The sequence below is a fragment of the Lysobacter soyae genome (assembly GCF_019551435.1).
Lineage (GTDB): Bacteria > Pseudomonadota > Gammaproteobacteria > Xanthomonadales > Xanthomonadaceae > Solilutibacter > Solilutibacter soyae.
Genome location: NZ_CP080544.1, coordinates 455,258 through 684,666, shown reverse-complemented (window position 1 = coordinate 684,666; position 229,409 = coordinate 455,258). Strand labels below are relative to the sequence as shown.

General features: G+C 59.4%; 207 protein-coding genes, 1 tRNA gene, 3 pseudogenes and 2 riboswitches (2 of these 213 running past the window's edge). Of the genes and pseudogenes, 70 read left to right on the top strand and 141 right to left on the bottom strand.

What is annotated here, in order from left to right:
- Positions 1 to 888, top strand: partial view of a BaiN/RdsA family NAD(P)/FAD-dependent oxidoreductase gene (locus tag H8L67_RS03155; protein WP_220380333.1) — the 3' portion only. 318 nt of this gene lie to the left of the window's left edge; 888 of the gene's 1,206 nt are visible here — the last part of the coding sequence; the start codon falls outside the window, past its left edge; its stop codon occupies positions 886 to 888.
- A gap of 10 nt (positions 889 to 898) precedes the next feature.
- Here H8L67_RS03155 and H8L67_RS03150 read toward each other — a convergent pair.
- The 3 genes and pseudogenes from H8L67_RS03150 to prmC form a co-directional block, all read right to left on the bottom strand.
- A pseudogene (locus H8L67_RS03150) lies at positions 899 to 1,120 on the bottom strand (alkylphosphonate utilization protein); the annotation flags it as partial.
- Positions 1,121 to 1,149: 29 nt separating this feature from the next.
- On the bottom strand, positions 1,150 to 2,097 hold the full coding sequence (pip, locus tag H8L67_RS03145; RefSeq protein WP_220380331.1) for a prolyl aminopeptidase: 948 nt from the start codon (positions 2,095 to 2,097) through the stop codon (positions 1,150 to 1,152).
- Between the two features lie 41 nt (positions 2,098 to 2,138).
- Positions 2,139 to 2,981 carry a peptide chain release factor N(5)-glutamine methyltransferase gene (gene prmC / locus H8L67_RS03140; protein ID WP_220380330.1) on the bottom strand — a complete coding sequence of 281 codons (843 nt, stop codon included), beginning with the start codon at positions 2,979 to 2,981 and terminating at the stop codon, positions 2,139 to 2,141.
- Positions 2,982 to 3,149: 168 nt separating this feature from the next.
- On the opposite strand from prmC, the gene ahpC reads away from it, so the two are divergent.
- The 5 genes from ahpC (at position 3,150) to H8L67_RS03115 (ending at position 7,226) form a co-directional block, all read left to right on the top strand.
- Positions 3,150 to 3,713 (top strand): alkyl hydroperoxide reductase subunit C, encoded by a 564-nt coding sequence (gene ahpC, locus H8L67_RS03135; protein ID WP_220380329.1) that lies wholly within the window; start codon positions 3,150 to 3,152, stop codon positions 3,711 to 3,713.
- A gap of 164 nt (positions 3,714 to 3,877) precedes the next feature.
- Positions 3,878 to 5,443, top strand: a complete 1,566-nt coding sequence (gene ahpF / locus H8L67_RS03130) for an alkyl hydroperoxide reductase subunit F (protein WP_220380328.1) — start codon at positions 3,878 to 3,880, stop codon at positions 5,441 to 5,443.
- Positions 5,444 to 5,447: 4 nt separating this feature from the next.
- On the top strand, positions 5,448 to 5,612 hold the full coding sequence (locus H8L67_RS03125; RefSeq protein ID WP_220380327.1) for a VOC family protein: 165 nt from the start codon (positions 5,448 to 5,450) through the stop codon (positions 5,610 to 5,612).
- Complete coding sequence (locus H8L67_RS03120; protein WP_220380326.1) at positions 5,609 to 6,511, top strand: LysR substrate-binding domain-containing protein; 903 nt, start codon at positions 5,609 to 5,611, stop codon at positions 6,509 to 6,511. Before H8L67_RS03125 ends, H8L67_RS03120 begins: the two co-directional genes overlap by 4 nt.
- A gap of 7 nt (positions 6,512 to 6,518) precedes the next feature.
- Positions 6,519 to 7,226 (top strand): hypothetical protein, encoded by a 708-nt coding sequence (locus H8L67_RS03115; protein WP_220380325.1) that lies wholly within the window; start codon positions 6,519 to 6,521, stop codon positions 7,224 to 7,226.
- Here the strand turns inward: H8L67_RS03115 and H8L67_RS03110 are convergent.
- Positions 7,213 to 8,109: a DMT family transporter gene (locus H8L67_RS03110; RefSeq protein WP_220380324.1), complete on the bottom strand. Its 897-nt coding sequence runs from the start codon at positions 8,107 to 8,109 to the stop codon at positions 7,213 to 7,215. The genes H8L67_RS03115 and H8L67_RS03110 overlap by 14 nt on opposite strands.
- A 4-nt stretch (positions 8,110 to 8,113) precedes the next feature.
- Positions 8,114 to 8,764 carry a peptide-methionine (S)-S-oxide reductase MsrA gene (gene msrA / locus H8L67_RS03105; protein ID WP_220380323.1) on the bottom strand — a complete coding sequence of 217 codons (651 nt, stop codon included), beginning with the start codon at positions 8,762 to 8,764 and terminating at the stop codon, positions 8,114 to 8,116.
- A gap of 48 nt (positions 8,765 to 8,812) precedes the next feature.
- Here msrA and H8L67_RS03100 point away from each other — a divergent pair, with 48 nt between their 5' ends.
- From H8L67_RS03100 to rlmM, 4 genes are read left to right on the top strand one after another with little or no spacing between them, the layout of a single operon-like run.
- A complete protein-coding gene (locus tag H8L67_RS03100) occupies positions 8,813 to 10,552 on the top strand; it encodes a glutamine--tRNA ligase/YqeY domain fusion protein (protein ID WP_220380322.1) in 1,740 nt (579 codons plus the stop codon).
- Position 10,553: 1 nt separating this feature from the next.
- A complete protein-coding gene (locus H8L67_RS03095) occupies positions 10,554 to 10,928 on the top strand; it encodes a hypothetical protein (protein WP_220380321.1) in 375 nt (124 codons plus the stop codon).
- Positions 10,928 to 11,503 carry a nucleoside deaminase gene (locus H8L67_RS03090; RefSeq protein ID WP_220380715.1) on the top strand — a complete coding sequence of 192 codons (576 nt, stop codon included), beginning with the start codon at positions 10,928 to 10,930 and terminating at the stop codon, positions 11,501 to 11,503. The genes H8L67_RS03095 and H8L67_RS03090 overlap by 1 nt, the downstream gene beginning before the upstream one ends.
- The gene (gene rlmM, locus H8L67_RS03085; protein WP_220380320.1) at positions 11,503 to 12,546 is read left to right on the top strand and encodes a 23S rRNA (cytidine(2498)-2'-O)-methyltransferase RlmM; all 1,044 of its coding nucleotides are present in this window, start codon (positions 11,503 to 11,505) and stop codon (positions 12,544 to 12,546) included. Before H8L67_RS03090 ends, rlmM begins: the two co-directional genes overlap by 1 nt.
- Position 12,547: 1 nt before the next feature.
- On the opposite strand, the gene H8L67_RS03080 is transcribed toward rlmM, so the two are convergent.
- Both H8L67_RS03080 and ubiH read right to left on the bottom strand, forming a co-directional pair.
- Complete coding sequence (locus H8L67_RS03080; RefSeq protein ID WP_255556022.1) at positions 12,548 to 13,717, bottom strand: FAD-dependent oxidoreductase; 1,170 nt, start codon at positions 13,715 to 13,717, stop codon at positions 12,548 to 12,550.
- Positions 13,714 to 14,922, bottom strand: coding sequence for a 2-octaprenyl-6-methoxyphenyl hydroxylase (gene ubiH / locus H8L67_RS03075; RefSeq protein WP_220380318.1), 1,209 nt, complete (start codon positions 14,920 to 14,922; stop codon positions 13,714 to 13,716). The genes H8L67_RS03080 and ubiH overlap by 4 nt, the downstream gene beginning before the upstream one ends.
- Before the next feature lie 67 nt (positions 14,923 to 14,989).
- Here ubiH and H8L67_RS03070 point away from each other — a divergent pair, with 67 nt between their 5' ends.
- Together H8L67_RS03070 and H8L67_RS03065 are read left to right on the top strand one after the other, a co-directional pair.
- Complete coding sequence (locus H8L67_RS03070) at positions 14,990 to 15,595, top strand: hypothetical protein (RefSeq protein WP_220380317.1); 606 nt, start codon at positions 14,990 to 14,992, stop codon at positions 15,593 to 15,595.
- A gap of 18 nt (positions 15,596 to 15,613) precedes the next feature.
- Complete coding sequence (locus H8L67_RS03065) at positions 15,614 to 16,168, top strand: cob(I)yrinic acid a,c-diamide adenosyltransferase (protein ID WP_220380316.1); 555 nt, start codon at positions 15,614 to 15,616, stop codon at positions 16,166 to 16,168.
- Here the strand turns inward: H8L67_RS03065 and msrB are convergent.
- Positions 16,165 to 16,566: a peptide-methionine (R)-S-oxide reductase MsrB gene (gene msrB / locus H8L67_RS03060; protein ID WP_220380315.1), complete on the bottom strand. Its 402-nt coding sequence runs from the start codon at positions 16,564 to 16,566 to the stop codon at positions 16,165 to 16,167. The genes H8L67_RS03065 and msrB overlap by 4 nt on opposite strands.
- A 116-nt stretch (positions 16,567 to 16,682) precedes the next feature.
- On the opposite strand from msrB, the gene lptD reads away from it, so the two are divergent.
- The 6 genes and pseudogenes from lptD to H8L67_RS03030 all read left to right on the top strand — a co-directional run.
- Positions 16,683 to 19,097, top strand: coding sequence for an LPS-assembly protein LptD (gene lptD / locus H8L67_RS03055; protein ID WP_343222347.1), 2,415 nt, complete (start codon positions 16,683 to 16,685; stop codon positions 19,095 to 19,097).
- Positions 19,094 to 20,422: a peptidylprolyl isomerase gene (locus H8L67_RS03050; protein WP_220380313.1), complete on the top strand. Its 1,329-nt coding sequence runs from the start codon at positions 19,094 to 19,096 to the stop codon at positions 20,420 to 20,422. The genes lptD and H8L67_RS03050 overlap by 4 nt, the downstream gene beginning before the upstream one ends.
- 8 nt (positions 20,423 to 20,430) lie before the next feature.
- On the top strand, positions 20,431 to 21,411 hold the full coding sequence (gene pdxA / locus H8L67_RS03045) for a 4-hydroxythreonine-4-phosphate dehydrogenase PdxA (protein ID WP_220380312.1): 981 nt from the start codon (positions 20,431 to 20,433) through the stop codon (positions 21,409 to 21,411).
- Positions 21,408 to 22,220, top strand: a complete 813-nt coding sequence (rsmA, locus tag H8L67_RS03040) for a 16S rRNA (adenine(1518)-N(6)/adenine(1519)-N(6))-dimethyltransferase RsmA (RefSeq protein ID WP_220380311.1) — start codon at positions 21,408 to 21,410, stop codon at positions 22,218 to 22,220. The genes pdxA and rsmA overlap by 4 nt, the downstream gene beginning before the upstream one ends.
- A 35-nt stretch (positions 22,221 to 22,255) precedes the next feature.
- Positions 22,256 to 22,639 (top strand): Co2+/Mg2+ efflux protein ApaG, encoded by a 384-nt coding sequence (gene apaG, locus H8L67_RS03035; RefSeq protein ID WP_220380310.1) that lies wholly within the window; start codon positions 22,256 to 22,258, stop codon positions 22,637 to 22,639.
- A gap of 18 nt (positions 22,640 to 22,657) precedes the next feature.
- Positions 22,658 to 23,479 (top strand): annotated as a pseudogene (locus H8L67_RS03030) (symmetrical bis(5'-nucleosyl)-tetraphosphatase); the annotation flags it as partial.
- A 5-nt stretch (positions 23,480 to 23,484) separates the two neighbouring features.
- Here the strand turns inward: H8L67_RS03030 and H8L67_RS03025 are convergent.
- The 16 genes from H8L67_RS03025 to nudE all read right to left on the bottom strand — a co-directional run bounded on the left by H8L67_RS03025 (position 23,485) and on the right by nudE (position 38,208).
- Positions 23,485 to 23,976: a dihydrofolate reductase gene (locus H8L67_RS03025; protein ID WP_220380714.1), complete on the bottom strand. Its 492-nt coding sequence runs from the start codon at positions 23,974 to 23,976 to the stop codon at positions 23,485 to 23,487.
- A 5-nt stretch (positions 23,977 to 23,981) separates the two neighbouring features.
- Entirely contained in the window at positions 23,982 to 24,776 is a 795-nt protein-coding gene (locus H8L67_RS03020; protein WP_220380308.1) for a thymidylate synthase, read from the bottom strand.
- Positions 24,773 to 25,663 carry a prolipoprotein diacylglyceryl transferase gene (gene lgt / locus H8L67_RS03015; RefSeq protein WP_220380307.1) on the bottom strand — a complete coding sequence of 297 codons (891 nt, stop codon included), beginning with the start codon at positions 25,661 to 25,663 and terminating at the stop codon, positions 24,773 to 24,775. The genes H8L67_RS03020 and lgt overlap by 4 nt, the downstream gene beginning before the upstream one ends.
- Positions 25,664 to 25,709: 46 nt before the next feature.
- Positions 25,710 to 26,213 (bottom strand): TPM domain-containing protein, encoded by a 504-nt coding sequence (locus H8L67_RS03010; RefSeq protein WP_434063414.1) that lies wholly within the window; start codon positions 26,211 to 26,213, stop codon positions 25,710 to 25,712.
- Positions 26,213 to 27,112, bottom strand: a complete 900-nt coding sequence (locus tag H8L67_RS03005; RefSeq protein WP_220380306.1) for a TPM domain-containing protein — start codon at positions 27,110 to 27,112, stop codon at positions 26,213 to 26,215. The genes H8L67_RS03010 and H8L67_RS03005 overlap by 1 nt, the downstream gene beginning before the upstream one ends.
- A gap of 37 nt (positions 27,113 to 27,149) precedes the next feature.
- Positions 27,150 to 27,752 (bottom strand): LemA family protein, encoded by a 603-nt coding sequence (locus H8L67_RS03000; protein ID WP_220380305.1) that lies wholly within the window; start codon positions 27,750 to 27,752, stop codon positions 27,150 to 27,152.
- 77 nt (positions 27,753 to 27,829) lie between these two features.
- A complete protein-coding gene (locus tag H8L67_RS02995; protein ID WP_220380304.1) occupies positions 27,830 to 28,210 on the bottom strand; it encodes a diacylglycerol kinase in 381 nt (126 codons plus the stop codon).
- 54 nt (positions 28,211 to 28,264) lie between these two features.
- Positions 28,265 to 29,557: a sensor histidine kinase gene (locus H8L67_RS02990; protein ID WP_220380303.1), complete on the bottom strand. Its 1,293-nt coding sequence runs from the start codon at positions 29,555 to 29,557 to the stop codon at positions 28,265 to 28,267.
- A gap of 30 nt (positions 29,558 to 29,587) precedes the next feature.
- Positions 29,588 to 30,301 carry a response regulator transcription factor gene (locus H8L67_RS02985; RefSeq protein ID WP_220380302.1) on the bottom strand — a complete coding sequence of 238 codons (714 nt, stop codon included), beginning with the start codon at positions 30,299 to 30,301 and terminating at the stop codon, positions 29,588 to 29,590.
- A gap of 73 nt (positions 30,302 to 30,374) precedes the next feature.
- Positions 30,375 to 31,541 (bottom strand): hybrid sensor histidine kinase/response regulator, encoded by a 1,167-nt coding sequence (locus H8L67_RS02980; protein ID WP_255556021.1) that lies wholly within the window; start codon positions 31,539 to 31,541, stop codon positions 30,375 to 30,377.
- Positions 31,538 to 32,125 carry a chemotaxis protein CheB gene (locus tag H8L67_RS02975; RefSeq protein WP_220380301.1) on the bottom strand — a complete coding sequence of 196 codons (588 nt, stop codon included), beginning with the start codon at positions 32,123 to 32,125 and terminating at the stop codon, positions 31,538 to 31,540. The genes H8L67_RS02980 and H8L67_RS02975 overlap by 4 nt, the downstream gene beginning before the upstream one ends.
- Positions 32,122 to 32,973, bottom strand: a complete 852-nt coding sequence (locus tag H8L67_RS02970) for a CheR family methyltransferase (RefSeq protein WP_434063413.1) — start codon at positions 32,971 to 32,973, stop codon at positions 32,122 to 32,124. The genes H8L67_RS02975 and H8L67_RS02970 overlap by 4 nt, the downstream gene beginning before the upstream one ends.
- Positions 32,946 to 36,023, bottom strand: a complete 3,078-nt coding sequence (locus H8L67_RS02965; RefSeq protein WP_220380299.1) for a response regulator — start codon at positions 36,021 to 36,023, stop codon at positions 32,946 to 32,948. Before H8L67_RS02965 ends, H8L67_RS02970 begins: the two co-directional genes overlap by 28 nt.
- Positions 36,024 to 36,051: 28 nt before the next feature.
- Positions 36,052 to 36,870 carry a nucleoside triphosphate pyrophosphohydrolase gene (gene mazG / locus H8L67_RS02960; RefSeq protein ID WP_220380298.1) on the bottom strand — a complete coding sequence of 273 codons (819 nt, stop codon included), beginning with the start codon at positions 36,868 to 36,870 and terminating at the stop codon, positions 36,052 to 36,054.
- Positions 36,861 to 37,709, bottom strand: coding sequence for a 3'(2'),5'-bisphosphate nucleotidase CysQ (cysQ, locus tag H8L67_RS02955; RefSeq protein WP_220380297.1), 849 nt, complete (start codon positions 37,707 to 37,709; stop codon positions 36,861 to 36,863). The genes mazG and cysQ overlap by 10 nt, the downstream gene beginning before the upstream one ends.
- The gene (nudE, locus tag H8L67_RS02950; RefSeq protein WP_220380296.1) at positions 37,639 to 38,208 is read right to left on the bottom strand and encodes an ADP compounds hydrolase NudE; all 570 of its coding nucleotides are present in this window, start codon (positions 38,206 to 38,208) and stop codon (positions 37,639 to 37,641) included. Before nudE ends, cysQ begins: the two co-directional genes overlap by 71 nt.
- A gap of 48 nt (positions 38,209 to 38,256) precedes the next feature.
- Here nudE and H8L67_RS02945 point away from each other — a divergent pair, with 48 nt between their 5' ends.
- Positions 38,257 to 39,624 carry an adenosylmethionine--8-amino-7-oxononanoate transaminase gene (locus H8L67_RS02945; protein ID WP_220380295.1) on the top strand — a complete coding sequence of 456 codons (1,368 nt, stop codon included), beginning with the start codon at positions 38,257 to 38,259 and terminating at the stop codon, positions 39,622 to 39,624.
- Positions 39,621 to 40,355, top strand: coding sequence for a 16S rRNA (uracil(1498)-N(3))-methyltransferase (locus H8L67_RS02940; RefSeq protein ID WP_220380294.1), 735 nt, complete (start codon positions 39,621 to 39,623; stop codon positions 40,353 to 40,355). The genes H8L67_RS02945 and H8L67_RS02940 overlap by 4 nt, the downstream gene beginning before the upstream one ends.
- 3 nt (positions 40,356 to 40,358) lie before the next feature.
- On the opposite strand, the gene H8L67_RS02935 is transcribed toward H8L67_RS02940, so the two are convergent.
- Genes H8L67_RS02935 through pilG form a run of 7 tightly spaced genes read right to left on the bottom strand, consistent with a single transcriptional unit; the run spans position 40,359 to position 52,328 of the window.
- Positions 40,359 to 40,829 (bottom strand): chemotaxis protein CheW, encoded by a 471-nt coding sequence (locus H8L67_RS02935; RefSeq protein WP_220380293.1) that lies wholly within the window; start codon positions 40,827 to 40,829, stop codon positions 40,359 to 40,361.
- Positions 40,826 to 42,613, bottom strand: coding sequence for a chemotaxis protein CheB (locus H8L67_RS02930; RefSeq protein ID WP_220380292.1), 1,788 nt, complete (start codon positions 42,611 to 42,613; stop codon positions 40,826 to 40,828). Before H8L67_RS02930 ends, H8L67_RS02935 begins: the two co-directional genes overlap by 4 nt.
- Positions 42,600 to 48,893 carry a hybrid sensor histidine kinase/response regulator gene (locus tag H8L67_RS02925; protein ID WP_220380291.1) on the bottom strand — a complete coding sequence of 2,098 codons (6,294 nt, stop codon included), beginning with the start codon at positions 48,891 to 48,893 and terminating at the stop codon, positions 42,600 to 42,602. Before H8L67_RS02925 ends, H8L67_RS02930 begins: the two co-directional genes overlap by 14 nt.
- A 55-nt stretch (positions 48,894 to 48,948) precedes the next feature.
- On the bottom strand, positions 48,949 to 50,958 hold the full coding sequence (locus tag H8L67_RS02920; protein WP_220380290.1) for a methyl-accepting chemotaxis protein: 2,010 nt from the start codon (positions 50,956 to 50,958) through the stop codon (positions 48,949 to 48,951).
- A gap of 52 nt (positions 50,959 to 51,010) precedes the next feature.
- Entirely contained in the window at positions 51,011 to 51,550 is a 540-nt protein-coding gene (locus tag H8L67_RS02915) for a chemotaxis protein CheW (RefSeq protein WP_434063412.1), read from the bottom strand.
- 1 nt (position 51,551) lies between these two features.
- Positions 51,552 to 51,917 (bottom strand): response regulator, encoded by a 366-nt coding sequence (locus H8L67_RS02910; RefSeq protein ID WP_220380289.1) that lies wholly within the window; start codon positions 51,915 to 51,917, stop codon positions 51,552 to 51,554.
- Between the two features lie 12 nt (positions 51,918 to 51,929).
- Complete coding sequence (gene pilG / locus H8L67_RS02905; protein WP_220380288.1) at positions 51,930 to 52,328, bottom strand: twitching motility response regulator PilG; 399 nt, start codon at positions 52,326 to 52,328, stop codon at positions 51,930 to 51,932.
- A gap of 193 nt (positions 52,329 to 52,521) precedes the next feature.
- Here pilG and gshB point away from each other — a divergent pair, with 193 nt between their 5' ends.
- Positions 52,522 to 53,475 (top strand): glutathione synthase, encoded by a 954-nt coding sequence (gene gshB, locus H8L67_RS02900; RefSeq protein ID WP_220380287.1) that lies wholly within the window; start codon positions 52,522 to 52,524, stop codon positions 53,473 to 53,475.
- Positions 53,472 to 54,356: an energy transducer TonB gene (locus H8L67_RS02895; protein WP_220380286.1), complete on the top strand. Its 885-nt coding sequence runs from the start codon at positions 53,472 to 53,474 to the stop codon at positions 54,354 to 54,356. Before gshB ends, H8L67_RS02895 begins: the two co-directional genes overlap by 4 nt.
- Here the strand turns inward: H8L67_RS02895 and tsaB are convergent, their stop codons facing one another.
- From tsaB to H8L67_RS02835, 12 genes are all read right to left on the bottom strand, one after another.
- On the bottom strand, positions 54,357 to 55,070 hold the full coding sequence (gene tsaB / locus H8L67_RS02890) for a tRNA (adenosine(37)-N6)-threonylcarbamoyltransferase complex dimerization subunit type 1 TsaB (protein WP_255556018.1): 714 nt from the start codon (positions 55,068 to 55,070) through the stop codon (positions 54,357 to 54,359).
- Positions 55,067 to 57,019, bottom strand: coding sequence for a DNA repair helicase YoaA (gene yoaA / locus H8L67_RS02885; RefSeq protein ID WP_220380285.1), 1,953 nt, complete (start codon positions 57,017 to 57,019; stop codon positions 55,067 to 55,069). The genes tsaB and yoaA overlap by 4 nt, the downstream gene beginning before the upstream one ends.
- Complete coding sequence (mrcB, locus tag H8L67_RS02880; RefSeq protein WP_220380709.1) at positions 57,016 to 59,394, bottom strand: penicillin-binding protein 1B; 2,379 nt, start codon at positions 59,392 to 59,394, stop codon at positions 57,016 to 57,018. Before mrcB ends, yoaA begins: the two co-directional genes overlap by 4 nt.
- 150 nt (positions 59,395 to 59,544) lie before the next feature.
- On the bottom strand, positions 59,545 to 60,489 hold the full coding sequence (locus H8L67_RS02875) for a glycosyltransferase family 2 protein (protein WP_220380284.1): 945 nt from the start codon (positions 60,487 to 60,489) through the stop codon (positions 59,545 to 59,547).
- Positions 60,489 to 61,496 (bottom strand): glycosyltransferase family 2 protein, encoded by a 1,008-nt coding sequence (locus tag H8L67_RS02870; RefSeq protein ID WP_255556017.1) that lies wholly within the window; start codon positions 61,494 to 61,496, stop codon positions 60,489 to 60,491. The genes H8L67_RS02875 and H8L67_RS02870 overlap by 1 nt, the downstream gene beginning before the upstream one ends.
- Before the next feature lies 1 nt (position 61,497).
- Entirely contained in the window at positions 61,498 to 63,621 is a 2,124-nt protein-coding gene (locus H8L67_RS02865; protein ID WP_220380283.1) for a RelA/SpoT family protein, read from the bottom strand.
- A gap of 4 nt (positions 63,622 to 63,625) precedes the next feature.
- Positions 63,626 to 67,540 (bottom strand): ATP-dependent RNA helicase HrpA, encoded by a 3,915-nt coding sequence (hrpA, locus tag H8L67_RS02860; protein ID WP_434063411.1) that lies wholly within the window; start codon positions 67,538 to 67,540, stop codon positions 63,626 to 63,628.
- 24 nt (positions 67,541 to 67,564) lie between these two features.
- The gene (locus H8L67_RS02855; protein WP_255556016.1) at positions 67,565 to 68,488 is read right to left on the bottom strand and encodes an aspartate carbamoyltransferase catalytic subunit; all 924 of its coding nucleotides are present in this window, start codon (positions 68,486 to 68,488) and stop codon (positions 67,565 to 67,567) included.
- Between the two features lie 13 nt (positions 68,489 to 68,501).
- A complete protein-coding gene (gene ruvX / locus H8L67_RS02850) occupies positions 68,502 to 68,951 on the bottom strand; it encodes a Holliday junction resolvase RuvX (protein WP_220380281.1) in 450 nt (149 codons plus the stop codon).
- On the bottom strand, positions 68,948 to 69,511 hold the full coding sequence (locus H8L67_RS02845; RefSeq protein ID WP_220380280.1) for a YqgE/AlgH family protein: 564 nt from the start codon (positions 69,509 to 69,511) through the stop codon (positions 68,948 to 68,950). The genes ruvX and H8L67_RS02845 overlap by 4 nt, the downstream gene beginning before the upstream one ends.
- A 35-nt stretch (positions 69,512 to 69,546) precedes the next feature.
- Entirely contained in the window at positions 69,547 to 70,680 is a 1,134-nt protein-coding gene (locus H8L67_RS02840; protein ID WP_220380279.1) for a PilT/PilU family type 4a pilus ATPase, read from the bottom strand.
- Between the two features lie 26 nt (positions 70,681 to 70,706).
- Positions 70,707 to 71,744 (bottom strand): type IV pilus twitching motility protein PilT, encoded by a 1,038-nt coding sequence (locus H8L67_RS02835; RefSeq protein ID WP_220380278.1) that lies wholly within the window; start codon positions 71,742 to 71,744, stop codon positions 70,707 to 70,709.
- Positions 71,745 to 71,849: 105 nt separating this feature from the next.
- On the opposite strand from H8L67_RS02835, the gene H8L67_RS02830 reads away from it, so the two are divergent.
- From H8L67_RS02830 to H8L67_RS02820, 3 genes are read left to right on the top strand one after another with little or no spacing between them, the layout of a single operon-like run.
- Positions 71,850 to 72,527: a YggS family pyridoxal phosphate-dependent enzyme gene (locus H8L67_RS02830; RefSeq protein ID WP_220380277.1), complete on the top strand. Its 678-nt coding sequence runs from the start codon at positions 71,850 to 71,852 to the stop codon at positions 72,525 to 72,527.
- A complete protein-coding gene (gene proC / locus H8L67_RS02825) occupies positions 72,524 to 73,378 on the top strand; it encodes a pyrroline-5-carboxylate reductase (RefSeq protein ID WP_434063410.1) in 855 nt (284 codons plus the stop codon). Before H8L67_RS02830 ends, proC begins: the two co-directional genes overlap by 4 nt.
- A gap of 7 nt (positions 73,379 to 73,385) precedes the next feature.
- On the top strand, positions 73,386 to 73,868 hold the full coding sequence (locus H8L67_RS02820) for a DUF4426 domain-containing protein (RefSeq protein ID WP_220380275.1): 483 nt from the start codon (positions 73,386 to 73,388) through the stop codon (positions 73,866 to 73,868).
- Here the strand turns inward: H8L67_RS02820 and H8L67_RS02815 are convergent.
- Positions 73,857 to 74,657: an ABC transporter substrate-binding protein gene (locus H8L67_RS02815; RefSeq protein WP_220380706.1), complete on the bottom strand. Its 801-nt coding sequence runs from the start codon at positions 74,655 to 74,657 to the stop codon at positions 73,857 to 73,859. The genes H8L67_RS02820 and H8L67_RS02815 overlap by 12 nt on opposite strands.
- Positions 74,657 to 75,253: a pyridoxamine 5'-phosphate oxidase gene (gene pdxH, locus H8L67_RS02810; protein ID WP_220380274.1), complete on the bottom strand. Its 597-nt coding sequence runs from the start codon at positions 75,251 to 75,253 to the stop codon at positions 74,657 to 74,659. The genes H8L67_RS02815 and pdxH overlap by 1 nt, the downstream gene beginning before the upstream one ends.
- 62 nt (positions 75,254 to 75,315) lie before the next feature.
- Between pdxH and H8L67_RS02805 the strand changes: the two genes are divergently transcribed.
- The 4 genes from H8L67_RS02805 to hemE are packed head-to-tail and all read left to right on the top strand — an operon-like array spanning position 75,316 to position 78,312.
- Positions 75,316 to 75,837, top strand: coding sequence for a shikimate kinase (locus tag H8L67_RS02805; RefSeq protein WP_220380273.1), 522 nt, complete (start codon positions 75,316 to 75,318; stop codon positions 75,835 to 75,837).
- Positions 75,834 to 76,919, top strand: coding sequence for a 3-dehydroquinate synthase (aroB, locus tag H8L67_RS02800; protein ID WP_220380272.1), 1,086 nt, complete (start codon positions 75,834 to 75,836; stop codon positions 76,917 to 76,919). Before H8L67_RS02805 ends, aroB begins: the two co-directional genes overlap by 4 nt.
- 35 nt (positions 76,920 to 76,954) lie before the next feature.
- The gene (locus H8L67_RS02795; protein WP_220380271.1) at positions 76,955 to 77,209 is read left to right on the top strand and encodes a WGR domain-containing protein; all 255 of its coding nucleotides are present in this window, start codon (positions 76,955 to 76,957) and stop codon (positions 77,207 to 77,209) included.
- 14 nt (positions 77,210 to 77,223) lie between these two features.
- Complete coding sequence (gene hemE / locus H8L67_RS02790; protein WP_220380270.1) at positions 77,224 to 78,312, top strand: uroporphyrinogen decarboxylase; 1,089 nt, start codon at positions 77,224 to 77,226, stop codon at positions 78,310 to 78,312.
- On the opposite strand, the gene H8L67_RS02785 is transcribed toward hemE, so the two are convergent.
- Positions 78,282 to 81,839 carry a hybrid sensor histidine kinase/response regulator gene (locus H8L67_RS02785; RefSeq protein ID WP_220380269.1) on the bottom strand — a complete coding sequence of 1,186 codons (3,558 nt, stop codon included), beginning with the start codon at positions 81,837 to 81,839 and terminating at the stop codon, positions 78,282 to 78,284. The genes hemE and H8L67_RS02785 overlap by 31 nt on opposite strands.
- A gap of 108 nt (positions 81,840 to 81,947) precedes the next feature.
- On the opposite strand from H8L67_RS02785, the gene H8L67_RS02780 reads away from it, so the two are divergent.
- On the top strand, positions 81,948 to 82,472 hold the full coding sequence (locus H8L67_RS02780; protein ID WP_220380268.1) for a cytochrome b: 525 nt from the start codon (positions 81,948 to 81,950) through the stop codon (positions 82,470 to 82,472).
- A 1-nt stretch (position 82,473) separates the two neighbouring features.
- On the opposite strand, the gene H8L67_RS02775 is transcribed toward H8L67_RS02780, so the two are convergent.
- Complete coding sequence (locus H8L67_RS02775) at positions 82,474 to 82,707, bottom strand: glutaredoxin family protein (RefSeq protein WP_220380267.1); 234 nt, start codon at positions 82,705 to 82,707, stop codon at positions 82,474 to 82,476.
- 63 nt (positions 82,708 to 82,770) lie between these two features.
- Between H8L67_RS02775 and H8L67_RS02770 the strand changes: the two genes are divergently transcribed.
- On the top strand, positions 82,771 to 84,153 hold the full coding sequence (locus tag H8L67_RS02770; RefSeq protein WP_220380266.1) for an L-serine ammonia-lyase: 1,383 nt from the start codon (positions 82,771 to 82,773) through the stop codon (positions 84,151 to 84,153).
- Between the two features lie 40 nt (positions 84,154 to 84,193).
- Here H8L67_RS02770 and H8L67_RS02765 read toward each other — a convergent pair whose 3' ends face one another.
- Together H8L67_RS02765 and metB are read right to left on the bottom strand one after the other, a co-directional pair.
- The gene (locus H8L67_RS02765) at positions 84,194 to 85,279 is read right to left on the bottom strand and encodes a homoserine dehydrogenase family protein (protein ID WP_434063422.1); all 1,086 of its coding nucleotides are present in this window, start codon (positions 85,277 to 85,279) and stop codon (positions 84,194 to 84,196) included.
- Between the two features lie 2 nt (positions 85,280 to 85,281).
- On the bottom strand, positions 85,282 to 86,505 hold the full coding sequence (metB, locus tag H8L67_RS02760; protein ID WP_220380264.1) for a cystathionine gamma-synthase: 1,224 nt from the start codon (positions 86,503 to 86,505) through the stop codon (positions 85,282 to 85,284).
- 78 nt (positions 86,506 to 86,583) lie between these two features.
- Positions 86,584 to 86,695, bottom strand: a riboswitch (SAM riboswitch).
- Between the two features lie 164 nt (positions 86,696 to 86,859).
- On the opposite strand from metB, the gene H8L67_RS02755 reads away from it, so the two are divergent.
- On the top strand, positions 86,860 to 87,705 hold the full coding sequence (locus H8L67_RS02755; RefSeq protein ID WP_220380263.1) for a M23 family metallopeptidase: 846 nt from the start codon (positions 86,860 to 86,862) through the stop codon (positions 87,703 to 87,705).
- Positions 87,706 to 87,784: 79 nt separating this feature from the next.
- Positions 87,785 to 89,383, top strand: a complete 1,599-nt coding sequence (locus H8L67_RS02750; RefSeq protein WP_220380262.1) for a peptide chain release factor 3 — start codon at positions 87,785 to 87,787, stop codon at positions 89,381 to 89,383.
- Here H8L67_RS02750 and H8L67_RS02745 read toward each other — a convergent pair whose 3' ends face one another.
- The gene (locus tag H8L67_RS02745; protein WP_220380261.1) at positions 89,384 to 90,028 is read right to left on the bottom strand and encodes an aspartyl/asparaginyl beta-hydroxylase domain-containing protein; all 645 of its coding nucleotides are present in this window, start codon (positions 90,026 to 90,028) and stop codon (positions 89,384 to 89,386) included.
- Between the two features lies 1 nt (position 90,029).
- Positions 90,030 to 90,653, bottom strand: coding sequence for a sulfotransferase family 2 domain-containing protein (locus H8L67_RS02740; RefSeq protein WP_220380260.1), 624 nt, complete (start codon positions 90,651 to 90,653; stop codon positions 90,030 to 90,032).
- Between the two features lie 59 nt (positions 90,654 to 90,712).
- Here H8L67_RS02740 and trhA point away from each other — a divergent pair, with 59 nt between their 5' ends.
- On the top strand, positions 90,713 to 91,372 hold the full coding sequence (gene trhA / locus H8L67_RS02735) for a PAQR family membrane homeostasis protein TrhA (RefSeq protein ID WP_220380259.1): 660 nt from the start codon (positions 90,713 to 90,715) through the stop codon (positions 91,370 to 91,372).
- Here the strand turns inward: trhA and mtgA are convergent, their stop codons facing one another.
- Positions 91,373 to 92,122, bottom strand: a complete 750-nt coding sequence (mtgA, locus tag H8L67_RS02730) for a monofunctional biosynthetic peptidoglycan transglycosylase (protein WP_220380258.1) — start codon at positions 92,120 to 92,122, stop codon at positions 91,373 to 91,375. It abuts the gene before it with no gap.
- A gap of 35 nt (positions 92,123 to 92,157) precedes the next feature.
- On the opposite strand from mtgA, the gene hslO reads away from it, so the two are divergent.
- Both hslO and H8L67_RS02720 read left to right on the top strand, forming a co-directional pair.
- Positions 92,158 to 93,045 carry an Hsp33 family molecular chaperone HslO gene (gene hslO / locus H8L67_RS02725; RefSeq protein WP_220380257.1) on the top strand — a complete coding sequence of 296 codons (888 nt, stop codon included), beginning with the start codon at positions 92,158 to 92,160 and terminating at the stop codon, positions 93,043 to 93,045.
- Positions 93,046 to 93,133: 88 nt separating this feature from the next.
- Positions 93,134 to 93,982, top strand: coding sequence for an XOO1806 family protein (locus H8L67_RS02720; RefSeq protein ID WP_220380256.1), 849 nt, complete (start codon positions 93,134 to 93,136; stop codon positions 93,980 to 93,982).
- Between the two features lie 45 nt (positions 93,983 to 94,027).
- Here H8L67_RS02720 and H8L67_RS02715 read toward each other — a convergent pair whose 3' ends face one another.
- The 5 genes from H8L67_RS02715 to H8L67_RS02695 form a co-directional block, all read right to left on the bottom strand.
- Complete coding sequence (locus H8L67_RS02715; protein WP_220380255.1) at positions 94,028 to 95,611, bottom strand: tetratricopeptide repeat-containing sulfotransferase family protein; 1,584 nt, start codon at positions 95,609 to 95,611, stop codon at positions 94,028 to 94,030.
- Between the two features lie 73 nt (positions 95,612 to 95,684).
- Entirely contained in the window at positions 95,685 to 98,660 is a 2,976-nt protein-coding gene (locus tag H8L67_RS02710; protein ID WP_220380254.1) for a TonB-dependent receptor, read from the bottom strand.
- 249 nt (positions 98,661 to 98,909) lie between these two features.
- Positions 98,910 to 101,909: a TonB-dependent receptor gene (locus tag H8L67_RS02705; RefSeq protein ID WP_220380253.1), complete on the bottom strand. Its 3,000-nt coding sequence runs from the start codon at positions 101,907 to 101,909 to the stop codon at positions 98,910 to 98,912.
- A 197-nt stretch (positions 101,910 to 102,106) separates the two neighbouring features.
- Positions 102,107 to 103,879 (bottom strand): phosphoenolpyruvate carboxykinase (GTP), encoded by a 1,773-nt coding sequence (locus H8L67_RS02700; protein WP_220380252.1) that lies wholly within the window; start codon positions 103,877 to 103,879, stop codon positions 102,107 to 102,109.
- A 9-nt stretch (positions 103,880 to 103,888) separates the two neighbouring features.
- Complete coding sequence (locus H8L67_RS02695; protein ID WP_255556015.1) at positions 103,889 to 104,506, bottom strand: TetR/AcrR family transcriptional regulator; 618 nt, start codon at positions 104,504 to 104,506, stop codon at positions 103,889 to 103,891.
- 175 nt (positions 104,507 to 104,681) lie between these two features.
- Between H8L67_RS02695 and H8L67_RS02690 the strand changes: the two genes are divergently transcribed.
- A complete protein-coding gene (locus tag H8L67_RS02690; RefSeq protein ID WP_220380705.1) occupies positions 104,682 to 107,162 on the top strand; it encodes an acyl-CoA dehydrogenase in 2,481 nt (826 codons plus the stop codon).
- 65 nt (positions 107,163 to 107,227) lie between these two features.
- Here H8L67_RS02690 and H8L67_RS02685 read toward each other — a convergent pair whose 3' ends face one another.
- The 3 genes from H8L67_RS02685 to H8L67_RS02675 are packed head-to-tail and all read right to left on the bottom strand — an operon-like array spanning position 107,228 to position 111,101.
- Positions 107,228 to 108,550 (bottom strand): NTP/NDP exchange transporter, encoded by a 1,323-nt coding sequence (locus H8L67_RS02685; RefSeq protein WP_220380250.1) that lies wholly within the window; start codon positions 108,548 to 108,550, stop codon positions 107,228 to 107,230.
- Positions 108,551 to 108,558: 8 nt separating this feature from the next.
- Positions 108,559 to 110,481, bottom strand: a complete 1,923-nt coding sequence (locus tag H8L67_RS02680) for a M48 family metallopeptidase (RefSeq protein ID WP_220380249.1) — start codon at positions 110,479 to 110,481, stop codon at positions 108,559 to 108,561.
- 23 nt (positions 110,482 to 110,504) lie between these two features.
- A complete protein-coding gene (locus H8L67_RS02675; RefSeq protein WP_220380248.1) occupies positions 110,505 to 111,101 on the bottom strand; it encodes a LemA family protein in 597 nt (198 codons plus the stop codon).
- A gap of 74 nt (positions 111,102 to 111,175) precedes the next feature.
- On the opposite strand from H8L67_RS02675, the gene H8L67_RS02670 reads away from it, so the two are divergent.
- Entirely contained in the window at positions 111,176 to 112,549 is a 1,374-nt protein-coding gene (locus H8L67_RS02670; protein WP_255556014.1) for a serine hydrolase domain-containing protein, read from the top strand.
- A gap of 97 nt (positions 112,550 to 112,646) precedes the next feature.
- Here the strand turns inward: H8L67_RS02670 and H8L67_RS02665 are convergent, their stop codons facing one another.
- From H8L67_RS02665 to H8L67_RS02640, 6 genes are all read right to left on the bottom strand, one after another.
- Positions 112,647 to 113,153 carry a hypothetical protein gene (locus H8L67_RS02665; protein WP_220380247.1) on the bottom strand — a complete coding sequence of 169 codons (507 nt, stop codon included), beginning with the start codon at positions 113,151 to 113,153 and terminating at the stop codon, positions 112,647 to 112,649.
- 532 nt (positions 113,154 to 113,685) lie between these two features.
- On the bottom strand, positions 113,686 to 114,084 hold the full coding sequence (gene gcvH, locus H8L67_RS02660; protein ID WP_220380246.1) for a glycine cleavage system protein GcvH: 399 nt from the start codon (positions 114,082 to 114,084) through the stop codon (positions 113,686 to 113,688).
- Between the two features lie 62 nt (positions 114,085 to 114,146).
- Entirely contained in the window at positions 114,147 to 115,250 is a 1,104-nt protein-coding gene (gcvT, locus tag H8L67_RS02655) for a glycine cleavage system aminomethyltransferase GcvT (protein ID WP_220380245.1), read from the bottom strand.
- 48 nt (positions 115,251 to 115,298) lie between these two features.
- Positions 115,299 to 115,727 carry an NfeD family protein gene (locus tag H8L67_RS02650; RefSeq protein ID WP_220380244.1) on the bottom strand — a complete coding sequence of 143 codons (429 nt, stop codon included), beginning with the start codon at positions 115,725 to 115,727 and terminating at the stop codon, positions 115,299 to 115,301.
- Positions 115,727 to 116,650 carry an SPFH domain-containing protein gene (locus H8L67_RS02645; RefSeq protein WP_434063409.1) on the bottom strand — a complete coding sequence of 308 codons (924 nt, stop codon included), beginning with the start codon at positions 116,648 to 116,650 and terminating at the stop codon, positions 115,727 to 115,729. Before H8L67_RS02645 ends, H8L67_RS02650 begins: the two co-directional genes overlap by 1 nt.
- Positions 116,651 to 116,716: 66 nt before the next feature.
- On the bottom strand, positions 116,717 to 117,679 hold the full coding sequence (locus H8L67_RS02640) for an aldo/keto reductase (protein ID WP_220380243.1): 963 nt from the start codon (positions 117,677 to 117,679) through the stop codon (positions 116,717 to 116,719).
- A 102-nt stretch (positions 117,680 to 117,781) separates the two neighbouring features.
- On the opposite strand from H8L67_RS02640, the gene H8L67_RS02635 reads away from it, so the two are divergent.
- The 3 genes from H8L67_RS02635 to dusB are packed head-to-tail and all read left to right on the top strand — an operon-like array spanning position 117,782 to position 121,221.
- Positions 117,782 to 118,867, top strand: coding sequence for a GGDEF domain-containing protein (locus tag H8L67_RS02635; protein WP_220380242.1), 1,086 nt, complete (start codon positions 117,782 to 117,784; stop codon positions 118,865 to 118,867).
- Between the two features lie 36 nt (positions 118,868 to 118,903).
- Entirely contained in the window at positions 118,904 to 120,190 is a 1,287-nt protein-coding gene (locus tag H8L67_RS02630) for a nucleoside permease (protein ID WP_220380241.1), read from the top strand.
- A 32-nt stretch (positions 120,191 to 120,222) separates the two neighbouring features.
- On the top strand, positions 120,223 to 121,221 hold the full coding sequence (gene dusB / locus H8L67_RS02625; protein ID WP_220380240.1) for a tRNA dihydrouridine synthase DusB: 999 nt from the start codon (positions 120,223 to 120,225) through the stop codon (positions 121,219 to 121,221).
- Between the two features lies 1 nt (position 121,222).
- Here dusB and H8L67_RS02620 read toward each other — a convergent pair whose 3' ends face one another.
- Together H8L67_RS02620 and olsF are read right to left on the bottom strand one after the other, a co-directional pair.
- The gene (locus H8L67_RS02620; protein ID WP_220380239.1) at positions 121,223 to 122,050 is read right to left on the bottom strand and encodes a UDP-2,3-diacylglucosamine diphosphatase; all 828 of its coding nucleotides are present in this window, start codon (positions 122,048 to 122,050) and stop codon (positions 121,223 to 121,225) included.
- Positions 122,047 to 123,768, bottom strand: coding sequence for a bifunctional ornithine lipid synthase OlsF (olsF, locus tag H8L67_RS02615; RefSeq protein WP_220380238.1), 1,722 nt, complete (start codon positions 123,766 to 123,768; stop codon positions 122,047 to 122,049). Before olsF ends, H8L67_RS02620 begins: the two co-directional genes overlap by 4 nt.
- A gap of 196 nt (positions 123,769 to 123,964) precedes the next feature.
- Between olsF and metK the strand changes: the two genes are divergently transcribed.
- From metK to H8L67_RS02590, 5 genes are all read left to right on the top strand, one after another.
- Positions 123,965 to 125,200 (top strand): methionine adenosyltransferase, encoded by a 1,236-nt coding sequence (gene metK / locus H8L67_RS02610; protein WP_220380237.1) that lies wholly within the window; start codon positions 123,965 to 123,967, stop codon positions 125,198 to 125,200.
- A 166-nt stretch (positions 125,201 to 125,366) separates the two neighbouring features.
- Positions 125,367 to 125,452: riboswitch (S-adenosyl-L-homocysteine riboswitch) on the top strand.
- A gap of 31 nt (positions 125,453 to 125,483) precedes the next feature.
- Positions 125,484 to 126,926, top strand: coding sequence for an adenosylhomocysteinase (ahcY, locus tag H8L67_RS02605; protein WP_220380236.1), 1,443 nt, complete (start codon positions 125,484 to 125,486; stop codon positions 126,924 to 126,926).
- Between the two features lie 134 nt (positions 126,927 to 127,060).
- A complete protein-coding gene (gene metF / locus H8L67_RS02600; protein WP_220380235.1) occupies positions 127,061 to 127,885 on the top strand; it encodes a methylenetetrahydrofolate reductase [NAD(P)H] in 825 nt (274 codons plus the stop codon).
- 87 nt (positions 127,886 to 127,972) lie between these two features.
- On the top strand, positions 127,973 to 128,545 hold the full coding sequence (locus tag H8L67_RS02595; protein WP_220380234.1) for a hypothetical protein: 573 nt from the start codon (positions 127,973 to 127,975) through the stop codon (positions 128,543 to 128,545).
- Positions 128,546 to 128,604: 59 nt separating this feature from the next.
- The gene (locus H8L67_RS02590; RefSeq protein ID WP_220380233.1) at positions 128,605 to 129,516 is read left to right on the top strand and encodes a branched-chain amino acid transaminase; all 912 of its coding nucleotides are present in this window, start codon (positions 128,605 to 128,607) and stop codon (positions 129,514 to 129,516) included.
- A gap of 31 nt (positions 129,517 to 129,547) precedes the next feature.
- Here the strand turns inward: H8L67_RS02590 and H8L67_RS02585 are convergent, their stop codons facing one another.
- From H8L67_RS02585 to H8L67_RS02560, 6 genes are all read right to left on the bottom strand, one after another.
- Positions 129,548 to 130,924 (bottom strand): sensor histidine kinase, encoded by a 1,377-nt coding sequence (locus H8L67_RS02585; protein WP_220380232.1) that lies wholly within the window; start codon positions 130,922 to 130,924, stop codon positions 129,548 to 129,550.
- Positions 130,884 to 131,564, bottom strand: coding sequence for a response regulator transcription factor (locus tag H8L67_RS02580; RefSeq protein ID WP_220380231.1), 681 nt, complete (start codon positions 131,562 to 131,564; stop codon positions 130,884 to 130,886). Before H8L67_RS02580 ends, H8L67_RS02585 begins: the two co-directional genes overlap by 41 nt.
- Positions 131,565 to 131,639: 75 nt before the next feature.
- Positions 131,640 to 132,650 carry a 30S ribosomal protein S6--L-glutamate ligase gene (gene rimK, locus H8L67_RS02575; protein WP_220380230.1) on the bottom strand — a complete coding sequence of 337 codons (1,011 nt, stop codon included), beginning with the start codon at positions 132,648 to 132,650 and terminating at the stop codon, positions 131,640 to 131,642.
- On the bottom strand, positions 132,647 to 133,102 hold the full coding sequence (locus H8L67_RS02570; RefSeq protein WP_220380229.1) for an ATP-dependent zinc protease family protein: 456 nt from the start codon (positions 133,100 to 133,102) through the stop codon (positions 132,647 to 132,649). Before H8L67_RS02570 ends, rimK begins: the two co-directional genes overlap by 4 nt.
- Positions 133,103 to 133,148: 46 nt before the next feature.
- Positions 133,149 to 133,222, bottom strand: a tRNA-Gly gene (locus tag H8L67_RS02565).
- 46 nt (positions 133,223 to 133,268) lie between these two features.
- Positions 133,269 to 135,161: an autotransporter domain-containing protein gene (locus H8L67_RS02560; RefSeq protein ID WP_220380228.1), complete on the bottom strand. Its 1,893-nt coding sequence runs from the start codon at positions 135,159 to 135,161 to the stop codon at positions 133,269 to 133,271.
- A gap of 93 nt (positions 135,162 to 135,254) precedes the next feature.
- Here H8L67_RS02560 and thiS point away from each other — a divergent pair, with 93 nt between their 5' ends.
- From thiS to H8L67_RS02540, 4 genes are read left to right on the top strand one after another with little or no spacing between them, the layout of a single operon-like run.
- Positions 135,255 to 135,455 (top strand): sulfur carrier protein ThiS, encoded by a 201-nt coding sequence (gene thiS / locus H8L67_RS02555; protein ID WP_220380227.1) that lies wholly within the window; start codon positions 135,255 to 135,257, stop codon positions 135,453 to 135,455.
- Positions 135,456 to 135,500: 45 nt separating this feature from the next.
- On the top strand, positions 135,501 to 136,301 hold the full coding sequence (locus H8L67_RS02550) for a thiazole synthase (protein WP_220380226.1): 801 nt from the start codon (positions 135,501 to 135,503) through the stop codon (positions 136,299 to 136,301).
- Entirely contained in the window at positions 136,298 to 137,035 is a 738-nt protein-coding gene (gene trmB / locus H8L67_RS02545) for a tRNA (guanosine(46)-N7)-methyltransferase TrmB (protein WP_220380225.1), read from the top strand. Before H8L67_RS02550 ends, trmB begins: the two co-directional genes overlap by 4 nt.
- Before the next feature lie 3 nt (positions 137,036 to 137,038).
- Entirely contained in the window at positions 137,039 to 138,874 is a 1,836-nt protein-coding gene (locus H8L67_RS02540) for an SLC13 family permease (protein WP_220380224.1), read from the top strand.
- A gap of 5 nt (positions 138,875 to 138,879) precedes the next feature.
- Here the strand turns inward: H8L67_RS02540 and H8L67_RS02535 are convergent, their stop codons facing one another.
- On the bottom strand, positions 138,880 to 139,230 hold the full coding sequence (locus H8L67_RS02535) for a Rieske (2Fe-2S) protein (RefSeq protein WP_220380223.1): 351 nt from the start codon (positions 139,228 to 139,230) through the stop codon (positions 138,880 to 138,882).
- Between the two features lie 89 nt (positions 139,231 to 139,319).
- Here H8L67_RS02535 and mscL point away from each other — a divergent pair, with 89 nt between their 5' ends.
- Positions 139,320 to 139,721 (top strand): large-conductance mechanosensitive channel protein MscL, encoded by a 402-nt coding sequence (mscL, locus tag H8L67_RS02530; protein ID WP_220380222.1) that lies wholly within the window; start codon positions 139,320 to 139,322, stop codon positions 139,719 to 139,721.
- 85 nt (positions 139,722 to 139,806) lie between these two features.
- Positions 139,807 to 141,219 (top strand): M28 family peptidase, encoded by a 1,413-nt coding sequence (locus tag H8L67_RS02525; RefSeq protein ID WP_220380221.1) that lies wholly within the window; start codon positions 139,807 to 139,809, stop codon positions 141,217 to 141,219.
- A gap of 7 nt (positions 141,220 to 141,226) precedes the next feature.
- Here the strand turns inward: H8L67_RS02525 and H8L67_RS02520 are convergent, their stop codons facing one another.
- From H8L67_RS02520 to H8L67_RS02510, 3 genes are read right to left on the bottom strand one after another with little or no spacing between them, the layout of a single operon-like run.
- Entirely contained in the window at positions 141,227 to 142,033 is an 807-nt protein-coding gene (locus H8L67_RS02520; protein ID WP_220380220.1) for a TrmH family RNA methyltransferase, read from the bottom strand.
- Entirely contained in the window at positions 142,030 to 145,164 is a 3,135-nt protein-coding gene (locus H8L67_RS02515) for an efflux RND transporter permease subunit (RefSeq protein WP_220380219.1), read from the bottom strand. Before H8L67_RS02515 ends, H8L67_RS02520 begins: the two co-directional genes overlap by 4 nt.
- Positions 145,165 to 145,167: 3 nt before the next feature.
- The gene (locus H8L67_RS02510; RefSeq protein ID WP_220380218.1) at positions 145,168 to 146,253 is read right to left on the bottom strand and encodes an efflux RND transporter periplasmic adaptor subunit; all 1,086 of its coding nucleotides are present in this window, start codon (positions 146,251 to 146,253) and stop codon (positions 145,168 to 145,170) included.
- Between the two features lie 117 nt (positions 146,254 to 146,370).
- Here H8L67_RS02510 and cysK point away from each other — a divergent pair, with 117 nt between their 5' ends.
- Positions 146,371 to 147,324, top strand: a complete 954-nt coding sequence (cysK, locus tag H8L67_RS02505) for a cysteine synthase A (protein WP_220380217.1) — start codon at positions 146,371 to 146,373, stop codon at positions 147,322 to 147,324.
- Between the two features lie 73 nt (positions 147,325 to 147,397).
- Here cysK and H8L67_RS02500 read toward each other — a convergent pair whose 3' ends face one another.
- The 10 genes from H8L67_RS02500 to gap form a co-directional block, all read right to left on the bottom strand.
- Entirely contained in the window at positions 147,398 to 148,402 is a 1,005-nt protein-coding gene (locus tag H8L67_RS02500; protein WP_220380216.1) for a class I fructose-bisphosphate aldolase, read from the bottom strand.
- Positions 148,403 to 148,446: 44 nt separating this feature from the next.
- Complete coding sequence (locus tag H8L67_RS02495) at positions 148,447 to 149,328, bottom strand: lysophospholipid acyltransferase family protein (RefSeq protein ID WP_220380215.1); 882 nt, start codon at positions 149,326 to 149,328, stop codon at positions 148,447 to 148,449.
- 42 nt (positions 149,329 to 149,370) lie between these two features.
- Positions 149,371 to 150,009: an energy transducer TonB gene (locus H8L67_RS02490; RefSeq protein WP_220380214.1), complete on the bottom strand. Its 639-nt coding sequence runs from the start codon at positions 150,007 to 150,009 to the stop codon at positions 149,371 to 149,373.
- Positions 150,010 to 150,029: 20 nt separating this feature from the next.
- Positions 150,030 to 150,617 carry an energy transducer TonB gene (locus tag H8L67_RS02485; RefSeq protein WP_220380213.1) on the bottom strand — a complete coding sequence of 196 codons (588 nt, stop codon included), beginning with the start codon at positions 150,615 to 150,617 and terminating at the stop codon, positions 150,030 to 150,032.
- 44 nt (positions 150,618 to 150,661) lie between these two features.
- Positions 150,662 to 151,270, bottom strand: a complete 609-nt coding sequence (locus H8L67_RS02480) for a hypothetical protein (protein WP_220380212.1) — start codon at positions 151,268 to 151,270, stop codon at positions 150,662 to 150,664.
- Positions 151,271 to 151,374: 104 nt separating this feature from the next.
- A complete protein-coding gene (pyk, locus tag H8L67_RS02475) occupies positions 151,375 to 152,847 on the bottom strand; it encodes a pyruvate kinase (protein WP_220380211.1) in 1,473 nt (490 codons plus the stop codon).
- Positions 152,847 to 154,022 carry a phosphoglycerate kinase gene (locus H8L67_RS02470; protein WP_220380210.1) on the bottom strand — a complete coding sequence of 392 codons (1,176 nt, stop codon included), beginning with the start codon at positions 154,020 to 154,022 and terminating at the stop codon, positions 152,847 to 152,849. The genes pyk and H8L67_RS02470 overlap by 1 nt, the downstream gene beginning before the upstream one ends.
- Before the next feature lie 58 nt (positions 154,023 to 154,080).
- The gene (locus tag H8L67_RS02465) at positions 154,081 to 154,542 is read right to left on the bottom strand and encodes a group III truncated hemoglobin (protein WP_255556013.1); all 462 of its coding nucleotides are present in this window, start codon (positions 154,540 to 154,542) and stop codon (positions 154,081 to 154,083) included.
- A 68-nt stretch (positions 154,543 to 154,610) separates the two neighbouring features.
- Entirely contained in the window at positions 154,611 to 155,021 is a 411-nt protein-coding gene (locus tag H8L67_RS02460; RefSeq protein WP_255556012.1) for a hypothetical protein, read from the bottom strand.
- A gap of 191 nt (positions 155,022 to 155,212) precedes the next feature.
- Positions 155,213 to 156,217 (bottom strand): type I glyceraldehyde-3-phosphate dehydrogenase, encoded by a 1,005-nt coding sequence (gene gap, locus H8L67_RS02455; RefSeq protein ID WP_220380209.1) that lies wholly within the window; start codon positions 156,215 to 156,217, stop codon positions 155,213 to 155,215.
- A 109-nt stretch (positions 156,218 to 156,326) separates the two neighbouring features.
- Here gap and H8L67_RS02450 point away from each other — a divergent pair, with 109 nt between their 5' ends.
- Complete coding sequence (locus tag H8L67_RS02450; RefSeq protein ID WP_220380208.1) at positions 156,327 to 157,208, top strand: S1/P1 nuclease; 882 nt, start codon at positions 156,327 to 156,329, stop codon at positions 157,206 to 157,208.
- A gap of 73 nt (positions 157,209 to 157,281) precedes the next feature.
- Here H8L67_RS02450 and H8L67_RS02445 read toward each other — a convergent pair whose 3' ends face one another.
- Together H8L67_RS02445 and H8L67_RS02440 are read right to left on the bottom strand one after the other, a co-directional pair.
- A complete protein-coding gene (locus H8L67_RS02445) occupies positions 157,282 to 157,509 on the bottom strand; it encodes a hypothetical protein (RefSeq protein WP_220380207.1) in 228 nt (75 codons plus the stop codon).
- Between the two features lie 40 nt (positions 157,510 to 157,549).
- Positions 157,550 to 157,777: a hypothetical protein gene (locus H8L67_RS02440; RefSeq protein WP_220380206.1), complete on the bottom strand. Its 228-nt coding sequence runs from the start codon at positions 157,775 to 157,777 to the stop codon at positions 157,550 to 157,552.
- A gap of 173 nt (positions 157,778 to 157,950) precedes the next feature.
- Between H8L67_RS02440 and H8L67_RS02435 the strand changes: the two genes are divergently transcribed.
- On the top strand, positions 157,951 to 158,379 hold the full coding sequence (locus H8L67_RS02435; RefSeq protein WP_220380205.1) for a YeeE/YedE family protein: 429 nt from the start codon (positions 157,951 to 157,953) through the stop codon (positions 158,377 to 158,379).
- Positions 158,376 to 158,804, top strand: a complete 429-nt coding sequence (locus tag H8L67_RS02430; protein ID WP_220380204.1) for a DUF6691 family protein — start codon at positions 158,376 to 158,378, stop codon at positions 158,802 to 158,804. The genes H8L67_RS02435 and H8L67_RS02430 overlap by 4 nt, the downstream gene beginning before the upstream one ends.
- Here the strand turns inward: H8L67_RS02430 and tkt are convergent.
- From tkt to H8L67_RS02365, 13 genes are all read right to left on the bottom strand, one after another.
- On the bottom strand, positions 158,791 to 160,779 hold the full coding sequence (gene tkt / locus H8L67_RS02425; RefSeq protein WP_220380203.1) for a transketolase: 1,989 nt from the start codon (positions 160,777 to 160,779) through the stop codon (positions 158,791 to 158,793). The genes H8L67_RS02430 and tkt overlap by 14 nt on opposite strands.
- 96 nt (positions 160,780 to 160,875) lie before the next feature.
- A complete protein-coding gene (locus tag H8L67_RS02420; protein WP_220380202.1) occupies positions 160,876 to 162,216 on the bottom strand; it encodes a dicarboxylate/amino acid:cation symporter in 1,341 nt (446 codons plus the stop codon).
- A 51-nt stretch (positions 162,217 to 162,267) separates the two neighbouring features.
- Positions 162,268 to 163,935 (bottom strand): BatD family protein, encoded by a 1,668-nt coding sequence (locus tag H8L67_RS02415; protein ID WP_220380201.1) that lies wholly within the window; start codon positions 163,933 to 163,935, stop codon positions 162,268 to 162,270.
- Positions 163,932 to 165,617, bottom strand: coding sequence for a vWA domain-containing protein (locus H8L67_RS02410; protein ID WP_220380200.1), 1,686 nt, complete (start codon positions 165,615 to 165,617; stop codon positions 163,932 to 163,934). The genes H8L67_RS02415 and H8L67_RS02410 overlap by 4 nt, the downstream gene beginning before the upstream one ends.
- Entirely contained in the window at positions 165,614 to 166,615 is a 1,002-nt protein-coding gene (locus H8L67_RS02405) for a vWA domain-containing protein (RefSeq protein ID WP_220380199.1), read from the bottom strand. The genes H8L67_RS02410 and H8L67_RS02405 overlap by 4 nt, the downstream gene beginning before the upstream one ends.
- The gene (locus H8L67_RS02400) at positions 166,612 to 167,070 is read right to left on the bottom strand and encodes a DUF4381 domain-containing protein (RefSeq protein WP_220380198.1); all 459 of its coding nucleotides are present in this window, start codon (positions 167,068 to 167,070) and stop codon (positions 166,612 to 166,614) included. The genes H8L67_RS02405 and H8L67_RS02400 overlap by 4 nt, the downstream gene beginning before the upstream one ends.
- Positions 167,067 to 167,984, bottom strand: coding sequence for a DUF58 domain-containing protein (locus H8L67_RS02395; RefSeq protein WP_220380197.1), 918 nt, complete (start codon positions 167,982 to 167,984; stop codon positions 167,067 to 167,069). The genes H8L67_RS02400 and H8L67_RS02395 overlap by 4 nt, the downstream gene beginning before the upstream one ends.
- Before the next feature lie 19 nt (positions 167,985 to 168,003).
- Entirely contained in the window at positions 168,004 to 168,990 is a 987-nt protein-coding gene (locus H8L67_RS02390; protein WP_220380196.1) for an AAA family ATPase, read from the bottom strand.
- 144 nt (positions 168,991 to 169,134) lie between these two features.
- Positions 169,135 to 171,000 carry a type IV pilus secretin PilQ gene (locus H8L67_RS02385; RefSeq protein ID WP_220380195.1) on the bottom strand — a complete coding sequence of 622 codons (1,866 nt, stop codon included), beginning with the start codon at positions 170,998 to 171,000 and terminating at the stop codon, positions 169,135 to 169,137.
- A gap of 17 nt (positions 171,001 to 171,017) precedes the next feature.
- On the bottom strand, positions 171,018 to 171,554 hold the full coding sequence (locus H8L67_RS02380) for a pilus assembly protein PilP (RefSeq protein WP_220380194.1): 537 nt from the start codon (positions 171,552 to 171,554) through the stop codon (positions 171,018 to 171,020).
- Positions 171,554 to 172,195, bottom strand: coding sequence for a type IV pilus inner membrane component PilO (locus H8L67_RS02375; RefSeq protein ID WP_220380193.1), 642 nt, complete (start codon positions 172,193 to 172,195; stop codon positions 171,554 to 171,556). The genes H8L67_RS02380 and H8L67_RS02375 overlap by 1 nt, the downstream gene beginning before the upstream one ends.
- A 3-nt stretch (positions 172,196 to 172,198) precedes the next feature.
- Positions 172,199 to 172,990: a PilN domain-containing protein gene (locus H8L67_RS02370; protein WP_220380192.1), complete on the bottom strand. Its 792-nt coding sequence runs from the start codon at positions 172,988 to 172,990 to the stop codon at positions 172,199 to 172,201.
- A complete protein-coding gene (locus H8L67_RS02365; protein ID WP_220380191.1) occupies positions 172,990 to 174,048 on the bottom strand; it encodes a pilus assembly protein PilM in 1,059 nt (352 codons plus the stop codon). Before H8L67_RS02365 ends, H8L67_RS02370 begins: the two co-directional genes overlap by 1 nt.
- A gap of 190 nt (positions 174,049 to 174,238) precedes the next feature.
- On the opposite strand from H8L67_RS02365, the gene H8L67_RS02360 reads away from it, so the two are divergent.
- Complete coding sequence (locus H8L67_RS02360; RefSeq protein WP_220380190.1) at positions 174,239 to 176,704, top strand: penicillin-binding protein 1A; 2,466 nt, start codon at positions 174,239 to 174,241, stop codon at positions 176,702 to 176,704.
- A gap of 68 nt (positions 176,705 to 176,772) precedes the next feature.
- Positions 176,773 to 177,390, top strand: coding sequence for a hypothetical protein (locus H8L67_RS02355; RefSeq protein ID WP_220380189.1), 618 nt, complete (start codon positions 176,773 to 176,775; stop codon positions 177,388 to 177,390).
- On the opposite strand, the gene H8L67_RS02350 is transcribed toward H8L67_RS02355, so the two are convergent.
- From H8L67_RS02350 to H8L67_RS02325, 6 genes are all read right to left on the bottom strand, one after another.
- Positions 177,359 to 178,717 (bottom strand): HAMP domain-containing sensor histidine kinase, encoded by a 1,359-nt coding sequence (locus H8L67_RS02350; RefSeq protein ID WP_220380188.1) that lies wholly within the window; start codon positions 178,715 to 178,717, stop codon positions 177,359 to 177,361. The two genes, H8L67_RS02355 and H8L67_RS02350, sit on opposite strands and share 32 nt — an antisense overlap.
- Positions 178,714 to 179,394: a winged helix-turn-helix domain-containing protein gene (locus tag H8L67_RS02345; protein ID WP_220380187.1), complete on the bottom strand. Its 681-nt coding sequence runs from the start codon at positions 179,392 to 179,394 to the stop codon at positions 178,714 to 178,716. The genes H8L67_RS02350 and H8L67_RS02345 overlap by 4 nt, the downstream gene beginning before the upstream one ends.
- Positions 179,395 to 179,485: 91 nt before the next feature.
- Positions 179,486 to 179,683, bottom strand: a complete 198-nt coding sequence (locus H8L67_RS02340; protein ID WP_220380186.1) for a hypothetical protein — start codon at positions 179,681 to 179,683, stop codon at positions 179,486 to 179,488.
- A 50-nt stretch (positions 179,684 to 179,733) separates the two neighbouring features.
- Entirely contained in the window at positions 179,734 to 179,961 is a 228-nt protein-coding gene (locus H8L67_RS02335; protein WP_220380185.1) for a hypothetical protein, read from the bottom strand.
- Between the two features lie 156 nt (positions 179,962 to 180,117).
- Entirely contained in the window at positions 180,118 to 181,383 is a 1,266-nt protein-coding gene (locus H8L67_RS02330) for a citrate synthase (protein ID WP_220380700.1), read from the bottom strand.
- A gap of 218 nt (positions 181,384 to 181,601) precedes the next feature.
- Positions 181,602 to 181,844, bottom strand: coding sequence for a type B 50S ribosomal protein L31 (locus tag H8L67_RS02325; protein ID WP_220380184.1), 243 nt, complete (start codon positions 181,842 to 181,844; stop codon positions 181,602 to 181,604).
- A 155-nt stretch (positions 181,845 to 181,999) separates the two neighbouring features.
- Between H8L67_RS02325 and H8L67_RS02320 the strand changes: the two genes are divergently transcribed.
- Positions 182,000 to 183,049 carry a DUF475 domain-containing protein gene (locus H8L67_RS02320; RefSeq protein ID WP_220380183.1) on the top strand — a complete coding sequence of 350 codons (1,050 nt, stop codon included), beginning with the start codon at positions 182,000 to 182,002 and terminating at the stop codon, positions 183,047 to 183,049.
- Here H8L67_RS02320 and recG read toward each other — a convergent pair.
- From recG to H8L67_RS02290, 6 genes are all read right to left on the bottom strand, one after another.
- Positions 183,034 to 185,145 (bottom strand): ATP-dependent DNA helicase RecG, encoded by a 2,112-nt coding sequence (recG, locus tag H8L67_RS02315; protein WP_220380182.1) that lies wholly within the window; start codon positions 185,143 to 185,145, stop codon positions 183,034 to 183,036. The two genes, H8L67_RS02320 and recG, sit on opposite strands and share 16 nt — an antisense overlap.
- A gap of 3 nt (positions 185,146 to 185,148) precedes the next feature.
- On the bottom strand, positions 185,149 to 185,532 hold the full coding sequence (locus tag H8L67_RS02310) for a Rid family detoxifying hydrolase (RefSeq protein WP_220380181.1): 384 nt from the start codon (positions 185,530 to 185,532) through the stop codon (positions 185,149 to 185,151).
- A 26-nt stretch (positions 185,533 to 185,558) separates the two neighbouring features.
- Positions 185,559 to 187,751: a RelA/SpoT family protein gene (locus H8L67_RS02305; RefSeq protein ID WP_220380180.1), complete on the bottom strand. Its 2,193-nt coding sequence runs from the start codon at positions 187,749 to 187,751 to the stop codon at positions 185,559 to 185,561.
- A gap of 97 nt (positions 187,752 to 187,848) precedes the next feature.
- Entirely contained in the window at positions 187,849 to 188,148 is a 300-nt protein-coding gene (rpoZ, locus tag H8L67_RS02300; protein ID WP_166295041.1) for a DNA-directed RNA polymerase subunit omega, read from the bottom strand.
- Between the two features lie 109 nt (positions 188,149 to 188,257).
- The gene (gmk, locus tag H8L67_RS02295; RefSeq protein WP_220380179.1) at positions 188,258 to 188,881 is read right to left on the bottom strand and encodes a guanylate kinase; all 624 of its coding nucleotides are present in this window, start codon (positions 188,879 to 188,881) and stop codon (positions 188,258 to 188,260) included.
- 9 nt (positions 188,882 to 188,890) lie between these two features.
- Positions 188,891 to 189,739, bottom strand: a complete 849-nt coding sequence (locus H8L67_RS02290; protein WP_220380178.1) for a YicC/YloC family endoribonuclease — start codon at positions 189,737 to 189,739, stop codon at positions 188,891 to 188,893.
- Positions 189,740 to 189,825: 86 nt separating this feature from the next.
- On the opposite strand from H8L67_RS02290, the gene rph reads away from it, so the two are divergent.
- The 7 genes from rph to H8L67_RS02255 all read left to right on the top strand — a co-directional run bounded on the left by rph (position 189,826) and on the right by H8L67_RS02255 (position 196,941).
- Entirely contained in the window at positions 189,826 to 190,554 is a 729-nt protein-coding gene (rph, locus tag H8L67_RS02285) for a ribonuclease PH (RefSeq protein ID WP_220380177.1), read from the top strand.
- The gene (rdgB, locus tag H8L67_RS02280; RefSeq protein WP_220380176.1) at positions 190,551 to 191,162 is read left to right on the top strand and encodes an RdgB/HAM1 family non-canonical purine NTP pyrophosphatase; all 612 of its coding nucleotides are present in this window, start codon (positions 190,551 to 190,553) and stop codon (positions 191,160 to 191,162) included. The genes rph and rdgB overlap by 4 nt, the downstream gene beginning before the upstream one ends.
- A 12-nt stretch (positions 191,163 to 191,174) precedes the next feature.
- The gene (gene hemW, locus H8L67_RS02275; protein ID WP_220380175.1) at positions 191,175 to 192,323 is read left to right on the top strand and encodes a radical SAM family heme chaperone HemW; all 1,149 of its coding nucleotides are present in this window, start codon (positions 191,175 to 191,177) and stop codon (positions 192,321 to 192,323) included.
- 42 nt (positions 192,324 to 192,365) lie between these two features.
- Positions 192,366 to 194,756, top strand: coding sequence for a DUF1631 family protein (locus H8L67_RS02270; protein WP_220380174.1), 2,391 nt, complete (start codon positions 192,366 to 192,368; stop codon positions 194,754 to 194,756).
- On the top strand, positions 194,756 to 195,118 hold the full coding sequence (locus H8L67_RS02265; protein ID WP_255556055.1) for a PilZ domain-containing protein: 363 nt from the start codon (positions 194,756 to 194,758) through the stop codon (positions 195,116 to 195,118). The genes H8L67_RS02270 and H8L67_RS02265 overlap by 1 nt, the downstream gene beginning before the upstream one ends.
- Before the next feature lie 72 nt (positions 195,119 to 195,190).
- Entirely contained in the window at positions 195,191 to 196,510 is a 1,320-nt protein-coding gene (gene pepQ, locus H8L67_RS02260) for a Xaa-Pro dipeptidase (protein WP_220380172.1), read from the top strand.
- Between the two features lie 5 nt (positions 196,511 to 196,515).
- Entirely contained in the window at positions 196,516 to 196,941 is a 426-nt protein-coding gene (locus tag H8L67_RS02255) for a hypothetical protein (protein ID WP_220380171.1), read from the top strand.
- Between the two features lie 34 nt (positions 196,942 to 196,975).
- Here the strand turns inward: H8L67_RS02255 and yedA are convergent, their stop codons facing one another.
- From yedA to H8L67_RS02190, 13 genes and pseudogenes are all read right to left on the bottom strand, one after another.
- Positions 196,976 to 197,872: a drug/metabolite exporter YedA gene (gene yedA / locus H8L67_RS02250; protein WP_220380170.1), complete on the bottom strand. Its 897-nt coding sequence runs from the start codon at positions 197,870 to 197,872 to the stop codon at positions 196,976 to 196,978.
- A complete protein-coding gene (locus H8L67_RS02245) occupies positions 197,860 to 200,055 on the bottom strand; it encodes a carboxy terminal-processing peptidase (RefSeq protein ID WP_434063421.1) in 2,196 nt (731 codons plus the stop codon). The genes yedA and H8L67_RS02245 overlap by 13 nt, the downstream gene beginning before the upstream one ends.
- Before the next feature lie 153 nt (positions 200,056 to 200,208).
- The gene (gene lipA / locus H8L67_RS02240; RefSeq protein ID WP_220380169.1) at positions 200,209 to 201,204 is read right to left on the bottom strand and encodes a lipoyl synthase; all 996 of its coding nucleotides are present in this window, start codon (positions 201,202 to 201,204) and stop codon (positions 200,209 to 200,211) included.
- 7 nt (positions 201,205 to 201,211) lie between these two features.
- Complete coding sequence (gene lipB, locus H8L67_RS02235) at positions 201,212 to 201,922, bottom strand: lipoyl(octanoyl) transferase LipB (protein ID WP_220380168.1); 711 nt, start codon at positions 201,920 to 201,922, stop codon at positions 201,212 to 201,214.
- A complete protein-coding gene (locus H8L67_RS02230; protein ID WP_220380167.1) occupies positions 201,910 to 202,188 on the bottom strand; it encodes a DUF493 family protein in 279 nt (92 codons plus the stop codon). Before H8L67_RS02230 ends, lipB begins: the two co-directional genes overlap by 13 nt.
- Complete coding sequence (locus H8L67_RS02225; protein ID WP_220380166.1) at positions 202,188 to 203,399, bottom strand: D-alanyl-D-alanine carboxypeptidase family protein; 1,212 nt, start codon at positions 203,397 to 203,399, stop codon at positions 202,188 to 202,190. Before H8L67_RS02225 ends, H8L67_RS02230 begins: the two co-directional genes overlap by 1 nt.
- A gap of 25 nt (positions 203,400 to 203,424) precedes the next feature.
- Positions 203,425 to 204,681, bottom strand: coding sequence for a septal ring lytic transglycosylase RlpA family protein (locus H8L67_RS02220; protein WP_255556009.1), 1,257 nt, complete (start codon positions 204,679 to 204,681; stop codon positions 203,425 to 203,427).
- Entirely contained in the window at positions 204,678 to 205,784 is a 1,107-nt protein-coding gene (mltB, locus tag H8L67_RS02215; protein ID WP_220380165.1) for a lytic murein transglycosylase B, read from the bottom strand. The genes H8L67_RS02220 and mltB overlap by 4 nt, the downstream gene beginning before the upstream one ends.
- 40 nt (positions 205,785 to 205,824) lie before the next feature.
- Positions 205,825 to 206,937 carry a rod shape-determining protein RodA gene (gene rodA / locus H8L67_RS02210; protein ID WP_220380164.1) on the bottom strand — a complete coding sequence of 371 codons (1,113 nt, stop codon included), beginning with the start codon at positions 206,935 to 206,937 and terminating at the stop codon, positions 205,825 to 205,827.
- Positions 206,938 to 207,029: 92 nt separating this feature from the next.
- Positions 207,030 to 208,886: pseudogene (mrdA, locus tag H8L67_RS02205) on the bottom strand (penicillin-binding protein 2); the annotation flags it as partial.
- Positions 208,887 to 209,339, bottom strand: coding sequence for a rod shape-determining protein MreD (gene mreD / locus H8L67_RS02200; RefSeq protein WP_220380697.1), 453 nt, complete (start codon positions 209,337 to 209,339; stop codon positions 208,887 to 208,889).
- Between the two features lie 20 nt (positions 209,340 to 209,359).
- Entirely contained in the window at positions 209,360 to 210,328 is a 969-nt protein-coding gene (mreC, locus tag H8L67_RS02195) for a rod shape-determining protein MreC (RefSeq protein ID WP_220380162.1), read from the bottom strand.
- A 6-nt stretch (positions 210,329 to 210,334) separates the two neighbouring features.
- Positions 210,335 to 211,381 carry a rod shape-determining protein gene (locus H8L67_RS02190; protein ID WP_220380161.1) on the bottom strand — a complete coding sequence of 349 codons (1,047 nt, stop codon included), beginning with the start codon at positions 211,379 to 211,381 and terminating at the stop codon, positions 210,335 to 210,337.
- A gap of 163 nt (positions 211,382 to 211,544) precedes the next feature.
- On the opposite strand from H8L67_RS02190, the gene H8L67_RS02185 reads away from it, so the two are divergent.
- Positions 211,545 to 212,477 (top strand): carbohydrate kinase family protein, encoded by a 933-nt coding sequence (locus tag H8L67_RS02185; protein ID WP_220380160.1) that lies wholly within the window; start codon positions 211,545 to 211,547, stop codon positions 212,475 to 212,477.
- A 147-nt stretch (positions 212,478 to 212,624) separates the two neighbouring features.
- On the opposite strand, the gene H8L67_RS02180 is transcribed toward H8L67_RS02185, so the two are convergent.
- The 3 genes from H8L67_RS02180 to H8L67_RS02170 all read right to left on the bottom strand — a co-directional run bounded on the left by H8L67_RS02180 (position 212,625) and on the right by H8L67_RS02170 (position 215,851).
- On the bottom strand, positions 212,625 to 212,978 hold the full coding sequence (locus H8L67_RS02180) for a hypothetical protein (protein ID WP_220380159.1): 354 nt from the start codon (positions 212,976 to 212,978) through the stop codon (positions 212,625 to 212,627).
- A 219-nt stretch (positions 212,979 to 213,197) separates the two neighbouring features.
- The gene (locus tag H8L67_RS02175) at positions 213,198 to 213,884 is read right to left on the bottom strand and encodes a hypothetical protein (protein WP_220380158.1); all 687 of its coding nucleotides are present in this window, start codon (positions 213,882 to 213,884) and stop codon (positions 213,198 to 213,200) included.
- Positions 213,885 to 213,895: 11 nt separating this feature from the next.
- A complete protein-coding gene (locus H8L67_RS02170; protein WP_220380157.1) occupies positions 213,896 to 215,851 on the bottom strand; it encodes a M1 family metallopeptidase in 1,956 nt (651 codons plus the stop codon).
- Positions 215,852 to 215,992: 141 nt separating this feature from the next.
- Between H8L67_RS02170 and H8L67_RS02165 the strand changes: the two genes are divergently transcribed.
- From H8L67_RS02165 to H8L67_RS02155, 3 genes are read left to right on the top strand one after another with little or no spacing between them, the layout of a single operon-like run.
- Entirely contained in the window at positions 215,993 to 218,194 is a 2,202-nt protein-coding gene (locus tag H8L67_RS02165; protein WP_220380156.1) for a DUF5916 domain-containing protein, read from the top strand.
- A gap of 30 nt (positions 218,195 to 218,224) precedes the next feature.
- On the top strand, positions 218,225 to 218,983 hold the full coding sequence (gene ubiE / locus H8L67_RS02160; protein WP_220380155.1) for a bifunctional demethylmenaquinone methyltransferase/2-methoxy-6-polyprenyl-1,4-benzoquinol methylase UbiE: 759 nt from the start codon (positions 218,225 to 218,227) through the stop codon (positions 218,981 to 218,983).
- A 2-nt stretch (positions 218,984 to 218,985) separates the two neighbouring features.
- The gene (locus H8L67_RS02155; protein ID WP_220380154.1) at positions 218,986 to 219,186 is read left to right on the top strand and encodes a hypothetical protein; all 201 of its coding nucleotides are present in this window, start codon (positions 218,986 to 218,988) and stop codon (positions 219,184 to 219,186) included.
- A gap of 85 nt (positions 219,187 to 219,271) precedes the next feature.
- On the opposite strand, the gene hslU is transcribed toward H8L67_RS02155, so the two are convergent.
- The 10 genes from hslU to H8L67_RS02105 form a co-directional block, all read right to left on the bottom strand.
- Positions 219,272 to 220,645 carry an ATP-dependent protease ATPase subunit HslU gene (gene hslU, locus H8L67_RS02150; RefSeq protein WP_305068564.1) on the bottom strand — a complete coding sequence of 458 codons (1,374 nt, stop codon included), beginning with the start codon at positions 220,643 to 220,645 and terminating at the stop codon, positions 219,272 to 219,274.
- Between the two features lie 33 nt (positions 220,646 to 220,678).
- Complete coding sequence (locus H8L67_RS02145; protein WP_220380696.1) at positions 220,679 to 221,671, bottom strand: LLM class flavin-dependent oxidoreductase; 993 nt, start codon at positions 221,669 to 221,671, stop codon at positions 220,679 to 220,681.
- Positions 221,672 to 221,682: 11 nt separating this feature from the next.
- Positions 221,683 to 222,264, bottom strand: coding sequence for an ATP-dependent protease subunit HslV (gene hslV / locus H8L67_RS02140; protein ID WP_220380153.1), 582 nt, complete (start codon positions 222,262 to 222,264; stop codon positions 221,683 to 221,685).
- 56 nt (positions 222,265 to 222,320) lie between these two features.
- A complete protein-coding gene (gene xerC / locus H8L67_RS02135) occupies positions 222,321 to 223,229 on the bottom strand; it encodes a tyrosine recombinase XerC (protein WP_220380152.1) in 909 nt (302 codons plus the stop codon).
- A gap of 10 nt (positions 223,230 to 223,239) precedes the next feature.
- Complete coding sequence (locus tag H8L67_RS02130) at positions 223,240 to 223,911, bottom strand: DUF484 family protein (RefSeq protein ID WP_220380151.1); 672 nt, start codon at positions 223,909 to 223,911, stop codon at positions 223,240 to 223,242.
- Positions 223,908 to 224,765 carry a diaminopimelate epimerase gene (gene dapF, locus H8L67_RS02125; RefSeq protein WP_220380150.1) on the bottom strand — a complete coding sequence of 286 codons (858 nt, stop codon included), beginning with the start codon at positions 224,763 to 224,765 and terminating at the stop codon, positions 223,908 to 223,910. Before dapF ends, H8L67_RS02130 begins: the two co-directional genes overlap by 4 nt.
- A 3-nt stretch (positions 224,766 to 224,768) precedes the next feature.
- Positions 224,769 to 225,002 carry an LPS translocon maturation chaperone LptM gene (gene lptM / locus H8L67_RS02120; RefSeq protein WP_220380149.1) on the bottom strand — a complete coding sequence of 78 codons (234 nt, stop codon included), beginning with the start codon at positions 225,000 to 225,002 and terminating at the stop codon, positions 224,769 to 224,771.
- Between the two features lie 16 nt (positions 225,003 to 225,018).
- A complete protein-coding gene (locus tag H8L67_RS02115; RefSeq protein WP_220380148.1) occupies positions 225,019 to 227,118 on the bottom strand; it encodes a S9 family peptidase in 2,100 nt (699 codons plus the stop codon).
- The gene (locus H8L67_RS02110) at positions 227,115 to 229,208 is read right to left on the bottom strand and encodes a prolyl oligopeptidase family serine peptidase (protein WP_220380147.1); all 2,094 of its coding nucleotides are present in this window, start codon (positions 229,206 to 229,208) and stop codon (positions 227,115 to 227,117) included. Before H8L67_RS02110 ends, H8L67_RS02115 begins: the two co-directional genes overlap by 4 nt.
- A gap of 74 nt (positions 229,209 to 229,282) precedes the next feature.
- On the bottom strand, positions 229,283 to 229,409 hold the 3' portion of the coding sequence (locus H8L67_RS02105) for a hypothetical protein (RefSeq protein WP_220380146.1). Its footprint extends 119 nt past the window's final position; 127 of the gene's 246 nt are visible here — the last part of the coding sequence; its start codon lies beyond the right edge, outside the window; the stop codon is at positions 229,283 to 229,285.

Below are 229,409 nucleotides of genomic sequence, written 5' to 3'. Positions count from 1 at the left end.
TTCTGCGACATATCGTCCAAGCAAATCGTGGCGATGTTGCTGGAAGAATGCGCGGCTGCCAACGTTGAGATACGCACCGGTTGCAGCATTGAATCAGTGACACACAACACCGTCGCGTTTGCCATCGCCACTTCGCAGGGACACTTTGCTTCAGAGCGATTGATCGTTGCCACCGGCGGCTTGTCCATTCCGCGAATGGGCGCGACCGGGATTGGTTACCGCATTGCCGAATCGTTCAATCACCGCTTGGTGCCGACGCGCGCCGGACTCGTGCCGCTGACACTCTCCGGTAAACCCCTTGAGCAACTGGCAGATTTGGCGGGCGTCTCCCTGCCGGTGGAATTGCATTGCGGGCGCCAATCCTTCACCAATGCGATGCTGATCACCCATCGCGGGCTGAGCGGCCCGTCGGTTCTGCAAATCAGTTCCTATTGGCGCGAAGGCCAAGCCTTGACTGCGAATTTGTTGCCTGACCACAACATCAACGATCTGCTCGCGCAATGGCGAGCGACGCGACCGGACGCGCACATGCAAACGCTGCTGTCGGAAGTGATTCCCAAACGCTTTGCGCAACGCCTGTGTGAGCTTTCCATTGGCAATGCCCCGATCAAACAATTCGGTGCAAAGCAACTGTCCGATACCGCATCGCTACTGGCCGCGTGGCCGATCGTTGCAAGTGGCACCGAAGGTTACCGCACCGCCGAAGTCACTTTGGGTGGCGTGGCCACAGATGGGCTGTCATCGGCAACGATGATGTCCAAACACCTGCCGGGACTGTATTTCATCGGTGAAGTGATTGACGTCACCGGCTGGCTGGGCGGCTACAACTTCCAATGGGCATGGGCATCGGGGCACGCAGCAGGCACGGCCGCTGCGTTACCCCTGTAAAACGCCGGGCTCAGGCCTTTTTGACGAACTCTGTTCGCAAGACCAAGCCTTTGACTTTGTCGACGTTGCATTCAATCAAGTCTTCGTCGTCGGTCAAGCGGATGTTCCTGCACACGGTGCCGCGCTTCAAGGTGACCGAGGTGCCTTTTACTTTGAGATCCTTGATGACCGTGACGGTATCGCCATCGGCCAAGACCGTACCGTTGCTGTCTTTGACAATGAGGATGTCGTCTTCGTCTTCTTGGGACATCGATGCTTTCCTTAATTGGCGGCAAATTTATCTGTGGCTTCCACCAAGGCGGCGGCGTTTTCATCTTCAAACGCGGAATGCCCCGAGAGCGGCGAGATGTGTAGCGTCGCCTTCGGCCAGACCTTGTGCAGATCCCAAGCGTTTTGAACGGGGCAGACCACGTCGTAGCGGCCATGAACGATCACGCCCGGAATGTGCGCGATTTTGTGCGCATCGCGCAACAGTTGGTCGTCGACTTCAAAGAAGCCCTTGTTCATGAAGTAGTGGTTTTCGATGCGTGCAAATGACAATGCGAAATGGGGATCGCCATGGGACGTGTTGTAATCCGGCGGAATGCGCAAGTAGCTGGTGCCGCCTTCCCAAATACTCCAGGCTTGCGCCGCAGAAAGGCGCGTGGCCTCGTCGTCGCTGGTCAGCCGCTTCGAATAGGCCGCCATCATGTCACCGCGCTCTTCTTCGGGAATCAGATCGCGATAGGGCTCCCAATGATCGGGGAAGAGACGCGATGCACCTTCTTGATAGAACCACTCGAGTTCCCAGCGGCGCAGCATGAAAATTCCGCGCAGGACCAATTCGGTGACGCGTTCCGGATGCTTTTGCGCGTAGGCCAAGGCCAATGTCGAGCCCCAGGAACCGCCGAAGACCTGCCATGCCTCAATACCGAGCATGACACGGATCTTTTCAATGTCGGCAACCAGATCCCAAGTCGTATTGTTTTCGAGACCGGCGTGCGGCGTGCTGCGACCTGCGCCGCGTTGGTCGAACAGGACGATGCGATATTTTTTCGGGTCGTGGAAGCGACGCATGGCGGCGCCGCAACCGGCACCAGGTCCGCCGTGCAGCATGACGACCGGCTTTCCGTCCGGATTGCCGCATTGTTCCCAATAGAGTGTGTGGCCACCTTCGACGCTGAGCATGCCGCTGTCAAAAGGTTCAATGTCCGGGTACAAACCGCGCATATCCAATCTCCAACAAAGATCAGACATTCTATCGCGCCGGCTCAAGCGCCCCGCTGAAATCCCAAGCTCACCCGGTCACGCGACTCGAGGTCTTGCAGTGTTTCGACGCGCTCAAATCCTGCGGTTTCAAGCAATGTGCGCACGGAGGTCGCTTGATCGAAACCATGTTCGATCAGCAAGGCGCTACCCGGATGCAAGCGCGAGGTCGCACCCGTCACGATCAGACGAATGTCATCCAGCCCGTCATCGCCGGAAGACAACGCGCTACGCGGCTCAAAACGCAAGTCGCCTTGCGCCAGGTGCGCGTCGCCCTCGGGGATGTACGGCGGGTTGGAAACAATGCAGTGGAACTTCCGTGCACCGAGCTGCGCATACCAAGCACTTTGGATAAATTCCGCGTTGTCGGCCCCGCAGTGTTGGCGATTGCGTTCGGCGACCGCGAGTGCCGCCTCACTCAGGTCGACACCGATCACATGCGCCATGGGGCGCTCAGTCGCCAACGCCAAGGCGATTGCACCGCTGCCGGTGCCCAGATCCAGAACCTCGAGCGCGGAATTTTCCGGCAGTACCACCAAGGCTGCTTCGACCAAGCGTTCGGTTTCCACGCGTGGTATCAAGGTGGCCGGACTGACTTCCAAATCCAAAGTCCAGAAACCACGGCGACCTTCGATATAGGCCACTGGCTCCCCGCGCTCGCGTCGCTCAATGGCAGAAGCGAACTTCTGTGCACCCGCGTCGGGCATGGGCGCATCCGCATGTAGGAACATCCAAGTGTCGCTCACGTCAAGCGCCCACCGGAGCAAATGGCGCGCCTCTGTTTCGGGAATGCGCATGGACGCTTCACGCAAAGTTTCGCGGAGAGTTCTAGCCTTTGAGTGCGACATCGTTCGCCAATGCACCGGTCATTTCGAGTGGATTGATAGATTTAATCTATTTATTGAATTAAAACAATTGATTTGATTCATCAATTGATTCTGCCTATGCTGGGTGTCACAGAGAAGTTGCATCGTCTGTTCACCCCCGATTTCCACCCCACCCCCCAGGAGACACTCATGTCCTTGATCAATACCGAAGTGAAGCCATTTACCGCGCAAGCCTACAAAAACGGCCAGTTCGTCACCGTGACCGATGCCGACCTCAAAGGCAAGTGGTCCGTGCTGATCTTCATGCCGGCGGCATTCACCTTCAACTGCCCGACTGAAATCGAAGATGCCGCAGACCATTACGGCGAATTCCAAAAGGCCGGTGCGGAAGTCTACATTGTCACCACCGACACCCATTTCTCGCACAAGGTGTGGCACGAAACCTCGCCGGCAGTCGGCAAAGCACAGTTCGCCCTCGTCGGCGACCCGACCCATCAACTGACCCGCGCGTTCGACGTGCATATTGATGAAGAAGGCCTGGCATTGCGCGGCACCTTCATCATCAACCCGGAAGGCGTGATCAAGACGCTCGAAATCCACGACAACGCGATTGCCCGCGACGTCACGGAAACCGTGCGCAAGTTGAAGGCTGCACAGTACGTGGCGAACCACACCGGCGAAGTGTGCCCGGCCAAGTGGAAAGAAGGCGAAAAGACCATCACCCCGTCGCTGGATTTGGTCGGCAAGATCTGATGTCAGATTGCACCCGCGGCACTTCCGCGGGTGCAATGCCCACCCCTCTCAACTGAGCGGGTTGGAAACAGGGCAGCGCGCTGCCTTGTTTCCAGCTTTCTTGAAACCACTCGCGTGCAGCCTTGCGCGCTCCATGAATTCGCCTGAATTTTAAGGAGATGACCATGTTGGATAACACCCTCAAACAACAACTGTCTGCCTACTTGGAGCGGGTCCAGTTTCCGATTTCACTGGTCGCTTCATTGGACGGGTCCGACGCCTCGCGCGAATTGCGCGCCTTGCTTGAAGACATCGCGACGCTGTCCGACAAGGTAAGTTTCAGCGAAGCGACGCATTCGCGGACGCCGTCGTTTGCCATCCGCCGCGATGGCAGTTCGGAAGAGGTACGTTTCTCCGCCATTCCGTTGGGACACGAGTTCACCTCGTTGGTGTTGGCGCTCCTCCAGGTCGGCGGTCATCCGCCGAAAATCGATGACGCGTTGGCAGCACAAGTCAAAGCCCTCGACGGCGACTATGTGTTTGAAACCTTCATGTCCCTGCATTGCCAAAGCTGCCCGGACACGGTGCAAGCCTTGAACACGATGAGCGTTTTGAATCCGCGCATTCGACACGAGGCCATCGACGGTGCCCTGTTCCAAGCGGAAGTGGAAGAACGCGAAATCCTGTCGGTGCCTACGGTCTATTTGAACGGCGAACCCTTTGATGCGGGACGCCTGAGCATTGAGCAAATCCTCGGCAAGCTCGATTCCGGTGCGGCGGAACGTGCCGCTGAAGCCTTGAATGACGTGGCGCCTTTTGATGTCTTGGTGGTGGGCGGTGGCCCGGCCGGTGCAGCCGCGGCGATTTACGCGGCACGCAAAGGCATTCGTACCGGCGTGGTGGCCGAGCGTTTCGGCGGCCAAGTGCTGGATACGATGTCCATCGAAAACTTTCCGTCCGTTGAATACACCGAAGGGCCGAAACTCGGCGCGTCGTTGGAAGCCCATGTGCGGAGCTACGGCGTTGAAATGATCAACGGTCAACGCGCGGCGGAGCTCATACCTGCCCCGGAAACCGGCGGATTGTTCGGTGTGCGCTTGGAAAGCGGTGCCACCTTGAAGGCCAAGAGCATCATCCTTGCGACCGGTGCACGCTGGCGCCAAACCGGGGTGCCAGGCGAAGAGGCTTTGCGCAACAAGGGCGTCACCTACTGCCCGCATTGCGACGGTCCGTTATTCAAAGGCAAGCGCGTGGCCGTGATCGGCGGCGGCAACTCAGGCATTGAAGCGGCCATTGATTTGGCTGGCGTCGTGGACCATGTCACCGTGCTCGAATTCGACAGCAAGTTGCGTGCCGACGACGTGCTGCAAAAAAAGCTGGCCAGCCTGCCGAACACCGCCGTGCATCTGAACGCCCAAACCACGGAGATGGTGGAGAAGAACGGCAAGCTCGGCGGACTCAAGTTCACCGATCGCGTGTCTGGCGAAAGTCGCAATGTCGATGTGGAAGGCTGCTTCGTGCAAATCGGACTACTGCCGAACACCGAATGGTTGACAGGTGCGATTACCTTGAGCCCGCGCGGCGAAATTGAAATGGACGCACGCGGCGCCACCTCGATACCCGGCGTATTCGCCGCGGGCGATGCGACCACCGAGCCGTTCAAACAGATTGTGGTGGCGATGGGATCAGGTTCGACTGCCGCGCTGTCCGCATTTGACTACCTCATCCGCACATCCACTCCGGCAGACTGATGGCATGACACGACCCTTCCAGCTGTTGCGGATCGACCACATTGTCCTTCGCGTCAAAGGGCTTGACGCGAGCGTGGCGTTTTACGGCGCGGAGGCCAATGGTCTTTCTCTGTACGTGAAAGACCTCGACGGCAACGCCTTCGAATTGAAGGGCGCATCAGACCCATGAACCTGCGCGATCTCAAGTACTTTGTCGCGTTGGCTGAACACCGCCATTTCGGCAAAGCCGCCGAGGCGAGCTTTGTCAGCCAGCCGACTTTGTCCATGCAGATCCGCAAACTGGAAGAAGAACTGGGCGTGGCGCTGGTCGAACGCACGTCGCGCAAAGTCATGTTGACGCCGATCGGCGTCGAAATTCTGGTCCATGCGCGGCGTGTGATCGATGAAACCGAGATCATGCGCAACCTCGCGCGCAGCAGTCAGGATCCTTCCACCGGCAGCATCCGTCTCGGCGCATTTCCCACCCTCGGGCCGTATTTCTTGCCGCTGGCAGTGCCGGCATTGCGTGCGGCTTTTCCCAAGCTGGAAATGTTTCTCATTGAAGAGAAGAGCGATGTCTTGGTCGAACAGTTGAAGGCCGGCAAAATCGATGCGGCGTTACTCGCCCTGCCCTTGCACGACGACCGGATCACGGTCGCGCCCTTGTTCGACGAGCGTTTTTTGTTGGCCGCCCCGGCAGACGATCCGTTGGCCACGGCGAAACGGGTCAAGACAAGTGACTTGGTTGACCACAGTCTGCTTTTGCTTGAAGACGGCCACTGCTTGCGTGACCAAGCACTTGAGGTCTGCCGTATGTCGGGTGCGCGCGAACGCGCGGGTTTTCGCGCCACCAGCCTTGAAACACTGCGACAAATGGTCGCTGCCGGCATGGGAATGACTTTGCTTCCCGAACTGGCGGTCCGCGAGGGACAGCCGAGGCCTGAAGGCATGGTCGTACGTACGTTCGAAGGCGCGCAGCCTGTGCGAAGCATCGGGCTGGCATGGCGGGCGAGCGCGCCGGCCGCGGGATTCTTTCAGCAGCTGGCAACGGTGTTGCAAGACACCGCTGCAGATGTCTTGACCCGTTGAGCCGCGGATGAAGATTTCGCGCGGCGGATTTTGGTGGTTACTGACGGCACTCGTCGCCGCTTTTATCTCTTTCGCCTTGCTTGATCATCACCGCCGCCAACAGCGTGCGGTGCTTGCGGCGACAACCGCGTCCGAGCCGGGCACCGGCGGAAACTTCGAGGTCGATGTCGCGGCCATGGATTGTCCGACACCGTTCGCAGACCAATCGCCCGTCGCGCAACCATTGCAAGGCGATGGTGAGGGTCTTCCGAACGCATTCGCCCTTGCCCAAGGCGCGGCGACTCCGATCGCGCCATTCGCCGTCGAGGGCCGCGTCCTCGGCAGAAAGAATTACGACAGCGACCGCGAGTCACGATTTGCCCCGACGGATATCGCCTTCGGTTGGGGACGCATGCGGGATCCATCCGTGATTGATCGACTCCATATCACTCAATCATCGCGCTGGTATCACTACAGCTGGACCGGGGAACCGCCCTTGCCGGTCGCTGAAATCGTACGCAGCAGCGCCAACATGCACATGATCCCGGCAAACACGCGCATTGCCGACGCGCTGTCAGACGTCGCACGCAACGACATCGTTCGCGTCGACGGATTCTTGGTGACGGTCACGGATGGCAAAGGTTGGGGTTGGCATTCTTCGACGACGCGCGAAGACTCCGGTGCCGGCGCCTGCGAAGTGGTTTACGTCTGCCGCGTTCGGATCAAGTCGATTTAGGCTTCAGGCCGGCGACGAAAATACCGGCCAAGGTGATGGCCAATCCGCCCCATTGCCTTGGCGTGGTGTCGATGTGGAACAAAATGACATCCAGCAGGTAGGCCACCAACGGCTGAAACAGCAGCAGCAAACCGAGCACCGCAATCGGCAAAAGGCGCATGGCGCGCGATATCAACACCCACGCCAGACAATGGCCGAACACGGCGAGCGCCAGGATGTAGCCAAAGGAGGCGGCTGATGGAAAAGCGAAGGATTCGCCACCGGCAAGTGCAAAGCCGCCGAGCAACACGCTTGATAGCGCCGCCGCAATGAACAGGATCTGCATGTCGCTCACATGCAGGTGTTCGCGCTCTGAAATCTGCTGCGTCTTCTTGATGCCGACGTTGTAGAAGGCATAGGCAAGACCGGTGGCCAACCCGAGAAACACGCCCCAATGGTAGTTCTCGGGCAAACTGCTCCAGCCGCCGCCCAACAGCAGCCAAAGCCCGAAGAAGGCCAACAGCACGCCCGAGGCATAGCGCCAATCAAGCCGGTCTTTAAAAAACACCACACCGGCAATTGCGACAAAAAACACCTGTGTGTTCGCCAGCAACGTCGAGATTCCGGGCCCAACGATGTGGATGCTTCGATGCCACATCCAAAGGTCCGTGGCGAAGGCGATACCCGGGATGATGCTCCACAGCCATGCGCGGCGCGACATCTTTTTCCAGCCGCCTTGCATGAGCAAAGCGATGCCGAGAATGACCGCGGAAAATGCCATGCGCCAGAATGCCGAGACCGTCGGAGGCATGTCCGCCATTTTCACCATCAACGCATTGGTGCCGATGATGGCTGCGCCGATCAGCATCGGCACCATGGCCGCGCGTGAGACGTCTTTCAACATGTGATCAGTAACTGATCGGGCAAGAGACGCCCGTGCCCTTCAATCCGCAATAACCGTTCGGATTTTTGGACAGGTATTGCTGATGCATGTCTTCGGCGTAATAAAACTCGGGCGCCGGAAAAACGATCTCGGTACTGATGGGCGCCGACAAGCCTTTTTCTGCCAACGCGGCTTCAAATGCCTTGGCACTGGCCTTGGCAGCCTCGAACTGCGCTTCCGTGGTGGCGTGGATGGCCGAGCGGTATTGCGTGCCCAGATCGTTGCCTTGGCGCATGCCTTGCGTCGGGTCATGCGACTCCCAGAAGGCTTTCAACAACTCGGCATACGAAATCACCTTGGGGTCGAAGACGACGCGCACCACTTCGAGATGGCCGGTTTCACCCGTGCAGACTTCTTCATACGTCGGGTTCGGTGTGTAGCCGCCCGCATAGCCCACGGCGGTGGTGAGCACACCCGGCAGGGTCCAGAACAGGCGTTCAACGCCCCAAAAACAGCCCATCCCGAATTGCGCCACCTCGAGTCCCTCGCCGGCAGCGGTTTTCAACGGACGGCCGTGCACATGGTGACGATCGGTGAGCGGCATCTCCGAGGACCGACCCGGCAGTGCCTGTTCGGGCCCCACCATACGCTGCTTATACGCGCCAATGCCTGACATGGTTTTCCTCGCTAAAATGGACGAATGACTCAAGGCCCATTATCTGCAATGTCGAACCCGGAAGATACAAGCGCACCCGTTGGCACGGACTTTATTCGCAATATTGTTCGGGACGACTTGGCGTCGGGCAAACATGCGCATATCAAGACGCGCTTCCCGCCCGAACCCAACGGCTATCTGCATTTGGGCCATACGCGCGCGATCATGACCGACTTCGGCATTGCCGCCGAACACGGCGGCGAGTGCAATTTGCGCTTCGACGACACCAACCCGGCCAAAGAAGATCCTGAATATGTGCAGGCCATCCAGGACGATATCGCATGGTTGGGCTTCCAATGGCACGACTTGCGCCATGCGTCGGACTATTTCGGTGTGTTCCATTTGGCCGCGATCAAATTGATCCAAGACGGCAAGGCCTTTGTCTGTGATCTGAGTGCAGACGAAGTACGCGCCTATCGCGGCAGCTTGACCGAACCCGGCCGTCCCTCGCCTTTCAGAGACCGGTCGATCGAAGAGAATCTCGACTTGTTCGCGCGCATGCGCGCCGGCGAGTTCCCGGATGGTGCCCGTACCCTGCGCGCGAAGATCGACATGGCCTCGCCGAACATCAATATGCGCGACCCGGCCATTTTCCGGATCAAGCACGTCGAACATCAAAACACCGGGAATGAGTGGCCGATTTACCCGATGTACGACTACGCACATTCGCTGAGCGACGCGATTGAAGGCATCACCCACTCGCTGTGCACGCTCGAGTTCGAGGACCATCGCCCCTTGTACGACTGGTGCGTCGACAACGTCGCGCTGCACGACCATCCCGAACTGCTCGCACCCATCACCGAGAAGGGCTTCCCGAACGAAGCCGCCAAGCCGCGTCAGATCGAGTTTTCCCGCTTGAATCTCGATTACACCGTCATGAGCAAGCGCAAATTGATGGCGCTGGTTCAAGAAGGCCTGGTCGATGGATGGGACGATCCGCGCATGCCGACTTTGCAAGGCATCCGTCGCCGCGGTTACAGCCCGCAAGCGCTGCGCTTGTTCGTATCGCGTTTGGGCTTGTCGAAACAGAATTCGACCATTGATTACACAGTACTGGAAAACACCCTGCGCGAAGACATGGACGTGCGCGCCGAGCGCCGCATGGCCGTGATCGAGCCTTTGCGTTTCGTTCTCACCAATTTGCCCGACGACCACGCCGAATTGCTGAACTTCCACAATCATCCGAAAAACGCCGAGTGCGGTGACCGCAAGGTCGCGTTTTCAAACACGGTCTATATCGAACGGGAAGACTTTGCCGAAGTGCCGCCAAAGGGCTGGAAACGCCTGGTGCCGGACGGCGAAGTGCGACTTCGCGGCGCCGGCATTGCCAAGTGCACAGAAGTGGTTAAGGATGCCGACGGCAATATCGTCGAGCTTCGCGGCACGTTGGATTTGGAATCGCGACCGGGCATGCCGGGTGCGGAGCGAAAGGTCAAAGGCACCTTGCATTGGGTGGATGCCAAGACCGCCGTGCCGGCCGAGTTCCGTCACTACGATCGTTTATTCAACGTCGCCGATCCGGACGACGACAGCGACGGCAAAACCTACCGCGATCATTTGAATCCCGAATCCAAACACGTGCTGCACGGTTTCGTGGAAGCCGCGGCCGCGCAAGCCGCCGCCGAGACGTTCTATCAGTTCGAGCGCATCGGTTACTACGTCGCTGATCGCAAAGACCATCGTGCATCGGCTCCTGTTTTCAATCGCAGCGTGACTTTGCGCGACACCTGGATGCAAAAGGAGCGCTGACATGCCCCGCGTCTTCGCATTGCTGCTTAGCTTGCTCGTTTTGGTGTCATGTTCCGCGCCCGCGTCAAAACATCCTGACGCCGCGGTCGGACCCAACCCGTTCGAGAAGCCCGTGGTGCAGCGGCCGATCACGACGGACACGCCTGAAGCGCCGAAGCGCAGTTGTAAGACGGACGCCGATTGCGTGGTAAAGGATGTCGGCAATTGCTGTGGTCATTACCCCGCCTGCGTCGCCAAAGATGCGCGCGTGGACCCGGCCGCCGTACAGGCCAAGTGCTCGAAAGAAGGCCGCATGGCGGTGTGCGGATTCCCGGTGATTTCCGCCTGCAGCTGCGTTCAGGGCATGTGCCAGGCTGCGTCGGGAGCGACGTCATGATGGCGGTCCCCTTGCAGCTCCACATCACGCTGCCGCAATGGCTGCACGACTTTCCCTTCGATGCGACCTACGAATCCGATGAAGACAAGGTCGGCTTGGCCATTGCCTTGTCGCGCATGAACGTCGAAAAATCCTCGGGTGGCCCTTTTGGTGCCGCGATTTTTGCGCCAGACCACCGACTGATCTCGGTAGGGGTGAATCGGGTGCTGCCGCAATCGAACTCTGTCGCGCATGCGGAAATGATGGCGTTCATGCTGGCGCAATCGCGTTTGCAGAGTGCGCGCATAAACGTTGCGATGGACGGCAGCGCGTGGGGACCGATTACGTTGGCCACCTCGTCACAACCTTGCTGTCAGTGTTTCGGCGCAAGCATTTGGGCGGGTATCGATCGCATGTTGGTGGGCGCGCGCGCGGAGGATGTCATGGCATTGACAAGCTTTGACGAAGGCCCGCTACCTGCCGATTGGCCGGGTGAATTGGCCAAGCGCGGCATCCAATTGCAGAGTGACCTGTTGCGTGAGGCCGCCTGTGAAGTCTTGCGAGACTACAGTCGCCGCGAAGGCGGACATTACTGATGCAACACACCGGCGCATTCGCTTGGTGCCGCGCCGGATTCGAACCCGATTTGGCGGCCGAGTTCACCGGCCGTGCCGCCGCGGCGGGCATTGCCGGCTACGCGCGGACCGAACGCGAATCTGGATACGTGCAATTTTTTGTCGACCCGGCAGACGCAGTGTCTCTCGAGTCCGCCGTGCCATGGCGCGACACCGTGTTTTCCAGAAGCACGATGTCGATGCTCGCGGAATTGAAAATCGCAGACCCCACCGATCGCATCTCGCCGATGCTGGCAGCGCTGCAGGGACTCAGCTTCAACGCTGTCTGGGTGGAACATCCCGATTCGGACGCCGGCAAACCGCTATCCGGCCTCGCAAGAAGTCTGGGCAATGCGCTGCGCCCGGCATTGAAACGTGCCGGCATGCTGACGCCACAAGCCGAACGTCGCTTGCATGTGCTCTTGCTGTCGGGCACGCATATCGTTTTGGGCAGCACACGACCGACGGCCGCTTCGCCTTGGACCCAAGGCATTCCAAGGTTGCGAATGCTGGCGGAAGCCCCTTCGCGATCAGCGCTCAAACTCGAAGAGGCCTTGATGACGCTGTTGAGCGCCAACGAGAAAACCGCCTTGGTCAAGGAAGGCATGCGCGCGGCGGATTTGGGTGCGGCGCCCGGCGGCTGGACTTGGGTGCTGCTGCGCGAAGGCATGCATGTCACTGCGATCGATAACGGACCGCTGCGTGAGCACGTCATGGACACGGGCCGCGTGACGCATTTGCGTGAAGACGGTTTTTCCTGGCGTCCCCCTCAATCGCTCGATTGGATGGTGTGCGACATGGTCGAGCAGCCCGTGCGTGTGGCGTCGCGGATGGCAACCTGGATACGTGAAGGCTGGTGCCGCCAAACCATCTTCAACCTCAAACTGCCGATGAAAAAGCGTTGGCTGGAAACGCAGCGCTGCTTTGAGGTGATTGAACGCGAGGCCGAGCGGCCCTTGGCGATGCGCGCCAAACAGCTGTATCACGACCGCGAGGAGATCACTGTTTACTGCCGCGCGTTGTGAGTCACATGCCCGCGGCGTGACGCCACAAGGCTCGCTTGAGCGGACCCGCGCGTTGGGCCACTGCCAACGCGCTGGCACGGACCATACCGGCCAAGGGATCGTCGCGCCGGTAGACCTTGTTGATCGTGTCGAAGGCCATGGCCGACACCACGTTGTCACTTTTGCGACGTCGCGCCCAACGCATCAATCTTGTGGTGCTGTCGAAAGCTTGTTTGCGGGCTGCGGCATCGCGCACGCTCGCCAGCAAGGCCGTGACATCACGCAATCCCAGATTGACGCCTTGCCCGGCCAGCGGATGGACGACGTGCGCGGCATCGCCCATCACCAACACGCGGCCCTGCAATTGCGAGTCGACCAACTGACGCCGGAGCGGGAAACTTGCGCGTTCGGACACGAGGGTGAGCTCACCCAAACAACGGTCGGATGCGCGCGTTACCGCCGCATTGAATTCATCTTCGGCCATGGTGCACATCGCCTCGGCGCGCGCGCTCGGCAAGGTCCAAACGATGGAGATCCGACGACCTTCAAAAGGCAGCAACGCCAACGGACCTTCGGCGAGAAAACGCTGATATGCCGTGCCTTCGTGTGGTCGATCCGCTGAAAGATAAGCCACTACGCCACGTTGCGCGTAGTCTTCGGCAGCGACGTTGACGCCTGCCAAGTCGCGCAATGTCGATTGCGCGCCATCGGCGGCAATCGCGATACGGCAGTCAAGACCGCGACCGGATTCAAAGCGCACCCGGACACCTATGTCGTCTTGGCTGATCGATGCCACACGTTCGGGACAATGCACCTCGACGCCGGCCTTATCCAACGCCTGCCACAAGCGATCGACGAGCAGACCGTTTTCAATAATCCAACCCAACTGCGGCGTCGCCATGCTGTCGGCATCGAATTCCAGCGCAGTGGTGCCGATCGCATCCCAAACACGCATTCGGCGATAGGCACAGGCGCGCGCTTTGGCCACCGGTTCCCAAACGCCCAAGTCTTCTAACAGGGCTTTGTTGTCAGGGGCAAACGCAAATACGCGCAGGTCGGGCGTATCAGCCCGCCAGTGTCCGGGCTGCCGCGCTTCGACCAAAGCCACTTGTAAACCCGCTTTCGACAATGCCAGTGCACAGGTGGCGCCGACCACGCCTCCGCCGACGACGACGGCATCCAAGCGACTCAAAGGTTGGCTCCCGTAGCACGACAAATGTCCGGGACGCGGCCGCGATAACCCATCGCGCCGCCGACCACGCGCGATTGCAGCCATTGGGTTTTCAAGGCCGCCAGGGCGACACTACGGAACGGACGCAAGAGCGGCGATTCCATGGCGGTGACACGCGCCAGACCGTCAGACATCCTGATGGTTTCCTGCCTGTCTTCGGCGCGTGCGGCAGCGTATGCCGACAACATCGCCGGACTGCCGAGCCCATCGCGATGCGCGTTGACACATTCGACCAAGGTCAAGGCATCACGGAAGCCCAAATTGAAACCTTGCGCGCCGACAGGGTGAATCGTTTGCGCGGCATTGCCGACCAAGACCGCGCGCGGCGCATGCAACGCGGCGGCGACGACGCGCCTGACGGGATATCGGCTGCGCGTGCCGGCCGACAGGAAACGCCCCGCCCGCCAACCGAATACCGATTGGATGCGGGCAACGTAGTCGGCCTCATCCAGCGCGGCGACCGCATCCGCGTCGGTGCGCGACACGCCATGCACGACACCAAAGTGCCGATCGCCGCGCGGCAGCACCGCCGTGGGGCCGTCGGGACCCAGACGTTCCCATGCGGTGCCATCCGGTGCCTTGTGGCTGCGCATGCGGCACACAAACAAATCCTGACCGTAATCGAAGGTGTCCGCTCTGATGGCTAGCGCATCCCGCACCGCGCTGCTCGTTCCGTCGGCGCCGATCAACAACCGGCACGTCAATGTCTGGCGCTGACCGTCCGATTCGATGTCAATCTGACGCGATTCGGCCTCCAGACGGGTGCCAAGGAATTTGGCCGGCCGGTAACGCGTGACACCCGCAGTGACGAGGCTGGCCTCAAGTGCATCACCCAAATCCTTGGCCACGACGACGCGACCGAATGCGTTGCGGTCGTAGTCTTCCGCATCAAAGCGGACTTGACCGAAATCACCGACACGGCTGATATGGATGTGTTGGATCGCACCGGTCGGCGCGCGCAAGTGCTGCCACACCCCCAAACCCTGCAATCCGTTGACGGTCGCTTCGGCGCAACTCAAATTGCGCTCATCGAATACGGGAGGCATCGCGCCGGCGGGGCTCGCCTCGACCATTGCAACATTCAATCCGGCGGGCGCGAGCGCTATGGCGAGACTGGCGCCGACAAGGCCGCCGCCGATGATGACGATATCGTGTTCAGCATGCATGTCGGCATGATACCGCCGCCCAAGTGAGCGCTTGCGCTAGAATTTACGCGTCAAGAGGAGAAACGCAATGCAAGCCAACGAAATACGCCGTTCCACCGCCGTCGATGCGGGCATTTTTGCCGCGCTGGCCTTGGTCATGGCAGCCACCCGTCTTCACCATTTCGGTGCGGTGCCGGATGCGTCGTGGGCAGTGTTTTTCGTGGCCGGTTTCTATCTGCGTCGCTGGACGGCTTGGGCCTTTCCGGCCTTGATGGTCCTGGCGGTCGCCGTCGATTACTTCGTGATCACCGCTTCCGGGCTCGACTTCATGAAGCACTACTGCGTCTCGCTCGGTTACTGGGCCTTGATTCCGGCGCATTTCGCGATGTGGGCAGGCGGTGCATTGATGAACAACGTGGTGACGCAATCGGCCGGCAAGCGCTTGGGGGCGCTCGTGGTCAGCGTTGTCGTCTCCGTAGTGGTTTGCCATGCCTTCGCGCAAGGCGGCTTCTACTGGTTGAGCGATTCGGTGAAAAACCCGTCGGTCGCCGGTTGGTTCAAGAATTACACCGATTGGTTGCTGCCTTACATGGGTGTTGCCGCCAGCTACATCGGTGTCGCCGCGCTGCTGCACGTCGCTGCCGTGAAAATGCTCGGCTTGTCGGAATCCGCGACTGCCCGTACAACTAAGTAAGCCGGCAAATACCCCTGCATGGGCAACCGGCTCTCCAAGATCTACACCCGCACCGGCGATGACGGCAGCACGGGCTTGGGTGACGGCAGCCGCATCCAAAAGGATTCGGCGCGCGTCAATGCTTACGGCACGGTGGATGAAGCCAATTCCTGTATCGGGCTGGTGCTTGCAAGCGAGGTTCCGGAAGATATCGCTGCCCTATTGACCCGCGTCCAGCACCAACTGTTCGACCTCGGTGGCGAGCTGTGCATTCCGGGCCACGCGGCGATTTTCGACCGGGATATCGATACGCTCGAAACGCAACTCGATTATTACAACGACGACTTGCCGCCTTTGAAAGATTTCATCTTGCCCGGTGGCGGTGAGGCGGCTGCTCGCTGCCATATCGCCCGCACTGTTGTGCGTCGTGCCGAACGCGAGACGGTCACTCTTGCGCGTTTGGAAGACGTTCGGCCGGAAGCCATCCGCTACCTCAACCGGCTCTCCGATTTATTGTTTGTCCTGTGCCGCGTCCTGGCGCGCGCTAGCGGCCACGGCGAAGTGGTTTGGGACCACGATCGCCGCAAGGTTTAATCGCGCGCTTCGAAGTCCAACGACGCCGAATTGATGCAGTAGCGTTCGCCCGTCGTTTCGCGCGGCCCATCCGGAAACAGATGCCCCAAATGCGAATCGCATCGGGCGCAGCGCACTTCGATTCGGCGCATCCCGTGGCTTTCATCCACATGCTCGGTCACCGCGCCGGCGGACAGGGCGCGGTCATAACTCGGCCAGCCGCTGCCGGAATCGAACTTGTCGTCGGAGTCGAACAAGGGCGCGTGGCAAACCACGCAGGTGTAGGTGCCATCCGCGTGGTGATCCCAATACTTACCGGTGAAGGCGCGCTCGGTCGCCGAACATCGGGTCACGGCATATTGTTCCGGCGTGAGTCGCGCACGCAGGCTGTCGTCGTCTTCAGGAATACCCGTTGCCATCCCGCTCTCCTTTCATGAACGCGTCACCCGCAGATGAATGACACAACCATGATGATTGCCGATACACGCCGGATGCGTCAAAGTAGTTCGCTGAATAGATAAGGATGAACCCGCGCGTGCGACTTTCCATTCGACTGTTGCCCCTGACGCTCGCCATTTGGACGGCCCTACCGGCACATGCCGAGGACAAGATGCCGATCAGCTGGAAACGATGCCCCATCGTAGACCCGGTCCCGGCTTTCACCGATACGCAGCCGACCGGCGACGACACCAAGGTGAAGCGCAATACCTTGCCGACCACGGTCGAAGGTGACGAACAGACCGGCACGATCGACATTCCGGTGTTCTCCGGCGCGGTGAACTTGAACCGCGGCAACCAGTTTCTGGGTACGGACAAGCTGACGTTCAACAAGAACGACAACACCTATGTTGCCGAAGGCCATGTGCGGTACCAGGACGGCAATATGCGTGTGGTGGCCGAGAAGGCCCACGGCAACCAGGACACCGACGAACACACCATCGAAGACATGCGCTACCAGTTGGTCAGCCGCCGCGGCAATGGCACGGCGGACACGATCAACATCAAAGACGATTTGGGCCAGATGTACGGCGCCACCTATTCGACCTGTCCGCCCGAAGCACGCCATTGGCAGCTTGAAGCGCGTGAAATCGATATCAACAACGAGGAAGGCATGGGCATCGCCCGCGGCGCAAAGCTGCGTATCGGTCGAATCCCTGTGCTGTACATGCCCTTGTTTGTTTTTCCGGTGGACGGTCGACGCCGGACCGGTTTGTTATATCCGAGCATTTCGACCACAGGTCGCAACGGCTTGGATTACAAGCAACCGATTTATTTGAATCTCGCGCCCAATTACGACATGACTTTGTATCCGCGCATCATGTCGAAACGCGGCGCGTCTTTGGGTACGGAATTCCGTTACCTCAACGCGACGGGTGAAGGCACGATTGCGGGCACCTACATGCCCAACGACAAACTGCGTGACATGTCGCGCGGCTCGTTCGTCTTCAACGGTTATCAAAACCTTTCGCAACATTGGCAAGCGCGGGCGGGTCTGGTTTGGTTGTCCGATACGCGATACCTCGAAGATTTCAACAACTCGTCCGCCGGCATCGCCAACTACAACGTGTTGAGTTCGGTGGGCATTTACGGCAACGGCCGTTACTGGAACGCCGGCATCATGGCGGACCGGTATCAGCTGGCCGATTACACCTTGACCAATGCCAGCCTGCCCTACGACCGCCTTCCGCGGTTGTATTTGAACTGGGATCAACCGGTCGGCAGTCTGTTTCGCGCCGGGATTGAAGCTGAAGCGGTCCGCTTCTCGCATCAAAGCTATCGCCCGATTCTCGCCGGTGGCGCACTCGGTGCCAGCACGGATATCCCGGGCGGATCGCGCTTGGATTTGAAGCCGTTCGTCAGCATGGAAATTGAACGTGATGCGTGGTATCTGCGACCGACGGTGGCATGGCGCTACACCGCCTACCAATTGGATGGCCAGCTGGCCGATCGCATCGCTTTGGACAATGCCAACGCCTATGCCGCGACGACGGGCACCGCAGTGACACCGGCCTTGGTCGCGCAATATCGCCAAGCCAACCCAACGCGTACTACGCCGATTTTCTCTGTGGATACCGGCCTGTATTTTGATCGCGCATTCAAATTCCGCGACACGGAATACACGCAAACGCTCGAACCGAGATTGTTCTACCTGCGTGTCCCGTACAAGGATCAAAACGCGCTGCCGATTTTTGACACCAACGCGCTGAGCTTCAGTTGGGGCCAGTTGTTCCGTGACAATCGCTATTCGAGTGCCGACCGTCAGGCCGATGCCAATCAATTGACTGCCGCGATCTCCAGCCGCGTGCTGCGCCAATCCGACGGCCATGAAGTTCTGAATGTCAGCTTCGGCCAAATCCATTATCTGAGCGACGCCCGCGTCCACCTGCCGTGGGAAAAGACCATCGAGAAGGGGTCGTCAGCTTACGTTGCTGACGCCAACTGGTCGCCGAACGACAAGTGGCAGTTCGGCGCCTCCATGCAGTGGGATCCGAAAATCAAGCGCCGCGACCTCGCCAGTGTGCGCGGTCGCTATCTGTTCGGCGACGGCGGCATTGTGAATCTTGCCTACCGCTACCGCCGCGACCTGCTCGAACAGGCGGACTTCTCGTTTGTCTATCCGATTAACGATGCCTGGAGTCTGGTGGGGCGCCATTACTATTCATTGAAGGACAATAAGCCGATCGAAACCTTGGGCGGCGTCCAATTCGACAGCTGCTGCATCGCCATTCGTGTGGTGGCTCGCAGATATATCGCCACGCGTGAAGGCGATCTCAAGAACGGCATCATGCTCGAGTTCGAATTGAAGGGCTTGGGCTCGGCGGGGCAGGACACGAAGCGGACCCTGCGTCGTGCTATTCTCGGCTACCACCGAGACGACCTCTATCTCATTCCGCCCGAAACCGCTACGGGCCAGACAGTTTCGGATCCGGACCCGACCACTTTGCCATGAAGAAATTTGCATTCCTTTTGATCGCCGCCCAGCTGGCTTTTGTTTCGCCTGCCCCGGCTCAATCCATCGACAGCATCGCCGCAGTGGTCAACGAAGACGTGATCTTGCGCAGCGAAGTCAAGCTGGCAACGGACAACATCATTGCGCAGAACTCGGCACGTGCCGCCGAGCTCCCGCCGCGCGACATCCTTGAACGCCAAGTGCTTGAGCGCCTCATCATGATGCGTTTGCAACTCGCTCGCGCCAATTCCAGCGGCATGCGCGTCGAAGACGCGGAAGTCGATCAGGCAGTGGCCAGTATTGCCCAACAAAATAATCTGACGACGGCTCAGTTGGTTGCGCAAGCCACGCAAAACGGCATGAGCGAGCAGGCATTCCGCAAAACCATCGCCGACGAACTGCTTTTGCAACGCATGAAGATGGCCTACGCGCAAAGCACGATTCGCGTGAGTGAAAGCGAAGTCGACAATGCCCTGTCCTCGATGTCCAAGGGCGGCACCCAATACCACTTGGCCAACATCGTGGTGACGCTGCCGGAAGGCGCGACCGCCGAGCAAATCGAACTCGGTCAAAAGAAAATTGATGGCATCAAAGCGCAATTGGACAAGGGCGAGCTGGATTTCACGGCGGCCGCGATGCGTTTCTCGAACGGCCCGAACGCGCTTGACGGCGGTGATTTGGGTTGGCGCGCCATTGAAGAAGTCCCGCCGGCCTTTGCCCAACAACTCGTTTCCATGAAGCAAGGCGACATCCTGGGTCCAGTGCGCGGCACGACGGGCTTCCAATTGCTGAAGTTGGTTGAAGTACGCCAAAACGCCGCGGCATCGAACACGGTGACCCAGTACCGCGTCCAACAAATCCTGATCAAATCGGCTGACCCGGCCAACGACAATGCGGCGCGCGCAAAAGCGGAAACCCTGCATGCCCGTCTTGCCGGTGGCGCCGATTTCGCCAAGTTGGCCAAATCGGATTCCGACGATGCAGCCAGCAAGGATCGTGGCGGTGAACTTGATTGGCGCAGCCAGGACGGTTTGGGCGAAGTCGGCGCAACCGTCGCCGGCTTGGCTGACAACGGCCTGAGTGCCCCGATCCAAACCGCGCAAGGCTGGGTCATCGTCAAGCGTTTGGGCACACGTCAGGGCGTGGCCGCCAGCGATGACCAACGCGCCCAAGCGCGCGACATGATCGGTCGTCGCAAGCTGGAAGAAGCCTATGATCGCTTCCTGCGCGAAATGCGCGGCGAAGCCTATGTCGACATTCGTCGTGCGGATGGCAGTTCCGAATCCGCACCGGTCGCGACGCCGGCGCCCGCGCCGGCGAATTGAGGCCGCGGATGTCTTCACCCCGGCTCGCCGTTGTACTGGGTGAGCCCGGGGGTATCGGCGCGGAACTTTGCGCGTACTTGGCGCAAGATCCCGAACGCGCACGTCTCTGCACCATTTTCGGTAGCACCGAAGTCATTCAAGCCGCTGCCCGCGCCATTGGCGTCGCACTAGACATCGTCGAGGCGGATGCCGGCATCGAGCGCGCCGGTCAGTTGCGTGTCATTGATTTTCCTGTGGTGTCACAGCGCTTCGGCGTTGCCGATCCGCGCAATGCCGACGCCGTGATGGCCGCGCTGCATTCGGGCATCGACGGTTGCCTTGCAGGGGCATTCGATGGAATCGTCACCGGCCCCATCCAAAAATCGAGTCTGCACGCCGCAGGCTACAACTACACCGGTACCACGGAAGTGCTGGCCTCGCGATGCGACACCGACGTAGTGATGATGCTGGCGCGCGACGATCTGCGCGTCGCCCTCGTCACGACCCACCTGCCCTTGCGCAACGTGCCCGATGCCGTCACGCCGGCGCTGTTGGAACGCACCTTGCGCATCACCCATGCGGCGCTCGAAACACAGTTCGCACTCGCCGATCCGCAAATCGTCGTGCTCGGTTTGAATCCGCACGCGGGCGAGGACGGCGTCCTCGGCCATGAGGAGCACGAGGTCATTGCTCCGGTACTCGCGCTTCTGCGCGCGGAAGGCATGCGATTGGTTGGCCCGCTTCCGGCCGATACGGCATTTCTACCAAGCATTCGCGCGACGAGCGACGCAGTGGTCGCGATGTATCACGACCAGGGCTTACCGGTGCTGAAATCAGAAGGTTTGGATCGCGCCGTGAACATCACCTTGGGTCTGCCGTTTCCGCGCGTTGCCGTGGATCACGGCACCGCCCTGGACATTGCGGGCCAAGGTGTTGCGAGTCCGGACAGCTTTTTGCGCGCTATCGATGTCTGCGCGTCACTCGTACAACAACGGATCCCGACCGGATGAATTCCTCACCTGCCTTCCAGCCCGGCGCGAAAAAACATCTGGGCCAAAACTTTCTGCACGACGCCGCGGTGATCGACCGCATTGTGCATGCGATTGCGCCCAAGCCCGGCGATACGCTGGTCGAGATCGGTCCGGGCCAAGGTGCACTGACATTTCCGTTATTGCGCGCGCATGGCGCCTTGACCGCCATCGAATTCGACCGCGACATCATCGCACCGCTGTCCGCGCGGGCGGGCGAATACGGGCCACTGCGCTTGATAAATGCCAATGTGCTCGACGTCGATTTCACCGCTTTGGCGGCGGACGCCGGCGCTGAACGGATTCGCCTCGTCGGCAATCTGCCCTACAACCTGTCGTCGCCCATTCTTTTTCATGCCGTGGATCATCTTGCGGCGATTCAAGACATGCACTTCATGCTGCAGAAAGAAGTGGTCGAGCGCATGGCCGCCGAACCCGGCAGCAAAGTCTATGGTCGCTTAAGCGTGATGTTGCAGGCGGTCTGCAATGTGGTGCCGTTGTTTGTCGTGCCGCCTGGCGCGTTTCGTCCGGCGCCGAAAGTGGACTCGGCCATCGTCAGACTGGCCCCGCGTGATCCGTCGACGATCGGCATCGAGCACCCGAAAGTATTTTCCCAATTGGTGCGGGCAGCGTTCGGTCAACGACGCAAGACACTGCGCAACGCGCTGAACGGATTCGCCACTTCGGAGCAGATCGTGGCCGCGGCGCTGAAACCTGAAGTCCGCGCTGAACAGGTATCGGTGCCTGAATTCATCCATCTGGCCAATATCGTGGCCCGCGACGCCGATTGAGCATCTGATTCACAAAGGGTTGCCTAGAATGGGGCATGACCCAAGCAATTGATTATGCGTTTGACGTATCGGTGGCCACCGAATACTTGGATGAGGAATCCTCGGCGGCCGAGGCGCGTTTTGTCTTTGCGTACACGATCCGGATCGAGAATTCGGGCAGCGTGCCGGCGCGCCTCCTCAGGCGGCACTGGCGGATTACTGACGCCAACGGCGAAGTGGAGGAAGTGCACGGCGAAGGCGTGGTGGGCGAGACGCCCTGGCTGCGCCCGGGTGACGGCTTTGAGTATGTCTCAGGCGTGGTCTTGAACACGCACGTAGGCACGATGGAAGGCAGCTACGACTTGGTCGCCGACGACGGTACCGAGTTTGCCGCTACAATTCCACGGTTTACGCTGACAGTGCCGCGCACGCTGCACTGACCAAGGGAGTACCGACACATGGCCGTGTGGGCGATCGGCGACCTGCAAGGATGCTACGACACCACCCAACGATTGCTTGAACGCATCCGTTTCGATCCTGCGCGCGACCAACTCTGGTTTTGCGGCGATCTGGTCAATCGGGGCGGGCAATCGCTGGAAACTTTGCGTTTGGTGCACAGCTTGCGCAAGAACGCGAAGGTCGTGCTCGGCAATCATGATTTGTCGTTGATCGCCATCGGTGAACGTACCGTGGATGAAAAGCGCCGGGTCAATCCCGATCTGCAACGCGTGGTTTTTGCCGACGACGCCGACGAACTGCTGGCATGGCTGCGACAGCGCCCGTTGGCCCATTTCGACCACGAGCTCGGTTGGTTGATGGTGCATGCGGGCCTTGCGCCGAATTGGTCACTCGAAGATGCCTTGACCTATGCGCGTGAGGTCGAAGTCCGTTTGCGCGGCGGATCGTACCGGAAATTATTGCGTTCGATGTACGGCAACCGGCCGATGTTCAATGCGAAATTGCGTGGCTTCGATCGCTACCGCGCCATCATCAATGTCTTCACCCGGATGCGCTATTGCACGCCGCGCGGACGCATTGCGTTTGAAGAAAAAGGCGTGCCGGGCTCCCAGCCGATCGGCTTGTATCCGTGGTTTGCTGTACCGGGCCAGGCGGTGCGTGATGTACGCATCGTCTGCGGACATTGGAGCACGCTGGGGCTCTCGATCAGCGGCAATGTGCACGCGATCGATACCGGTGCCGTGTGGGGCGGGAAGCTCACCGCACTCCGCTTGGACGGCGATGCCTTTGAACTTCGACAAGTGCGCGGTCGGATGCTCGATCCGAGTCAGGCCGCGGAAATCGAAGAGTAGTCGGCGAATTCGAAATCAAAGGCGTGGCGCGCGTCGGCCAGATGCTGCGAGCGGCGATCAAGCTGCCAGTCCGCGGCATTGAACACCGGAAAAAACGCATCGGCGCCTTCGACGACGGTATCCACGTAGGTCATATGCAAGCGATCTGCGATTGGCAAGGTCAGCGCAAACACATCGCCACCGCCGATCACACAGAGCTCGGCATGCGCTTTCGCTAGTGCGAGCGCTTCGTCCAAGGAAGTGATCGCCTGCATGCCCTCGAAAGGAACCCGTCCGCTGCGTGTCAGCACCCAATTCGGTCGCCCGGGTAGCGCCCTGCCCAAACTCTCCGCCGTTTTGCGTCCCATGAGAATGGGTTTGCCCAAGGTGAGCGCTTTGAACCGCTTCAGATCGTCGGGCAGATGCCAAGGCAGGGTGTTGTCCTTGCCGATGGCAAGATGACGATCCACTGCGGCGATGAGACTGATCTGCGTCACACCGCCACCGGCGCTTTGATCGCGGGTTGCGGATCGTAACCGTCAATGCGGATGTCGTCGAACTTGAAATCGAACAGATCGCGAACCTCCGGATTGAGATGCAACACCGGCAACGGACCCGGGGTTCGTTGAAGTTGCACATCCGCTTGTTCGAAATGATTGCTGTACAAATGGGCATCGCCAAGGGTGTGCACGAAATCACCCACGCCGAGACCGGTGGCCTGCGCCAACATATGTGTCAGCAAGGCGTAGCTCGCGATGTTGAACGGAACGCCTAGGAAAATATCGGCGCTGCGTTGATAGAGCTGGCAGCTCAACTTCCCGTCGGCGACATAAAACTGAAACAGCGTGTGGCAGGGCATCAAGGCCATTTTGTCCAACTCGCCGACATTCCAAGCGCTGATGACCAAACGTCGCGAATCAGGGTTGCGTTTGATTTCTTCAACCAACCAAGCGATCTGATCGATCACGCGGCCGTCAGGTGCCGTCCAACTGCGCCATTGCTTGCCATAGACCGGACCCAGCTCACCGTCGGCATCTGCCCACTCATCCCAAATCGACACGCCGTTCTCTTTCAGATAGGCGATGTTGGTTTCGCCGCGCAAAAACCAGAGCAGCTCATGGATGATTGACCGCGTATGCAACTTTTTCGTCGTGCACAACGGGAAGCCTTCACTCAGATCAAAACGCATTTGATAGCCGAACACACTGCGTGTGCCGGTACCGGTGCGATCACCCTTCTCAGTGCCGTGGTCGCGTACATGACGCAACAGATCGAGATACTGCTTCATGCTGCGGAGTCCGGAAGGGCGCGATGCAAGGTGGGTGCGCGACGCGAATACAGGATCAATCCGAGGCCGCCCAGGATCAACGGGACACTCAAGACTTGGCCCATGGTGAGCCAGCCGAATGCGAGATAACCGTGGTCGCCGATTTGCGCGTCCGGCACGCGCACGAATTCGACCAAGAAGCGGAAAACGCCATACAAGGCCAGGAACACACCGGAAATGAAATATCTCGGACGCTCACGCTTGGACAAAAACCAAAGCACCAGGAACAACACCAAGCCTTCGAGGAAAGCTTGATACAACTGCGAAGGATGGCGTGCAAAGGCGTTCAATGCGCCGCTCGCCCACTGCTGCTTGAGCGCCACGGCGTCCATGTGTGCGTATTCGGGCGGCAGTGCGCCGGGAAAAATCACCCCATAGGCGGCATCGGTCGGTTTTCCCCAAAGCTCACCATTGATGAAATTGCCGATGCGCCCAAAACCGAGCCCGGGCGGCACCAAAGGCGCGATGAAATCCCCGACGTCGAAAAAGTGCAATTGGTGCTTGCGCGCCCAAATCCAGGTGGCGACCAACACGCCGGCGAGACCGCCATGGAAGCTCATACCGCCTTCCCACACGCGCAGAATCTGCAGCGGGTTGGCGATGTACGTTTGCAGATCGTAGAAGAGCACATAACCGATGCGCCCTCCCAGAATGACGCCGACCATGCCGTAGAACATCAGATCGCCGTAACCGACCTCATTGACGCCGGGCAAATAGCCTTTGCGGATGCGGTTGCGTCCCAACCACCAAGCCACAAAGAACGCCAACAAATACATGAGGCCATACCAGTGGACCTTGAGCGGACCGAGTGCGACGGCAATGGGATCCAACTGGTGCAAATAAGGCATGGGCTGAATGCTTTTCGAAGACAGCCCCTATTCTGCCAAACTTGGACTACCGCAGTATGCGTGGCGGATTCGGCAATTCGTCTTCGTCGACGTGTCCGGGAAGCTGCGGGAAGTGTTCGGCCACCAGATCACTGACCGCGCGGATACCACGCAGGACCGCCTCAAGCGGATCACCGGCCCGGAACTGCTCTTCCATCAGCTGACATACCCCGCGCCATTGCTCGGCACTGACCGATGCGTCAAAGCCGCGATCGGCGACGATCTCAATGCGGTGTTCGGCCAGTAGCAGATAGATCAAAACGCCGTTGTTCGCCGCCGTGTTCCAGACGTTGAGGTGGGCGAAGGCTGTCAGCGCCCGATCGCGCGCGCTGACGTTCCGCCACAAATCGCGAAGCGGGATATCACCTTCCACCGCGAAGACGATCTCGCCGCGGTGCTCGGATTCGCAGGACGCGATTTGCGCACCAATCTTTGCCAAAGCCTCGGCATTGAAGCTGCGCGCGGCCGGTGCGGCGCACAAATGGGTGAAGATACGGGCGATTTTCGACACTACCAGCTCCCCGAGGCGCCGCCGCCTCCGCTCATGCCGCCACCGCCGCTCCAGCCGCCTCCCCCGCCGCTGCTGCCGCCACCCCAACTGCCGCCTCCGCCGCCGAAACCACCCCCGCCCCAATCGCCACCGCCCCATCCACCGCGATTGGCAAAACGCGAGCCCGTCCCGGACACCAGGGCGATGAAGGCGCCGGCAATACCGCCGATGACGGCGGCAACCACCAAAGGCACGGAGACAAACGCCGCCAAGCCCGCCACCGCACCCACCGCCGGCACGCGGATGATTTTTGGCAACCAAGCGAGAAAGACGCGCGCAAAGAATGCGACGAAGACCGCCAGCATGATCGCGTTGAAGACTTCACCGCTACGATCGCGCGGCTGTTGAGAACGCGCCATGGGCGCCGGGAGGGCTTCACCATCGATGAGTTTGACGATAGCCGCCGTGGCGTCTTTCAGGCCGCCACCGAAGTCACCTTGGCGGAACTTAGGCACCATGTATTCTTGGATGATGCGCGCGCTGGTCGCGTCGGGAATCGCACCCTCGAGGCCATAGCCGACTTCGATGCGCATTTGCCGATCGTCTTTCGCCACCAGTACCAGCACGCCGTCGTTGACCTTTTCCCGTCCGACCCGCCATTGTTTGAAGGCGCGGTTGGCATAGCTGGAAATGTCTTCGGGCTGGACGGTCGGAATGATCAATATTTGCAGCTGGCTGCCTTTGCGCTGCTGCAAGTCCAAGGCTTGTTGCGCGAGCGCCGATGTATCTTCCGCCGACAAGGTGCCGGTGGTGTCAACGACCGGCGAATCCAACGGCGGCACCGCCGCCAAGTCCTGCGCCAGCCCCGAAAGACTGGCCAAGCCAAGGCAGAAAGCCAACCCCCAACGGCGAATACGCATCGTCAACACGTTTGACCGCGCACCCGGGCGCGCGTGCTCAGTTTGACGCCGGGGCGGGCTGCTGACCGCCGAAATCCACCGTCGGCGCATTTTGGATTTGCGCTTCGTTCTCGACCGTGAAATTCGCTTTCGGCTTGTAACCGAACATCATGGCGGTGAGATTGACCGGGAACTTGCGGATGTAGGTGTTGTAATCCTGCACGGTCTCTATGTAGTTCTTGCGTTCCACCGAGATGCGGTTTTCAGTCCCTTCCAACTGCGCCTGCAGTTGCAGGAAGTTTTGATCCGCCTTCAGTTGCGGATAGTTTTCCGACACCATCAACAGGCGTCCAATGGCGCTTTGCAACTGCACTTGGGCGTCTTGGAATTGCTTCACCGATGCCGGATCGTCGGCATTGACATTGATCGAACCGACTTTCGCACGAGCGGCGGTGACTTCGGTCAGGACGCGTTCTTCATGCGAGGCGTAGCCCTTCACGGTATTCACCAGATTCGGTACCAGATCGGCCCGCCGCTTGTATTGATTCAACACTTGCGACCAAGCGGCTTTTACGCCCTCGTCTTTTTGTTGAATGGTGTTATAGCCACAGCCCGACAGAAGCGAGGCGAGCAAAATGACGAGCAGAATGCGCAAAGACATGTCATGAATCCGAATTGAATCAATGGGACATCATCGAAAACGAAATGTAATGACAAGGTGAAGTGCGGCGATCGAGGTCACAAAAAGCGGGGGATCAAGATCATTCCCCACACTAGGAGTACGGCCATCATGCAGACGAACACGGCGGCCGAACCCATGTCTTTCGCACGCCCTGCCAGCTCGTGGAATTCGGGTCCGTAGCGTTCGATGACGGCTTCAACCGCCGAATTCATCAATTCCATCGCCATCACCGGGAGCAGGATGCCGCAGAGCAAAGCGCGCTCCACCGGCGAATGACCCAGCCATAGACCCAAGGGAAAGGCGAAGATAAAAAGCACAACTTCCAGACGGAAGGAGGATTCGTGCAGCCAAGCGGCTTTCAAACCTTTGATCGACCAAAGTGTCGCGAAATAGATGCCGCGTGGACCGCGCGGGAGGTGTCCGTGGGAGTCTGCCATATCTGCACGATTCTGCCATAGGCCACTATCGTGCGGATGACATGGGGATGTCGCTCAGGTGTCTTCCTGGCGACGCCTGAAATTGAGTGTCGCGACCGTTCCTTCCGACAACCGGCTTCTCAGCCGCAGCGTCCAACCAATGCGCTCGACCAGCCGTCTGACGACGTTCAATCCAAGACCTTTGGCGTTTTGGCGGGAGATGTCCTCGCGGAAGAACGGATCGAACACACGGGCAAGGGTATCCGCGCTCATGCCGATGCCGGTGTCGATGACGTCCAACGAGTTTTCGCGCAGTACCACAGTGATGCTGCCTTGCTCGGTAAAACTCAGCGCGTTTTCCAACAACTCGTTCAAGACGACCGCCAACATGCGCGGCGGGGCTTCGATTAGCGGGTTCGCGTGCGCATCGAGATGGATGTCGAGCGCCGGGTTGTCCGAATGCGATTGAATGCGTGCAATGGCCTCTTCCACTATCGGCAATGCATAAAACTCGTCCACTTCGATGTCGACATTGGGGTGGCGCGCCAGCACCAGCAATGACTCCACCAGGCCTTCGATTTCCTTGGTGACTTGATCGATTCGATTGAGCGCACGCGTGCCGCGCGGCGAAAGTCCTGTCTCCAGTGTCAGCATGTCGTGCGCCATGCGGACCACTGTCAGTGGTGTCCGCAGCTCATGGCTCGCATCGCGTGTAAAATTGCGCTCGCGCTCGACGAAGTTGTTCATCCGTCCCGCCATCTCGACGACCGCGGTACGCAATTGTTCCACTTCGCGGATTTTGCTGACACCGCGTCCTGCGTACTTCAGCTGTGCGACGTCGCCCCGTTCCGGATCCCAACTGTCGACTGCATGCGAAAACTCAGCAAGCGGCGTCATCAAGCGTCGCAATCGCCGGTTGGTAAAGGCGATCATGCTCCACACCGCGATAAGCGAGACCAAACCTGAGAGGAGCGTGATCCCGATGACGACGCGGTCGATCGTCGAGCGGGCAGTAACCACATAGATTTTGCCTTCCGCGCGGTCGCCCACGTAGACAACCTTGTCCGCTTCCAACCAGCCGGCGGTACTGAGCCGATGGAAGCCGTCGGACATCACGCGCAATTCGGCCGGCACCTGGTCCGGTTGCGCGCCGGCGGGGACGAAATAGGCCTCGTAATTCAAGGCTTTCGGGAGCGGCGCCTTCGGGTTCCGCTCGATCAATGCCCAGAGTTGGTTGACCTCGGTACGAATCCGGTCACGCAACAAGTATTCGCTGATGGCCTTGCTACCCAGAAAAGTACCGGCCACCAGCAACACCGCCACACCCAACGCTTGGAGGATGAAGTGGCGGCGAAGTTGATGCGACAACCTTTGCGGAGTTTTTGCCACGTCGGCACGTCAGCTCGGCGGCTGGTCGATATCCGCGACGCGATAGCCCGCACTTTGGACCGTATGAAGCAATTGCTTCTTGAACGGCTTGTCGATGATCTTCCGCAGGTTGTAAAGATGGCTGCGCAGGGTATCCGAATCCGGCAAGCTGTTGCCCCAGATTTCGCGCTCGATGTCGTGACGTCCGACCACGCGCGGCGACTCGCGCATCAAAATGGTGAGTAGCTTCAAGCCGATCGGCGACAGCAGCAATTCGGTGCCGCCGCGCGTGGCGCGCAGACTGCCCGGATCCAGAACAAGATCACCGACTTTCAACACTTCCGAACCCACTTGGCGACGTTCGCGACGGATCAAGACGCGCAAACGCGCCTCGAGTTCTTGAATCGCGAAGGGTTTGGTCAGGTAGTCATCGGCACCCGCGGAGAGACCGGTCAACTTCTCGTCCAAGGTGTCGCGCGCGGTCAACATGAGAATCGGGGTCGAACGGCGCGCCTCTTCACGCAACTTTTTACAGACTTCGATACCGTCCATTCGCGGCAACATCAGGTCGAGCACGATCACGTCATAGGTGTTTTCCGTGGCCAAGCGGTAGCCATCCAGACCGTCTTGGGCGTAATCCACTTCGAAGCCGCGGCTCTCGAGAAACTCACCGACCATTTCGGAAATGTTGCGATTGTCTTCGACTATGAGGACAAGTCCGCCCTCTTGTTGTGTTGTCGTCATTGCTTGCGCTCCCTTTCAGCTTTGTGAAAGATGCCGTTCTTCACGTCGAAATGGCGTGAAACGCAGCCGATATTTATGAATTTTTCAGCGTTAGAGCCGAGGCCTGCGCCCTTGTCTCGACCGACCCACGCGGAAACTCGACCCGCACCATAACTTGTCCTTGCACGTTCTGTGCCGACGCGAATCCCCCATGCGCACGGGCGAATTGGTCGACGATGTACAGCCCTAGACCGAGGCCTTGGGTGGCATGGAAACTGCCTTTGAAAGGCTCGAACAGGCGCGGCAGGAGATCTTCGGGAACCTGCCCGTCGTTTTGCACCTCGATGGACAAGGTGTCCCGCTCTGTGCCGTCCACACGTAAGTGAACGACTCCGCCGGTGGCGTTCTGCAATGCATTTCCAACCATGTTCGACAGGATCTGCTCGACGCGGTCGGCGTCGAAGACGCCGGTCAGATCTCCGGCAAAGGCGGTTTCCAGTTGCGCTTTGGGGTGGGTCTGAAGCAGTTCCGTCACTACACGATCGGCGGCGTCATGCAAATCCGCTTTGCGTTTTTCCAAGCGCAGTATCCCCGCGCGAATCCGGGTGAAATCGAGCAACTGTTGAATCATTCGCGCCATGCGATCGGCACTGTTTCCGATTCGATGCGCTAAGGTTTGCATATCCGCTGTGGTCGCACCGAGACCGAGCATTTGCGCATTGAGGCTGATCACTGTGAGCGGCGTACGCAGGTCATGAGTCATGACGGCAATCATGGTTTCATTGAGCTCGAGTGATTTTTTCAAGCGCTCGTTGTGCTCACGCAACATGGCACGTTGCTGATGGAGCTCGACGAAAACCCGGACCTTGCTCAAGATCACATGCGGCTCAATCGGTTTGTGCAAGAAGTCGACGGCACCCGACTCGTAACCCCGGAAGGCACGCCCCGGATCTTGCGGCGAGGCGGTCAGGAAAATGATCGGAACGTGGCTGGTTCTCGGAGAACCGCGGATGAGCTCCGCCAGATCGAAGCCGTTGATTTCCGGCATGTTGACGTCAAGCAAAGCCACAGCGACATCATTTTCGAGCAGAAGTTCAAGCGCTTCCGCACCTGACTGGGCAGTGAGCACTTGGACCTCCTCACCTTCCAGCAATGCCCGCATCGCCAACAAGTTCTGCGGCACATCATCCACGATCAGGATTTTCGCCGGCGCCAATTGCATTTCGAGGAGGCGACTGGCTTGCAAGGTCGGATTGGTCATGTATTCGTGTTCTCAAGGGCAAGGCATATTTGTTCCAAGGTCAGTACCGCGTCCGCTCCGGCGTGCGCGATGGCAGCGGCAGGCATTAATGGGGCAGTAGCGTCGGCAGGGTCTTGTATCCAAACGTTGCCGCCGACCGCACGAACTGCAGCAACACCTTCGGAACCGTCCGTACTGGCACCGGTCAGCAGGATGGCCAACAAGCGTGCGCCGAACACGCATGCGGCCGATTCAAACAACACGTCTATTGCAGGACGTGAAAAGAGTACCGGCGCGTCCACCGACAAGGCGACGCTCTCGCGCGTCTCGATCAGCAAATGATAGTCGGGCGGTGCGATGACGACATTGCCGCCCGTCACTGTTTGCTTGTCTTCCGCTTCCGACACGGGCAAAGCACAGCGCGCGCCCAGCAATTCCGACAGGCCATTCGGCCGGTCACGCGGCACGTGCAACACAATGAACACGGGAATGCCGAAATCTGCCGGCAAACGCGACGTCAAAGTCTGTAACGCGCTGACACCGCCGGCGGAGGCGCCGACCACGACCGCGTCAAAATCGGTTCGCGCGCACAACAGGGTGTTCATGCAACTTTCCGGAATACTTTCTGTTCTTTGACAAACGGCTCGAAATCGTTTTGATGGGCGCCGAACTGCAGTGCCTCCTTACTTCCCAAACCGAGAAACCCCAGAGGCACCAGACTTTCATGAAACAGGCCGACGGCGCGATCTTGCAGTTGCTTGTTGAAATAGATCAACACGTTGCGGCACGAGACGAAATGCACTTCGGAAAACACCGCGTCTGTGGCAAGGCTGTGATCCGCGAACACGATCTGGCGTTTCAGCGCGCGATCGAACACCGCGCCCTGGTAGGCGCTGGTGTAATAGTCGGACAACGAGTGCCGACCACCAGCCGCCAAATAATTTCGACTGAATTGGGAAATCCGATCAACGTCGAAGGTGCCGCTCTCTGCCTTGCGCAATGCCTCGGCGTTGATGTCCGTCGCATAAATGATGGTGCGCTCGAGCAGACCGGCTTCCTTCAACAAAATCGCCAATGACCAGACTTCCTCGCCGGAGCTGCAGCCGGCCACCCAGATTTTGAGGGAGGGATAGGTCGCGAGCACAGGGAAGACCTGGGTGTTGATCGCCTTGAAGTAGCTTGGGTCGCGAAACATTTCAGAGACTTGCACCGTGAGGTATTGCAACATCTCCGAAAACAGAACCGGATCGCGAAGCAGGTCGTGCTGGAAATCACTGATCTTGTCGACCTTGAAACGCACCATCGCTTGAGCTACGCGACGCCGTATCGACGACATCGCGTAGCTGCGAAAGTCATAGTGGTAGCGCAGGTAAATCGCTTCCAGCAAAACTCTCAGTTCTATGTCTAGCAGTCTTTCGTCTTCCATTATCTTCCTGCACACCACACTCGGCACAGAGAAACCAACTTATCTACATCAATCGGTTTGGCGATGTAATCGTTCGCCCCGGCTTCCAGACAACGGGTGCGATCGTCCTGCATCGCTTTTGCCGTCAGCGCGATGATCGGCAAATCCTTCCACTTCGGTTGACGACGGATATGCTGCATCGCTTCGATGCCATCCATTTCCGGCATCATGATGTCCATCAAGACCAGATCGACATTCAAGGTCGCAAGACGATCCAAGGCTTCGCGACCGTTTCTCGCCAGTTCCAGCTTGACGCCCAACGGCTCCAACACGCTGGAAAGCGCGAAGATATTGCGCACATCGTCTTCCGCCAAAAGAATCGTGCGCCCGTCCAGAATGGCATCGCGACGCCGCGCCTCTTGCAGCAGACGCTGCTGGTTCGACGGCAACGACGCTTCCACGCTGTGCAGGAACAAGGTGACCTCGTCGAGCAAGCGCTCCGGTGAACGCGCGCCTTTCAAGATGATGCTCTTGGAATAGCGGCGCAGCTTTTGTTCGTCGTCTTTGCTCAACGCGCGCCCGGTGTACACAATCACCGGCGGGTAGGCCCGGTCGTCGTCGGTTGCCATTTGCTCCAGCAAGTCATAGCCACTGCCATCGGACAACACCAGGTCGGTGACCACGCAATCGAAGCTGGTTTCCGACAAGGCGGCAGTCGCATCGGCTACCGAACCCACCGCCACGATGTCGAGGTTTTCCCGTGCCAACAGCAGTTGCAGATTGCCTCGCAGACCATCGTCGTCTTCGACGATCAGCAGCTTGCGCATCGCCTGTTGGCTACGTTGTTCGAGATGACGCATGGCATCGAGCAATGATTCGCGCGTTGCCGGCTTCATCAGGTAACCGACCGCACCGAGCTCCATCGCCCGTTGGTCACGCTCGAGCGACGACACCACGTGTACCGGAATGTGCCGCGTCGCAGGATCGCGCTTGAGACGCTCCAGCACCGTCAAGCCCGAACCGTCCGGAAGATTCAAGTCCAACAGGATGCCACTGGGCTCGTGCTCGGCGATGAGTGCCATTGCCTCATCTGTATTCGGTGCGACGATGCAATCAAACGACATTTCATGCGCCAGACCGACCAGCGCCTCCGCGAATCGGGCGTCGTCTTCGACCGCCAAAATAAGGCGTCGACCCTGGGCACGGCGATGGCGATCGTCTTCCACCAAAGCCGGTGCGGGACTCTCGGTCGGCGCTGCCGCGGTTGCCGCCTTTGCCACCGGCGGCGGCGCAACGGGCGAATCAACGGCGGCTTGTTCTGTGAAAGCCGTGCCGTCCACAGGAATGCGCAACAGGAATTCGCTGCCGCGGCCGAGTTCACTGGTGGCCGTCAGCGTTCCGCCCATTCGTCGTGCCAGGTCGCGCGAAATGGAAAGTCCAAGACCGGTGCCACCGAAGCGACGGCTGGTACTGCCATCCGCCTGCCTGAAGGCTTCGAAAACATTGTCGATATGTTCTTGTGCAATGCCGATGCCGGTATCCCGCACGCTGAAACAGAGCTCGTCGTTGCCGCAGGCATCGATGGTCAGATCCACCCTTCCGACTTCCGTGAATTTGATCGCGTTGGCCAGCAAGTTCTTCAAGATTTGTTGAAGTCTTTGGCTGTCCCCGATCAAATTCGCGGGCACTGATTTCACATGGAAATCGATCGCAATGTTCTTCTGCTGTGCCAGCGGCTCAAACGTTTCTTTCAAGCGGGTGACGAGCGCATTCGTATCGATCCGGTCCGCCACCAACTCCACGTGTCCCGCCTCGATGCGCGACAGATCCAGAATGTCGTTGATGAGGTTCAACAGATCGGTATTCGAGTCGTGAATCGCCTTGGCGTACTTGAGCTGCTCTTCGTTCAGATTGCCCGGCTTGTTGTCGGTCAACAGCTTGGCCAAAATCAACGAACTGTTGAGTGGTGTGCGCAGCTCGTGTGACATGTTGGCCAGGAACTCGGTTTTGTAGCGGCTGGCGCTGGCCAATTCACTCGCACTTTTCGCCAAGGCATTACGCGATTTGACCAACGCTTCCTTCTCGACTTCCAGTTCATGCGTCCGTTCTTCCAACTGCACATTGGACTGTTCAAGTTCGGCCTGTTGATTTTCCAGAGAGACTTGCGCCTGTTGCAGCCCGCGGCTTTGCTCTTCGAGCTCCTCGTTGGCGACCCGAAGTTCTTCCTGTTGCGCCTGCAATTCTTCGCTTTGCCGCTGCGTTTCTTCCAACAGGTCGACCAACTGTTGGCGGACGAACGTCGCACGCACAGCCATGCCGAGCACTTCGGAGATGTTGGCCAGCAAGGTTTCCGACGTCGCGTCGTCGGTTGGCGATTGCAAGCGTCCCAACTCGATCACGCCAACGACCTTGCCTTCCGCCGTCAGTGGCGCGGCCAGAATTTCCGCCGGCCGGCTTTCACCCAAGGCGGTCTCCACGGAAAGGTGGGCGTTGTCGAGGCCACTCACGCGCATGACCGAATTGGACTGGATGACGGCACCCAGCACGCCCTCGCCGGCGGGCAGGGTGTGGCGCACATGCCCCGGGACCGCGTGGCCGCCCACCAAATGCAGTTCATTGGCTTCCAGCCGATACAGTACGCCGACCGGCGCCGTCAATCGTTCGCAGAGCGCAGCCATGGCACTGTCCGCCAGCGCACCCGGCCCTTTATCGCCGCGTATCGAGTCGGCCAGCGCGTTCTGCGCTTGCTGAAGCCAAAGCATGGCATTTACACGGGCGCGCGTACTGACCGCATGTGCCACCACCCAAGCCATGGCCCAATAGGAAATCACGCCGATGGTCCGGTTCACATAGGCGTATTTGACATCCAAACCCTTCGGGGAAATGATCGAACCGATGACCACCAGAATCGTGGAAAACAGCGCCGTCAAATACGGCGCGGACTTCTTCGACTGAAACAAGGTCATCCCGACCGCGATGAAGTAAAAACACCACACCGCGTAACCGAGTGCAGTCACCCAATCGGCAAAGAAGGTGGCAAGACAAATGGCAGTGACCGTCACCCAGAGCAAACGGTCGTTTTTTTCAGTCGGCTTCATGCCGTTTCCGTCGGGTTAAAACGCCATCTTACCGAGTTGGCTGTTGATGGCCTTTGACGGTTTGCCACAGCGTTTCTTGCTCTTCCAAGGTCAGCGCCGGAAATGACTTGCCTTGTTCGGCGGCCAGCGCCTCCATGGCGCGGAAACGCCGTTCGAATTTGCTATTGGCAGAGCGCAAGGCACGGCCGGTATCCACCTTTGCGTGACGCGCCAGATTGGCGATCACGAAAAGGACATCGCCAAGCTCTTCCTGCAGGCGCGCCCGGATGTCGGCATTGTCGGGGTCTTGCGCGCAGGCATCGAACTCGACCTGCAGCTCTGCGATTTCCTCGTGCAACTTTGCAAATACCGGCGCGGGATCTGGCCAATCAAATCCGGTGCGCGCGGCGCGCGACAGCAGCTTGTCGGCCCGGATCCATTCCGGCAATCCCGCCGATATGCCGGCCAATGCGGAAGCATCGGTATCACCGCGGGCTTTACGTTCTTGGGCTTTCGTCGCGTTCCAATAGGCGAGCACCGCATCCGCATCCTCGGCACTTGCATCGCCGAACACATGGGGATGACGACGCAGCATTTTTTCATTGATGCCCCGCACAACGTCTTCGAATGCAAACGCACCCGCTTCCCGCGCGAGCTGCGAATGGAAGGCGACTTGAAACAACAAATCCCCCAATTCGTCTTTGAGATCGGACAGATCCCCGCGTTCGATCGCATCCGCGACTTCGTATGCCTCTTCGATCGTATAGGGCGCGATACTGGCGAAATCCTGTTCGAGATCCCACGGACAGCCGGTGTCGGGATCGCGCAGTCGCGCCATGATCTCGATGAGTTCGTTGATTACAGCCATGTCTGCCACGGCAAGGCAGGGTCGCCAATGGCGAAAAAAGCGTCGTTGAGCAGCGTGTCGCGTTGGTTGTAAGCCATCGGTGCACCGTCCGCGCCCATCACCCGCCCGCCAGCGGCTTCGAGAATCACTTGTCCTGCCGCCGTATCCCATTCGCTGGTCGGGCCGAATCGTGGATACACATCCATCCGACCTTCCGCGATCATGCAGAACTTCAAGGACGAACCGCAGCTCAGCGCCGTGGACGGCGGCATGCGATCGATGAAGGCTTGTGTGGCCGCATCGATGTGCGAGCGACTGGCCGCCACACGTAAAGGTGACGGTGCGGGTGCCTCGACGCGAATGCGCGACTCCACGCCGCCAACGCGCTTGTACGCGCCCTCGCCCAATGCGCCCCACCACAGATCTGCCGTGGCAGGTTGTTGGATGACGCCGAACACCGGACGTCCGTGGCGAACCAGTGCGATGTTGACGGTGAATTCGCCATTGCGCTTGACGAATTCCCGGGTGCCGTCCAGTGGATCCACCACCCAAAGCTCGGGCCAGCGGCGGCGCAACACGGCGTCGTGGCTTCCCGCCTGCTCTTCTGATAAGACCGGCATGTCCGGCGACAAGCGCGCAAGTGCTTCGACAATCAACGCGTTCGACGCGGTGTCAGCCAGGGTCAAAGGAGACGCGTCTGCCTTGTGCTCGACATCAAAGGCGGTGCCGTATACGGCCATGATGGCATCGCCGGCGCGACGTGCGACATCGATGACCTGCTCGCGAAGCTCAGGCGTCAAAGCTACCGCCTCCCGCCAGCCAAGCGCGCACGATGAACAGCGCCGCCAAGCTCCGGCCATCGGAGAAGTCTTCGCTCAACATATGACTTTCGAGTTCGGACCAACGCATGGGCACACATTCCAGCGGCTCAGGCTCGTCACCGGGCAAGGTCGCCTCGTACAGATCGGCGGCCACGACCACCTGGATTTCGTGTTGCATGAAACGGGGCGACAAACTCAATGCGCGAAGCACCTTCAGCTTGCGTGCGCCGAATCCGATCTCTTCCATCATTTCGCGGTTGGCCGCGTCCACGGCGGACTCACCGGGATTGGCGAGCCCAGCCACCAAACCCAATTCATAGCGGTGTACGCCGGCGGCATATTCGCGAACGAGCATGACCGTGTCGTCGTCAATCAACGGCACCACACACACCGCTTGCGCGCCGCGCGCCAAGACACGATGGAAAACGCGACGTTCACCGTTGCTGAATTCGAGATCCATTTCCTCAATGACGCGACCGCGACCTTCGTCACGTTCGCGGATTCCATGGATCAATGGCAAAGGGCGTTTCAAGGACATGGCAACTTTGGGCGATAATGACCAAATGGCACAACAGGCACTCGATTGATGATAGCCGAGCAAGGTGACTGGGTGGCGCGTGATCTCGCGCACGTATGGCATCCCTGCACGCAAATGCGCGAGCACCCCGATACCTTGCCGTTGATTCCCATCGCACGCGGCGAAGGCGCTTGGCTGGTCGGCACCGATGGCCGCCGCTATTTGGATGCCGTCTCCAGTTGGTGGACAAACATCCACGGCCACGCGCATCCTCACATCGCTGCGGCGATCGGCAAACAAGCGGCGCAACTCGAACACGTGATGCTGGCGGGTTTTACGCATGCGCCCGCCATCGAACTGGCTGAGCGTTTGGTGGCCATCGCGCCAAAAATGGCCGATCGCGCCCCGCTCAATCGGGTCTTCTATGCCGACAACGGCTCGTCGGCGGTGGAAGTCGCTTTGAAGCTGGCTTATCACTGGTTCGTCAACCGCGGGGCACCGGAACGGAATGTGTTTGTCGCGCTCGAGAACGGCTATCACGGTGAAACCCTGGGCGCGCTTGCGGTTGGCGATATTCCGCTCTATCGCAAGACCTACGCACCCTTGCTGGCCAAGGCCCATTTCACACCAGTGCCGGCGCGAACGCCCTTTGCGACGACCGATGAACAACTCACTGCGGCCGACGCGGCGGCGGACGCGCTGGACGACTATCTCGCGCAGCACGGTTCAGAGGTTTGCGCCGTGATCGTAGAGCCGCTCTTGCAATGCGCCGGCGGCATGCACACCTACCATCCGCGTTGGCTGCAACGTGCGCGCGCCGCCTGCGACCGCCACGGCGTGTTTTTGATCCTCGACGAGATAGCCACGGGATTCGGTCGCACCGGCACGTTGTTTGCCGCCGAACAGGCAGGCATACAACCCGATTTGATGTGCGTTTCCAAAGGATTGACGGGCGGATCGCTGCCGCTCGCCGCCGTATTGGCAACGGACGCCATTTTTGAAGCCTTCCTCGACGACAGTCGTGAGCGCGCATTTCTGCATTCGCACAGTTACACCGGCAATCCCGTGGTCTGTGCAGCCGCGCTGGCCTCGCTCGAATTGTTTGAACGCGACGAGGTGATCCATCGCAACTTGCAGCGCGCGGTCTCAATGCGGGAGCGCGCCGCCTCGCTGCGCGAACTGCCGCATGTGGCGGATATCCGTCAGTGCGGCATGGTGGTCGCGTTCGATTTGCGACCCGATGGCGATTGGCAAAGCAGTTTTGCCGCAGACCGGCGCGTGGGTTTGCGTGCGTATCGCAGTGCGCTTGCGCAAGGCGTGGTCTTGCGGCCATTGGGCGATGTCCTGTACTGGATGCCACCCTACTGCGTAGATGATGACGCGTTGGATTTGTTGACCGACGTTACAGCGAGAGCGATTCGTGAGGCCACCGCATGAGATTGAATCGCGCCTACATCGACCAAGCGCTCGTTCCCGGCAAGCCATTCGATCTTCCCGAGGCAGTCGCTGCCCATTGGCTGCGTGTGTTGCGGATGCGCGTTGGCGACAGCGCGATTGTCTTTAATGGCTCGGGCATCGAAGCCGATGTGGTGTTGCGTTCCTTGGACAAACGCCATGCGACCGTGGAAGTGGTAGCCATTCGGGATGGCATCGCCGAATCGCCGTTCCGGATCACATTGTTGCAAGGGGTTGCGCGTGGCGAAAAGATGGACATGATTTTGCAAAAGGCCACGGAACTCGGGGTCCACGCATTCGTGCCCGTTTTCAGCGACCGAAGTGAAGTCAAATTGGACGGTGAGCGCGCGGCAAAACGATTGCAACACTGGCGCGGTGTCGTCGTTGCCGCCTGCGAGCAAAGTTGGCGATCCTATCTGCCTGCGGTGAGCTCACCGGTTTCTTTGCGCGCGGCATGCGCTGCGCTTGACAGCCGTCAACGGCTGATTCTGGATCCGGAGGCGAACGACGCCACGCGCAATGCGTTGCCTGCCGACGCGACGGACTGCGTGATTGCCGTGGGTCCGGAAGGCGGTTGGTCGGCCCTGGATCTCGGGGTACTTCAGGCCGCTGACTTCAAAGGCGTTCGGCTCGGACCGCGCATTCTGCGCACCGAAACCGCCGGTATCGCCGCGATTGCCGCTTTGCAATCGCATTACGGCGATTTGGTCTAGAACTCAGGCGGCAAGCGCGGTAAGTTTCGCTTCGACTTTGTCCAAGTCGGGAATGATCGCCTCTTCATCGTTCAACGTTGCAATGGCGTGAATGCACGCTGCGATGTCTGTGGCGTCGGCCGGCGCTTGCAGATTGGACGCTTTGACGGTCACCAATCGCGGGAAGCCGTCCGCCAAGAGCGCCATGTAAGGCAACCGCGGATTTCCGCCCAAGGCTTTCACCACGATCACGCGGCGACGACCGCCTTGCAATTGCGTGGTCCGGGCCTGTACGCCTGCGAGATCGGCAAAATCGAGCAACGGCACCTGCCAACCGCGCCAACGAATCAATCCCAGCAGCCAACTCGGCGCGCCGTCGACAGCATCGGGATCCGAAAACGACAGCACTTCGGTGATCACGGAGTTCGGCAGCAGGAGTTGCCCCGCACCGGTTTGGACGATCACACCACGCAATTCGTCAGGGAGATTGCTCATGCTTGTTCCTCTGTGTTCCAACGCGCGGTCAGCTTCTGCGCAATGGAAAGTGCATCGAGTGCTTCCGCACTTCGTGAAATCATGATGGACGGCACCGCGAAGTCGAAGCAACCGATCTCGGCTTGCGCCGCCAACCAGGCACCACGCGCCTTGAAGCGCGTGCCGGTTTCCGTCCAGTCCACATCCGCGCCACTCAAATAGACGATTGCGCTGTCGGAACCGGGGAATTGATCCGTGAAATCCACAAATCCGCGTCGACCTTCATCTTCGCAGAATGCATAACCCGTCGGGGTCTTGCGAACGTTGACGCCAGGCGAAATGACATAGGCCGTTCCGCGCTGTATGTGCAGCTCCGGCGTTGCAAGCTCAACGTGCATATTCGACGCACGTTCCATCTGCCGTGCCAAGCGATCGTAGTTACCGGCATCCAGGTGTTGCATGATGAACATCGGACGCGGAAATGCGGCCGGCAGGGCGCCCAACACGGTTCGCAAAGGATCCGGACCACCGGCGCCACCTAGCAGAAAAACCGCACCGTCTCTGGTGACCTCGTGCTCAGCCGATTCCGAATGTTCGGAACCTTCAAGGCCGTCCGTTCCATCGTCCAACAATGACAATTCTGAGAATCGCGATCCGGGAATATTGAACGCCGGGGCAGCGATTTCCTTCGCTTCCGTGGGCGCTTCGGGCTCATCTTCGTGGTCGGTCAACGCCCATTCCCGCGGGGAGGTCGGCGCATCCAAAGCGGCCGTCACATCCGTAGCGCGAATGGCCGCGCTTTCGTAGGGCAAATCATTCGGTTGCGCCGGTGCCTCCAGGGCTTCCGCGGACTGCAGCGCCGCCGGCGAAATACCGGTTTGAAAACTGAATTCGCTTGGGGGAGCAATCTCTTCTTCGACTTCCTCAGGCACGACCGTCGCCACGACTTTTGCCGGTGCGATCGGTTCTTCTTCGGCAGTCGCCGCGCTGGCGATGAGCGCATCCAAATCCAGATGCGTCGCCGACGGCACATCTTGACTGGGTTTCCACACGTCATCGACGTCATAGGCTTGGAACATTTGCCAAGACGCATCCGCCGCGCCCGGGACTTGACCATCAGCCGCAGCGGTCGCCGCCGGCGGCTCGATATCCGGCACAGATTCAAAAGCAGCAAGGCTGTCGGGCGCAAACACGATCGGCTCTTCGATTTCCGGGGCCGCTCCTACGATGACAGGCGAGACATCATCGACCGGCGCTTCCGCAAGGTCTGCAGCTTCCGCATGATCAATCGCCATTCGCGAAGCTTCCGGCAATGCGTCGGCGTCCGCCTTGGTTTGTTCAGGCCATCGCTCCGGTTCGCCGTCCTCGGCGGCCGAACCATCACGTGATTCAGCGCCGGCCTTGCGTACAGCGTCGCGCGGTTTGGGTGCCACAAAACCTTGGTCATCACCGACACCTTGCGGCAGGACATCATCGCTGCCGATCAATTTGGCCGCCAGATGGCGCGACCAACGGGCGGAGTCCCAACCCTGCCGCGAAGTGACCACACTCGCCTCTTCAAACAGCAGGCGAATCGACGGATCGGCGAGGACGCTGTCGAATTTGTCCAACGCGTCTTCAGTGTTGCCGTCGAGCAAAACAACGACATTCTTCGGCGAGTGCTTCAACACACTCGCTGCGTCGGACGTCAGCGGATCCACTTCCACCAAGGCTTGCTTGGTGGCTTCCAGCGCAGTTCGCAATGCATCGCGCGCGTCACAAGGCGCGGCGAGCAAGACGGTGACGACGTTATCAGCGCTGCTCACGTGCCTGCTCCAACAACTCATTCACGTTCTTCAGAAGTTCGGGCTCCTGATAGGGCTTGCCGAGGTAACGATTCACACCGATGTCGAATGCACGCTCACGGTGTTTCTCACCGGTACGTGAGGTGATCATGATGATCGGCACGTCACGCAGGCGCGGATCGCGACGCATTTCGGTGGCCAATTCGTAACCATCCATGCGCGGCATTTCGATGTCGAGGAGCATCAAGTCGGGCACCTGTTCCGCCATGCGTTCGAGGGCATCGATGCCGTCTTTCGCCGTGAGGACTTCATAGCCTTGACGTTCAAGCACACGACCGGTGACTTTGCGCATGGTGACCGAATCGTCGACCACCATGACGACCGGCACCACGTGCGATTCCGGCGCCTGTGCAGGCACGGCGTCGACGTCGCGCGGCGCACTGGCGAACCGGCGTGCCAACGGCACGACGTCCAGAATGACCACGACGCTACCGTCGCCCATCACCGTTGCGCCGAAAATACCCGGAATCGAGCTGACCTGCGGACCGACCGGCTTCACCACGATTTCGCGGTTACCGACGATTTGATCCACGCCGACCGCCACACGCAGGTCACCCGCACCGACCAACAACATCGGAATCTGCAGCTGTTCGTCTGCGCGTGCACGTGCTTGATTCAGCAACAAACCGAGATCATGCACGGTGTATTCGGCACCGCCGTATTGCAACTTCGATTCACCCGGCACGTACGCGTCACGTCCCAAGCGGCTGACACCGTGAACCGATGCGATCGGCACGGCATAGCTGGTTTCGCCGATGCGAACGAAGACTGCCGGGGTGACGGCCAGCGTCTGCGGGAGACGCAGTGTGAAGCGCGTACCTTGCTTGTTCTCCGACGAAATTTCCATCGAGCCGCCGAGTTGGCGGACTTCGCTGTCGACCACGTCCATACCGACGCCGCGGCCCGCCAATTGGCTGACAGATTTTGCGGTGGAGAAGCCGGGGCTCAAAATAAGTGAGGCGAGTTCGGCCTGGGTCGGCTGCGCATCTTCCGCCAGCAAACCGCGTTCAATCCCGCGACTGCGAATGGCGTCGTAGTTCAGGCCGGCGCCATCGTCCTGGATCGTCATGACGATTTCGGACCCTTCGTGCTTCACCTCCACGTTGATCGTGCCCTCGGCATCCTTGCCTGCGCGACGACGCGCGGTGGGCGCTTCGATACCGTGTGCGACCGCGTTGCGGAGCAAATGCTCAAGCGGCGCGGTCATACGTTCGAGCACGTTGCGATCGATGTCGCTTTGCGCGCCTTGGACCGTCAACTTGGCTTCTTTGTCGGAGTCGCCCGCGGCTTGGCGGATCACGCGACGCAAACGCGGCAACACGGAATCGAAGGGAATCATGCGCGTGCGCATCAATCCTTCTTGCAAATCCGTACTCACGCGCGACTGTTGCAACAACAAGGTTTCGTACTGTCTGGTGAGATCTTCCAACGTGCCCTGCAGCGTGGACATATCGTTGGCTGATTCGTTCAGACCGCGCGTCAATTGTTGCAGCGTCGAGAAACGATCGAGCTCGAGCGGATCGAAGGTCGGATCGCGCGCGTCGTGCTCGCGTTGGTAGCGCGCAACGATTTGTGCTTCGGTTTCCAGATCCAATCGACGCAGCTGATCGCGCAAACGCAAGTTGGTTTGTTCCATTTCGCTCATGGACGAACGGAACGCACCCAACTGTTGTTCCAAGCGCGAACGGTAGATGGCGACTTCACCCGCGTAGTTCACCAGGCGATCGAGCAGGTCTGCACGAATACGTACCTGTTCTTGTGCGCCGCGTGCCGTGGTATTGCCTTGCGTCTCTTTGTCGAGTGCGGTTTCCGCAGGTGCCGACAGTTCAGCCAACTCAACCGGCGCGTGTTCGACGACCGAGAGCGCGGAATTATCGAAGGAAACACCGCGAGCCCGGGCATTGAATGCGGCGATCAATTCATTCGGTGCACTGGACGATTGGCGGGCCATCACGCGCTCGCTCATCGCGCGCAAGGTGTCCAAACCGCGTTCGAGCAGCGGAATGGCATCAGCGCCGAATTCGGTGCGATGTTCTGCGACGGCTTCCAACAACGATTCCATGGAGTGACCGAGGTCACCGATGGACATGATGCCGGCCATGCGTGCGCCACCCTTCAAGGTGTGCAGATCACGCTGCAATGCCTTGATGGTCTCGGCGTCGTCGCCCACTTCACGCAAACGGGATAGCAAACCGTCGGAATTATCGAGAATGTCATTGCATTCTTCGGTAAAGATGTCGAGCAACTCGGGATCGAGATGTGCGGCATCCAACGGCGTTGCCGGGCCAATCTCAGCGGCGAAAGTTGCGTAATCGTGTTTCGCCGCCGGGGCGTCTTCTTGGCGTTGTTCAGGCGCTGAAATGTCGGCCAGCGGCGCGCTTAGCTCACTTAGTTCAGGCGCATGTTCTGCCGCCGCGCGGCGTGCGATGTCGGCTTGCTCTGCGGCGAAGCGTTCCGCTTCCGCCTGTTCTGCCGCCATGCGTTCGGTTTCGGCTTGCTCTGCAGCAAGGCGCTCGGCTTCAGCCTGCTCTGCGGCAAGGCGTTCTGCTTCTGCTTGTTCTGCTGCAAGGCGTTCTGCTTCGGCCTGCTCTGCAGCAATGCGTTCTGCTTCAGCTTGTTCTGCAGCAAGGCGCGCTGCTTCGGCCTGCTCTGCTGCAAGGCGCTCTGCTTCGGCCTGCTCTGCTGCAAGGCGTTCTGCTTCAGCTTGCTCTGCAGCAAGGCGTTCTGCTTCCGCCTGTTCTGCGGCAACGCGTTCCGCTTCGGCTTGCTCTGCAGCAAGACGTTCGGCTTCCGCTTGTTCTGCAGCAAGGCGCGCTGCTTCAGCCTGCTCTGCTGCAAGGCGCGCTGCTTCAGCCTGCTCTGCTGCAAGGCGCTCTGCTTCGGCCTGCTCTGCTGCATGGCGTTCTGCTTCGGCCTGCTCTGCTGCATGGCGTTCTGCTTCAGCTTGCTCTGCAGCAAGGCGTTCTGCTTCCGCCTGTTCTGCGGCAACGCGTTCCGCTTCGGCTTGCTCTGCAGCAAGACGTTCGGCTTCCGCTTCGCTCTGCGCAGCGGCGAGTGCCGCCGCGGCAGCAGCGGCTGCGGCTGCCGCCGCTACTTCAGCTGCTCGTTTTTCCGCCTCGGCATTTTCGGCGGCAAGGCGCGCGGCCTCGGCCTCTTCCGCAGCCAAACGTTCCGCCTCCAAGCGTGCAGATTCGGCTGCCTCGGCAGCCTCACGCTCGGATGCGAGACGTGCAGCTTCTGCTGCCTCCGCTGCGAGACGTTCGGCTTCGCCTTCGGCATTGGCTTCTGCTTCGGCCTGCGCGATACGAGCGGCTTCCGCTTCCTCGGCAGCGATTCGTTCCGCTTCCAAGTGTTCGGCTTCCGCAGACGCCACGTCCAGATGCTCGGCGTCGGACAAGGACACCGTTTCGTCGAAGCCCGGGATATCCAGACTGTGACCCAAATCCTCGCCGTAGCCGAGGTCCTCAGGTGCCGGCGCCGGAAGTGCATCACGAAGACTGACAAAGCGATCTTCCAACAGGCCGACCAACGGCACGGATTGCGGCGTTGCTTGCAGCGCAACCACACTGTCCCTGACGTGCGCGGCCAAATCGCGGAGTGCCGAAACGCCTTCTTCGTCCGGGACCCGGTCCACCGCTTTCAAACGCTTCAAATAGGCTTCTGCTGGACTTGCCGCGTCGCTGACGCCCGGCACTTCCGCCATGGAGAAGGCGCCGTTCATGGTGTGAACAGCCCGAACCACCGCTTCGTCGGGGACCGCCGGTTGGCGCGCCAACCAGTTGTCCAAGTGCACCATATGGCCTTGGACTTCCGCCGACAGGATTTCCAACAGCACCGGATCGATTTGTACCGGCATATGCGTCGGCGCCTCAACTTCCGGCGCCGCTGCAACGGCACGCACGTAAGTCACTTCTTCACCGTTCGCCAATTGTTCGGCGGCGGTCTCGATGCCGTCGAAATCAACTTCCGGTACCGCTTCATTCCTGAGTGCGCCATAGAGCGACGGCAGTTCATCCACTGCGGCACCGACCAAGGCGACGACTTCAGGCGATGCCGGACGTGAACCATCCAGCACGCGATTCAACATGTTTTCAACTTTCCAGCTGAATTCGCCGAGCTTGGTCGCACCGACCAATCGCCCGCTGCCCTTCAGTGTATGGAATACACGACGAATCGGGCGGAGGCGTTCGGCATCACCGGGTGCTTGGCGCCACGGCGGCAGCAAGATCCCGAGATTTTCGATTTCGTCCTTGAATTCTTCGACGAAGATTTCGCGGATTTCGTCGTCGATATCATCTTTCGTCAGATCGAACTGGAGTTCCGGGCGAACCGCCAAATTGGCCTTTTGCGCGTCGGTCGCGTCGGTGCGCGCCCAAGGACGGATCTGTGCCGCATCGCTGGCCTCCAACTCTTCTTGAAGCGTCGCGGCAAGCTCGTGATCGTCTGCGGCCTTCTGCTCCGCAGTCGCCGTTTCGAGGAAAGCCTCGTAGGCATCCTCGATGTCGTTGCCCAAAGAGGGCATCGGCGCTTCGGTGGTTTGGGAAGGCAACGGCCAATAACGCAACGCCTCCAGGCTTTGCTGGGTAATCGCGAGAATGTCTTCACGATCGGCGCGTTTGTCCCGCAAGGCTTCGAGGTAGTACTCGACACTGGCAATGGCGTCGGCGAACGTATCCAGCTGTTGGCTGCCGGGCACGCGGCGCTTTTGAATGAGTTCGTTCTCGGTGAACAGTCGAATACCGGAAACGTAGTCCGCGCATTGCGGCAGTTCCAACATCCCGAGTGCACCCGAAACTTCATTCAACAGTCGCGGCACCTCCGCCAGTGCGGCGTGATCCCAGCCTGTTTCCACAAATGCAACGAATGCTTGGCGTGCATCACCGAAGTTCACCACGGCTTCGCGCGTGAGCGCAGAGAGCAGCTGTTCGGCATCCGACGTGCGGATGGATTCCTCACCGTTGCCGCGTCCGACTTCGCGTCCCAATTGGGCCACTTGATCTTCCAAGGACGCGTCCACGAACAACAAGGCACCCGCGACGTCAAGCAGAACCGATTCGTCAGCCGCCTTGTTGCCATCGACAACACCGGCCAACAGATCACGTTGCCGTTGGATGAGATCGCGTGCGCCGCCGAGCCCCAACATGCCGAGCGTGTCGGAGATGCGGCTCAATGCATCCACTTCGTTTCGCAAGTCGTCGGGATTGGTATTGCCGGTACGCAGATGCATATCCAGCGAGTCTTTGACTCTGAAGACGTCTTCTTTCAACGCGCCGGTCACAGTGTCCAACAAGGCGCGGTTGACGCCGGTGACGCTGCTTTGCGCATGCGCAAGCTCTTCGGCACTGACCGCCTGTTGATGAAGTCCGAAGGTGTCGCGAAGTCGATCCAGGCTTGGGTTGGGCGTATCAATGCGCGCGACTTGTTGCAAAAGCTTGCGCACGGGCAGATACGATGACGAGGCGTTTCCGGATGCCAAACCCGTTTCTTGACGGGAGGCCTGTACTTCCTCGACGACCGAATTGAAGGCTTCGCGAAGTTGTCGCGTTGCGGTGAGGGCGCCATCGCCGACCGCTTGTGCCGTTTCAGACGCGACCCAGAGCAGTCGACGCATGTCTTCATCGCGGGCAAAGCCGAACAGACCGTCGATGCGTTCTTTGAGCACCGTTGCGGAGACGTCGCCATTGGATTGCCATTCGTTCAACAAGCGACGCAAATCGCCCTCGTATTGATCGAGCAATTCGCGACCGCCGGTTGGCGCTTGGACCGGCACGTCCGCCACTTCCTTGGGCAACGGACGTTCGAAATCGGGGGAGAACAGCACCGACTCACCCAACGACGCTTCACCGCGGAAACCACGAAGTTCGTTGAGCAAAGGCAACAAGACAACGGGAATGTCCCGATGTCCGCTTTGCAGGCGTTCCAGATAGTCAGGCAATTGGATGGCAGCGCGGCCGAGGGCGGCGCAGGCCTCTTCCCGCACATCGGAGATTTCACCCTCTGAAAGCGCGTGCGTCAACGCCTGCATTTCTTCGATCAACGTGGCGGGCGCATACAACTCAAGCATGCGCAAGGTGCCTTCGATCTGCCGCAACTGTTGTGTGGCGTCGCGCAACGGACCGACATCGTCCGGTGCTTCGACAAACGCCTCAATATCGCCTTGGATTTGGTGCAGAGCGGTATCCAGCTCCGGTTTCACCCAACCCAATGTGGCGTGTTCTATCGCCTCGCGTAACGCGCTCATGCTTGGATCCTTGGACTCTTCGCTGCTTCGGTCACTGACTCAATCCGTCCGGTGCTCAGGCCGGGAGCTTGAAGTCGGCGACCGAACGACGAAGGTCGGTTGCCAGCTGGGCGAGATTTCCAATCGACTTCGCCGTTTGGCTTGCACCTTGCGAGGTTTGTGCCGTAATCGAGCGGATCGTGTCCATCGTGTGCGTGATGTTCGATGCGGCGTTCGATTGCTGCTCTGCGGAGTTCGAAATGTTTTGAATCAACCCTGCGAGATCGCTGGATACGCGTTCGATTTCACCCAGTGCCGTACCTGCGTCTTCGGCCAAGCGGGCACCGCGCACCACTTCTGTCGTGGTTTGTTCCATCGAACTCACCGCTTCGTTGGTGTCAGACTGAATCGCGTGGACGAGACCTTCGATTCGCTTGGTTGCGCGCGAAGAGCGTTCTGCGAGGCGCTGCACTTCGTCGGCCACCACCGCGAAGCCGCGGCCTGCGTCACCGGCCGAAGCCGCCTGGATGGATGCGTTCAGGGCCAAGATGTTGGTTTGTTCGGAAATGTCGTTAATCAGTTCCACGATCGAGCCGATTTCCTGCGAGGATTCACCGAGGCGCTTGATGCGCTTCGAGGTTTCCTGGATCTGGTCACGGATGTTGTCCATGCCTTGAATCGTTTGACGCACGACGCCGGCACCGTTGGTTGCAATTTCCACCGAACGTTGTGCCACCTCGGCAGACTGCGCGGAGTTGCGTGACACGTGACGGATGGAGGAAGCGATTTCACCGATACGGTCTGAAGCCGAGGTGATTTCCTGCGCCTGGTGTTCCGCCGCTTCGGCGAGGTGAAGTGCGGTGTTTTGCGTTTCTTGCGCGCCGGCGGCCACCTGCACCGAGGTCACGTTGATCGTACCCACGAGGCTGCGCAGCTGCTCGATTGCGAAGTTGATGGAGTCCGCGATGGCGCCCGTCATGTCTTCGGTCACCGTGGCCTTCACCGTCAAGTCACCTTCTGCGAGCGAACCCATTTCGTCCAGCAAGCGCATGATGGCTTGTTGGTTACGCGTGTTCAGTTCTTCCAAGCTAGCCTGACGCAGTTTTTGCGCACGCCATTGGGAGAACACCAACATGAGCAGCGAGAACAGGGTGGCCAAACCGGCGGCAATGCTGATCCACAAATTACCGAGGATGCTGGTGTCTTTCAGCGAACCGGTGGCGGTGAAAGCATTAAAGAGGCCGCGGCTGTCGGCGAGCAGCTTGTCGGCGTTGTCGGTGATAGACAAGGCAGCGGATTGCGCGCTGAACAATTGTTTCGAGTTACCGAGAATGGCGTCGACGTCCTTCTTCATTTCGGCCCATTGCTGGTTGGCCTTGTTGAGCGGCGCAACGGCAGGACCGGTCACGCGACCCACCTGCGCACCACCGCTGGTGAGATCGGTCATGACCTGGTTGAACACGTTGGCGTCGTTACGCAAACCGTTACCGGCCACCGGCGCACCGGCACCACCTGCGCGGATTTCCGCAATGCGGCGTGCCATGGACGAAGCCAACACGATCTGACGCATGGCGAATTGCTGCTGAGCCGACGTACCTGCACCACTCAGGCCGTTCACCACTTCGTTCAATTGCGCCTGCAAATCAGGCACGCGTGCGTTGAAATGGTCTGCATTACCCGACAAACCCGTCAATGCCGCCTGCGAGCCGAGGACGGCGTCACCGCTCTTTGCCAGTGGCGACCAAGTGGTTTTCACCTTGCCGATATCGCCGCTGACCAACGGGTCATTGCCATAGCTCGAGTCGACGCGATTGACCGCCGCTTCGATTTGTTTTTTGACGTTTTGCAAAGAGGCGAACGCCGCTTCCTTGCCGGCCACGGCTTCACGGCTCTGGTTCGCATACTGCTGCGAAAGCACCTGCAAATCCGCCGCGGCAGAGGACGCACCACCGTATCGGCTGGACTTGAACAAGGAATAGCCGGCATTCAGTGCGAATACCAAGAACGAAATCAACAGGGCCATCAACCAGAAGTTGGTCCCCTGCGACCGTGCCTTGTCCATCAACGATTCAGATGCGGTGCTCATGTGTTCCCCTTAACTGCAACTCTTTTGTGTGGTGGTGTGTTCCGGCGCGGATTTACAGTGCGGCGCGCCTGAATTCGGGTGTACGTGTCAGCGCGTCGAAATCGAACACGCCCCAGGTTTCGTCGTCTTTTTTGAATGCACGTTTGATCAGGTGCTTGTACCGTCCGTCGGTCAGCGCACCCGGATCGGTTTGATCCGCCTCGTCGAATGCGCGCTGACCAACCAGTTCATCGATAAGCACCCCGACATCGCCGCCTTCTTGACGGATCGTCAGCATGCGCTGGTTCTCATGCATCACGGTGCGCTCGCCTTCGAGGAACATTTTCAGATCCACCAAGGGCATCAAATTGCCGCGCACGTTGACCAAGCCGAGCAGCCAATTCTGACCACCCGGCACCGGCGTGGCCGGCGGTGCGGTCAAAATCTCGGCGACATCGTCGAAGCTGGAAGCCAAGAGACGATGCCCGATGCGATAAGCCAATCCGCGCCAGCCGCTGCGTCCGCCGGCTTCCTGCGGAATACCGGCCACATGCGCAAGGCTGCGCGCATCGAGGTCGCACAAATACCCGTAGGCCGACTGGATGGCGTCCATTTCAGCCTCCGAGTATGGCGGAAATGCGCGAAATGAAATCCGCTTCCTTGACCGGCTTGACCATGTAGTCGCGCGCACCTTGGCGCATGCCCCAAGCTTGGTCGACTTCCATGCCTTTGGTGCTGACGATCATCACCGGAATGTGTTTGGTGCTGTCGTCCTTGCTGATCGCACGCGTGGCTTGAAAGCCGTTCATGTTCGGCAGCACAACATCCATCACCACCAGATCCGGCATTTCGCGCTTGCAGGTTTCGATACCTTCTTCCGCGGATGCGGCAGACAGGACTTCATGCCCTTGTTTGGAGAGAAATTGGGACATCACCGTCAACTCTGTCGGTGAGTCCTCGACAATCAAAATTTTAGCCATGTTGCGCGCCCCCTAAGCGGTCACATGAGATCGGATGGCACCCAGCAGTTCTTCACGCGTGAACGGCTTGGTGAGATATTGCTCCGAGCCGACAATCCGGCCCCTCGCTTTGTCAAACAAACCGTCTTTGGAAGACAGCATGATGACCGGTGTCGATTTGAACACCTGGTTGTTCTTGATGAGCGCGCAGGTTTGATAACCGTCAAGCCGCGGCATCATCACGTCGACGAAAATGATGTGTGGATGCTGCTCGACGATCTTGGCCAGCGCCTCGAAACCGTCACTCGCCGTAACGACATCGCAACCTTCACGTTTCAACAGCGTTTCCGCCGTGCGCCGGATGGTTTTGGAGTCGTCGATCACCATCACCTTCAGCCCGCTCAAATTGCCGGAATTGTCGGTTGATTCCATTGAAGCCCCTATAACATTGCCTCTGCACGGTGCAGAGCGGTATATGGGGAATGTTTCACCTGCGGCTTCCCGTGTCAAGCTCAGGTTCATCAAGAAAAATGCTGAAAAGCCAACTGCATTGCAGTTTTGCGGCGCATTTTGATTCCGCGGGCGAGCACCTTAATCTATGTCATCGAATCGAGCGGAGTTTTCCATGTCCTACGCGGTCTGGGTCGTGATGGATCCCATCGGGCAGATCAAGCCTGCCAAGGATTCAAGCTTTGCCATGATGCTTGAAGCGCAGCGCCGCGGTCTTGACCTGCGTTATGTCGCCCCCGGCGGGCTGTCCATCCGCGACGGCTTGGCGCATGCGCGTGTGGCACCGATCCGCGTCGAGGATCGTGCTGACGATTGGTACGCCTTGGGCGACTTTGAAGATGTACCGTTCAGCGCCGGTCAAGTGGTGTTGATGCGCAAGGACCCCCCCGTGGACGCCAATTTCGTCCACGACACACATATTTTGTCCCTGGCCGAATCGCAGGGGTCGCTGCTGGTCAATGCCCCCGCTGCGCTTCGGGACTTCAATGAAAAGCTGGCCGCCCAACTCTTCCCGCAATGCTGTGCGCCGACGCTGGTGACCCGTGATCGCGCCGCGTTGAAAGCCTTTGTCAACACGCACGGACGCGCCGTGCTGAAACCGCTTGACGGCATGGGCGGCCGTTCGATCTTCCAAGCGAATGCCAACGACCCCAACCTCAACGTCATTCTGGAAACGCTGGCGGGCGAGCATGCGGATCTGGTGATGGCACAGCGTTATGTGCCGGAGATTGTCGACGGCGACAAACGCATCCTGCTCGTGGATGGTGAACCCGTGCCGTATTGCTTGGCACGTATTCCACAAGGTGACGAGTTCCGTGGCAACTTGGCCGCCGGCGGCCGCGGCGAAGGACGCCCCCTGACTGATCGGGATCGTTGGATCGCGACGCAAGTCGGACCCTTCCTCAAATCCCGGAACATCCTGTTTGCCGGGCTGGACGTGATCGGCGACTACCTGACCGAAGTCAACATCACGAGTCCTACCTGCATTCGCGAGCTCGACGCGCAATTCGGTTTGAATATCTCGGGTGAATTGTTCGATGCCATTGAAAGGCGCTTGAAAACGGCATGACCGGCTTGAACGCGACCGCGATTCCCCCACCGAAAATCGGTGCCTCGCAACGGCTCAGCGCGACCTCCTTGCTTTCGCTCGCCATCCACTTGGTCGTTTTGCTTGGCGTCGGCTTTGCCGCACGCGGCGCCGCACCAGTCGTGCCGACACTCGACGTCATCATGTCCACCACCAAAACCGCCCTGTCGCCCAAACAGGCCGCGTTTCTTGCGCAAGCCAACAATGAAGGCGGTGGTGAGCACGACAAGACGTCGAAGCCGTCGGCGCCGCAAAGTGGTGTGGCGCTCACAGAAACCGAAGGCTTGGCCGCGCGTACGCTGCGTGCGCAAACGCCGACGCCGCAGCCACCGCCCGAGACGCGCGTTGTGAGCGGCCGGAACGATGCATGGCAGGTACCGACGGCCAAAGACAGTCAGACGCGTGCCGTGCGTGCAACGGCCACCGGAGAACGCCGTGTCGACTTCGACATGGACGTCGCGCGTTTGGCGGCGGAGATCCATCAACAATCGGACAATTATGCGAAACGTCCGAAAGTGAAATTCATTTCCGCGGCGACACGCGAATTCGTCTTTGCCACTTATCTCAGGCAGTGGGCCGACCGCGTCGAAAAAGTCGGCAACCTCAACTACCCGGACGAAGCACGCCGTCGCCAGTTGAAAGGCAGTGTTGTGTTGAGCGTTGGCATCCGTAAGAACGGTCGTGTGGAATCAATCAACGTATTGCGTTCGAGCGGTCACAAAATCCTCGACGACGCCGCCGTTCGCATCGCGCGCTTGGCCGAACCCTATCCGCCGATTCCGCGTACCAGCGATGAGCTTGATTTGTTGATGGTGGTTCGAACCTGGGACTTCCTGCCCGAAGGCAGCGTCAGCAGCCACTGATCAGCCATCGAGGCCTTTGGCTGCGGCGCGTTCCGCGATGGTTTGCGCAACATTGTTGCGAAGGTACACGGGCTCGATCTTTGCGGCATCCAATCCGCCATCGCGGTCAAACACCGGTTGCGCCAGTTTTAGCAGTGTGCGGGCATCGGGCAATGCCTGCGGGTCGACGACGGTGACTGCCTCCGGCGCCAAAGCCGTAAAACGCCCGGCATATGCCGAAAAACCGGTGCCAAGGCCCATCCAGCCCCTGCCTTCCAGTTGAATCTCTTCGGGCGCACACACACGGGCATCACCAATGGCCACCGGCAGTCCATCGCGCCATTCGAACTCGGCCCAATAGATTTCCTGCATGCGCGCATCCATCGCCACGCAAATCCGCTGACCTTCTTCCGCCTCAGCGGTTGCGGCCACAATTTGCAATGTTCCAATGGCCGCGACAGGGAGGTCGTGGGCAAACGCAAGTCCTTGCGCCAAGGCCACACCCAATCGGACACCGGTAAACGCGCCGGGCCCGGCACCGACGGCAATGTGGGTCAGATCCCGGCGTTGAATGCCGGCTTCATCACACAGGGCCTCGACCCAAGGCAGCGCCAGTTCGGCATGTTGTCTTGCCGCAACTTGGTGGCGGAAGAACACCCTGCCTGCCGACGCAAGCGCGACCGAGCACGCTTCGGTGGACGTCTCCAACGCCAACACATGCATTCCTTGACTCATGCAGCGAGCTCCTCGGGATTCGCAAAAAACGTTTGGACATCCTCGACCCGGCGCGTCATCACCGCGGGTGGAATCGATTCGAGAAAAATCTTCCCGTAACTTTTTTCGGTGAGGCGCGGATCGCACAGCACCAATACACCGCGATCGGTTTCGGTGCGAATCAAACGACCGACGCCTTGTTTCATCGCGATCACGGCTTGGGGAATCTGTTCGTCCCGGAACGGCACGCCGCCCGCGCGCCGAATCGCATCCAGACGCGCTTCGAACACCGGATCATCCGGCGCGGCAAACGGGAGTTTGTCGATGACGACAACGCTCAATGCGTCGCCTGCGACATCGACGCCTTCGCGGAAACTGGCCGTTCCGAGCAGGACGCCATTGCCCGAACTGCGGAAACCCTCCAGCAGTTGTGCGCGTGGTGCTTGGCCTTGTACAAACAGCGGCCAAGGCTGATCGGCGAGCATTTCCGCGGCTTCGCGCAGGGCACGGTGCGACGCGAACAAAACGAAGGCACGTCCCTTCGAGGCCTGCAACACCGGAGTAAGGCGCTCGACCAATGCACGTGTGAAATGGCGATCCGATGGTTGTGGCATGCCGGGCGGCAAATAGCACAGGGCATTCTCGGCCCACGCAAAGGGGCTGGGCTCAAGCAAGGTGGCCGGCGCATCCAAACCCAGACGGGTGCTGGCATGGGTGAAATCACCGGCGATGGAAAGGGTCGCCGAGGTGAATATCCACGCCGCACCACTCGCCTCGCGTTGAGAACGCAATGCCGCCGACACATCAATCGGCGTTTTCGACAAACGAAAACCCCGCGGAGAAAGTTCATACCAGAGCACGCTGGGCGCTTCGGTCGTCTCGACCGACGGCGTGAGCGCAAACCAATCGTCCAGCTTTTGGCGGATCACCAGGACGCGTGCATGCAATGCATCGAGCACCGTCGAGGCGCCCTCCAACGACTTCAAGCCATCGGCCAAAGCGCCCAATTCATCGCTCAATTGCTGCGCGCTCGCATCAACTTCCGGAAATGCGTGCAAGCGCTCGCGCGTACCGCGTGCCGGAAGACCTTCGAGTTTTTGCCGTAGAAGCCGGGCGCCGTTCTCCACTTGCAGCGCGACGGGCGCGACCAAGGCGGTGGCGGTACTCACGTTTTTCGCTTCAACAACGCACTCGCGTGCGCATTCGACAATTTGCCGTGCACTCAAAGCTTCACCGAAAAACAATGCGGCCAGTTCCGGGAGCTGATGCGCCTCGTCAATCACGAATGCTTCCGCGCCGGGAAGGATTTCGCCAAAGCCTTCCTGTTTCAGTGCGAGATCGGCCAACAGCAAATGGTGATTGACGACCACGATGTCTGCGGCTTGCGCGCGTTGTCTTGCCTTGACCACGAAGCAGTCCGCCCAGAACGGACAATCGGTTCCCAAGCAATTGTCCGCGGTACTCGTGACCATCGGCAAGACGGGACTGTCGTCGGGAATCCCGGCGACTTCGGCGAGGTCGCCTGCTGCGGTCCGACCGCTCCAGGAAACGATGCGTTGGAAATAATCAACTTGCTCGCGGGTGCCGAATCGGCTTTCGCCTTTGGCCAATTCCATTCGGTGGAAGCACAAGTAATTGGCGCGCCCTTTGAGCAAGGCGGTTTTTGCGGGTTTGCCCAAGGCATCGCGCACGCGCGGCAAATCGCGATGAAAAAGTTGGTCCTGCAGCGCGCGCGTGCCCGTCGAGACAATCGCTTTTTTGCCGGAGAGCAGCAGCGGAACGAGATAGGCATAGGTCTTGCCGGTCCCCGTCCCGGCTTCGGCGAGCAGTGTGCCGCGCGATTGAATTGCCTCACAGACAGCCGCCGCCATGCGTTGCTGACCTTCGCGAGCACGGAAGCCCGGCAACGCGTTTGCCAGGGCCCCACCTTCGCGAAGTGATGATTCAACCGAATCTTGCAGCGTGGTCATTGGCCGACGGGTTCGGCCGGAACGTTCTGCGGCATCGGTTGCACTTGTCGCGCGGGATCGCCGCGCGTTGGCCAACCGGTTTGACCAACGTCTTGCCCATCCGCAGGCATCATCGGCTCGGTGCCATCGGGCGGCAGTGCGTTGGGATCTTCAAACGGCGTGGGCTCGGGTGCAGGCGCACACGATTGGAACGGCGGCGCATAGCCCTTCACGAACGGGATGCGTTGTGCCCCGGGACAACCCGCCTCGGTGGCATTCGATCCCGACACCCACTGCCAATCCAAGCCTCTTTGATTCAATTGCAATGGTGCCGTCGGCAACTTCTTGAAAATCGAGGACCAAACGCGCATCGCGCCGGTCGCACCGTAGAGACCGGTCGGCTTGTTCTGGTCATTGCCGACCCAAATCACTGCGAGATGGTCGCCCGTATAGCCGGCGTACCAACTGTCACGACTGTCGTTGGATGTACCGGTTTTACCTGCCGGCGTCAGCCGCCCGAAGCCATCGCTCATCAACTGCCGCGCGGTACCGCCACTCACAACCCTTTGGAGCGCGAAGGTCACCAAACGCGCGGCGATGGCATCGCCCTCTTGCGCCGGCGCAGGTGCCTTGTCGTAGCGTTTGAGCGCCTTGCCGTTGCGATCCAAGACACCGCGCACGGAACGCAACGGTTGGATCTCACCGCCGCTGGCAAGAAATTGATAGGCCTGCGCCATGGCATACGGACTTTGGTCGGTGGCGCCGAGAAGCAACGACGGATTGGTTCCCGTGTCGATGCCGGCTAACACTTTCATCAATTCGGCGACGCGTTGCGTTTGCACCGCCATGCCCAATCGCACCGTGGCTTGGTTGTAAGACTGCGCAAGTGCATCGATCACCCGGACGCTCCCGTGACTTTGGTTGTCCGAGTTGCTCGGGTTCCAGCGTTTGCCGTTGCCGAGAATCACCGACACCGGTGAATCATCCACATAAGTTGCGAGCGACCAACGCCCCGGCTGTGCCAGTGCCAACATGTATTCAAACGGTTTGATTAGCGAACCGATCGGGCGTTTTGCATCCAAGGCGCGGTTGAAACCGGCCTCTGTGTAATTCTTGCTGCCCACGACCGCGACCACTTCACCGTTATGGACATTGGTCATGACCAGGCCCGCATCAAGTGCGGGACGACGACGGCTGCTCACGCTGGAAATCACAGCAGAAACCGAACCTTCCGCATAGGCCTGCGCACTGGGTGACATGGCCGTCATCACCGACATGCCCGCGCCTGAAAGATCGTCGTTGGAATAGTCACTGGCCAATTGCCGACGAACCAACTCGACGTAGGCTGGAAAACGGTTGCCGCCCGCGCCCTCCGGCGTCTTGGTGACACCCAATGGGGCTTTGACCGCCGCTTCATATTCCTTCTGCGTCAACACATTGTTTTGAAGCATTTTTTCCAAAACAAAATTGCGCCGTTCCAGCGCGCGCTCCGGATTCTTGCGCGGGTCGTACCAAGACGGGCCACGGACAATCGCAATCAACAAGGCAATTTGCTCGTTGCTCAGATCGCGAACGTTTCGGCCATACCAAAATTTGGACGCGGCGGCGACGCCGTGGATGGCTTGATTGCCCTGCTGGCCGAGGTAGACCTGATTGAAATAGGTTTCGAGAATTGTCCGCTTGTCGTAGCGCGCTTCAAGAATGACGGCATAGAGCATTTCCTTGAATTTGCGCGTGTAGGTCTGCTCTTTGCCGATTCCGAGCAATCCGCTTCGGGCGAGCTGCTGGGTCAGGGTGCTGGCACCCTGTTTGCGATCACCGGATTTGAGATTGATCCAAATGGCCCGCAACACGCCAGTGAGATCCACGCCGAAATGGTGGGCGAAATCCTTGTCTTCCACCGCTTGCAAGCCGGTCACCAATTTCTCAGGCAGTTCTTCCAAACGCACCAGTTCGCGTTCTTCTTGATTGCGACCGTACAACGTGCCGATACGTGCGGGATCGAGGCGCGTCACCTTCATGGCGGCTTTGTTATCGCGATCACGGAGACTGGCTACGGCGCCGTCGTTGAGGGTCACCGTGATCCGATGCGGATTGATCACACCGCCCACATCGTTGAAGCCACGGCTCGAAATCATGAATTGATTGCCCTTGCGCGCATAGCTGCCCGGCCTGTCACCGACGCCATCGTCACGATAGGAGGCCAATTCCAATTCTGATTTCAAGGTGTCGCCGGTCAGGGCGATGCCTGGTTGCAATTGCAGGGGGCGTGCATAAACGCGGGTCGGCAACTGCCATTGCAATTGGCCGAAACGCGTGCCCACTTGGTGGTTCAAGTACAGCATGTAGGGCACGAGAAAACCGAGGAAAAGCGCCAGTGCGGCCAAGGCACCCATCAGCGCCTTTCTCAACCAATACGAGAGCCCGCGCGTGTCGCCGTCATCGTAGTCTTCGTAATCGTCGAAGTCGTCATCGTGCACGTCTTCAAAATCGTCGTAATCGTCTCTTGCCACGGACAGCGGTACTCAATGCAGGATTTTCCAAGTCTATGCCAGATTGCCGCCGGAACCCTCACCCGGGAATGAATCGGCACTCGGACCCAGCCGCCCGCGCAGGCCATCCCCGATACCGCGCAACATGGCACGGGCGTTCGTTCTGCGCGGCGCCACGAACAGACTGAATCCGATGAACTTCAAGAGCAGCCTCGGCAGGTCTTGCGCAATCCATAGGCGCGGCGTGTTGCGACGGAAATACAGGTGCACACGATTTCGCATCATGTAATAGAGGCGGATCGGCGCATGTACCGCGGCATATCCGCCCGGCCGCCGCGTCAACCGGTCGCCCAGCTGATGGCGCAGCCCCGCGTCAGCGCTGCCGGCCAATCGGTAGCCCGCCGCTGTCGCACGATGTGACCACTCCATATCGACGTTGTCGATGAACAGACGGGCGTCGAAGGGGCCGATCGCATCGTAGGCCGTGATCGCGACCAGACTGCCCGACGTGATCAGAAAGTCGCAGTCCGCCCATGCGCCGGACGCCGGCCAAAGTTTCTTGTTAAAGGGAAAGCCGAAGCGGACAAAGGGTGCACGCATGCCGTTTCGGACATCGATTTGGGTCGGGCCGATGGCGGCGATCGGAGCGCCCTCGCGACTGGCCGCCTGCAGGTCCCGGATCAACCGCTGGGTCATCTCCGGTTCGGGCGCGCTGTCCTGATCCAGCAAGAGGACGTGGCTCGCCTCTGCGCGGGCGGCTTGAATGCCCGCATTCAACGCTTCCGCGATTCCGCGGTTGCCCCCAAGGGAAAGAACGTGCACATTCTCTGCGGCCAATGCGCTGACGCCCGCTCGATCGGCCTGCGTGGTCGAATTGTCGACGAGATACACGCGTGCGACTTGTGCCGCGACCTGCTTCAGATGGGCAGCGAGCGCCTCAAGGTCCGGCGCATAGGTGATGATGACGGCCGCGACGTCGGCAGGTGTGATGTATTGCATCAGTCCAGCCCCATCAAATCGACCAGTGCGGAACGGATGCCTTGACCATAGCGATGGTATCGACCCCGTGCGAGCTCGCGGGCAACGATCGGCGCGCGCACGACCAAGGGTTTGCGCCCGAGATTCCGTTGTTGAGCATGCGCCCAGCGGTCATGGATTCGCGCCCGCTGCGCAGCATCCAGCCGGTCCATCGACTGCGCCCGTTCGGCCAGCACCCGATAGCGCGCTTCCATCCGCTTCAGGAATGCCTTGCGGTAACCGGCGATACCCGCGGCCTTATGCAAGACACCACGCGCCTTGACGCCGATTTGGTTGTTTGCGTGCTGTCGGTAGTCGATCAGGACCTCATCCAGGGTGCGGACCCGACCGTCCAAGGCAGCCACCAACGCAAGCCATTCGTCGTGCGCCCACTCGGCGGGAAATGGCAGCGCTTTGTCCAGCACACGCCTGCGAAACGCCATCGCCGCACCGGTCACGACGTTGCGTTTGATCAGTACATCGAGCGCATTGCCTTGCGTCATCGCCGCCATTTCAGGCCGCGTGACTTCCAGCACTTCGAACAAGCGCCGTCCCATCGGCGCCGCGTCGGCATCGACCAAATTCGCATCGCAATGCAAAACGTCGAGCGCGGGGTCAGACTCGAAACAGGCGGTCATACGCGCGATTTTGTCGGCGTGCCAAATGTCATCTTGATCACAAGGGAACAATAGATCGGCAGGTGCGGCCAGGAATGCCTGCTCGAAATTTCGGACGTAGCCGGTGTTGCGGCCATTGACCTGTAAGTGGACACGGACGCCCAATGCCTCGAATTCCGCCGTCGCGGCGTTGAGCATGGCGGCTGTTGTGTCGGATGAAGCGTCGTCAAAAAGGACGAGGAAGTCGGGCAAACGTGTTTGCCGGCGCAGACTGTCGAGCTGCGCAAGCAGGTAGGCCTCACCGTTATAGGTACACAGAACAACCGCTGTGGACAGCGACGTGTCGTTGGTCTGTGTCGGTTGCTGGTTCATGTCAATGCGCGAGCCTGCTCTGCCGGCGAACATCTTCCACGCCGGCCACGGAAGACAGCTTGTCCAGCACCAGCGCCAGTTGCCCGTAGTCCCGCACCTGCACTTGCATTTCGACGCCAAGCCGTCCGGAACGACCCAGCGTACGCGAGTTGATCGCGCCTACGTCCACGCCCAGTTGCGACATCAAGTTGACGATATCGCGCACCAGCCATTTCCTGTCTTCGGCTTCGACCGTGATCGCGACGGCTTGCTTCGGCATCGCGTCGCCCCAGGCTACGGGCACGACGCGTTCCGGCTCGCGCATGGACAATCGTTCGAACTCAACGCAGTCCGCACGATGAATTCTCAAGCCTTGCATTTTCGTGAAGTAACCCACGACTTGCTCACCTGCCACCGGCTGGCAGCATTGTGCGATCGACGTCAGCACATTGTCGATGCCGCCGACGCGAATGCCTTGCGCCGAGTTCGGTTGGCGTGACGGCAGCTCGGCGAACTTCGGTAACGACGGTTCGGTTTCCGCCGACGGCGGTTCGGCGGCCCTAGCCAACGCCCTGAGAATGGCGGACTGGCTCGCTTCACCCAGGGCCACACGTTCGAACAATTCGTTCAAGTCGACAACGTTGAATTCCGGCAACAGCGCGCTGAGATCGGCATGGTTGAATCCGGAACGCTTCAATGCACGATCAACGATGTCTCGGCCCTCATTGACGTTTCGTTCGCGATCAAGCTTGCGGAACCACGTGCGGACTTTTTCGCGGGAACGGCCGTTCGCCAGGAACCGGTTGCCCGGCATCAACCAATCACGGCGCGGCGCGATCTCTTTACCGGTCATGATCTCGACGCGTTGGCCGGTGGCGAGCGCGGTATCCAGCGGCACGATCCGACCATCCACCTTGGCGCCGATGCAGCGATGCCCCACATCGGTGTGCACCCGGTAGGCGAAGTCCAAAGGCGTGGCGCCATGCGGTAAATCGAGCACCGCGCCTTTCGGCGTCAAAACATAGACCCGATCCTCGACCAGCTCCGATGCCAATGCACCGCCGAAACCTTGGTCGGGTTCGTCCTCGCCGCGTTCGAGCAACTGCCGCATCCACGCGACCTTGCGCTCCAATGTCGGATCGCCCGGCCCCCCTTCCTTGTAGCGCCAGTGCGCGGCAATACCGAGTTCCGCTGCCGCGTGCATGTCCCGTGTGCGTATTTGCACTTCGACGATCCTGCCCTCAGGACCGATGATCGCCGTGTGTAGGGATTGGTAATCGTTGTTCTTCGGCCGTGCGATGTAATCATCGAAAGCGCCGGGCACCGGCGTCCAGGTCGCGTGCACCAGGCCGAGTACGGCATAGCAATCGCTCACGCTGTTGACTAACACGCGCACTGCGCTCAAATCCTGCAGGGCTTCCAAGGCCACATTCTTGCGGTGCATCTTTTTCCAGATGCTGTAGAGATGTTTCGGACGTCCGCTGATCTCCGCATCGAATCCGTGCGTTCGCAATGCCTCTTGAAGTGAGGTCTTGACCAGCTCGATATGGGCCTGGCGCGCGCGGCGCGTGCCGTCCATGGATTTGGCCAGACGGCGGTAGGCCTCCGGCTCCAGCACGCGGAAGGCCAGGTCTTCGAGTTCCCATTTGAGTTGCCAGATGCCCAAACGGTTGGCCAGAGGCGCGTGGATTGCGCGCGTCAGGTGTGCGAGATCTTCTTGGCTTTCGTCGTCGGCGGCAATGGCCAATCGCAACGACGCCAATTGCTTGGCGAGGATCACCGGCACCACGCGCAGGTCATCCAGCATCGCGAGCAACAGCCGACGCAAGGGCTCGGGATCAAGCGCGTCGGAACGTGCCGCGTGGATTTCACGAATGCGTGCGTCCGCATCGAGGCCGTCAACCAACGTACGCCAGCTTTCCGGCAGGCCATCGCGTGGCACGCCGGCGGCATGCACAATCGCAGCGGCAATCACGTCGTCGGAGGCGTTCATGGATCCGAGCAATGCCACCACGATTTCCAAGCGTGGCAGCGCATCGGCCAATGCGGTCGCGGAATCCGCAAGTTGACCCATGAGCTGGGCACGTGTGCTCGCCGCCAGTGAAGGCGCGAGGGTATCCAGTGCGTGGCTCAAGTGATCCGACATGGCTTCATCTTGTCATGCGCAGTCGTTCAAGTCGCGTATGCAGTCGTTTGACTGACGTCCCTGAAGCGAATCCGAGTTCCTGTGCAAAGGTTGCCACGCGCAATTCTTCAAGCGCATGGCGAAACTCGACCCAATCTTGGGTGTCACGCTGGCCGGGCGACAGAGCGTCCAGCGCATCAACGAACGGCTTCAACTCGAGCATGCGCAGCTGATCTTTGGCCGGGTCACGCTGCGCGCGTTCGGCACGGAACTTCAATGCACGCAGGTAGCGCGGGTAGTGAGACAACACGGTCGCGTCCATATCGCGCAAGAACCCCGGAAATGCAAGGGACGCCAGGTGCGCCTGCATATCGGCAAGGTTTCCCGCGGCCCAACCCATCAAACGACTTTCAAGGCTTGCCCGCACCTCGGCGACCAGATCGAGAATGCTTTCCACCTGCTGCAGGCGTCGCATCGCTTCGGCAAACAGACCCTTGCCCATCTCCCCCAGGAGCGTGTCGAAGGCCGCCGCATCACGGATGTTCTGAAGCGCATTCGGGGTGAGCGCCATCGCCGCACCCGCCACCAGATCTTCGCGCAGGCGATCGCTGTCTTTCAGACCGGCGCGCCGCGGCGCCGCCGATTCGATCGCCGCGTACAACAGACCGGTTTTCGCGGGTATCGGCAATTGTTTTCGCGCCTGCTTGGCCTTGTCCTCCAACCCGATCAGCAACAATCGCCTGACGCCTTGCGCATGCGCCGCGTCCGCTTCCGCCCGGGCCGGGAAGACGCGCATCGACACAGACTCACCCGCGTCCACCAGCGCCGGAAAGACCGGCATGCCGCCTTCGCCCTTCACCGTTGCCGGAATCGGCTGGGCCGGGAAGGCGCGCAAACCATCGGCGACAAGATCGCGTGCAGCGCGACTTGCAAATGCATCATGCGCCTGCTGACCAAAGCGCTGACGCAGCACGTCCAAGTCACGGGACTGTGCCAATACCTGTTTGCCTTCGGAATCCTGCAATTGCAGGTTGATGCGCAAGTGGGCGTCGAGCGCATCCGGATCGAAGTCGCCGGCAGAGATTTCGACGCCGGTGAGCTTCTTCAGAAAGCGGGCCAAGGCGTGGGTGAAATCGTCGGCCTCGGCCGTCGCATGTGCTTCTTTGAAGGCTTTGGCGAAATCCGGCGCGGGCACAAAATTGCGGCGAAGGGTCTTCGGCAGCGTCTTGATGAGCGCAGTGGCCTTGTCGAGCACGAAACCGGGTGCCATCCAACTCAGACTTGCCGCATCCAGCGCATTCAAGAGGTGCAAAGGCACCACAACGGTCATGCCATCATCCGCGGCGCCCGGCTCAAACCGATAGCGCACCGCCAAACGAAGATCTTGGTGCGCCAAATAGGGCGGAAAAAGAAGCGCATCGCTTTCATCAGCCACCAGGACGTCTTCGCGTGACCAAACCAACGCCTCTTGTGCCGAACGATCCAGACCTTTGAACCAAGCATCGAGTGCCTGCGCGTTGTGCACATCGGCAGGAAGACGGTCCAAATACCATTGGGCTTGCCAATCTTCGTCGACTACGAGCCCGACCCGACGCTGCTTGGCCTCTTCTTCCTGCGCCGCGGCGATCACTTTCAGATTGCGCGCCAGGAACGCACTGCGCGTATTGACCTCGCCGGTGACCAATCCATCGCGCGCGAAAATCGCACGAGCTTCTTGCGGGTAAAGCGCGCCATAGTGCACCGGTCTTTTTGGCGCCAGCACCAAGCCGAACAAACTGATTTGCTCGCTGCCCAAGACCCGTCCCTGCGAGCGCGACCACCGTGGGTCGTGATGGCGGCGGTTGAGCAAATGCGGCAACTCCGCGATGGCCCAGTCGGGCTCGATCGCCGCGTTGGTCATGGCCCAAAGCCGCTCGGTATCGAGCAAGGTCGCACTCAACACCCAAGCCGGCGGCTTCTTAGCCAACGCGGAACCCGGGAACAATCGGAACTTCCGTCCGCGCACACCGTCGTAAACGCCTTGATCGCCCAAATGACCGATGTTCGTGGGCAAGCCCGCAATCAGGGCGCGATGCAGCGGAGCGTAATCCGCAGGTTCGCTGTTCGACGACCAACCCGAGTCTTCGCAAATCAATTTGAGTTGACGATGCAGTTCGCGCCATTCGCGCAATCGCAGAAAACCCAAGAAGTTTCGCTCTGCCCATTTGCGCAATCCGGATTGTGTCATCTCCTCGTGCGCGGCTCGGAAGGCATCCCACAATTTCAAGATGCCGACGAATTCCGATTTGGTGTCGGTGAACTGCGCGTGCGCCGTGTCCGCGGCTTGCCGCTGGTCGGCCGGCCGCTCCCGCGGGTCTTGGATGCCGATGAAACTTGTGATCACCAACATTTCAGTCAAGCAGCCATGTTTGTTCGCTGCCACCAACATGCGTGAGAGCTTGACGTCAATCGGCAACCTGGCCATTTGCTTGCCGATGGCCGACAAATGACGCTCGCCCGACAGCGCACCGAGTTCGGCCAATTGCTGCCAACCGTCGGCGATGGCACGCGTATCCGGCGGTTCGAGGAAAGGAAACGTATCGATCGCACCGAGGCCGATCGACAACATCCGCAGGATGATGCCGGCCAAAGCCGAACGCCGGATTTCGGGGTCGGTGAAGGCGTCGCGCGACAGAAAGTCCGCTTCCGAATACAAACGAATGCAAACGCCGGAGGCGACACGACCGCATCGCCCTTTGCGTTGCTCGGCACTGGCTTGCGAGATCGGCTCGATGTGCAGCCGGTCGAGCTTCAGGCGCGGGCTGTAGCGTTTGACGCGTGCATAACCGGGATCCACCACGTATCGAATTCGCGGCACGGTCAATGAGGTTTCGGCGACATTGGTGGCCAAAACGATGCGTCGCTGCGGACCCGGGTGGAACACCTTGTCTTGATCGCGTCCACTCAAGCGCGCGTACAACGGGACGACTTCGGTACTGCGGTACTTGCGCCGTTCCAAAGCCAGGTGGGCTTCACGGATCTCGCGTTCACCCGGCAGGAAGATTAGGGTGTCGCCCATCGGGTCTTCGCGGGTGATCTCATCGCAGGCGGCCACGATGGCATCGAGCACGCTGCGCTCACCCCCCTCTTCGCCTTCACCCTCCAGCGGCCGGTAGCGCACTTCCACCGGATAGGTTCGTCCTTCGACTTCGACCACCGGTGCGTCATTGAAATGTTTGGCAAAACGCGAGGTGTCGATGGTGGCCGACGTGACGATCACCTTCAGATCAGGCCGCTTGGGCAGCAACTGCTTGAGATAGCCCAAGAGGAAATCGATATTGAGACTGCGTTCATGCGCTTCGTCAATGATCAGCGTGTCGTACTTCGACAACCAGCGGTCGCTGTGAATCTCTGCCAACAAGATTCCATCGGTCATGAATTTGATCGCGGTGTTTTCACCGACGGCGTCAGTGAAGCGCACTTGATACCCGACGGCGCCCCCCATGGGGACACCCAATTCTTCCGCCACCCGGCGCGGAACCGAACGCGCTGCGATTCGTCGCGGCTGCGTGCAGCCGATCATGCCGGCGGCGCCGCGACCTGCCATCAAACACAACTTCGGCAATTGCGTGGTTTTTCCGGATCCGGTTTCACCGGCGAGCACCACCACTTGATGCGCGCGAATCAATCGAACAATGTCCTCGGCGAGCTCCGCAATCGGCAAATCGGGCTGCACCGAGGCTGCCGGCAGTTGTGATTGGCGAAGTGCGCGCGTGTGCGAAGACGCCGCCAATTTGACGATGAAATCCTGTTTCTTGGACGCGTCATCGGGCGCCTTCCGCCAAGCGTTCAATAGTCCGATCAATTTGCCGCGGTCGCGCGTCATTGCGCGATCGATCGCCGCACCTGCATTTTTCAGGGTCGTTTCATCGCGTGGTTTTGCGGGTGCCTGATCGGTCACGTCACCGTGCGTCCGTTAGAACCGTTACTCGTGCGCACGCGACAGGGCACGCTCCAGTACGGCAGCGCGGGCAAACACACCGTTGCGTACCTGTTGAAGAATGCGTGACTGCGCGCCATCCGCAACCGCGTCTTCAATCTCCACCCCGCGATTCATCGGTCCGGGGTGCATGACGATGGCATCTGCCTTCGCACCCGTCATCCGCGCCTGCGTTATTCCGAATGCGGCGTGATAGCCCTCGAGGGAGTCGATCAAGCCGGCTTCCATCCGCTCTCTTTGCAGGCGCAGGGTCATCACCACATCGACGCCCGACAAAGCCTCGTCGAGACGATCAACGAAAGTCGCCCGCGGCATTTCAGCGGGATCCGGTAGCAAGGCCTGCGGCCCGCAGATCCGGATGTCCTCGACGCCCAATAGGCTGAGTGCCTGGTAGTCACTTCGCGCCACGCGGGAGTGTTTGACGTCGCCGACAATCGCGACGCGCAATCGCGAGAAATCATCCCCTTTGCTTTGCTGCAATGTGAGCATGTCGAGCAGGGCTTGAGTCGGATGATTGCTGCGTCCGTCACCCGCATTGACAAAACGCGTCGTCGGCATGGCACCGGCAGCAAGCGCATCGACCGTGCCATCCTCTTTGTGGCGGACGACGAACACGTCCACGCCCATCGCTTCGATATTGCGCATCGTATCGAGCGCTGTTTCGCCTTTGCTTGTCGAGGAGGTCGCAACGTCAAACGACAACAGATCGACGGCCAATCTTTGTGCGGCGCGTTGAAAGCTCAACTTCGTGCGCGTCGACGGTTCAAAAAACAGGGTGCAGACGCAAGCATGGCGTGGCAAAGCCATAGCCTCCGCGCCATCGACGAAAGCCTGCCCGCGCGTGATCAATGCGCGCAATTCGGCCTCGGTCAGCGCATCGATGCTGATCAGGTTTGCGTTGTGGCCCATCTTTTCTCCCCTCTTATTCGACTTCCACCGCATCTTCGGGTGCGGCGATCCAACGTTCGACAATGATGGCTGCGGCCATCGCATCCAGGGCATGTGCGTCGCGGCGTTTTGAGCGTCCTTCGGCCCGACGTTGTGCGAATCCCTGTGCCGCTTCGATCGAGCTGCTGCGCTCGTCCATCATGACCACCGGCAATTTGTAGGTTTGCTTCAGCATTCGTGCGAACGCACGTGCGAAAACGCGAATCGGCTGGTCCTCACCGGACAAAGTCTGCGGGTCGCCCACGACGCAACCGGCAGGCCGCCATTCGCGCATGATTTTTTCCAACTGCTTTGCGTCGGCGACGCCGTCATGCACGTCGATAACCGCAACGGGCCTTGCACCGCCGCCCAACGCACTGCCGATGGCCACACCAATCCGACGGCGTCCCACGTCGAACCCGAGAACGCTCCCGTCGCTGATCATGCCCGGCCGCTATAGCCGGTCATCTGGATCGGGTCGAAACCCAAACGCCCGGTTGCGGTCCGCCAGCGATCTTCAATCGGCACTTCAAAAAGCAGCTGCTTGTCGGCATTCACGACAATCCAACTGTTGTCCGCCAATTCCTGTTCCAACTGCCCCGGCGCCCAAGAGGCATAGCCCAAGGCAATCAGCGATTGTTCGGGGCCGGTGCCGTTTGCGATGGATTCGAGGATGTCACGCGAGGTCGTCAAAGCCAAGCCGTTGCCGAGCGCGACGCTGGACTCCCAAGCCGCTTCACCAGCATGCAGAACGAAGCCGCGCTCAATATGCACCGGACCGCCTTGCAGGACGTGATGCATCCGCAAAGTTTCGTTCTCGGTACGCACTTCAATCTGCTGCAACAGCTCGCCCATCAACATGTCCGAGGGGCGATTCACGACCAATGCCATGGCGCCGTTCGAGTCGTGCTGACAGACCAGGGCCACGGATTGCGAAAATGCTGGATCGTCCAAGCTCGGTACGGCGACGAGCAATTGGTTGGCAAGGGAGGCGGTATTCGACATGGGGTCATTTTACCGCGCCCCGACCCAGCGCGAGGTTAACGGCTCTCGGACACCTCGACGCCGTCCATGCCCTGCGCCAGCGAATGCGGATCGCCACCCTGCGCCAGCTTGATGCGCAAGCGGACTTCGTTGGTCGAATCGGCAAAACGCAATGCGTCGTCGTAGGAAATATGGCCTTCCTGATACATCTCGAACAGGCTTTGGTCGAACGTCCGCATCCCCAGTTGCGTGGAGTCCTTCATGACTTCCTTCAACTTGTGGATTTCACCGTCGCGGATGTAATCCTGCACCAGCGGCGTTCCTAGCAGAACTTCGATGGCCACCCGGCGACCCTTGCCGTCGATGGTGGGAACCAATTGCTGCGCCACCACGCCTTTCAGGTTGAGCGACAAATCCATCAGCAATTGCTGACGACGGTCTTCCGGGAAGAAGTTGATGATGCGGTCCATCGCCTGGTTGGCGTTGTTCGCATGCAAGGTGCACAACACCAAGTGACCGGTTTCGGCGAATGCGATCGCGTGATCCATGGTTTCACGGGTCCGCACTTCGCCGACCAGGATTACGTCGGGTGCTTGCCGCAAGGTGTTCTTAAGTGCCGATTCCCAGCTGTCGGTGTCAATGCCGACTTCCCGCTGCGTCACCATGCAGCCTTCATGACGGTGCACGAACTCGATCGGGTCTTCGATGGTAATGATGTGGCCGCTCGAATTCTTATTGCGGTAGCCCACGAGTGCGGCAAGTGACGTCGACTTACCGGAACCGGTTGCGCCGACGAACATCACGATGCCGCGTTTGGTCATGGCCAGACTTTGCATCACCGGCGGCAGATTCAATTCTTCGATAGTCGGAATCTTGCTTTCGATACGACGCAAAACCATGCCGACCTGATTGCGCTGGTAAAACGCCGAGACCCGGAATCGACCGGTACCGGCCAAGCCGATGGCGAAGTTGCACTCCTTGGTGCGCTCGAACTCTTCGCGCTGTGCCGGCGACATGATGCTGAGCACGATGTCGCGCGATTCTTGCGGCGTCAACGGCGTTTCGATGATCGGCGTCATCTTGCCGTGGACTTTGTAGGACGGCGGCATACCGGCCGTGATGAAAAGATCCGAGGCGCGTTGCTGCGCCATGATCTTCAGAAAGCCGGTGAAATCGGTAGGGGTGGTCATGTTCTTTCTCCGTGCGCGGGGGCGACTCAGTCGAACAGGCGCTTGTCTTTGGCGTATTCGCGCGCTTGCTGTTTGATGACCAGATTACGTGCCACCAAGTCTTGCAAGCATTGATCGAGCGTTTGCATGCCGTATTGCTGTCCGGTCTGGATGGACGAATACATTTGCGCGACCTTGTCTTCGCGAATCAGGTTGCGAATGGCAGGGGTGCCGACCATGATTTCGTGCGCGGCGATGCGTCCGCCGCCGACCTTCTTCAACAGGCTTTGTGAAATCACGGCGCGCAGAGATTCCGACAACATTGATCGCACCATCGGCTTTTCGCCGGCCGGGAACACGTCGATGATCCGGTCGATGGTCTTGGCCGCGCTTGAGGTGTGCAGGGTACCGAGCACCAAGTGCCCGGTTTCCGCGGCGGTCAACGCCAGACGAATGGTTTCGAGATCGCGCAATTCACCGACGAGGATGTAGTCGGGATCTTCACGCAATGCCGAGCGCAGTGCCTCGTTGAATCCGTGTGTGTCGCGATGGACTTCGCGCTGATTGATCAGACACTTTTGCGATTGGTGCACGAATTCAATCGGGTCTTCGACCGAGAGAATGTGACCGTACTCGTTGCGATTGATGTAATCGAGCATGGCCGCCAAGGTGGTGGATTTGCCCGAGCCGGTGGGACCGGTCACCAGAATCAAACCCTGCGGCTGTTGCACGAGCTCGCGGAACACCGGCGGACAGCCCAGCTCTTCCAAGCTCAACACAACGGAAGGAATGGTCCGGAACACCGCGCCGGAGCCGCGATTTTGGGTGAACGCATTCACACGGAAACGCGCAAGGCCCGGAATTTCAAACGAGAAATCAGTTTCGAGAAATTCTTCGTAATCGCGACGCTGCTTGTCCGACATGATGTCGTAAATCAGGGCGTGCACTTCTTTGTGTTCGAGCGGCGCGATATTGATGCGACGCACGTCCCCGTCCACCCGGATCATCGGCGGCAGGCCGGCCGAAAGGTGCAAGTCGGACGCCTTGTGCTTGACCGAAAAGGCCAGGAGTTCAGCGATATCCATGTCGTACTCTCCCCGAGTATTGAATGGGACGGACGCGAACGCCGACCCTGTTTAGGGCATCCTAACGCGAAAAGGATGCGATTCCATGTCCCCTTGGTTGATTAGATGCCTTCCGAAGCACTGAGTAAAGTCCTGAATGAATTGCGTATTGCAGCGCAACACGCCGGGGTGCCCGAACCGAGACTGCTTGCCGTCGGCAAGACACGCCCTGCGTCGGATCTCGCCGCCTTGGCGGCCGACGGCCAAACCGCGTTCGGCGAGAATTACGTGCAGGAAGCTTTGGCGAAGCAGGCCGCACTGACGTCGCTGCCACTGGAGTGGCATTTGATCGGCCACCTGCAGTCGAACAAAGCGCGAGAAGCGGCCAGACACTTTGCCTGGGTACAAACCGTCGATCGACTCAAGCTGGTAGAAGCGCTCGCCAAACACCGACCGCCCGAGATGCCGCCGCTGAATTTATTGATTCAAGTGAACATCGATGACGAAACCACCAAACATGGCTGCCAGCCGTCTGAGATCCCCGAGATCGCCGAACGTATCGGCCACTTTCAAAACCTCAAGCTGCGCGGCCTGATGGCCATTCCGGCGCCCGCCCCCGACACTGAAACGCGTGCGCGCGCCTTTGACGCGATGCGAGCCCTCTTCTTGGATTTGCAAAACGCGTATGCGGGCGTTGATACCCTTTCCATGGGCATGAGCGACGACGCCGAACTCGCGATTGCCCATGGCTCGACCATGGTACGCGTCGGACGGGCGCTGTTCGGCGAACGCGCTTCCCAATGAACAAAGGACCTTCTTACATGACAGAACTCCCGGCAGCACCTGATGTCACTTTCATCGGCGGCGGCAACATGGCGCGCAGCTTGATCGGCGGACTGCTGGCCGGCGGCGCGTCTGCCGCGCGCATCCACGTGGCAGAACCGGTCGAAGCCCTTCGCACCGCACTCGCCAAGGATTTCAACGTCGACCTCCATGCCGACGCCATGTCTGCTGCCGCGTGCGGCCGCGTCTGGGTGATGGCCGTGAAGCCGCAAGTAATGAAAATCGTGTGTGAATCCTTGTCGACGTTGGCCATTGCCCAGCGGCCGCTGGTGATCTCCATTGCCGCCGGCATCACCACGAACCAGATTGCCCGCTGGCTGGGCGCGCGCACGGCGATTGTGCGCAGCATGCCGAATACACCGGCGCTGTTGGGCGCAGGCATCACCGGACTGTACGCAACGCCGGAAACCTCGGCCGAAGACCGATCCGTGGCCGACCGCCTGCTGCGCGCAGCGGGCACCACGGTATGGGTCGAAGAAGAATCGTTGATGGACGCGGTGACTGCGGTATCCGGCAGTGGGCCGGCGTATGTCTTCCTGCTGGCACAGAGTTTGATGGAAGCCGGCGTAAAGGAGGGATTGGATCCCACGCAAGCCGAAGCACTCGCCAATCAGACGCTTCTGGGTGCCGCGCGGATGCTGACGGAAAGCGGCGAAACGGCCGAAGTCCTGCGTCAACGTGTCACCTCGCCCAACGGCACCACACAAGCCGCCATCGAATCCTTCCAAGCCGATCAATTCGAAGCCATCGTCGCGCGCGCGGTGCACGCCGCACGTGTTCGCGGCGCCGAATTGTCGGCCGCCAATGAGTGAGCGCCTCATGAAAAAACCTGCAGCCTTGCTACTTATCCCCGCCCTCCTCGCCTTCGGCGCCTGCCAAGGAGACACCACACCCGCGCCCGTGGCGGCAACCACTGCGCAGGCGTCGCAACAAACCGCGACTGCCAACGTCAATGGGAAGACTTACATTTTGTCGGCAACGCCCACCAGGTCATTGCAGCCCGGCGTCGCGCGTCAGTACGACATCGAGCGCCGTGATGACACCACGATGATTTTGGTCAGTGTCACCGACACCAACGGCGATGCGACCGCGCTGGACGCCGCGAAAATCACCGTATCGGCCGGTGTCGTTCCCGATGCGCCGACCGAGATTTCGTTGAAGCCCATCCAAGTGGAGGGGTTCACCAATCTCGTCGGCGTCATCACGGCAAAACCGCCGGCCAAATTGCAACTCCGGATGGAGATTCAATCCGGCGGCTCGAGAACCACGCAGTCATTTACGCAGGACGTCTTACCGCGCTGATTGTTTGGCCACCCAAGCGGCGATGATGCGCTCGATATCGGCCAATCCGTCGGTGAGCGCAGCGGGTCCGGGCTGCAGGATTCGCGGTGATTTGATCTCATGCAGCTCGCCGTTCAACACGGCTGGCACCTGATCCCAACCGGGTCGCGCTGCGACTTGATCGGGTCGGAATTTTTTCCCGCACCAAGAGCCGATGACAATGTCCGGCGCCCGACGCGCCGCTTCGCAACCGTCCGCAAGAATGCGCTGGCGCGCCAGGGATTCGGTCGCCAATTCCGGAAACACATCGACGCCACCGGCCAACTCGACCAGTTCCGAGACCCATTGAATGCCGCTGATTTGCGGGACATCCCACTCTTCAATGTAGACACGCGGGCGTTGCGGATAGGCACGCGCACGTTCAGCCACCGCCGTAACACCGGCTTCCAGTTGCGCGGCGTAACGGTCTGCGCGCGAGGCTTCGCCCACCAAGGCGCCCAAACGCCGGATGTAATCAAGAATGCCGGCCACACTGCGGTGATTGGCGATCCAAACTTCGACGCCGCGGCGCGTCAATTCGGCGGCGATATCCGCCTGAATATCTGAAAACCCGATCGCCATGTCCGGACGCAAGGCCACAATCGCGTCGATCTTCGCGCTGGTGAACGCACTGACCTTGGGCTTCTCTTTGCGCGCCCGTGGCGGACGCACCGTGAAGCCGCTGATACCGACAATGCGATCCTCTTGGCCGAGGGCGTACAGGGTTTCCGTCGGCTCCTCGGTAAGGCAGACGATGCGCTTGGGACCGATCACGGATAAAGCCGGTGCTTTTCCCAAACGCCTGCACGATTGAGATCGAAGACCACGCGATCATGCAGTCGGAACTCGGCGCCGTACCAAAATTCGAAATGCACCGGCCGCACACGAAAACCGGTCCAGCGTTCGGGGCGCGGCACTTCACGGCCTTCAAACTCGTGCTCGACCTTGGCGTAGCGCGACTCGAACGCCTCACGATCCGGCAATCGCTCACTTTGCAACGACGCCCAGGCACCGAGTTGGCTGCCGCGCGCACGCGAAGCGAAATAAGCATCGGCCTCGGCATCCGCAACGACTTCGACTTGCCCTTCGATCCGGACTTGCACGGCATTGCGCACGCGCGGCCAATAAAACAACAGCGAGGCATGCGGGTTGGCTTGCAGCTCCCTGCCCTTTCGTCCATCCAAATGGGTGTAAAACACAAACCCGCGGGCGTCGTGGGCTTTCAACAACACCATGCGGGCCGACGGATGCCCGTTCAAACCCGTGGTGGCCACGACCATGGCGGTGGGGTCCGGCTCGCCTGCGGCAGTCGCTTCCGCAAACAACCCCTCGAAGGTCTCCAGCGCTTCATTCAATAATGCGTCCATGCCTTCATTGTGGCCTGTGGCCGGATTTTTCGCATCCGGCGGTGCATTGCTAGAATCCGCGGATGCCGTCTGCAGATGACATCTTCTTGATCGGACCGATGGGCAGCGGAAAATCCTCCGTCGCCCGCGCCTTGGCGCGTTTGATGGAAAAGGAGGCGGTCGATCTCGATGAGACCATCGAATCCCATGCCGGCATGACCATCGCAGACATCTTCGAAGGGGAAGGCGAAGCCGGTTTTCGCCATCGTGAACATGCGGCGCTTGAAGCGGTGTGTGGACGGGGCCGCATCATCGCCACCGGTGGCGGCGTGATCCTTGATCCGCAAAATCGGGCCTTGCTTGCCAGCAACGGGTTTTGCATTTGGTTGGATGCGCCCGTTGCGGTCTTGGTTGCCCGACTCGAATCGGAACACGCGCATCGACCGCTGCTTGCAGATGCCGACATGACGAAGCGTCTGACGGCACTCGACGAAGTGCGAAGGCCGCTCTATGCCGCGCAGGCCAATCTTCATATGGACACCAGCGCCATGGACGCCGAAGGTGTGGCCAAAGAAATCGTCGCTGCTTTGGCGGTACTGCAATGACCGCGACACATCGCATTCGCGTCGGCGGCGTTCATGCCTACGACATCGTGATCGCGCCCGGCGCGCACGCGCAATTGTCCGATGCACAGTGGCCGATCAAGGCAAAACAGCTCTTGCTGGTGAGCGATACCAATGTGGCGCCGATCTATGCCGCCACGGTGCAAGCGCAATTGCAATCTGCCGGCTACGAGGTTTCGCTTCATGTAATCGAAGCGGGCGAGCAATCGAAAAATCTGGCGAGCTTCGAGTCGGTGATTCAGTCACTGGCAGCGATGGGCGCGCGCCGCGACGCTTGTATTGTTGCCTTGGGCGGCGGTGTGGTGGGTGATCTCGCCGGTTTCGCCGCCGCGTGCTGGATGCGCGGCATCCACTTCGTTCAACTGCCGACAAGCCTGTTGGCAATGGTGGATTCCTCCGTGGGCGGCAAGACCGGCATCGACATCCCGGCCGGCAAGAATCTTTTGGGTGCCTTTCATTTTCCCCGCGCCGTGGTGATCGACCCGGAAGTTTTGACCACGCTGCCGCTGCGCGAACGTGCGGCCGGTTTTGCCGAAGTGATCAAATACGGCGCGTTGGGCGATGCCGGCTTTTTCACCTGGCTCGAAAGTCAGGCAAGCGCACTGTGCGCGTTGGAACCGATCGCGACCGCCCGCGCAATCGCCGCGTGCTGTCAAATGAAAGCGGATATTGTCGAAGCGGATCCCTTCGAGCGCGGCAAGCGAGCGCTGCTCAATTTCGGGCATACGTTCGGCCACGCCATCGAAGCCGCTCAGGCGTTCGGCGGGCTCAACCACGGCGAAGCGGTCGCCATCGGCATGTGCTGTGCCGCCAAATTGTCCGAATCACTTTTCGGCGCACCGGTGCAAGACCGGCAGCGTCTGGAGCGACTACTCGCGCAGTTCGCCTTGCCCACCCGTATACCGGCAGAACTGGACCCGGCGAAATTGCTCGCGCACATGCGTTTGGACAAGAAAGCGGACCGCAACGGGCTACGTTTCATTGTCTGGGACGGCATCGGGCAAGCACGCATCGCCGAGGGCATTGCAGACGCCGATGTCCTCGAGGCCATGAAGGCGGACTGAGAGACGAAACCCCGCGCGGGCTTTACAATGCCCGCATGCGCCTGCTCCTCCAACAACGCCCGCAAGGTCATGAAGCGCCGCGCTTCGTGCAATTGCAGCTGCAGTCCGACTTGTTCGGGCAATGGGAGCTTGTGCGCGAAACCGGGCAACAAGGCGCGCGAAGCACCTTGCGCCGCGATCAATTCAACGACCACGCATCGGCCTTGCAGGCTCTGGAAAAGGCCCGCGACCAACATCTGAAAAAAGGCTTTCAGTTGATGTTTGCCCAAGGCGTGGACGCACCGCGCTAAGGCGCAGGACACTCATGAACGCACCTTTGAAAAACGATCGCTTCCTGCGCGCACTGCGCCGCGAACCCGTGGACACCACCCCCGTTTGGCTGATGCGCCAAGCCGGTCGCTATTTGCCGGAGTACCGCGCCACGCGCAAGTCGGCCGGCAGTTTTCTGGCGATGGCTATGAATCCGGAGATCGCCTGCGAAGTGACATTGCAGCCGCTGCGTCGTTTTGATCTGGATGCCGCCATTTTGTTTTCCGACATCCTGACCGTTCCCAACGCCATGGGGCTCGGTTTGTACTTCGTTGAAGGCGAGGGTCCGAAGTTCGAACGACCGGTTCGCACCGAGGCCGATGTCAACGCCTTGCAAGTGCCGGACATGGAAACCTCGCTCGGCTATGTGACCGATGCCGTCAGTCTGATTCGCCGTGAGCTCAACGGCAGCGTGCCGCTGATCGGTTTCTCGGGCAGCCCGTGGACGTTGGCCTGCTACATGATCGAAGGCGGTGGCAGCAAAGATTTCGCGAAGATCAAAGCAATGGCACTGAATGCCCCGGCATTGCTGCACAAGTTGTTGGACGTGACGACCGATGCGGTCATTGCCTATCTCGCGGCGCAAAAGGCCGCCGGCGCGCAAGCGCTGCAAGTCTTCGACACCTGGGGTGGCGTGCTGTCGCCGGCCATGTATCGCGAGTTCTCACTGAAGTATCTGCAACGCATCGGCAAGGAATTGGCGAGAGGCGAAGGCGCGGAACGCACACCGTTGATCTTGTTCGGCAAGGGCACCGGGCAACATTTGTCCGAACTTGCCGGTACCGGCGCGGACGCCTTGGGCGTCGATTGGACGATCACGCTGGAGGATGCCGCTTGGCGCACACGCAACGCCGTGGCACTGCAAGGCAATCTCGATCCCACGACGCTCTATGGCGAGCCGGAGGCCATCCGTCGCGAGGTTCGCAACGCCATGGACAGTTACGCATCCGGCAACGGCAACTCGCGCGAAGGGCATGTTTTCAACCTGGGCCACGGGATGTCGCCGGACATGAATCCCGATCATGTCGCGGTGCTGGTGGATGAAGTCCACCGCTACGGTGCAACGCGCACGCTCGCGGCGTAACCGCTGCCTGCCTGCGCGACTTGATGGCGCATTTCTTCGTCGATCGCCGCGAGTAAATCCGCGGTGCGAATGGGTTTACGCAAGAAGCGGTTGAATCCGGCATCGCGGCTACTGGTTTCCGCATCCGCATCCGTGCGCGCACTCACTGCCAGAATCGGGCCGGCAAATCCGCTGACCCGCAGTTGACGCGCCAAGTCGAAGCCGTCGATGGCCGGCAGATCCAAATCCAAAATGGCCAAATCGAATCGGCGTGCAGAGAGTTCCACCAACGCAGCAAGCCCGTGCACCGCATGTGCGACGTGGTGGCCGGCCTGAGTCAACATCCCGGACAAGACTTCAGCAACGGTCTCGTCATCTTCGACCAACAATATCCGGTGTCCCGCCTGCGTCGAACCGGGATGTACAGGCAACGCCGATGCCACAGGAATATCCACGGTGCGCAAGGGAATATGTACGGAGAAAGTGCTGCCGCTGCCCGGCACGCTGCTCACGGTCAGTCGACCACCCATACCGATGACCAATTCCGAGGAAATCGCGAGTCCCAGTCCGCTGCCACCATGTCGATGCGCGGTCAATGCGCCATCGGCCTGCTCGAAACGTTCGAATACGCGTTTGCATTGCTCCGCATCCATCCCGGGACCGGTGTCCCTGACCCGAAACACGTGGATGCCATTCGCTTCAATCGCATGGGAAAGATTGACGACGCCGGAGGCGGTGAACTTGATGGCATTGCCGACCAGATTCATCAGCACTTGTCGAACTCGCACCACATCGCCGGAAACGCGCAGGTCGCAGCCGACTGTGTGATGAAATTCAAAACGAAGGTGTTTTTTGCCGGACACCGGGGTCGCCCATTCGGCGATTTCCTCGAGTAAATCCACCACGGCAAACGGGGCGTCGACAAAGGCCATTTTTCCGGCTTCGATTCGTGCCAAATCCAACGCGTCATCCACGATCCGCAACAGATGTTCGCTGGACTTGCGAATGCTGTTCACACGTTGCATTTGCAGGGGCGACAGTGCCGTCGCCGAGAGAAGTTCGGACATGCCGAGGACGCCGGTCATGGGCGTGCGAATTTCATGTCCCAATGTCGCAAGAAATGTTGATTTTGCGGCCGAAGCGTTCGCGTGCAGCGTGGCTTTTTCGCGCGTGTGTGCCAGTTCCCGCATGCGCTGCATTCTTAGAATTCTTGAACGAATCACAATCGCCACAAGCAGGGTAATCAGAACGAATAGGCCGATTTTGAAAGCCACGGTTTCCCACCAGCGCGGCGGCACCGTCAACGCAAATTGCCGGGCCCCGGAGACACGACCGCGACGATCACTGACACGCGCTGACACTGCATAGGTACCCGGCGCGATACCGGTCAAAATGCGTTCGTTGGCGGCGCCCAAATCAATCCAATCTCGGTCAAGCCCTTGAATGCGCACCTGATACCGCACGGCCTCCGGATCGTCATAGGCGACCGCATTGAATTGCAGCCGGATTTCACTGCCGCCCTTGGGAATGTGAAAACGATGATCGGATGGCGCGACGCGCTGCCATCGGCCCTCGCTTCTTGCGAATACGCCGATCGGCGCCAGGCGCGGCCACTCGATACCGGCCTCCTCTCCCTTTGGTGAAAAAATCATCACCGCCCCGTTTTCGGCGGCCGCCGCAGCGCGGCTATCCCGTGACGCCACCGCCAAACTGTCGACCACCAGTTGCTGATTCGACAGTCCGTTTCGAACATCAAATGACGGCTTGCCGGTTCGTTCAAATAGGAACATGCCGCGAGACGTTGCCAACCACAGGCGTCCGGTCGCATCCACGCGCAAGCCTTTGGCGTCCAAGTCCACCCATTGTCGATCGGCTGCGATTTTTTGCTGGAGTACCCAACGCCCGCCGCGGCGTTCAAACGCAAACAACCCCTCCGGTGCATGCGCCCAAATGCGGTTTTCCGACACCACCGCCACGCGGTCGAACGCTGTATCACCGGCGATTGCCAAAGCGTTGAACGCGTTGGCCTCCGGCGCCAGTTCGAACAATTGACCGTCAATGACCGCGAACAACGGCGTGTTGAAAAGCGCGTCGATGGACTGGACTCCGATGGGCGCATCAGCAGCATTTCGGACGGTGTTCAACACCCTGCCCTGACCGTCCCGCAGTTGCACTCCCCAACCGGGCGCGGATAACCAAAACCGTCCCCGGCCGGCAGCGCGCAACTCACCGAGCGCCACATCAGGAATGGCGTCGCGATGACTTGCGCTGTCGAAGACCTTGATGACCCGACCGCTTTGAATGCGATACAGGGCGTCACGCGCTGCCAACCAAACGTGGTCGGCATCGCTCTCCAACACGGCCCTGGGTCGCGCGGTTTTGTCGATTCCTTTAACGCGCATGGAGACATGTCCGTCCGCCGTCACGTGCTCCAGTACGCCGCCCATACCGGCCACCCACCAGCCTTCCGAGTGCGAAGATGCCAGCGCACGATAGTCATTCGATGACAGTCCGGATGCGACATCCGGCAAGGCGCGCAGCTGGGTGATGTTTTTCCAATCCGGCCGCAAATAAGCAACGCCGACCCCTGGCGCCGACAACCAAAGGGCACCGTCCGGCTGACGAAACATGCCTCGCACCGAGCGGCCCGACAGCGCGCCTTCGATCATGACGTCACGCCAACGTCCGCCTTCGACGCGCCGCACACCGCGTTGCGTGGCGATCCACAGGGCACCCCGCGCATCCGGCACGATCCTGATCGCCGCGGCGGGCTTCGAAAAATCAGACGACCATGCCGGCACCTCAGGCCTGCCATTTCTCGCCATCGAAAAGACCCCCGCACTCGTGCCAACCCATATGCGCCCGCCATCGATTGCCAAGCTATAGACGACGTCGTCCGATGCACCGAGGGGCATCGGCACGGCTTCAACGTTGCCTTGCGACACGTGCAACAAGCCACCCGCCGTCGCCACCCACAGGTCATCCGGACCGCGACTCGCCATGGTCACGATTTTCTTTCGCGCATCCGTTGTGAAAACGTCGGGGGAACCGGGCAATGCGATTGTCCGCGACCGGGAATCCCATCGCAGCAAGCCATGGTTTGCTGTTCCGAACCAAACGGTGTCACCGTCATCTTGGATCGCCCAAACATCGACAAGTGCGGGATGCAGGCGCGCATCAAATCGCTGCGTATGACTGCGATCCGCGTCCAATCGCACGACCCCGTGCCCCAAGACTGAAATCCACAAGGCGTCTTTGGCATCCACATGTAAGGCTTGGATCGAGTTGCCGGGTAGCCATTCGGTGTCGGCATGTCGCAAGATGGAGAAGTCGCGACCGACGTGACGCACCAATCCATCTTCGGTCGCCATCCACACCACCCCTTGATGATCGCGCACGATCGCGTCAATGGCGCTGTTGGACAGACCTTGCTGCGCGCCCATCACCCGGAATCCCGGTACCCATGGCGTGCTTTGCGCGATTGCTTGCCCGACGAAGCACACGGCAAGCAATATCAGCACGGCGAACGAGCGTATTCGATCCTGCATGACGTCCCTCCCGGCCTCCCCGCCGGAGCCGCCATCTTGGTCTTTGCCCCCCTCGACAGGCAAGATTCGCAGGCTAGAATCAGGTTTTCCCTACATGCACAGACGACCATGACCGCAAAAAACACGATCGACAGTTGGGGCGTCGTCAGCCGGGCCTTCCATTGGATCATCGTGCTTTTGATCGTGTTTCAAGGGACGACCGGCCTGCTCCGCTCGGCATTGCCGCGGGGCACGATGGACTTTCACAAGTCGGTCGGCATCACGATTCTCGTGCTGGCCATCCTTCGCGTTGTGTGGCGTGTTTACGCCGGCGCACCGAGGGCGGTGGAGGGTACTTCGCGCTGGCAATCGCTTGCGGCCTCTGCCATGCATGGCGTGTTGTACGCGATGATTTTCATCGTTCCGATCACCGGTTGGATCGTGTCCGATTCGGGCAAGCGTCCGCTCGCTTGGTTCGGCATTCCCATGCCTGATTTCATTCCGCTCAACGAAGACCTGCACAAATCGTTCGAGTACTGGCACGAACAAATGTTTTGGGTGCTCGTCGTCGTGGCCTCGGCGCACATGCTGGCCGCGCTTTACCACCACCTGTTCGTACGCGATCGCACCTTGATCCGCATGTTGAAGGGCTGATTCAGTCCAGCGACGCAAGCCAATTAGTGATTCCGACGGCATCGAACGGCCAGCCGATTTCGGCGCCACTCAGTGTGTCGCGGAAGACCGGCACGCGTGTGCCATAGACGGGCTCTAGTTCCGGCACATCGTCGATGAAGACGGAGTCGAATTCAGGCGCCCGCGCCGCAGCCAATTCTGCCAATGCCAGATCACACAGATGGCAATAGTCACGTTGGTATAGAACGAATCTCAATGCTTTGCCTGCCTACGCGGTACGGTCGGGATAGAATAATGCTCTTGGTCAGGAGCATTGCACATGGCGGTCAGCACGTTCGACATTTACAAAATCGGGATCGGTCCGAGTTCGTCCCACACGGTCGGTCCGATGCGCGCTGCAGCCCGTTTTGTTTCGCATCATTTGATCGAGCAAGGCCTCTTGGACACCGTGGTGCGCGTGCGCGCCGAGGTGTTCGGTTCTTTGGCGCTGACTGGACGGGGGCACGGCACCGACAAGGCCGTCATGATGGGTCTTGAAGGGCACGAACCGAACCTTATTGATCCGGACATCATTCCTGATGCGCTTGACCGTATTCGCGGCACGAAGTCGATCCGCCTTGGCGGGCAGCGCGAGATTGCCTTCAATGAGAAGACCGATCTCATCATGAACAAGCGACAGAAGCTGCCATTCCACACCAACGGCATGCGCTTCTGTGCATTCGATGCGGAAGGCAATGAAATCGCATCGCGCGATTACTATTCGGTCGGCGGCGGTTTCGTCGTCAATCAAGACGAAGCGGCCGAAGATCGCATCGTGCCGGATACCACGGAAGTCGCCTACCCGTTCAATAGCGGCGATGAACTTCTGGCGCAATGCAAACGTGCCGGCATCAGCATCGCGCAACTGATGATGGCCAACGAGCGCGCCTGGCGCACCGACGAAGAAATCATTGCTGGCCTGCGCGAGTTGTGGGAAGCCATGCAATCCTGCGTGGCGCGCGGCATTCGCGAAACCGGCACGCTGCCGGGCGGTTTGCATGTGCCGCGCCGTGCGCCGAGTTTGTACGTGGAATTGCAGCGTCGTCCGGAAGCCGGGATGAGCGATCCGCTGACCGTTCTCGACTGGGTCAACCTTTATGCGCTGGCAGTGAATGAAGAAAATGCCGCCGGCGGACGCGTCATCACCGCACCGACCAATGGCGCGGCGGGCATCGTTCCTTCGGTGCTGCACTATTACGCGCGTTTCATTCCGAACGCCAACGAACAAGGCGTCTTCGATTTCATGCTGACCGCTGCGGCCGTCGGAATTCTCTACAAAGAAAACGCCAGCATCAGTGGCGCCGAAGTGGGTTGCCAGGGCGAAGTGGGCGTCGCCTGTTCAATGGCCGCTGCGGGCCTTGCTGCCGCACTTGGCGGCAGCCCGAGACAAGTGGAGAATGCCGCGGAAATCGGCATGGAGCACAACCTCGGTTTGACCTGCGATCCGATTGGCGGCTTGGTGCAAATCCCCTGCATCGAACGCAATGCGATGGGCTCGGTCAAGGCAATCAACGCCGCGCGCATGGCGATGCGCGGCGACGGCAGCCACAAGGTCAGCTTGGACAAAGTCATCAAGACCATGCGCGACACCGGACGCGACATGCAAGACAAATACAAAGAAACCTCACGCGGCGGTCTTGCCGTCAACGTCATCGAGTGCTGATGCAGGTGGCGCGCAGACGCGCCACCGCGCATCGTTCGCGTCAATGATGTCGTTGGATGGTCAGCACATCGTCCAACAACGCACCGGCTGTGACCTCCGGACCGGCGCCGGGCCCTTGGATCACCAAAGGATTCTCGCAATAGCGATCGGTCCATATCGCCACTCGGTTATCGGTGCCCGCCCCTGCGGCCAAAGCGTGCGACGCCGGCAATGAGGTCAATCCGACACGCGCGATGAGCGTGCCGTCGGTCAAGAACTCGAATCGCCCGATATGCTTCAGCACTTCGCCCTTCTTGTGCGCGCGTGCAAACTTGGCGCGCATCTGCGCATCGATTTCGGGCAGACGTTCAAAGAAGGCTGCTCGCGATAAAGGCTGCAAGCCGAGGGGCACCAACGAATCGACTTGAACGTCTTCGACGTCCAAGGCAAGGCCGGCGGCGCGCGCCAAAATCAGCACCTTTCTTCGGACATCCTCACCCGACAAATCATCGCGCGGGTCCGGCTCCGTATAGCCCGCCGCATGCGCTGCATGCACAAAGCTGGAAAACGGTCGCATGCCATCGAAGTTGTTCATCAGGTAGGCCAAAGATCCTGAAAGCACACCGGCCACCGCGGTGATCCGATCGCCGCCCGCGGCCAGTTCCCGCAGCGTTCGAAGCAAGGGCAAGCCGGCCCCGACAGTGGCACTGTCGCCGTATCGGGCACCGGTCTCGGCCTGCGCGTCGCGAATATCCTGCCAGCGCACGCGCGACGTACCTGCGCCCAATTTGCATGCCGTCACCACATGCGCGCCGCCACGCAACCAACCCGCATGTTGCTGTGCGATCACATCGCTGGCGCTGGCATCCACCACGATGTCACCTGGCCCGAACACGGCGTCGGCGATCCATTCCGACGCCGAGGGCGCCTCACTGTCGCGAAGTTGGTTTAACACCGCATTGGGACAATCGCAATCAATGCGGGAAAAACCCCGCGTGTTGGCAATGCCCGCCAAGGGCGGCAGCGTCATCCCGCGGGCATTGAGCGCCACATGCCGCGCCACGAAAGCGCGACCCACCGTGCCGGTTCCCAATAACGTAATGCGTTGCGACGCTGGCACCGGGTGCGATGCGCGAAGCGGTGACACGTTCATGCGGCAACCTTGCGTTGACAGCGTTGAAGCGCGCGTTCTGCGCGATCCAGTCCCGACAGCAGATCCGCTACCAAATCTTGCGCGTGCTCGATACCCACCGACAAGCGCAGCAAACCGTTGGAAATGCCGGCGGCCTGGCGCGCTTCGGGTGACATGGCGGCGTGCGTCATTGTGGCGGGATGCGCAATCAAACTTTCCACGCCCCCCAAGGACTCCGCCAAAGTCAAACACTGCAACCCATCCAAGAGTGCACGCACCGCGGTCTCTTGCTCCGCCGGCGCGTCTCCGTGCAATTCAAATGACAGCATCGCGCCGAATCCTTTTTGCTGACGGGCGGCCACAGCATGTCCCGGGTGCGTACGCAGACCGGGGTAGTTCACGCGGCGCACAGCCGGATGCGCGGCGAGACATTCGACCAAGACTTGGGTGTTTTCGCTGTGCACGCGCAACCGCGCATCCAGCGTGCGCAGACCGCGCAAGGTCAGGAAGCTGTCAAACGGCGAGGCCGTTAGGCCCAAGCAATTCGCCCACCATGTCATTTGCTCATGCAGATCTGCCGCGGCCGAAATAACGGCGCCGCCAACCACGTCACTATGGCCGTTGATGTATTTCGTGGTGGAGTGCACGACGACATCGGCACCGAATTCGATAGGACGCTGCAACGCGGGCGACAGGAACGTGTTGTCGACGCACGTCACTGCGCCTACCGCCTTCGCTGCGGAAATGACCGCCGCCAAATCGGTGATACGCAACAGTGGATTGGAGGGCGTTTCGATCCACACCAGTTTGGGTTGTGCATCGAGTGCGGCTTGTAGCGCGACCGAATCGGTGAGGTCCACCGTGAGAATGTTGAACGCGCCCTTGGCCGCCAAGGCGTTGAACAGCCGCCAACTGCCGCCGTAGCAATCGTGGGGAACCACGAGGGTGTCTTCCGGCGTCAAGAGTGCGTGCAACACCACACTGATCGCCCCCATGCCGGTCGCCGTGATCACGCCACCAGCGCCCCCTTCCAAAGATGCCAAAGCATCGCCGAGCAAATCCCGGGTCGGGTTGCCGCTTCGCGTGTAGTCGTACCGCCGCTTCTCGTTGAAGCCGGCGAAGGTGAAGTTGGAAGAGAGCACCAGCGGCGGGGTGACGGCGCCGAATGCGCTATCGCAATCAATCCCGGCACGCACGGCACGGGTGGTGAAATCGAGTGTTTCGGCGTGGGCAGTGGTCATCTTGAGTCCTTGTGGAATGAATCCACCAGGCACCACTGCGGTCGGAACGGAAAACACAGCACGCCTGCGCGCTGCGCTCAACCATCTTCCGGCAAGCCCGAGGGCCCCCGCAGGAGTTGGCACCTTGCGGCTCGCGCCTCAGGTTGCCCCGGCTTCAAAGGGCCTGTCCCTCTGCCGGTCTGGATGGAATGACTGCACTATGCCAGTGCCTCCCCAGCAAGTCAACACTTTCATCCGGATAAAGCGATGGATACATGCCCCCCCCTTCTCCACAAAGTGGAGAAGGTGCCCCGCAGGGGCGGATGAGGCGCTCCTCCCCATCAGCACCCACCGGTTTTCGCGTAAATTGACCCCATGAAAGCCTCCAACCACGCACTCGTAACCCTCCTCCTTTGCCTCCTCTCTTGGAAAGCGCAGGCGCAATGGCTCACTTGGCCACCCTCAGGTCAAACGACGACAACTTCCGCAAACGTGCTGGACAGCGTGCCCTATCGCGGCGATTTGCAATCCGTCGAGATGCAGCTGCAACGTCACGCCGCGTCGATTGAAGTGTGGGTGGTCAATCCGCTCAGCGGGCCGGTGGAAGTCGAAGTCGATACCGGCCAAGGTCGACCGATCCGCCGGACGATTGCCGCGCAAACGCGCAATTTGCTCGACAAGTTCGATGCGCGCGGTGCCGTCAACGCACAACTGCGCGCCATACCCGGGCCGTTGGCGGGACGCGCAACCCCCTTTGACTACGGTCTGCCGGTTCCCGAAAAAGGCCTGCGCATCGATCAGGCAGACGGCGGCAAGAGCAGCCACGACAACCCTGAAAACCTGCACGCCTTGGACTTCGCCGCGCCCATGGGTACGCCCGTGGTGGCCGCGCGCGACGGCCTCGTCATGCAGATCGAAAACCAACATGCCGACGCGGCACCGGGCCAACGCGCGATACAAGGGGCGCGCCCCAATTTCGTGCGCGTGTTGCATACCGACGGATCAATGGCGCTGTACGCGCATTTGCAACAAGGCAGCGTTGTGGTCCAACCAGGACAGCAAGTAGGCAAAGGCGAGCTGATCGGCAGGGTCGGCAACAGCGGGCAAAGTAGCGCACCGCACTTGCATTTCGTGGTCCAGACCAATGCAGGCATGCGCTTGATCTCAGCGCACGTCCAAATAGCGACCTCGCAAGGCAGCCTGCGGGTGGCCGGCGAATAAGTCCGGAAAACACGCCAACCCCTATAATTCCCGCTCCTGCTTATCAACGCCGTGCGCCACTGGCGCACCCGGGAGCCCGATGTCCAATGTTGCACAAGAAGCTGCGCGCCGTCGCACCTTCGCCATAATTTCCCACCCTGACGCCGGCAAGACCACGCTGACTGAAAAGATGCTCCTGTTCGGGGGCGCGATCCAGATGGCCGGCAGCGTCAAAGGACGCAAGGCGGCGCGTCATGCGACCTCCGACTGGATGGCGCTGGAAAAAGAACGCGGCATCTCGGTGACCTCGTCGGTGATGCAATTCCCGTATGAAGGCCGCATCGTCAATCTGCTGGACACGCCGGGCCACGCCGACTTCGGCGAAGACACCTATCGCGTTCTGACGGCCGTCGATAGCGCACTGATGGTGATTGACGTGGCCAAGGGCGTCGAAGAACGCACCATCAAATTGATGGAAGTCTGCCGTTTGCGCGACACGCCGATCATGACCTTCATCAACAAGCTGGACCGCGAAGGCAAGAACCCGATCGACCTGCTTGACGAAGTCGAATCCGTGCTGAAAATCCAATGCGCACCAGTCACCTGGCCAATCGGCATGGGTCAAAGGCTCAAGGGCGTGGTGCATTTGATTACCGGTGAAGTGCATTTGTACGAGGCCGGCAAAAATTTCACCCGCCAAGACTCGACGATCTTCCCGTCCATTGACGACCCGGGTGTGGAGGCCGCCATCGGTGCCCCGATGCTGGCCGAACTGCGGGAAGAACTTGAACTGGTGGAAGGTGCCTCGCACAGTTTTGATTTGGATGCCTACTTGCGCGGGGTACAAACGCCGGTGTTTTTCGGTTCGGCGGTGAACAACTTCGGTTTGCAGCCCTTGCTCGACTTCTTTGTTGAACATGCGCCTTCACCGCAGGCGCGCGCAACCACTTCACGCGATGTGTCGCCGACAGAAGGAAAACTCACCGGGTTCGTATTCAAGATCCAAGCCAACATGGATCCGCAACACCGTGACCGCGTCGCCTTCATGCGCATCTGTTCGGGCAAATTCGCCGCAGGGATGAAAGCCTTTCATGTGCGCAGCGGCAAAGAGCAAAAACTCGCGAACGCCCTCACCTTCATGGCGAGCGACCGTGAACTTGCGGAAGACGCTTGGCCGGGCGATGTCATCGGCTTGCATAACCACGGCACCATTTCCATTGGCGACACCTTCACCGAAGGCGAACAGTTGTCGTTCACCGGTATTCCGAACTTCGCACCGGAATTGTTCCGGCGCGCGCGATTGCGTGATCCGCTCAAGCTGAAGCAACTGCAAAAAGGCTTGGCGCAGTTGAGCGAAGAAGGCGCCACGCAATTCTTCAAGCCTATGATGAGCAATGACTTGATTCTGGGCGCGGTCGGCATGCTGCAGTTCGACGTCGTGGCCTACCGCCTCAAAGACGAATATGGTGTCGAGGCAACGTTCGAACCCGTGCAAGTCTCAACAGCGCGCTGGGTGCGTTGCGATGATCCGAAAAAGCTCGAGGAATTCATCGACAAAAATGCGGTGAACTTGTCGCACGACGCATCAGGCGCCTTGGTGTATCTCGCACCGACCCGGGTCAATCTGCAATTGGCCGAAGAGCGTTCACCTGCTGTCACCTTCATGGCAACACGCGAACACGCACATTCGATCGGCTGATCAACCGCCGGAAGACGCCGCCTTCGCACGGAGGTCGGCGTCAACGGCCAGCAGCGGCGCCAGCCACGACGGCTCCGGCTGGTCCAAATCGTAGTACTCGAAAATCAAATGGATCCGATCGGTGTCCGAGTCATTGCGAACACCGTGCGGTCCGAGGTTGTTGACCTCCACCGCATGATCCAGCGGCAAGTGGTGACCGGTCTCACCGACAAAAAACACTGCGCCCGGACTCGTTTGCAACGGAATATGAATCTTGTGCGGCCACTTGGCGGCCGGATTGGCATCGATATGCGTTTGAATCACACCGCCGGGTTTCATGCGCGCCAGCATCACCCGCGGGAAAGCGCCACGCGCATAGCCGTAGTCAGCCGTCGCCTGCGCAAGAACCGGCTCTAGCAAGTGTTTGAATTCCGCCCAACGCGGACGATCATGCGAAGCACGCCAATCCTTGGTGCTGTCCACGAAGCGGAAGACGATGTGACGCGTGGAATCCAAGGCCTCGAACTTGTTCGGCTTGGCGGCGTTCTCCTCGTCCCATACCGATTCTGGCAATGCCGAAACGGCCTCGCGCAACGCATTGACGTCCACCGCACCCAGCTCGCGCAAAGACTTTGTTTTACGGGGATTGGCGCTCAAGATAGACATGTCAGAAACCGTATCCGAATAGCTCGATGTCTTTACCGTAGCGCGCCTCGACGCCGGCCCGCAACTCGTCGGTGTAATAGCTGCGGTAGTCACCGCGCTCCGAGCTGTTGACCTTGCCCAAGGTGGCTGTGGGGATACCGATACGTTCACAAATCGTGTCGTAAGAGGCCTGCATTTCCTCGACCCGTCCGACGTAATCCGTCAGCAACCGGCCCTCGTCATCCACCAACAATTCGTTTTGCGGCCGGAAGAGAATATGATCTTCGCGCGGCGCTTCGAACAGGAAGTAGCGCATGACATTCTGCGGTGCCGTTTTGAAGTGCGGCGTGTCGCGCGTCATGAACGCACAGTAAGAGACGAACCGGTCATATGGATTGCGCACAAACGCGAACTTGAAATAGGTGTTGAAATCGTCCTCACCCAAGTGCGGCCGCAATTGCTGCAGACTCAAATGCCCGTGTTTGATCTCGGCCAACTCCTGCCAAGGAAAACGCTTGTTCACAAACAAGCCGACTTGCTCGGCGTCCTCTTGACCGAGATGGTCACGCAACGCTTGGCGAACGGAATGGGTACCGGTTTTCGGCACAGCGGCGAAGACGAACTTGTGGGTGTGGGAAACAATCATGCGTTGATTGTAAGGCTTGGGCGCACCGCGTTGCCGCCGGATGGTTTACGCTCATCCGCATGAATACACCGACTCACCTGCCCTATTCCGACCTTGAAGAAGGCATCAATGTTCGATTGCATGTGGCCGCCAGTGCTTTGGCGGCCGCAGCCGCCGTGGTGATGATCGTGCTCGGCATCAAGAACGGCGCAGACCTCCGCCAAATCGTCTCCGGCGCGGTGTTCGCGCTCTCGGCGTCGTTGCTGTATTTCGCCAGCAGCACGTATCACCATGCACGTCACCCGGTGCGGCGCGCCCGTCTCAAGATTTTCGATCATTGCGCGATCTATTTGCTGATTGCCGGCACGTACACGCCGTTCACGCTCATTGCCATGCAAGGTTCCAGCAGAGGCATCATCTGGTTTTCGGTGATCTGGGCTTTGGCAGCAGCCGGCATCGTGTTCAAGTTGTTCTTCACCGGACGTTTCGTACTGGTGTCCACATTGATTTATGTCGCCATGGGCTGGTTGGTGGTCGTCGACTTCAAGTCGGCCGTCAGTCTCATCGATCCGTTCTCTTTCAAATGGATGCTCGCCGGCGGCGTTGGTTACACCGTCGGTGCTGTCATCTATCTGATGAAGAAACTGCCCTATACCCACGCGATCTGGCACTTCTTCATCGTCTTGGCCAACGCCTGCCATTTCGTCGCAGTGTGGCCAATGGTGACTTTGCCGCGCTGATCAATCGTCCAATTTGTGCAGGTAGCCTTGGCCGCCGATTAGCCGCATTTGCCGCTCGATCGCACGCGCACGGCGCTGCACGTAAGGCCCGGGCTTCGCCACGCTGTAGCGCTTGGGCGAAGGGAGCACCGCGGCCAGCCGTGCAGCCTGAGAGGCGTTCAAACGTTTGGCGTCAACGCCGTAATAGGTGCGCGCGGCGGCTTGAACGCCGTAGATACCGTCGCCGAACTCGGCGAAGTTGGCGTACAGCTCGATGATGCGCGCTTTGGGCAACATGGCTTCCATCAACACCGTATACCAAGCTTCCAAGCCTTTTCTCAGATAGCTGCGGCTACCCCACAAGAACAGGTTCTTCGCCGTTTGCTGGGTGATGGTGCTGCCGCCCCGGATCTTTTTGCCGCGCGCATTTCGCGCTTGCGCCTTTTCAATCGCTTCAATGTCGAAGCCGCCATGATCGGCAAACTTCTGATCTTCCGAAGCGATCATGGCCAGCGGAATCGCGGCGGACATCTGATTTCGGTCCACCCATTGATGCTTCAGCCGAAAACCCATATCGCCCGAACCCCAAGCTTCAAACAGACGGATCGCCATGAAACTCGAAAACGGCGGATCAATCACACGCAGTGACGCCACTTGGAGCACACTGAACAGCACAGCGGCACCGGCCAAGAGTATCAGGCGCTTGAACCATCGCCACCGCTTTGGCCGCGGCGCTTGCGAATTCAGGGTGTCGCCCCCATTTGATGACATTCGGAATGCATTCATCCGGTCATTATCGCTATTACATGAACACTCACACCGATTCTCTGCTCCGCTTCCATTTGCCCGCCGCCCATGTGCGCGGCGCGATCGTCCATTTGGGCGATACCTGGAAGACGGTTCAATCCCGTGCCGAATACCCCGGTGCCGTGCGCGCGCTCTTGGGTGAGGCGTTGGCCGCGTCGGCCTTGTTTGCGTCCATCCTGAAAACCGACGGGCGCCTGTCCATTCAAATCCGCGGTACCCGCGGCTTGCGCACTTTGTTTGCTGAGTGCACGGCGCAGGGCCATTTGCGCGGCATCGCCCGCGTGGCGGACGACGCGCCCATCCCGACCGACCTCAGCGATTTGGGCGAAGGTGCCGTCTTGGCGCTGACGCTGGAAAGCCCGCCGCGTGCAAACGGAGAACCGCACCGCTACCAAGGATTGGTGCCGATTGAGTCGCCGACGTTGTCGGGCGCCTTCGAGGACTATTTCCGCCAATCCGAACAGCTGCCGACCCGGTTGCTGCTCGCCGCCGATGACACCCGATGCGCGGGACTGCTGTTGCAGGTCATGCCCGGCAGCAATGATGCTGAAGATTGGAACCGCGCCAATGCGTTGTTCGAAACGCTGGGAGCGCAAGAGCTTCTAGAGACCGATGCGCACACACTGATTCACCGCCTGTTTCACGAAGAAGCGCCGGAAGTCCTTGCGGAACAAGCACTTGGGTTCGCCTGTTCCTGCTCCAGGGCGCGCATTGAAGAGGTTTTCGAATCGCTCGGCAAGGAAGAAGCGCTCGCTGCCGTTGTCGATGGTCAGGCCGAGGTAGTATGCGAGTTCTGCGGTACCACGTATGCCTTCACGCCCGACGAGCTGTCTCAGATATTTGAGCGACAAGGCGCAACCGTCACCACACCCGATTCAGTTCAGTAACCGACTTGTTAAATTTTCATCAATAGGTTAGATTCAAAGCGTTATTTCCGGGGAACTTCCGGGCAGACGTTCTGTCCAAGTCTTTGAAATGAAAAAGTCGATTGTCCTGGCCGCTTTGCTGTCCCTGTCGTTTGCGACGGGTTCGACGGCGTTTGCGCAGGGCAAAGACAAAAATGGGTTCGCGCGACTGCCTGTGGTCAACAGCAATAGCGGCAGAATCGAAGCGTTTCTTGAGCTCCAAGCCCAGACCGGCAAAGCCTCGAAAGGCAAATGGCGTTTGGGCGTGAACTCGCTCGACGATGTGTTCGGCATCGATGACAACGCATCGCTGGCCTTGGTGTGTTCGCCAAAGTCCAGCTTGTCGCGCGAGGTCAGCGGTCTTGGAAGCAATAACTGCATTTTGAGCAGTTTGACGCCCTCCGCGCGCAAACAGGATTTTTCCGCCTACTTCGCGAACGGCAAGGCGAAACTGGGATTGGGTGCGCGCACCAGCAATACGTCCAATCTTCCCGGATGGATGACCGGCACCCCGGCCAACCAAGCCGTCAAACAAAACGATCTGGCGTTTTTTGCCGAACGCAACGTGGGGAGCAGCGGCGTTGTGTCGATTGCGGGCACCACGGCAAAAGCCAAGTTGGTGCCGGCGGCAGCGATGCCGGTGTTGGCCGATGAGTGGAACACCCAATCGCTGCGTTTGAGCGGCGGTTACGGCGGGTTCCGCGCCGACGTGGTGGGTCGCGTCGTGACAGTGGCTGGCCAACCCGCCTATGAGGGTGTGGATCTTGGCGTCACTTGGCGCACACCGTGGAGTGGACAATTGTCGGTGGGCGCGGAAAACGTCATCACCAATGGCAAGAACCCCTTCTCGGTCAAGCAAGGCAGCAAGTCGAAGCAGGAAGGCGCAGTGCCCTATGTGCGCTACAAGCAAGACCTCTGACACCACCCTCGATTGATATTTGAAACCCGCCCGGCGCGGGTTTTTTCATGTCCTGAATTCAATACCCCGATGCGCAAGCGCAGCCATCAGGTCTTCGAGGAAGGGCGCGTACGGTTTCCACTTAGGCGCGCGACGCGCGGTCACTTCGCCGCGAACCTGCGCGAGGCTGGCAGTGGCCACACCCCGCGTAGCGTTGCTTGCGGTGCTCAGCGTGGCCGGATCGAAAGCGAGATCGCAGAAGTCGGAGACCTCTCGCATTGTCTGTTCCGTCGCTGTCGTCAACGCCTCGTAATGCACATCGAGAATGCGGCCGGGGTATCGCGATCTCCAGTGATCCATCAAGCGCAGGTAGTCGGCGTAGTAGTCGGCCAACGCATCGACGTCATAGGTATGAAAATTGACGTCCGCGAAAAGCTCCCGGAGGTTGGAAAAACAGACCTCCATCGGGTCGCGCACCAAATGCAAAATGCGGGCGTCCGGCAAAGCTTCGCAAATGAAGCCGACATTGAAAAAGTTGGTGGGAAGTTTGTCAGTGAAGTGCGAGCTAACATTCAGCTTCTCGCGGACGCCGTTCAAATAACGCGTGCCCACCTCGGCAAAGTCGATGGCAGCCGCGCGCTGCACCAAGGTCACGTCCAAGACACCTTTGCAGTGATGATCGGTCACCTCACGCATGGCAGCGGTGAAATCGTACATCTCACCACCGGCCGCCACCTCCGGATGCGCTGACAATAATTGCTCCAGCAGCGTCGTTCCCGAGCGATGCATGCCCAGAATGAAGATCGGCCGCGCCTGTGAGGTATTCGACGCCTGTCTTGTGCGGCCTTGCGGCTGCCAAGCCATCAAAGCATCGGTACACGCTGCGGTCTCTTGCGTGGCAACACGTGACGGATCGTTCTTCAATTGGCAGGCGCGACGCAGCGCCAATCCCGCATCGTCGTGACGGCCGGCAGCATCGAGAAAGCGGTGCAAAGCAAATTGCAACGTCGCCATGTCAGTAGCACTCATGCCTTTCGTCTCGGCAATGCGTTGTTGAACAGAAGCGGCGTGGCTGTTCGCATTCCCATCATCCGGGAGTGTCGCCAACTGCCACCAGGCTTCCGCAAAGGCAGGCGCGGATTTCAAGGCATCCAGTATCAATACACGCGCGCGATCAAATGCGCCCAAATAAGCATGACTTTGTGCGAGCGCCACCGCAATCGCAGGATTTCCCGGCTGACGGCGATGCGCGACTTCCAAAAGATCGCGGGCACGCTCGAATCGATTCACTTGCGAGAACTGCGCGGCAATGTCCGGCAACACTTCGACAGGCAAACCTTCTGGCGACCCCAAGCGGCGAACATAGTTTTCAAGGGCAGCAACTTCGTTGAAGGTTCTCAAACGCCAAGCGACGTCCGACACCGTCTCCACATTCGGCGGCGGCAGCTCGCAAGCGCGCAGTGCAAGTGTGTGCGCGCTGCGATAGTGGCCTTGCCAACTTTGCACATAAGACTGCTGGATGCGAACCCATGCATCTGAAGGGGCGATTTGCTCCAACGCCGCCAACGCCCGCTCGGCCGCGCGCCAATTGCGCTGCCCGACCGCGAGCTGGTAATCACTCGCCAATTCCCTTGCACGGTTTGCATTCATGCCGGCAAGGATCGCATAAAAAAACGGCCACCCGAAGGTGGCCGTTCTCTTTGTTGCTTGCAGCGAACTTCGATTAGAAGTCGTACTGAACCATGAAGCGGACAGCACGCGGTGCTTGCCACGAGGTCGGCGTCAGGTAGGTGTTGACCTGCGGAGCCGGATCACCACCGGCGCTTTCACCGATTTCGTTGACCGAAGTGACCTTACGCGAGTTCAAGACGTTGAACACGTCCAACTTGAACTGCAGGCCCTTCGCCCACATCGGCTTGTAAGCGACGTTCAGATCCAAGGTGCTGGTCCACGGCGTACGGCCGACGGTACCACGCGGAACGACGGTCGAACCGTTGTCGCCATTGGCGCTCGGCACACCCGGGTCACAGGAGAAGTGGATGTTGCCGTAATGGCTGACGTCCAGACCCTTGTAGACACCGATACAGCTGATCGGACGACCCGATTGGACCAACAGGTTTGCACCAGCGGACCATTCATCGCTGAACTCGTAGTTGCCGAACAGCTTCAGCGAGTGGCGACGATCGTTCGGGCCGTAACCGTCGGCACCGATCATTGCAGCAGCGTAGTCGAAGTCGGAGGTCGTACCGGTATCGGCTTGGCCGTTATCCGAACGAACGCCACCTTCGGTGTTGCCGTGTGCACGTGCATAGGTGTACGAAGCTTGGACGAAGAACTTGTCCCAGTTGCCTTGAGCGAAGAATTCAAGAGCGGTGTACTTGCGCTTGGCCTTCGGGCTCAGGATGTTGCCCGGGATGTTGAGCACTTCGACGTCGCCGTCGCCATCGTAGTCACCTGCCAACTCGGTGTCTTGACCCGGGTTGAACAGGAAGCAGTAGTTGAACTGCGCGCCCGGCGTGGTGCCGAAGCCTTGGCTGCCGGCGTAAGCCAGAACGGTTGCGTAATCGCAGTTGTCGTCGATGGCGCGCTTGAGGTCACGGTAGATACCGCGAACACCCAGCGAGAAGTGGTCGGTCAGCTGCTTTTGGAAGCCCAAGATGAATTCGTCTTGGTACATCGGTTCCAGGTTCTTCGCAGCATAACCAGCGGCGTACTTCGGACGACCGTCTTCACCGTTCAAGTAACGAACCGCAGTGCTGCCGGTCGCCGGGTTGGCACGCGGGGTCAGACCGGTCGGTGCGCCAGTGACGGGATCAACGCCGGTGTAGTTGTAGTAATACTCTTCATACAACGAGGCCGAAGCGGCACGCGTTGCAACACCTGCGGTCAACGGCAGCGCGTAACGACCGGCGTTACCGAACACGTCCCACGAGAAGCCCAAACGCGGAGCGAATTGGTTTTCGATTTGGACGTACTTCTCGCCTTCGCCGTTCAAGTTTTCGAAGGTATCCCAGCGCAGGCCGAGGTAAGCAACGAAGTTGTCGGTGATGGACCAGCTGTCTTCGATGTAGAACGCGCGTTGGTCAACGCCGACATCGGCGCCCGTGCGGAAGTTACGGAAGCGAACGCGGCCGCCGCCCGTGCTTTGGTAAACCCACGAAGCGCCGCCCGAGTAGGCCGTACCGTCAATGGAACGGAACTTATCGGTATCGATACCGCCGCGGAGCAAGTGGTCGCCCAACTGCCATTCTGCGTCGATACGGAACTGGTCACGGGTGTCTTTGGCGTCCGCACGACCCAACGTGCTGACGAAGCTGCAACCGCGGATAGCGGGAATAGCACCGGTCGAAACGCCGGTACGGCTGTCGGTGATGATCGGGCAGCCGGAGACCGGACCGGTCAGGTTGCCTTCATAGGCTTGACGGATACCACCCGCGGCGACGCCGTAGTTGGTACGCGAGAATTCGCCACGACCGGCCAGCGCCGACAGGGTGAAGTTGTCGGTCAGGTAACCGGTGTACTTCAGGACGTAGCTGTTACCACCGGCTTCATTGAAGTCGGTACCCAGATAACGACCGAAATCGGTGGTCGGGTCGCTTGTGTTGGTTGCGGTCTGGTTCGGGAACGTGGCCGCGTAGTAGTCGTCTTCGAACTTGCGCTTATCCGAGAAACCCGTGAATTCCAACGAGTGGTTGTCGGTGATGCGCCAGTCCAACTTGACCAACCACTGCGGGCGGGTCGAACGGCTGTCAAGGTTGGCCGAGCCGAAGCGGCTGGTCAGGGTGGTGTCGTGGGTCTTGCCGTATTGGCCCAACACGTAGAAGAACAAGCGGTCTTTGACGATCGCGCCGTTCGCCCACACAGCGGCAGTGGCTTCCCAGCCCTTGTCGCGTTCGTTGTTCGAAACCCACAGGCCGTTGTTGTAGTACAAGTTCGGCGAGGTTTCAGCCAACTTGCGCGGCGACCAGTAGTAGCTGCCACCGGCGTGGAATTCGTTGGTACCGCGCTTGGTGATCATGTTGATCACGCCACCGGTCGAACGACCGAATTCTGCGCCGTAACCACCGGTCTTGACTTGCGACTCAGCAATCGCTTCGAACGGAACTTGGGCGAATGCCAGGTTCTTGAAGGTATTGGTGACGTTGAAGCCGTTGACGTAGTACTGGTTTTCAGCAACCGACGAACCACCGAAGGACGGCAAGGAGCCGAAGCCTGCGTTGGTTGCACCGCGAACGGTACCCGGAGCCAACAAGGCCACCGAGGTGATGTTGCGCGGCACCGGGATCTTGGCGACTTGTTGCGCGGTCAGAACGGTGGTGGACTCAACCGACGAAACGTCGATCGGGTTCACGGCGCCGGTCACGGTGATCGCGTCGAAGCTACCCGTAGCGGATTGGCTGACGAAGTCGACGTTGGCCGACGTACCGACGTTGACGTTCACGTCACGTGCGGCGCCGCCATTACGGGACACTTGGTAGTTACCGGTCGGCAACTGTGCAAAACGGTAGGAACCATCCGAACCGACGGTGATCGTACGGGAGAAGCCCGTAGCCGGGTTGGTGATGGTGATGGTGTCGCCTGCAGCGGCCTTGCCGACCACGTTACCGGCGGTGTTGGTTTGCGCTTGCACGCCACCAACGAAGCACAAGCCGAGTGCAACCGACAAGGCACTGCGCTTGAAGCTAGAGTTCATTGCCATTATAGAGATCCCCGTAATGGTGTATTTGGAGTGGGTAAAGTCTTGCTTCGGAAAAGCCCGACCTCCGGACTATAGACCAGTCAACGAATCTTTAACAAGCCCCTGAATCCCCATTCATTATTTATTTTTGATGAATTCTGCGTTACCAGTGTGTTACATCGCATTCACATGGGCGAAATCGTTCAGGCGTACAAAAGGAAACCGCCGGCAAGCCGGCGGTCTCCCCCACTCCAAACGCTGTTGCCTGTATCAGAACTCGTAGCTGGCCATGAAGCGCAGCGAACGCGGTGCCTGATAGTTGACCGGATGCAGGAAGTTGTTGTCGTAGACCGGGGACGCCGAGCTGCCGCGGGCAGTGGTTTCCCAGTACTCGGTGACGCCGTTCGAGTTCAGCAGGTTGAACACGTCGAGCTTGAAGCTCAACTTCTTGTCCGCCCAGCTCGGGATGTAAGACACGCCGAGGTTGAGGGTCTTGAGCCACGGGGTACGGCCGTAGGCGCCGCGGTTGCTCAAGTAACGCGAACCGTTCGGTGCCAGGCAGTAGAAGCTGGACGGACCGTACGCCGCCAACCCGCTGCGATCGACACCCAGGCGGGGATCGGTCAACGGAATGTAGCCTTGGCAGTTCACCGGGCGACCGGATTGAATCAGCATGTTCAAGCCGACGTTCCAATCCTGGCCAACCTTCATGCTGCCGAACAGCTTCAAGACGTGGCGACGGTCGTTGGGCAAGTAGCCGAATGCGCCGTCTTCGAACAGGAAGTTGTCGAAGTCCTGCGTTGCGCCCGGATCTTCTTGCTCCAAGGTCGAATTGACCAAACCTTCGGCATTACCCTTGCTCATCGAGTAGGTGTACGAACCGTTGAAATAGAAGCCGTCATTGGCCGAACGTTCGAAGCTGAACTCCAGACCTTTGTAGTGGCGACGGTATTCCGGCAAGTTGAAGTAGCGCGCCGGCACGGTTTGCACCGTCGGGTTGCCGCTACCGTCCACGTCGATGGCCAACTGGATATCGCGACCCGGATTGATCGTGATGCAACCGGCCATTTCGGTGTAGTCGAAGTTGGTGTAGCCCTTGTCACGCGCCCAATCCACGAAGCCTTGGTGCGAACAGAAGTCATCCATGCCGCTCTTGATTTCGCGGTAGATACCCTTCACACCCATCGTCCAGTTGTTGTTCAACTGCTTTTGGAAGCCCAGGATGAACTCGTCTTGGTACATCGGCTTCAAATCGGTGACGGTGAGCGTACGCGGGTCCGGTGCGGCCAAGCTTCCGTTGACGTTGGTCGGGCCGAAATGCGCACCCACTGCGGTCGGAAGGCCGGTGGCCGTATCGACGCCGGTGGTGTAGTAGAAGTCTTCGATCAAGACTTCACCGCCCGAGGCGCGGATGTTGGTGTTGGTGGCAATCGGGATGTAGTAGCGGCCGGCATTGCCGAACACCTTGAAGGTGGAATCACCCATCACGTCCCAAGAGAAGCCCAGGCGCGGTGCAACCAAGTCCTTCGCTTCGATGAACTTTTCGCCATCGCTGTTGAAATTCGAGAAGGCTTCATTGCGCAGGCCGATGTAAAGCAGCAGGCTGTCGGTAACCTTCCAGCTGTCTTCCAGGTAGTACGCCGAGTTCTTGACGTCATACGAGCCGGTGGTGGTGCGTGAATCCCAGCGACGTGCGTAGTTGGTGTTCGGTGCAACGACCACGCCGTTGACGGTGCGCGAGGTTGCGCCCGTGCGGTAGTGACGCCAGTACTCGCCACCGGTGTAGACCTGGCCGGCGTGCGTCGAGGTGTACTTTTCGTCGTCCACGCCGAAACGCAAGGTGTGGTCGCCGAGCACCCATTCGCCGTCGATGCGGAATGCACGGCGCGTGTCTTGATCCGGACCGGCCTTCGTGTCGCGGATGAAGGTTTGCGATTGGTTCCAGCAGCCGATGTAGGTGGTGGTGTTCGGGTTGGCGCGGCTATCGAAGGCGCGCGGGCAATTTCCGCCGGGCAGCGATTCCGGCGTTGCATAGCCGCTCACGCTGCGCAGCCAACCGGCTTGTGCGCTCAAGGTGAAGTTGTCGGTGAAATAACCGGTGTACTTCAGGATGCCGATCTTGCCACCGTTTTCGATGTCGCGGTCCGCAGTGACCGTGCCATGCTGGCCGGTGTAGTTGGCACCTGCCGGGTTTTGATATTCAACGAGGTTGTATTTGTTGCGGTTGTAGATACCGGTGAACTCAAGAATGTGGCTGTCGGTGATGTTCCAGTCCAACTTGACGAGGCCGGAGGGCGAGCTGTCTTCGATGTGGTTGCTGGTGGTGCGACCGTAGCTGTCGGAGGTCGAGCGACCGCCTTGCAACATCACGAACGCGAACAATTTGTCTTTAATAATCGGGCCCGCACCCCAAATGTCCGCGGTCCAGGAATTCGCGCGATTGTCGGAACGGTAGGCCAGATACTTCACGCCGGTTGCGACTTCATCGGCGTTGGCGTTATCGACATCGCGACCTTTTTCACGACCCCAGCTCGGCGAATACACCATGGTGGCGCCGCCCTTCCACTGGTTCGAACCGCGTTTGGTCACGAGCGAAATCACGCCGCCCAACGACCGGCCGTATTCCGCGCCGTAGCCACCGGTCTTGACTTGTTCTTCGGCAATCGCGTCGAACGGCAGATCCGCGTAGGAGAGCTGGTTGCGCATGTTGGTGACATCGAAACCGTTGATGTAGTAGCCGTTTTCAGCGACCGAAGCGCCAGAGAACGCGGCCAAGTTGCCGCTGCCGAGGCCGGAATCACCGCGAACCGTGCCCGGCGCTAGCAACGCAACCGAGGAAATTTCGCGGCCGACGGGCAGCTTGTTGATGGCTTCTGCCGAGAACACGCTGGTGGACTCGACCGAGGACACGTCGATCGGATTGATGCGCACGGCATCTGCCGAAACAGTGATTGCGTCAAAGGTACCGCTGGCTTGCGCGAAGCTCACTTGCGTACCGGTGCCGACCTTGACCGACACATCGCGGGTTACACCGTTGGAGGTGACGCGATAGTTGCCCGGTGCCAGCTGCGAAAAGGTGAAACGGCCATCTGCAGCGGCGTTGATGTCGCGCTTGGTGCCGGTCCCCAGGTTCTCAATGGTGACGGTGCCGTTGGCCGCGGTTTGGCCGAACACCGAGCCCACCGCAGATTGGGCTTGCAACGTTCCTGCGAAGCACAGTGTGAGTGCGACACTCAAGGCACTGCGCTTCAAATGCATGTTCAATTTCATTAAGAAGAATCCCCGATTTAAAAGATGAACGGCAGGCAAATGGCCTGACACCATGACTATAGTCATGGGAACTATTTCGAACAAGGGCTCCCAAGCACATTTTTCTGGCTTTTTAATGACACCTTGACAAGGATCAACCTGAGGCCAAAAAAAACGCCCCCAAGGGGCGTTTTCCAATAGGCAGAACCGCTGGGGCGTTACCCGGCCATGCGGGCCTGGGTGTTTGCGCACTCTTCCAGCAAGGCCTTCGGCATCCGCGGACCGTATTCCTGCAGATATTCGGCGATGCTGGCGAATTCATGGGCCCAGCCCTCACGCTCGTAGCCGAACAGTTTGGTATCGGCTTCAGCCGACAACTGCACGCCATCCAGGTTCAAGTCGCCGGCCTTCGGCAAATGACCGATCGGTGTCGTCTCCGCCCCCACTTCGTCCTTGACCCGCTTGATCATCCACTCCAGCACCCGGATGTTGTCGCCGAAGCCCGGCCACAGGAAGCTGCCGTCATCGCCCTTGCGGAACCAGTTGACGTGGAACACCTTGGGCATCTTCGAGCCCGCATTCTCCATCGACAACCAATGGCCGAAATAGTCGGCGAAGTTGTAACCGCAGAACGGTTTCATCGCCATCGGATCGCGGCGCATCACACCGACAGCGCCCGTTGCGGCGGCAGTGGTCTCCGAGCCCATCGCGGCGCCGACCAGGACGCCGTGCGTCCAGTCACGGGCTTCAAACACCAGAGGCACCAACGACGCGCGGCGCCCGCCGAAAACAATCGCTGAAATCGGCACACCCTGCGCATCTTCGGCGTGGGGCGAATAGCTCGGACATTGCTTCGCGCTGACGGTGAACCGTGAATTCGGATGGGCGGCCGGGCCTTTGCTGGCATCAAACGCGTTGCCTTTCCAATCGGTCTTCGGCACGCGTTTGTCCAAACCTTCCCACCATGGTTGGTTGTCTTCGGTCACCGCGACGTTGGTGAAGATGGTGTTCCGTTGAATCGACGCGAGCGCATTCGGATTCGATTTGTCCGACGTGCCCGGAGCCACACCGAAGAAACCGGCTTCCGGATTGATCGCCCACAAGCGACCATCCGGGCCCGGACGCATCCAGCAGATGTCGTCACCGACGGTCCAAACTTTCCAACCTTTCTCGACATAGGATTGCGGCGGAATCAACATGGCGAGGTTGGTCTTGCCACACGCACTCGGGAATGCTGCCGCGATGTAGTGGGTTTCGCCTTGGGGATTTTCGATGCCGAGGATCAGCATGTGTTCTGCCAACCACCCTTCGTTGCGTGCTTGATGCGAAGCAATGCGCAAGGCATGACACTTCTTGCCCAACAAAGCGTTGCCACCATAGCCCGAACCGAAAGACTGGATCGAAAGCTCTTCGGGGAAGTGCATGATGAAACGACGGTCGGGATTCAGATCCCCAGTGGAGTGCAGCCCTTTCACAAAGGTGCCTTCACGTTCGATACGTGCCAGCGCCGCTGCACCCATACGCGTCATAATGCGCATGTTCGCCACCACATACGGCGAGTCGGTGATCTCGACACCGCAACGCGACAGCGGCGAATCAATGGGACCCATGCAATAGGGCACGACATACATCGTGCGGCCTTCCATACAGCCGTCGAACAAGGAATCCATCTGTTGATGGGCGAGATCTGGTGCCATCCAATGGTTGTTCGGACCGGCATCGTCGCGTTCCGTGGTACACACGAAAGTCAAATGCTCAACGCGCGCCACGTCATCCGGATGCGAGCGATGCAAGTAGCTGCCCGGATGGGTCTCTTCATTGAGCTTGATCAAGGTGCCGTCGGCAAGCATCTTTTGAATGAGCGCATCGTTCTCGCTGTCGCTGCCGTCACACCAATGGATGTTTTCAGGGCGCGTCAAGCGTGCCACTTCGAGCACCCACTGGTTCAGAGCCGCAAGCGAACTGCCTGCGTCGGTATTGCGATCGGTCATTGTGTTTCCTTATTGCTGAGCGTTCGTCGGCGGGTGGATCAAGGTGTCCATCAAGTGCGAGACATAGGCCTCGTACTCTTCTTGCGGCGGACGGTCTTGCGGCGTTTGCAAATTCAGTTGTTGGAAGCCCACGTAGGCCGAATACAGCAGTCGCGCCCGATGGCGCGCATCATCCGGGGTGAAGCCGGCGGCCGCAAATGAATCGCGCACCCACTCCAGACGTCGGCGCGAAACACGGCCGATGACCGGATGAACCAACGGATGGTCCATGGCCTTCAGCAACTGCTTGTAGATCACGTGCGACTTGTCGTCGTGCGCGACGAGGTTGATCAATTGACCCAGGCGCTTCTTGGGGTCGTCGACGGATTCGAGCTTGGCAAAGATGTTGTCGCGCTCATAGGCTTCCCAGCGGTCGAGGGCCGCCTGCAGCAAGGCATCCCGCGACGGAAAATGCCAATAAAAGCTGCCTTTGGTCACGCCCAAGGTCCGCGCCAGCGGTTCAACGGCAACACTGGCGACGCCATGGCTGGAAATCTGTTCAAGCGCCGCGGCCGCCCAATCGTCTGCACTGAGACGGTTGGCCCGCTCGGAGCGCCCCCCTGCTTGCTCGGTGGTGATGTCTGTCATGGACATAGTGTAGCCGCCCCCATACGCCTCCGTCACGATACGAAGGTGACACTGGGAGGATGCTAGAGCGCGTCTTGACTTCAAGTCGCGACCGCCATACTTTTAGGTATGGTGCAGCGCGTTTGGGATCGCTGCATGCTCAATCCATGAAATGACCGTTAACCCGGAGTCTGCCGTGAGTGTCTTGTTACCTGTTTTGGCTGTTTTGATCGCCACCGGCATTGCCGCGTATCACCGCCTCAGCATTGCCATGTGGGCGGCGCTCGTCGCCGTTGCCCTGGTGGCTTCTTGGATGCTCAGCGGCAGTCAAACGACCATTGTCGTCTTGGCCGTACTGGCGGCGCTGGTCGCCATTCCGCTGTTGGTTTCACCGCTGCGCAAGGCATTGCTGACCGCGCCGCTGCTCAAGTTCTACACGCGAATCTTGCCGCCGCTTTCGGACACCGAACGCACCGCGCTTGAATCCGGCACCGTGGGTTGGGAAGGCCAACTGTTTTCCGGCAAGCCGGAATGGTCGCAATTGCTGAATCAACCCAAGCCGACCTTGACCGCCGAAGAACAAGCCTATTTGGACGGCCCGACAGAAGAGCTCTGCCGCATGACCGACAACTGGGAGATCGACCATGTGCGTGCCGACCTGCCGCCGGCGGTTTGGGACTTCATCAAGCGCAACAAGTTCTTCGGCCTGAATATTCCGAAGGAGTACGGTGGCCTGGGTTTCTCCGCCTTGATGAACCACAAGGTGATCCAAAAGCTTGCTTCGATTTCGTCGGTCGTCAGCTCAACCGTCGGCGTACCGAACTCTTTGGGCCCGGCCGAATTGATCATGCACTACGGCACGCAAGAGCAAAAAGACCATTACTTGCCGCGCTTGGCGGATGGACGTGAAGTGCCGTGCTTCGCGTTGACGGGACCGTTTGCGGGTTCCGATGCCACCTCCATTCCCGATTACGGCATTGTCTGCATGGGTGAGTGGGAAGGTGCCAACGTGCTCGGCATTCGCCTGACCTTGAACAAGCGCTACATCACGCTGGCCCCGGTGGCATCGCTGATCGGTGTCGCCTTCCGCATGTATGACCCCGACAAATTGTTGGGCGATAAGGAAGACATCGGCATCTCGTTGGCCTTGGTGCCGCGTTCGGCCGAAGGTTTGGAAATCGGCCGTCGTCATTTCCCGCTGAATTCGCCGTTCCAAAACGGCCCGATTCGCGGCAAAGACGTGTTCGTGCCGATGTCGCAGTTGATCGGTGGTCATGAATATGCCGGTCAAGGCTGGCGCATGTTGATGGAGTGTCTCTCCATCGGTCGTTCGATCACCCTGCCCTCCACCGCCAGCGGTGGTTCGAAGATGGGTGCCGTCACCGTCGGCGCATACGCACGCATCCGCAAACAATTCGGTTTGTCGGTCGGTCGCTTTGAGGGCGTCGAAGAAGCGCTCGCTCGAATCGGCGGCAACGCCTTTGCGGTGAGCGCTTTGTCTGAAGCCACCGCGGCTGCGGTTGCGCGCGGCGAAAATCCGGCCGTGCCTTCCACCATTTCCAAATACCACTGCACGGAAATGGGCCGGTCAGTAGCGAAGGACCTCATGGATATCGTGGGCGGCAAAGGCATCATCTTGGGACCGCGCAATTTTGCCGGTCGCGCATGGCAGGCCTCGCCGATCGCCATCACGGTCGAAGGCGCCAACATCATGACGCGCTCGCTGATGATCTTCGGCCAGGGCGCGATCCTCTGCCACCCGTGGGTGATGAAGGAAATGAAGGCGACTGAAATTGCCGATCCGCGTGAACGCATCAACGCGTTCGACAGTGCCTTGTTCGGCCATATCGGTTTCGCGATCTCTAACGCAGTGCGCAGCTTCTGGTTCGCGCTCACCGGTTCCGCGTTCGGTGCAGCGCCCGGCGATGCCTACACGCGCCGTTTCTATCGCAAGCTCAATCGCTATTCGGCCGCGTTGGCGGTAATGGCGGATATGTCCATGCTGATGTTGGGCGGCAAGCTCAAATTCAAGGAAAGCTTGTCCGGACGTTTGGGCGATGTGTTGAGCCAGTTGTATATCGCCAGTTGCATCCTGAAGCGTCACGAAGATCGGGGCCGTCCGGAAAGCGACCAACCGTTGTTGGCATATGCCTTCCACGATGCCGTCAACAAAATTGAAACAGCGTTGTCGACCGCCTTGCGCAACTACCCGGTTCGTCCGGTGGCATGGCTGCTGTGGCCGATCATCTTTCCGTTCGGACGTCGTGCACAGGCTCCCAGCGATCGCTTGGGTCACAAAGTCGCCAGCATTTTGATGAGCGAGAATGATGCGCGTGAACGTCTGGCACAAGGTGTCTTCACCACGCCCTGCGAGAACAATCCGGGCGGTCGGATTTACAGCTACCTGCCCAAGTTCATCTTGGCGGAACCGGTGGAGCGCAAATTCATGAAGGCGCTCAAGAATTCCGACATCGAAGCGCATGAGTTCGAAGACCAACTGCTCGAGGGTGTGCGCGAGTCGTGGATCACGGAAGAAGAAGCCGCACAGCTGCGTGAACTGCGCGCGCTAACTTTGGACGCGATCATGGTGGACGACTTCGATCCCGAGGAATTGCGTTCCGCAGGCTACGCATCCTTGCTCGATGCCACGCAAGCGACACCGCGCGCGGTGGCCTGAGCAAACGATTGACCCAAGAAAAGGGCGTCTATTGGACGCCCTTTTTTATTGCGCGGCAGTCAGACTCAAGAAGTCGTCTGCGCGTTCTTTGTAACCGGGTCGAAAGCGCCACCTTCGACGCGTCGCGCCAGTCGCCAAGTGATGACGCCCGAGGCCGCAATCGCACTGCCGCCGATGAGTGCGAATACGGCGACGCTCGCCTTCGACGCATTGAGGGCATTCACAACCAGCGCGGAAATCACATCGCCGGCGCGCCACACGGCGGTCTCCGTCGCGTTTTTGCCTTTGTAACGCAGGCTGCGCGGCACCTTGGTGAACAGCGATTCTTTGGCGGGCGAGAACATGCCGTACACCAGGCCGCGGGTTACGATCAACATCAGCGCGACCCATGGCATGGCGCCGATGACCGGCGTGGTCGCATCGGGCGAGAACGCCGTCGCCAAACACACCGACACCCCTGCGGACGCCCAAATCGCAATGACCCATGGTGCGCCGAAGCGCGCAAGGATGAAGCGGGTTAGCGTGAGCTGCACGACCACTTGCAAGACATTGGTGGCGATGTCCATGTCTGCGGCGAATGCCGTGCGCGCAACCGCGTCGCTTCCGAACGTGGCTTTCGAATAGTCGATGACCAATGCGTAGGCGATCGTGCCGATCATGTCGCCCAAGATCATCAGGATCGCCATCGTGCGCATGAAAGGATTCGCGAAGATTTGCCGCAGACCTTCCCACATGCTGCCACCCATGGCTCGCTCTGCTTCGTGTTGCTGCTCAGGTTGCGCGTGTTTGGCCCATCGCCCCAACATCAAGACGCATGCCAGACCGCCCCCGAGCAACGCCACCGAGACCAACAGCAAAGGGGCGACGCCGATCACCGGGACCAAGGTTCGCGTCAACACCGGACCTGCAATCGCGCCCAAGGTGCCGCTGATACCGATGATCGGGAACAAGCGCCGGGCTTGCGCGTTGTTCCAGATGTCAGTCATAAAACTCCAAAAAACCGACACGATGAAAAGATTGAAAACGCTCACCCAAACGAAAAACACCGTCCCCAATGTTTTCGGTCCGAGCATGTCGACCTTCAGAAAAAACGGATAGAACGCCAGCAAGCAGGCCATGAAGAAGGCGAAGGTCACCGGAACCACAATGCGGCGAGGCCAACGCGAGACGACGTAAGCAAACAACGGCGTCAACGCCAAGGTGGCAACAAACGTCGCGCCATAGAACCACGGAAGCTGCGTCGACCCGACTGCCGCAGAGAGTTGCTCACGCAGCGGGCGGATCACGTAGTAAGCGCACAGGATGAAGAAAAAGTATGCCGAGGAAAGAATCGTGGCGGTCATCTCACCGCTGCGCACGCGTCGTGCGTTTGAGGTTTCCGTTGTCATGTTCGCTCTCAGGGCTGACGATTCAACATCGGTGGCAAAGGACAATGCAAGACCGCACACAAGGTTCGCAACAACTCCGCCTCGGCAATCGTGACACGTCCATCAAATCCAATCGCGGCAGTCATCGACTCAACGACGACCTGCTTGGCCAACGGATCCAGCGCATCGAGACGTGGCCAGATTGAATCCAGCTGTGCATAGTCGTCGGCGGGCGGCACGTATTCGATTACTTCGCGTTGCACCACGTTGGCAAGGCCAGCTTGGAAAGCACGTTGCGCTTCTTGCTGATCCCGCGCGCCGGCATGCGCCACGACCCGCAACAAGGTGATGAATTCGTCTTTGACGCCCTGTGTTTTCAGGCGACCCATCTGCGCGTGATTGCCAGGGTCCAGCGCCTCGCGAACCTGTTTTTGCAACAGGATGCCAAGGCAGTATTCGAACAAAGTGACGCGGGCATCGGCATGGATCAATGCGTCTGCCATCTCAATGAAATTTTCGATGTCCGGGCGTGGAAATTGCCTGAGCGTCGGAAACGCCAGCATGGCCAAGGGCAATCGAAGTGCCGGATGCAAGTCCGCCACGAGCTGGGTGTGAATTCGCCAAGTCGATTCGGCATCGGCCTCGTCCATGTAGTGCGCGACCAAGGCATGACGCGCTTCCAACTGGTCTTCTTCGTTGCCCAACAGCAGGCTCGCCAGCAGCGGTCGGACCTGTTCCCGGTCACGCGCGAGTTCGCGCAGCACTTCCGGCATTTCGGCCAGGATGACATCGGCGCGTGCATAGTCGTCGAGTCCCGGATGGCCAACCTGCCCTGAAACAGAGGCCGGCAACACATCCACGGGCGACGACAAATCGCGCGCAGCAGGCACCGACCCCGCGATGCCCAACTGGCGGTCTTCTTCCATCCCGTTCGGCGGCCGTTGCCGCCATTGCTGCTTCAAGCCGTCGAGTTGCGCTGTCCCAAACGAGGGTTCCAAGGTTTTGATGCGCTCGAGGATCGGCGGATGCGTGGCGAACAGTCCCGAGAATCCGAGACCGTTGCCGAACAGCATGTGGCTGACTTCCTCGGCCTCGGCCTTGCGCGCCAAGGTCGATCCCGCATCCAACCCGGCAATTTTTTTCAGCGCACCGGCCAAGCCTTGGGTTTGGCGGGTGAACTGCACGGCGGAGGCGTCGGCCAAGGCTTCGCGCTGTCGACTCACACCGGCCTTGATCATGCGCGCGAAAAACATGCCCACCGAACCGATGACAAGTGCCGCGATACCAATGACAAGCGCCATGCCCATGCCATTACTGCGACGGCTTCCGCCACTGAAGCTCGCCCCATGAAAGAGGACTTTCCGCCCGATCAAGCTGATCACCATGATCCCGAACAACACCCCGATCAATCGAATGTTGATCCGCATGTCGCCGTTCAACACATGGCTGAACTCGTGAGCGATCACGCCTTGCAATTCGTCCCGGTTCAAGCGGTCCAAGGCGCCGCGGGTGACCGCGACGACGGCATCCGCCGGCGAATAACCCGCGGCGAACGCATTGATGCCGGCGTCTTCTTCCAACACGTAAAGTTTCGGCATCGGCACGCCGGACGCGATCGACATTTCTTCAACCACGTTGCGCAGTCGCATCAACTTCGGATCCGCGGTATTTTCCGCGACAGGGACACCGCCCAATCCGCGCGCGACTTCCTCACCGCCACCGGATTTCAGGGCAGTGACTTTGTAAAGGCTTGCCAACCCGATGACGGCCAAAGTCAGCAAGGTCGGCCAAACGAGGGTTGCCGCAAGACTTGCACCGTCGCCCGAGCGCGCCGTCAACAACAAAACACAGGCGTCCACGGCGAACACAACGCCGAGCACGGCCAGAACAAACAAAAAAATCAGACGGCGGCTGCGCGAGCGCGCCGCCGCCTGGTGTTCAAAAAAATTCATTGCCGCTGTGCCTCAAGGCCGGATCAGAAACTCACCTTGGGTGCTTCGCGCACTTGCTCGCGCTTGTCTTCGGCAATATCCAGCAACGCCGCGGGTGCGAAGCCGAACATGCCCGCCACAAGGCTGCTCGGGAACACTTCGCGCTTGTTGTTATATGTCGTGACGGCGTCGTTGTAGGCCTGACGTGCAAACGCGACCTTGTTTTCGGTGCTGGTGAGTTCCTCGGTGAGCTGCATCATGTTCTGATTGGCCTTCAGATCCGGATAGGCTTCAGCAACGGCAAGCAACCGGCCCAGTCCGCTATTCAATTGGTTTTGCGCCGCGGCCAGTTGCGCCATCGCTTCCGGATCACCCGGGTTGGCTTTGGCAGCTGCCAATCCCGACTGCGCCGCACTGCGCGCCGAGATGACGGCCTCCAGCGTTTCGCGCTCGTGGCTCATATAGCCCTTGGCGGTTTCGACCAAATTCGGAATGAGATCGAAACGGCGCTGGAGTTGCACATCGATTTGCGCAAACTGGTTCTTGAAGAAATTGCGCGCGGTGACCAATCCGTTGTACATGCCCATCAGCCAGAAGCCGATCAGGGCCAAGACGGCCAAGAAAATCAACACACTAACCATGCTTTCTACTCCTGTTCATGCAATCCGCGCACATCGCTTCTACACTTTCCCCTGAGACTCAGGGGCACTGATACATGACCATACCGAATTCGAACGCATTCCGTCATCGCAATCGTTTCACCCGCGTTCTAATCGGCACCGGTGTCGCTCTGTTGCCCACCCTGATCGGTGCGGCGCAACCGCAATCCAGCGGCTGGCAATCGCGCGATCCGGCGCAGCAGGTTCAAGCTTCCACATCTGGCAGTCATAGCGGCCAAATTGTTCGCCCTTCCGCACCGATCAATTCGATGTCCACTGTTCAAGGTGTCGACTATCGTGAGATCGACCGCTACGCGAATTCATTGGTCGCCGGACAACGCGTGCCGGGGCTTGCGATCGCGGTCGTTCGTAACGGCAGAATCGAATTCATGAAAGGCTACGGGATCACTGATACATCGCGCCCCGAGCCGGTCGACACCCACACGGTGTTTCGTTTGGCTTCCTTGTCGAAATCATTTGCAAGCGCCTTGGCCTCACTGCTAGTGCAACAGGGCCGTATTCATTGGAACGACGGCGTGACCCGCTGGGTGCCGTCCTTCCGACTGCCAACGCAATCGGCGACCGACCGGGTCACGGTTGAAAACCTGGTCAGCCAAAGTGTCGGATTGCCGAAGAACGCCTTCGATCGTGATATCGAAGCCAACCTCGACTACCCCTCCGCTGTCGCCAAGCTCGCCACGGTCAATATGAAGTGTGCGCCCGGCGACTGCTATTCCTATCAAAACGTGGCATTCAGTTTGATTGGCGACGTGGTCTTTGCCGCTACCGGCAATTTTTATCCCGAAGCGGTGGAACGATTGATTTTCAAACCGCTTGGCATGAATGATGCGAGCTACGGGCTCGGTGGCATCCAAGCCAGTCCGCGTTGGGCGCGCCCGCACGTTGGACGCGCGGGCGCTTGGCGATCATTGACACCCAAGCCCACGTACTACCGGCTCGCACCTGCCGCGGGTGTCAACGCCAGCATCTCCGACATGGCGCAGTGGATGATCGCCCAAACCGGTCATCGCACCGATGTCCTGCCGGAAAACGTGCTCGACAACATGCACTCCGCCAAAGTGAAGTCGCCGACGGAACTGCGTGGCTCGAGTTGGCGTCGCGGACGCTTGAATGATGCGAGCTACGGTCTGGGCTGGCGCGTGTATAACTACGCCGGTCATCGGGTGATTTTCCACGGCGGTGCTGTCGAAGGGTATCGCGGCGCCATGGCGCTGGTGCCCGAGCGTGATCTCGGATTGGTCATTCTCTGGAACAGCTCGAGCAGTTTGCCGAGCGGGCTGATGCCGACCATCGTCGACCGGGCATTGAACATCCCGGGGCTGCCCTGGCTACCCAAAGAAATCACCGGCCTTGGCGAACAAACAGTTCCGGCAGACCTGTCGGCGCCCGACCCCGAAGGCAACGATTGACCGTTGATGGCTCGCGACCGGATCGCGGGCAAAAAAAACTCCCCCGGCAGGAGGAGTCAATTCAATTGCTTTAAGCGATGTAAAAATCGTTCTTTGATTAGAAGCCCGGGATCAACGACGGAATCATTGAAGCCACTTTCTTGGCTTTCTTCACAGCCTTTTTGGCCGCTTTCTTGACGGTTTTCTTGGCAGCCTTTTTGGCCGGCTTTTTGGCGGCTTTCTTAGCGACCTTCTTGGTGGCTTTCTTGGCGGCCTTTTTGGCTGGCTTCTTGGCTACTTTCTTGGTGGCCTTTTTAGCGGTCTTCTTGGCGGCTTTCTTGGCTACCTTCTTGGTGGCCTTCTTGGCTGCCGGCTTCTTCGCTACTTTCTTGGCGGCTTTCTTGGCTACCTTCTTGGTGGCCTTCTTAGCTGCCGGCTTCTTCGCTACTTTCTTGGCGGCTTTCTTGGCTACCTTTTTGGTTGCCTTCTTAGCTGCCGGTTTCTTCGCGACTTTCTTTACGGCTTTCTTGGCGACTTTCTTGGTCGCCTTTTTTGCTGCCTTTTTAACTGCCATGGTATGGCTCCTCGTCTTGGTTAAAGGATCTGGCGAGCCAGACCCGGACACGCAGCGGGTATCGGACCCGTTACGGGCCGCCTCCGCGCACTAGGCAGCGGGGCGGATGCTTTTCGACATCGAATGCGATGCATACACACGACATCGTTGTTGCCTGCATACGACACATCCCCATGGATGTTTCGTATTTGTTCTTTCAGCGAAACGTAAGTAGCTGATTTTCGGTTGTCAATAGTTTTTTGAAAATAATTTCAAGTTTTTTTCAAGCCGCTTTTTGTCGGACTTTCCAGCGCGCGGTATGAAGCACCGCCGCGATGTCCAAAACAAATCGCTCTACCCGGACGACACAATGGAAACATGTCTTTATTTGAAGCACTTGCTGCAAAACGTTTTCCGCATTGCCTAACAAATCATTCTGGCGAACAGATGGGGGGAACCACCCGCCGGCGTCCGATCCGTCCTCGCGCGACGATCGAAAAAATTTTTCCGAAAGTGACCTGCTAACGCCGTTGCACTGCCCATTTGCGCAAAAAAATACCCGGCCTCAAGCCGGGTATTCGTATCCGAAAAGTCGGAAGAACGATCAATGATCTTCGTCATCGACCAGTTGTTGATAGTCGTCGGGCGACAACAATTCATCCGCTTGCGCCGCGTCGCTCAACTCGACAACGAACAACCAACCGTCACCAAACGCGTCTTCGTTGATGGTTTCCGGCGCGTCAGCCAACGCGGCGTTGACCTCGACGACTTTGCCGCTGACCGGCGCGTAGACATCAGACGCCGCTTTGACCGACTCCACCACCGCACAGGCGGTGCCGGCGACGACTTCGTCGCCAACTTCCGGCAACTCGACGTAGACCAGATCACCGAGCAGACCTTGGGCGTGGTCGGAAATGCCGATCGTGGCACGGCCATCGCCTTCGACACGCACCCACTCGTGCGACTTCAGGAATTTCAAATCACCGGGAATTTCAGCACTCATCGGGGGCTCCAAAATGTTGATTATGCGTTCGGTAAAGACCCCGAGAGCGGGGTTGATTCATTCTAAGCGATGCCGTCGGCGATTTTGCCTTCACGCACGAACGGGAATTTGACCACGCGAACCGGCACTTCTTTGCCGCGAATATCGACGCGCACATCGCCCAGCGCGCCGGTCGGAACACGCGCAAACGCGATCGCCTTTCCGATCGTCGGGGAGAAGGTGCCTGAAAGGATTTCTCCTTCGCCACTTGCCGTCAGTACCCGTTGGCCATGGCGCAGGACGCCTTTGTCGTCCATCACAAGTGCGATCATTTGTCGCGGTGCACCTTCCGCCGCCTGCCGTTCAAGCACCTCGCGTCCGATGAAGTCACGACCTTCGTCCAAAGCGACGGTCCAACCCAGTGCCGCTTCGTAGGGCGACACGGTGTCGTCCATGTCTTGTCCGTAGAGATTCATACCGGCTTCGAGACGCAAGGTATCGCGCGCGCCCAAACCTGCCGGCTTGACGCCCGCAGCATGCAACGCGTTCCAGAACGCCACCGTTTCACCGGCCGGCACGATGATTTCGAAACCGTCCTCTCCGGTGTAACCGGTGCGCGCAATGAACACCTTGGTGCCATCCAGGGTGGTGGCTTCTCCGGCGGCAAATCTTCCCAACTTACCAATTCGTGCGCGGTCGGATTCTTGCAACAGGCCGGAGACGCGCTCACGTGCATTCGGTCCTTGCACGGCGACCATGCCGAACTCGGGGCGTTCGGACACTTTGACGTCAAAGGCTTTTGCCTGCTCATTGATCCATGCAAGGTCTTTTTCGCGGGTAGCGGCGTTCACCACCAAACGGAACCAATCCTCGCGCATGAAATAAATGATGAGATCGTCGATCACGCCGCCTTGTGGATTCAACATGGCCGTATAGAGCGCCTTGCCCTCGACTTTGAGCTTGTCGACCGAATTCGCCACCAGCCGGCGCAGGAATTCGCGGACGCGTGCGCCTTCCAAATCCACTACCGTCATGTGCGACACGTCGAACATGCCGGCATCGGTACGCACCACATGATGCTCGTCGATTTGCGAGCCGTAATGGATCGGCATGTCCCAGCCGCCGAAATCGACCATTTTCGCGCCCATGGCGCGATGGGTTTCGTTGAGAACGGTTTTATCAGTCATCGTGCACTCGCGCTTTCGGTGAAAGCGCGATTATCGCACTTCCCCCGATTATTCGGACTCGACGAAAAGCTCGAGACCGTCGGTGCGTACCACACGCACCCGTGTGCCCGGCGGCACGTCGTCGCCACGCACGCGCCACAGTGCATCGGCGATTTGCACCTGACCTTGACCGTCGCGAATGCCGGCCGGGACGTGAAGAATTTGCCCGACCAATTGATCGGCGCGACGATTGAGGCCGGGTTGATCGGTGGGCGCTTTGTCCTTGCGGAAATATTTCCGGTAAACAATCGCGAACACAAAGCCGAGCACGACGAAAATGCTCACCTGCGCGACGATCGGCAGCGGCGCCAGCAACAGCAGAATGAAGACAATAGCCGCGGCGAAGCCGAGCCAAAGCATGAAGGCACCGGGTGCGAACGCTTCGGCGGCAAGCAATGCCAGTGCGATCACACCCCACGTAACCAATTCGGGACGCATCATTTCACCTTGTGTTGGTTCAGGGCTTCTTTGGCCAACTCGCCGATGCCGGCCAAACTGCCAAGCATCGCGGTCGATTCCATGGGCATCATCACGAACTTCTGGTTCGGCGCTTCCGCCAGAGACTTGAAGGCCTCGATGTATTTTTGTGCGATGAAGTAGTTGATCGCTTGGACATTGCCGCCGGCAATGGCGTCGGAGACCATTTGCGTCGCACGCGCTTCTGCCTCTGCCAAACGCTCGCGCGCCTCGGCCTCACGATAGGCCGACTCTTTGCGGCCTTCTGCCGACAGGATCGCACCTTGCTTCTCACCTTCGGCACGCAGGATTTCGGATTGGCGCAAACCTTCCGCTTCGAGAATGTTGGCGCGCTTTTCGCGTTCGGCCTTCATCTGCCGGGCCATGGATTCGACCAGGTCGCGCGGGGGTTGGATGTCCTTTAACTCAATCCGGTTCACCTTCATGCCCCAGGGATGGGTCGCGGCATCCACCGCCATCAGCACTTTCGAATTGATTTCGTCACGCTTGGACAACGACTCGTCGAGGTCCATCGAACCGATCGAAGTACGGATGTTGGTCATGACCAAATTCAGAATGGCTACTTCCAGTTGCGCGACTTCGTAAGCGGCTTTAGCCGCGTCGAGCACTTGGAAAAACACGACGCCGTCGACTTTGACGACAGCGTTGTCCTTGGTAATGACGTCCTGGCTCGGCACGTCCATCACCTGTTCCATCATATTGATCTTGCGACCGACGTTCTGATAAATGGGTACGAGCAAATGCAAACCGGGGCGCAAGGTGGCCGTGTAGCGACCAAACGTCTCCACCGTCCATTCCCAGCCCTGCGGCACAATCCGAACCGCCTTCGCCAGCAGAATGACGCCGGCGATGACGATCGCAATGGTCAAAACGGAAAGACCCATGATTCAACTCCCCTCGAATGTCAGATCGTTCGAGTTTACCTGCAATGCACGACACGCCTGCGTTTGTCAGAGCTTGCGGATTTCCGCATCCAATGACGCATCAATCTTTTCGACACAGGCGAGCGATTTCAGGTTATCGAGCAGTTGTTTCACCGAGCTCGCGCCCAGAATGACGCTGGTCACTGCCGGGTTGCGCAGCACCCAGGCAATGGCCAATTGGGCGGGATCGACATCGTGCGCGCGCGCCAAACCGGCAAAGGCGGCCGCGCGCTCCATTCGAAACCGGCCATCGTTTTTCATGTCTTCCAACAACCATGCGTTGTGCGCCTTCGACAGGCGCGACCCTTCCGGAATCCCATCGGCGTATTTGCCGGTCAAAAGGCCCGACGCCAAGGGTGACCAGGTCGTCGCGCCCAAGCCTTCCGCGCGCAATACCTGCGCATACTCCTGCTCGAATCGCTCGCGAACCAACACGTTGTATTGCGGCTGCTCAACGCTCGGACCCACCCAACCGTGCCGGTCGGCAATCCGCAGCGCATCGAGAATGCGTTGTGCCGGCCACTCGGACGTCCCCCAGTACATCACCTTGCCTTGCCGCACCAAGCCGTCCATGGTCATGACGATCTCTTCCAACGGGACGTCGTCGTCCGGCCGGTGGCAGTAATAGAGGTCCAGGTAATCGACGCGAAGGCGCTTCAACGCATCGTGACAGGCATCGTGCAGATGTTTGCGTGAGAGCCCGCGCTGCGTCGGTCGCGGATCCGCAACCGATCCGAAGAACGCCTTGCTTGACACAACGAAGCCGTCGCGCGGCAAACGCAGGTCGGCGATGACATCACCCATGACCCGCTCGCCGTCGCCATGCCCATAGACTTCGGCATTGTCGAAAAAATTGATGCCGTGGTCCCAAGCCGCGGCGACCAGATTGCGCGCCTCGCCACGCGAACTGTCGCGACCGAAGCTCAACCATGCCCCCAGGGACAGGGCCGATAATTTCAGTCCCGCCCGACCCAGCCGCCGGTATTCCATCCAAGCCTCCTGATATAGTCCGAATCCAGCACCCGAAAAGCCCACGGGTCGCCGCTTCGCACATTGTGAGGGAAACGTGTGATCAAGCGATTGAGGCAGTACTTGGCAGCACCCGACAAAATCATGCTCGAGCTGGGTGCCGGGGGTGAGTTGGTGGTTGCGCGCATTCGTTTGGCGATTGCTTTCCTGCTGTTCCTGCCCCCCATCATCAACACCCTTTCGGGCGGACCGGGCAACGAAAACCTTATCGGTTTCCTCGGCGGCGCGTTCGCCGTGTTTTTGGGGTGCATTTGGTACATGCTGGCACGCGAGCGCGGTCGATTCCCGTGGCTGCCATGGGCCAGTACCACCTATGACATCACCGGCGTGACCTTGTTTCTGTTCCTGCTGTCGCTGCACGACCGGGCGGCCGGGCTCAATAGCTTTGTCATCTGGGAGTTCTATCTCACCAATTTGCTGTTGACCTGCCTGCGCAATGACGCACGTCTGACGCTTTTTGCCGGCGGACTTGCGATCTTGCAATACCTCGCCTTGGCACAATGGATCTTTGCCAACTCGTCGGCTGAGCAGTTGGCGTCCGTCTCTTACGGCACTGCGTTGTGGTCAACGGTCGGCCAGCGCACCGTGGTGCTGCTGGTGGCCACCATCGTCGCTGTGACGACGGTGACACGGATGCACCGGCTGTCAAAAATGTCCGGCACCGACAGTCTCACCGGCATCCCCAATCGGAATTGGTTCTTGCATCAGGCCAAGCAGTTGATCGATAGCGCAATGCGTGCACGCAAGCCTGTATGTATTGCGATCATCGATCTGGATCACTTCAAACGCATCAATGACGAAGTCGGCCATCAGGCCGGCGACGATGCCTTGATCCATGCGGTGTCGGTCATCCACGGCAATGTCACCGCACCGGACACCGTGGGTCGATTGGGCGGCGAAGAATTCGGATTGCTGATTCACGCGGATCTCGAGACCGCGCGGACACGCGTGGACCGCATTCGCGTCGCTTTGGAGCAAAGCCGCTTCCAAACCCCCGGGGCCGAGCAGATCATCCAAGTGACCCTGAGTTCCGGTATCGCGCACTGCGATGCCGACGGTCAGAGCCTCACAAGCTTGATGGGGGTCGCGGATCGGCGGTTGCGCAAGGCCAAGTCGGCCGGCAGGAATTGCGTCCACCACGTGGATTGACCCACACTAGCGGCTACCGAATCCGAAGCCGCGCCCATGAGCCTGAAGCTACGCCTGACCGTAATGAACTTCTTCCAGTTCTATGTCTGGGGGGCGTGGCTGATCACCATTGGTAGATATTGGTTTGAAAACAAAGGTTGGCCGGGTACGAGTTTCGGCGCCATGTTTTCCACCATGGGGATCGCATCGCTGTTCATGCCGGCATTGATGGGCATTGTCGCGGATCGTTGGATCAACGCCGAGCGCTTGTACGGGATCCTGCATATCGCCGGCGCTGTTTGCCTGTTTGCATTGCCGAACGCCGGCAGTCCGCAGGCGATGTTCTGGGTGATGCTCGGCGCGATGATTTGTTACATGCCGACGATCTCGCTCGCCATCACCGTCGCCTACAACGCGTTGAAGCGCGAACAGATGGACGTGGTTCGCGACTTTCCGCCTATCCGTGTTTGGGGAACGGTGGGCTTCATTGCCGCGATGTGGTGCACCAGCCTGCTCGGTTTCGAAAAGTCGGCCATGCAGTTTTACGTCGCGGCCATCGCCGCGATCGGACTCGGCCTTTACGCATTCACCTTGCCACCCTGCCCGCCCAAGCTTGAGAGCAATAGCAGCGGCACGTGGGTCGATGCACTGGGTTTCAACGCGTTCCGCTTGTTCCGCAACCCGCAAATGGCGATCTTCTTCATCTTTGCGATGTTGCTCGGCGCTGCGTTGCAGCTCACCAATGCTTATGGCGGCACCTTCCTCGGCGAATTCGAGAACAACCCCGCTTACAAAGACACGCTGGCGGTGAAGTATCCCGCCATGATCATGTCCATCTCGCAGATTTCGGAAACCTTGTTTATCTTGGCGATTCCGTTCTTCTTGCGTCGTCTGGGCATCAAATGGGTGATGACCATCAGCATGATCGCGTGGTGCTTGCGCTTCGGCTTGTTCGCGTTTGGCAACCCCGGTGACGGTCTGTGGATGATCATCCTGTCCTGCATCGTGTACGGCATGGCATTCGACTTCTTCAACATCTCCGGTTCCCTGTTTGTCGAACAACAAAGTGATCCGCGCATCCGTGCCTCTGCGCAAGGAATGTTCATGCTGATGACCAACGGTATCGGCGCGGTTTTCGGCAGCCTGATCGCCGGCTATGTGATCGACACGTGGTTCACCGCGGCCGATGGCGTGAAGGACTGGCACGGCATTTGGCTGGCGTTCGCGGCCTACGCCTTCGCGATGGCGGTGGCGTTTGTACCGCTGTTCCGATACAAACACGGTCCGGGTGCATCGGAGCAGGTCGCCCACGGCCACACGCCTACCGACGTCAACGCCCCCTGAAGCCGGTATCCGCGCTCATTTAGAATGGGCGCATGCAGATCGGGCCGTATCATATCGAACCCAATGTGATTCTGGCCCCGATGGCCGGTGTCACCGACAAGCCTTTCCGACTGTTGTGCAAACGACTCGGGGCGGGCCTTGCCGTGTCCGAAATGACGATCAGCGATCCGCGTTTTTGGCAGACGCCGAAGTCACTGCATCGCATGGATCATGACGGCGAACCGGCCCCGATCAGCGTACAAATCGCCGGCACCGATCCTGCACAGTTGGCTGCCGCCGCGCGCTACAACGCCGACCACGGCGCGCAAATCATCGACCTCAACTTCGGCTGCCCCGCCAAGAAGGTGTGCAATGCATGGGCCGGATCCGCGCTGATGCAAGACGAGCAGCGCGTCGCTGAGATCTTGCATGCCGTGGTGGCGGCTGTGGATGTGCCGGTCACGATGAAGATGCGCACCGGCTGGTGTTCGACCGTCAAGAACGCTCCGACCATCGCGCACATCGCGGAGGACGCCGGCATTGCCGCACTGACCGTGCATGGCCGGACACGCGATCAGCACTACACCGGCACCGCCGAGCATGAGACCGTCACCGCGATCAAATCGCGTGTGCGGATTCCGGTGATCGCCAATGGTGATATCGACAGCCCCCAGCGTGCGGCCGCGGTGCTGCGCGAAACGGGGTGTGATGCCGTCATGATCGGTCGCGCCGCGCAGGGTCGCCCATGGTTGTTTCGCGAGGTTGCGTATCACTTGGCAACCGGCGCTTTCTTGCCGGCGATTTCCATGGCCGAAATCCGCGACACGCTTCTCGGACACTTGGACGCATTGCATGACTTCTACGGCGAGGACATGGGGGTGCGTATCGCGCGCAAACATTTGGGTTGGTATGCCAAAGATCGTCCGGAGAATGCTGGCTTCCGTGCCGTGGTGAATGTCGCCGTGAGCGCGGAACGCCAACGGCAGCTCACACGCGATTATTTCGACCGGCTGATGGAAACCGAAACCCAGACCGACGCACAAGCCGCGTAAATCAAGCCGCCTCTTGAAAGTGCGCCGCGTCACGTACCGGTGTCAACAGACGCAGACGCGGTGCGAGGGTTTTCAACACGTTGCCTTTGAGGTCGAGCAGTTGCAATGTGCCGTCCGGCGCTTCGGCGAGCGCGGTCAAAGATTCCACCCAATCACCGTCATTGGCGTAGATCAAGCCATCGCGCTCAAACAAGGCAGCGCGATGGATGTGTCCGCAGATGATGCCATCGAGCCCGCGCTGCTTAGCGTCGTCGAGTCCGGCTTTGACAAAACGGTCAATGAAGCGCTCCGCGGCATCGCTTTGCCGTTTCATGTATTCCGCCAAGGACCAGTAACGCAAGCCGGCTCTGCGACGCAGTGCATTGGTCCATTGGTTCCAAGTGAGGATGCGGTAGTACAGCCAATCACCGAACTTTTCCTGCACGTTGCCGAAGTGGGTGATGCTGTCGTATTCGTCACCGTGCACGACCAACATCCGACGACCGTCAGCCATGGCATGGATGCAGCGACGACGTACCTGCATCGCCGGCAAAGTCAGACCGCAAAACCGCCGCGCCGGCCGGTCGTGGTTGCCTGGCACATAAATCATTTCGGTTCCGGCACGACGCAACGCGTGCAGCGCTTCAATCACATTGTTGTGCGCCGTGCCCCATCGCGCGCGCCGCTGTGCCATCCACCACAGGTCGATGATGTCACCCACCAGATACAGTTTTTCGCAGCGAATGACTCTCAAGAAATGCGCCAGTTCCGCCGCATGACAATGGCGGGAACCCAAATGCACATCCGATAGGAAGACCGCGCGCTGAAGCGTTGCGGTCGCGGCGCTCATGCCGCGACTCCATCCTTGCCGCTGTCGATGTATCTGGCGCGTTTCTTCTCGAGCAACTTGGTGAGGTCGACTTCGATCAAGCCGTCAATCGCATCGTTGAAGTCCGGGTCGATGCCAAACGCCAGGAAGCGGGTGCCGCCCGACTCACACAAATCGGTGTACTGGCGATACAACATGGGCACTTCGGCACCCAAGGCATTCAAGTTGCCTTTGAGCACTTTGTAGGCGGTCTCGAGGTCCACGGCATCGTCAAAGTCCGGTGGCGCTGCAAAGTATTTGAAGGGGCGGCGCGAGCGCGCGTAGGACGTCTCCGTACCGAAGTAGCGGCTGTAGAACGCCACCAACTGATCGCGGGCCGCTTGCGGTAGCGCCGCACTGATGGATACCGGTCCGAACAGATAGCGGATGTGCGGATGTTTGCGCAAGTACGCACCGATACCCTGCCACAAATAGTCCAGGCTTCGACTGTTCCAATACTCCGGCACCACAAAGCTGCGCCCCAACTCCATGCCTTGACCGATGTGGATGACCGCTTTCTCTTCGAAATCAAACAAAGAAGCGGTGTACAGACCCGCCAACCCGCGCGCACCGATGATTTCCGCACCGCGCGCGACGCGATAGGCGCCGGCGATTTTGCCGGCTTGTTGGTCCCAAAGCACGATGTGTTCGTACCAACTGTCGAAGACATCGAGATCGATTCGCTTTCCGGTTCCTTCACCGACTTTCCGGAAAGTGACCTCGCGCAACCTGCCGATTTCATGCAACACCGCAGCGCCGACCGGCAATTGGCCGACGCGAATCTCCTTGCCGTCCAAAGTTCTGCCGAGCAATTCCATGGCTGCGATGCCACGCACAACGCTGTCGTGTTCGGCCGGCGCGACTATCGGTTCCGGCCCGGACGGCACGCTACCCGGCTGCCTCGGCAATCGCGACAATCCGTAAACCGCTTTTCGAACGCTACGAAGAACGGCGTGCCGGTCGGTATCGGCCGCCAAGTGCATCGCATCACCCACGCGCAGTTCGATGCGCTGATTGCGGCGTGCGAACATTTCGCGCGCGAGCAAAGCGGTCGCGGCCGGTTTGTAGATGGCAGAGGTGCCGTAAAAGAGCAACGAGTTGCGCGCCTTGACATGCACCGGCAAGACCGGCGCCGCGGTGGCGCGCGCAAAGCGGACAAAACCCGCGCGCCAGACCGAATCCCGGATGCCGCGCGGCCCCAGACGTGACACTTCGCCCGCGGGAAACACGATGACGCATTCTTCTCGCGCCAGTGCCGCTTCGATGGCGCGGAGATCGGCGGTGCCGGCGCCACCGCCGAAAACGCGGACGGGCAAGATCAATTTTTCGATGTTGTGAAGATTGAGCAAGATGTCATTGGCGACAATGCGGACATCCTTGCGGACGCGACCCACGGCATCCAGCAAGGAAAATGCATCCACGGCACCGGAAGGGTGATTGGCAACGATCACCAGTCGACCGGTTTTCGGAATCTTGGCCAGATCCGCTTCTGAAACCGTGTAGCCCGCCTGCAGGAAGTCCAGACCTGCACGCACGAATTCGAAATTGCGCACTTCCGCCTGTGAGCTGACAAAGCTGTCGATCTTGTCCAGGCGCGACCATTTTTCGACGCCGCGGATCAGCGTCCGCGTGACGCGGGCTCGACGACCGCGGAACCATTTCGGGAAGCGGGAGGCCAGCAGGGGTTCAAGTTTCAGCATGGGCAGTTCGGAGCACCGGACGTTGACCTAGGGTGACGGGAGGACGCTTCACCCATATTGCAGATTTTCGCGAAAACTGTGACAAGCCCGGTGTTCACCGCGGCGCAACACATCATGAACGGTTATGCGGCAGAATCGTTCAATACGCTGTATCATTGCGCACCTTATCTTTTCATCCGAATAAAAGGATATAACGATGTCGAACTACCTGTTCACCTCCGAATCGGTGTCTGAAGGCCATCCGGACAAGATTGCCGACCAGATCTCCGACGCCGTTCTTGACGCGATCCTGGCGCAAGACAAGCGCGCGCGCGTGGCCTGCGAAACCATGGTGAAAACGGGTGCCGCCATCGTCGCCGGCGAAGTCACCACCGATGCGTGGGTGGACATCGAAGACCTGGCCCGCAACGTGATCAACCAGATCGGCTACAACAATTCGAATGTCGGTTTCGACGGCCACACCTGCGCGATCATCAACATGCTCGGCAAGCAGTCGCCTGACATCGCCGCCGGCGTCGACGGCACCAAGAAGAAAGCCAAAAAGCCGGAAGAGATGGGTGCCGGCGATCAGGGCCTGATGTTCGGCTATGCCTGCAACGAAGCGCCGGAATACATGCCGGCACCGATCTACTACAGCCACCGTTTGGTCGAGCAACAAGCCAAGGTGCGCAAGAACGGCAAACTGAAGTGGCTGCGTCCCGACGCCAAAAGCCAAGTCACGCTGAAGTACAGCGACGACGACCATAAGATCCATGGTCTCGACGCCGTGGTCCTGTCCACGCAGCATGATCCGGACATCAAACAAAAGGATTTGATCGAAGCCGTTCGCGAGCACATCTTGAAGCCGGTGTTGCCGAAGAAGTGGTACGAATCGCTGCCGAAGAACAAAGTGCACATCAATCCGACCGGCATCTTCGTGATCGGCGGCCCGGTGGGCGATTGCGGCCTGACCGGCCGCAAGATCATCGTCGACACCTACGGCGGCATGGCCCGTCACGGCGGTGGCGCATTCTCGGGCAAAGACCCGTCGAAGGTGGATCGCTCCGCCGCTTATGCCGCACGTTACGTTGCGAAAAACATCGTGGCGGCAGGCTTGGCCGACAAGTGCGAAGTGCAAGTCTCCTACGCCATCGGTGTGGCAGAGCCGACCTCGATTTCGGTCACCACTTTCGGTACCGGCAAGATTGCCGATGATCAAATCGAGAAGTTGATTCGCGCAAACTTCGACCTGCGTCCGTACGGCATCATCAAGATGCTCGACTTGATCCACCCGATCTATCAGCGCACCGCTTCGTACGGCCACTTCGGTCGCAAACCGGAGCAGGTGTCGTACATCGACGGCCAAGGAAAGAAGCAAACGGCTACCGCGTTCTCATGGGAGAAGACGGACAAGGCGGATGAGCTGCGCAAGGCTGCGAAGCTCAAAAAGTAATTGCCTGACTTCTCCATGGAAGTGGAGACGCAGAAAAGCGCCTCACCCGGCGCTGCGCGCCGCCCTCTCCACTGCGTGGAGAGGGGATTCTTCCTTCTCCACGCAGTGGAGGGGGTGCCCCGAAGGGGCAGATGAGGCGCTCTAGCCGCCTCCGCTATAATTCACACCACCCGAGGGGCGCTGCGATCGCACATAGTGCGGCCAGGCTCGGTTGACGCGAAGCATCGCAGGGAACAACGGCGCCCGTTCGAGAGACATCCACTTACGAACGGAGCCATTGCACATGAACGCGCAAGTCAAAACTTTCTCGCAAGACGGTGACTACAAAGTCGCCGATATCAGCCTCGCCGATTGGGGCCGCAAAGAACTCGATATCGCCGAAGCCGAAATGCCCGGCCTGATGTCCATCCGCAAGAAACACGCCGCGGCCAAACCGCTCGCCGGCGTGCGGGTCACGGGTTCGTTGCACATGACCATCCAAACCGCAGTGTTGATCGAAACGCTCAAGGACATCGGCGCCGACGTGCGCTGGGCGTCCTGCAACATCTTTTCGACCCAAGACCATGCCGCCGCAGCCATTGCCGCCACCGGCACCCCGGTGTTCGCCTGGAAAGGTGAAACCCTGGAAGAATATTGGGACTGCACCCTCGATGCGCTGACCTTCAAGCTCGCCGACGGCACCCTGACCGGACCGGAATTGGTGGTCGATGACGGCGGCGACGTCACCTTGTTGATCCATAAAGGCCTCGAACTTGAAAAAGGTTCGAAGTGGGCCGATGAACCGGGCGCCAACCACGAAGAGCAAGTCATCAAGAATTTGTTGAAGCGCGTCGCCACCGAACGCCCGGGTTTCTGGACCCGCGTGGTCGCCGATTGGAAGGGCGTGTCGGAAGAAACGACCACCGGCGTGCACCGTCTGTATCAACTCGCCGAAGCCGGTCAATTGCTGGTGCCGGCCATCAACGTCAATGACTCGGTCACCAAGTCGAAGTTCGACAACCTCTACGGTTGCCGCGAATCGCTGGCCGACGGTCTGAAACGCGCGCTCGATGTCATGCTCGCAGGCAAGGTCGCCGTCGTCTGCGGTTATGGCGACGTCGGCAAGGGTTCAGCCGCGTCGTTGCGCGCGTACGGTGCGCGCGTGATCGTGACCGAAATCGATCCGATCTGCGCACTCCAAGCCGCGATGGAAGGCTATGAAGTCAAAACGGTCGAAGACACTTTGGGTACCGGCGACATCTATGTCACCACCACTGGCAACAAAGACGTCATCACCCTCGATCACATGAAGGCGATGAAGGACCAAGCCATCGTGTGCAACATCGGCCACTTCGACAACGAAATCCAAGTGGACGCGTTGTACGCCTCCGGCGCCGTCAAGACCAACATCAAACCGCAAGTGGACAAGTTCACCTTCGACAACGGCAACGCGATTTTTCTCTTGGCCGAAGGCCGTTTGGTCAACCTGGGTTGCGCGACCGGCCACCCCAGCTTCGTGATGTCCAACTCCTTCTCGAACCAAACCTTGGCGCAAATCGATTTGTGGGCCAACAAGGACAACTACGAAGCGAAGGTCTACATCCTGCCGAAGAAGCTCGATGAAGAAGTCGCGCGTCTTCACCTTGAAAAAATCGGCGTGAAGTTGACCACACTGTCGGATGCGCAAGCGTCTTACCTTGGTGTGGACAAGTCCGGCCCCTACAAGCCGGACCACTACCGCTACTGAGTGGCAACAGACATTCGCAAGACCGGAACGGGCGCAATTTGCGCCCGTTTTGCTGTGGGAGGCTGAAACCTTTTCACTTTCATCCGGATAAAGCGATATATTATTGGGACGTTCCCACTTCCGCAGCATTCCCAATGGTCCAGGTGTCGTTCGAGTTTTACCCGCCCAAGACTGACGAGCAACGCGCGCAGCTCGATCGCACGGTCGCGAAGTTGAAACCGCATGCGCCTGACTATGTGTCTTGTACCTTCGGCGCCGGCGGTTCGACGCTGACCTACACGTCCGAAACGATTCGCCATCTGCGCACAAAACACCAAGTCGACGCCGTCCCGCATATCTCCTGCGTCGGCGGTTCGCGCGAAGAGCTGCGAGCATTGCTTGCGGAGTATCGCGATCTGGACTGTCGGAAAGTCGTCGCCTTGCGTGGCGACATGCCCTCGGGCATGGGTCGCATGGGCGAGTTGCAATATGCCTCCGATCTCATCGCCCTAGTGCGCAAAGAACATGGCGACTACTTCAAGATTGCCGTTGGTGCTTATCCGGAGACACATCCGCAAGCACGCGACGCGCAGGCTGATTTGCAGAATTTCAAGCGCAAAGTCGATGCCGGTGCCGACGTCGCGATCACACAATACTTCTATAACGCCGACGCCTATTTCCGTTTCGTCGACGATGTACGCCGTCTGGGTGTGAACATCCCGATCGTGCCCGGCATCATGCCGATCGCCAACTTCAGTCAACTGCGACGCTTCTCGGAGAGTTGCGGCGCGGAGATTCCGCGTTGGATCACGCAACGCATGCAAGGATTCGGTGACGATGCCGCGGCGGTACGCGAGTTCGGTGCGGACGTCTTGGCCGCGCTGTGCGACCGGCTCATCCAAGGCGGCGCGCCCGCGCTGCACTTCTATACCTTGAACCTCGCCCGCCCGACGCTCGCGGTGCTTGAACGACTCGCCTGACTGAAACGGCGCGGCCGTGACAGGCCGGCGGCAAACCCTTAGATTGGTCAGGGCATGGTTTCCACCCGCACTCCATATCTATGTTTGATGCTGCTCGCGCTGGCGGGGGCGACTGCTGTCAACGACGCGGCCGCCCAATCTCGCCCCAAGCGCTGTGTCACCGATTCGGGTGAAAGCGTGCGCACCGACAAGCCCTGCGAAGCCTTCAACGCGACCGAACAAAAGCGTGCCCCAAGCACCTACGGCGCGGCCGCAGATCGCCGCATCATGGCTGCACGTCCCTCTTCCTACCGACCGGTGTGCGCCAAGACCATCGACGACCTGTCTTACAGTCTCTCGGCGGCGATGGATGCACGCGACGTCAACCGCTTTTCCTCCATCTATCACTGGGTCGGGGTTAGCAATGTTCGTGCGATCGCCGTACTGAACAAGTTCGAGCGCATCATGAAACGGCCGGTGGTCGATATTGAACTGACCGGCGGCTCGGCCGGCGGCACGGAATGGCAGGAAGACGCCGACGGCTTTCTGACGCCGATCGAACACGCCGCGCGACCGCCGACAGGTCTTCGCCTCCGGCAGCAAAAACCCGGCGGCAATGCCACCGAATCCACGCAGTTTCGCTTTGTCCGCAACTTCGGCTGCTACTGGCTCAGCTTCTGATCCATTGCCCCCAAAGGCGGCGGGGGCGAGAATAGGGGTTTGGCACAAGGAACGCCCCTATGGAATACCCCGACTGGATCTGGCACAACGGCGAGATCAAACCTTGGGCGGACGCCACTGTGCACGTCATGGCACACGCGCTGCATTATGGTTCTTCGGTATTCGAAGGCATCCGTTGCTATGACACCCCCAACGGGCCGGCGATTTTCCGCCTCACCGATCACAACAAGCGCCTGTATCAATCTGCGCGCATCCATGAGATCGACATCCCCTACGATCTCGCCACGATCAATGCCGCCTGTCGCGAAGTCATCCGCAAGAATGATTTCAAACAAGCCTATTTGCGCCCTGTCGCGTTCCGCGGGCTGGGCGGCTTCGGCCTCTCCGCAGACACGCCCACCGATGTGGCGGTTGCCACGTGGCAAATGGGTGCGTATTTGGGTGAGGGTGTGCTGGAACAAGGCATTGATGCCTGCGTTTCGAGTTGGCAGCGTTTCGCTCCGAACACCATTCCTGCCGGCGCGAAGGCCGGCGGCAATTATTTGTCGGGACAATTGGTGGCGCGTGAAGCGCGTCGTCTCGGATTCGGGGAAGGCATCGCGCTCGCCTCCACCGGCTTGCTCAGCGAAGGTGCCGGCGAGAACTTGTTCTTGGTCTTCGATGGCGTCTTGCATACCACGCCTGTCAGCGCTGCCTTGTTGAACGGCATCACCCGCAATACGATCATGACGCTTGCACGCGATGCCGGCATTGATGTGGTCGAACGCGATTTGCCGCGCGAGTACCTCTACCTGTGCGACGAGCTCTTCATGTGCGGCACAGCAGCCGAAATCACACCCATCCGTTCCGTGGATGGTCGCCAGGTGGGTGCGGGACGCGCAGGTCCGGTCACACTCAAGATGCAGGAACTGTTCTTCGGTTTGTTCAACGGCAAGACCGCCGACAAGTACGGTTGGCTGGAAGCCCTGTAAGTTTTTCGACGCCGGGGCACTGCCCCGGCGCTTAAGGGTTGAACAACAAGCTGGCGCGTGTGCCTTGCGTGCCATCGCGCCGGTTCCCGATCTGCACGTCCCAACCGTAGAGCTCGCAAATGCGGGTCACAATAGAGAGGCCGATACCACCACCCTTGGTATTGGTGGCCGCATCGCCGCGATAACCGCGCTCGGTCATACGCCGTTCGTCCGCCTCGGACAAACCCGGTCCCGTGTCCAAGACATCCACGCTGTCTTCGTTGATTCGAACCGTGACCGACCCGGTATCGGTGTACTTCACCGCGTTGGCAATGAGATTGCCCACGGCGACGTTGACCGTTGCGTCCGGCGCATCGACGACCACCGCGGCGTTGCCTTCCATGCGCAATTCGAGCTGCTTGCCGCGTCGCATTTGCAATCGGTGCGCTTCCAACAGTTGTTCCACGATCCGGGCGACCGATGCATTGCCCGAGACGCGCTCTTCGCGCGACAGATTCAACAATGTTTCGGTGATGGCGGTACCGCCTTCCTGTGCGCGCTGGATGCGCTGGATGCGCTCCAACATCTTCGGCGTCAGATCCGGCGCATCCAACATCAACTCGACCGTACTGCGGATGACCGCCAAGGGTGTGCGAAGCTCGTGACTCACGTCGGCATTGAGCTCGCGCTCGCGCTTGGCCGTGGACTTCATCCGGTCGGAATAGGCGTCCAACGCGGCGGCGAGCTCGCCCACCTCGTCATCGGCAAAATGCGGTGCGAGCGGGGCGTCGTTGTCCGATTCGCTGCGGCCGCGATCGCGGATCAGCTTCACCAGCTCAAGCAAAGGACGCATGATGCGCGAAGCCGACCAAACACTCAGAATCAAAGCGAGTGCCGTGAAGGCAAACACACTGGCAATCAACCAGCGCCGAAGTTTTTCCGTGGTATCCGAGGCATCGGTCACGTCCAAGCGGACGATCGTCGTGAATCCTTTGCCCGTAGCCAACCGGCCTTTGGCGACGGCGGCTTTCCAAACGTGCAACTTGCCATCGTCACCCACTTCGCGCACTTCATGCACGCCCGGGCCCAGATCCCGGTAGAGCGGATTGATATCGTCGGTCTTGCCTTCGCCGTAGGTCGCAGCGTCATACAGCGCAAAGGTCGGCGGACGATCCGGATTGGCCTCAACCTGACGAACCAAGCTCTCGACTTCGCGACGCATGGTCTTTTCAACAACCTCGCGCTCCAATCGATCACGAATGTAGAACGTGGCCGACGCGAACAAAACCGTGAGCAAGATGCTCAACAACAAAAACGACATCACGATGCGCGTCCGCAGGCGCCGGCGATTGGCGCCCGCCACCACGCGATCGATCGTTCCGGCCGGATTAGCCGGCATCGGTTTCCGCGATGCGATAGCCGATCCCATGGCGCGTTTGAATCAGCGGATGCTCGAAGGGCTTGTCAATCACGGCGCGCAACCCGTGAATATGCACACGCAAAGAATCGCTGTCGGGCAGTTCTTCACCCCAGACGCGGGTTTCCAGATCTTGACGTGTGACAACTGCCGGTGATGCTTCCATCAACGCCTGCAGAATCTTCAAGGCGGTCGGATTCAACTGCAACAACTTGCCTTGGCGACGCACTTCCAAAGTATCGAGGTTGTATTCGAGATCGGACACATTGAGGATGCGTGCCTGCACCCCTTTGCCGCGGCGGGAGAGTGCATTCAAACGCACGTCCACTTCCTGCAACGCGAACGGCTTGACCAAATAGTCATCCGCGCCCGACTCAAAGCCCTCCAATTTGTTATCGAGCGTGTCGCGCGCGGTCAACATCAGGATGGGTGTTTGCTTGCGCGCATCGTTGCGCAACTTCCGGCAAACATCGAGACCATCCATGCCCGGCAAGTTCAAATCCAACACGATGGCGTCGAAGTCATTCACCACGGCCAGATGCAACCCGGTCACACCATCTGCGGCGAAATCCACCGTGTGTCCGCGGTCTTCGAGGTAGTCGCCCAAGTTCGCGGCGAGGTCTTGGTTGTCTTCTATGACGAGAATGCGCATGGAAATTCCGTAATGAGGTCTGCCTAATGGCAGACCTCCGGATTCTGGCATAGTTCCCCCGAAGCGGGGCTGAAGTCAGCGACTGCGCGGTTTGGCGGCCTTGGCGGCTTTGGCGACGTTAGACGACTTGGTCTTGGGTTTGGCACCGGTCTTCGATTTGGAAGCCGCTGATTTCACAACGCGTTTACGCCGACGCTTGGCCGAGGCCATGACGGCATCCGATGCGCAAACGTGATCGATGATGATGCCGGCAATGTCTATACCGGTGGCGGACTCGATGCCCTCCAAACCGGGCGATGAGTTCACTTCCAGCACCAAAGGCCCGCGCTTGGCACGGATCAAATCCACGCCGGCGACATTCAATCCGAGCACTTGTGCGGCACGTACCGCGACTTCGATTTCATCGCGGGTGGGCATGATCGCCTTGGCCGTACCGCCGCGATGTAAATTGCTGCGGAAATCGCCTTGTGCCGCTTGTCGCCGCATGGCGCCCACGACCTTTCCGCCCACCACAAAGCAGCGCAGGTCCGCGCCCTTTGCTTCTTCGATGAACTCCTGCACGAGGAAGTCAGCATGCAAGCCGCGAAGCGCTTCTACCATGCCGCGCGCTGCGGATAATTTTTCCGCCAACATCACGCCCGCGCCTTGCGTGCCTTCAGAGAGTTTGATCACGTAGGGGGGCTTGCCCAACATCGACAGCAAATCATCGGTGTCATCGGGATTGTCCCCGAACACCGTGCCCGGCAGACCGATCGCTTGTGCGGCCAACAGTTGGTGCGTGCGCAATTTGTCGCGTGCTTTCAAAATGGCATCGGACGGATTGGGCGTATAGCAGCCCATCAATTCGAATTGCCGCAGCACCGCCGTGCCGTAACGCGTGATGGAAGCGCCGACGCGTGGAATCACCGCACTGTAGTCGGTCAACAACGCGCCCTTGTAATGCATTTCGAAACCGTCTTCCGAAATTTTCATATAGCAACGCAAAGGATCGAGCACGCGCACGGTGTGACCGCGTTCACGCGCGGCCTCGACCAGACGACGTGTCGAATAGAGCTTGCTGTTGCGGGAAAGAATGGCGAGTTTCATGGACTTCCTTGTGCATGAAGCGCGGTACGGCCGCGTTTGTGTAGATAGGATTTTGAAGGATCAACAGTGAATCGCCCCTGCATCGCGGTGCGCCCCAACAACATCGGAAATCGCATGCCCTGCCGGCTGGTCAAGTTGAGCTCGATGTCCATGTCGACACCGGCCAAGCGCAACGTGGAGCGGATGAAAACACGCCGACCGGTATGCCCGCCGGAGTCCGTCACTGAGCGCTCGTCGGCGACCGGACATTCAACCGTTACCGCCGGCTTCTTCTTGCTCGGTGTGATAGCAAATCGCACCCAAGCCACGCCGTCGCGTTCGAAGCAATCGTAGCTATCGACGTGCAGCGATGAAGTGCGTGCACCTGTGTCGACTTTGGCGCGAATGCGCAAAATCCCCAGATCCGGCAACGACAGGTATTCACGCCAACCAAGGCAAACCAACTCTTGCATACCGGATCCGGACCAAAAAAGCGGCCGTTTGGCCGCTTTGAATACTTGGAGCGGGTGATGGGAATCGAACCCACGCTAGCAGCTTGGGAAGCTGCAGTTCTACCATTGAACTACACCCGCGGAAGCGTGCAGTGTATGCGCCGCCCGTAGGCGGCGCAATCGGTGATCAGAAGTCGCGTCCGACGTTCAGGAAGACCGTCGTATTCAGCCCGCCCTTGCGCATGACGGTGTTGCTCATACCGGCAAAAACATCCAGCCCGCCAAGTTGCGTGCGAAAAGTCGAGGTCAGCAACAGATAGTCTCGATCAAACTGCGGACCGGGCACAGCGTAGGTCATGCCGCCCAAAGAAGTCATGCGCGCAGTGACCTGCGCATCATTCTTCTTGAGGTCTTTCTGCCAAGACAAGCGCGTGGACGTGGAAAGGTGATCGTTGATCTTCAATCGGCCTTCATAGCCGACGCTCGCCGTCAGCGCATTGAACTTCTGATCGTCGAACGCGAGCGCCGTTGCTTGACCTGCACCGGTCTCGGTGTAGCCGTCCACACGAACGTCCTGACCCAGCAGCGAGACGACCGGACCGTGATCCAACTTCTCGCCCTTGAACATGTAGCCGCCTTCCACACCGAGTGACACCACACTGCCGCCCGGGCTGCCATCGTGTTGACGCATGGCGATGCCCAACGGAATCTGGCGATGCACATCGAAATCGAGGTTCGTGTAGCCGAGTTGCGCGTTCGCAAACAAGCCCGATTCGTCGGCGTAGTTGAAGAAACCGGTGATATTCATTTCTTTCTGACGGACGTCGCCGCGTTGGGCACCGAAGTCGAAGTCGGTCCGCGCATAGCCCAGGGCAACACCGTAACCCATCGTGCCCTTCCACCAACCGACGCCACCGTTGACCGCACCGCCCTTGCCATCGAACCCGTCACCCGGCGCACCACGGTGATAACGATTGATGTCGAAGCGCCCGCCCGCCCACCAGTGCATCCCATCGCCCGGTGTGGCCGTGGACAGTTGTGCGCTCAGGGCGTTGAAGCGATTTTTACCGGAGACGGCGGCACTTTGCGGCAACACGCCGATTTGGCGCGGGCCTTCGATCGTCGCCACCGCATAGTCGGCCAACAGTTTGTACGCCATCGTGCTTGGGTGAACACCATCGGCGAATGCATAGGTATTGGCGGCGTCCGGAGACGCATAACTGGTCGGATTGCAGGTCAGCGACGACGCCGTGTAAGCCGGTAAGCACGCGGTGCTCGTCACGTTGGTGAAGCCGAACGTCGCCGGCGTCGCAATCACCTCACGCAAGAACGTGAAGGTATCGAGCGGAATGACGCGCAAACCTTGCTGTGTGAGACCCGAGTACAACGCGTTGTTGTACGTCGTTGCGAGCAAGGTCGCCTGCGTTTGCGCGGCCGGGCCTTGCACGCGCGTGGCCGGTGTGGAACCGAGATCCGGAATATTGGGCACCAGAATGTATTGCGCACCGGCGGCCTTCAGTTGGCCGACCAAAGCGATTTCATTGGTGACTGCCGATCCGATGGTCGCTTGCGCCGTCAGCGGCGGCGTGGTTGACGTGATGGTGAACAGATCATTGGCACCGCCCCACACTGTGTAAAGCGCATTGGGATCGGCCTTGCCGCCCGTGCGTGACAGGTAAGCGTTGACTTGCGTCTTCAAAGACGGGGTATAACCCAAGGCGCCGACCACATCGGTCCCGACGCGTGCACCGCCTACGGCGTAGTTGCTACCGGTCGACGGTCGCGGCGTGGCGCCTGTGGCAAGCCATGCCGGCGATGCATCCGTGCCGTAATACTGCGCCAAATCTTGCGACCAAACCAAACCCGGATTGGTCACGAACTGACCGGTAATGGACTGGGCATTGGCAGGCAACAGCGGGCGGAAAAAGCCCGGATCGGTCAAGCTGTCACCGAAAAAGATCGTTTGCGAAAAGGTTTGCGCGTGCAAATCGGTGGTATTGGTTTGCGCGGCGACTTGGCCGCAGGAAACGGCGATGGAAACGGCAAGCGCTGCGCGCAGCAGCGGAATACGGTGCTTCATTGAAATCCTCGTTGGCCGGGACACTCCCCTTTCCCGCATCGTTTCACGATACGCCCCCGTGTTCACGCCGCAGTGCGGCATTACAATGCGGGAATGGACATCATTTTCAATGGCGCCAGCGAGGCGCTCGCCGAAGGGGCGACCGTGCAGGATTTGCTGACGCAAGTCCATTTGCAGGATCGACGTGTGGCGGTCGAGGTGAACGGCGAGATCGTGCCGAAAAGTCTTCACGCCTCGCACGTTCTCGGCGATGGCGATACGGTGGAAATCGTCCACGCATTGGGCGGCGGTTGAGCGGGATTGCCTGACGGTTCAAGGGGCATCGTTCATACTATGTCGATGAACGAATCAGCCAAAAACCCTGCCCTGACCATTGCCGGCAAGACCTATCGCTCGCGCTTGCTGACCGGCACCGGCAAGTTCAAAGATCTCGAAGAAACCCGCTTGGCCACCGAAGCCGCTGGCGCGGATATCGTCACGTTGGCGATTCGCCGGGTCAATATCGGCCAAAATCCCGGCGAGCCAAATCTGCTCGACGTGTTGCCGCCGGACAAGTACACCATTCTTCCCAATACCGCGGGTTGTTACACCGCGGAAGATGCGGTGCGCACCTGCAAGTTGGCGCGCGAACTGCTGGATGGCCACTCGCTGGTGAAGCTCGAGGTGCTGGGCGACGAGCGCACCTTGTATCCCGATGTGGTGCAAACCCTGAAGGCCGCGGAGCAACTCGTCGCCGCCGACTTCGACGTGATGGTCTATACCAGCGACGATCCGATCCTGGCACGCCAGCTCGAAGAAATCGGCTGCGTCGCGGTCATGCCGCTCGCCGCACCGATCGGCTCCGGCTTGGGCATTCAGAATCGCTATACGCTGCTTGAAATCATCGAGAACGCGAAAGTGCCGATCATCGTCGATGCCGGTGTCGGCACCGCGAGCGATGCGACCATTGCGATGGAATTGGGTTGCGACGGCGTCCTCATGAACACAGCGATTGCCGGCGCGCGCGACCCCATCCTGATGGCCTCTGCGATGCGTCATGCCGTGATCGCCGGCCGCGAAGCCTTCCTGGCCGGACGCATTCCGCGCAAGCGTTTTGCCAGTGCGTCGTCGCCCATTGATGGTCTCATTGCCGCCTCATGACCGACCCCTTCAACAGTCCCGGCGCGAAAGCACCACCCAAGCCCTACACGCAGGATGATGCCAAGCGCCGAATCCGCAGCTTCGTTCTGCGTCAGGGTCGTTTCACCGAGGCACAACAGCGGGCTTTTGACGAGCTCTGGCCGCGCTTCGGTTTGGATTACTCGGGAAACCTGAGGGACTACAACGAAGTCTTCGGCAGGAACGCGCCGCGAATTCTTGAAATCGGTTTCGGCAACGGCGAAGCGCTGCGCTTTTCCGCGGCCTTGGATCCGGCGCGTGATCATATCGGCATCGAAGTGCATGCGCCGGGTGTCGGTCGCTTGTTGAATGCCCTGGCGACGGATGCTGCCGGCAATGTCAGGCTGTACCACCACGACGCGGTGGAGGTTCTGGAACATGAAATCGCCGACGGCAGCTTGGACGAAGTGCGGATTTATTTCCCTGATCCTTGGCACAAGAAACGCCACAACAAGCGCCGCTTGATCAATCCGGCATTCGCTGCCCTGCTCACCCGCAAGATCGCGCCCGGCGGGCGGCTGCATTTGGCGACCGACTGGCCGGATTATGCGGAGCACATGTGGGATGTGTTGGATGTGACCGAAGGTCTCACCAATACGGCCGGGCCGCGCGGCCATGTGCCGCGCCCGCCGTGGCGTCCGCAAACGCATTTCGAAACACGCGGCCAACGCTTGGGCCATCCCGTGTTTGATTTGTTGTACACGCGCAACTCCTGACGCATGGAAAATACGCTCGTCCTCAGTAGCGAAATGACACTCGTACTCGGGTTGTTGCTGCTGACGATGGGCCTGTTTGTCTTCGAACGGTTCCGGCCGGATGTCGTCGCGCTCATCGTGCTCGTTCTGCTCGGGCTCACCGGCTTGGTGGCACCGGAAGACCTGTTCGGGGGATTCGCCGGTAGCGCGGTGATGAGCATCATCGCCACAATGATTTTGGGTGCGGGCTTGGAACGTACCGGCGCCCTCAACCGCTTGGCCGGGTGGCTGCTGCGCAAATCGAAAGGCGAAGAAAGCCGGCTGTTGTGGATGACGTCGCTCTCTGCCGGTTTGATGTCCTCACTCATGCAGAATCCATCGGTCATGGCCTTGTTCATGCCGGTGGCGTCGCGTATTTCTTCGCGCACCGGCATCGCGACCTCGCGCATGTTGTATCCCATCGCCTGCGCCATTGTCATGGGCGGCGCGTTGACGATGGTGGGCAACTCACCGCTGATCTTGTTAAACGATTTGTTGCTGTCGGCGAACGACAAGTTGCCCTCGGGCGCGGCATCACTGAGCGCCTTCAAGATGTTCGCCCCGCTGCCGATCGGTTTGGTCTTGGTCGGCGCATCCATTCTTTACTTCCGCCTCCACGGGGATGCGCGACTGCACGAGAGCGATCGCGGCGTCACACCTGGACGCACGCAAAGCTACTTTGCACAAACCTACGGCATCGATGGCGAGGTCTTCGAGCTCACCGTCGATTCGGCCAGCCCGTTGGTCGGCACTACCATCGGTGAACTCGAGTTGCTGGAAGACTCACCGCTGATTTTGGCGCTGCGAAGCAATGGTGAGTCACGTTTGGCGCCACCGGCCGACGCACGGATTTGGGTCGGCGACATCATCGGCGCGCTGGGAAATGCCGAAGAGGTCGGCCGCTTTGCCAAACAGCATGGCCTGCGTGTGGCGACCCGGCTGAGCGAATTCGGCGAACTTTTCAACCCGAGCCGTGCCGGTATTGCGGAAGCCGTGATTCCGGCGAACTCACGTTATATCGGCAAGAGCGCGGGTGACATGCGCCTGCGCAAACGCGTCGGCTTGAGCTTGCTGGCCATCAACCGTGATCGTGAAGTCATTCGCGACAACGTGCGCGACCTGCCGTTGCGCTCGGGCGATATGCTGGTTTTCCATAGCGCATGGCAGAACCTGTCCGAAGTTGCCTCGCAAAAAGATTTCGTCGTGGTGACCGACTATCCGAAGGGCGAGCAACGGCCGCATAAGTTCAAAATCGCCATGACGATTTTCGCGCTCACCATGCTGCTTGCGTTGTCGTCGCGCATTCCCGTTCCGATTGCCTTGATGACGGGTGTCGTCGGCATGCTGGTAACCGGCGTGATTCAGATGGACGAAGCTTATGCGGCTATCAATTGGAAAACGGTTTTCTTGATGGCGTGTTTGATTCCGCTCGGATGGGCCATGGATTCGAGTGGCACGTCCGCATGGATCGCCGGACATACGGTGGACAAAATTCCCGCCGCCACGCCGGTGTGGATGATCGAATTGGCGGTCGCGCTGCTCACGGTGGCGTTTTCCTTGGTGATCAGCCATGTGGGTGCCACCATCATGATGGTGCCCATCGCCATCAACATGGCGCTCGCGGTCGGCGCAGAGCCGCGCATTTTCGCCTTGATTGTGGCGCTCTCCGCATCCAACAACTTCATGACCGCCACCAACCCGGTGATTTCCATGGTGTCCGGTCCCGGTAATTATTCGCAGAAGGACTTGTTCCAGATCGGCCTGCCGCTGTCGATGATCTATACCTGCATCATCGTGCTGGCCGTCAACCTCTTGCTCTGATTGCGTCAGGGCGTCACCGACACGGGCGTCGCGACCACCCAAGCGCCATCGGCGGCCTGTTCGACCGGCACCGGCGTCAATGCGGCACCGAGACAGGGTCCGCCTACGCAGGTGCCGCGACCAAGTTCGAATGTTGCACCGTGCACCGCACACATCAGCAGTCCTTCGGGCGTTTTGAGGAATTCGCCGGGCGCATAGTCGAGGCGACGGCCGGCATGCGGGCACACGTTGAGCCATGCGCGCAGGGTGTCGCCCTCGCGATGGACGATCACTGATTCGATCTCGCCATTCAGATCGACTTCGACTTCATTGACAGAGCCGTCCGCAAACTGCGCGACGGGGAAGTGGTTATTCATGACGCAACCGTAGCAGCAATCGTGTTCCAATGCTGAAACCCGTACCCTTGTGGACGGTGATTCCCCTTACCAATTTTGAGGAGTACCTGATGGGAATGATCAGCGAGTTCAAAGAGTTCATCGCCAAAGGCAACGTGGTCGATTTGGCGGTCGGTGTGGTGATTGGTGCGGCGTTCGGAAAAATTGTCACGGCGTTGGTGGATGGCATTGTGATGCCTGCACTTAGCGTCATGACCGGCGGCGTCAGCTTCAAAGACTGGAAACATGTCATCACCCCGGCCGTGACAGATGCCAGCGGCAAAGAGACCGCCGCGGAAGTCGCCATCCGCTATGGCGAATTCATCCAAGTGTGTATTGATTTCCTTCTGATTGCGTTCGTGATTTTCCTGTTCATCAAGGCCTATAACCGCATGCGCACGCCGGCGGCGGATGCCGCACCGCCGGAAGACGTGTTGTTGCTTCGCGAAATCCGCGATTCGCTGAAAAAGTAACGCATTCAAACAAGCACCGGTTGTGCAACGGGCGATGGTCTGCTGTTAGGCTAAGAAGAGCCCGTTCCACAACCGGAGTTTGTTGATGCGCAAATCGAATCTTTCATGGGCGCTGCTTGTCGCGCTCGGTCTGCCGCTCTCCTCAGCGGCGTTTGCAGCAGAAACACACATTCCCGACGAGGTGGTGAAAGACGCCACCACCCTGCGCGATCGCGCATTGAACGATGACACCGCATGGGCCATTGTCGAATCGCTGACGACCGAAGTCGGTCCGCGTCTGGCCGGCAGTGAGGGCGATGCGCGCGCAGTCGCTTGGGCGAAAGCGAAATTCAAGGCCCTCGGCTATGACAAGGTCTGGACGCAAGACGTCACGTTTCCGAAGTGGGAGCGTCGAAGCGAACATGGCGAAGTGCTCGGGCATTCGTCGCAAGCACTGGCATTGACGGCCTTGGGCGGAAGTCCCGGCGGCACCGTTCAAGGTGAAGTGGTGCGCTTTGACTCACTGAAAGCGTTGCAAGCGGTTGCGCCCGGCAGCTTGAAAGGCAAGATTGTGTTTGTCGACGTGCCGATGCCGCGCGCCCGTGACGGCCACGGCTATGGCGTGGGCGCATCGGTACGACGTCGCGGTCCGGGCGCGGCATCGCGCGCCGGCGCGATCGGTTATGTGATGCGACCCGCCGGCACCGACTGGCATCGCAATGTGCATACCGGCATGACCGGTTATGACGATCAGACGCCGATTCCGGCCGCTTCGCTCAGCAACAATGATGCCGACCAGTTGGCGCGCTTGGTGGCACTGGGCAAAACCGAGATCAAGCTCGCACTCGACTGCGGATTCAACGGCACCTATACCTCGCAAAATGTCATCGGTGAAATCACCGGTAGCGGCAAGCCCGATGACATCGTCGCGCTGGGTGCACATCTAGATTCCTGGGACCTCGGCACCGGCGCCATCGACGACGGCGGCGGCATCGCGTTGACCATGGCCGCGGGCCACTTGATCAAGCAAATGAAAACACGACCGATTCGCACGATTCGCGTCATTGCTTTCGCCAATGAGGAACAGGGCCTGTGGGGCGGACGTGTTTACGCCGAATCACAGAAGGACAAGATCCGCCGACATCAGATGGTGATGGAGTCCGACTCTGGCCCGGGCATCATCTATGCCTTCGGCGGCAGCTGGGGCACAGAGGCGGAAAAAGCGGTCAAGCAGATGTATGACGTGATCGCACCGCTGGGCATCGCCTACACACCGCAGCAAGGCAACGCCGAATCGGAAATGGAGCTCATGCAAGGCAGCGGCGCCGCGGCGGCCGCATTTGCCCACGATGCCAGCCGATACTTCGATTTGCACCACACGCCGAACGACACCTTGGACAAGATTGATCCCAAGGCCTTGCAACAAAACACCGCAGCTTACGCGGCGGTGGCCTTGATGGCGGCGAATGCGGACGGCAGTCTCGGCAGCGGCCCGGCCTTGGTCAAGGCCAAACCGTAACCGTCTTTCAATTGCGTCGGCGATACCACTCGGCCAGAAAAACCGCAGTCGCCGACGCAACATTCAAACTTTCCACTTCGCCGGTGCCGGGAATGGACACTTGCACGTCGCAAGCTTGCGCCAAGCCTTTGTGCATGCCTTGTTGTTCGGCGCCCATCACATAGATGAGTTTTGCCGGCAAATCCGTCTTGTACACGTCGGCACCATCGCGAACCAAAGTGGCCACCAAACCAAAGCCGGCGTCGCGCAGCAATGGCATGGCACGTTTTGCATCCGACGGCAGACGCACAACCGAAATCCGCTCGGCACCACCTTCAGCAACACGCGCAGAGGCACCTGATATCGGATTGACGGCCGTCGCCTCGATCAACATGGCCGAAGCACCGAAGTGCGCGGCGTTGCGCATGATGGCGCCCAAGTTATGCGGATTGCCGACACCGTCCAACCAAATGGCGCAGACGCTTTCGACGCCACCGACTTCGGCCAACCAGGCCTCGAGGGTTCGCTCCTGAGGCGGCAATACATCGGCCACCACGCCTTCATGATGCGAGGTCTGCGCGAGCTTCGACAGGTCACCGTCCTCGACGACGCGATAGCCCACACGGTGCTGCACGCACCACTTGAGGACATCCTTCAAGTCAGTCAGGCGACTTTCTGACAGATAAAGTTTGCGAAGACGCTCGGGCGTCGCGGTGAACATGGCAAGCACAGCATTCAAACCATGCAAGCGCAGCTCCTTCGCGCGCGTACTTGCCGATCGCTCGCGCTCACCCGACGGGCCGCTGCGCGCATTTTTCCAGATGTCCGAACTCATGCGTGACCCCCTACCGATGGCGTGGCGCTTTCCAATTTTTCGAGCTCATTGGCCACCGTGTCAGGTGACTGCGTGCGGGGCGCGATCAAGGCATAGAACGCGGGAACGACAAACAACGACAGCAAGGTCGAAATTGACACGCCGAAGATCACCACGATACCGATGGTGGCACGACTGGCCGAACCCGGCCCGCCCGCGACCACTAAAGGCACCGCACCCGCCACGGTGGCGATAGAGGTCATCAAGATCGGACGCAAACGGACCGCCGAGGCTTCGACGATCGCGTCATGCACGCTCCTGCCTTCATCGCGCAATTGGTTGGCGAACTCGACAATCAAAATGCCGTTTTTCGCCGCCAGCCCCACCAACATGACGATGCCGATTTGTGAGAACAAATTGAGCGTGCCGCCGGTGATCCACAAACCGAACAACGCACCCAAGACCGCCAGCGGCACCGTCAACATGATGACAAACGGGTGGGCAAAGCTTTCGAATTGCGCGGCCAATGCCAAATACACGATCAGCAAGGCCATGGCGAAGGTCAGGATGACTTCGCCACCGGAATCTTGCAGCTCTTTGGCCTCACCTTTCCAACTGATCTGCGCATGCTCGGGCAGACTTGCACGTGCGGTTTCCTGCGCCCATGCCACCGCATCGCCAAGGCGTGCATCCGGCGCAAGCCCGGCGCTGATAGTGATCGAACGCAGACGGTTGAAGCGATTGAAATTGGCGGGCTCGGCCAGCTCTTTCAGCGTGACCAGGTTGGACAACGGCACCAAGCTGGCGTTGGCTGCGCGCACTTGGATTGCCGCAAGGTCGGCTTGCGACGAACGCGCGTCGCGATCCGCCTGCAACATCACGTCATATTCCTGACCGTCGTTGACGAAAGTGGTGGCGCGCACCCCGCCCATCATCGTCTGCAACGCAGAACCGATGGCTTGCGGTGTCACACCGAGGTCGGACGCGCGGGCATGATCGATCAGGACGCGCATTTGCGGCCGGGTTTCCTTGTAGTCGGAGTCCGCACCGGTCAGTCCCGGATAGTCATTGATCTTGTCGAGCATGATGTCGCGCCATTGCGCGATTTCCGCATAGTCGGGACCGCCGAGGACCATTTGGAACGGCTGCCCGCGCGTACGCACCAAGCCGCCACCCACCTGGGTACGCACCTTGACTGCCGTATTGCCGGCAAACTTCTTTTGCAACTCTGCCGCAATGTCCTTGGTGCTGGTAGTGCGTTTATCCCAATCCTCGAGGAAGATCGTTGCGCGTCCGGTATGCATTTCCTGTGATGCACCGAAGCTGCCCGGCACGCGCGGATTCGCACGTTTGATCGGTTTGCCTTCGCCGGTTTCTTCCGCAAGGATCTTCTCGACCTTGTGCATCTGGTCGACCGTGTAATCGAAGCTGGCCCCTTCAGGCCCTTCCATCATCAGCTGGAACGACCCGCGATCTTCAGCCGGCGCCAGTTCACTCGGCAGGAACTTGAACAACAAAACCATCGATGCACATGCCAGCACCACGATGACGGCAAACATGCCGAAACGATGCACGTGCCGCGACAACAGTCCGTGGTAGCCGCGCGCCACTGTTTCGAAACGTGCGTTTAGCCATTCGCTGACACGATTGTTTTTCACCGCGTGCGGACCGCTGTGCGGTTTCAACAGCTTCGAAGCCATCATCGGCGTCAGGGTCAGCGCAACGAATGCGGAAATGACGACGGCCGCCGCCATCGCCACCGACAACTCACGGAACAATCGTCCGGTATTGCCTTGAAGGAAACCCACCGGCACGAAGACCGCCACCAACACCGCCGTGGTGGCGATGACCGCGAAGGCCACCTGCGCCGTGCCGCGTTTCGCGGCGACCAAGGCAGGCTCACCCAAATCGACGCGACGCTGGATGTTCTCCACGACGACGATCGCATCGTCCACCACGAGCCCGATACACAACACCAAGGCAAGCAAGGTCAACAGATTGATGGAGAAGCCGAACGCATAGAGCGCGATGAACGAAGCGATCAAACAGACCGGTACTGTCACCGCAGGAATGAGCGCCGCGCGCAAGCTGCCAAGGAACAACCAAATGACGATCAGCACCAGGATGATGGCTTCGAACAACGTCGCGTAAACACGCTCCACCGCTGCCGAAATAAACGTCGTGTTATCGAACGCAACATACATTTCGGTGCCTTTCGGCAAAGTCGCGTTGATCTCGTCGATCGCGGCGCGCGCTTCATTCGCCACATCCAGACTGTTGGCCGTTGAAGTTTTGACCACACCGAGGCCGATGGCTGGTTCGCCGTTGCTTCGGTAGTAAGCGCGGCGTTCCGAAGATTCAAGACGAACCTTCGCCACATCCGACAGTTTGACCACATAGCCGTCCGCGCCGCGCGCGATCGGCATGTCGGCGAATTTCTCCGGCGAGACATAGTCGCGCTGCACGCGCAAGATGAAATCGCGATCCTTGGACTCCAAACCCCCGGCACCCAACTCCACGTTTTCATTGCTCAGAGTGCGACGCACATCATCCGAGGTGAGATTGCGTGCGGCCAAGGCATTGCCATCCAACCACACGCGCATCGCATAGCGTTGTTCACCACCGATGCGAACCTGTGCAACACCCGGCAAACTCGACAAGCGGTTCAACACGTAGCGTCGCGTGTAGTCGGACATCTCCAAGGTGTTCATCGTCGACGAACGCATGTTCAACCAGATGATGGGGTCCGAATCGCTTTCGACTTTGGAGATTTCGGGTGCTTCCGCTTCGTCGGGCATGCGGTCGGCCACGCGGCTCACCGCATTGCGCACGTCATTTGCCGCACCTTCAATATCACGCGAGGCGAGGAATTCGATACTGATGCGCGAGCTGCCGTTCTGGCTGCTCGATTCGATCGTATTGATGCCTTCGATCCCCGCCAACGCATCTTCCAAGGATTGCGTGATGCGCGATTCGACCACGCTTGCCGATGCACCCGGATACGACACTTGCACCGAGACGATGGGCGGATCGATCGCGGGCAACTCCCGCAAGGTCAGCCGCGTAAACGACATGACGCCGAGCACGATGAGCAACATGCTCATCACCACGGCCAACACGGGTCGTTTGATGGAGAGTTCGGAAATCTTCATTGATCAGGGCGCCTTGTCGTCGTCGGCAGGCTTGCCCGCCTCGCGCACTTTGGCGCCGGCTTTGAGCTTGCCCACGCCTTCGACGACGATCTTGTCACCCGCGACGATGCCTTCCTTGACCTGCACTTTGCCGGGTACGCGGCCGCCGACGACAATCGGCGCCTTGACCACGGCACCGTTGACGACTTTCCACACATAGGTTTCATCGCCGACTTGCAAAACCGCAATTTCCGGCACAACGATGGCCGGACGCTCACCGCGTTCGACTTGCACTTCCACCAGCATGCCCGGCTTCAACGCGCGGTCGGCATTCGGAAAATTGCCGCGCACCGTGGCTGCACGCGAGGCGGCATCCAAGCGCGGGGCCACCACACTCACGCGACCGTCAAAACGACGATCCGCCCAACTCGCGGCTGTCCCGACGATCGCTTGGCCTGGACCCACATCGGCCAACTCGGTTTCCGGCACCGGGAAATCGACATAGACCGAAGACAGATCATCCAAAGTGGTGATAACGGTTCCGGGTGTCACCAAGGCACCGGGGCTCACTTCGCGAATCCCGGCGACCCCGGCAAACGGCGCGCGGATGACACGATCGGAAAGATTGGCGCGAATCGTGGCGGCTTGCGCGCGCAGCGCATCCCGCGACGCTTTCTGCGCGTCGACGGTGGCACGCGCAATCAGCTGTTGCTGCCCGAGCGCCGCGAGCCGTTGATAGTTCTTTTCCGCATCATCCAATTGCGCAGCCAACGCCGCCAGCGCCGTGCGTTGTTGCTCGCCGGTGAGGGTGACCAGCGGCGCACCGCGCCCAAGCGACTGTCCGCTTTCGAAATGGACGGCAGACACCACTTCGCTGACCTTCGACGTCACCGACACGGATTCTCGTGCCTTGACCGTACCGAGCGCCTTCAAAGTGTCTTGCCATGGCGTCTCGCGAACGACCTCCGTCACCACGCCGATGGGCGCATCCTCACGTTTGGCGGCACCGTCGCTGCCCGATTTCTTGCAAGAAACCAGTGGCAAGCTCAGCGCGACAAGGCTCAAGAAAATGAATGCGCGGCGGGGGAATTTTCGGGACATTGTTTGCATGGGCAAATTCTAAACGGGGGAGGTGACAGCGTTTTAGGCCACAAGTCATGTCAACGTTCCACACCGGTCACACGTTGACCTATACGCTGTGGAATCCCTAGAACGATGGAGTCCGCCATGATTTATGACAACGTTTTGGAAACCATCGGTCGCACGCCGATCATCCGCCTGAACCGGATTGCACCCGAAGGCGTGCAACTGTATGTGAAAGCCGAGTTTTTCAATCCGGGCGGTTCCGTCAAGGATCGACTCGCCCACGCGATCTTGTTGGATGCCGAACAGAAAGGCCTGCTTAAACCAGGCGATACTTTGGTTGAAGCGACCTCCGGCAACACCGGCATCGCACTCGCCATGGCCTGCGCTGCGCGCGGCTATCGCTTCGTCGCCGTCATGTCCGAAACCTTTTCCGTCGAACGTCGGAAACTGATTCGTGCCTACGGCGGCAAAGTGATTTTGACCGCCGCCGCCGAACGCGGCACCGGCATGGTCAGGCGCGCGCAGGAATTGGCCGACAAACATGGCTGGCTGCTGGCCAACCAGTTCGGTAATCCGGCCAATCCCGCCTACCATCGCAACACCACGGCTGCGGAAATTTTGCGCGAGTTCGCCACGGCCAGGCTCGATCACTTCGTTACCGGCTGGGGTACCGGCGGCACGCTGACGGGTGTCGGCGAAGTCTTGAAAGCGGCCCGCCCCGGGATCCGCATCCATGCCGCCGAACCCGCCGTGGCCCCTCTGCTCTCGGGCAAGGAATGGTCGCCGCACAAGATTCAAGGATGGACACCGGATTTCATCCCCGAGGTCTTGAATCGCGATATCGCCGATCAGATCTGGACCGTTGGCGATGAAGCGGCGCGCAATATGGCGCGCCGATTGGCGACTGAAGAAGGGCTCTTTGTCGGCCTGTCCGGCGGAGCAACGGTGCATGCCGCGCTCGATGTGGCAAAAACCGTCCAATCCGGTGACGCGATCCTCGCCATGCTGCCCGATACAGGCGAACGCTATCTCTCCACGTTCCTCATGGAAGGCATGGAAGAAGGATCGGATGATGCTTGGTTGGCGTCGCTTTAATGCACGACACCGATAGCTCAAACAAAAACGCCGGCGAAGCGCCGGCGTTTTCTTGTTGCGGTGAGGGCGTGAATCAGCCTTCCCACTTCCCCTGTGCGGCCAAGCCGTTGTCACGCGCACGCGCATAAACGGTGTCTTGCGCCTTGGACCAGTTGCCGGTCATGTCTTGCGACCACAGCTTCAATGCCGCTTGTTGCATAGCGCGACCGTAGGAGAACGACAGCGGCCACGGATTCGGACCCATGCGGTTCATTGCGTCCAGGTGTGCCGTCGCTGCTTCGTCGCTTTGACCGCCGGACAGGAAGACGATGCCCGGCAAGATGGCCGGCACGGTCGACTTCAAGCACATCAAGGTGGCTTCAGCCACTTCTTCAACACTGGCTTGATCCGGACAATCCTTGCCCGGCACAACCATCGAGGCCTTGAGGATGGTGCCTTCCAGCGCGACGTTGTGTTGGTACAGGGCGTCGAACAAGGTACGCAGGGTCACTTCGGTGACTTCATAGCAGGTTTCGATATCGTGGTCGCCGTCCATCAGCACTTCCGGCTCGACCATCGGCACAATGCCGGCTTCTTGGCACAAGGCCGCATAGCGGGCCAATGCTTGGCAGTTGGCTTCAATGCAGGTGCCCGACGGTGCATCTTCCGATATGGTGATGACCGCGCGCCACTTGGCGAACTTGGCGCCCAGACGTGCATATTCTTCGAGACGTGCACGAAGACCGTCGAGGCCTTCGGTGATGACTTCACCCGGGAAACCGGCGAGCGGGTGCGTCCCCTTGTCCACCTTGATGCCGGGGATCATGCCGTTGTCGGACATGTATTTGGCAAACGGCACGCCGTCTTTGGTCGATTGACGCAGGGTTTCGTCGAACAAGATCGCGCCGGACAGGTATTCATTGACATTCGGCGTGGTCAACAGCAGTTCGCGGTAGGCGCGACGGTTTTCTTCGGTGCATTCGATGCCGACGCCGTCGAAACGCTTTTGGCAAGTGGAAGAGGATTCGTCGATGGCGATAATGCCCTTGCCCGGTGCCACCATGGCACGTGCGATTTCGGAAAGCTGTTCGATGCTCATATGCGTCCTGCGGTTGGGTGTGTTCAACCGCCTATTATAGCCCGTCATTGATACAGATCAGGCTCGCCGTCCGGGCGTGTTTTGAACCGTTTTGTGCCCCAGTCATAGGCTTCCGGGCACTCGCGGAGCTTGTTTTCCACCCATGAAGTGAAACGGGCCGCGTCCTGACTGCCGTCCCTAGACGGGAAATTTTCCCACGGCGCTTCGAAGGTCACCTCGTAGCGTCCATCCGGAAGGGGTTTTGCCCATCCCGGTACAATGGTGCCGCCAGCCCGCCGCAAAATGACCGACATCGAATCCAGTGTGGAAGCGGGCACGCCGAAGAACGGCACGAACACGTTGCGTGACTTGACGTTGACATCAGGCGCGTAGAAGGTGCCCTCACCCCGTCGTACCAATGCGGTGAATCCGCGGACGTCATCCCGCGCCACCACACCGCCGAGATGCCGCGTGCGCTGCGCATTCACTTCATCGTCGAATTCCGCGTTCCGGAAGGCACGCACCATGGGCAGAATCGCCGTGCCCGACAGCTGCCGGACCATGCGCATATGCTGCTCGCCACCTGGATAGTGCGCGCACAAAATGATGACGCCCTGCGCCCGGTTGAAGGCATCGAGCAAATGCTGCTTGCCCAAAAGCACGTAGTTTTCTTCGACGTTGAAATCTGCCGCGTACCAGGCATGCAAACCATCCAGCACGCCTTTGGCATTGGCGACCAATGAGGCACGCGCTAATGCAAGACGTTCAGATGCGGACAAAGCGGGGAAACACAGCGTGATGTTCCGCGCCATGATTCTTCTGCGCTTCGCAATGAGCGGGTGGATGAGCCAAACAAGACGTCGCGCCCATTGAAGGCGCAACGCGGGTGGCATCCGCGCGACACGTCGCGCAACCCAACGAAAAAAAAGGAGCTTCAATGGCGGCATGGGCGTATTCTCACACGCCGCCGTTCCTCGCCGATCAAGTAATCAGTAACCCTTGCTGCTCGCGTTCGGGTGATAGGCACCGGAACCCAGCGCGCGTTTTTCGGCTGCGGCACGACGTTCTGCGCGGGCCTGCTCCTGATACATACGATCGAGGCGCGTGTGGTTCACCATTTGCTCTCCTTCCATGACATCGCGGCGTTCCTTCAAAGCGGCACTCAAATCGGCCACCTTGCAATGCTCACGAATGGCGCCAAGGCTTTCTCCGCGACGGCTGCCTTTGAACGCGATGGTGGCGACCGTATCCACGGCTTGCGCTTGGGCAATGCCGGGCTTAGGTGAAAAACGCCACTGACTCACAGCATCCGAAGCAGCGCGTGCGTAAGGATCCAGATATTCCACGTTTTGGTTGGCCGCTTTGATATTGCTGGTCCAGTTGTGGATGACCGCAAAATCGCTGGTCGTACCGTCGGGTTGGATACGGTAGCCGAGGGCGACGCAGACATTGTCAGTCATGCCTTTCGCCTCTTCGGGATAGCCGGGTGCCGTCAGTTTGTGGCCGCTTTTCACATCCCATTCGTTTTTGATTTCACCTTCGCCGGCGATTTTGACAGCGGCGTTCTGAGCCAATGCGGTACAGGCAAACAAACATGCGGCGAGAAGGGGGTAATTCCGGACCTTCATTCTTTGACTCCTGTTTCCAATCAACGCGGCGTGCGCACGCGCTCGGAACGGCTTTGATCGACCATTTTTCTTTCCAAGGCCTTGTGATTCATGCTCTTTTCCTCGGAGACCTTTTCCCGCGCACGCTCAATGGCATCGGCCAAATCTTTGACGGCACAATGACTGCGCAGCGTCTGCGAATCCATCGCTGATTTCTGACTCATGAAAGTGATCGTGGCGACCGTATCCACCGGCTGCGGTTTGCCGACGCCTTGCTTGGGCGTGAATTTCCACTCGCTCAATGCTGCGACCGCGGCTTGACCGAAGGCATCGTAATACCCCACTTCGGGCTCGACACCGCCCGCGCTGCTGGTCCACGCGTGAAGCGTGGTGAAGTCGCTAGTTGAACCGTCCGGTTGGACGCGATAGCCGACCGCCAAGCACACGTTGTCGCCGCGTTGCACATAGGCCGCCGGGTAGCCCGGTGCCGCCAATTTTTGGCCAGGCGCCAACGTCCACGCGTCGCGAATACCGCCTTCATTGACGACGCGTACGTTGCGATCGCTTTGGGCGCTCACGGTTGCTGAAGCGACCACAAGTGCGATGCCTAACAGGTGAGTCTTTTTCATATGCGGCCCCTTGAACCGGCGATTGGAAATTGAGAGAAAGATTGTCAACGCTGGAAATGATCAAGCGGATAATCGAAGACGAAACGATTATTCTCGCGCCACTCGCGTTCCAAGTTGCCCAAATAGTTTGACTTGTTTATGTCGCGATCGAAGGCGCCCATGCGCCGAAGTCTGCCTTCATAAGCGGCGATCTTGTCGATCTTGCAATGCGCGCGGATGTCGCCGAGGTCTTCGCCTCCCCTCTCGCCTTTGAATGCGAAGGTTGCAATGCTCACGGCCGCGTTGCTTGATCCTTCGTCCCGATGCTTCGGCACAAAACGCCATTGGCTGACGGCTTCGGCAGCCGCGCGTGCATACGGGTCCAAATAGGTAGCATCCGTGCGCGCCGCCTCGGCATTGCTGGTCCAATTGTTGAGCACCGCAAATCCCTGCGCACTGCCATCCGCTTGAACCCGATAGGCCAAAGCGATGCACACATTGTCGGGGCGTCCTTCTGCCGCAAACGGAAATCCGGGCGAGGTAATTTGTGAACCCGGCGCGATCATATAGTCCGCCCCGAGCGACCCCTCGTCATACAAGCGCACGTCGCTGCGATCGGCCCCCAAGGCTGCGCCGGCAACCACACAAAGCAACAGTGTCAGCAGCCGTTTCATGTCGGGTCTCCACTCGCCCAATTCCACTCGACTATACGCTGAAACGAATACACGGATGCGCATACAGCGTCGAAAATCGTGACGCGGGGACGGGAATCGCGTGTTCAGTCTGGCGAAATTTCGCCCAAACCCGCAGCGTTGCCGGCTTCGTCCACGACCAGCAGACGCAAGGTGTTGGTCGCGCCCAATTGCTCCATCGCTTCACCACTAGTGAAAACGAGGCGCTCGCCCACTTCGAGCGCGCCTTCGTCGAAGAGATGCTTAATGGCCACACGCGCCGCTTCGCGCGGTTGCATTCCGGTGGAATCAAAGGCCACCGGAAACACGTCACGCATCAGACGCATGCGCCGACGCGAGTCAGCATGATTCGAGAACGCAAAGATCGGAACGCGCGAACGGAATCGTGACAAGAACCGGGCGGTACCGCCGCTTTCTGTCAATGCGACGATGGCCCCCACACCGATGTGCTCCGTCAAGAACATCGCCGCCATGGCAATCGCTTGGTCGGCACGATCGAGCCCGCGCTTTGCCGTTTCGTAATCGGTGTCGGCCGCCAAATTTTCTTCCGCGCCGACGCAGATGCGCGCCATGGCCGCCACCGCCTGAACCGGCCAATGCCCTGCCGCGGTTTCTTGCGACAACATCACAGCATCGCTACCGTCGATAACGGCATTGGCGACGTCCAGGACTTCGGCGCGGGTCGGCAACGGACTATCGACCATCGACTGGAGCATTTGCGTGGCCGTGATGACAATCCTGTCTTGCGCCAGAGCCTCACGAATGATGCGCTTTTGCAGTCCGGGCAACGCGGCATCGCCGATCTCGACGCCCAAATCCCCGCGCGCCACCATCACCACATCACTGGCGGCAATGATTTCCTTGAGATTGGTAATGGCTTCTGCGCGCTCGATCTTCGACACGAGCGCCGCCTGACTTCCATGCGAACGCGCGATGGCACGCGCCTCTTCCATATCGTCGGCATTGCGACAAAAACTCACTGCGATGAAGTCGACACCGATTTTCGCGGCGACCTCGATCAATTCGCGATCACGAGTCGTCACCGCACCCAATGACAATCCGCCGCCTTGCTTGTTCAGTCCCTTCTTGTTGGACAGCACCGAATTGTTCAAGACGCGCGTGATGATGCGCTGCCCTTCGATCGCCTCGACTTGCAACTGGACCATGCCGTCATCCAACAACAACACGTCGCCGGCCACGACATCGCCCGGCAGCCCGAGATAGCTCACGCCGACAAATCCGGCATTGCCCAGTGGCGCATCGGCTTCGGCCAACAAATCGAAACGTTGGCCGGCCGACAATTCAACCTTGCCTGATTCAAATCGCTCCACGCGAATTTTCGGGCCGGGCAAGTCGGCCAGAATGCCCGTTTCGCGTCCGATTGCCGCCGAGGCCGCGCGAACGCGTTCGGCACGGGCGATTTGCTCGGCGGGATCGCCGTGGGAAAAATTGAGCCGCACGCAATCCACACCGGCGCGCAACAAATCCTCGAGAACGCCCGGCGCGTCCGTCGCTGGGCCCAGTGTTGCGAGAATCCGTGTGCGGCGAAGGGTTTGCATCAGCGTGATTTGCCTTCGAGTGCGGCCACAGCGGGCAGCGTCTTACCTTCCAAGAACTCCAAAAACGCGCCGCCGCCTGTTGAGATGTAGCTGACGTCTTCGGCAATGCCGTATTTGTCGACCGCCGCCAACGTGTCACCGCCGCCGGCGATTGAGAACGCATTGCTCGACGCGATCGCGCGTGCGAGCGCCTCGGTGCCTGCGCTGAACGCGTCGAATTCGAAAACGCCCACCGGACCGTTCCAAACCACGGTGCCCGCGCGCGCAATCAGCGCCGCGTAGGCCTTGGCGGTCTCGGGACCGATGTCCAAAATCATGTCGTCCGCATTCACGTCTTCGACGCGTTTGATGGTTGCAGGTGCTGTTGCGCTGAACTCGGGGGCAACCACAACATCCACCGGCATCGGAATTTCGGCGCCGCGCGCTTTGGCGTCGGCCATGATTTTTTTCGCCGTGTCGATCAGGTCAGGCTCCTGCAAGGATTTGCCCACGGGCAAGCCGAGCGCCGCCAGAAACGTATTGGCAATGCCACCGCCGACAATGAGTTGGTCGACTTTGGAAACGAGCGAACCGAGCAATTCGAGTTTGGTCGATACCTTACTGCCGGCGACAATGGCCAACAGCGGACGCGCGGGATTGTCGAGGGCTTTCGCCAACGCATCCAATTCCGCCATCAACAAAGGGCCCCCAGCGGATTGCGCAGCGGCGTTGATCACGCCATGGGTGGAGGCCTGTGCGCGATGCGCCGTACCGAAGGCATCCATCACAAAAATGTCGCAAAGGGCCGCGTACTTCTTGGACAGCGCGGGATCATCCTTGCCCTCGCCGATGTTCATCCGGCAGTTTTCCAACATAACCAATTCACCCGGCGCGACTTGAACGCCGTCGAGGTAGTCGCGGACCAACGGGATATCGCGACCCATGAGCTCGCCCAAACGCGCCGCAACCGGCGCCAGCGAATCCGCCTCACTCCACTGTCCTTCCACCGGACGACCCAAATGCGACGTCACCATGACCGCTGCGCCTTGTTCGAGTGCGGCTTTCAAGGTCGGAATCGAGGCGAGAATGCGCTGGTCGGAAGTGACCCGGCCGTCTTTGATCGGCACATTGAGATCCTGGCGGATCAGAACGCGTTTGCCGGTGAGATCGAGATCGGACATGCGGGTGACAGACATCGGGCCTTCCTTGGAATCTTGCGGAAAAAAGCCATTGTCACCGGATGCGGGCTTAGGTTCAAACCGCTTTGCCCGGATGCATGGGCAAGGGTCGGTTCTGGGGCTTTCGAAGCGGATCCAGATCCAAGCCATACATCAAGCTTTGCGCGATGCGCCGGGCATAGCCCATGAAGATCCGGGCCTTGTCTTCGCCCAAGCAGGTTTCGGCCGTGCCCTGCCATAGCGCAAGCCAATGTTGGAAATGTTCCGCAACGATGGGATGCGGTCTATGCGCGGCCATCGGATTGCCGCGATATTCGCGCGTGCCCAACACTACGGAGGACCAAAATTTCACCAATGTCGCTTGGTGTTCTTCCCAGTCATGGACGGCGGGATTGAAGATCGGTCCGAGCACAGCATCTTCCCGAACACGCGAATAAAACGCATCTACCAACAGGGTGATGTCATCTGGAGTGATCTCGTGCGCCGCCTGTTCCATCCGATCATTATCGCGCGGCAACCTCGCCGCCATTTGATCCATGTCATCCACCTGCAAAAAACCCCGCTGTTCGGGCGGGGTTTGTGTTGCGTTTCACTTCGAACGTGAGATCAGCGATAGCCGTCCTCAGACGGGTCGTTGATGATTTTGATCAGCACGGCGCGGCTGTCGAAATCGGAGTTCGACGAAAACACCAGACGGCCCAAGCCCTTGTAAGCGCATTCGGTGCGGTACTTGTCACCGCCGAAGTGGAAGGGAATCCAAGCCTTGCCAGTCACGTAGCTGCCGCAATCCGCGTCGCGGGCACCCACGAGGTCGGACACTTGCTTTTGCGGCATGCCGATTTCAATTTTGCTGAACGGGCTACCCGGCTTGGCTTCGCCAAAAATTTCACCTTCGGTGCCGTTCCTGCCTTTGACTTCACGCGATTTCATTTTGTCGGTATCGACATCTGCCATCACACTGGCCGAAAAGGCCACCAACATCGCTGCCGTCAGGCCTTTCAGAAACATCTTGTTCATTGAGTTCTCCTTCCCCGAGTTTGAACTGTCCCGCCTGGTTGGGGCACCTGCCGGAACTTAGTGCACTACCCACATTCGATTATGCGCGAAAACGTGTGTCAGTTCACCTCGTCGGCGTGAAGCGCATCCAAAACGACAACGCCCCGCAAACAGGCGGGGCGTCGTTTTATTCGATTGGATTATCGAAACGGTTATTTGGCAGCGACTACTTTGACCATTTCAAGGCACTTGTTGCTGTAGCCCCATTCGTTGTCATACCAGCTGACCAATTTGACGAAGGTGTCGTCGAGTTGGATACCGGCTTCGGCATCGAAGATTGAGGTGCGCGCATCGCCGCGGAAATCGGTGGCGACGACTTTGTCTTCGGTGTAACCCAACACGCCGGCCATCTTGCCTTCGCTTTGCGCTTTCATTTCCGCACAGATTTCGGCGTAGGTCGCCGGCTTTTCCAATTCAACCGTGAGGTCGACCACCGACACGTCCGAGGTCGGCACACGGAACGACATACCGGTCAATTTGCCCTTCAATTCCGGCAACACCACGCCCACTGCCTTGGCCGCGCCGGTGGAGGACGGAATGATGTTTTCAAGAATGCCGCGGCCGCCGCGCCAGTCCTTGTTGCTCGGTCCGTCCACGGTCTTTTGCGTGGCGGTTGCTGCGTGCACCGTCGTCATCAAGCCGCGCTTGATACCCCACTTGTCGTTCAACACCTTGGCAATCGGTGCCAAGCAGTTGGTGGTGCAAGAAGCATTGGAGACAATCGTTTCACCGGCATATTTGCCGCAATTGACTTTGTGCACGAACATCGGCGTATCGTCCTTGGCCGGCGCCGACATGATGACTTTCTTAGCGCCTGCGTCCAGATGCTTCTGGCAGGTTTCCTTGGTCAGGAACAGGCCGGTCGATTCAATGACAACATCCGCGCCGACTTCGTCCCACTTCAGCGCAGCCGGGTCACGTTCTTGGGTCAGGCGGATCTTTTTGCCGTTCACGACGAGATCGTTGCCGTCCACGGAAACGTCGCCTTCAAAGCGGCCGTGGACCGAGTCGTACTTGAGCATGTAGGCGAGATAGTCCGGTTCCAGCAGGTCGTTGATGCCGACGATTTCGATGTCATTACCGAAGTTTTGGATCGCCGAGCGGAACACATTGCGGCCGATTCGACCGAAACCATTGATGCCGACCTTGATGGCCATTGGACTCTCTCCTGGAGGGAAGCTACGGAAAAATGCAATTTTAGCCTGTTTCCGCGGTCGACTCCCGTCTTTGCATACAACTGCAACCTGCTTTCGGTATGCTTTTCCCATGAAAATCAAAACGGCACATCTGCTTCTCTTGGCCACGGTCCTTTTGGCGGCGCCGGCCGTCGCTTGGGCACCGCTCGGACACCGCCTGGTCGGCGATTTGGCGCAGCGGCAGCTGACGCCGACGGCACAACGTGAAGTCAAACGCTTGTTGGCCGGCGAGAAGGAACCGAGTTTGGCGGGCGTCGCGAATTGGGCGGATGAACTGCGCAACACCGACCCGGCACGCTTCAAGGCCACCTCAAAATGGCATTACGTCAACCATGCGAACCAGCAGTGTGTCTTCAACGCTGAAGCCGATTGCAAGGACGGCAATTGCGTCGTGACCCAGATTGACCGGCAACTGGCGATCTTGAAAGACCCCACCCAGCCGATTCAGGCACGCCGTGATGCGTTGAAATTCGTGGTCCATTTGGTGGGCGACGTGCACCAACCGATGCACTCCAGCGACCATGGTGACGCCGGCGGTAACGGCTACCAAGTGAGCCTGAAGACCCGCGTCGAGCCCGAGGCCTACGCCAAAGACAAGTACAAGAACGGCGTGATGGGCACCAACCTCCATTCGATGTGGGATTACTACGTGCTCGGCGAATCCGGAATGCGTTCACGCGAGTATGCCGACAAGCTGTGGGCATCCACGCATGGTCGTCCGCGTGCGACACGTGTGGGCGATCCCGCGCTGTGGGCGCAGGAATCCTGTGAGCTTGTGGATGCCTGGGGTGTCTATCCCGAATCACACGAAGAAGACAGTGCGGAATACGCGAAAGCGATGCGGCCGCTAGCCGAACGTCGTGTCGCTCAGGGCGGCTATCGCCTGGCCGTGTTGCTGAATTCCGCGCTGGATCCGGCCTATCGCGCGCCCGTGGACCTGCCGCAAAAATGAGTCGTGCCCCTTTCGGGGCACGAGATTGAATTCGTCAGGCGGTACATTCCGCATCTGCGGATTGCTTGAAACCTCACGGACTATTGTTCGCACCTTTCTGGTTTTCTTGTTGCCGGCGCGTTTCGGCAGAAACCGTCAGGGCTTCCAAACGACGCTGATCACTTTTCTGGATCAAGGCGTCACGATCTTTCAAACGGGTTTCCATCTTGTCATTGCTCGCCGTCTTTTCTGACGTCGATGCACATCCGATAGACGCGATCGCAAGACCTGTCACAACACTCGTCATGATCAGCTTTTTCATTGCACTCCTCCCGGAAAGATCGTTTTGTTGCGTCGAAAAATCAACGTGAACTGCGTGCCGAACCACCGGCAGAACGTTCAATGGCACTGTTCAAAAGTGCCTGCCCCGCCCCGTGTTGTCGATGTGCGCTACCAGCGTTGTACAGCGTGCTCGCGGCGCGCGCCCGCGAGTCTTTCTGATTTGATAGATTTGCCGATTTCTCAGAAGTTGACGCACACGCCGTCAGCATCAGCGCGATCGTGGCCAAACCACCCATAGACTTTTTCATCTGAACCTCCCTAGCCTTGGTCGCGGGCGCCTGGTTCGTCATGAGCCAAGCTAGGCGCGAACAACTGTCACTATAAGCTCGGCAATGAGGCGCATGTGAAAGGGTCGGAAAAGTCCTACACGGTGCCCTAGAAGAGCCGTTACGCTAGACCCAATCTTCCGAAGATTCCACTCATGCCCACATTATTCACACCGCTGTCTGCCGCCATCGGCGGACTCATGATCGGCCTGTCAGTCGTCGTCCTGTTTTTGACGTTGGGTCGCGTTGCCGGTATCAGCGGCATCCTCAATCAGGCACTGGAAAATCGCGCCGAGCGCTCGTGGCGCTGGGTTTTCATCGCGGCGTTGATGCTGGGTGCGGTCGCACTATTCAAAGTCTTCGACCTGCGTGCAGGAAACGCCGTGGTTTCGGTGCCGTGGTTGGTGGTCGCGGGTCTTTTGGTGGGCGCGGGCACCCGGATCGGCAACGGCTGCACCAGCGGGCACGGCATCTGCGGACTGGCACGGCTATCCAAACGCTCGTTGGTCGCCGTCGCCGTTTTCATGGGCACCGGGATGTTGACGGTCTACGTCCTTCGTCACGTAGTCGGGGGTGCCGCATGATCCCCTCTTCGCAGCTCGAGAAACTGCTCGCCGCGGCTGTCAGTGGTCTTTTGTTCGGCGGCGGCCTGGCCATTTCCGGCATGTGTATTCCCGACAAGGTTTTGAATTTTCTTGACGTGACCGGCAGCTGGGATCCCACCTTGGCGGTAGTGATGGCCGCGGCCTTGGCGGTTGCCCTTCCTGTTTTCGCTTGGGCGCGTCGTCGTGGCCAAACCTTGCCGGGCCACACAAGCAGGAAAGTCGACACCCGTTTGGTGGTCGGCAGCGCGCTGTTCGGCATTGGCTGGGGTATCGCAGGCGTCTGCCCCGGGCCCGCGATTGCAAATCTCGCGGGCTGGGGAAACGGTGCTTTGATTTTTATTGCCGCAATGATTGCCGGCTCGCAACTGGCGCGCTTGGCAGATCGTTCCGTTAGAGCGAACTGACCGCGTTTACCACGGCATCCACCGTGAAACCGAAGTGCTGGAACAGCACGTCGGCCGGGGCCGATGCGCCGTAGCCGTGCATACCGATCACGGCGCCGTCCAAACCGACATATTTGCGCCAGAAATCAGCGGTACCGGCTTCAATGGCAACACGCTTGCGGCATGCACCGGGCAGCACATGCGCACGATAGGTGTCGTCTTGGCGGTCAAACACATCGGTACTTGGCATCGAAACGACGCGCACACCATCGCCGAGTTTTTCGGCCGCTTGCATGGCAAGACCGACTTCCGAACCGGTGGCAATCAGAATCACTTCCGGCGTACCCACGCTGTCTTTCAGAATGTAGCCACCGCGCGCGATGTTGGCCAATTGCGTGGCGTCGCGCGGTTGGTGCGGCAAGTTCTGACGACTGAACACCAAGCAGCTCGGCCCGTCGGCGCGTTCGATGGCGGCGCGCCAAGCGACAGCACTTTCGACCGCATCACACGGGCGCCAAACGTCATTGTTCGGGATGTAACGCAATGACGCCATGTGCTCCACCGGTTGGTGGGTCGGACCGTCTTCACCCAAACCGATCGAATCATGCGTATAGACATGAATCGCGCGCGCGCCCATCAACGCACTCATGCGCACCGCGTTGCGTGCGTAATCACTAAACACGAGGAACGTCGCATCGTAGGGAATGAAGCCGCCGTGCAATGCCAAGCCGTTACTGATCGCGGTCATGGCAAATTCGCGAACACCGAAATAGATGTAATTGGCATTGGCGTCATCGGAGTTGACGCTCTTGCTACCCTTCCACAAAGTCAAATTGGAATGCGCAAGATCGGCTGATCCACCCACCAATTGCGGCAGCAACGGCGCGAACGCTTCAATCGCCATTTGCGAGGCTTTCCGACTCGCCACCGTCGGTCCTTCCGCTTGCAGCTTCTCGATGTAGGCTTGCGCGGCCGGTTCGAACACGGCAGGTAACTCACCGCGCATCCGTTGCTCGAATTCTTCCGCCATGGCCGGATGGGCGGCACGATAGTTGGCGAACAAGGCGTTCCATGCCTGTTCTTGGGCGTCGCCGCGCGAACGCGCGTCCCAACCCGCCGCGATGTCCGCAGGCATTTCAAACGGTGCATGGGGCCATTCAAGTGCTTCACGGGTTAGCGCGATTTCTTCGGCGCCCAAGGGGGCGCCATGGCTCGATTCTTTGCCGGCCTTGTTCGGCGAACCAAAACCAATCGTCGTGCGACAGCAGATCAGCACCGGTCGGTCATCGACGGACATCGCTGTGTCGATCGCGGTCTTCAATTCAACCGGATCGTGACCGTTGACGTTGCGGATCACTTTCCAGCCATAGGCTTCGAATCGCGCCGGCGTGTCATCGGTAAACCAGCCTTCGACATCACCGTCGATGCTGATGTGGTTGTCATCCCAGAACGCGACCAGCTTGTTCAAGTGCCAGGTACCGGCCAAGGACGCCGCCTCATGGCTGATGCCTTCCATCAAGCAGCCATCACCCATGAAGACCCAGGTGCGATGGTCGACGATATTCAAATCTTCGCGATTGAATCGCTGCGCCAAAAGCTTTTCCGCAAGTGCCATGCCGACAGCGTTGGCAAGTCCTTGTCCCAACGGGCCGGTCGTGGTTTCAATGCCCGCGGTCATGAAATTTTCCGGGTGGCCCGGCGTGCGCGATTCGAACTGGCGGAACCGCTTCAGATCCTCGATACCCAAGTCGTAGCCCGCCAAATGCAGCAAGCCGTACTGCAGCATGGAGCCGTGACCGTTGGACAACACAAAGCGGTCGCGATTCAACCATTTGGGGTTGCCGGGATTGTGGCTGAGGTAGTCGTTCCACAGCACTTCGGCGATATCGGCCATGCCCATGGGCATGCCCGGATGTCCGGAGTTGGCGGCTTGCACCGCGTCAATGGCAAGAAAGCGTAGGGCGTTGGCGAGGTCGCGGCGGCTGGGCGTCGTCATATCGGCAAAAAAAGAGGCGCCCGCGGACCACGGGCACCTCTATTCTCCCACATGCGCCGGATCGGATCACGGCACATGCGTATGCGGGATGCAGCGTCAGCGCACGATTTCTTCCAAATGCGCCATGGTGTCGTCATCTGGCAAATCGGTCTCACCACTGCGATTGGAGACGACCACGGCAGTGGCCAAATCACCGGTCACATTCAACGCTGTGCGGCACATATCGAGGAAGGTATTCACCCCGAGGATGATGCCGATGCCTTCAGGCTTCAAACCGATAATGCCGCAAATCATGGCGATCACCGGCAGGGAGCCTGACGGAATACCCGCCGTGCCGATCCCGCCCAAGATGCACAACACCAGCACCATCAGCTGCGTGCTGAGCGGCAGATGCATGTTGTACACCTGCGCCAGAAAGAGCACCGTGATGCCTTCAAACAAAGCTGTGCCGTGGTGATTCGCCGATGCGCCCACCGTCAGCACGAATCGCGACACTTTGCGCGGCAACTTCAAATTTTCTTCGGCGACGCGCAGGGTCACCGGCAGGGTTGCCGTCGAAGAGGCCGTGGCAAATGCCGTGAGGGTCGCTTCCTGCGTACCGCGGAAGAACGTGCGCGGGCCCATGCCGCCCATGATGCGCACCCAAAGCGGCAGCACCACGAAGCCGTGAATGGCGAGCGCCACCAACACGGTGATCACGAACCACGCCAGGCTCTTGATGACTTCAAGACCCAGCTGCGCCGTGAGGTTGAACATGAATGCAGCAACTGCATACGGCGCCAGCTTGATGAACATGCCGATCAAGTGCATGCAGATCTCGAACAACCCGTGCATCGCATTCTTGAACGCGCGCGTACCGGGCGTCGGCTTCATCACGAGGCCGATGCCGAACATCAGTGCAAAGAACACGATGCCCAGTTTTTGCTTGTCGTCGGCCATCGCGCCGACGATGTTGTGCGGAACAATATTGACGATCAGATCGATGAAGTTCAGCGCGTTGCCCTTATCGACAATTTCACCTGCCTGCGCATTGCTCATCGCTTGTTGCACGAGGTTCGGGTCCATATGCGAACCCGGTTGGAACACATTGACGCAGAGCAAACCGATACCCACCGCAGCGGCCGTGACGGTGGCGGTATAGGTCAAGGTTTTCCAACCCAATCGGCCGAGCGAAGCAATGTCGCCCAATTCCGCCACGCCCAATACGAGTGCGGAAAACATCAAGGGCACGACGAGCATGAAGAGCAGATTGAGGAAGATCTGACCGAAGGGCTTGGTGAAGTATTCAATCAGCATGTGCACCCATGAGGCATCTGCCATGGATGCATGCACAACCAGGCCCAGCACGGTGCCGAGAATGAAGCCGATCAGCACTTTGATATGCAAAGCGAGACCGCCCTTCTTGCCGGTTTCGGCGGGAGTTGAATCCAGATGCATGCGCGTTCCTGAAACGTATCAGTGAGCGAGCTTAACAAAAGGTAGGGCGGGCTATGCGGTCGGATAGAGTGGCGGCAGGCCGGTGTCATCTCGCTCGGGCAGCCCTTTCACCCATTCAGGCTTTGTGGAAAACGCGCTGCGTAACAGGCCGAGGGCTTTTTCCACATCCGCGCCGCCCCATAGCGCGGCCTCGAGCGCGTTGACCGCCTCCTGTTGTTGCGCATTGGCAAGACGCGCAGGGATGACCTCCAGGCGCGTTGTTGGCGGCTCGCTGAGTGCGCAAAGTGCCGCCGCAATGCGCGGCAACTGTCCGGACGACAACGCGACAGACAGGGGTTCGGGTTTCATCTGATCCACCGGCGCGCCCGCAGGCAGAGAGTGCCCTCGCCCGCTTCGCGTGGGCGGTGGTGTCTTGCTGCGGCGTTTGATCCCAATCCACGCGGCGATAGCGAGGGCCGCGAGAACAACCGCCATCAACGACCCAATGACGACCTGCCGAAGCACAGGTCGCGGCGCATCTACATTTTTGCCAGCCGCCGTTGTTTTATTGCCGTCGGCGGAAAACGTTGCGTCGCCCGACACACGCAAGACTTGAGGCGCTAACGCCGCCGACTCGTGGCGTCGCTCTGCGGTATTCCACCAATCGATGGGCGGCACCGTGAGGCGAATGTCACCCGCTTGCGTTGGGAGAACCGAAAACGCGCGCGTCACGGTGGTGATCATGCGTCCGTTGCGAATGGCAAATTTGGATTCGGCTGGCTCCGGATAGACCTGCGCCGCGTTGTTGGCATCGAGATCCAAGCTCGGCAAATCCGCCGGCATCGCGCCATCTGCCACCATTTCAATGACCACCCGGCCTGGCTTTTCCGCACCGACTTCGCTATTCGGCAACGTCAAGTAACGCAGTCCCAAATGGCGAATGGGCAACCAATCAGCCGGCGCATCCGCTGGTTGGGGCTGAACATCGAGCACCAAGGTATCGGCAACGGCATTGACGCGTTCGAGACCGTCACCAAAGGCCTCATCGAAGAAACCACCCGCAGTGGTGCCGACCAAGCGCGCGCCGGGGATTCGGAGTCGTCCCGGCCGATCCGGCACCACCCAATACTGCCGTGTCACGACTTGGAAATTTCGACCACCGAGGTTTTCAGACGTTTGAACGTCACTGGCCACTTGCTGCATTGACGCGCCATCAATGGATGGCTGATCCAATGCCGCATCGATCATCGAGCGACCGACATAAAAACGCACCGTCATCAACACACCCTGTTGGACGAACGGTTGCCGGCTATCCACCGTGGTCCGAATGAACACATCCTGCGTGCTGCTTGCCGCCGAGTCGTTCGGGCTTCTGCCATTGCTTGTACTGCCGCTCAACACATCAACGACAAGGACCGAGGTGTTGTCGTTACCCACTCGCAATGACGGGATGACGATGCGGCCCTCGCGGCGGGGCGACAGTTCGTATTCGTAGCGCGTGGACAATCGCATGCGTCCACCGGCATAACTGACGCTGCGTCCCGTCGAACGTGCGGTGATGACGAAATCTCTGGCGAAGGCCGTTTCGTCAGGCGCTTGCCGTGCGTCAGTCTCGATCACCAAGCGCACGCTTTCATCGGCATGGATCGACGTGCGGTTGACGGACGCACGCGTGTCCGCCAAGAGCATCGGCGACGAAAGACCTGCAACGAGGCAAACGAGTGCGCACAATCGCTTCATCGGCCTTTACCCGCGCGATATTCAAGCAAGAACTTGCGTTGCAACAGGGTTCCGGGATCATCCGGAATCCTCTTCAACACCGGTGCGCTTCTTTGCCTTGCGGCGCGTTCGGCAGGGGTCTCTGCGCGAGTTTGCGCGGCTTTTTTGTCTTGGCCGTTCTGCTGCGCGTTGCGCGCGGCGGCCATGCGTGCTTTTTGCGCGGCATCGGCCTCCGCCTGTGCTTTGGGATCGGGAGCGGTGTTTGGTTCGGCGCCAGGTTGAGCTTGGGACGGCGAAGCGGATGACGGGGTTTGATCGCCTGACGATTGTCGCTGTTGTTGTTGTTGCTGCTGTTGTTGCTGCTGTTGTTGCTGCTGTTGTTGCTGTTGTTGCTGCTGCTGTTGTTGCTGTTGTTTCTGATTGCCCTGTTGCTGTGGCTGGCTCTGATTTTGTCGATGGTTGTTGCCTTGCGGGGGTTTGCGCTTTGCAGCGCGTGCCACCGTCTCCCGGTTGGCGATGGCATCCGCATTGTTGGGTTGCATCTGCAGCGATCGGTCGTAGGCCTTGAGCGCCTCTTGATACTTCCCGCTTTTCGCCAATGCATTTGCCAAGTTGTAGTGTCCTTCGGCGGTGTCCACCTTTGAATAGGCTTTGATGGCGTCTTCATAACGACCCTGTCGATAGGCGTCATTACCTTGCTTCATCTGCGCATATTCCACTTGATCTTTGCGTCGCCACACATCCGCCGCCTGAGCCGACGGCGAAAGTGAGGAGAAAAAGCCGAGCACCAAAACCAACGCCACAGCGCCGCGTCGGAACATTGGAAGCAAGAGCAGCAGAAGCAACGGCAAGAGAATCCAACCGCCATCCTCCCAAGTCGCCGCGCCTTTGGCTTTTGTCGCCGCTGTGTCTGCGTCTTTCGCGACGTTCAATCCGAGTTCTGCGATGTCGCTGGGACCGACCGCCATTGCCGCATAACCGCCACCGCCTGATTGCGCCACGGACCGCAGTCCGGATGAGGTCGCATTCACGCCCAACGCGGAAACGTCGTATCCCTGCGCATGCGCCACAGCGGCCTCTTTGATGGCGTCCGCGTCGGCCGAGTCCGTCAGCAACACGATGTCCCCCGTGTTGTAACCGTTGTCGCGAAGCATTTTTCTCGCCAATCGCAAGGCGGCCGCTGGCGACTGTCCGCCCTCGGGCATGATCGCCGGCTGCAAGTCGGGCAGGAACACCTCAATGTTGGCAGGGTCGTCTGTCAGCGGGGTGACCGCGTGTGCCGTTCCTGCAAACACCACCAGCGCAACTTGCGCACCTGCCCGTGCTTGGAGCAACTGGGCGACCTTCGCACGCATGCGTATGAGACGCGAAGGCGGCAGATCGGCTTGAAGCGATCGCTGCGACAAATCCATCGCAATGACCAAGGGCGTACGTGTTTGCACCAGGGTCTGCGGACGCTTCTTCCATGCAGGCCCCGCGAGTGCCAAAACCAGCAATGCAGCAAATAGCGACGCCCAAAGCAGGCCGAGCCAAGCGCGCGGACGCTCGGCATTGTCCTCAAGCACATACGGTCGCAATGCGGGATCGACAACGCCCGTCCAAGGATCTTGGTTAGGTTGCCTTTTCCACCAGATCCAGCCGAGCACGGGAATACCCAACAACAACCAAAGCCATTCGGGGCGAAGGAAATGCAACGCACTCATTCGCGCCTCCTCACCCACCCGCCGACCAACAGCCACAGCAACAAAGTGGCTGCAGCGAAGAGTAGCGCCGAATAGTAGTGCTCGATCGTCGGTCGAATGGCACGCGCTTTCGCCGGCGTCGGCTCCAGCCGATTGATCTCTCCGTAGATCTTCGCCAACGATTCCGTATCGCGTGCCCGGAAAAATTGGCCACCGGTCATACGCGCGATCTCTGACAAGGTAGCTTCATCCACATCACCCGCGCCTGCGGGCAATTGCATTCCGAAGATCGACACCATCCCGTCACCACCCATCGCGATCGTGTGGATACGCACGTTGTTGTCTCGGGCAAGTTCCGCGGCCTTCAAAGGCGTCAATTGCCCTGCGGTATTCACGCCGTCGGTCAACACGATAAGGACGCGCGCCTGCGTCGGTAGTTTGATCAAGCGTTTGACAGACAGCGCGATGGCATCACCAATGGCGGTGGATTGCCCCGGCAGCCCCACAACGGTGTCGGCGAGCTGCTCGCGCACCGCATTCAAATCCGAGGTGACGGGAGTCAACACAAACGCCCGGTCACCGAAAACCACGAGCCCCACACGGTCACCACTTCGCGCGTCGAGAAAGTCCGAGATCACGGCTTTCGCCGCAGTCAAACGATCGACGTCACGCCCACCCAGCTGCATATCTTCTTCTTGCATGGAGCCGGACAAGTCCACCGCAAGCATCATGCCGCGCCCACTGACCGGGGGTTGGATGGCATTCCCAAAACTCTGCGGGCGCGCGGCAGCAACACACAAGGCCACCCACGCAATGAGCAAAAGAACCGGTAAAGCAAATCCCCGGCCGCGCCCGACTGATGCTTGAGCGATGTCATTGAGGGGTGATTGATCCGGATGTTTCAGTGCCGCGGCGCCGGACTTTCGCACAGCAGGAAGCAGCGCAATGAGCACAGGCAATGGCAGCGCCCACAACCACTGCGGCGTCGCGAAGTGCCAAAGCTGGAACGCATCCATCATCGCCCGGTCATCCAGGAGACGAATCGCGTGCGTACACGTGCTTCGATCTGCTCAACGGTTTCGGCTGACACATCCGCCATGAAAAGCCCTGAGGCAATGAGGTTGCCGGGCTCGGTGGTGAAGCTGCCCGATGGCATTCCCGCTTCAAGTAGTTCAAGCCAAGCGTTGCCGGTCAGCGTGTCGGCATCGGCTCGGATCTTGCGTGCCGATCTGCGCAACAGTTCCGACATGATCTGCAATTTCTGCTCAGGCGAGGTCGCCTTGGCGACGGATTCGTCAAAAAGCCGCTCTGCATGCAGACGTTTTTGCCGGATGCGCCATTGCCCCAAACAGAGTGCGATCAACACGAGCAGGACACAAACAATGACCCCCCACCACGCGGCGGTCAGCGGCCACAGTGGCGGCACCGGTACATCGTGAACGTCACGCAGGACGATTTCCTTGCCGGGACTCATGCGACATGTGCCTGCGGTGCGTTGAACCCGTGCAGCCACTCCGTGGCATTGTCGTCGGTAGACACGAGGTGGATTCGCAGTCTCTGCCGCATTGCGGTGACTTTGAAGGCTTCAATCGGGGTCGTGAAATAGTCACGCCAACGGGTCGCTGTTTCGCTTTGTCCCAACCTCAAGAACACGCGGGAGGCACCGACACGTGCAGGCAAAGTGCTGGCTGGCGGCTGCTGTTCCAACGCATCAACGATCAGAACCACATGTACCTCGATACCTTGCAGCATCGACCAGACGGTATCCGGCACTTCGGCAACCGAATGTGCATCGGCGACGATGACCAAACGCGCGCCATGTCGAAGCCGTTTGGCCAACGATGACAAAGGATTGACGAGCGCCCCTTGCACACGTGGGCGCGGCGCAGCATAGGCCTGCGCCAACCCATGAAGCAACGGTAGCGCGCCGCGGACACCCGAAGCAAAGCGCGGACTTGCGGCTGTGCCCTCCGGAATCACCAAGCCGACGCGATCGCCATCACGTACTGCGCTCCATAACGCGCTGGCTGCCACGCGCGCGGCTTGTACAGATTTGAATCGCGTTCGCGTCCCGAAAAACAAGGACGGTGACAGATCGATCAAGACCGCGGTGATTCGTTCCGTTTCCGCTTGAAAGAGTTTGGTGTGCGCGCGACCGATGCGTGCGGTCAGGCGCCAATCGATGTGGCGCGCATCATCACCCGCGACATAATCCCGTGATTCGGCATATTCCATTCCACGTCCGCGCACAGGCGACAAAGCCGGCCCTATCTTGATCGACTGGGCACGCCGCGCGGGCCGATGATGCGCGACTTCGCCACGCAACGCGATCAGTGCCTCCACCGTCGGCACGGTGACATCCTGCCCCGTCGAATCATTTGTGCGCACCAATGCCATCTTCGCGCCCTTACGGCAAAGGCACGCGATCGATCAACGCTTGAACCAGTTTGCCGCCGCTCCATCCTTCGGCACTGGCTTGATAGCTTGGCAAAATGCGGTGGCGAAGCACATCGGGCGCCACATCGCGCACATCATCCGGTGTCGCGTAATCACGACCCTGCAGCCAAGCACGTGCACGCGCGCAACGATCGAGTGCGATCGAACCGCGCGGACTCGCACCCCAGGCGATATTTCTCGCAAGCTCGGCGTCATAGGCCGCGGGTTTTCTCGACGCCATGATAATTTCCACCAGATAGCGCTCTAGCGCCTCACTCATGTGGACATCTAGCACAGCTTCGCGAGCGGCGAAAATGTCGGTTTCGTTCAACGTATGCGATGTGTGACCGGACGCCGCTGTCCCGCCACCCCGGGCGCTGTCACGCGCAATACGGAGAATTTCACTTTCCATCTTTGCATCCGGATAACCGATTTCGACGTGCATGAGAAATCTGTCAAGTTGCGCCTCCGGCAAGGGGAAAGTGCCCTCTTGTTCGATGGGATTTTGCGTCGCCATGACCAAGAACAGTGCGGGCAACGGATAGGTTTGACGCCCGACGGTGACCTGGCGCTCGCCCATGGCCTCAAGGAGTGCCGACTGCACTTTGGCAGGCGCTCGATTGATTTCATCGGCCAGCACGACCGAATGGAAGATCGGTCCCGGCACAAACTCAAAGCGCGAGTCTTGCGGACGCCAGATCTCAGTTCCAGTCAGATCGGCAGGCAAGAGATCGGGCGTGAATTGCACGCGCGCGAAGGCCGCATCCACCCGTTCGGCGAGCGCCCTGATGGCCGTGGTCTTCGCAAGCCCGGGGGCGCCTTCAACCAACAAGTGCCCATCGGCAAGCAGCGCAATCAGCAGTCGCTCGACCAGATGCGATTGACCGACAATACGTGCCGAGAGCTCTGACTGCAGCTGCCGGAAGCGGGACAAAAGTGCGTTTTCCGCGACATTCATTCGGTCGATACGTCCATCAATTCGGGGGAATGCCCATTTTGACCTGCCGCACGTCTATTTGTTCCTCACGGAAGACGTGACGTTCACGCAAAAGAAAACGGAGCCGCAAGGCCCCGTTTTCTGTGGTTCGTTTGGCAGATGCCATCAGTGCATATTTTGTTTGACGTGCAGGATGCGCGGCGTCAGGAAAATAAGCAGCTCGGCCTTCGACTTGTTGCGGCTCTTCTGTTTGAAGAGGTTGCCGATCACCGGGATGTCCGCAAGGAAGGGGACTTTGCTGATCGAGTCTTGATCGGTGAACTCGTAAACGCCGCCGATCACAACGGTTTGACCGTTTTCAACCAACGCGGCGGTATCGATAGCGCGCTTGGCGATAATCGGCACTTGACCGATCGAGGTATTCAACCAGCTGTCCAGCTCGTCTTTGTTGACTTTGACGTTGAGGAACACGCGATCGTCGTTGGTGATGGTCGGCGTGACGCGCAGTTCGAGGAAGACGTCCTTGAAGGCGACCGTCGGCATCGCGATACCACCGGCACCGGCGGTGACAGTCACGTAGCCGATTTGCTTGCCTTGTTGGATGACCGACTCGCGCTGATTGGTGGTCAGGATGCGCGGGTTCGACAACACTTCACCGCGACCTTCGGTTTGCATCGCAGACAGTTCGATGTCGAGCGAGAAGTTCGCACCGAGCAAGGTGTAGCCCAAGGCCGCTGCGGTGGAGGTCGATGCCGCCGGCAGGTTGAAGTTGTAGGTGTTGGCAGCCGGGTTGCCGATCACGGCGCGAGCGCCGCCATCACCACCACCTATACCCCACTGGTTGTTGCCGCCGCCGCGACGACCGACGCCGAATCGCGCACCCAAGTCACGCGCGAAGCTTTCCGTCGCGATCACGATACGGCCTTCGATGACGACTTGGTCTACCGGGCGATCGATTTCATTGATCAAGCGCTTCATTTCAGCGACACGCTTCGGAATATCGCTGATCATCAATGTGTTGGTGCGACCATCGGCCACGAGGCGACCACGCGGCGAAAGGAAGCCAGAATCCTGATTCTGGCCGTTACTGCCACCACCCTGTTGGCTTTGACCGCCGACGCCCTTCGCTTCGGTGATTGCTTTGTAGATATCAACGGCACTGTGGTAATTGACGCGCACGAACTCGGTCTGGAGATCCTGACGGTTTTCCAATGCGATCCGGGCATCTTCTTTGTCTTGCTCGGTCTTGGCGATTTCAGCAGCCGGTGCAATCCAAATCACATTGCCGTCGCGACGCTTGTCCAGACCTTTGGCGCGCAGGATGACGTCCAACGCTTGATCCCACGGCACGTTGTTCAAACGAATCGTGATGGAGCCTTGAACGGTGTCCGAAGCCACGATGTTGAGGCCGGTATCTTCTGCCAAGAGCTGCAACACGGTGCGAACCGGAACGTCTTGGAAGTTGTAGTTGACCGGACGACCGCGATAGGCCTGTGTACGTGCAGCGGCAGCTGTACGCGCACCGGCGATGGCCGACGCCACGCTGCCGACGGCACGATCGGTGGTACGCGGCACCACTTCGACGACATATTCGCGACCGTGCTGATAGGCCATCGACTCGAACGCCGTCGTTGTATTCAAGACGAGACGGTTCGGTTGGGTGTCAACAATGCTGACCGGGGTCGCGAAGTCTTTGACGTTCAACTGCTGCTGCAAGTTCGCAGGCACCGAGGCGTTGCCAAGGTCGATGATCACGTTGCCATCGGCGTTACGCAAATCCGGCGTCGCGCCCTCACCGCTGAAGCGTACGGTCAATTTTCCCGAACCGTCGGTGCCGCGCTTGAAGTCGACGTTCTCGACGCGAACCGCAGACGCCGGTCGCACCAGCTGCGTGGGTTGCATCGACGCCTGCTGGGGTGCCGAGCCCGATTGGGCGAGCGCGCCGGCAGCCAAGCAGGAAAGCATCGCCCCGAGGAGTGCCGCTTTGCCTGATTTCAAGGCCACAACGTGCGAAGTGTGGATGAACTGCATGTGCATTCCCCTAATCATTATTGGTTCAAACTAATCGTTGCATTGCGTTGCAGCCAACCACCCGCCCCATCGGGTTGCAGCTCCACCAGTTCGATATGGTCTTCACGGATGACCGTTACCCGGCCTTCGTTTTGGCCGATATAAGCCCCGATCGGGACCCGGTATGCCACTTTGTCCGGCGCCATGATCAAGGCCACAATCGAGTTGCCGCGACCGAGGGTCCCGACCATCTTCAAGGCATCCAAAGGATACGCCTCAAGCGGCTGACGACGGCGTCCGGAATCCGGCCGCGAGGAACTCAGACTATCGGCCTTGCCTTGCAAATCAAACGGATCAGGCAAGGTACCGGCTTGGTACACGAACGTTTCGAAAGGCGCGATCGGGTCCAGGGGCTTGAGCGGTTGTCCCGGCTTCGCCCGCGTGTCTTTGACCCACTTTTCAAGATCTTTCGGTTCGTTCGGGCTGGAAGTGACCGAGCGCGTACAAGCGACCAGCGAGATCGCGGCAAGCGCGATGACGGCGAGTCGTTGCAAACGGATGCTTGCGTTCTTCATCACTTCTTGGCCTCCGCTTTCTTCTTGTCGGCTTCTGCCTTCGCATCGGCCTGCACTTCGGTCTCATCGAGGTAGCGGTAGGTCTTGACCGTGCCCTTCATCTCGAGACCGCCGCCTTTCGACTTGTCTCGCGGTGTCAGCGCCACATTGGTCATGTTCATGATGACAACGCGAGGAAGCGAAGCGACCCGGCTCATGAAGTCACCGAATTGGTGGAAGCTGCCGGCCAAGGAAATATCGATCGGCTTCTCGGCATAAACGTCTTGTTTGTGCTCGTCACCCGGTTTGAAGCTGTCCACCCGGAGGCCCGCGCCAAGCGCCGATTGGGAAATGTCGACAATCATGTCCGGCATTTCGGTGCGGCTCGGAAGCTGACGGAGCATTTGCTTCAAGTCGATTTCCATCTGAGCCAGTTGCGCCTTGAGCGGCTCCAGATTGGCTGCGTCGGAGGCCTTCTTTTCAAAAGTGCCGCGCAGTTCCGATTCCTTCTGCTCGAGGTTGGTCAATTCTTCGGATTGGCCACGGAACAAGAGCAACCATGCCAGGCCGACAATCAGCGCGACCACGAAACCGCAGAAGCCGAGTTGGTATGAACGCGGCCACGCGCCGATGTTATTCAAATCAAGTTTTTGCTTGGCCATGGCTTATTTCCCCGGAGTTTGGTTCGGCGCAACTTGCGGCGCCGATGCCGGTTGCGGCGCCGGCGCGGTTGCCGGTGCACCGGGTTGAGCCGGAGGTGCCGGTTGCGTCGACGTCATCTTGTCTACTGTGTTTTGGACAACCGGCGTCACGCTGGCGGCGGGCTGCTGGGTCATTTGCACAGGAATCGGGTCCGGCGTCGGTTCCGCATTGGGATCACGCGGCGCATTCGGGTTGGCCAAGTTCACTTTCAGCGTGAACAGATAGGGCATCAGGTTTTCGCTGCTGGTGATCGTCCCGTTAGCCGGTGCACCACCGACTTCGATCACATTCACCTGCGGATTGGTCATCCAACCCGAGCTTTCAAGATTGCGCATGTAAGTGGCGACGCGCGCATTGGATTGCGAGCGGCCGTCCAAGGTGAGGATTTCGCCTTCCTGTTTGATCGAGGTCAACACCACGCCTTCCGGCAAGGTGCGAACGATCGCATCAAATAAATGCACCATTTGGAAACGGTTGGCTTGCAGTTTCTCAACCGCGGTCTTGCGCGCCAAGAGATCGTCACGCTTTTGGTTCAGCGTCTTGATCTCTTCGATTTCCTTGTCGATTTTGACAATTTCAGCTTCGAGATAGGTGTTGCGCTCTGTTTGCCCGCTGATCTGATTGACGTTGTACAAATACCAGAGACCGGACAAGACCAAGCCGATGACGGCGGCACCGCCCATCATCAATTGGAATTCTTTCTGACGCTGGCGTTGGCGCTCTGCGCGCCACGGCAATAGATTGATTTTTGCCATTAGTCGAAGCTCCTCATCGCGAGGCCGCAGGCAATCATCAAAGCCGGGGCGTCCAGTGCCAATGCATTCGCCTGCACGCGACGATCCAAGGTCATTTGTGCAAGCGGGTTCGCGACGATGGTGGGCACGCCGAGGTTTTCTTCAATGACCTGGGCGATGCCCGGGATGGAGGCACAGCCGCCGGCCACCACGATTTGGTCCACACGGTTGTATTGGCTGCTCGCATAGTAGAACTGGAGCAAACGACCTACTTGCTGTGCCAGTGAATCCTTGAAGGGCTCCAGCACTTCCACTTCATAGGTGTCCGGCAGTCCGCCCAAACGCTTGGCACGGCCGGCTTCTTCATAGCTCAAGCCGTAGCGGCGCATGATTTCGTCGGTCAATTGCTTACCGCCGAATTGCTGCTCGCGCAGATATTGGCTGCGACCTTGTTGCAACACATTGATGGTGGTCATTGACGCGCCGATATCCACCAGCGCCACCAAGCCGTCTTTTTTTGCCGTCAGCTGCGGAACGATCAAGCTGAATGCGTTTTCGATGGCAAATGCTTCGACATCGACCAATTTCGCCTCCAGACCGCCCATTTCAAGGGCTGCCTGTCGGGCTTCGACGTTTTCGGAGCGCGATGCGACCAGCAGCACCTGTACCGAATCAGGGGCGTTCGGCATCGGACCGAGGACTTCGAAGTCGTAATTCACTTCTTCCATCGGGTAAGGCACATAGTTGCCGGCCTCGACTTCCACCTGGGCTTCCATGTCCTCTTCACTGAGGTTGGCGGCCATGGGGATCACCCGGCTGATCACGCTGGAGCCCGGAACAGCGGCGGCGGCGCCTTTGGTCTTGATGCCCGCACGTTCGGCGGCGCGGCGAATGGCTTGTCCGACCGCATCGATATCCGCGAGGGACTTTTCAACTACGGCGTTCGCCGGCAAGGGCTCAACCGCGTAGTTTTCCACGCGATAGCCGGTGCCGCTCCTGGACAGCTGCAACAGCTTTACGGCCGTGCTGCTGATATCCACGCCGACAAGCGGCGCGCTCGACTTTCGAATAAACCCCACTTCGGCCTCCCCCTTTGGAGTGCTGGTGGACCCGTTCACGGACCTTTAGATCAGTTAAATAACGAACTTTTCACGGGAATGCAAGACTTTACTTTAACTTTTTTGATCCGTTCCAGACGCGGCAACGTCTCATCGGGATCAGACGCGGGTCTATATACTTGCCAGCTGACAGCATTTGCGTAGCTTTCCGATGCCCTCGATCCCCCGCGTCCTCCGTTTCGGCCTGCTGGCCGGCCTGATCCTCTTTCTCCTCGGCGTTTTGGCCGCCGGCATCCTTTACTGGCGCGTGAGCAGCAAGCTGCCCGACGTGTCCGAACTGAAGAATGTGGAACTGCAAGAACCGCTGACCGTGTACGCGGCCGACGGTCGCCTGATGGGCCTGTTCGGGGAAGGACGCCGCTACCCGGTCGATATCAAGAACGTGCCGGAGCAGGTCAAGAACGCCTTTATCGCGGCGGAAGACGCCGACTTCTACCACCATGGCGGCGTGGACTTCAAAGGGTTGTTCCGGGCGGTCTATCTTTTGGCCACGACCGATGACAAGCGCGTGCCCGGCGGCTCCACCATCACCATGCAGGTCGCCAAGCAGTTCTATCAAGAGAACCAAGCGCGTGATTACAGTGCCAAGTTCTCGCAAATCCTGCTGGCCCGGAAAATCGAAGCCAACTTGAGCAAGGATGAAATACTCGAGCTTTACTTGAACAAGAGCTTCTTCGGCAATCGCAATTACGGCATCGCGGCGGCGGCCGAGTACTACTACGGCAAGAAGCTCGAACAATTGACTCTGGGTGAGTTGACCACGCTGGTCGGCACGCCGAAATTCCCGACAACCGCTAATCCGCTGGCGAATCCCGAACGGAACGAGGATCGCCGTAACAACTACATCCTGCCGAGAATGGTCCAGTTCGGCTACGTGAGCCAGGCGGAAGCCGATGCCGCAGCCCGCGAGCCCATGCATGCCGGTCGGCATCAACGTGAGATTGAGGTCTATGCCCCTTACGTGGCGGAAATGGTTCGCCAAGAGATGCTGCAACGCTACGGCAAAGACGCGTTGGAGAAAGGCTATCGCGTCACCACAACCATCGACCCGGATAAGCAATTGGCCGCCGAACTTGCCGTGCGCCAAGGATTGCGCGCCTATGATCATCGTCATGGCTGGCGCGGGGCGGAAAAACACTTCGATCTGCCGGCGAATGCCTCGAATGAAGTGATCGCGGCGAAATTGAATGCGTTCCCGACCCAATCGGGATTGCGCGCCGTGATCGTTACCGGACCGTCGGGCAACGACGGGATGAAAGCCGTCGATGCCGACGGTAATGCGGTGGATCTGCCCGCCTCCATGGCTGCATCCTGGCCCGGCCGCACGCCCGCCAGCCTGTTCAAACGCGGCGATGTGGCGCGTGTGCGCGAAACCAAAGACAAAACCTGGGTGTTGGACCAACTGCCGAAGGCCCAAGCGTCGCTGATCTCGATCGACCCCATGAACGGCGCCCTGAAAGCCTTGATCGGTGGTTTCAGCTTCAACGGCACGCCGTTCAACCGCGCGACGCAAGCACGTCGCCAGCCAGGCTCCAGCTTCAAACCCTTCTTATATGCGGCGTCGTTTGAAAAGGGTTACAACCCGACTTCCATCGTGCTGGACGCGCCGGTCGTATTCCGCGACCGCGCCAATCACGTCTGGCGCCCGCAAAATGACGGCGGCGGCTTCTCCGGCCCCATCGCCTTGCGTGAAGCGTTGGTCCGCTCGAAGAATCTGGTGTCAGTCCGTTTGTTGGACGCCATCGGTGTGGACTATGCGCGCCGCTACATTTCGCACTTCGGCTTTGATGAGAAAGAACTGCCGCGCAATCTGTCGATGTCGCTCGGCGCGGCAACCCTGCGCCCGATCGACGTAGCACGCGGCTACGCGGCATTCGCCAACGGCGGCTTCCGCGTCAATGTGTGGTTTATCGACACGGTGGTCGATAGCGACGGCAAGACGATATTCAAAGAGAATCCGGCGCTCGCCTGCCGCGGCTGCACCGGGGCGTCGAGCACGGCCACCGCGGCGAACGCCGCGCCCGCAGCACCTGACGTGGTGGACGGATTCAATCTTGGCGGTGCGCCGCAACCCGCCAAGGCGGTCGCCAAAGACGCACCGAGCAAACCCGCCGCCAAAGCCGCAGCGCTGCCGGCCGGGGCGATCGTCGCGCCGCGTGCCATTGACGAGCGCGTTGCCTATCAGTTGAACTCAATGATGCGTGACGTTGTGAAACGCGGCACGGCGACCGCCGCGCGCAGCCTCAATCGCGAGGATGTCGGCGGCAAGACCGGGTCGACCAATGATCACCGGGATGCTTGGTTCACCGGATTCGGTGGAAACTTGGTGACGGTGGTTTGGGTCGGCCGCGACGACGACAAAACGCTCGGCTATGGCGAATACGGCGGCAAGGCCGCTTTGCCGATCTGGATCGACTACATGGGAACGGCCCTGAAGGGTGTGCCGGACAGCCCGGTCGAACCGCCATCAGGCATGGTGCAGATCAAAAACGGCGAATGGATCAAAGAAGAAGACCAAGACGTGATCGAGGATTACATCGATTATTCGCAGGCGCCCAAAGCGGAACAAAGCGCGGAAGAAGCGGCACCGACCGAAGAGACCTACGACATCTTCTAGGCCGCGTCTGCAGGCAATTTTCATCTCCGTGGGTTACAGTCAAAGCGTAATCCACCGGGGATGTCGCCATGCATCAGGCACGACAACATTCTGGCGCACGTGCGCGCGAGCGTCGTCATCGCGTTGCCCACGAAGCCGCGCGTTGGATGTCGCAAAGCGGCATCCGGGATTTCCAGCTCGCCAAACGCAAGGCGGCCATGCTGCTCGGCATTCACGACGAAGCCTGCCTACCTCGCAATAGCGAAATCGAAGAGGCACTGCGCGCCTACCAACGCTTGTTCTCCGGCGATGATCAATCACAACACGTGCTGCGGTTGCGCCAAGCTGCCGTCGAGGCGATGAACTCATTGCAAGCCTTCGACCCGAGATTGACGGGCGCGGTGCTGGATGGAACAGCCGATGCACGCACCGCAGTGCAATTGCACGTGTTCGTCGACGCGATCTTCGAGTTTGACGACTTCTTGCAGCGCGCCGGTATCAAGGCCTTACAGCGCGTGCGCAAACTCAAGCTCGATCGCGTCAGGACAGTCGATGTCGACGTTCGACTGCTAACGGTGGACGGCATCGATTTTGATATCGCGGTCTTGCCGCGCGACTACATTCGTCAAGCGCCCCTGTCGCCCGTCACGGAAAAACCCATGGCGCGCGCAAGTCTCAAGCAGGTGTCGGCATTGCTGGAAGGCTGATGTCGACACACAAACCCGGGTGTGCGTCATTCAATGCGATCGTGCCACCATGGCGCATCACGATGGCACGAACCAAGCTCAAGCCCAAGCCGTTGCCCGGTGTTCCCCGGTGGGTCTCGAGTCGTTCGAATCGATTGAACACACGCTGACGGTCTGACACTGGAATACCCACGCCGGCATCCATGACGCGGACACGCGCGCCGGCACCTTCGCTTTGCGTCAAGACGAGCACCCGACTGCCCACGGGTGAATACTTGATCGCGTTGTCCAACAAGTTGACCACCATTTGGAACAGTTGATCGCGTTCGCCCTGGATTGTTGCCGACGCGAGCGAAAGGTCGATCGTGATGCCTTTTTCCTGTGCCACGGGCTGGTAGAGTTCTGCGGCATCGGCGCACAACGTGGCTAGATCCAAGGTGGCCAGACGCGGTGGCAATGGTTCCGACTCGAGCTTGGAAACGCGGAGAATGGCGGAAAAGGTAGCCAGCAATTGATCGGTCTTGGCAATCGAGCGATCCACGCCGTGCGCGTCCAGACGTCCGTGCGCGATGTCCATCTTCAATTCGACCAGGTCGTTGCGCAGGTGCGTCAGCGGCGTGCGCAAATCATGCGCGATTTGGTCGCTGACTTGCCTGACACCACCGATCAACTCTTCGATGCGATCCAGCATGTGATTGATCTCGACACCCATCCGGTCGAAGGCGTCTCCGGAGTGGTCGACATCCACGCGTCGTCCGATTTGTCCGGATGCAACGAGGCCTGCGGTATCGCTCAAGCGCATCAGGCGGAGATTCATCCATTTGGATATGAGCCAAGCCGTCAGGACGCTCAACGCGGCGGCCAACACCAAGCTCATCCAGGCTGCACGTAACATCGCCTGCAAGAACCCGTCCTCCGCGCGGGTTTGCATCCCTGAAATCAGGGTCATGCCGCCCAATCTGAAAGTCCGCGCAATGACCCGTGTCCGCCCCGCATCCGTCAATCTGAAACTGAGCCAGCGCTTTGCCGCCGGAACGCCCGGCAGCGGATAAGTTTGTCCGGCCAGTGTCACGCCGCGCGCATCCAATACCGAATAGAACATGTCGCTGTCTTCGGGATCCGCACTGCGCGAATCCACCTCACGCAAGAACACGGCATCGCCGTTCAACGCATGAATCGACCGCAGTTCCTGCGCATCTGCCATCACGAAATTTCGCGTGTCGTCCTCAAGCTGTGCGGAGACTTTGTAATACACGCCGGCGCCGAGCACGAAGAGCAACAATAGGTATGTGCTGGCAATCAACAGTGTCAGGCGCGCACTGGTGGAAAACGGACGCAGAAAGTTCATTCGCCCAACCGGTAGCCGACGCCACGAATGGTATGAATCAGGGGCCGCTCACCGTCGGCTTCGACTTTCTGTCGAAGTTTGCTCACGTGCACATCGATGACATTCGTTTGCGGGTCGAAGTGATAATCCCAGACCAATTCCAACAACATCGTCCGCGTGACCACCTCACCGGCGTGTCGCATCAATTGTTCCAAGAGTTTGAACTCGCGAGGCTGCAGCGCAATGCTGCGGACACCGCGTTTGGCGGTGTGTTTCAACAAGTCCAACTCGAGTGTATCCACCACCAATTTGGTGGCGACTGCCTGCACCGCACCGCCCGTGCCACGACGAAGCAGTCCGGCCACGCGCGCGCTCAGTTCCGAGAATGCGAACGGCTTGCACATGTAGTCATCGGCGCCGGTTCGCAAGCCTTCGACACGGTGTTCGACATCACCCAAGGCACTGAGCACCAGTGCGGGGGTGGTGTGTCCCGCCGCACGCAACGCCTTCAAGATCGCCAGTCCGTCAGGATCGGGCAGCATGCGATCCAAAATGAGGAGGTCGAAAGGTTCGGTCATGCCAAGGAACAATCCGTCGCGCCCGCAATCAGCGTGCTCGACCAAATGCCCTTCTTCCGTCAGCCCGTTGACGATGAACTTCGCCGTGGCACGGTCGTCTTCGACCAACAAAATGCGCATGGAACCTCCGTCAGGCGACGTTAGCGCACAAGACGCAAAAACAACTGCCGGCGATGCCGGCAGTTGTCCAATCCTTCAGTTTGCGAGCGGCTTATTTGGCGGCCGACGTCTTCGCAACGCTTGCCTTCTTGGCGGCGCGATGTGCCGAGCGTTGAACCTTTGCTTTGGCGGGCGCGGCGGCCTTGGTGGTCGGTGCTGCGGCGGCGGCCGGCGCGGTCGCCGGGGCGGCCATGGCGAAACCGGAAACGGCGACCAATGCGAGTGCTCCGATGGAAGTGAAACGCTTCATGGGACTATCCTTTTTTTGGGGTTGGGAGTGTTGCGGGGGAAAACGCGAAATCAGGCCTTGCAGCTGGCGAACTTGCCCTTTGCATCACGGCAGGTGTGGGCAGCGACAGGATTAGGTGCGCATTTGATGAATCGACCGCTGTCGCCGCGGCAACGCGTGGCGGCTGCTTTCGAAGCGCTGGTTGCTTTGGTCGGCGCCGCGACTTGTGAAGCAGCCGAGGCGTTGAAGGCGGTGAGGGACATCACCGACATTGCGAGGGAAAGAAATGTCTTGCGCATGTTCGACTCCGTAGCGGCTCGGGGGCGGGCTTGCCCTGTGAAGTCAACGCTAGTCCGCGGCACCTTGTCGCAAACATGCCAACGGATTAAATCGCGTTAACCATTGCCCATAAAAAAAGCCCCGCTTTAGCGGGGCTTTGATACGTTGAACGCGGATCAGCGATTCGGGAAATCGCGGGTCGCGGCGCCGGTATAGACCTGACGCGGGCGTCCGATCTTGTTCTCCGGATCGTTCTGTTGTTCCAACCAATGCGAGACCCAACCGGCGGTACGCGCGATCGCGAACATGACGGTGAACATTTCCGCCGGGATGTTCAATGCCTTGTAAATGATGCCGCTGTAGAAATCCACATTCGGGTAAAGCTTGCGTTGCACGAAGTAATCATCCTTCAACGCGGCTTCTTCCAGCTTCATGGCAACGTCGAGCAACGGATCTTGCACGCCGAGATCGTTCAAGACCTTGTAGGTCATTTCGCGGATGATCTTCGCGCGCGGATCGAAGTTCTTGTAAACGCGGTGACCGAAGCCCATCAGACGGAAGCCTGATTCCTTGTCCTTGGCTTTGTCGACGGCACTTTGCACGTTTGATGCGGTACCGATTTCTTCGAGCATTTTCAGCACGGCTTCGTTGGCGCCGCCATGTGCCGGACCCCAAAGCGCGGCGACCCCCGAAGCCACACAGGCGTACGGATTGGCACCGGTGGAACCTACCAGGCGCACCGTCGAGGTGGAAGCGTTTTGCTCGTGATCGGCGTGCAGGATGAACAGCAGATCCAAGGCCTTGGCCGCAACAGGATTCAAATCCAAGGGCTCGCTCGGCACTTCGAACATGTTGTGCAGGAAGCGATTCACATATTCGAGGTTGTTACGCGGATACGCGCTCGGCCAGCCGATGCGATGGCGATAGCACAACGCGGCAATAGTCGGAACTTTGGCAATCAGACGAATCGCCGCCAAACGACGTTGTTCCGGATCTTCGTAGTCGAGATTGTTGTGATAGAAGCTCGCCATCGAGCCCAACATGCCCATCATCATCGCCATCGGGTGCGCGTCGTGATGGAAACCTTCAACGAACTGCTTGAAGCGTTCGTTGAGCATGGAGTGGTGGGTGACTTCGCTTTCGAATTTTGCGAATTCGTCTTTGGACGGCACTTCGCCGTTCATCAACAAATAGGCGACTTCCAGGAAGCTGGATTTTTCGGCCAATTGCTCGATGGGATAGCCGCGATACAACAAGACACCGGCGTCGCCATCGATATAGGTGATCGCAGAGCGGCAGGAAGCTGTCGCTGTGAATCCATTGTCGTAGGTGAAATGACCGGTCTCCTTCGGCAGCTTGGCGATATCAATGCAGGGTTGTCCCAGCACTGGCTCGATCACCGGCAACTGGGTTGCTTTGTCGCCCACACTCAGGGCGGCCATCTTCGAATCGGACACGTATTGCTCCTTTTTGGGTGGCGTCGGCGGGCTGTCCCGAACCGACCGTATTGCATCGCATCAATTATCGCACGAGCCCATGATGGCGGCGATCACGATGGCGCCCGCAAGCGTACGGTCGCCGTGCGAAAGCCGGCGTGTCCGGGCAAAAAAAAACGGCCGCCTGTGGCGACCGTTTTCCGGATACAGCAGCTTCGCGCCGATTACTTGGCGTAGCGCTTCTTGAACTTGTCGATGCGACCGCTGGTGTCGACGATTTTGTTCTGACCGGTGTAGAACGGGTGCGAGGCCGACGAGATATCCACTTTGATCAGCGGGTATTCGTTGCCGTCTTCCCATTTCACCGTTTCCTTGCTGCCAAGGGTCGAACGGGTGAGGAACTTGAAATCGGAAGTCATGTCTTGGAAAACGACTTCGCGGTATTCAGGATGGAGTTCGGGCTTCATGTTGCACCGGTAATACGTGAGTGAGCCGCACACTATAGCTGCACTCGCTCCCGTGTGCAAGTCCGCCCACGGTATTTCGGAAAAACGCCCGCCGGATCGGGCCTGAAATGCGAGAATGTCCCGCTCTGTTCAGAAAACCCGAGGTTTGTGCCCCTATGAAGGATTTTCGCTGGTCGTTCATTGTCACCTTTATCTGCCTGGCCATTGCGGGCTGGTGGGGCACTCGGACGGGCATGGGCATCGGCAACGCCCTGTGGCTGGCACTGGTTCTCGGGGTTTTGGAAGTCTCGCTGTCGTTCGACAACGCCGTGGTCAACGCTGGAGTTCTGCGCGACATGGATGCCTTCTGGCGGCGGATGTTTCTGACCGTCGGTATTTTGGTGGCTGTGTTCGGTATGCGACTGGTTTTCCCGATCGTGATTGTGGCGGTGGCGGCGCACGTGCCGTTGGTGTCAGTGATTGATATGGCCCTCAGCCGCCCGGCCGAATATTCACAGCATCTCCATGAGGCCTACCCGTCGATCGCCGCCTTCGGTTCGATGTTCCTGTTGTTGGTTTTCTTGAACTTCCTGTTCGACACCGCGCGTGAGCGCCATTGGCTCGGCGGTTTCGAACGCAAGATGTCGCAACTCGGCAAGCTAGACAGCATCGCGACCATGGTCGCCTTGTGCGTCCTGTTCGCAACACGCTGGTTCGTGCCGGAGACGCTGCAGCACAGTGTTCTTGTCGCTGGCATGGCTGGCATCATTTTGTACGTGGGCGTCGATCTGATCGCGAGCCTCTTCGGTGAATCCGAACACGTCGACGACAACGGCGTCGTCACCGTGGTCAAACGCACCGGCGTGGCCGCCTTCATCTACTTGGAAGTCCTGGATGCGTCGTTCTCTTTTGACGGCGTCATCGGCGCATTCGCGATCACCCGCGATGTCGTAATCATCATGCTGGGTCTTGCCATCGGCGCGATGTTCGTTCGCTCGATGACCATCCATCTGGTCAAACGTGGCACGCTCAATCAATACGTGTATCTCGAGCACGGTGCGCATTACGCCATCGGCGTGCTGGCCGTGATCATGCTGGCGGGCATCGTCCACCACGTTCCCGAGTGGATCACGGGACTGCTCGGCGTCGTGTTCATCGCAGCCTCGCTGATGAGTTCGGTGCGTTTCAATCGCGCCCAGCGCGGCGCGCCTCAAGCCGACGCATAACGCTCGGAACTGCCCACCCACCGCGCGACCAATTGGTCGGCGGTGCGCGGCGCGGCCTGCAACAATTCTTCGGCGAGGCGGTGCACCGTCGGCAACAGATCGACGTCACGCATCAAATCCGCCACACGAAAATTGGCCAATCCGGTTTGCCGCGTACCTAGCAGTTCGCCCGGCCCGCGAAGTTCCATGTCTTTCTCGGCGATTTTGAAACCGTCATTGGTCTCACGCAAAGTATCGATGCGCGCACGGGCGATCTGCCCCACCGGTGATTGATACATCAGTACGCAGGTGGAAGCAGCACTGCCACGCCCCACCCGTCCACGCAACTGGTGCAGCTGCGCCAGGCCCAGCCGCTCTGCGTTTTCGATCACCATCAACGACGCATTCGGCACATCGACGCCCACCTCGATGACGGTGGTTGCGACCAGAATATCGAGGTCACCGGCCTTGAAAGCCGACATCGCCTCCTGTCGCGCTTTCGGTTTAATACGGCCATGCACCAGGCCGATGCGCAATTCGGGAAGCAGCGCTTGCAAGCGCGCCAAAGTCGCTTCGGCAGCCTGCGCCTCGATCTCGTCCGATTCATCGATCAATGTGCAGACCCAATAGGCTTGCCGACCTTCCGCACAGGCCGCACGCACCCGCGCCACCAACTCTTCGCGACGCCGCTCATCGATCGATACCGTGAGAATCGGCGTGCGTCCGGGGGGCAATTCATCAATCACCGATACATCCAAATCCGCATAGGCCGACATCGCCAACGTTCGCGGAATCGGCGTCGCGGTCATCACCAGTTGGTGCGGAACGTATCCGGCGCCGAGACCTTTGTCGCGCAGCGCAAGCCGCTGTTGGACGCCGAAGCGATGCTGCTCATCAATGACCGCCAACGCCAGAGATTTGAATGCGATGGCCTCTTGCATGAGCGCATGCGTCCCGACAACAACCTGCGCGACACCACTGGCAATGTCGTCGAGCACGGCTGACCGCGCCTTGCCAATCACACGGCTCGACAAGCGCACAACCCGGACCCCCAGCGGTGTTAGCCAAGCGTCCAAGTTCTTGAAGTGCTGTTCTGACAACAAATCCGTGGGCGCCATGATGGCCGCTTGATACCCCGAACCGACGGCCTGCATCGCCGCCAGCGCGGCAATCACCGTTTTGCCGGAGCCCACATCTCCTTGCAGCAAGCGCATCATCGGCGCATCGGTCGACATGTCTTTGACCACAGCCTTCAGACTGCGCTTTTGTGCCGACGTCAATTCAAACGGCAATGCGGCAAGCAATGTTTGCAAAGCCCCTTGTGCATCTTTTAGCGCAACGCCCGGCTCCGCCCTCAGGGACATCCGGCGCCGACGCAAGCTCAAATGATGCGCAAGCAGTTCCTCCAACGCGATCCGCCGTTGCGCTGGATGCATGCCGCTGCGCAAGGCATTCAAATCGACATCCGCCGGAGGACGATGCAAAGTCAACAATGCTTCGCGCAGACCCGGCAAACGCAAATCCGCTGTGCGGTCAGCCGGCAGCAACTCGATTGCTTCGTCCGCAGGCAAATGCTTGAGGGCTAGGTCCACCCAGCGCCGCATCGAGGCAGACGTAATGCCGTCTGGCACCGAATACACCGGATCCAGCCGTTCGCTGAGTGGCGCCTCATCGGCATCGGCAAGCACGCGATAAGTCGGATGAATCATCTCGAAGCCGCGCGCGCCCGGGCGCGGCGTACCGTGACAACGCACTCTGGCGCCCACGTTAAATTGCGCGACTTGTTGGCTTCGGTAGTTGAAAAAACGCAGGGCCAAGGATCGACCCTCGTCGTCTTCGATGATCACGCGCAAAGCTTTTCGAAAGCGAAACCCGCTTTCAACCGCAATAACGCGCCCTTCGACCTGTGCGACTTCACAGCTGCGCAATGCCGCAATCGGCGTCAGCTGGGTGCGATCTTCATAACTGCGTGGCAACCAAAACCACAGGTCGCGAAGCTGCACCAAGCCGACGCGGGCGAGCTTGCCTGCAATCGCCGGGCCGATGCCCGGCAGGGTCGAGAGCGCGCGTTCGCCTTGTGGAACCAGGGCGGGTGCAGGTTTGACCTGCCGCGGCATCGCTTAGTCGAGCACCATGACGGCATCGACTTCGAAGGCGACACCGCGCGGCAAGCCTTTGACTTCGATCGTGGATCGTGCCGGATACGGCGCGGAAAACAGCTCGGTCATGACGGCATTGCAGGTGCCGAAATTTGAAAGGTCGGTCAGATACAAGCCCAAACGTGCCACTTTGCCGAGATCACCGCCCGCTGCCACGCAAATGGCCTTGAGGTTGGCAAACGCCTCGCGAACCTGCGCTTCGAAATCGCCCTCGACGATGTCGCCGGTGGCAGGCACCAACGGAATCGCGCCGGAGATATATACGGTTTTGCCCGCGCGCACGGCTTGCGAGTAGGTGCCGATTGCTGCCGGAGCTTGATCGGTCTGAATGATGTCAAAGGCCATGTTGAATCCTGATCGTGTATGTAAGGTCACTCGCGTTCGGCGCTGTGCACGGCTTCCAACCTGCGCATCCGTCGAATTAAATCCGCAAGGTGGTTAGTATCCTTCACTTCCACCACAAAACGAATGGTGGCGGTGCGCGCATCGCGCTCCAAGTAATCGACATTGGCGATATTCGACTCGCCTTGCGCAATCACAGAGGCGATTTGCGCCAGCACACCGGGCCGGTTGTCACTGATCACGATAATGCGCGTGGTGTACTCGCCTTCGACCTTTTCATCCCAACTCATTGAAATGCAGCGCTCGGGATGACGCATGAATTCCGGCACATTCGCGCAATCGATTTGATGGACGACGATGCCGCGCTCCGCACTTTGGTAGCCCATGATTTTGTCGCCGGGAATCGGCATGCAGCATTGCGCGAACGACACCACGCCGCCCTCGGAACCGTTCAAGGTGAGGTGGTCTGCCGCCAATGCCGCCAATGCTTCCTGCGGTGAGCCGCGGCGGCGGCGATCGACCACCCGCGCCTCATCCGCCAACAGCTCACCGGCAACACGCGACGCCACACGTTTGCCGAGCGCCACATCTTCCAACAAGGCTTCGAGTCTGGGGTAACGGTTGTCGGCCAGCCAGCGATTCAATCGCGCTTCGCTGACCTTGTCGAAACCGATACCGATACTTTGGAAGGCGCGCTCGATCATCCGGTGACCGAGTCGCACGGCATCCTCGTGTTCCAATTGCTTCAATTGCTGGCGAATCGCGGATCGCGCTTTCGCTGTCACCACGAACTCGAGCCACTGTGTACTGGGTGAAGCGGATTTCGCGGTCACGATGTCGACGGTCTGTCCACTCGACAGTTTGGTGCGCAGCGGCGCCAACTTGCCGTCGATGCGCGAGGTGACCGCCTGATTGCCCACGTCGGTGTGCACCACGTAAGCGAAATCCAATGCGGTGGCATTGCGTGGGAGCGAAAGAATCTTGCCCTTGGGCGTGAAGACGTAGACCTCGTCCGGATACAGATCGACTTTGACGTTTTCAAGAAACTCGAGAGACGAGCCGGCGTTGCGCTCGGATTCGACCATGCTGGAAATCCATGCATTGGCACGATTCAACGGCGCGCTGGTTTCGCCGCCGATCTTGTAGGTCCAATGCGCCGCCACACCGCGCTCCGCGACCCGATCCATTTCGCGCGTTCGAATTTGCACTTCGATCGGTGCACCGTAAGGACCGAACAACACCGTGTGCAGGGATTGGTAACCGTTGGCTTTGGGAATCGCAACGAAATCACGGAACCGGCCATCCAGCGGTTTGAACACCGAATGCACCAAACCGAGCGCGTAATAGCAATCGCGGACATTCTCGACAATGACGCGGAACCCGAACACATCCAACACCTGCTCGACCGTTTTCTGCTCGGCGCGCATTTTGGTGTAGATGCTGAAAGGCGACTTCACCCGCCCGACCAAGGTATGCGCGAGACCTTCAGACGCGAGCCGGTGCGCTAGCTGCGCCTCCACCTGCACCATGGCTTCGCGGCGCACGACGGGCTGCTGCTGGATGTGTTCGCTAATGGCTGCGTAACGCCACGGATGCAGGGCACGGAAGCCGAGATCCTGCAACTCGGCCTTCATGATGTTCATGCCGAGGCGTTGCGCGATCGGCGCGTAGATTTCCAAGGTCTCCCGGGCGATGCGCGTCCGCGCTTCGGAGGATTGCGCGCCCAAAGTACGCATGTTGTGCAGTCGATCAGCCAGCTTGATCAGGATGACGCGCAAGTCGCGCGACATCGCCAACATCATTTTGCGAAAGCTTTCCGCCGCCGCTTCCTGACGATCACGAAACTTCAGCTTGTCGAGCTTGGTCAGACCTTCGACAATTTCCGCCACGGACTCACCGAATTGCGCCGCAATCTCCACGCGCGTGACCGGTGTGTCTTCGATGGTGTCGTGCAAAATGGCCGCCACCAGTGTTTCGATATCGAGACCGAGCTCGGCCAAGATCGCCGCCACCGCGACCGGATGGGTAATGTAGGGTTCGCCGGACTTGCGGTTTTGACCGACATGCGCGGCCGCGCCCACCCGCCACGCGCGACGCAAGGTCTCGCGCTCCGGCGCCGTCAAATAGGCGGCAATCTGCTCCAAGTCCTGCACATAATCCGGCACTCCGGCAGCGGTGCCGTCATGCGGATGGGCAGGGATCTCGGACATCGGCGTATGCATCTTTCGAGCCTAACCCGCGAAGGGCGAATCGGGCAATCCTAAGGCCCGCAAACAAAAACGCCCACCGGAGTGGGCGCTTTCCAACCACGTGCTGCGATCAGTCGTCGCCGCGCGCCATGTCGTCGTCACCGACCACTTCGGCAGCAGCCCACTCGAGCGCTTCGCGGTCACGGCGTTCTTTCTCTTCCTTCTCGACACGGCTGATGAAGGCGTTGTCGATCTTGCGGTCGGCGATTTCACGCAAGGCGAGCACGGTCGGCTTGTCTTGGTTTTCGCTGTTGTCGAGACGGGCTTCAACACCCTTGGCCAGCTGGCGGGCGCGCTTGGCGGCCATGATGACCAGATCGAAGCGGTTGTCTACGACCTGCATGCAATCTTCAACGGTGATACGTGCCATGGGCAATCGGCGGCTGTAAACCGCCCTCTTCGGAAATGGACCTGTTAGTGTAAGGATCGAGGCGCCCGGTTGCAATAGCAACGTGTAAAAATCGCCTACTTTCAATGGCTTACGCGTTTGGCTCGGCGAGCAACCCGCGAATCAAGCGGTCGTGCCGAAGCATCTGTGCGCTCCGGCGCAGGCGACTGGCTTTGAAGATCGCCGCGAGCTCGTCCAGGGCGGTCTCGAAATCCTCATTGACAATGAGGTAATCGAACTCGCCGAAATGACTCATTTCGTCGCGCGCCGCCGCCAAACGCTTGGCGATGGTGTCTTCGGAATCCTGTGCGCGCTTGCGCATGCGCTGATCCAAGGCCTCGACCGAAGGCGGCAAGATGAAGATGCCGATCGCTTCGCCAACCTTGTCGCGGACCTGCCGTGCCCCCTGCCAATCGATTTCGAGCAGGACGTCCAAGCCACGCGCCAGCTGCGGTTCGACTGAGCCGCGGGCGGTGCCCTTCCAATCCCCATGAACCAAAGCATGCTCGAAGAAATCGCCGTTGGCGATCATGCGTTGGAATTCCAGCTCGTCCACGTAGTGGTAGTGCTCGCCGTCCTTCTCACCGGGCCTGGGGGGACGCGAGGTATAAGACACCGACAGGCAGATGTCCGGATCCCGTGCCAGCAAAGCGTTGACCAAGCTTGATTTGCCGGCGCCCGACGGGGCCGCAACGATGAAAAGGGAGCCGCGCATCGCCATAGCTTATTCGATGTTCTGCACTTGTTCGCGAATCTGGTCGATCAGCACCTTGAGCTCCACCGCTGCGTTCGTGGTGCGCACATCCACCGACTTCGATCCCAAGGTGTTGGCCTCGCGATTGAACTCCTGCATGAGGAAATCGAGGCGGCGACCAACCGGATCGCGCATGGAGAGCACCCGGCCGAGTTCGGCCAAATGACTGTCGAGCCGATCGAGCTCTTCGTCGATGTCGAGTTTCTGCAGCGCAATCACCATTTCCTGTTCGATGCGACCCGGGTCGGCGCTGTGCGCCATTTCCGTGAGACGTGCGCTGAGCCGGTCACGCTGGGCGATGCGGATCAACGGAATCGCCGTGCGCACTTCGTCGGCGTGCAGCTTGATGCGCTCCGCGCGGTCGCGGATCGCAGCGGCCAAACTGGCGCCTTCGCGTTCGCGGGCGGCGACGAATGCATCCAGGGCTTGATCCAAACATTGCAAGACCTGCACATGCAGATGCTCGGTATCGACTTCGGCGGATTTCATGACGCCCGGCATTTCAAGCAAATGCGCGAAATCCGTGCGCATGCCCGGAAATTTCGCCGACAACTGCAAGGCCAGCATCGACAGGCGCTCCACCATGGCTTCGTTCACGGCCATCCGGTCGATGGAGGCGGAATCGCGCACACGGACAATCAGATCCACCTTGCCGCGGGAAATGCGCGAGGCGATGCGCTCACGCAGGGCGGGTTCGAGACTTCGCAAATCGTCCGGCAGACGCACGCCGGTTTCCAAGAACCGGTGATTCACTGCGCGTAATTCGCAGGTCACCAAGCCGATGGCGGTGGCCGCTTCGGCGGAAGCGTAAGCAGTCATGCTGCGGATCGTCACGGGCGTGCCACTCACTAATGGATGGAGGACTGCAAATGTTAAACTCCAAGCCGTTTCTCGAGGTGATGCCCATGGAAAATCCGACACGCCCGAGTGGCCGTAGTGCCAATGCGATGCGTCCCGTTTCGATCACGCGTCGTTTCACCCGCCATGCCGAAGGCTCGGTGCTGGTGTGCTTCGGCGACACCCAAGTTCTTTGCAATGCCAGCGTTGAAAACCGGGTTCCCGGCTTTTTGCGCGGCAAAGGCGAAGGCTGGGTCACGGCCGAATACGGCATGCTGCCGCGCGCCACGCATACCCGCAGCGACCGTGAAGCCGCGCGCGGCAAGCAAGGCGGTCGCACGCTGGAAATCCAACGTCTGATCGGTCGCGCCTTGCGCGCGTGTGTAGATCGCACGGCTTTGGGCGAACGCACCATCACGCTTGATTGCGATGTCTTGCAAGCGGACGGCGGCACACGCACGGCGGCCATCACCGGTGCCTATGTCGCCCTGGCCGATGCAATCCAAGGCCTGCTCGACGCGAAAGCCATTCTCCGCAATCCTTTGCACGGCGCGGTGGCCGCGGTTTCCGTGGGCATTTATCGCGGCATGCCGGTCCTTGATTTGGACTACGCCGAAGACAGTGATTGCGATACCGACATGAACATCGTAATGAACGACGGCGGCGGCTTCATCGAAGTGCAAGGCACCGCGGAAGGTCACGCGTTCCGGCGCGACGAGTTGAATGCGCTTCTGTCACTCGCCGAACAAGGCTGCCGTGAATTGCTCGCGGCGCAACAGGCGGCATTGGCGGGATGAAGTGGGTGCTTGCCAGCAACAATGCCGGCAAACTCGCCGAGTTCCGGTCATTGTTCGCCGAGCACGGCATCGCCTTCACGGCGCAATCGGAATGGGGCGTCGAAGACGCCGACGAAACCGGATTGAGCTTCATTGAAAACGCGTTGATTAAAGCGCGTCATGCGGCAGGGCTGACCGGCTGCCCCGCAATTGCCGATGACTCGGGTCTGTGCGTGGATGCGTTGCAGGGCGCGCCCGGGATCCGCTCCGCGCGGTTCGCCGGCGGGCACGGCGATGCCGTTGCCAATAACAACCTGCTTTTGGCGAAACTTGCCGGTGTCGTCGACGCCGAGCGCACGGCGCGTTTTGTGTGCGCGCTCGCATTCGTGCGACACGCCGACGACCCGATGCCGGTCCTTGCCGAGGGGGTGTGGGAAGGCCGCATCTTGGCGGCACCTGAAGGAAATGGAGGCTTCGGCTATGACCCTTTGTTTTTCGATCCGACGCAACGCATGAGCGCGGCCGCGATGGCGCCGGAACGCAAGCAACTGCTCAGCCACCGGGGTCAGGCGATGCGACGACTGCGCGATGCGCTTGCTGCGCGCGGTATCACCGCACCGTCGGCCTGATTACGCAACGCCATGCTCACGCCACCGCCCCTGTCGCTTTACGTCCACCTGCCTTGGTGTGTTCGGAAGTGCCCCTATTGCGATTTCAATTCGCATGGCACCAAAGGCGAAACGCCGTTCGCCGACTACATCGACGGTTTGATTCGCGACCTCGAGTTCGACTTGCCGCTGGTGTGGGGCCGGACCGTACAAACCATATTCTTCGGCGGCGGCACGCCGAGCTTGTTTGCGCCGGCGTTCATCGATGATTTTCTTCAGCGTGCGAGTGCGCGCATCCGCATCGCGCCGGAAGCCGAGGTCACGCTCGAGACCAATCCGGGCACGGTCGAACACGGCCCGTTCAAGGGTTACCTGGCCGCGGGCGTGAACCGCCTGAGTTTCGGTGTGCAAAGTTTTGACGACGGCTGTTTGCAGCGGCTCGGCCGGATTCACTCGAGCGGCGATGTCGAGCGCGCCATTGCCAGCGCCTGCGACGCCGGCTACGAGAATTTCAATATCGACCTCATGTGCGCCCTGCCCGACCAAGACGCCGCCATGGCCTGTCACGACGTCGAACGGGCGATGGCGTTCTCGCCGACACACCTCAGTCACTACGAGCTCACGCTCGAGCCCAACACCGCGTTCGCCGCGCGCCCGCCCGAAGGCCTGCCCTCGCACGACGATGCGGCAGACATCCAAGACGCCTGTCATGCGATGTTGCGGGCGGGCGGCTTCGAGCACTATGAAACGAGCGCGTTTGCAAAACCCGGCCAAGCTTGCCGGCACAACCTCAACTATTGGCAATTCGGTGATTACCTCGGCATCGGTGCCGGTGCGCACGCAAAGATCACCTCCGGTGCAGAGCAGCACGTCCTGCGCCGCTGGAAGCACAAACATCCCGCCATGTGGATGGCGCACGCGGGCAGCGCGGCCGCGATTGGTGGCGACGAGGTTCTGAAGGCGGATCGTTTGGCGTTTGATTTCATGCTCAACGCGCTTCGCCTGCAAGACGGCTTTCCGACCGCGCTGTTCACCAAACGGACCGGCCTGCCTTTGACCGCCATCGCCCCCGCCCTATCGAAGGCCGTCGACACAGGCTGGTTGTTAGCCGACGAGGCGCGGATCACTCCCACCCCGCTCGGGCGGCGGTTCCTGAACGACGTGCTCGGCTTGTTTATCTGAGGAGTGGACGCCGCGGCGTTTTTCCGACATACAATCGGATTCATGTCAAGCGAACCCAACGCACAGCCGCCAAAAACCCTCAATGCAGCGGGATTGCCGCCGCGGGTGCGAGACACACTTGAACAGACCCTGGTTTTGGTCAGGAAAGTGCTCGATGGCGCCGTTTTTCGCGCCGTTGAAAAATTCGAGTGGGATGTCACCAACGGTTCGCGCACCGATGAATGGATGCAAGATCGCGGCGACCACAATCTGCTGATCACGCATCGGACATCCCTGTTGCCGAATTACATTGCCGGGATCGAAGCGTCGCTCGCCGGCATCCGGCATGAGGCCGATCCTTTGCAGTTGAGAACGCGCGAGAATCGTTTCGAGCCCTCGACGAATTGGTCGCTTGAATCGCAGTCCGGTAAAGAGACGACGTTCGAAGAATCCACGTATGCCAACATCGTGCTGGCCTCGTCACAGCTGTCGGTGTACTTGCTCGGGATGCGCATGGGGGTTTTGGCCGGTATGCCGGCGATGGATCCTGAAACCGTGCCGCTGGGGCCGAAGGATCTGCTCGATCGTTTTTCCGATGCGATTCCCGAGACCTTCGGCACCGCGTTTACTGCACCGAAGTTGCTGGCGCGTTTTCACGAAGAGCTCGCACCGTTGTATCCGAGCTTCATCGAGCAAGTGAACGAGTTGTTGGGCGATGAAGGGATCCTGCCCGGTTTGACGCACATGCCGATCCGCAAGAAGGCATTTGCTGTGAACAATGAAGCGCCGCTTTCCGCGAGCCCGGCATGGAAGGCCGAAGGCGCGCTGCGCCAATCGGTTTTCGGTGCCGAAGGCCCTGCCTCTACGCGCAGCCGCGATCAGGACAGCGCAGTGGCTAGGAAAATGGCAGTGGCGGATTGGTTGTCGCAACCCGAGTTCGAAAGCTACCTGAGCCGCGCGATCGGTGGTACGGCAGGCCGCGACGCCGGAACCGACACGCCGGCGCATCCGCTGCGACGTGAAGCCGATTTCATGCGCATGCGCCAGCTGCTGGCTGCGCATCGCGCGGCGAAAGGCATGGACGCCATGTCACATGTTGCCCGACGTCAGGAAGACGAGCTGCCGCGACAAGCCGTGCACCGGGCGTTCGACAAAATCCAGGACCGCACCAAGGGCAGTGTCGAGAATCTGCGACAAGCCGGTATCAATTCCATCGAAGACCTGCGTGAACACTTGCTGGGTGAACTGCGTCACGAGCACGGTGATGAGAAGGGCCTGTCACGCGTAGATGCCGACATTCTCGATTTGTTCGGTCTTCTTTTCCAAGCTCTGTCGAGCGAAGTACGCAGCGGCTCGCCGATGTCAGCCATGCTCGATCGCCTGCAAGTACCGATGGCGCGCGCCGCACTCGACGACCAGAACTTCTTTGAGGCCGACGAACATCCCGGGCGAAAGGTTTTGGAACTCGTCGCAGATTCGGATGCGCGCATCGCGGGTGAAAGCGGGGTCGATCCGTTCTTTGAAAGTGCGGTGGAGAAAGCCGTTACCCGCATCGAGAACACCTATCGCGGCGAAGAAGAGATACTGAAATCGGTCAGTGACGAACTCGTCGAGGAGCAAAAGCAGCAAATCAAACGCGCTGAAGCTGCCGAGCACCGGCAGATCGAAGCGGCACGCGGCAAGGAGCGGCTGCTGATTGCCCGCCGCGAAACCCAGGCAGCCCTCAATAGCCTGATCGAAGGCATCGAACTTCCCGGCGCCTGCGAGAATCTGATTCGAACCGCGTGGCAGGACGCACTGTCGTTCGTCATGTTGCGCAGTGGCTCGGATTCCGAGGCTTGGACGCAACAGCGCGAAACCACCGAACGCATCATTGAAACCGTCACAGCCAACGACAAGCGCGAAGACAAGGCGCTGGAGATCACGGTGGCGAAGGGCTTACGTCGTGTCGGCTACCACGAGTCGGATGCCAATGCCGTTGCGGAGTTGCTGTCGCGTGGCCGTCTGGCGCCACGAAGTGAATTTTCTGCCTCGCCGACTGCGATTGCCGCGCGCATCGCCGGTCACGCACGCTTCGGCGAAGAAGGCGAAACCGCCGACAAGAACGCCGGCACGAAAGCGCCACGCACGACTGCGGAACAAAGCGCTTACGAGCTCTTGCGCGAAATGCCGGTTGGCACTTGGTACGACTTCGTGCTGAACCAGCAAGGCGACTTCGAGCGACGCCGCATGTCGTGGTACAGCTCGGTGTCGGACCGTGTCCTCCTGGTCAATCGTCGCGGGCAACGCATTGTGGATATGACGTTGGACGACATGGCCCGCCTCATGTCGGTCGGCCAAGTCCGGATCGCATTGCCGGATGACATTTCGATTTTCAACCGCGCAATGCGCGGCGTCAGCAGCGTGCTCGCAAATGTGCGCGGCACGCTGGCGGGCAAGAGGACAACTAAGTGATGCAATCCGAATATCGGGCGGCCCCGCGCCGCGATGTGGCACCGGGCACCGACGTGGTCGACACGATGACCGGTCACACCGTCGCGCAACTTCATGACCTTTCTTCCAACGGCCTGCGCATGTCCGGCAGCCAACTGTTAAAGCTCGAAGCCTTGTACCAATTGCGCTTTCGTCTGGACGAAGTCCACGGCGATGATGGCAAGCTCGGTTCCGCCATCGAGTGCGCCGCGCAAGTGCTCTGGGTTCGTGCGGACGGCGTCACCGGTTTGTATATCACGGGTTTGCGCATCATCTTGATGAATACCCAAGTCGTGGGTTCGATCGATGCGTGGGCAAAATGCAACCCGCAACGCGAACAATGAGCCGGATAACGACACCGGAGTAACGGTGTTTGGGGGAAAATAGCGCTCTCCCCCGCAGGATGGATCGAATTGATGTCGCCTGAATTGAAGTCGCTGTACCGTGAGCATTTGGCCGTCTTGGCCGACCGAGCCGACGCCGCTTTGGCGCGCGGCGAACTTGACCACTTGGTGATTCCCGCGGGCGTACTCAAGTACCAGTTGTTTGATGACCGCGACTACCCGTTTGCGGTCAACCCGCAATTCAAAGCCTGGCTGCCGGTCACGCAGGCGCCGGGCAGCTGGCTGGTGTATACGCCCGGCCACAAGCCGCGCCTGATTTTCCTGCAGCCGCGTGATTACTGGCATGTGGTGCCGGAAGCGCCGTCGGGCTATTGGGTCGAACATTTCGACATCGACATCATCCGGACCCCCGCTGAAGCGACCGCACTGCTGCCGAATTCAAATGCACGCTGTGCGGTACTGGGTGACGCCGACAGTGCCATCTGGCCGATGGTGCCCAACAATCCGGCGCCGGTGATCCAATACCTCGAATTCCACCGTGCCTACAAGACCGCGTATGAAATTGAAATGATGCGCGAGGCCACCCGAATGGCGGTGCGCGCGCATCGCGCAGCGGAACGCGCATTCCGTGCCGGCTCGAGTGAGTTCGGCATCCATTTGTCGTACTGCCAAGCCGCACGTCAGGATGTGGTGGATCTGCCCTATCGCAATATCGTGGCATTGAACGAGCACGCAGCGGTGCTGCATTACACCGGTTTGGATACCTTGCCGCCCAAGCCCTCGCGCAGTTTCCTGATTGACGCCGGTGCAAGTTTCAATGGCTATGCCAGCGACATCACCCGGACCTATGCAATGGAAGAAGGCCCTTTCGCGGATCTGATTCAAGCCATGGATCAGGTGCAGAGGAGTTTGTGCGGTAAGGTCCGTGCCGGAACCGACTACCGCGCCTTGCACCTGGATGCGCACCTGGCGATCGCGCAAGTGCTGCGCGACTTCGATCTGATTCACGTCGATCCCGAAGTGGCGGTTGAAACCGGCGTCAGCAATGCATTCTTTCCGCACGGCTTGGGACATGGCATCGGTCTGCAGGTTCACGATGTGGCCGGCTTCGCGGAGAGCGATCAGGGAGGTACGCGTGCGAGACCCGAAGGCCATCCGTATTTGCGGCTCACGCGTGATCTCGCGCCCGGCATGGTCGTGACGATCGAGCCAGGCCTCTATTTCATCGACATGTTGCTTGAAGAGCTCAAGGATCGCGGCCTGGGTCCGAGCGTGAATTGGGACACGGTTGCGGCGTTCCGCCCCTATGGCGGCATCCGCATTGAAGACGACGTGGTGTGTACCGACAACGACCCCTTGAATCTCACCCGAACTGTTTGGGAGGCGCAATGAATTCCATGATCATTCGTGCAATCGGATTTGCCGCGTTCGCGCCGGCATTGCTCATCTCGGGATGCGCCAAACAACCCGAAGTCACGATCAACAACGACGGCTGCTTGCATTACGCGAGCCAAGTCACGCTCAACGGCTTGGCCAAACGTCAGGAAGTGACGGCGCCCGGGAAAATGACGCGTGTCGCCTTGATGCTCAACCTCGACAAGCCGGTTTGTGTTTCGCCAGCGTCCAGCGCATCGTCAGCCACCTACACGCGCGTCAATGACCTCAAGCAAATCGAATTGGTGGCGCAAAGCGACATTACCGCCATGCACCAATTGAGCGGGTTTCGCGTCATCGCCAAGGGGTCGCTGACCAACATCAGCGGTGACGGCACGATTTCACCGGTCGGCCTGACGGTGATCCATATCAAGCCAGAGAATCAGTGAGGCCATATCCGTCGATGAACCGGCAGCGCCGCGACTATTTCGCGCGGCGCGCTTTGCCGACGGTCATTGCGACCACGCCCAACAAAATGATGCCCATCGGCAGCAAGTCGTTTGTGCCGAATTTTTCATTGGCAAGCAATGCACCAAGAATCACCGCGATCACCGGGTTGACGTAGGCATAGCTCCCTGCCAACGCGGGACGCACATGTTTCAGCAACCAGACGTAGGCTGAGAAACCGATGATGGACCCCATCACGATCAGGTAGGCGACGCTGCCCAAAGCTTTGTTCGACACTTCATGCGGCCAGCGTTCGCCCAACACCAAGGCAACCACGAGCATCAACAGACCACCCGCCAACATTTGGCCACCCGAAGTGACAAACGGCGTGGGCAAATCTTTGCCACGACTCCAGATCGAGCCGAACGACCAAGCCAACGATGCCAGGATCAGGGCAATCATGCCCGTCATCGAACCGCTCAGACTGCTGCCGGCATTGAGCCACAACACACCGATGAAGCCGATGGCGATTCCGATCCATTCCGGCTTGGAGGGATGCTCACCGCGCAATGCGGAAAAGATGCCCATCCAGATCGGTGCGGATGCAACGGCCACCGCCGTGAGTCCGGAGGAAACCGTTTGCTCGGCGACACAGACCAATCCGTTGCCGAACACGAGCAAAAGCAACCCCATGATCGAGACGTTGCGCCACTGCATGCGCGTCGGCATTTTCTCGCCGCGAAGGCGCAGGAAGATCAGCATCAACGCGCCGGCGATGACAAAGCGAACGCCCGCCATCAGAAACGGCGGCAATCCGCCTTCAAGCGCAAAGCGAATCGCCAAATAGGTGGAGCCCCAAATGAGATAGACGGCGATCAACGCCGTCCAAATCATGGATGTTCCCGGTGTTTTGGCGGGACTTATCTCACCCATAGCACCGGACTCTCCGCCTGCGGCAGGCTGCGCTTGAGCAAGGCCGGGTCACGGCCTAGATCATTGATGGCATCCACCAAAATGTTGGCAGACTCGCGCAGCAGCGGATCCGGTCGCTTGTCGGCCTGCTTTTCACGCTCGACTTGCTTCGCGACGTCACGCTCGTTCAACGACAGACCGTCATCGGCCGGGTCATCGGCCAACGGATCCAAAGCAAGACCCAAGCGTTTACGCGCTTCTTGACGCGATTTCACTTTCGCCTCGGCCGCGTCACGTTCCGCTTTGCGCTCTGCTTCGTTCAAAGAGATGTACTTGCGATCTTTGCGTTCCTTGTATTCGGCAAGATCTTCGAGCAGCCACTTGAACTCAGGGTCGGTCTGCACACGTACTTTGTGTTGGCCTTCCAACGTCGCGTTCAATGCAGTGAGATCGCCCACGCGCTCGAAGTCGCTGCTGTCGATCTTCGACCAGGGTAGTGCGTTGTCGTTGGTGCTTTCACCAAAATCCGATGCATCGACTGTGACCGGATAATGCACGTCCGGCGTCACGCCTTTGTTTTGCGTACTGCTGCCGCCCGGCAAGAAGAACTGGGCGATGGTCAACTTCAATTGACCGTAATTCGTGGCACCGCGTCCCGGCCAACGGTCGAGATCCATCAAATTTTGGACCGTGCCCTTGCCGTAGGTGGTTTCGCCGATGATGATGCCGCGCCCGTAATCCTTGATGGCGCCTGCCACGATTTCAGAGGCCGACGCCGTCGCACGGTTGATGACAATGGCCAACGGACCACGCCACATCACGCCGGGCGTGCGGTCTTGGTTGACCGTCACGCGGCCGCCGGATTCGCGCACTTGTACGACCGGGCCTTGATCAATGAAAAGACCGGTAATGCGAACGGCTTCACCCAAGGAGCCACCGCCGTTGTTACGGAAGTCGAGCACCACTCCGTCGATGTTTTGACCTTGGAAACCCTGCAACAAGCGCGCCACGTCACGCGATGACGAGGCAAACTCGCCGCCGCGGCGACGCCCTTCAAAATCTTCATAGAAGCTCGGCAGCTTGATCACGCCAATGCGCTTGGCCGGCTGACCATTTTGCGCGGGAACTTCGATGATCTCGGATTTCGCCGCGTCTTCAGTCAACTTCACGATGTCACGGGTCAACAAGACACGGTTCGGCTTGGACTCGATCGGCACGCCCGGCGGGACCAGATCCAAGCGGACCTTGGTGCCCTTGTCGCCTTTAATTTTTTCGACCACGTCGTCAATGCGCCAGCCGACTACATCTTCCATCGGCCCTTTTTCGCCCTGACCGACGGCGATTACGCGCATACCCGGCTGCACCAACTTGCTCAATGCGGCCGGCCCGCCCGGCACCAACTCACGCACGACGACGACATCATCGGGCTTGGTCAGCACCGCGCCGATGCCTTGCAGTTGCAATGACATTTGCTGATTGAAGCGTTCCGCCGTGCGCGGGTTCAAGTAGTCCGTATGCGGATCGATCGAGTTCGCGTAGGCATTCATCGCAATTTGGAAAATGTCTTCGGAACTGTATTCGCTGACCGCCTTTTCGATGTTGGCGTAACGCTTATCAAGCGTCTTGCGGATTTCGGCAGGCTGCTTGCCGGCCAGCTTCAAGCGCAGCCAGTCGTTGCGCACCGAATCGGTCCAGAGTTTATCGAGCTCGGCGTTCGAAGCAGCCCAAGGGGCTTTTTCACGGTCGAACTCAACCTTGTCGTGACCGGTGAAATCGAAAATGTTTTTGTTCAACAAAGCACGGGCAAATGCCGAACGCTCTTTCACGCGCGCGCGATACGTATCAAAGACAGCAAACGGCCGTTTGAAGTCACCGTTCTTGATGTCGTCATCGAGCTGGCTACGTTGTGCGTTGAAGTCCGCGACGTCTTGTGCGGTCAGGAACATTTTCCCGCCGTCCAATGCCTCGAGGTAGCGCTTGGCAATTTCAGCCGCCAGCGCATCATCCAACGGGCGCGGTCGGTAGGCATAGTTGCTATCGGACAACACGCCGTAAACGGTCTTCGCGGTTTCGCGTTGGTCGACATTTTGAACCAGCGCACCGGTGGGCTTGCGCGCGGCATCCTTCGCCTTGACCGGTGATGCCACCTGCGCCAACTGCATCGACGATGTCGCCTTCGAAGACGCGTCGTGATGCTGCGTCATCACCGCGGCGCCCAACACCAGCGGGACGGCCCAAATGCCGATCAATACACTACTGCGCTTCTTCATATTTCCTCGATGGCGACAACGCACGCTTTCATGTATTGACACACGAAAGCGCCGGAAGTTTCAAATGAATCGTAAGTGCCTGTTCAGTCAGGCCTTGTGAAGCTCGGCCGCCTGACGATCGGCGTGATAGCTGGAGCGAACCATGGGGCCCGAAGCAGTGTTGCTGAAGCCGAGCGCATTTCCGAAGGCCTCGAGCTCGGCAAATTCCTCCGGCGCCCAATAGCGCAGCACCGGGTGGTGCGCCGGCGACGGTTGGAGGTATTGGCCGATGGTGACCATATCGACATCGTGAGCGCGCAAGTCGCGCAAGGTTGTCTGAACCTGTTCCATTGTCTCACCGAGCCCCAGCATGATGCCGGACTTGGTGGCGATGTCAGGGTGCTGAGCCTTGAACGCTTGCAACAGACGCAAAGACCAGGCGTAGTCGGCGCCCGGACGGACGTTCTTGTACAGGTCGGGCACCGTTTCGATGTTGTGATTGAAAACATCCGGCGGCGCGGCGGCCATGATCTCCAAAGCGCGTTCCATACGCCCCTTGCCACGGAAATCGGGCGTCAGGATTTCAATCTTGATGTTGGGCGACAGCGCACGGGTTTCGCGGATGCAATCCACGAAGTGTTGGGCACCGCCATCACGGAGGTCGTCACGATCGACGCTGGTGATGACGACATATTTCAAACCCATGTCGGCGATGGTTTGCGCCAAACGCTTGGGCTCATCCGCATCCAGGGGCTTGGGGCGTCCATGGGCGACGTCGCAAAAACTGCAACGTCGCGTACAGACATCGCCCATGATCATGAACGTGGCCGTGCCATGACTGAAGCACTCATGGATGTTGGGGCAGCTGGCGTCCTCGCAAACGGTGACAAGCCGGTTTTCGCGCAACTTGTTTTTCAGAAGCTGCACAGAGTTGCCAGACGGAATGCGAACGCGGATCCACGACGGTTTTCTCAGCACCGGCGCATCGACGAACTGCACCGGCGAACGGCCGATCTTGTCTTGTGCGACCTGTTTGACGCCCGGTACCAAGCTGTCAGGACCGTCTTCGAGAACCGAGGGGATGATGCGGGTAGCGTTGCTCATACGGCTATTATCGCACCGCTTCACCCGGCGCGAACTGCGTTCTTGCCGCCTTCAACGCCACCAAATCCGGGGGCGGTGCGTCGCTCGGTTGCAGACCGAATTGCCGCGCCAATTCGCCCAGCAAGACCGGCGTGACATCCGCCATGCGGCTCGGGCCGCCCAAATCGAACATGGAGACCACCTCGAGGCCGACGTAGCCGCAGGGGTTGATACGCTGAAATGGCGAAAGGTCCATGGCGATATTGAAGGCCAATCCGTGGAAGGTACAGCCGTGCCGGACCCGAATACCCAGGGCGGCGACTTTCGCACCGTTCACGTAGACGCCCGGCGCGCCTTCGCGACGTGCGGCGCCGATGTTCCACTCCGCCAGCGTATCGATAATTGCCTGTTCGATCTTGCAGACGTAGTCACGCACACCGATGTCCAGACGCGGCAAATCCAACAAGGGATACACCACCAATTGACCGGGGCCGTGATAGGTCACCTGACCGCCCCGATCGACCTGGACGACCGGAATGTCCCCCGGCATCAAGACGTGCTCCGGTTTTCCGGCCTGACCCAGCGTAAACACCGGGTCGTGTTCAACGACCCAGAGTTCATCGACCGTGTCGCTGTCACGTTGATCCGTGAACCCTTGCATTGCCCGCCAGACCGGCTCGTAACTTTGCCTGCCGAGTTGTCTGACGAGAACCGGTCGAACTGTGTTCAGATCGTCCACTTCACTTCCGGATGATCGCGCAAGGCCGCATGGGCGGCATCGTATTGCGCACGTGTCTCGGCGCGAAAACTCAATTTCACCGAGACATACTTGCCGCCGCTCGAATCGCGGCTGGAAACGGTTTCATGCAACACCGCTATGCCTGCCCGTTCAAGCAGCAGGGGAATCTCGCTTTCGAGACCGGCATTCGCCGGCCCCATCGCAGTGATTTCAAACTCGCCCGGAAACTGGAAGCCATGTTCCGGATTATCGGACTGGATGCTCATCAGACAGACTTCCACCACAGCAGCAAGGAATGCCACAGGCGCTTGAAGAAACCGGCACGTTCAACCTCTTGCATCGCAACCAGCGGCGCTTCGGCCACTTGTTTGCCGTCAAGCATGACTTTGACTTTGCCCAGAACTTGACCCTTCTTGATCGGGCCTTCCAACATTTGCGGCATTTCCATGGTCGGTTTCAGCGAATCGTAACGACCGCGCGGCACCGAAATCACCAACGGTTCGGCGACGCCGATTTGAACGGTATCCGTGGCACCTTTCCAAACCTTTTGGGTGGTGATGGCTTTGCCGGGCTCATAGAGCTTGTGCGCTTCGAAGAAGCGGAAACCCCAATTCAACAAGGCTTGCGAATCGACGGCGCGTTGCACTTCACTGGTATCGCCAAGGACCACGCTGATCAGGCGCTGGTCGCCACGCAACGCCGACGCCATCAAGCAATAGCCTGCCGCGGAATGGTGACCGGTCTTGATGCCGTCGACCGAGGCATCACGCCACAACAGCAAGTTGCGGTTGGGCTGGGTTATCGGACCGACGGTGAACTCCTTGATCTTGTTGTACGAATACGCCTGCGGGTAGTCGTGGATCAACGCGCGGCCCAACAATGCCAAATCACGGGCACTGGAGATATGTCCCGGCGCACTCAGACCGGTGGCGTTTTCGAAATGCGAATTCTTCATGCCGATGCGCTGGGCATGGGCATTCATCAATTGCGCGAAGGCTTCTTCGCTACCGGCAACATGTTCGGCCAAGGCGATTGCCGCGTCGTTGCCGGACTGCACCACCATGCCCTTTTCCATTTGCTCCAACGGCGCGGTCTTATTGACTTCGAAACCGCTGTAACTGCCGTCGGTTCCGGCACCACCGGATTTCCAAGCATTCTCAGACATCATGACCTGGTCGGTCGCCTTCAATTTGCCTTTGGCAAGTTCGGCCGCGATGACGTAACTGGTCATCACCTTGGTGATGCTCGCCGGCTCCAGTTGCATGTCGATGTTTTCACCCGCCAACACTTGTCCGGTGGCGTAGTCCATCAACACCCAGGCTTTCGAGACCTTCGGCGCCGGCGCCGGCGGAATGGGCAAAGCCCCCGTGGCCACAGCAGACGGTGCTGCGGGCGTTGTCACCGGTGTGGACGCTTGCTGCGCTTGTGCAAGTCCGAGGCTCAGCGTGAGCGCGGCAGTCAATACAAGTTTGTTCATTGTTGTTGTGAGTTATCCGTTTGAGTTAGTCGCGAACACGCGTGGGTTGGCCGAAGCCCAAACCCGCAATGCTCGAAGAAAGTTTGGCAGCGTCTGTTTCCGGCACCGGTCCGACGCGCAGGCGCCAGACTTGTTTGCCGTTGACACTCGCGGCGACGAGTCGTGAATTGCGAATGCCGGCGGATTGCAAAACACCCAGTGCGTGTTGGGCGTTTTGTTGGCTGGCAAAACTCGCCACCTGAAACACGTGCGTGGATTGCCCCCACGACTGCGCGGTCGCGATGGGCGTTTGCGCCGCAACTTCCGGTGCCAACGCCTTCGACACCGCAGGCGGCGTCGCTTCCGGCACCGTCGTCACCGCCTTGTCAGGCGCACCCGGTTTGCCGGTGGCAATCCGCACCCGTCGCGCCGCAAGCCAGCGATCGAATTCATCTGCCGTCATGGGCCGACCCTCTTGGGTCATGTCGAAACGGTACTCCCCTTTCGCAGCTGACTTCGGGTCTTGCAAGGCGATACCTTGCGGCTTGTTGTCGGTCGCGATTTGTGCGGCCAGATCCTTGCGCGCGTCCGGATCATTTTGCGCGGCTTTCGCCTTGGCCAAAACCGCGCGGGTTTCATTGGCATCATCCGGCGACAAAGCCTCAACGCGGACGCGTGCGGTGCCTTGTTTTCGGTAGTCGAGCTTGACGGCCGCGGCGTAACTCAGATCAATGATGCGATTGGAATGAAACGGCCCGCGGTCGTTGACGCGCACCACCACCGACTTGCCATTGGCGAGATTGGTCACGCGCGCATAGCTCGGCAGCGGCAAACTTCTGTGTGCCGCAGTGAAGGCGTACATGTCATAGACATCACCGTTCGACGTGCGCCGGCCGTGGAATTTCTTGCCGTAATAGGAAGCATTGCCGGTTTCGTCGTATCCCTCGTGGTCGTCGAGCACGCGATAGCGTTTGCCGAGCACGGAATAGTCTTTGTTGCCGCTGCGGGATCGCGCTTCGTATTTGACCACCGGTTCCGGAATGGCATCCACATCCGGGATCTCATCCGGCACGGAATCTTTCTCGCCCGGCGCATACAAGCCGCCGGCCACGTAGTTGCCACGCTTGGAAGGATCTTCCTTGGCCGGCGCATACGGCGACACTTTGGCGACGGTCTTGGGTGCGGCATGACCGGCCGACTTGGCGGATGAACTCACGGATTTGGCGGCGGAAGTGTCGCTTTTTTTCGGCGCGGTACTACAGGCCGCCAACATCACCGCCGCACCGACCACAAGCCACCTCATGCGCCCGGTACCGGCGTGCCTGCGATTTCTTGCGACAACTGGTAAACCGCGGCAGCGTACATCGGTGATTTGTTGTACTTGGTGATGGCGACGAAATTGCGGAAGGCCATCCAGTACTCAGTCCCGTTCGCACCTTCAAAGGTGATGATGGTGGCCGGCTCGTCGGCCGGTACGTCCTGCAGCGGTCGCCAGCCCATCGATGCCAATGCCTGCTGCGAATACAGCTGATCGACAGTGTTTCCAGGGTTGAAGGCTTGCGCGTCGGGGCGCCGGTTGGCACGCACCATCACCGGACGTCCCGGCACCCATTGGCCGCGCCCGATGAAATAGTTGGCGATCGAAGGAATCACGTCATCCAGATCAGTGAGCAAATCACGCTTGCCGTCATTATCACCGTCCACCGCATATTGGCGATAACTCGACGGCATGAACTGACCCCAGCCCATCGCGCCGGCATAGCTGCCTTTCAACTGCGTGGCGTCCATATGGGATTCACCTTCCAGCGCAAACACCTGTGCAAGCTCATCGCGGAAGAACGCCTCGCGGGCGTTTTCGCGCGCGATTTTTTCAGGCAGATTGGTGCGCGGATAGCGGAATGCCAGGGTGTACAAGGCGTCGATGACACGGTACTTGCCCATGTTGCTGCCATAGCCCGTTTCAACACCGGTGATCGCCGTGATGATTTCCTTCGGCACGCCGTAGCGGGACTCGGCGCGCGACAACAATGCCGCGTTTTGGGTCATGAAGGCTTTGCCGCCCTCGATGCGCGAAGGCACGATGAAGATCGGACGGTAGTCCCGCCATTGCTTGGTGCCCTCGGCCGGCCGAGACATGGCGGTGATGATGCTGTCTTTGATTTCCGCACTCGCCAAGACCGATCGCACGCGATTGGCATCAACGCGATATTTGGCCGCGGTGTCGAGCGCAAAGGCTTCTTTGGCTGCGACCAGATCCGGCACCGGACCCGTCGGCGTGACCGCGCTCGGCGCGGGCTCTACGACCGGCGGCGCCGGCGGCAGTTCGGGTTTCGGCGGCGGGACTTTTTGTGTTGCACAGCTGGCCAACAAGGTGGCCGCACAGATCAGTAGGAGTCGTCGTGTCATTTTTCTCAGGGGGCTCACGGCGTAGGGACAATCAAATCATTTAACGGATGCGTGTTTGTGAATGGGCGCGGACCGACATCACCATGCCCATGCCGGTCAACAAGACCACGGCAGAGGTACCGCCGTAGGACAACAACGGCATCGGAACACCCACCACCGGCAGCATGCCGGCGATCATGCCGCCGTTCACCATCACATAGACGAACATCGACAAGCCGAAGGTGCCTGCAAGCAAGCGCGAAAAGGTGTCACGCGCCTCCACCGCAATCCACAAACAACGTGCGATCACTAACAAATAGAGTGTAAACGCGAGCGCCACACCAAACCAACCGAACTCTTCGCTCAATACCGAAAAGAGGAAATCCGTGGTGTGCTCAGGCAAGTAATCCAAATGGGATTGCGAGCCTTGGCCCCAGCCTTTGCCAGTCCAACCGCCAGAACCAATTGCAATTTTCGATTGTGTGATGTTCCAACCCGAACCGAGTTTGTCCATTTCCGGATGCAGGAAATTCAAAATGCGGTCTTTCTGATACGGGCGCAGAAAAAACATCCAAGCCACGGGCGCGGCAACCGCAACGCCGCCTGCCGCCGCACCGAACCACCACCACGACAACCCGGCAAGGAACAGGGTGAACACCGCACTGGCGGTAATCAACATCGCCGTGCCGAAATCCGGCTGCAGCAGAATCAAACCGACGGGCACGCCGACGAGAACGCCGGCCATCAACACGGTGCGAAAACGCGGCGGTAAAACCGCGTCATGCAAAAACCAAGCCAACATCAGCGGCAAACTCAGCTTGATGAGCTCGGACGGTTGGAAATAAAAGATGCCGAGATTGATCCACAAATTGCCGTGCCGTCCCTGACCGATCAGCAACACCGCAATCAACGGAATCAGCGTGATCACGAACAAGTAAGGCGCGATTGATCGCAGGAACGGTGGTGGCGTCCTGGAAAAAATCCACATCAGTGCCAGCCCGATCACGAATCGCGAGCCTTGCGAGAACACCATGCGGGTACTGCCATCGCCGGCGCTGTAAAGCGTCACCAAGCCGAAAATCATGAGGCCGAGCAAAGGCGCCATCAACGGCAAGTCGATCGTACGCAAGAAGCGCTGTACGTGTTTCGCCACCAACAACAGCAACGGATTCATGGTGCGCCTCCATTGACCGAGGCTTGGACATCCGAAAAGCGCGGATCCGTCGAGGCGGTGATTGTCGCGCCGGCGGCGCTGCCGATGCGTGATCCATCCGGCATCACGCCATTGATCCACGCATCCATCACCTTGCGAACAATCGGCGCAGCTGTGTCGGCACCATAACCACCGCCTTCCACCGCGACGACCACCGCGATGGTCGGATCATTGGCTGGCGCATAGGCTTCAAACAGCGCGCGATGGCGCAAATGCATCGGCAATGCGCGCGGATTCAGCGCGGCGTGTCCGCGACGGCTGACGACTTGTGCAGTACCGGTCTTACTCGCGATCAGATACGTCAGGCCACTGCGAATATTGGTAGCGGTGCCGTGGCCATGCACTGTACCGATCATGCCTTCGCGCACGACTTGCAGATTCGCCGCATTGGTACTAATGCGCGTCGGTGTCGGCTGCGGCATTTCGACCCAGTTCGCCGTCGGGCCGTTGCGGGTTTCTTTGACCAAGTGCGGCCGACGCAAATAACCGCCGTTTGCGAGACCGCCCAACGCCTGCGCCAATTGCAAGGGCGTCACTTTCCAAAGGCCCTGTCCGATGCTGGCATTGACGGTCTCGAAGGGATACCAGCGACGATCGCCTTTCGCGTGCTTTTGCTTCCATGCCGGAGACGGCAGGATGCCGGCCACCTCACCTGACAAATCCACGCCGGTGGGTTTGCCGAAACCGTAGCGATCAAGGTAGTCGACCATGAGGTCGATGCCCATATCGAGCGAAAGCTTGTAGTAATAGGTGTTGACGGACTCGTAGATGGACTTGCGCAGGTCGGTCAGACCATGTCCGCCACGGTGCGAATCGCCGAAGCCACGGCGGCTTCCCGGCAGATAGAACATGCCGGTGGACATGACGGTATCGCCGGGTTTCCGCACACCGCTATCGAGGCCCGCCAAGGCCAGAAAAGGCTTGATGGTCGAGCCCGGTGCGACGCCACCCAACACCGCGCGATTGAATTGCGGTCGCGAAGGATTGTCTTGCAGTGCCTTGAAGTCGGCGTGCGAAATGCCGTTGACGAAGAGATTTTCGTCAAATGAGGGCAGGCTCACCATCGCAAGAATTTCACCGGTGCGCGGATCAATCGCGATGCCGGTGCCTTCGTACGGACCGAAGGCCTGGACCATGGCGCGCTGCAAATCCAGATCGATCGACAATTTGAGATCTTGGCCCGCACTGGCGGGCTCGGTGCCCAACGAGCGAAGCGGCCGTCCGTCGGCGTTGGTTTCTATGCGCTCGTAACCTACTTTGCCGCGCAATTGGTCTTCGTAATAACGCTCAAGTCCGGATTTGCCGACGTGACTGATGGCGCCTTCCAAATTACCCAAGCGTTCCTTGTCCTTGGCATCCACACGTCCGACGTAGCCGATCACGTGGGTGAACAAATCACCGTACGGATACACGCGACCGAAATACGGCACGACATCCACGCCCGGGAATTGCCAACGATTCACTTCGAAGACGGAGATATCCGCTTCGGTCAATTTCAATTTGAGGGGCACCGGACGGTGTGACCGTCCCCCTTCCCGCGCTTTCTTGAAAGCGGCGATTTCATCGTCAGTCAGCGGCACGACCTTCGAGAGCTTTGTCAAAAGGACATCAATGTCACCGGCTTCCTCCGGCATGACGTCCAATCGAAACTCGGGCACGTTGTCGGCGAGTACGCGACCCTTGCGGTCCAAAATCAAACCCCTGCCGGGCACGATGGGTCTTGGTTTGATCCGGTTGGCCTCGGAATCAGCGGCGTATTTTTGGTGATCTACCACTTGCAGCTTGAAATACCAGCCGCCCAATGCGATCAAACACAATCCGACAACGGCAAAACCCAAGAACGCGCGGCGTCGAAACTGCTCGACTTCCAACGAGGCGTTCTTGACCGGTCGTCGACGTTCGCGAAACACTCAGCGCTTCCTGAGTCGGATGGCATCCAACAGCGCGAACACCGGCACCCACAGAATCGCTGTGATCACGACAGTGCCCCAATAGCGCCATGGCGCAGCAGCACCATGCGTGGCGAAATGTACCGCCGCCGCGACAATGCGGTCATTGACCAACAAAGCGGCCAGCACCAAGGTTTGTTGCCACCCCGGATAAAAGTTGAAGCGCGCGCGGAAGCGACCGAGCAGGAAGGTAAACACCACCAAACGCAGCGAATGCTCGCCGAGCACGCTGCCCACCACCAAGTCCATCAGTACGCCGAACACAAAAGCGACACCGAGACCCACGTGCTCAGGCGCTTCGAGCGTCCAAAATGCGATCACCAAAAACAGCCACAGAGGACGGAATGCCAACAACACCTCGGGCATCGGCAAAATCGCCAATACCAAGGCAATCGACAAGGTCAGGAAAATCATCAGGCCCTGGTTGCCCCGGATCACGGCGTCGCCTCCGGCTTGGCCGCTTCCGCCGCAGGCGACTGGGGCGACACGGGGGTGTTGCGCGGCAGCATGGCATCCACCGGGATCGGTGCCGCCACCGTGGTCACATTGGCAGGCGTGCTGCGTACGGGCACGAGAACGGTATTGAGCAACAGCACATCGCGGCCGCGATCCATCAGGGCCGCCGGTTTCAGATCGCCTTCGACAAAGGCGCGCGACACATCCGGATGCAACTTGGTGATTGTGCCAACCGGAAAGCCCGGCGGGAAACGCCCGCCGATGCCCGAGGTTTGCACCACGTCACCGAGCTTGATATCCGCCGAACGCGGAATGTTGGCCAACGTCAGATGGTCGCCACGCCCGTAAACAATCAAGCGCATGCCGGTACGCACCACTTGGACCGGCACCGCATGATCAGGATCGGTCAACAACAACACCGACGACGTGGACGGGTTCACTTCAGTGACCTGCCCCAACAGTCCACCGGCATCGATCACCGGCTGGCCGACGCGAACGCCTTGGTTGGCGCCGATGTCGAGCATCAAGCGCTGCCGGGTCGGATCCAAGTCAATATCAAGGATCGGCGCCAGCTGCACGCTGAACTTTTCTTCTTGCGCCACGCCCAATAAAGCGCGCAACCGTGTGTTTTCCGCTTCGGCCGAGGCCAAACGCGCCACGCGTGCGCTGCTGATCAGCAAGGCGTTGCGCAGACCGGCATTGTCTTTCACCAGTTGCTCGCGTGAGACCGCATTCTCGCGCGCCGCCTTGCCCAAGCGCGCAGGTGTACCCGCAATCTTCCACAACGGCTGGATCAAGAGTTCGGCTTGTGAACGGACAATGCGCAACCAACCGCCCTGATGGTCGGCTGCGATCAGGGCGATGCACACCGCGAACCACGCCAACAGGCGCAGGGTTTCCGCAATGTTTTCAGTATCGTTGGAGTCCGGGCCGGCGTACGAAGACACGCCGCATCAATAGCTGGAGAAGAACTCATTGCCGTGCATGTCGAGCAACTCGAGTGCCCGGCCACCACCGCGCGCCACACAGGTGAGCGGATCATCCGCAACCTGCACATGCAGACCGGTCTCCTCGCTCAACAAACGATCCAAGTCGCGCAGCAAGGCACCACCACCGGTCAGCACGATGCCGCGTTCGGCGACGTCGGCACAGAGTTCCGGCGGCGTCTGTTCCAAGGCTTGCTTGACGCCTGCAACGATTTGCGAGAGCGGTTCGCGTAATGCATCGAGCACTTCCACGGAGTTGATCGTGATCACCTTCGGCACACCTTCGGACAAATTACGTCCGGAGATTTCCATGGTGCGGGTTTCTTCTTGCGGATAGGCGCAACCGATTTCGATCTTGATGCGCTCGGCCGTGGCCTCACCGATCAGCATGCCGTGATGGCGGCGCACATACGCGATGATGGCGTCATCGAAACGGTCGCCACCGACGCGCACCGATTGCGCATAGACGATGCCGTTCAAGGCAATCACGGCGACTTCCGTCGTGCCGCCACCGATATCAATCACCATCGAACCGCGCGCTTCAGTGACCGGCATGCCGGCACCGATGGCAGCGGCCATGGGCTCTTCGATCAGGGAGACATCGCGGGCGCCGGCTTCGAGCGCCGACTCTTTGATGGCGCGTTGTTCCACTTGGGTGGAACCGCTGGGTACGCAAATCAGGACGCGCGGGCTCGGGCGCAGGAAACGGCTCTTATGCACTTTGCGGATGAAGTGCTTGAGCATTTCTTCGGTATAGGTGAAATCGGCGATGACGCCGTCTTTCATCGGACGGATGGTGGAAAGGTTGCCCGGGGTACGACCCAGCATCTGCTTGGCGTCCGACCCCACGGCCGCCACCGAGCGGGCGCTGCCTTGACCACGGTCTTGGCGCACTGCCACGACCGAAGGTTCATTCAACACGATGCCCTGGCCGCGCACGTAGATCAGGGTGTTGGCCGTGCCCAGATCGATGGACAGGTCATTGGAAAACATACCGCGCAGCTTTTTGAACATCGTTGGGGGACTCTGGAAACAGGACGGGAAACCAAGCGATAAATGCTAGCAAAAAAGCAGCCGTCGCATGTTGGAAATTCGTTGCCAATTCGCGCTTCATTGGCGGGAAACCGTGCATTTGGTTACGCTATGCACGTTTGCCCAGACTCTTCGATCGGACACGATGTCTACACTCATTTGCGGCTCGCTTGCTTACGACACCATCATGGTGTTCCCGGACCAGTTCAAGAACCACATCCTCCCGGACAAGGTTCATATCCTGAATGTGTCGTTTTTGGTGCCCCGGATGCGTCGTGAATTCGGCGGCTGCGCGGGCAATATCGCCTACAACTTGAAGCTTTTGGGCGGAAAACCGGTGCCGATGGCCACCGTGGGTGAAGACTTCGGGCCCTACCGTGCCTATTTCCAGGCGCTGGACATCCCTATGCAGTGCGTGCGTGAGATGCAGGGTACGTTTACGCCGCAGGCCTTCATCACCACCGACCACGACAACAACCAGATCACCGCATTCCACCCGGGCGCGATGATGTTCAGCCACGAAAACCACGTCAAAGATGTGCCGGGAATCACACTGGGCATCGTGGCACCGGATGGCCGTGACGGCATGTTGCAGAACGCACGCGAGTTCAAGGCAGCCGGTATTCCGTTCATTTTCGACCCGGGCCAGGCCATGCCGCTGTTCAATGGCGAGGAATTCCGCGAGTTCATCGAGTTGGCTGACTACGTGATCACCAATGACTACGAGTCGAACCTGCTGCAGGACCGTACCGGGTGGGACGAAGCGACCATCTCCTCGAAGGTCAAGGCCTACATCACCACGCGCGGTCCGAAGGGTGTCGACATCCACGTGGGCGGTGAAACCATCCATGCCCCGCCGGCCAAGGAAAAGGCGGTGGTTGATCCGACCGGCTGCGGCGACGCCTTCCGCGCGGGTCTGATTTTCGGTCTGGAAAAGGGCTACGACTGGCCGACCATCGGCCGCATCGGCAATCTCATGGGTGCGCTGAAGGTGAGTCATCACGGCACGCAGAATCAGCGTTTTACTTATGCTGAATTTGCTGCGGAGTTTGAGCGGCAGTATGGGTACGCGTTGTAAGGTAAGAGCGCCTTAAGAGCGCCTCACCCGGCGCTGCGCGCCACCCTCTCCACTTTGTGGAGAGGGGCAATGCCGCCCTTCTCCACAAAGTGGAGAAGGTGCCCCGAAGGGGCGGATGAGGCGCTTTTCAACAAATGGATTGCTTGATCAAGTGCGGCCATAGCGGTAGCCGCGGCGTTGGCAGTCGAACTTGCCGTATTTCACCAAGCATTGCGCTGCGGTCATACGGCGTTCGTGTGAGCGGCGCACGGCCGTGCGGTGTCGTTGGTGGTCACCGCGAATCACGCGCTTGTGACGTTCGTGGGCGGATTTCAAGTTACCGCTCTTCAAATCGCGCCAGTCCTGCTTGATGTTTTGCGTGACGCTGCGGGCATCCTGCTTGATGTTTTCCTTGATGCTGCGAACCTGGCCGGCCGGCGTACTCTGCGCCATCACCGGTGTCGCGACCAATGCCATCGCCAGCGCGGCAGTACTCAAAAGGGTGGATGCAAACTTCTTCATGGCAACCTCGCGGTTTTCTTTGTATGCCCCAAGGCTAAGCACGCGGGTCTGAATGGGCGCGGTATTCCAGTGCGCGTATCCATGGAAGATTCAGACAAGCAAAAAAGGGGGTCAGAGTGACTTTTTAGAAAAAGTCACTCTGACCCCCTTTCGAAGAGCGCCTCACCCGGCGCTGCGCGCCACCCTCTCTACTGTGTGGAGAGGGAGAGGACCGCACGGCTAATTCCAGTTGGGCATGCGCGCGGGATCGAGACCTGCGGATTCGAAGGTAGCGGTGTGCATGCCGGAACCTTTGATCGGCAGATCGATCTTGACGAGACGTGCGTCCTTGAATAGCTTCCAAAGTTTCGGCTGATCGTTGATGAACATCGAGATCGCTTCTTTTGTGTCTGGTCGTTGGCCCGGAATCGTGAATTCCTTTTCGTCCGCGGTGACCTTCAACTTGCAACCTTTCCAACAATCAAAATCGGCACGGTCAAGGACAACATAGGCGCTGTTGCCCCACTCCGGATGGTCACGGAAAATCAGCAGTACGGATGAACGTCCATCCGGTGTGTCGACTTTCTCCTTGGCGTAGATCGCCGCCGTGATTTGCTCACCTTTCTTTTCCGGATTGCGCTGGTAATCCCAGAGCGCTTCCATGCGCCGGTCTTCGCGCTTCTTATCCGACTTATCTTTCAGATCGTCGTAGTCGGCCAGCACGGCGGCTTCCGCGCGGGTGCCGGCATAGTCGAAACGGAGCGTATCCGCTTGGACCCGCGCAGTTTCCCAATCCTGACCGGCCATGGCCGCTTTATAACGTTCAAGCACCGGCGCAGCCGCTGCCTCGCGCTGTTGCGCGAGGGCGGCGGCATCGGCTTTTTCATCCTTGCAGCCAACCAAGGCCGCAAGGAGCGCAACTGCCATCAACGCCTGCTTCATTGCTTGGTAGCGCCCTTCTCGGCTTCAGCAATGACGGCGTCCACGCTACCGGTGGTGATCGGGTGGTAGCTCGGCTTCGCTTTGGCAAACACTTCTTTGGCGAAGGCCAAGCCGTCCGGGGTTTTCACCAATGCGTTGTAAGTCGGCATGATCAACTTGCGACGCCCCACGCGTTCGAGGAACTTCGCGATCTCAGGACGTGCCGCCAGATAGTTGTTTTGAACCGTCAACGGATACCAGCGCATGGCGATTTCACCGTTCGGTGTCCCGGTGAACTTGTACGCCGCATCCAAGGCTTTCAGTTGTTCTTCGCTCAGTGTGTCGGGCAAGCCTTCCACGAAGTGCACCCATTCTTGCGTGCTCCACTTCGCGGTCTCGGTTTTTGCCGGGAGTTTCTTCGTATCCACCCAAGCCGTGCGCACCTTGTCGACGGCGTCGAATTTCGCCGACGTCGTTTTCGGTGCATCCGCAGGAATACCCGGTTCAAACAACCACTGATCGACCTGCGCCATGGTCACTTTGCCCGGATACTTGTCGATCAGGTTTTCTTGCAGGTAAGCGCGGAATTTCGCCGTCGGAATGCTTTGGAAAGCGAAATGATCGAAGTAACCGCGCAGGAACGGATCGAACACCTCACGCCCGTAGGCGTTTTCCAGATACTGCATGAACCAGGCGCCCTTGGTGTACACGGTGGCACTGGAGGAACCATCGGGATCCGCCAGCGTGCCCGGCTTCAGCGACAGGCGTTGAAGCGCCGGATCGAGCGTTTTGTATTCCTTTTCCAGCTCGTCGCGATCGATCTTGTTTTCCATGTCCTTCGCGTCGATGCCGTACAAATCTTCGGTGATGCGGCTTTGCACGTAGGTGGTCAGGCCTTCGTTCAACCATGCATCCTTGTCGGTCGCGAAGGTCACTAGATTGCCCGACCAGCTGTGCGCAAGCTCATGCGCAATCAGGGAGACCAACGATTTGTCGCCGACGATGACCGTCGGAGTCGCGAACGTCAGGCGCGGATTTTCCATACCGCCATAGGGGAAGGACGGCGGCAACACCAACATGTCGTAGCGATCCCAACGGTATTTGCCGTACAACTTCTCGGCCGTTGCGATCATCTTTTCGGTATCGGCGAATTCGGCCGTGGCCTTGTCGATCATGGCCGGCTCTGCCCAGACGCCGCTGCGTTCGCTGATCGGCTTGAACACCAAATCACCCGCGGCGATGGCCATCAGGTAGGACGGGATTTTCTGCGGCATCTTGAAGCTGTAGTCGCCATCACGTGCGGCCTTCGGATCGTTGTCGGCGCTCATCAGCACCATCGTGTCTTTCGGACTGGTGATGTGCGCCGTATAGGTAAAGCGGATCATCGGCGTGTCTTGCAAGGGCACCCAGGAACGCGCGTGGATTTGCTGGGACTGGCTGAACATGAAAGGCGTCTTCTTGCCTTCGGTCATCGACGGTTCGAGCCACTGCAGACCGGAAGCATTCGGCGAAGTCGCGTAGGTGATCCGCACTTTTGCCGGGCGGTTCGGCGTTTCGATGGTCAGCTTGCTGCCAAGAATCTTGTCGGCGGCGTCAAGTTTGAACTTCAGCGGCTCCCAAGCCCCATTGGCACCTTCGGCTTCGACTTTCTGGATGTCGAGGTCGCGGGTATCGAGGGTGAGCTCGGTGGCCGACTTGTCAAGCCATTGCAGGCCGAGCGTCGCCGTGCCGGTCAAGATTTTTTTGTCGAAGTTGACAGCCAGATCCAGCGCCACGTCCTGAGTTTGCACCTTCTCGGGTTGCGCATAGGAATGTTCGTCCACGACTTTCTCCGCAGTGGCCGCGTCGGGTTTCACTGCTGCCGAATCGGCCGGCGTCGCCGGCGCGGTGCCGGCATCGGTCGTGGTTTTGTCATTCGGACAACCCGCCAGCAACACGCTGGCGACGGACAGGGCAATCAGACTCGAACGCATCAGGATCCACCTAGAAAATGGGAAACCCCGAGTGTAACCCCGTGCCGGTCGACACCCCTGACATTGGTCACATCACCTTTGGCACATTCATTCAAAAAACGTTATCGGCAAGCTATGTCGACGTTAATCAAAGACCGCACCATGAAGCTCCCCAGACGCCACCTGCTCTGCCTTTCTCTCGCACTTGCAGCAGCGCCCGCCTGGGCGCAGCAAGTGGCTGGCACGACGATTCCTGTCATCGTCAACGAGCCGACCATCGACGGCGTGGTCAACGAAGAAGAGTGGAAGGACGCATTGCCGGTGTCCTTGGATTATGAAATCTCACCCGGCGACAACAACAAGCCGGCGACGGCTACCCATGTGCGCGTGGCACATACGCACGATGCATTTCTTGTGTCTTTCATTGCCGAAGATCCGGACCCGAAGCAGATCCGCGCGCATTTGCGTGACCGCGACCAACCGTATCGCGACGATTTCGTCGGCATGATGATGGACACGTTCAACGACCAACGCCGTGGCTACGAATTCTTCGTCAATCCGCTCGGCGTACAAATGGATTTGATCAAGGAAGAAGTCACCGGCAACGAAGACGACAGCTGGGACGGCTTGTGGACCAGTGCCGGCCGGATCACCGAGCGCGGTTACGAAGTGGAAATCCGGATTCCGTTTTCAACCTTGCGGTTCAAGAATACCGACGACATCCGCACTTGGGGCATCAGCTTTTTCCGCGCACGGCCGCGCGACAAGCGCTACCAACTCGCGAACCAAAAAGTGAGCCGCGACGCCAATTGTTTCCTTTGCACTTTTGAGAAATACCAAGGCTTCCAAGGCATCAAGCCCGGTCGCAACTTGCTGGTTGTGCCGTCGGTCACCACCACCAATGTCCAAACGCGCAGTCCCGCCGATCGCAAATGGACCGGCGAGGGCTTTGACATCTCGCCGGGCTTGGACGTCGCTTGGGCGCCGACCACCAACCTGACGCTGAATTTGACCGTGAATCCGGATTTTTCACAGGTCGAATCGGACTCCTCACAAATCGATCTGAGCAGCAATTTCGCGTTGTATCAGCAGGAAAAGCGTCCGTTCTTCCTGGAAGGCGCCGATTACTTCAACTTCCCCTTCCAAGTGCTGTACACGCGTCAAATCGCCAATCCGGACGCCGGTGTTCGTGCAACGGGTCGCTCGGGTGCCGGCACATTTGCGGCGTTGCTGGCACGTGACGCCACCACGCAATTGTTGCTGCCCGGCCCCTTGGGCTCGAACTTCACCGTGCTCGATCAAAAGTCGAACGTCTTTGCCGGACGCTACCGCTACGATTTCAGCAAGGAATTGAGCGTCGGTTTGATCAGCACCTATCGGAGCGGCACCGATTACAGCAATGCCGTGGTGGGTTCTGATTTCAATTACCAAAAGGGCAGCCACACTTTCAGTGGCGAAGTCATGCGCAGCACCTCGACCTACCCGGTCGCGTTGGGTCTGCAAGACGAGAGCCCGTCAGGCAACGTGTATTCGCTCGGCTACAGCTTCAGTAACCGCAAGTACGGTTTCAACACGTACTACACGAACATCGATCCCGGCTTCCGCGCCGACCTCGGCTTCATCGGCCAAGTGGGGTATGAAAAAGGCTTGGTGGGCGGGCGTCGTTCCTGGTTCCGCGACGGCAAGAAGATCCACAAGATCAATTTGTCGGGCGACTACGACGTGACCTATCGTTACGACGGCCAGTTGCTGGAAAGCGAATGGGAAGCCAACCTGAGCTTCAGTGGTCCGATGCAGAGCAATCTTCAAATCGTCCCGCTGGTGCGCAAGCGCTACTGGAACGGCCAGATGTTCAACGAGAATTATTTCCGCCTGCTTGCCAGTTTCATCCCGGGCCCTTGGCTCGAGTTGGGTGGCAACATCTCCAGCGGACGATCCATTGATTTGGCAGCAACGCGTATCGGCCGGGCAACGGTTTCGGAGATTTGGGGCACCGCGTCCATCGGCCAAGGCTGGATGTTCACCTTCGACGCGTTCAATCAGACCATGCGCCGCGACGGTGGTAAGGCTTTCTCGGCCAGTTCGTACGACGGCACATTGAGTTGGCAGATGGATCCGAAGCAACGCCTGCGTCTTTCCGTGCAAGGCAATCAGATCGATCGCAATCCCGACCTCTATGCGATGCCGATGCAACGGCATTCGCGCAATCTCGCCGCGCAGTTGATTTACTCCTACCGGGTCAATCCGCGCACCGCCCTGTATATTGGCGGCGCCACCGGCGGCTATGTCAGCGATCGTGAGAACAGCTTGTTCCAAGACTCACGCGGTGTGTTCATGAAGTTCAGCTACGCCTGGGCACCGTAGTTTTGATGTCCGGGGTGCCATAATGCGCCCATGAACGACAACCACAGCAACGACACCACCCACTTCGGTTTCCGCGACGTTCCCAAGGAAGAAAAGCAAAAGTTGGTCGGCCGGGTATTTTCCTCGGTCGCCGACAGCTATGACCTGATGAACGATCTGATGTCCTTGGGCATCCATCGTGTTTGGAAACGTTACTTCGTGGCGACATCCTCCGTCTCCAAAGGTGACCGCGTGTTGGATTTGGCCGGCGGCACCGGTGACATCGCCGCACTGCTGAAAGATCGCGTGGGCGCTGACGGTGAAATCGTGTTGGGCGACATCAACGGCGCGATGCTGCGCGTGGGTCGCGACCGCATGACCAATCGCGGCAATGTGCGCGGTTTCGACTACGTGCAAATGAATGCCGAAAAGCTGCCGTTTCCGGACAACAGCTTTGATCTGGTCACGATTGCCTTCGGCCTGCGCAATGTGACTGAGAAAGACGCCGCGCTGCGCGAGATGCATCGTGTACTGAAAATCGGCGGACAAGCCCGTGTGCTCGAATTTTCCGAAGTGACGGCGGATTGGTTCAAACCGATTTACGACTTCCACTCGTTCAAGGTTTTGCCGCGCCTCGGCAAGTTGTTTGCCAATGATGCGGACAGCTACCAATACCTCGCCGAGTCGATCCGCAAGCATCCGCCGCAGAAGGAACTCGAAGGCATGATGGCCGACGCGGGCTTTGCGCGCTGTGACTACCGCAATTTGTCCGGCGGGATTGTGGCCATTCACACCGGCTACAAAGTCTGAACATGAACACGCCCAAAGACACCCAACCTCTGACGACTTTCCGCGACAGCAAATGGCGCTACTCGCAATTCGTGGTTCTCGGACTGTTGGTGACCCTGCTGGTGAAGTGGCTTTCCAGCTTGAGCTGGCTGCCATCGCTCGTCATCGGCGGCGTGATTGGCCTCGCCTATTTCCTGTTGGAAAAAAAGCGCGGCGTCATCTAACACCCTCCCCTCCCACCTCCCTTCTCCACTTTGTGGAGAAGGTGGCGCGCAGCGCCGGATGAGGCGCTCTTAAGCGCTTAATCCCTTACAAAATATACCGGCTCAAATCCGGATCCTGCACCAACTCACCCAAGTGCGCATCCACGTAGGCGCGATCGATCACCAGTTCGCCACCTTTGTCCGGCGCGTCGAAGCTAAGGGTTTCCAACAGGCGCTCGAGCACGGTATGCAGTCGGCGCGCACCGATGTTTTCTTGGCGCGCGTTGACCGTAGCGGCGATTTCGGCAATCCGATCCACTGCGTCATCGCTGAAAGACAGACCCAAATCTTCGGTGCGCATCAGCTCGACATACTGTTTGGTGAGTGCCGCCTTGGGTTCGGTCAGGATGCGGACAAAATCGCCTTTTTCCAGCGGCTGCAATTCGACGCGGATCGGGAACCGGCCCTGCATTTCCGGAATCAGATCACTCGGCTTGGCCAAGTGGAAGGCACCCGATGCGATAAACAAAATGTGATCGGTCTTCACCGGACCGTACTTGGTGCTGACGGTGGAGCCTTCAACCAAGGGCAATAGATCTCGCTGCACGCCTTCCCTACTCACATCCGCGCCCTGCCCTTCACTGCGCTTGGCGACTTTGTCGATTTCGTCAATAAAGACGATGCCATTTTGCTCACAGGACTCTATCGCGGCTTCGCGCACTTCATCTTCGTTGACCAAGGCCGCGGCTTCTTCGTCTTGTAGAACGACGCGTGCCGCTTTCACGCTGAGCTTGCGCTTTTGGGTTTTGCCGCCCGATATTTGCGAGAACATGGAGCGAAGTTGCTGCCCCATTTCCTCCATGCCCGGCGGCGCCATGATGTCGACACCGACATTCACCGCCGTTTCGATTTCAATCTCACGATCATCCAACTCGCCTGCGCGCAATTGCTGACGAAGTTTACGGCGGGTGTCGTTATCGATCGCGGAAGGCTCATTGGATGCGTCGGCCGATTGGAAACCGAAACCTGAAGGCGCGGCGCGCTTCGGCAACAAGGCATCCAGCACGCGGTCTTCTGCCCGCTCTTCGGCTTGGGTACGGACACGCTGCTTCGCTTGCTCGCGATACAACTTCACCGCGGTGTCAGCCAAATCACGAATGATCTGCTCGACATCTTTGCCGACGTAACCGACTTCGGTGAATCGCGTGGCTTCGACCTTCACGAACGGCGCATTGGCCAGGGTCGCCAAGCGACGCGCGATCTCGGTCTTGCCGACGCCGGTGGGTCCGATCATGAGAATGTTTTTCGGCATCACTTCATGGCGGAGTGCATCACTGAGTTGCATCCGCCGCCAGCGGTTGCGCAAGGCGATGGCGACCGCACGCTTGGCGGATTGCTGACCGATGATGTGGCGGTCGAGTTCCTGCACGATCTCGCGCGGGGTCATCGAAACGGTGTCTATGTCGAATGGCTTTTTCATATGGCTCGAGAGATGTTTAGTGAAAATGCGCGGTCAGTCAGACAGCGCTTGCATGGCAAGTTCAAAAGAGCGCACCCGGGCCGCGGGGTCGTAAATGTTGGCGGTGAGAATCAGCTCGTCGGGCTGGTACTTCGCAATCAAAGCTTCCACGCCGTCGCGCACCTGTGGTGCAGTGCCCAACACCGACATCGACAGCGCCTGCTCGACGCCGGCGCGTTCCATCGGCGATGCGAAATCCTTGAAGGCTTCGGCAGATGCCAACGGCGGGGGTAACTTGCCAGGTTCGCCGCGGCGAAGTCGCGTAAACGACTGCTGCACGCTGGTGAAGAGACGGCGCGCTTCGGCTTCCGTGTCAGCAACGATGACATTGGCGGCAAGCATGACTTGCGGCTTTTGCAACCGTGCGGAAGGTTTGAAATGGCGGTGATAGAGCGAGAGCGCTTGGTCCAACATCGCCGGCGCGAAATGCGACGCAAACGCGTACGGCAAGCCTAAGGCTGCGGCGAGCTGCGCACCGAACGTGCTGGAGCCCAGAATCCAAGGTTGCACGTCGGCGCCCGCGCCGGGTACGGCTTGAACAGCTTGGCCTGGATGCGCCGGCTCCAATAGGGCCAACAGCTCTTGAACATCCTGCGGGAATTCGTCGGCCGACGCGTAGTAACGACGCAGCGCTTTGGCGGCCGCGCTGTCGGAGCCGGGTGCGCGCCCCAGTCCCAAATCAATGCGTCCCGGGAAAAGCGCATCCAACGTACCGAACTGCTCGGCAACTTGCAGGGGCGCATGATTCGGCAACATCACGCCACCGGCACCGACACGAATGTGTTGCGTTTGCGAAGCGACGTGACCGATCAGGACCGAGGTAGCGGCACTGGCGATTCCCGGCATGTTGTGATGTTCGGCCAACCAAAAGCGTTTGTAGCCGGCACGCTCGGCAGCCTGCGCCAAAGCAACGGTATTTCGAAAGCTATCGGTGGCGGTGGCCCCTTCGGCAATCGGCGCCAAGTCCAAGACCGACAGCGGAATCAGCGGCTGGCCCATCAGCCGTTCACCGTGGCCGGCGTCGTCGATTCCAGCTCTTCAAACACGATGTTGTCGTTTGTGTAGATGCAGACCGAACCGGCAATATGCAGCGCTTCGGTGGCAATCGCGCGCGCGTCGAGGTCGGTGTGTTTCATCAGTGCGCGGGCGGCCGAGAGTGCGTACATGCCGCCCGAACCGATCGCGATGATGCCGTCTTCGGGCTCGATCACATCGCCGGTACCGCTGATGACCAGCGATGTTTCCTTATCGGAGACTGCCAACAGCGCCTCGAGCTTTCCGAGGCGGCGTTCGGTGCGCCAGTCTTTCGCCATCTCGACTGCGGCGCGGGTCAATTGCCCGTGTTTCTGCAACTTGGCTTCAAACAATTCGAACAACGTGAACGCATCGGCCGCCGCACCGGCGAAACCCGCCAGAACCTGACCTTGCTCGCCCAAGCGACGCACTTTGCGTGCGTTGGATTTCATCACGGTATGGCCGAGCGTCACTTGCCCGTCGCCGGCAATCACGACGCGATTGCCACGACGCACCGAGCAGATGGTGGTGGCGTGAAAGACATTCGGGTTTTGGCTCGGATCCATGGTTGCTCCTTGTTGAATTCCAAACATGGGGCTGCAAGATCGGAGACTCAAGGCTTTCAGTCGTCGGTTTCGCCCGGCTTTTCCGTCGTCGCTTTGCGCTTGGCGCGCGGATGCGCCTGGTCATACACCTTGGCCAGATGCTGGAAATCCAGATGGGTATAAATCTGCGTGGTACTGATGTCGGCATGGCCTAACAGTTCCTGAACCGCGCGCAAATCGCCCGAGGATTCGAGCACGTGGCTGGCGAAGCTGTGGCGCAGCAAATGCGGATGCACGCGCTTGAAAATACCTTGTCGCAATGACAGTTCGCGCACGCGTTTTTGCACCGCGCGCGTGCTCAATGCCGCGCCGTTGCGACCGTTGAAAATGAAGGCATCATTGTGCGCCGGGGCTGAGTCGTTGCGCCACGCTTCCAATGCAGCCAAGGCGTGGGAACCTACGGGTACCACGCGTTCCTTGCTGCCCTTGCCGAGCACCTTGATCAGTCCGGTGTCCGCATCCAAGGCGTTCCAACGCAGGCCGCAGAGCTCTGACACGCGCAGGCCTGACGAATAAAACAACTCCATCATCGCGCGATCCCGGACACCCAAGGGCGCCGCCGTATCGATGCTCACCAGTTGTACGGCTTCATCCACATCCAACACTTGTGGCAACTTGCGTGCCGCTTTGGGGCCACGAATTCCCGCCGCCGGATTGGCCGCGATCACCGCGTTCTTGAGCAACCATTGGTAGTAACTACGCCAGGCCGATAAATTGCGCTGTACCGTTTTCGCCGATAGTCCGCGACGATTGGCGTCTGCGACGCAGGCACGGATGTCTTCTGCGCCGAACGTTGTCACATCTCTCGCAATCGCTTCCGCATACGCGTCCAAGCGCGCCAGGTCTCGCGAATAGGCATCGACGGTATGCGACGACATGCCGCGCGCATCGCGCAAATGCCGGATGAAATCGCCGGTGCCGTGCACCGTCAGACGCTCAGTCGAAGCGCGCGAGCGCCGTGCCCAAGGCCTCGCCCATCATGCGCACGAACAGCGTGCCCATTCCCGGATAGAACCGGTTCGGATCTTTGCTGCCGACGGCGACCAACGCCCGCCCGTGCACCGGAATCAATACGCTGGATTCGACTTCATCAGCGTGCGAGCCATACAGCGCGACGTGCTTGTCTGCATTGAGTCGACCGGACAGCGGTTCGCCATCTCGCATACAATCCTTGAACGGCCCCTGCTCCAGACTATCCGGCGGCAGCAAGCCATACCAATCGACATGGCCGACGCCCTCGATCGGCGCCAGCGACAGAATCCGCACTCGCTCGCCTTGGAAATCCTCTTCCAAAATCGCCGCCATGACTTTCATGGTGTCGGCCGCAGTCGACTGCTTCATCAGGGCCAAGGTCAACTGATGCACACGCACGGCAAGACGCTCGTTTTCCTGCGCATTGACCGCAAGCTCATGCAAGCGACGGTTCAACTCGCGATTCTTATCCCGCAAAACTTCCAGTTGATAGCTTGCCAATGAAGCCGTCGGGCCCTCATCGCGCGGGACGACCAGCGTCAATGCCAGATCCGGAAACTGTTGGAGAAACGTGGGATGCCTGCGCAACCACACCGCAACTTCATGCGCACCCAAACGTTCTTCGTTATCGCTCACAGTCCTTGTCCTTCAAAATCGAATTCGCCTTCAAATACGAAGGCCGTGGGGCCGGTCATCAAAACCGATTGCCCGTGCTGCGGCCACTCGATTTGCAGATCACCGCCCGGCAATCGAACCGTCACCGACCGCGCGACACGTCCGTGTTCCATCAACACTACCGCGGCGGCACAGGCACCACTGCCACAGGCCAGTGTCTCTCCCGCGCCGCGCTCGTAGACGCGAAGTTGAACTTCGTCGCGAGAAATGACTTGCGCAAAACCGACATTGACCGAATCCGGGAAATGAATGTCGGTTTGTACTGCGCGTGCCAGAGGCTCGATCTGCATACCTGCAACATCGTCCACTTCAACGACGGCGTGCGGATTACCCATCGACACCGCGCCGAAGTGTATTTCGGGAAATCCGGGCAAAGCCAACGCGTAGCTGTCTTGCATATCGGCGAAGCCGACCATGGGGATGTTGCGCGGCGTAAACTCCGGCACGCCCATCGAGATTTGCACTTGACCATCCGCCATGCACTGCGCACGATGCACGCCCTTCGGACTTTCCAAATGCATCACTTGTCCAACCTTGCCGGGTGCTTCCCGCTGGACCCAAGCGGCAACGCAGCGCGCGCCGTTGCCGCACTGCCCGGCTTGGGAACCGTCGGCATTCCAGATCCGGTAAGCCACGACGGCATTGCTGTGTTTGGCCGCATAGATGCCAATGATTTGGTCACAACCCACACCCAACCTGCGGTCCGCCAACAGTCGGCAGCGTTCCGGCGTCAAATCTGTCGGGTTTGTGCGTTGATCAATCATCACGAAATCGTTGCCGATCCCGTGCATCTTGCTGAAGCGAAGTCGAGCCATCGGTTATTTCGTGGGCGGCGGCGACGTGGCGTCGGTCGGCGCGTCACTGCCTTCCTGCGGCACCGCGACGGCGTCCGCTTCAGGCGTCGTGACTTCTGACGCTTCGCCTTGCGGTTTCGCCGCAGGCTCTGCGACGTCGACCGGTACCGGTTTCTGCGGCATGACCAATGGACCCTTGTTGCCACAGGCGGACAAGAGCAAGGCGGAAGCCAACATCAGGGGGATTGTGTATTTCATCTTGGCGATTTTAGCCTCAATTTTCGACCGAGAGCTCGCTCAACATGAACGCATATTGCTCGGCGATTTCACGATAGCGCTGGAACCTGCCGGACTTTCCGCCGTGCCCGGCCTCCATATTGGTTCGGAACACCACGGGCCGATCCCCGGTGTTGAGATCACGCAATCGCGCGACATATTTCGCCGGTTCCCAGTACTGCACTTGCGAGTCCCATAGACCGGTACCGACAAACATGGCCGGATAGGCGTGCGCGGACAAATTGTCGTACGGCGAATACGACAGCATGTAGTCGTAAGCCTGCGGACTTTCTTCGGGATTGCCCCACTCGTCGTACTCGTTGGTGGTCAGCGGAATGCTGGCATCCATCATGGTGGTGACCACATCCACAAAGGGCACCTGCGACACAATCACCCGATAGACGTCGGGCGCCATGTTGGTGATCGCCCCCATCAACAAGCCACCGGCACTACCCCCCATTGCGGCGACGCGATCTTTGGCTGCATACCCGTTTTCCACCAGCCAAGCGGTGACGTCGATGAAATCCGTAAACGTGTTTTTCTTGTTGAACAATTTGCCGTCTTCATACCAGGCACGGCCCATTTCCTGACCGCCGCGGATGTGCGCGAGCGCATACAGCATGCCGCGATCCAGCAAGCTCACGATGGATGCGGTGAAGCCCGGATCCATGGACGCGCCGTAACTGCCGTAACCGTATTGCAGCATCGCCGCACTGCCGTCACGCTTGAAATCCTTGCGGTAAACCAACGACACCGGCACGTGGGTCTTGCCATCACGCGCCGGCACCCACACACGTTCGGTGGCGTAGGCGGTCGGATCGAAACCCGGCACCGGCTGTTGCTTCAACAGCTGTCGCGCACCGCTATGCACATTGAGCGCGAAGATCGTTGCCGGTGTCGTCAAGGAGGTATAGCCGTAGCGCAGCTCTTGTGAATCCGGCTCGGCGTTGACGTCCGGCCACATCGAATAAGCGCTGTCATCGGCACGCACGTAAGTGGATTGGCCGTCACGCAGAATACGAATTCGCTCGAGTCCGCCGCTGCGCTCGGCGATGGCCGTGAATGTCTTGAAGAGCTCGAAACCTTCGACAAAGACTTCGGAATCATGCACCACCCAATCCTGCCATTCGCTGCGACCGCGCGCGGCATCCCCCGCAGTGACAATCTTGAAATTGGTGGCGTCATCGGCGTTGGTACGAATCACCCAACGGCCGTCGAAATGATCCGCGTCGTATTCAAGGTCGCGCTCGCGTGCAGCCAAGCAAACGAACTCGGACGGCGCGGCAGCCGGGGTGAATCGCACTTCATTCGAGACGGTGCTATCGAGCGAAATGACAATGTACTGATCGTCGCGCGTGCGCCCGATGCCCATGTAGAAGCTGTCGTCCGCCTCTTCATACACCAGTTCGTCGGCATCGACGGCAGTGCCCAACACGTGCCTCTTGACCCGTTTGGTCAGCAGGGTTTCGGGATCATTCTCAATATAGAAAAACGATTTTCCGTCATCCGCCCACACTCCATAGCCCGCGGTACCGGGAATCGACTCCGGATAGACCTCGCCGGTGTCGAGCGATTTGACCCGCAAGGTGTACTGCCGGCGACCATTGCTGTCTTCGCCGTAAACCACTTTGGTGTTGTCCTGGCTGACAGTCCTGCCGCTAATGGCAAAGTAGTCTTTTCCGGCCGCCATTTGATTGACATCAAACAAGACCTGCTCGCCCGCGAAGTCGGCGGCATTGTTGGCAGATTGGATGCCCAGTGCATCCATGCCCGGTGCATCCTCGCGCCGCGCGTACACCGGATAGTCCTTGCCCTCTTCGAATCGCGTGTAGTACCACCAGCCGCGATCACGATAAGGCACCGAGCTGTCATCCTGCTTGATACGCGAAACAATTTCGCCGTACAGCGTTTCTTCCAGCGGCTTGAGCGGCGCCATCACCTCATCGGCATAGGCGTTTTCCGCGTTCAAGTACGCGAGAACGTCAGGATCTTCGCGACGGTCGTCGCGCATCCAGTAATACTCGTCAGAACGGGAGGCGCCATGCGGCGCCTCCACGACGTGCTGACGCTTTTCCGCGTCAGGAATCGGCTTGCTCATTTTCCGTCCAGCGCTTTCCACAAGAAGGTATAGGTCAGTGCCGTGGCTTTGGCGGCCAACTCGTTGGTCGAACCAGCACCGTGGCCACCTTCGGTATTTTCGAAGTACATCACGTCCTTGTTGGCCGCCAACATTTTGGCCGCCATCTTGCGCGCATGCCCCGGATGCACGCGGTCATCCTTGGTGGTGGTGAAGATGAAGGTCGGCGGATAGTGCTTGGCCGGATCGAACAATTGATAGGCCGAGAACTTCTGGATATAGGCCCATTCCTCCGGAATGTCCGGATTGCCGTATTCGGCCATCCACGAAGCCCCTGCCAACAACTTGTTGTAACGCTTCATATCGAGCAAAGGCACTTGGATGACGATGCCGCCGAACAGCTCCGGATACTGCGTCAGCATGTTGCCGGCCAGCAAACCGCCGTTGCTTCCCCCCATCGCCGCCAGATGCTTGGGCGAGGTGATCTTGTGGTTGGACAATTCTTCGGCGACCGCCGCGAAATCCTCATAGGCCTTGTGACGGTTTTGCTTGAGCGCAGCCTGGTGCCAGGCCGGACCGTATTCACCGCCACCACGGATGTTGGCGACCACGTACACACCGCCGCGCTCGAGCCAGGCTTTGCCAATCGTGCCGGAATAGTTCGGCGTCAATGAGACTTCAAAACCACCATAGCCGTAGAGGAGGGTCGGGTTGCTGCCATCGTGTTTCACACCTTTCTTATGCACGATGAAGAACGGCACCTTGGTGCCATCTTTTGAGTTGGCGAAATGCTGCTCGACCACGAGGTTGTCGGCGTTGAAAAACACCGGATTCTGCTTCAGTACTTCCGGCGTTTTGCCAATTTCCGCCAGCGCCAGGGTTGAAGGCGTGATGTAGTCGGAGTAGCTCATCCACACCGCATCGGAGCTGTCGGCATCCACGGCGGAGACATTGACGGTGCCGATTTTCGGCGCACCGGTGAACTCACTGGTTTGCCAACGCTTGCCGTCGTGCTTCAGGACACGCAATCGGTTCTTCACGTTGTCGAGCACGTTGAGCACGAAGTAATTGCGCGTCGGCGTGAAACTGGCCAGGGAGGTCGTGGCCGTCGGCGTGAACAACACGTCGAACACACGTCCGCCCTTCATGAAAGCGTCGAAGTTTGTCGCCAGCAGCGAACCGGCGGCGTAGGTTTTGCCACCCACGGTCCAGTTGTCGCGCAGTTCAAGCAATAACCATTCGCGCACAACCGATTTGCCGACGGAATTCGGCACGTCGATCTTGCGCAGGGCGTTGCCATCACGCAAATACAACTCATCGTTGTAGAAGGCCAGATTGCGTGAGACGAAATCACGTTCGTAGCCGGGCGTGTCATCGTGATAGGACGAAATCGACATGTCGTCGGCCTTGCCCTCGTAAATCACTTTCGCTTCGGACATCGGGGTACCGCGGGTCCAAAGGCGCGTGGTGCGCGGATAACCCGAGGTGGTCATCGAGCCCGCGCCGAAATCCGTGTCGACGTAGACATGATCTTGGTCGATCCAGCTCAGATCGCCTTTGGCGACGGGCTTCTCAAAGCCGCCTTTCACAAAGGACTTGGTGTTCAGATCGAATTCGCGCGTGGTGTCGGCGTCTGAGCCGCCCGGCGAGAGGGAAACCAGGCAGCGTGTGTATTCCGGACGCAAGCAGGACGCGCCGTGCCATACCCAATTCTTGCCTTCCGCTTTGTTCAAAGCGTCGAGATCAAGCACGGTCTCCCAAGTGGGCGACTTCTTGCGATATTCGTTCAGTGTGGTGCGGCGCCAAATGCCGCGTACGTGCGTCTTGTCTTGCCAGAAGTTGTAATAGTAGTCACCGATCTTGCTGACGGCGGGAATCTTCTCGTTCGAATCGAGGACGGCCAGAATGTCGTTGTAGAGAGAGGTGTACAGGGCGGCTTCGCCCAAGGCTTTTTCAGTGCGGGCGTTTTGGGCGCGCACCCATTCCATCGGCTTCTCGCCATTGATGTCTTCAAGCCATTGATAGGGATCGTCTTGCATAGGTGTTTGTGCGTGGGCACCGGTGGCCATGGCGGCGGAAAGTGCACCAATCCACCAGAAGCGAGTGAGCATATCAAGACCCCTTGGAATGAACGACCTTCAACGCTACCACGCAGCGCGGCCGTTCACTCGGGTCTGAAGTAACATCAGCGGCGCACACGCACCGCTTGGGGTGCGCGTACCGGCGCCATGCTGAACGGCACGGACGGTATCGCAAAGCCGCGCATGGCCCACAGCATCACCGCCGGCATGCCGACCAACCACATGGGCAGA

What these genes read in the sequence shown, in the direction of transcription:
- H8L67_RS02225 (WP_220380166.1), bottom strand. Translation starts at nt 203,399, where the DNA reads ATGAACAAACTTGTATTGACTGCCGCGCTCACGCTGAGCCTCGGACTT.
- pip (WP_220380331.1), bottom strand. Translation starts at nt 2,097, where the DNA reads ATGCGCGGTTTGTACCCGGACATTGAACCTTTTGACAGCGGCATGCTC.
- mltB (WP_220380165.1), bottom strand. Translation starts at nt 205,784, where the DNA reads ATGACACGACGACTCCTACTGATCTGTGCGGCCACCTTGTTGGCCAGC.
- dapF (WP_220380150.1), bottom strand. Translation starts at nt 224,765, where the DNA reads ATGGCTCGACTTCGCTTCAGCAAGATGCACGGGATCGGCAACGATTTC.
- H8L67_RS02935 (WP_220380293.1), bottom strand. Translation starts at nt 40,829, where the DNA reads ATGAGCAATCTCCCTGACGAATTGCGTGGTGTGATCGTCCAAACCGGT.
- trmB (WP_220380225.1), top strand. Translation starts at nt 136,298, where the DNA reads ATGACCGACCCCTTCAACAGTCCCGGCGCGAAAGCACCACCCAAGCCC.
- ubiH (WP_220380318.1), bottom strand. Translation starts at nt 14,922, where the DNA reads ATGCATGCTGAACACGATATCGTCATCATCGGCGGCGGCCTTGTCGGC.
- H8L67_RS02325 (WP_220380184.1), bottom strand. Translation starts at nt 181,844, where the DNA reads ATGAAGCCCGAACTCCATCCTGAATACCGCGAAGTCGTTTTCCAAGAC.
- H8L67_RS02515 (WP_220380219.1), bottom strand. Translation starts at nt 145,164, where the DNA reads ATGAAGATTTCCGAACTCTCCATCAAACGACCCGTGTTGGCCGTGGTG.
- H8L67_RS02570 (WP_220380229.1), bottom strand. Translation starts at nt 133,102, where the DNA reads ATGCAAGAGTTGGTTTGCCTTGGTTGGCGTGAATACCTGTCGTTGCCG.
- H8L67_RS02520 (WP_220380220.1), bottom strand. Translation starts at nt 142,033, where the DNA reads ATGAGTTCGGACATCTGGAAAAATGCGCGCAGCGGCCCGTCGGGTGAG.
- rsmA (WP_220380311.1), top strand. Translation starts at nt 21,408, where the DNA reads ATGAATTCCTCACCTGCCTTCCAGCCCGGCGCGAAAAAACATCTGGGC.
- H8L67_RS02560 (WP_220380228.1), bottom strand. Translation starts at nt 135,161, where the DNA reads ATGAAGCACCGTATTCCGCTGCTGCGCGCAGCGCTTGCCGTTTCCATC.
- H8L67_RS02350 (WP_220380188.1), bottom strand. Translation starts at nt 178,717, where the DNA reads ATGAACTTTCTGCGTCCGTTTTCCACCAGTGCGCGCCTGACACTGTTG.
- H8L67_RS02835 (WP_220380278.1), bottom strand. Translation starts at nt 71,744, where the DNA reads ATGGATATCGCTGAACTCCTGGCCTTTTCGGTCAAGCACAAGGCGTCC.
- H8L67_RS02780 (WP_220380268.1), top strand. Translation starts at nt 81,948, where the DNA reads ATGACCGCAAAAAACACGATCGACAGTTGGGGCGTCGTCAGCCGGGCC.
- recG (WP_220380182.1), bottom strand. Translation starts at nt 185,145, where the DNA reads ATGCCGCGGCAGGTCAAACCTGCACCCGCCCTGGTTCCACAAGGCGAA.
- H8L67_RS02370 (WP_220380192.1), bottom strand. Translation starts at nt 172,990, where the DNA reads ATGGCAAAAATCAATCTATTGCCGTGGCGCGCAGAGCGCCAACGCCAG.
- H8L67_RS02715 (WP_220380255.1), bottom strand. Translation starts at nt 95,611, where the DNA reads ATGAATGCAAACCGTGCAAGGGAATTGGCGAGTGATTACCAGCTCGCG.
- ubiE (WP_220380155.1), top strand. Translation starts at nt 218,225, where the DNA reads ATGAACGACAACCACAGCAACGACACCACCCACTTCGGTTTCCGCGAC.
- lipA (WP_220380169.1), bottom strand. Translation starts at nt 201,204, where the DNA reads ATGAGCAACGCTACCCGCATCATCCCCTCGGTTCTCGAAGACGGTCCT.
- metF (WP_220380235.1), top strand. Translation starts at nt 127,061, where the DNA reads ATGGTCCAGGTGTCGTTCGAGTTTTACCCGCCCAAGACTGACGAGCAA.
- H8L67_RS02620 (WP_220380239.1), bottom strand. Translation starts at nt 122,050, where the DNA reads ATGAGCGCCGCGACCGCAACGCTTCAGCGCGCGGTCTTCCTATCGGAT.
- thiS (WP_220380227.1), top strand. Translation starts at nt 135,255, where the DNA reads ATGGACATCATTTTCAATGGCGCCAGCGAGGCGCTCGCCGAAGGGGCG.
- H8L67_RS02490 (WP_220380214.1), bottom strand. Translation starts at nt 150,009, where the DNA reads ATGAAGGTCCGGAATTACCCCCTTCTCGCCGCATGTTTGTTTGCCTGT.
- H8L67_RS03125 (WP_220380327.1), top strand. Translation starts at nt 5,448, where the DNA reads ATGACACGACCCTTCCAGCTGTTGCGGATCGACCACATTGTCCTTCGC.
- H8L67_RS02170 (WP_220380157.1), bottom strand. Translation starts at nt 215,851, where the DNA reads ATGCGTTCGAGTCTGATTGCCCTGTCCGTCGCCAGCGTGTTGCTGGCG.
- H8L67_RS02830 (WP_220380277.1), top strand. Translation starts at nt 71,850, where the DNA reads ATGCCTTCCGAAGCACTGAGTAAAGTCCTGAATGAATTGCGTATTGCA.
- pilG (WP_220380288.1), bottom strand. Translation starts at nt 52,328, where the DNA reads ATGGAATCAACCGACAATTCCGGCAATTTGAGCGGGCTGAAGGTGATG.
- H8L67_RS03095 (WP_220380321.1), top strand. Translation starts at nt 10,554, where the DNA reads ATGCCCCGCGTCTTCGCATTGCTGCTTAGCTTGCTCGTTTTGGTGTCA.
- H8L67_RS02910 (WP_220380289.1), bottom strand. Translation starts at nt 51,917, where the DNA reads ATGGCTAAAATTTTGATTGTCGAGGACTCACCGACAGAGTTGACGGTG.
- H8L67_RS02525 (WP_220380221.1), top strand. Translation starts at nt 139,807, where the DNA reads ATGCGCAAATCGAATCTTTCATGGGCGCTGCTTGTCGCGCTCGGTCTG.
- apaG (WP_220380310.1), top strand. Translation starts at nt 22,256, where the DNA reads ATGACCCAAGCAATTGATTATGCGTTTGACGTATCGGTGGCCACCGAA.
- H8L67_RS02340 (WP_220380186.1), bottom strand. Translation starts at nt 179,683, where the DNA reads ATGAAGCGTTTCACTTCCATCGGAGCACTCGCATTGGTCGCCGTTTCC.
- gcvH (WP_220380246.1), bottom strand. Translation starts at nt 114,084, where the DNA reads ATGAGTGCTGAAATTCCCGGTGATTTGAAATTCCTGAAGTCGCACGAG.
- H8L67_RS02510 (WP_220380218.1), bottom strand. Translation starts at nt 146,253, where the DNA reads ATGCAAACAATGTCCCGAAAATTCCCCCGCCGCGCATTCATTTTCTTG.
- H8L67_RS02180 (WP_220380159.1), bottom strand. Translation starts at nt 212,978, where the DNA reads ATGAAGAAGTTTGCATCCACCCTTTTGAGTACTGCCGCGCTGGCGATG.
- H8L67_RS02430 (WP_220380204.1), top strand. Translation starts at nt 158,376, where the DNA reads ATGATCCCCTCTTCGCAGCTCGAGAAACTGCTCGCCGCGGCTGTCAGT.
- gshB (WP_220380287.1), top strand. Translation starts at nt 52,522, where the DNA reads ATGTCCTACGCGGTCTGGGTCGTGATGGATCCCATCGGGCAGATCAAG.
- H8L67_RS02165 (WP_220380156.1), top strand. Translation starts at nt 215,993, where the DNA reads ATGAAGCTCCCCAGACGCCACCTGCTCTGCCTTTCTCTCGCACTTGCA.
- H8L67_RS02965 (WP_220380299.1), bottom strand. Translation starts at nt 36,023, where the DNA reads ATGAAGCCGACTGAAAAAAACGACCGTTTGCTCTGGGTGACGGTCACT.
- H8L67_RS02580 (WP_220380231.1), bottom strand. Translation starts at nt 131,564, where the DNA reads ATGCGCATTCTCGTCATAGAAGACAACCAAGACCTCGCCGCGAACTTG.
- mscL (WP_220380222.1), top strand. Translation starts at nt 139,320, where the DNA reads ATGGGAATGATCAGCGAGTTCAAAGAGTTCATCGCCAAAGGCAACGTG.
- H8L67_RS02745 (WP_220380261.1), bottom strand. Translation starts at nt 90,028, where the DNA reads ATGTCTATCTTGAGCGCCAATCCCCGTAAAACAAAGTCTTTGCGCGAG.
- H8L67_RS02245 (WP_434063421.1), bottom strand. Translation starts at nt 200,055, where the DNA reads ATGACGCAGCATCACGACGCGTCTTCGAAGGCGACATCGTCGATGCAG.
- H8L67_RS02710 (WP_220380254.1), bottom strand. Translation starts at nt 98,660, where the DNA reads ATGGCAATGAACTCTAGCTTCAAGCGCAGTGCCTTGTCGGTTGCACTC.
- H8L67_RS02940 (WP_220380294.1), top strand. Translation starts at nt 39,621, where the DNA reads ATGAGATTGAATCGCGCCTACATCGACCAAGCGCTCGTTCCCGGCAAG.
- H8L67_RS02585 (WP_220380232.1), bottom strand. Translation starts at nt 130,924, where the DNA reads ATGGGATCGGCTATCGCATCGCGGAAACCGATGCCGGCTAATCCGGCC.
- H8L67_RS02995 (WP_220380304.1), bottom strand. Translation starts at nt 28,210, where the DNA reads ATGGCAGACTCCCACGGACACCTCCCGCGCGGTCCACGCGGCATCTAT.
- H8L67_RS02590 (WP_220380233.1), top strand. Translation starts at nt 128,605, where the DNA reads ATGGAATACCCCGACTGGATCTGGCACAACGGCGAGATCAAACCTTGG.
- H8L67_RS02380 (WP_220380194.1), bottom strand. Translation starts at nt 171,554, where the DNA reads ATGAAGAACGCAAGCATCCGTTTGCAACGACTCGCCGTCATCGCGCTT.
- H8L67_RS02750 (WP_220380262.1), top strand. Translation starts at nt 87,785, where the DNA reads ATGTCCAATGTTGCACAAGAAGCTGCGCGCCGTCGCACCTTCGCCATA.
- H8L67_RS03115 (WP_220380325.1), top strand. Translation starts at nt 6,519, where the DNA reads ATGAAGATTTCGCGCGGCGGATTTTGGTGGTTACTGACGGCACTCGTC.
- lgt (WP_220380307.1), bottom strand. Translation starts at nt 25,663, where the DNA reads ATGCCTTATTTGCACCAGTTGGATCCCATTGCCGTCGCACTCGGTCCG.
- H8L67_RS02705 (WP_220380253.1), bottom strand. Translation starts at nt 101,909, where the DNA reads ATGAAATTGAACATGCATTTGAAGCGCAGTGCCTTGAGTGTCGCACTC.
- prmC (WP_220380330.1), bottom strand. Translation starts at nt 2,981, where the DNA reads ATGTCGCACTCAAAGGCTAGAACTCTCCGCGAAACTTTGCGTGAAGCG.
- pyk (WP_220380211.1), bottom strand. Translation starts at nt 152,847, where the DNA reads ATGCAAACCCTTCGCCGCACACGGATTCTCGCAACACTGGGCCCAGCG.
- H8L67_RS02110 (WP_220380147.1), bottom strand. Translation starts at nt 229,208, where the DNA reads ATGCTCACTCGCTTCTGGTGGATTGGTGCACTTTCCGCCGCCATGGCC.
- hemW (WP_220380175.1), top strand. Translation starts at nt 191,175, where the DNA reads ATGCTCACGCCACCGCCCCTGTCGCTTTACGTCCACCTGCCTTGGTGT.
- H8L67_RS02755 (WP_220380263.1), top strand. Translation starts at nt 86,860, where the DNA reads ATGAAAGCCTCCAACCACGCACTCGTAACCCTCCTCCTTTGCCTCCTC.
- H8L67_RS02220 (WP_255556009.1), bottom strand. Translation starts at nt 204,681, where the DNA reads ATGAGGTGGCTTGTGGTCGGTGCGGCGGTGATGTTGGCGGCCTGTAGT.
- H8L67_RS02550 (WP_220380226.1), top strand. Translation starts at nt 135,501, where the DNA reads ATGAACGAATCAGCCAAAAACCCTGCCCTGACCATTGCCGGCAAGACC.
- H8L67_RS03120 (WP_220380326.1), top strand. Translation starts at nt 5,609, where the DNA reads ATGAACCTGCGCGATCTCAAGTACTTTGTCGCGTTGGCTGAACACCGC.
- yedA (WP_220380170.1), bottom strand. Translation starts at nt 197,872, where the DNA reads ATGGGTGAGATAAGTCCCGCCAAAACACCGGGAACATCCATGATTTGG.
- rimK (WP_220380230.1), bottom strand. Translation starts at nt 132,650, where the DNA reads ATGAAACTCGCCATTCTTTCCCGCAACAGCAAGCTCTATTCGACACGT.
- gmk (WP_220380179.1), bottom strand. Translation starts at nt 188,881, where the DNA reads ATGCGCGGCTCCCTTTTCATCGTTGCGGCCCCGTCGGGCGCCGGCAAA.
- H8L67_RS02410 (WP_220380200.1), bottom strand. Translation starts at nt 165,617, where the DNA reads ATGAGTGCGTTGCATTTCCTTCGCCCCGAATGGCTTTGGTTGTTGTTG.
- H8L67_RS02400 (WP_220380198.1), bottom strand. Translation starts at nt 167,070, where the DNA reads ATGAGTCCCGGCAAGGAAATCGTCCTGCGTGACGTTCACGATGTACCG.
- H8L67_RS02920 (WP_220380290.1), bottom strand. Translation starts at nt 50,958, where the DNA reads ATGAGCACCGCATCTGAATCGTTGATGGACAAGGCACGGTCGCAGGGG.
- H8L67_RS02650 (WP_220380244.1), bottom strand. Translation starts at nt 115,727, where the DNA reads ATGCGTCCCGAATTGGTTACGTGGGGTGTGATCGCACTGGCATTGCTT.
- H8L67_RS03065 (WP_220380316.1), top strand. Translation starts at nt 15,614, where the DNA reads ATGGGCAACCGGCTCTCCAAGATCTACACCCGCACCGGCGATGACGGC.
- H8L67_RS02680 (WP_220380249.1), bottom strand. Translation starts at nt 110,481, where the DNA reads ATGAATTTTTTTGAACACCAGGCGGCGGCGCGCTCGCGCAGCCGCCGT.
- H8L67_RS02190 (WP_220380161.1), bottom strand. Translation starts at nt 211,381, where the DNA reads ATGTTCAAAAAGCTGCGCGGTATGTTTTCCAATGACCTGTCCATCGAT.
- cysK (WP_220380217.1), top strand. Translation starts at nt 146,371, where the DNA reads ATGATTTATGACAACGTTTTGGAAACCATCGGTCGCACGCCGATCATC.
- msrA (WP_220380323.1), bottom strand. Translation starts at nt 8,764, where the DNA reads ATGTCAGGCATTGGCGCGTATAAGCAGCGTATGGTGGGGCCCGAACAG.
- H8L67_RS02630 (WP_220380241.1), top strand. Translation starts at nt 118,904, where the DNA reads ATGAGCCTGAAGCTACGCCTGACCGTAATGAACTTCTTCCAGTTCTAT.
- H8L67_RS02695 (WP_255556015.1), bottom strand. Translation starts at nt 104,506, where the DNA reads ATGACAGACATCACCACCGAGCAAGCAGGGGGGCGCTCCGAGCGGGCC.
- ahpF (WP_220380328.1), top strand. Translation starts at nt 3,878, where the DNA reads ATGTTGGATAACACCCTCAAACAACAACTGTCTGCCTACTTGGAGCGG.
- H8L67_RS02305 (WP_220380180.1), bottom strand. Translation starts at nt 187,751, where the DNA reads ATGCATACGCCGATGTCCGAGATCCCTGCCCATCCGCATGACGGCACC.
- hemE (WP_220380270.1), top strand. Translation starts at nt 77,224, where the DNA reads ATGAACGCACCTTTGAAAAACGATCGCTTCCTGCGCGCACTGCGCCGC.
- tsaB (WP_255556018.1), bottom strand. Translation starts at nt 55,070, where the DNA reads ATGAGTCAAGGAATGCATGTGTTGGCGTTGGAGACGTCCACCGAAGCG.
- trhA (WP_220380259.1), top strand. Translation starts at nt 90,713, where the DNA reads ATGAATACACCGACTCACCTGCCCTATTCCGACCTTGAAGAAGGCATC.
- proC (WP_434063410.1), top strand. Translation starts at nt 72,524, where the DNA reads ATGAACAAAGGACCTTCTTACATGACAGAACTCCCGGCAGCACCTGAT.
- H8L67_RS02385 (WP_220380195.1), bottom strand. Translation starts at nt 171,000, where the DNA reads ATGCAGTTCATCCACACTTCGCACGTTGTGGCCTTGAAATCAGGCAAA.
- H8L67_RS02980 (WP_255556021.1), bottom strand. Translation starts at nt 31,541, where the DNA reads ATGACCAATCCGACCTTGCAAGCCAGTCGCCTCCTCGAAATGCAATTG.
- ahcY (WP_220380236.1), top strand. Translation starts at nt 125,484, where the DNA reads ATGAACGCGCAAGTCAAAACTTTCTCGCAAGACGGTGACTACAAAGTC.
- H8L67_RS02405 (WP_220380199.1), bottom strand. Translation starts at nt 166,615, where the DNA reads ATGATGGATGCGTTCCAGCTTTGGCACTTCGCGACGCCGCAGTGGTTG.
- rpoZ (WP_166295041.1), bottom strand. Translation starts at nt 188,148, where the DNA reads ATGGCACGTATCACCGTTGAAGATTGCATGCAGGTCGTAGACAACCGC.
- H8L67_RS02310 (WP_220380181.1), bottom strand. Translation starts at nt 185,532, where the DNA reads ATGGCCTTTGACATCATTCAGACCGATCAAGCTCCGGCAGCAATCGGC.
- H8L67_RS02440 (WP_220380206.1), bottom strand. Translation starts at nt 157,777, where the DNA reads ATGAAAAAGTCTATGGGTGGTTTGGCCACGATCGCGCTGATGCTGACG.
- aroB (WP_220380272.1), top strand. Translation starts at nt 75,834, where the DNA reads ATGACCGCGACACATCGCATTCGCGTCGGCGGCGTTCATGCCTACGAC.
- tkt (WP_220380203.1), bottom strand. Translation starts at nt 160,779, where the DNA reads ATGACGACGCCCAGCCGCCGCGACCTCGCCAACGCCCTACGCTTTCTT.
- pdxA (WP_220380312.1), top strand. Translation starts at nt 20,431, where the DNA reads ATGTCTTCACCCCGGCTCGCCGTTGTACTGGGTGAGCCCGGGGGTATC.
- H8L67_RS02465 (WP_255556013.1), bottom strand. Translation starts at nt 154,542, where the DNA reads ATGGATCAAATGGCGGCGAGGTTGCCGCGCGATAATGATCGGATGGAA.
- H8L67_RS02495 (WP_220380215.1), bottom strand. Translation starts at nt 149,328, where the DNA reads ATGCCGCCATTGAAGCTCCTTTTTTTTCGTTGGGTTGCGCGACGTGTC.
- H8L67_RS02820 (WP_220380275.1), top strand. Translation starts at nt 73,386, where the DNA reads ATGAAAAAACCTGCAGCCTTGCTACTTATCCCCGCCCTCCTCGCCTTC.
- pdxH (WP_220380274.1), bottom strand. Translation starts at nt 75,253, where the DNA reads ATGGACGCATTATTGAATGAAGCGCTGGAGACCTTCGAGGGGTTGTTT.
- H8L67_RS02290 (WP_220380178.1), bottom strand. Translation starts at nt 189,739, where the DNA reads ATGACTGCTTACGCTTCCGCCGAAGCGGCCACCGCCATCGGCTTGGTG.
- H8L67_RS03110 (WP_220380324.1), bottom strand. Translation starts at nt 8,109, where the DNA reads ATGTTGAAAGACGTCTCACGCGCGGCCATGGTGCCGATGCTGATCGGC.
- H8L67_RS02795 (WP_220380271.1), top strand. Translation starts at nt 76,955, where the DNA reads ATGCGCCTGCTCCTCCAACAACGCCCGCAAGGTCATGAAGCGCCGCGC.
- H8L67_RS02855 (WP_255556016.1), bottom strand. Translation starts at nt 68,488, where the DNA reads ATGGGCCACAACGCAAACCTGATCAGCATCGATGCGCTGACCGAGGCC.
- H8L67_RS02915 (WP_434063412.1), bottom strand. Translation starts at nt 51,550, where the DNA reads ATGGACGCCATCCAGTCGGCCTACGGGTATTTGTGCGACCTCGATGCG.
- H8L67_RS03050 (WP_220380313.1), top strand. Translation starts at nt 19,094, where the DNA reads ATGAAGAAATTTGCATTCCTTTTGATCGCCGCCCAGCTGGCTTTTGTT.
- H8L67_RS03070 (WP_220380317.1), top strand. Translation starts at nt 14,990, where the DNA reads ATGCAAGCCAACGAAATACGCCGTTCCACCGCCGTCGATGCGGGCATT.
- H8L67_RS02230 (WP_220380167.1), bottom strand. Translation starts at nt 202,188, where the DNA reads ATGAGCATCCAGTCCGATAATCCGGAACATGGCTTCCAGTTTCCGGGC.
- H8L67_RS02785 (WP_220380269.1), bottom strand. Translation starts at nt 81,839, where the DNA reads ATGCAGGATCGAATACGCTCGTTCGCCGTGCTGATATTGCTTGCCGTG.
- H8L67_RS02925 (WP_220380291.1), bottom strand. Translation starts at nt 48,893, where the DNA reads ATGAGCGCGTTACGCGAGGCGATAGAACACGCCACATTGGGTTGGGTG.
- H8L67_RS02155 (WP_220380154.1), top strand. Translation starts at nt 218,986, where the DNA reads ATGAACACGCCCAAAGACACCCAACCTCTGACGACTTTCCGCGACAGC.
- H8L67_RS02845 (WP_220380280.1), bottom strand. Translation starts at nt 69,511, where the DNA reads ATGTCGAATACCGCCTCCCTTGCCAACCAATTGCTCGTCGCCGTACCG.
- H8L67_RS02540 (WP_220380224.1), top strand. Translation starts at nt 137,039, where the DNA reads ATGGAAAATACGCTCGTCCTCAGTAGCGAAATGACACTCGTACTCGGG.
- H8L67_RS03020 (WP_220380308.1), bottom strand. Translation starts at nt 24,776, where the DNA reads ATGAAGCAGTATCTCGATCTGTTGCGTCATGTACGCGACCACGGCACT.
- H8L67_RS02945 (WP_220380295.1), top strand. Translation starts at nt 38,257, where the DNA reads ATGATAGCCGAGCAAGGTGACTGGGTGGCGCGTGATCTCGCGCACGTA.
- H8L67_RS02895 (WP_220380286.1), top strand. Translation starts at nt 53,472, where the DNA reads ATGACCGGCTTGAACGCGACCGCGATTCCCCCACCGAAAATCGGTGCC.
- H8L67_RS02390 (WP_220380196.1), bottom strand. Translation starts at nt 168,990, where the DNA reads ATGAATGTCGCGGAAAACGCACTTTTGTCCCGCTTCCGGCAGCTGCAG.
- ahpC (WP_220380329.1), top strand. Translation starts at nt 3,150, where the DNA reads ATGTCCTTGATCAATACCGAAGTGAAGCCATTTACCGCGCAAGCCTAC.
- gcvT (WP_220380245.1), bottom strand. Translation starts at nt 115,250, where the DNA reads ATGACTGATAAAACCGTTCTCAACGAAACCCATCGCGCCATGGGCGCG.
- hslO (WP_220380257.1), top strand. Translation starts at nt 92,158, where the DNA reads ATGAACACTCACACCGATTCTCTGCTCCGCTTCCATTTGCCCGCCGCC.
- yoaA (WP_220380285.1), bottom strand. Translation starts at nt 57,019, where the DNA reads ATGACCACGCTGCAAGATTCGGTTGAATCATCACTTCGCGAAGGTGGG.
- H8L67_RS02355 (WP_220380189.1), top strand. Translation starts at nt 176,773, where the DNA reads ATGCATCAGGCACGACAACATTCTGGCGCACGTGCGCGCGAGCGTCGT.
- rdgB (WP_220380176.1), top strand. Translation starts at nt 190,551, where the DNA reads ATGAAGTGGGTGCTTGCCAGCAACAATGCCGGCAAACTCGCCGAGTTC.
- H8L67_RS02445 (WP_220380207.1), bottom strand. Translation starts at nt 157,509, where the DNA reads ATGAAAAAGCTGATCATGACGAGTGTTGTGACAGGTCTTGCGATCGCG.
- H8L67_RS02460 (WP_255556012.1), bottom strand. Translation starts at nt 155,021, where the DNA reads ATGAACAAGATGTTTCTGAAAGGCCTGACGGCAGCGATGTTGGTGGCC.
- H8L67_RS03090 (WP_220380715.1), top strand. Translation starts at nt 10,928, where the DNA reads ATGGCGGTCCCCTTGCAGCTCCACATCACGCTGCCGCAATGGCTGCAC.
- H8L67_RS03000 (WP_220380305.1), bottom strand. Translation starts at nt 27,752, where the DNA reads ATGTCTTTGCGCATTCTGCTCGTCATTTTGCTCGCCTCGCTTCTGTCG.
- H8L67_RS02875 (WP_220380284.1), bottom strand. Translation starts at nt 60,489, where the DNA reads ATGCAATACATCACACCTGCCGACGTCGCGGCCGTCATCATCACCTAT.
- H8L67_RS02330 (WP_220380700.1), bottom strand. Translation starts at nt 181,383, where the DNA reads ATGGCCGCCCTGAGTGTGGGCGACAAAGCAACCCAGTTGCCGGTGATC.
- H8L67_RS02320 (WP_220380183.1), top strand. Translation starts at nt 182,000, where the DNA reads ATGAAGGATTTTCGCTGGTCGTTCATTGTCACCTTTATCTGCCTGGCC.
- H8L67_RS02870 (WP_255556017.1), bottom strand. Translation starts at nt 61,496, where the DNA reads ATGAACCAGCAACCGACACAGACCAACGACACGTCGCTGTCCACAGCG.
- H8L67_RS02450 (WP_220380208.1), top strand. Translation starts at nt 156,327, where the DNA reads ATGAAAATCAAAACGGCACATCTGCTTCTCTTGGCCACGGTCCTTTTG.
- H8L67_RS02770 (WP_220380266.1), top strand. Translation starts at nt 82,771, where the DNA reads ATGGCGGTCAGCACGTTCGACATTTACAAAATCGGGATCGGTCCGAGT.
- H8L67_RS02185 (WP_220380160.1), top strand. Translation starts at nt 211,545, where the DNA reads ATGTCTACACTCATTTGCGGCTCGCTTGCTTACGACACCATCATGGTG.
- nudE (WP_220380296.1), bottom strand. Translation starts at nt 38,208, where the DNA reads ATGTCCTTGAAACGCCCTTTGCCATTGATCCATGGAATCCGCGAACGT.
- hslU (WP_305068564.1), bottom strand. Translation starts at nt 220,645, where the DNA reads ATGAAAAAGCCATTCGACATAGACACCGTTTCGATGACCCCGCGCGAG.
- H8L67_RS02975 (WP_220380301.1), bottom strand. Translation starts at nt 32,125, where the DNA reads ATGAACACCCTGTTGTGCGCGCGAACCGATTTTGACGCGGTCGTGGTC.
- H8L67_RS02375 (WP_220380193.1), bottom strand. Translation starts at nt 172,195, where the DNA reads ATGGCCAAGCAAAAACTTGATTTGAATAACATCGGCGCGTGGCCGCGT.
- mtgA (WP_220380258.1), bottom strand. Translation starts at nt 92,122, where the DNA reads ATGTCATCAAATGGGGGCGACACCCTGAATTCGCAAGCGCCGCGGCCA.
- hslV (WP_220380153.1), bottom strand. Translation starts at nt 222,264, where the DNA reads ATGGATCCGAGCCAAAACCCGAATGTCTTTCACGCCACCACCATCTGC.
- H8L67_RS03005 (WP_220380306.1), bottom strand. Translation starts at nt 27,112, where the DNA reads ATGCGTATTCGCCGTTGGGGGTTGGCTTTCTGCCTTGGCTTGGCCAGT.
- H8L67_RS03100 (WP_220380322.1), top strand. Translation starts at nt 8,813, where the DNA reads ATGTCGAACCCGGAAGATACAAGCGCACCCGTTGGCACGGACTTTATT.
- mazG (WP_220380298.1), bottom strand. Translation starts at nt 36,870, where the DNA reads ATGGCTGTAATCAACGAACTCATCGAGATCATGGCGCGACTGCGCGAT.
- dusB (WP_220380240.1), top strand. Translation starts at nt 120,223, where the DNA reads ATGCAGATCGGGCCGTATCATATCGAACCCAATGTGATTCTGGCCCCG.
- H8L67_RS02640 (WP_220380243.1), bottom strand. Translation starts at nt 117,679, where the DNA reads ATGGAATACCGGCGGCTGGGTCGGGCGGGACTGAAATTATCGGCCCTG.
- H8L67_RS02670 (WP_255556014.1), top strand. Translation starts at nt 111,176, where the DNA reads ATGACCATACCGAATTCGAACGCATTCCGTCATCGCAATCGTTTCACC.
- H8L67_RS02175 (WP_220380158.1), bottom strand. Translation starts at nt 213,884, where the DNA reads ATGGCAGTTGCGCTCCTTGCGGCCTTGGTTGGCTGCAAGGATGAAAAA.
- H8L67_RS02485 (WP_220380213.1), bottom strand. Translation starts at nt 150,617, where the DNA reads ATGAAAAAGACTCACCTGTTAGGCATCGCACTTGTGGTCGCTTCAGCA.
- H8L67_RS02685 (WP_220380250.1), bottom strand. Translation starts at nt 108,550, where the DNA reads ATGACAACGGAAACCTCAAACGCACGACGCGTGCGCAGCGGTGAGATG.
- H8L67_RS02740 (WP_220380260.1), bottom strand. Translation starts at nt 90,653, where the DNA reads ATGATTGTTTCCCACACCCACAAGTTCGTCTTCGCCGCTGTGCCGAAA.
- olsF (WP_220380238.1), bottom strand. Translation starts at nt 123,768, where the DNA reads ATGCTGAAACTTGAACCCCTGCTGGCCTCCCGCTTCCCGAAATGGTTC.
- H8L67_RS02985 (WP_220380302.1), bottom strand. Translation starts at nt 30,301, where the DNA reads ATGACGACAACACAACAAGAGGGCGGACTTGTCCTCATAGTCGAAGAC.
- H8L67_RS02255 (WP_220380171.1), top strand. Translation starts at nt 196,516, where the DNA reads ATGATCATTCGTGCAATCGGATTTGCCGCGTTCGCGCCGGCATTGCTC.
- mreD (WP_220380697.1), bottom strand. Translation starts at nt 209,339, where the DNA reads ATGATTTTCCTGACCTTGTCGATTGCCTTGGTATTGGCGATTTTGCCG.
- H8L67_RS02265 (WP_255556055.1), top strand. Translation starts at nt 194,756, where the DNA reads ATGCAATCCGAATATCGGGCGGCCCCGCGCCGCGATGTGGCACCGGGC.
- H8L67_RS02805 (WP_220380273.1), top strand. Translation starts at nt 75,316, where the DNA reads ATGCCGTCTGCAGATGACATCTTCTTGATCGGACCGATGGGCAGCGGA.
- H8L67_RS02675 (WP_220380248.1), bottom strand. Translation starts at nt 111,101, where the DNA reads ATGGTTAGTGTGTTGATTTTCTTGGCCGTCTTGGCCCTGATCGGCTTC.
- gap (WP_220380209.1), bottom strand. Translation starts at nt 156,217, where the DNA reads ATGGCCATCAAGGTCGGCATCAATGGTTTCGGTCGAATCGGCCGCAAT.
- ruvX (WP_220380281.1), bottom strand. Translation starts at nt 68,951, where the DNA reads ATGATCAGCGACGGGAGCGTTCTCGGGTTCGACGTGGGACGCCGTCGG.
- H8L67_RS02335 (WP_220380185.1), bottom strand. Translation starts at nt 179,961, where the DNA reads ATGCGCAAGACATTTCTTTCCCTCGCAATGTCGGTGATGTCCCTCACC.
- mrcB (WP_220380709.1), bottom strand. Translation starts at nt 59,394, where the DNA reads ATGGGTGCCTTGGCCGCACTGGCGCTTTTCCTCGGTTTTCTCGTGCCC.
- rodA (WP_220380164.1), bottom strand. Translation starts at nt 206,937, where the DNA reads ATGAATCCGTTGCTGTTGTTGGTGGCGAAACACGTACAGCGCTTCTTG.
- rph (WP_220380177.1), top strand. Translation starts at nt 189,826, where the DNA reads ATGGAAAATCCGACACGCCCGAGTGGCCGTAGTGCCAATGCGATGCGT.
- pepQ (WP_220380172.1), top strand. Translation starts at nt 195,191, where the DNA reads ATGTCGCCTGAATTGAAGTCGCTGTACCGTGAGCATTTGGCCGTCTTG.
- H8L67_RS02700 (WP_220380252.1), bottom strand. Translation starts at nt 103,879, where the DNA reads ATGACCGATCGCAATACCGACGCAGGCAGTTCGCTTGCGGCTCTGAAC.
- metK (WP_220380237.1), top strand. Translation starts at nt 123,965, where the DNA reads ATGTCGAACTACCTGTTCACCTCCGAATCGGTGTCTGAAGGCCATCCG.
- msrB (WP_220380315.1), bottom strand. Translation starts at nt 16,566, where the DNA reads ATGGCAACGGGTATTCCTGAAGACGACGACAGCCTGCGTGCGCGACTC.
- rlmM (WP_220380320.1), top strand. Translation starts at nt 11,503, where the DNA reads ATGCAACACACCGGCGCATTCGCTTGGTGCCGCGCCGGATTCGAACCC.
- H8L67_RS02500 (WP_220380216.1), bottom strand. Translation starts at nt 148,402, where the DNA reads ATGAGCATCGAACAGCTTTCCGAAATCGCACGTGCCATGGTGGCACCG.
- H8L67_RS02470 (WP_220380210.1), bottom strand. Translation starts at nt 154,022, where the DNA reads ATGTCTGTCACCCGCATGTCCGATCTCGATCTCACCGGCAAACGCGTT.
- H8L67_RS02595 (WP_220380234.1), top strand. Translation starts at nt 127,973, where the DNA reads ATGCTGCTCGCGCTGGCGGGGGCGACTGCTGTCAACGACGCGGCCGCC.
- H8L67_RS02360 (WP_220380190.1), top strand. Translation starts at nt 174,239, where the DNA reads ATGCCCTCGATCCCCCGCGTCCTCCGTTTCGGCCTGCTGGCCGGCCTG.
- H8L67_RS02840 (WP_220380279.1), bottom strand. Translation starts at nt 70,680, where the DNA reads ATGACCACCCCTACCGATTTCACCGGCTTTCTGAAGATCATGGCGCAG.
- H8L67_RS02535 (WP_220380223.1), bottom strand. Translation starts at nt 139,230, where the DNA reads ATGAATAACCACTTCCCCGTCGCGCAGTTTGCGGACGGCTCTGTCAAT.
- H8L67_RS02415 (WP_220380201.1), bottom strand. Translation starts at nt 163,935, where the DNA reads ATGAAGCGATTGTGCGCACTCGTTTGCCTCGTTGCAGGTCTTTCGTCG.
- lptM (WP_220380149.1), bottom strand. Translation starts at nt 225,002, where the DNA reads ATGAAATACACAATCCCCCTGATGTTGGCTTCCGCCTTGCTCTTGTCC.
- cysQ (WP_220380297.1), bottom strand. Translation starts at nt 37,709, where the DNA reads ATGGCCGGAGCTTGGCGGCGCTGTTCATCGTGCGCGCTTGGCTGGCGG.
- H8L67_RS02115 (WP_220380148.1), bottom strand. Translation starts at nt 227,118, where the DNA reads ATGAGCAAGCCGATTCCTGACGCGGAAAAGCGTCAGCACGTCGTGGAG.
- metB (WP_220380264.1), bottom strand. Translation starts at nt 86,505, where the DNA reads ATGACCACTGCCCACGCCGAAACACTCGATTTCACCACCCGTGCCGTG.
- H8L67_RS02345 (WP_220380187.1), bottom strand. Translation starts at nt 179,394, where the DNA reads ATGCGCATTTTGTTGGTCGAAGACGACCGTGCCACGGCGAAGTTCATC.
- H8L67_RS02865 (WP_220380283.1), bottom strand. Translation starts at nt 63,621, where the DNA reads ATGTCGGATCACTTGAGCCACGCACTGGATACCCTCGCGCCTTCACTG.
- H8L67_RS02435 (WP_220380205.1), top strand. Translation starts at nt 157,951, where the DNA reads ATGCCCACATTATTCACACCGCTGTCTGCCGCCATCGGCGGACTCATG.
- H8L67_RS02480 (WP_220380212.1), bottom strand. Translation starts at nt 151,270, where the DNA reads ATGAAACGGCTGCTGACACTGTTGCTTTGTGTGGTTGCCGGCGCAGCC.
- H8L67_RS02645 (WP_434063409.1), bottom strand. Translation starts at nt 116,650, where the DNA reads ATGGGTCTTTCCGTTTTGACCATTGCGATCGTCATCGCCGGCGTCATT.
- H8L67_RS02420 (WP_220380202.1), bottom strand. Translation starts at nt 162,216, where the DNA reads ATGCATCTGGATTCAACTCCCGCCGAAACCGGCAAGAAGGGCGGTCTC.
- H8L67_RS02270 (WP_220380174.1), top strand. Translation starts at nt 192,366, where the DNA reads ATGTCAAGCGAACCCAACGCACAGCCGCCAAAAACCCTCAATGCAGCG.
- H8L67_RS02720 (WP_220380256.1), top strand. Translation starts at nt 93,134, where the DNA reads ATGAAAAAGTCGATTGTCCTGGCCGCTTTGCTGTCCCTGTCGTTTGCG.